Annotated in this window: 169 protein-coding genes, 4 tRNA genes and 3 pseudogenes; 44 read left to right on the top strand and 132 right to left on the bottom strand. The window is 70.6% G+C overall.

The genetic code is table 11. The annotated features are described in order from the left end of the window. Window positions 1–115 precede the first annotated feature (115 nt). The 5 genes from sucD to ACZ573_RS01450 form a co-directional block, all read right to left on the bottom strand. The gene (gene sucD / locus ACZ573_RS01470) at window positions 116–1,003 is read right to left on the bottom strand and encodes a succinate--CoA ligase subunit alpha (protein ID WP_189733229.1); all 888 of its coding nucleotides are present in this window, start codon (window positions 1,001–1,003) and stop codon (window positions 116–118) included. Between the two features lie 21 nt (window positions 1,004–1,024). Continuing rightward, the gene (gene sucC / locus ACZ573_RS01465) at window positions 1,025–2,203 is read right to left on the bottom strand and encodes an ADP-forming succinate--CoA ligase subunit beta (protein ID WP_030011549.1); all 1,179 of its coding nucleotides are present in this window, start codon (window positions 2,201–2,203) and stop codon (window positions 1,025–1,027) included. A 280-nt stretch (window positions 2,204–2,483) separates the two neighbouring features. Further along, entirely contained in the window at window positions 2,484–3,650 is a 1,167-nt protein-coding gene (locus tag ACZ573_RS01460; RefSeq protein WP_471297612.1) for a VWA domain-containing protein, read from the bottom strand. A gap of 101 nt (window positions 3,651–3,751) precedes the next feature. Continuing rightward, window positions 3,752–6,019 (bottom strand): DUF5682 family protein, encoded by a 2,268-nt coding sequence (locus tag ACZ573_RS01455; RefSeq protein ID WP_471297610.1) that lies wholly within the window; start codon window positions 6,017–6,019, stop codon window positions 3,752–3,754. Then, the gene (locus ACZ573_RS01450; protein ID WP_471297608.1) at window positions 6,016–7,122 is read right to left on the bottom strand and encodes an ATP-binding protein; all 1,107 of its coding nucleotides are present in this window, start codon (window positions 7,120–7,122) and stop codon (window positions 6,016–6,018) included. The genes ACZ573_RS01455 and ACZ573_RS01450 overlap by 4 nt, the downstream gene beginning before the upstream one ends. A gap of 134 nt (window positions 7,123–7,256) precedes the next feature. Between ACZ573_RS01450 and ACZ573_RS01445 the strand changes: the two genes are divergently transcribed. Together ACZ573_RS01445 and ACZ573_RS01440 are read left to right on the top strand one after the other, a co-directional pair. Next, window positions 7,257–8,600: an SWIM zinc finger family protein gene (locus tag ACZ573_RS01445; RefSeq protein ID WP_471297606.1), complete on the top strand. Its 1,344-nt coding sequence runs from the start codon at window positions 7,257–7,259 to the stop codon at window positions 8,598–8,600. A gap of 258 nt (window positions 8,601–8,858) precedes the next feature. After that, entirely contained in the window at window positions 8,859–10,442 is a 1,584-nt protein-coding gene (locus tag ACZ573_RS01440; RefSeq protein WP_471297604.1) for a DUF5691 domain-containing protein, read from the top strand. A 70-nt stretch (window positions 10,443–10,512) separates the two neighbouring features. Here ACZ573_RS01440 and ACZ573_RS01435 read toward each other — a convergent pair whose 3' ends face one another. Continuing rightward, window positions 10,513–10,914 (bottom strand): cobalamin B12-binding domain-containing protein, encoded by a 402-nt coding sequence (locus ACZ573_RS01435; protein WP_030012651.1) that lies wholly within the window; start codon window positions 10,912–10,914, stop codon window positions 10,513–10,515. A gap of 174 nt (window positions 10,915–11,088) precedes the next feature. Here ACZ573_RS01435 and ACZ573_RS01430 point away from each other — a divergent pair, with 174 nt between their 5' ends. Together ACZ573_RS01430 and ACZ573_RS01425 are read left to right on the top strand one after the other, a co-directional pair. Then, on the top strand, window positions 11,089–11,868 hold the full coding sequence (locus tag ACZ573_RS01430; protein ID WP_471297601.1) for an esterase/lipase family protein: 780 nt from the start codon (window positions 11,089–11,091) through the stop codon (window positions 11,866–11,868). 221 nt (window positions 11,869–12,089) lie between these two features. Further along, window positions 12,090–13,640 carry a M23 family metallopeptidase gene (locus tag ACZ573_RS01425; RefSeq protein WP_471297600.1) on the top strand — a complete coding sequence of 517 codons (1,551 nt, stop codon included), beginning with the start codon at window positions 12,090–12,092 and terminating at the stop codon, window positions 13,638–13,640. 90 nt (window positions 13,641–13,730) lie between these two features. On the opposite strand, the gene pcrA is transcribed toward ACZ573_RS01425, so the two are convergent. Beyond that, window positions 13,731–16,253 carry a DNA helicase PcrA gene (pcrA, locus tag ACZ573_RS01420; RefSeq protein WP_468117467.1) on the bottom strand — a complete coding sequence of 841 codons (2,523 nt, stop codon included), beginning with the start codon at window positions 16,251–16,253 and terminating at the stop codon, window positions 13,731–13,733. Beyond that, window positions 16,237–16,587, bottom strand: a complete 351-nt coding sequence (locus ACZ573_RS01415) for an ArsR/SmtB family transcription factor (RefSeq protein WP_471297597.1) — start codon at window positions 16,585–16,587, stop codon at window positions 16,237–16,239. The genes pcrA and ACZ573_RS01415 overlap by 17 nt, the downstream gene beginning before the upstream one ends. A gap of 119 nt (window positions 16,588–16,706) precedes the next feature. Between ACZ573_RS01415 and ACZ573_RS01410 the strand changes: the two genes are divergently transcribed. From ACZ573_RS01410 to ACZ573_RS01400, 3 genes are all read left to right on the top strand, one after another. Then, on the top strand, window positions 16,707–17,633 hold the full coding sequence (locus tag ACZ573_RS01410; protein ID WP_471297596.1) for an alpha/beta fold hydrolase: 927 nt from the start codon (window positions 16,707–16,709) through the stop codon (window positions 17,631–17,633). A gap of 26 nt (window positions 17,634–17,659) precedes the next feature. Then, a complete protein-coding gene (locus ACZ573_RS01405) occupies window positions 17,660–18,013 on the top strand; it encodes a hypothetical protein (RefSeq protein ID WP_471297594.1) in 354 nt (117 codons plus the stop codon). Window positions 18,014–18,156: 143 nt separating this feature from the next. After that, the gene (locus ACZ573_RS01400) at window positions 18,157–19,227 is read left to right on the top strand and encodes a C40 family peptidase (protein ID WP_471297592.1); all 1,071 of its coding nucleotides are present in this window, start codon (window positions 18,157–18,159) and stop codon (window positions 19,225–19,227) included. A gap of 34 nt (window positions 19,228–19,261) precedes the next feature. Here ACZ573_RS01400 and ACZ573_RS01395 read toward each other — a convergent pair whose 3' ends face one another. From ACZ573_RS01395 to ACZ573_RS01385, 3 genes are all read right to left on the bottom strand, one after another. Next, entirely contained in the window at window positions 19,262–20,365 is a 1,104-nt protein-coding gene (locus tag ACZ573_RS01395) for an alpha/beta hydrolase (protein WP_471297590.1), read from the bottom strand. A gap of 96 nt (window positions 20,366–20,461) precedes the next feature. Continuing rightward, window positions 20,462–21,160 (bottom strand): LuxR C-terminal-related transcriptional regulator, encoded by a 699-nt coding sequence (locus ACZ573_RS01390; protein ID WP_301367111.1) that lies wholly within the window; start codon window positions 21,158–21,160, stop codon window positions 20,462–20,464. Further along, window positions 21,157–22,452 (bottom strand): PspC domain-containing protein, encoded by a 1,296-nt coding sequence (locus ACZ573_RS01385; RefSeq protein ID WP_471297588.1) that lies wholly within the window; start codon window positions 22,450–22,452, stop codon window positions 21,157–21,159. The genes ACZ573_RS01390 and ACZ573_RS01385 overlap by 4 nt, the downstream gene beginning before the upstream one ends. 131 nt (window positions 22,453–22,583) lie before the next feature. Here ACZ573_RS01385 and ACZ573_RS01380 point away from each other — a divergent pair, with 131 nt between their 5' ends. Then, window positions 22,584–23,912: a PspC domain-containing protein gene (locus ACZ573_RS01380; protein ID WP_471297586.1), complete on the top strand. Its 1,329-nt coding sequence runs from the start codon at window positions 22,584–22,586 to the stop codon at window positions 23,910–23,912. Further along, window positions 23,899–24,123, top strand: coding sequence for a hypothetical protein (locus ACZ573_RS01375; RefSeq protein WP_471297584.1), 225 nt, complete (start codon window positions 23,899–23,901; stop codon window positions 24,121–24,123). Before ACZ573_RS01380 ends, ACZ573_RS01375 begins: the two co-directional genes overlap by 14 nt. Here the strand turns inward: ACZ573_RS01375 and ACZ573_RS01370 are convergent. The 5 genes and pseudogenes from ACZ573_RS01370 to ACZ573_RS01350 all read right to left on the bottom strand — a co-directional run. Continuing rightward, entirely contained in the window at window positions 24,069–24,584 is a 516-nt protein-coding gene (locus ACZ573_RS01370) for a TQO small subunit DoxD (RefSeq protein ID WP_471297582.1), read from the bottom strand. The genes ACZ573_RS01375 and ACZ573_RS01370 overlap by 55 nt on opposite strands. 18 nt (window positions 24,585–24,602) lie before the next feature. Then, entirely contained in the window at window positions 24,603–25,859 is a 1,257-nt protein-coding gene (locus ACZ573_RS01365) for a hypothetical protein (RefSeq protein WP_471297580.1), read from the bottom strand. Between the two features lie 101 nt (window positions 25,860–25,960). Continuing rightward, window positions 25,961–26,722, bottom strand: a complete 762-nt coding sequence (locus ACZ573_RS01360; RefSeq protein WP_471297578.1) for a class II aldolase/adducin family protein — start codon at window positions 26,720–26,722, stop codon at window positions 25,961–25,963. 142 nt (window positions 26,723–26,864) lie between these two features. Beyond that, a complete protein-coding gene (guaA, locus tag ACZ573_RS01355) occupies window positions 26,865–28,457 on the bottom strand; it encodes a glutamine-hydrolyzing GMP synthase (RefSeq protein WP_301367118.1) in 1,593 nt (530 codons plus the stop codon). Window positions 28,458–28,527: 70 nt separating this feature from the next. After that, a pseudogene (locus ACZ573_RS01350) lies at window positions 28,528–29,090 on the bottom strand (Scr1 family TA system antitoxin-like transcriptional regulator); the annotation flags it as partial. Here ACZ573_RS01350 and ACZ573_RS01345 point away from each other — a divergent pair. After that, a complete protein-coding gene (locus tag ACZ573_RS01345; RefSeq protein WP_471297576.1) occupies window positions 29,023–29,256 on the top strand; it encodes a DUF7848 domain-containing protein in 234 nt (77 codons plus the stop codon). The pseudogene ACZ573_RS01350 and the gene ACZ573_RS01345 overlap by 68 nt on opposite strands. A 110-nt stretch (window positions 29,257–29,366) precedes the next feature. Further along, a complete protein-coding gene (locus ACZ573_RS01340) occupies window positions 29,367–29,678 on the top strand; it encodes a chorismate mutase (protein WP_301367119.1) in 312 nt (103 codons plus the stop codon). A 273-nt stretch (window positions 29,679–29,951) separates the two neighbouring features. Here the strand turns inward: ACZ573_RS01340 and ACZ573_RS01335 are convergent, their stop codons facing one another. The 7 genes from ACZ573_RS01335 to ACZ573_RS01305 form a co-directional block, all read right to left on the bottom strand. Further along, a complete protein-coding gene (locus tag ACZ573_RS01335; RefSeq protein ID WP_471297573.1) occupies window positions 29,952–31,622 on the bottom strand; it encodes an LPXTG cell wall anchor domain-containing protein in 1,671 nt (556 codons plus the stop codon). 189 nt (window positions 31,623–31,811) lie between these two features. Beyond that, complete coding sequence (locus tag ACZ573_RS01330) at window positions 31,812–33,599, bottom strand: GMC oxidoreductase (RefSeq protein WP_471297571.1); 1,788 nt, start codon at window positions 33,597–33,599, stop codon at window positions 31,812–31,814. Between the two features lie 11 nt (window positions 33,600–33,610). After that, complete coding sequence (locus ACZ573_RS01325; RefSeq protein ID WP_471297570.1) at window positions 33,611–35,242, bottom strand: succinic semialdehyde dehydrogenase; 1,632 nt, start codon at window positions 35,240–35,242, stop codon at window positions 33,611–33,613. A 103-nt stretch (window positions 35,243–35,345) separates the two neighbouring features. Further along, entirely contained in the window at window positions 35,346–37,001 is a 1,656-nt protein-coding gene (locus ACZ573_RS01320; RefSeq protein ID WP_471297568.1) for a serine/threonine-protein kinase, read from the bottom strand. A gap of 125 nt (window positions 37,002–37,126) precedes the next feature. Continuing rightward, a complete protein-coding gene (locus tag ACZ573_RS01315) occupies window positions 37,127–39,622 on the bottom strand; it encodes a protein kinase (RefSeq protein WP_471297566.1) in 2,496 nt (831 codons plus the stop codon). Between the two features lie 78 nt (window positions 39,623–39,700). Then, complete coding sequence (locus ACZ573_RS01310) at window positions 39,701–42,049, bottom strand: serine/threonine-protein kinase (protein WP_471297564.1); 2,349 nt, start codon at window positions 42,047–42,049, stop codon at window positions 39,701–39,703. 392 nt (window positions 42,050–42,441) lie between these two features. Further along, window positions 42,442–44,148, bottom strand: a complete 1,707-nt coding sequence (locus ACZ573_RS01305) for a glycerol-3-phosphate dehydrogenase/oxidase (RefSeq protein ID WP_471297562.1) — start codon at window positions 44,146–44,148, stop codon at window positions 42,442–42,444. Between the two features lie 229 nt (window positions 44,149–44,377). Here ACZ573_RS01305 and ACZ573_RS01300 point away from each other — a divergent pair, with 229 nt between their 5' ends. Together ACZ573_RS01300 and ACZ573_RS01295 are read left to right on the top strand one after the other, a co-directional pair. Continuing rightward, window positions 44,378–45,607, top strand: coding sequence for a nucleotide sugar dehydrogenase (locus tag ACZ573_RS01300; protein WP_351159899.1), 1,230 nt, complete (start codon window positions 44,378–44,380; stop codon window positions 45,605–45,607). A 330-nt stretch (window positions 45,608–45,937) separates the two neighbouring features. Then, window positions 45,938–46,075 (top strand): annotated as a pseudogene (locus ACZ573_RS01295) (IS30 family transposase); the annotation flags it as partial. Window positions 46,076–46,152: 77 nt separating this feature from the next. Here the strand turns inward: ACZ573_RS01295 and ACZ573_RS01290 are convergent. The 4 genes from ACZ573_RS01290 to ACZ573_RS01275 all read right to left on the bottom strand — a co-directional run bounded on the left by ACZ573_RS01290 (window position 46,153) and on the right by ACZ573_RS01275 (window position 50,803). Beyond that, window positions 46,153–47,277, bottom strand: a complete 1,125-nt coding sequence (locus tag ACZ573_RS01290; RefSeq protein ID WP_189733282.1) for a GuaB3 family IMP dehydrogenase-related protein — start codon at window positions 47,275–47,277, stop codon at window positions 46,153–46,155. Between the two features lie 157 nt (window positions 47,278–47,434). Beyond that, window positions 47,435–48,934 carry an IMP dehydrogenase gene (gene guaB, locus ACZ573_RS01285; RefSeq protein WP_471297559.1) on the bottom strand — a complete coding sequence of 500 codons (1,500 nt, stop codon included), beginning with the start codon at window positions 48,932–48,934 and terminating at the stop codon, window positions 47,435–47,437. 267 nt (window positions 48,935–49,201) lie between these two features. Beyond that, window positions 49,202–49,831 (bottom strand): sigma-70 family RNA polymerase sigma factor, encoded by a 630-nt coding sequence (locus ACZ573_RS01280; protein WP_030389108.1) that lies wholly within the window; start codon window positions 49,829–49,831, stop codon window positions 49,202–49,204. 360 nt (window positions 49,832–50,191) lie between these two features. Further along, complete coding sequence (locus ACZ573_RS01275; protein WP_003948568.1) at window positions 50,192–50,803, bottom strand: response regulator transcription factor; 612 nt, start codon at window positions 50,801–50,803, stop codon at window positions 50,192–50,194. Window positions 50,804–51,183: 380 nt separating this feature from the next. On the opposite strand from ACZ573_RS01275, the gene ACZ573_RS01270 reads away from it, so the two are divergent. Next, window positions 51,184–51,519, top strand: a complete 336-nt coding sequence (locus tag ACZ573_RS01270) for a WhiB family transcriptional regulator (RefSeq protein WP_471297557.1) — start codon at window positions 51,184–51,186, stop codon at window positions 51,517–51,519. Between the two features lie 185 nt (window positions 51,520–51,704). On the opposite strand, the gene ACZ573_RS01265 is transcribed toward ACZ573_RS01270, so the two are convergent. Then, complete coding sequence (locus ACZ573_RS01265) at window positions 51,705–52,604, bottom strand: LysR family transcriptional regulator (RefSeq protein ID WP_471297555.1); 900 nt, start codon at window positions 52,602–52,604, stop codon at window positions 51,705–51,707. Between the two features lie 88 nt (window positions 52,605–52,692). Here ACZ573_RS01265 and ACZ573_RS01260 point away from each other — a divergent pair, with 88 nt between their 5' ends. The 3 genes from ACZ573_RS01260 to ACZ573_RS01250 all read left to right on the top strand — a co-directional run bounded on the left by ACZ573_RS01260 (window position 52,693) and on the right by ACZ573_RS01250 (window position 54,990). After that, window positions 52,693–53,379: an MOSC domain-containing protein gene (locus ACZ573_RS01260; RefSeq protein WP_471297553.1), complete on the top strand. Its 687-nt coding sequence runs from the start codon at window positions 52,693–52,695 to the stop codon at window positions 53,377–53,379. A gap of 31 nt (window positions 53,380–53,410) precedes the next feature. Further along, entirely contained in the window at window positions 53,411–54,184 is a 774-nt protein-coding gene (locus ACZ573_RS01255; protein WP_471297551.1) for an SDR family NAD(P)-dependent oxidoreductase, read from the top strand. 110 nt (window positions 54,185–54,294) lie between these two features. After that, window positions 54,295–54,990 carry an ester cyclase gene (locus tag ACZ573_RS01250; protein ID WP_471297549.1) on the top strand — a complete coding sequence of 232 codons (696 nt, stop codon included), beginning with the start codon at window positions 54,295–54,297 and terminating at the stop codon, window positions 54,988–54,990. 80 nt (window positions 54,991–55,070) lie between these two features. On the opposite strand, the gene groL is transcribed toward ACZ573_RS01250, so the two are convergent. Both groL and groES read right to left on the bottom strand, forming a co-directional pair. Continuing rightward, window positions 55,071–56,699, bottom strand: a complete 1,629-nt coding sequence (groL, locus tag ACZ573_RS01245; protein ID WP_030011063.1) for a chaperonin GroEL — start codon at window positions 56,697–56,699, stop codon at window positions 55,071–55,073. A gap of 112 nt (window positions 56,700–56,811) precedes the next feature. Next, complete coding sequence (gene groES / locus ACZ573_RS01240) at window positions 56,812–57,120, bottom strand: co-chaperone GroES (RefSeq protein ID WP_030011064.1); 309 nt, start codon at window positions 57,118–57,120, stop codon at window positions 56,812–56,814. Between the two features lie 454 nt (window positions 57,121–57,574). Between groES and ACZ573_RS01235 the strand changes: the two genes are divergently transcribed. From ACZ573_RS01235 to ACZ573_RS01220, 4 genes and pseudogenes are all read left to right on the top strand, one after another. Further along, window positions 57,575–58,078: a hypothetical protein gene (locus ACZ573_RS01235; RefSeq protein WP_471297548.1), complete on the top strand. Its 504-nt coding sequence runs from the start codon at window positions 57,575–57,577 to the stop codon at window positions 58,076–58,078. 891 nt (window positions 58,079–58,969) lie between these two features. Next, window positions 58,970–60,364, top strand: a complete 1,395-nt coding sequence (locus ACZ573_RS01230) for an FtsW/RodA/SpoVE family cell cycle protein (protein ID WP_471297546.1) — start codon at window positions 58,970–58,972, stop codon at window positions 60,362–60,364. Between the two features lie 450 nt (window positions 60,365–60,814). After that, window positions 60,815–61,429 (top strand): annotated as a pseudogene (locus ACZ573_RS01225) (GntR family transcriptional regulator); the annotation flags it as partial. 208 nt (window positions 61,430–61,637) lie between these two features. Beyond that, window positions 61,638–61,922, top strand: coding sequence for a hypothetical protein (locus ACZ573_RS01220; RefSeq protein WP_471297544.1), 285 nt, complete (start codon window positions 61,638–61,640; stop codon window positions 61,920–61,922). Window positions 61,923–62,308: 386 nt separating this feature from the next. Here ACZ573_RS01220 and ACZ573_RS01215 read toward each other — a convergent pair whose 3' ends face one another. Further along, window positions 62,309–63,184, bottom strand: a complete 876-nt coding sequence (locus tag ACZ573_RS01215) for a polysaccharide deacetylase family protein (RefSeq protein WP_471297542.1) — start codon at window positions 63,182–63,184, stop codon at window positions 62,309–62,311. Next, window positions 63,181–64,119: a polysaccharide deacetylase family protein gene (locus ACZ573_RS01210; RefSeq protein WP_471297540.1), complete on the bottom strand. Its 939-nt coding sequence runs from the start codon at window positions 64,117–64,119 to the stop codon at window positions 63,181–63,183. The genes ACZ573_RS01215 and ACZ573_RS01210 overlap by 4 nt, the downstream gene beginning before the upstream one ends. A 145-nt stretch (window positions 64,120–64,264) precedes the next feature. Between ACZ573_RS01210 and ACZ573_RS01205 the strand changes: the two genes are divergently transcribed. Continuing rightward, entirely contained in the window at window positions 64,265–65,467 is a 1,203-nt protein-coding gene (locus ACZ573_RS01205; RefSeq protein WP_471297538.1) for a class I SAM-dependent methyltransferase, read from the top strand. Between the two features lie 19 nt (window positions 65,468–65,486). Here the strand turns inward: ACZ573_RS01205 and ACZ573_RS01200 are convergent, their stop codons facing one another. The 4 genes from ACZ573_RS01200 to tsaB are packed head-to-tail and all read right to left on the bottom strand — an operon-like array spanning window position 65,487 to window position 68,077. After that, window positions 65,487–65,759: a hypothetical protein gene (locus ACZ573_RS01200; RefSeq protein WP_030725866.1), complete on the bottom strand. Its 273-nt coding sequence runs from the start codon at window positions 65,757–65,759 to the stop codon at window positions 65,487–65,489. Beyond that, window positions 65,756–66,907, bottom strand: coding sequence for a tRNA (adenosine(37)-N6)-threonylcarbamoyltransferase complex transferase subunit TsaD (gene tsaD, locus ACZ573_RS01195; RefSeq protein WP_471297536.1), 1,152 nt, complete (start codon window positions 66,905–66,907; stop codon window positions 65,756–65,758). The genes ACZ573_RS01200 and tsaD overlap by 4 nt, the downstream gene beginning before the upstream one ends. Further along, window positions 66,900–67,379, bottom strand: coding sequence for a ribosomal protein S18-alanine N-acetyltransferase (gene rimI / locus ACZ573_RS01190; RefSeq protein ID WP_030725871.1), 480 nt, complete (start codon window positions 67,377–67,379; stop codon window positions 66,900–66,902). The genes tsaD and rimI overlap by 8 nt, the downstream gene beginning before the upstream one ends. Window positions 67,380–67,399: 20 nt before the next feature. Next, a complete protein-coding gene (gene tsaB / locus ACZ573_RS01185; RefSeq protein WP_471297534.1) occupies window positions 67,400–68,077 on the bottom strand; it encodes a tRNA (adenosine(37)-N6)-threonylcarbamoyltransferase complex dimerization subunit type 1 TsaB in 678 nt (225 codons plus the stop codon). A gap of 118 nt (window positions 68,078–68,195) precedes the next feature. On the opposite strand from tsaB, the gene ACZ573_RS01180 reads away from it, so the two are divergent. Beyond that, on the top strand, window positions 68,196–68,750 hold the full coding sequence (locus ACZ573_RS01180; RefSeq protein ID WP_471297532.1) for a hypothetical protein: 555 nt from the start codon (window positions 68,196–68,198) through the stop codon (window positions 68,748–68,750). A gap of 45 nt (window positions 68,751–68,795) precedes the next feature. Here the strand turns inward: ACZ573_RS01180 and ACZ573_RS01175 are convergent, their stop codons facing one another. The 8 genes from ACZ573_RS01175 to ACZ573_RS01140 all read right to left on the bottom strand — a co-directional run bounded on the left by ACZ573_RS01175 (window position 68,796) and on the right by ACZ573_RS01140 (window position 76,732). Beyond that, window positions 68,796–68,981, bottom strand: coding sequence for a hypothetical protein (locus ACZ573_RS01175; protein ID WP_471297530.1), 186 nt, complete (start codon window positions 68,979–68,981; stop codon window positions 68,796–68,798). A 115-nt stretch (window positions 68,982–69,096) separates the two neighbouring features. Continuing rightward, on the bottom strand, window positions 69,097–69,663 hold the full coding sequence (gene tsaE / locus ACZ573_RS01170; protein ID WP_471297528.1) for a tRNA (adenosine(37)-N6)-threonylcarbamoyltransferase complex ATPase subunit type 1 TsaE: 567 nt from the start codon (window positions 69,661–69,663) through the stop codon (window positions 69,097–69,099). After that, on the bottom strand, window positions 69,614–70,873 hold the full coding sequence (locus ACZ573_RS01165; RefSeq protein WP_471297527.1) for an alpha/beta fold hydrolase: 1,260 nt from the start codon (window positions 70,871–70,873) through the stop codon (window positions 69,614–69,616). The genes tsaE and ACZ573_RS01165 overlap by 50 nt, the downstream gene beginning before the upstream one ends. Then, window positions 70,818–71,954 carry an alanine racemase gene (alr, locus tag ACZ573_RS01160; RefSeq protein WP_471297525.1) on the bottom strand — a complete coding sequence of 379 codons (1,137 nt, stop codon included), beginning with the start codon at window positions 71,952–71,954 and terminating at the stop codon, window positions 70,818–70,820. Before alr ends, ACZ573_RS01165 begins: the two co-directional genes overlap by 56 nt. A 247-nt stretch (window positions 71,955–72,201) precedes the next feature. Next, entirely contained in the window at window positions 72,202–73,602 is a 1,401-nt protein-coding gene (locus ACZ573_RS01155; RefSeq protein ID WP_471297524.1) for an NAD(P)H-hydrate dehydratase, read from the bottom strand. A gap of 10 nt (window positions 73,603–73,612) precedes the next feature. After that, on the bottom strand, window positions 73,613–73,981 hold the full coding sequence (locus ACZ573_RS01150) for a holo-ACP synthase (RefSeq protein WP_471297522.1): 369 nt from the start codon (window positions 73,979–73,981) through the stop codon (window positions 73,613–73,615). A gap of 29 nt (window positions 73,982–74,010) precedes the next feature. Then, window positions 74,011–75,858 (bottom strand): glutamine--fructose-6-phosphate transaminase (isomerizing), encoded by a 1,848-nt coding sequence (glmS, locus tag ACZ573_RS01145; protein ID WP_471297520.1) that lies wholly within the window; start codon window positions 75,856–75,858, stop codon window positions 74,011–74,013. A 106-nt stretch (window positions 75,859–75,964) separates the two neighbouring features. Next, window positions 75,965–76,732, bottom strand: a complete 768-nt coding sequence (locus tag ACZ573_RS01140; protein WP_471297518.1) for a hypothetical protein — start codon at window positions 76,730–76,732, stop codon at window positions 75,965–75,967. Window positions 76,733–77,029: 297 nt separating this feature from the next. Between ACZ573_RS01140 and coaA the strand changes: the two genes are divergently transcribed. After that, window positions 77,030–78,079, top strand: a complete 1,050-nt coding sequence (coaA, locus tag ACZ573_RS01135) for a type I pantothenate kinase (RefSeq protein ID WP_471297516.1) — start codon at window positions 77,030–77,032, stop codon at window positions 78,077–78,079. Window positions 78,080–78,095: 16 nt separating this feature from the next. Continuing rightward, window positions 78,096–79,076, top strand: coding sequence for a DUF389 domain-containing protein (locus ACZ573_RS01130; protein WP_471297514.1), 981 nt, complete (start codon window positions 78,096–78,098; stop codon window positions 79,074–79,076). Here ACZ573_RS01130 and glmM read toward each other — a convergent pair. From glmM to rfbB, 43 genes are all read right to left on the bottom strand, one after another. Further along, window positions 79,073–80,431: a phosphoglucosamine mutase gene (gene glmM, locus ACZ573_RS01125; RefSeq protein WP_471297512.1), complete on the bottom strand. Its 1,359-nt coding sequence runs from the start codon at window positions 80,429–80,431 to the stop codon at window positions 79,073–79,075. The genes ACZ573_RS01130 and glmM overlap by 4 nt on opposite strands. Before the next feature lie 135 nt (window positions 80,432–80,566). Then, window positions 80,567–81,088 carry a 30S ribosomal protein S9 gene (gene rpsI, locus ACZ573_RS01120; RefSeq protein ID WP_150258789.1) on the bottom strand — a complete coding sequence of 174 codons (522 nt, stop codon included), beginning with the start codon at window positions 81,086–81,088 and terminating at the stop codon, window positions 80,567–80,569. A 42-nt stretch (window positions 81,089–81,130) separates the two neighbouring features. Then, window positions 81,131–81,574 carry a 50S ribosomal protein L13 gene (rplM, locus tag ACZ573_RS01115; RefSeq protein ID WP_008739660.1) on the bottom strand — a complete coding sequence of 148 codons (444 nt, stop codon included), beginning with the start codon at window positions 81,572–81,574 and terminating at the stop codon, window positions 81,131–81,133. 231 nt (window positions 81,575–81,805) lie between these two features. Next, window positions 81,806–83,116: a glycosyltransferase family 87 protein gene (locus tag ACZ573_RS01110; RefSeq protein WP_471297510.1), complete on the bottom strand. Its 1,311-nt coding sequence runs from the start codon at window positions 83,114–83,116 to the stop codon at window positions 81,806–81,808. A 69-nt stretch (window positions 83,117–83,185) separates the two neighbouring features. After that, the gene (locus tag ACZ573_RS01105) at window positions 83,186–84,814 is read right to left on the bottom strand and encodes an ABC-F family ATP-binding cassette domain-containing protein (protein WP_471297508.1); all 1,629 of its coding nucleotides are present in this window, start codon (window positions 84,812–84,814) and stop codon (window positions 83,186–83,188) included. A gap of 57 nt (window positions 84,815–84,871) precedes the next feature. Beyond that, a complete protein-coding gene (gene truA, locus ACZ573_RS01100; RefSeq protein WP_471297506.1) occupies window positions 84,872–85,723 on the bottom strand; it encodes a tRNA pseudouridine(38-40) synthase TruA in 852 nt (283 codons plus the stop codon). 110 nt (window positions 85,724–85,833) lie between these two features. Further along, window positions 85,834–86,295, bottom strand: coding sequence for a 50S ribosomal protein L17 (gene rplQ, locus ACZ573_RS01095; protein WP_030008477.1), 462 nt, complete (start codon window positions 86,293–86,295; stop codon window positions 85,834–85,836). 141 nt (window positions 86,296–86,436) lie between these two features. Beyond that, a complete protein-coding gene (locus ACZ573_RS01090) occupies window positions 86,437–87,459 on the bottom strand; it encodes a DNA-directed RNA polymerase subunit alpha (protein ID WP_007265920.1) in 1,023 nt (340 codons plus the stop codon). 151 nt (window positions 87,460–87,610) lie between these two features. Further along, window positions 87,611–88,015 (bottom strand): 30S ribosomal protein S11, encoded by a 405-nt coding sequence (rpsK, locus tag ACZ573_RS01085; protein ID WP_003956432.1) that lies wholly within the window; start codon window positions 88,013–88,015, stop codon window positions 87,611–87,613. Between the two features lie 54 nt (window positions 88,016–88,069). After that, the gene (rpsM, locus tag ACZ573_RS01080) at window positions 88,070–88,450 is read right to left on the bottom strand and encodes a 30S ribosomal protein S13 (RefSeq protein ID WP_007265919.1); all 381 of its coding nucleotides are present in this window, start codon (window positions 88,448–88,450) and stop codon (window positions 88,070–88,072) included. A 201-nt stretch (window positions 88,451–88,651) separates the two neighbouring features. Next, window positions 88,652–88,765, bottom strand: coding sequence for a 50S ribosomal protein L36 (rpmJ, locus tag ACZ573_RS01075; RefSeq protein WP_003956441.1), 114 nt, complete (start codon window positions 88,763–88,765; stop codon window positions 88,652–88,654). A gap of 73 nt (window positions 88,766–88,838) precedes the next feature. Further along, a complete protein-coding gene (gene infA, locus ACZ573_RS01070; protein WP_003956442.1) occupies window positions 88,839–89,060 on the bottom strand; it encodes a translation initiation factor IF-1 in 222 nt (73 codons plus the stop codon). A gap of 138 nt (window positions 89,061–89,198) precedes the next feature. Further along, on the bottom strand, window positions 89,199–90,050 hold the full coding sequence (gene map / locus ACZ573_RS01065) for a type I methionyl aminopeptidase (protein WP_390799118.1): 852 nt from the start codon (window positions 90,048–90,050) through the stop codon (window positions 89,199–89,201). Between the two features lie 103 nt (window positions 90,051–90,153). Continuing rightward, window positions 90,154–90,801, bottom strand: coding sequence for an adenylate kinase (locus ACZ573_RS01060; protein WP_471297504.1), 648 nt, complete (start codon window positions 90,799–90,801; stop codon window positions 90,154–90,156). Next, the gene (secY, locus tag ACZ573_RS01055; RefSeq protein ID WP_030008474.1) at window positions 90,801–92,114 is read right to left on the bottom strand and encodes a preprotein translocase subunit SecY; all 1,314 of its coding nucleotides are present in this window, start codon (window positions 92,112–92,114) and stop codon (window positions 90,801–90,803) included. The genes ACZ573_RS01060 and secY overlap by 1 nt, the downstream gene beginning before the upstream one ends. Window positions 92,115–92,301: 187 nt before the next feature. Beyond that, on the bottom strand, window positions 92,302–92,757 hold the full coding sequence (rplO, locus tag ACZ573_RS01050) for a 50S ribosomal protein L15 (protein ID WP_030008473.1): 456 nt from the start codon (window positions 92,755–92,757) through the stop codon (window positions 92,302–92,304). 1 nt (window position 92,758) lies between these two features. After that, window positions 92,759–92,941 (bottom strand): 50S ribosomal protein L30, encoded by a 183-nt coding sequence (rpmD, locus tag ACZ573_RS01045; RefSeq protein ID WP_005313525.1) that lies wholly within the window; start codon window positions 92,939–92,941, stop codon window positions 92,759–92,761. Next, window positions 92,941–93,543 carry a 30S ribosomal protein S5 gene (rpsE, locus tag ACZ573_RS01040; RefSeq protein WP_030388857.1) on the bottom strand — a complete coding sequence of 201 codons (603 nt, stop codon included), beginning with the start codon at window positions 93,541–93,543 and terminating at the stop codon, window positions 92,941–92,943. Before rpsE ends, rpmD begins: the two co-directional genes overlap by 1 nt. Window positions 93,544–93,588: 45 nt before the next feature. Then, on the bottom strand, window positions 93,589–93,972 hold the full coding sequence (gene rplR / locus ACZ573_RS01035; RefSeq protein ID WP_030008471.1) for a 50S ribosomal protein L18: 384 nt from the start codon (window positions 93,970–93,972) through the stop codon (window positions 93,589–93,591). 2 nt (window positions 93,973–93,974) lie between these two features. Then, the gene (rplF, locus tag ACZ573_RS01030; protein ID WP_030008470.1) at window positions 93,975–94,514 is read right to left on the bottom strand and encodes a 50S ribosomal protein L6; all 540 of its coding nucleotides are present in this window, start codon (window positions 94,512–94,514) and stop codon (window positions 93,975–93,977) included. Between the two features lie 20 nt (window positions 94,515–94,534). Continuing rightward, a complete protein-coding gene (gene rpsH, locus ACZ573_RS01025) occupies window positions 94,535–94,933 on the bottom strand; it encodes a 30S ribosomal protein S8 (RefSeq protein WP_007265911.1) in 399 nt (132 codons plus the stop codon). A gap of 222 nt (window positions 94,934–95,155) precedes the next feature. Next, window positions 95,156–95,341 (bottom strand): type Z 30S ribosomal protein S14, encoded by a 186-nt coding sequence (locus ACZ573_RS01020; RefSeq protein ID WP_003956452.1) that lies wholly within the window; start codon window positions 95,339–95,341, stop codon window positions 95,156–95,158. Between the two features lie 5 nt (window positions 95,342–95,346). Then, a complete protein-coding gene (gene rplE, locus ACZ573_RS01015; RefSeq protein ID WP_301367833.1) occupies window positions 95,347–95,898 on the bottom strand; it encodes a 50S ribosomal protein L5 in 552 nt (183 codons plus the stop codon). Beyond that, on the bottom strand, window positions 95,898–96,209 hold the full coding sequence (rplX, locus tag ACZ573_RS01010) for a 50S ribosomal protein L24 (RefSeq protein ID WP_030008468.1): 312 nt from the start codon (window positions 96,207–96,209) through the stop codon (window positions 95,898–95,900). Before rplX ends, rplE begins: the two co-directional genes overlap by 1 nt. A 2-nt stretch (window positions 96,210–96,211) precedes the next feature. Then, window positions 96,212–96,580: a 50S ribosomal protein L14 gene (gene rplN / locus ACZ573_RS01005; protein ID WP_008739701.1), complete on the bottom strand. Its 369-nt coding sequence runs from the start codon at window positions 96,578–96,580 to the stop codon at window positions 96,212–96,214. A 137-nt stretch (window positions 96,581–96,717) separates the two neighbouring features. Next, complete coding sequence (gene rpsQ, locus ACZ573_RS01000) at window positions 96,718–96,999, bottom strand: 30S ribosomal protein S17 (RefSeq protein ID WP_030008467.1); 282 nt, start codon at window positions 96,997–96,999, stop codon at window positions 96,718–96,720. Then, on the bottom strand, window positions 96,999–97,223 hold the full coding sequence (rpmC, locus tag ACZ573_RS00995) for a 50S ribosomal protein L29 (RefSeq protein ID WP_008739703.1): 225 nt from the start codon (window positions 97,221–97,223) through the stop codon (window positions 96,999–97,001). The genes rpsQ and rpmC overlap by 1 nt, the downstream gene beginning before the upstream one ends. Further along, window positions 97,223–97,642, bottom strand: coding sequence for a 50S ribosomal protein L16 (rplP, locus tag ACZ573_RS00990; protein WP_008739704.1), 420 nt, complete (start codon window positions 97,640–97,642; stop codon window positions 97,223–97,225). Before rplP ends, rpmC begins: the two co-directional genes overlap by 1 nt. 5 nt (window positions 97,643–97,647) lie before the next feature. After that, window positions 97,648–98,490 (bottom strand): 30S ribosomal protein S3, encoded by an 843-nt coding sequence (rpsC, locus tag ACZ573_RS00985; protein ID WP_030230639.1) that lies wholly within the window; start codon window positions 98,488–98,490, stop codon window positions 97,648–97,650. After that, the gene (gene rplV, locus ACZ573_RS00980) at window positions 98,490–98,837 is read right to left on the bottom strand and encodes a 50S ribosomal protein L22 (RefSeq protein ID WP_007265904.1); all 348 of its coding nucleotides are present in this window, start codon (window positions 98,835–98,837) and stop codon (window positions 98,490–98,492) included. Before rplV ends, rpsC begins: the two co-directional genes overlap by 1 nt. A 43-nt stretch (window positions 98,838–98,880) precedes the next feature. Next, window positions 98,881–99,162, bottom strand: a complete 282-nt coding sequence (gene rpsS / locus ACZ573_RS00975) for a 30S ribosomal protein S19 (protein ID WP_008739713.1) — start codon at window positions 99,160–99,162, stop codon at window positions 98,881–98,883. Between the two features lie 12 nt (window positions 99,163–99,174). Next, complete coding sequence (gene rplB / locus ACZ573_RS00970) at window positions 99,175–100,011, bottom strand: 50S ribosomal protein L2 (protein WP_008739715.1); 837 nt, start codon at window positions 100,009–100,011, stop codon at window positions 99,175–99,177. A 39-nt stretch (window positions 100,012–100,050) separates the two neighbouring features. Next, window positions 100,051–100,374 (bottom strand): 50S ribosomal protein L23, encoded by a 324-nt coding sequence (gene rplW, locus ACZ573_RS00965; protein WP_007265901.1) that lies wholly within the window; start codon window positions 100,372–100,374, stop codon window positions 100,051–100,053. After that, window positions 100,374–101,024 (bottom strand): 50S ribosomal protein L4, encoded by a 651-nt coding sequence (rplD, locus tag ACZ573_RS00960; protein WP_030388861.1) that lies wholly within the window; start codon window positions 101,022–101,024, stop codon window positions 100,374–100,376. The genes rplW and rplD overlap by 1 nt, the downstream gene beginning before the upstream one ends. A gap of 4 nt (window positions 101,025–101,028) precedes the next feature. Then, window positions 101,029–101,673: a 50S ribosomal protein L3 gene (rplC, locus tag ACZ573_RS00955; protein WP_007265899.1), complete on the bottom strand. Its 645-nt coding sequence runs from the start codon at window positions 101,671–101,673 to the stop codon at window positions 101,029–101,031. 14 nt (window positions 101,674–101,687) lie between these two features. Continuing rightward, a complete protein-coding gene (gene rpsJ / locus ACZ573_RS00950; protein ID WP_003948644.1) occupies window positions 101,688–101,996 on the bottom strand; it encodes a 30S ribosomal protein S10 in 309 nt (102 codons plus the stop codon). Between the two features lie 470 nt (window positions 101,997–102,466). Then, on the bottom strand, window positions 102,467–103,582 hold the full coding sequence (locus ACZ573_RS00945) for a serine/threonine-protein kinase (protein WP_471297500.1): 1,116 nt from the start codon (window positions 103,580–103,582) through the stop codon (window positions 102,467–102,469). Between the two features lie 144 nt (window positions 103,583–103,726). Then, window positions 103,727–105,025, bottom strand: a complete 1,299-nt coding sequence (locus tag ACZ573_RS00940) for a lipopolysaccharide biosynthesis protein (RefSeq protein ID WP_471297498.1) — start codon at window positions 105,023–105,025, stop codon at window positions 103,727–103,729. A 25-nt stretch (window positions 105,026–105,050) separates the two neighbouring features. After that, on the bottom strand, window positions 105,051–105,935 hold the full coding sequence (locus tag ACZ573_RS00935) for a glycosyltransferase (RefSeq protein WP_471297496.1): 885 nt from the start codon (window positions 105,933–105,935) through the stop codon (window positions 105,051–105,053). Between the two features lie 9 nt (window positions 105,936–105,944). Next, entirely contained in the window at window positions 105,945–106,751 is an 807-nt protein-coding gene (locus ACZ573_RS00930; protein ID WP_471297494.1) for a glycosyltransferase family 2 protein, read from the bottom strand. Next, a complete protein-coding gene (locus tag ACZ573_RS00925) occupies window positions 106,748–107,149 on the bottom strand; it encodes a DUF2304 family protein (RefSeq protein ID WP_471297492.1) in 402 nt (133 codons plus the stop codon). The genes ACZ573_RS00930 and ACZ573_RS00925 overlap by 4 nt, the downstream gene beginning before the upstream one ends. A gap of 143 nt (window positions 107,150–107,292) precedes the next feature. Beyond that, on the bottom strand, window positions 107,293–108,204 hold the full coding sequence (gene rfbD, locus ACZ573_RS00920; RefSeq protein ID WP_471297490.1) for a dTDP-4-dehydrorhamnose reductase: 912 nt from the start codon (window positions 108,202–108,204) through the stop codon (window positions 107,293–107,295). Continuing rightward, entirely contained in the window at window positions 108,201–109,178 is a 978-nt protein-coding gene (gene rfbB / locus ACZ573_RS00915; RefSeq protein WP_471297488.1) for a dTDP-glucose 4,6-dehydratase, read from the bottom strand. Before rfbB ends, rfbD begins: the two co-directional genes overlap by 4 nt. Before the next feature lie 82 nt (window positions 109,179–109,260). Here rfbB and rfbA point away from each other — a divergent pair, with 82 nt between their 5' ends. Further along, window positions 109,261–110,136, top strand: coding sequence for a glucose-1-phosphate thymidylyltransferase RfbA (gene rfbA, locus ACZ573_RS00910; RefSeq protein WP_471297486.1), 876 nt, complete (start codon window positions 109,261–109,263; stop codon window positions 110,134–110,136). Further along, the gene (rfbC, locus tag ACZ573_RS00905; RefSeq protein WP_301367905.1) at window positions 110,133–110,732 is read left to right on the top strand and encodes a dTDP-4-dehydrorhamnose 3,5-epimerase; all 600 of its coding nucleotides are present in this window, start codon (window positions 110,133–110,135) and stop codon (window positions 110,730–110,732) included. The genes rfbA and rfbC overlap by 4 nt, the downstream gene beginning before the upstream one ends. A gap of 188 nt (window positions 110,733–110,920) precedes the next feature. Here rfbC and tuf read toward each other — a convergent pair whose 3' ends face one another. The 4 genes from tuf to rpsL form a co-directional block, all read right to left on the bottom strand. Next, the gene (tuf, locus tag ACZ573_RS00900) at window positions 110,921–112,114 is read right to left on the bottom strand and encodes an elongation factor Tu (RefSeq protein ID WP_030008455.1); all 1,194 of its coding nucleotides are present in this window, start codon (window positions 112,112–112,114) and stop codon (window positions 110,921–110,923) included. A 148-nt stretch (window positions 112,115–112,262) separates the two neighbouring features. Then, window positions 112,263–114,395, bottom strand: a complete 2,133-nt coding sequence (fusA, locus tag ACZ573_RS00895; protein ID WP_301367907.1) for an elongation factor G — start codon at window positions 114,393–114,395, stop codon at window positions 112,263–112,265. Window positions 114,396–114,434: 39 nt separating this feature from the next. Beyond that, window positions 114,435–114,905, bottom strand: a complete 471-nt coding sequence (gene rpsG / locus ACZ573_RS00890) for a 30S ribosomal protein S7 (RefSeq protein WP_007265894.1) — start codon at window positions 114,903–114,905, stop codon at window positions 114,435–114,437. Between the two features lie 2 nt (window positions 114,906–114,907). After that, entirely contained in the window at window positions 114,908–115,279 is a 372-nt protein-coding gene (rpsL, locus tag ACZ573_RS00885; protein WP_007265893.1) for a 30S ribosomal protein S12, read from the bottom strand. Window positions 115,280–115,646: 367 nt separating this feature from the next. On the opposite strand from rpsL, the gene ACZ573_RS00880 reads away from it, so the two are divergent. Further along, a complete protein-coding gene (locus tag ACZ573_RS00880; RefSeq protein WP_471297483.1) occupies window positions 115,647–118,124 on the top strand; it encodes a YfhO family protein in 2,478 nt (825 codons plus the stop codon). A 109-nt stretch (window positions 118,125–118,233) separates the two neighbouring features. Here the strand turns inward: ACZ573_RS00880 and ACZ573_RS00875 are convergent, their stop codons facing one another. The 10 genes from ACZ573_RS00875 to ACZ573_RS00830 form a co-directional block, all read right to left on the bottom strand. After that, complete coding sequence (locus ACZ573_RS00875; RefSeq protein ID WP_266381488.1) at window positions 118,234–122,133, bottom strand: DNA-directed RNA polymerase subunit beta'; 3,900 nt, start codon at window positions 122,131–122,133, stop codon at window positions 118,234–118,236. A gap of 97 nt (window positions 122,134–122,230) precedes the next feature. Beyond that, window positions 122,231–125,713: a DNA-directed RNA polymerase subunit beta gene (gene rpoB, locus ACZ573_RS00870; RefSeq protein WP_030008451.1), complete on the bottom strand. Its 3,483-nt coding sequence runs from the start codon at window positions 125,711–125,713 to the stop codon at window positions 122,231–122,233. A gap of 574 nt (window positions 125,714–126,287) precedes the next feature. Then, on the bottom strand, window positions 126,288–126,671 hold the full coding sequence (gene rplL / locus ACZ573_RS00865) for a 50S ribosomal protein L7/L12 (protein WP_033225047.1): 384 nt from the start codon (window positions 126,669–126,671) through the stop codon (window positions 126,288–126,290). Between the two features lie 110 nt (window positions 126,672–126,781). Beyond that, on the bottom strand, window positions 126,782–127,312 hold the full coding sequence (rplJ, locus tag ACZ573_RS00860; protein ID WP_030008449.1) for a 50S ribosomal protein L10: 531 nt from the start codon (window positions 127,310–127,312) through the stop codon (window positions 126,782–126,784). Window positions 127,313–127,586: 274 nt separating this feature from the next. Beyond that, window positions 127,587–128,531 carry an SCO4651 family lipoprotein gene (locus tag ACZ573_RS00855; protein WP_471297480.1) on the bottom strand — a complete coding sequence of 315 codons (945 nt, stop codon included), beginning with the start codon at window positions 128,529–128,531 and terminating at the stop codon, window positions 127,587–127,589. Window positions 128,532–128,706: 175 nt separating this feature from the next. Then, window positions 128,707–129,435 carry a 50S ribosomal protein L1 gene (gene rplA, locus ACZ573_RS00850; RefSeq protein WP_030388881.1) on the bottom strand — a complete coding sequence of 243 codons (729 nt, stop codon included), beginning with the start codon at window positions 129,433–129,435 and terminating at the stop codon, window positions 128,707–128,709. An 88-nt stretch (window positions 129,436–129,523) separates the two neighbouring features. After that, on the bottom strand, window positions 129,524–129,958 hold the full coding sequence (gene rplK, locus ACZ573_RS00845; RefSeq protein ID WP_030008445.1) for a 50S ribosomal protein L11: 435 nt from the start codon (window positions 129,956–129,958) through the stop codon (window positions 129,524–129,526). A 165-nt stretch (window positions 129,959–130,123) separates the two neighbouring features. After that, window positions 130,124–131,035 (bottom strand): transcription termination/antitermination protein NusG, encoded by a 912-nt coding sequence (gene nusG, locus ACZ573_RS00840; protein ID WP_373042814.1) that lies wholly within the window; start codon window positions 131,033–131,035, stop codon window positions 130,124–130,126. Window positions 131,036–131,118: 83 nt separating this feature from the next. Further along, entirely contained in the window at window positions 131,119–131,400 is a 282-nt protein-coding gene (secE, locus tag ACZ573_RS00835) for a preprotein translocase subunit SecE (protein WP_189733391.1), read from the bottom strand. Between the two features lie 104 nt (window positions 131,401–131,504). Beyond that, a tRNA-Trp gene (locus tag ACZ573_RS00830) sits at window positions 131,505–131,577 on the bottom strand. A 193-nt stretch (window positions 131,578–131,770) separates the two neighbouring features. Here ACZ573_RS00830 and ACZ573_RS00825 point away from each other — a divergent pair. Beyond that, window positions 131,771–132,997, top strand: coding sequence for a pyridoxal phosphate-dependent aminotransferase (locus tag ACZ573_RS00825; RefSeq protein ID WP_383514196.1), 1,227 nt, complete (start codon window positions 131,771–131,773; stop codon window positions 132,995–132,997). Window positions 132,998–133,259: 262 nt separating this feature from the next. Further along, entirely contained in the window at window positions 133,260–134,279 is a 1,020-nt protein-coding gene (locus ACZ573_RS00820) for an adenosine deaminase (RefSeq protein ID WP_471297477.1), read from the top strand. Here the strand turns inward: ACZ573_RS00820 and ACZ573_RS00815 are convergent. From ACZ573_RS00815 to ACZ573_RS00770, 10 genes are all read right to left on the bottom strand, one after another. Next, window positions 134,269–134,685 (bottom strand): hypothetical protein, encoded by a 417-nt coding sequence (locus tag ACZ573_RS00815; RefSeq protein WP_030011236.1) that lies wholly within the window; start codon window positions 134,683–134,685, stop codon window positions 134,269–134,271. The two genes, ACZ573_RS00820 and ACZ573_RS00815, sit on opposite strands and share 11 nt — an antisense overlap. A 16-nt stretch (window positions 134,686–134,701) precedes the next feature. Beyond that, on the bottom strand, window positions 134,702–135,841 hold the full coding sequence (locus tag ACZ573_RS00810) for a UDP-N-acetylmuramate dehydrogenase (protein WP_471298988.1): 1,140 nt from the start codon (window positions 135,839–135,841) through the stop codon (window positions 134,702–134,704). Next, complete coding sequence (locus tag ACZ573_RS00805) at window positions 135,838–136,236, bottom strand: DUF3291 domain-containing protein (protein ID WP_471297475.1); 399 nt, start codon at window positions 136,234–136,236, stop codon at window positions 135,838–135,840. Before ACZ573_RS00805 ends, ACZ573_RS00810 begins: the two co-directional genes overlap by 4 nt. Before the next feature lie 41 nt (window positions 136,237–136,277). Beyond that, window positions 136,278–137,720 (bottom strand): DHA2 family efflux MFS transporter permease subunit, encoded by a 1,443-nt coding sequence (locus tag ACZ573_RS00800; protein ID WP_471297473.1) that lies wholly within the window; start codon window positions 137,718–137,720, stop codon window positions 136,278–136,280. 81 nt (window positions 137,721–137,801) lie between these two features. After that, entirely contained in the window at window positions 137,802–138,371 is a 570-nt protein-coding gene (locus ACZ573_RS00795; protein WP_471297471.1) for a TetR/AcrR family transcriptional regulator, read from the bottom strand. Window positions 138,372–139,567: 1,196 nt separating this feature from the next. Next, the gene (locus ACZ573_RS00790; protein ID WP_351162437.1) at window positions 139,568–139,996 is read right to left on the bottom strand and encodes a MaoC family dehydratase; all 429 of its coding nucleotides are present in this window, start codon (window positions 139,994–139,996) and stop codon (window positions 139,568–139,570) included. A gap of 1 nt (window position 139,997) precedes the next feature. Further along, window positions 139,998–140,450: a MaoC family dehydratase N-terminal domain-containing protein gene (locus ACZ573_RS00785; RefSeq protein WP_189733406.1), complete on the bottom strand. Its 453-nt coding sequence runs from the start codon at window positions 140,448–140,450 to the stop codon at window positions 139,998–140,000. A gap of 137 nt (window positions 140,451–140,587) precedes the next feature. Further along, entirely contained in the window at window positions 140,588–140,752 is a 165-nt protein-coding gene (rpmG, locus tag ACZ573_RS00780; protein ID WP_003956487.1) for a 50S ribosomal protein L33, read from the bottom strand. Between the two features lie 88 nt (window positions 140,753–140,840). After that, window positions 140,841–140,913, bottom strand: a tRNA-Met gene (locus ACZ573_RS00775). Window positions 140,914–140,961: 48 nt separating this feature from the next. Then, window positions 140,962–141,034: transfer RNA gene (locus tag ACZ573_RS00770), tRNA-Thr, on the bottom strand. A gap of 340 nt (window positions 141,035–141,374) precedes the next feature. Here ACZ573_RS00770 and ACZ573_RS00765 point away from each other — a divergent pair. After that, window positions 141,375–142,643: an amidohydrolase family protein gene (locus ACZ573_RS00765; protein WP_471297468.1), complete on the top strand. Its 1,269-nt coding sequence runs from the start codon at window positions 141,375–141,377 to the stop codon at window positions 142,641–142,643. A 53-nt stretch (window positions 142,644–142,696) separates the two neighbouring features. Next, window positions 142,697–143,353 (top strand): SDR family oxidoreductase, encoded by a 657-nt coding sequence (locus ACZ573_RS00760; RefSeq protein WP_471297466.1) that lies wholly within the window; start codon window positions 142,697–142,699, stop codon window positions 143,351–143,353. A 68-nt stretch (window positions 143,354–143,421) separates the two neighbouring features. Here the strand turns inward: ACZ573_RS00760 and ACZ573_RS00755 are convergent, their stop codons facing one another. The 3 genes from ACZ573_RS00755 to ACZ573_RS00745 form a co-directional block, all read right to left on the bottom strand. Continuing rightward, window positions 143,422–143,862, bottom strand: coding sequence for a DUF3574 domain-containing protein (locus tag ACZ573_RS00755; RefSeq protein ID WP_471297464.1), 441 nt, complete (start codon window positions 143,860–143,862; stop codon window positions 143,422–143,424). A gap of 141 nt (window positions 143,863–144,003) precedes the next feature. Continuing rightward, a complete protein-coding gene (locus ACZ573_RS00750) occupies window positions 144,004–144,966 on the bottom strand; it encodes a hypothetical protein (RefSeq protein ID WP_471297463.1) in 963 nt (320 codons plus the stop codon). 273 nt (window positions 144,967–145,239) lie between these two features. Beyond that, window positions 145,240–145,321, bottom strand: a tRNA-Tyr gene (locus tag ACZ573_RS00745). 200 nt (window positions 145,322–145,521) lie between these two features. On the opposite strand from ACZ573_RS00745, the gene ACZ573_RS00740 reads away from it, so the two are divergent. From ACZ573_RS00740 to ACZ573_RS00730, 3 genes are all read left to right on the top strand, one after another. Next, window positions 145,522–146,010 (top strand): YajQ family cyclic di-GMP-binding protein, encoded by a 489-nt coding sequence (locus ACZ573_RS00740; RefSeq protein ID WP_030009008.1) that lies wholly within the window; start codon window positions 145,522–145,524, stop codon window positions 146,008–146,010. 194 nt (window positions 146,011–146,204) lie between these two features. Beyond that, on the top strand, window positions 146,205–147,632 hold the full coding sequence (locus ACZ573_RS00735) for a SulP family inorganic anion transporter (RefSeq protein WP_471297461.1): 1,428 nt from the start codon (window positions 146,205–146,207) through the stop codon (window positions 147,630–147,632). A gap of 18 nt (window positions 147,633–147,650) precedes the next feature. Then, entirely contained in the window at window positions 147,651–148,886 is a 1,236-nt protein-coding gene (locus tag ACZ573_RS00730) for an APC family permease (protein ID WP_471297459.1), read from the top strand. Here the strand turns inward: ACZ573_RS00730 and ACZ573_RS00725 are convergent. The 13 genes from ACZ573_RS00725 to ACZ573_RS00665 all read right to left on the bottom strand — a co-directional run bounded on the left by ACZ573_RS00725 (window position 148,870) and on the right by ACZ573_RS00665 (window position 160,912). Beyond that, on the bottom strand, window positions 148,870–149,403 hold the full coding sequence (locus ACZ573_RS00725; protein WP_471297457.1) for an SMI1/KNR4 family protein: 534 nt from the start codon (window positions 149,401–149,403) through the stop codon (window positions 148,870–148,872). The two genes, ACZ573_RS00730 and ACZ573_RS00725, sit on opposite strands and share 17 nt — an antisense overlap. A 120-nt stretch (window positions 149,404–149,523) precedes the next feature. Next, window positions 149,524–149,916, bottom strand: a complete 393-nt coding sequence (locus ACZ573_RS00720; RefSeq protein ID WP_189733420.1) for a YccF domain-containing protein — start codon at window positions 149,914–149,916, stop codon at window positions 149,524–149,526. Continuing rightward, window positions 149,913–150,776, bottom strand: coding sequence for a zinc metalloprotease HtpX (gene htpX / locus ACZ573_RS00715; protein ID WP_471298986.1), 864 nt, complete (start codon window positions 150,774–150,776; stop codon window positions 149,913–149,915). The genes ACZ573_RS00720 and htpX overlap by 4 nt, the downstream gene beginning before the upstream one ends. 200 nt (window positions 150,777–150,976) lie before the next feature. Further along, entirely contained in the window at window positions 150,977–152,509 is a 1,533-nt protein-coding gene (locus ACZ573_RS00710) for an NADH-quinone oxidoreductase subunit N (protein ID WP_471297454.1), read from the bottom strand. Continuing rightward, window positions 152,506–154,059 (bottom strand): complex I subunit 4 family protein, encoded by a 1,554-nt coding sequence (locus tag ACZ573_RS00705; RefSeq protein ID WP_471298983.1) that lies wholly within the window; start codon window positions 154,057–154,059, stop codon window positions 152,506–152,508. The genes ACZ573_RS00710 and ACZ573_RS00705 overlap by 4 nt, the downstream gene beginning before the upstream one ends. Window positions 154,060–154,097: 38 nt before the next feature. Continuing rightward, a complete protein-coding gene (locus tag ACZ573_RS00700) occupies window positions 154,098–156,152 on the bottom strand; it encodes an NADH-quinone oxidoreductase subunit 5 family protein (RefSeq protein ID WP_471297452.1) in 2,055 nt (684 codons plus the stop codon). Beyond that, window positions 156,149–156,496 (bottom strand): NADH-quinone oxidoreductase subunit NuoK, encoded by a 348-nt coding sequence (gene nuoK, locus ACZ573_RS00695; RefSeq protein WP_030726044.1) that lies wholly within the window; start codon window positions 156,494–156,496, stop codon window positions 156,149–156,151. Before nuoK ends, ACZ573_RS00700 begins: the two co-directional genes overlap by 4 nt. Beyond that, a complete protein-coding gene (locus ACZ573_RS00690) occupies window positions 156,496–157,113 on the bottom strand; it encodes an NADH-quinone oxidoreductase subunit J family protein (protein WP_390172339.1) in 618 nt (205 codons plus the stop codon). Before ACZ573_RS00690 ends, nuoK begins: the two co-directional genes overlap by 1 nt. After that, window positions 157,110–157,715, bottom strand: a complete 606-nt coding sequence (locus tag ACZ573_RS00685) for a NuoI/complex I 23 kDa subunit family protein (RefSeq protein ID WP_301367978.1) — start codon at window positions 157,713–157,715, stop codon at window positions 157,110–157,112. The genes ACZ573_RS00690 and ACZ573_RS00685 overlap by 4 nt, the downstream gene beginning before the upstream one ends. Continuing rightward, window positions 157,715–158,680, bottom strand: a complete 966-nt coding sequence (locus ACZ573_RS00680; RefSeq protein ID WP_471297449.1) for a complex I subunit 1/NuoH family protein — start codon at window positions 158,678–158,680, stop codon at window positions 157,715–157,717. The genes ACZ573_RS00685 and ACZ573_RS00680 overlap by 1 nt, the downstream gene beginning before the upstream one ends. After that, window positions 158,677–159,909 carry an NADH-quinone oxidoreductase subunit C gene (locus ACZ573_RS00675; RefSeq protein WP_471297447.1) on the bottom strand — a complete coding sequence of 411 codons (1,233 nt, stop codon included), beginning with the start codon at window positions 159,907–159,909 and terminating at the stop codon, window positions 158,677–158,679. Before ACZ573_RS00675 ends, ACZ573_RS00680 begins: the two co-directional genes overlap by 4 nt. Beyond that, on the bottom strand, window positions 159,906–160,514 hold the full coding sequence (locus ACZ573_RS00670) for an NADH-quinone oxidoreductase subunit B (protein ID WP_471297445.1): 609 nt from the start codon (window positions 160,512–160,514) through the stop codon (window positions 159,906–159,908). The genes ACZ573_RS00675 and ACZ573_RS00670 overlap by 4 nt, the downstream gene beginning before the upstream one ends. After that, complete coding sequence (locus ACZ573_RS00665; protein WP_030012240.1) at window positions 160,505–160,912, bottom strand: NADH-quinone oxidoreductase subunit A; 408 nt, start codon at window positions 160,910–160,912, stop codon at window positions 160,505–160,507. Before ACZ573_RS00665 ends, ACZ573_RS00670 begins: the two co-directional genes overlap by 10 nt. Window positions 160,913–161,059: 147 nt before the next feature. On the opposite strand from ACZ573_RS00665, the gene ACZ573_RS00660 reads away from it, so the two are divergent. From ACZ573_RS00660 to ACZ573_RS00630, 7 genes are all read left to right on the top strand, one after another. Beyond that, entirely contained in the window at window positions 161,060–162,250 is a 1,191-nt protein-coding gene (locus ACZ573_RS00660) for a sensor histidine kinase (protein ID WP_471297443.1), read from the top strand. 424 nt (window positions 162,251–162,674) lie between these two features. Further along, window positions 162,675–163,985: a sensor histidine kinase gene (locus ACZ573_RS00655; protein WP_471297440.1), complete on the top strand. Its 1,311-nt coding sequence runs from the start codon at window positions 162,675–162,677 to the stop codon at window positions 163,983–163,985. 323 nt (window positions 163,986–164,308) lie between these two features. Next, on the top strand, window positions 164,309–164,968 hold the full coding sequence (locus ACZ573_RS00650; protein ID WP_373042948.1) for a response regulator transcription factor: 660 nt from the start codon (window positions 164,309–164,311) through the stop codon (window positions 164,966–164,968). Between the two features lie 151 nt (window positions 164,969–165,119). Then, on the top strand, window positions 165,120–167,063 hold the full coding sequence (locus ACZ573_RS00645; protein ID WP_471297438.1) for a 2-oxoacid:acceptor oxidoreductase subunit alpha: 1,944 nt from the start codon (window positions 165,120–165,122) through the stop codon (window positions 167,061–167,063). Further along, entirely contained in the window at window positions 167,056–168,135 is a 1,080-nt protein-coding gene (locus tag ACZ573_RS00640; protein ID WP_471297436.1) for a 2-oxoacid:ferredoxin oxidoreductase subunit beta, read from the top strand. The genes ACZ573_RS00645 and ACZ573_RS00640 overlap by 8 nt, the downstream gene beginning before the upstream one ends. A 201-nt stretch (window positions 168,136–168,336) precedes the next feature. After that, window positions 168,337–169,284, top strand: coding sequence for an EamA family transporter RarD (rarD, locus tag ACZ573_RS00635; protein ID WP_471297434.1), 948 nt, complete (start codon window positions 168,337–168,339; stop codon window positions 169,282–169,284). 269 nt (window positions 169,285–169,553) lie between these two features. Beyond that, a complete protein-coding gene (locus tag ACZ573_RS00630) occupies window positions 169,554–170,870 on the top strand; it encodes a M28 family metallopeptidase (RefSeq protein ID WP_471297432.1) in 1,317 nt (438 codons plus the stop codon). A 32-nt stretch (window positions 170,871–170,902) separates the two neighbouring features. Here ACZ573_RS00630 and ACZ573_RS00625 read toward each other — a convergent pair whose 3' ends face one another. From ACZ573_RS00625 to ACZ573_RS00610, 4 genes are all read right to left on the bottom strand, one after another. Next, the gene (locus ACZ573_RS00625; RefSeq protein WP_351162477.1) at window positions 170,903–171,319 is read right to left on the bottom strand and encodes a hypothetical protein; all 417 of its coding nucleotides are present in this window, start codon (window positions 171,317–171,319) and stop codon (window positions 170,903–170,905) included. Continuing rightward, entirely contained in the window at window positions 171,316–171,519 is a 204-nt protein-coding gene (locus ACZ573_RS00620; RefSeq protein ID WP_223835884.1) for a ribbon-helix-helix domain-containing protein, read from the bottom strand. Before ACZ573_RS00620 ends, ACZ573_RS00625 begins: the two co-directional genes overlap by 4 nt. 106 nt (window positions 171,520–171,625) lie before the next feature. Next, a complete protein-coding gene (locus ACZ573_RS00615; protein WP_471297430.1) occupies window positions 171,626–172,846 on the bottom strand; it encodes a LolA family protein in 1,221 nt (406 codons plus the stop codon). Window positions 172,847–173,068: 222 nt separating this feature from the next. After that, window positions 173,069–174,079, bottom strand: coding sequence for a polyprenyl synthetase family protein (locus tag ACZ573_RS00610; RefSeq protein ID WP_471297428.1), 1,011 nt, complete (start codon window positions 174,077–174,079; stop codon window positions 173,069–173,071). 381 nt (window positions 174,080–174,460) lie between these two features. On the opposite strand from ACZ573_RS00610, the gene ACZ573_RS00605 reads away from it, so the two are divergent. Next, window positions 174,461–176,464 carry a CocE/NonD family hydrolase gene (locus ACZ573_RS00605; protein WP_471297426.1) on the top strand — a complete coding sequence of 668 codons (2,004 nt, stop codon included), beginning with the start codon at window positions 174,461–174,463 and terminating at the stop codon, window positions 176,462–176,464. Window positions 176,465–176,596: 132 nt separating this feature from the next. Here ACZ573_RS00605 and ACZ573_RS00600 read toward each other — a convergent pair whose 3' ends face one another. Beyond that, window positions 176,597–177,415, bottom strand: a complete 819-nt coding sequence (locus ACZ573_RS00600) for an HAD family hydrolase (RefSeq protein ID WP_471297424.1) — start codon at window positions 177,413–177,415, stop codon at window positions 176,597–176,599. 340 nt (window positions 177,416–177,755) lie between these two features. Between ACZ573_RS00600 and fahA the strand changes: the two genes are divergently transcribed. Continuing rightward, window positions 177,756–178,979 carry a fumarylacetoacetase gene (gene fahA, locus ACZ573_RS00595; protein WP_471297422.1) on the top strand — a complete coding sequence of 408 codons (1,224 nt, stop codon included), beginning with the start codon at window positions 177,756–177,758 and terminating at the stop codon, window positions 178,977–178,979. Window positions 178,980–179,138: the final 159 nt, after the last annotated feature.

Here is a 179,138-nt window from a genome sequence, read left to right as displayed (position 1 = left end):
ACCACCCGCCCCAACCCCAAACACCCAACCCAAACCCCCCCCCCCCCCCCCCCCCCCCCCCCCCCCCCCCCCCCCCCCCCCCCCCCCCCCCCCCCACGCCCGTGCGATGTCGCGCTTACTTGGCGGCGAGGATCTCGCGCGCCAGCTTCGCGGTCTCGGTCGGCGTCTTGCCGACCTTCACGCCGGCGGCCTCGAGGGCCTCCTTCTTGGCCTGCGCGGTGCCGGAGGAGCCGGAGACGATGGCGCCCGCGTGGCCCATGGTCTTGCCCTCGGGGGCGGTGAAGCCCGCGACGTAGCCGACGACCGGCTTGGTGACGTTCTTCGCGATGAAGTCCGCCGCACGCTCCTCGGCGTCGCCGCCGATCTCGCCGATCATGACGATCAGCTCGGTGTCCGGGTCGGCCTCGAAGGCCTCCAGGGCGTCGATGTGCGTGGTGCCGATGACCGGGTCGCCACCGATGCCGACGGCGGAGGTGAAGCCGATGTCACGGAGCTCGTACATCATCTGGTAGGTCAGCGTGCCCGACTTGGACACGAGACCGATCTTGCCGGGCTTGGTGATGTCGCCCGGGATGATGCCGGCGTTGGACTGGCCGGGGGTGATCAGACCCGGGCAGTTCGGGCCGATGATCCGGGTCTTGTTGCCCTTGGCGGTCGCGTACGCCCAGAAGGCGGCGGAGTCGTGCACCGCGATGCCCTCGGTGATGACGACGGCCAGCGGGATCTCGGCGTCGATCGCCTCGACCACGGCGGCCTTGGCGAAGGCCGGCGGGACGAAGAGGACGGAGACGTTGGCGCCCGTCTTCTCCATCGCCTCGGCGACGGAGCCGAAGACCGGGACCTCGGTGCCGTCGAAGTCGACGGTGGTGCCGGCCTTGCGCGGGTTCACGCCGCCGACGATGTTGGTGCCGTCAGCCAGCATCAGCTTGGTGTGCTTCATGCCCGTGGCACCGGTCATGCCCTGGACGATGACCTTGCTGTCCTTGTTGAGGAAGATAGCCATGTGAGTCTGTGACCTCTGCCCTTACTTCGCAGCCGCGAGCTCGGCGGCCTTGTCGGCCGCGCCGTCCATGGTGTCCACGCGCTGGACCAGCGGGTGGTTGGCGTCCGAGAGGATCTTGCGACCCAGCTCGGCGTTGTTGCCGTCGAGACGGACGACCAGCGGCTTGGTGACCGCCTCGCCCTTGTCCGCGAGCAGCTGCAGCGCCTGGACGATGCCGTTGGCGACCTCGTCACAGGCGGTGATGCCACCGAAGACGTTGACGAAGACGGACTTGACGTCCGGGTCGCCGAGGATGATCTCGAGACCGTTGGCCATGACGGCGGCGGAGGCGCCACCGCCGATGTCCAGGAAGTTGGCGGGCTTGACGCCACCGTGGTTCTCGCCGGCGTAGGCGACGACGTCGAGGGTGCTCATGACGAGACCCGCGCCGTTGCCGATGATGCCGACCTCACCGTCGAGCTTGACGTAGTTGAGGTTCTTCGCCTTGGCGGCGGCCTCGAGCGGGTTCGCGGCCGCGTGGTCCACGAACTCCTCGTGACCCGGCTGGCGGAACTCGGCGTTCTCGTCGAGCGAGACCTTGCCGTCGAGCGCGATGACGTCGCCGCTGGCGACCTTCGCGAGCGGGTTGACCTCGACGAGGAGCGCGTCCTCGGCGATGAAGGTCGCCCACAGGGTCACGAGGACCTCGGCGACCTTCTCGGCGACCTCGGCCGGGAACTGCGCCAGCGCGACGATCTCGCGGGCCTTCTCGATGGTCACGCCCTCGTTGGCGTTCACCGGGACCTTGGCGAGCTTCTCCGGGGTCTCCTCGGCGACCTGCTCGATGTCCATGCCGCCCGCGACGGACGCCATGGCGAGGAAGGTGCGGTTGGTCCGGTCGAGGAGGTACGAGACGTAGTACTCCTCCAGGATCTCCGGAGCCGTCTCGGCGATCATCACCTTGTGGACCGTGTGGCCCTTGATGTCCATGCCGAGGATGTCCGTCGCCCGGGCGACGGCCTCGTCCGGGGTGGCGGCCAGCTTCACGCCGCCGGCCTTGCCGCGGCCGCCGACCTTCACCTGCGCCTTGACGACCGACTTGCCGCCCAGCCGCTCGGTGGCCTCGCGAGCCGCCTCAGGCGTGTCGATGACTTCACCGGCCAGCACCGGTACACCGTGCTTGGCGAAGAGGTCCCTCGCCTGGTACTCGAACAGGTCCACGCGCGTCCGTCCCTTGTCTTTTTAAAGATTCGCAGTGATTCGCGGTTGTCTGCTATCTGCGTGGGCGTGCCGCGGAGGGCAACGTGACGGCGCTGTCACAAGGAAGGCGCACACGGTGACCGTGGACGCGGCATGTCCGTCCCGCAGGTTATCCCCGAGGGACCTGGGTCCCTAAATCACAGATCACACCTGAGCGGTGATACCTGTCACAGAACGCCTCACGGTTGAACTGGAAGTTCGTGTGATTCACCGATTCACAGCAAAGGCCGGGCCGTGGGCGTCAGGGGGTGGGCAGGGGGCGCTTCTCCAGCGCCGCGGCCATTACGTCCGGGAACAGGTCGGGCGTGCAGGCGAAGGCCGGAGCCCCCAGCGCCGCAAGGGCTGCGGCGTGCTCGCGGTCGTAGGCCGGGGCCCCCTCGTCGGACAGGGTCAGCAGGGTCACGAACTCGACGCCCGCCGCCTTCATCGCGGCGACCCGCTTCAGCATCTCGTTGCGGATACCGCCTTCGTAGAGATCGCTGATCAGGACGACGACGGTGTCGGCGGGCCGGGTGATCTTCGACTGGCAGTAGGCGAGAGCGCGGTTGATGTCGGTACCACCGCCCAATTGGGTGCCGAAAAGGACGTCGACCGGGTCGTCGAGCTGGTCGGTCAGGTCGACGACCGCGGTGTCGAAGACGACCAGACGGGTGGCGATCGAGCGCATCGAGGCGAGGACCGCGCCGAAGACGGAGGCGTAGACGACGGAGGCCGCCATCGAACCCGACTGGTCGATGCAGAGGATCACCTCCTTCTTCACCGATTGCGCCGCCCGGCCGTAGCCGATCAGCCGCTCGGGGACGACGGTGCGGTACTCGGGCAGGTAGTTCTTGAGATTGGCCCGGATCGTGCGGTCCCAGTCGATGTCGTGGTGGCGCGGACGGCTGATCCGCGCGGACCGGTCCAGGGCGCCGGTCAGCGTCGCCCGGGTCCGCGCCGCGAGCTTCTTCTCCAGCTGCTCGACGACCTTGCGGACCACGGCCCGCGCCGTCTCCTTCGTCGTCTCGGGCATCGCCTTGTTGAGGGAGAGAAGGGTGCCGACGAGGTGCACGTCCGGTTCGACGGCCTCCAGCATCTCCGGCTCCAGCAGCAGGGCGGCCAGGCCCAGCCGCTCGATGGCGTCGCGCTGCATGACCTGGACCACGGAGCTCGGGAAGTACGTACGGATGTCCCCGAGCCAGCGGGCCACGTTCGGAGCGGACCCACCGAGCCCGGCCGACCGCGCCCCCGGCGTCCTGCGGGACCCCGCCTCGCCGCCCCCGCCGTACAGCGCGCCGAGCGCGGCGTCCATCGCCGCGTCCCGCCCGGCCAGCGCGCACCCGGTGCCGTCGGCCTCGCCCCCGCCGAGCACCATCCGCCACCGCCGCAGCCGCTCGCCTCCGGCCGTGCCCATGTCCGTACCGCTCATCCGTCCGTCCCCCTCCACTCATCGTGTCCACCTGTTCCAGCCCCGCCGGCGTTTGAGGCGCGGGGGTCCGGGGGCGGCGCCCCCGGCAACGGCGCCGCACCTCACCCGGCGAGCAGCATCCGCACCAGCCCCACCACCGCGTCCGCCCGCTCCGGATCCAGCTCCGGGGCGAAACCCGCCGGAGCCGAGCCACCGGGCGCCGCGGCGGCAAAGCCGCCCGGCCCGCGCCGCACCAGCTCGCCCAAGGTCCGCTTCACGCCCGGCTCGTACGCCCCGAACGTCCGCCGCAGCAGCGGGAGTACGTCGGTGAACGCCCGCTCCGGCACCCCCACCAGCCAGGCGTCGATCAGGCCCAGCAGCCGGTCGTCGTGGACCAGCAGCGTGCCCCCGCCCGAACTCCCGCCCGCGAAGCCCTCGATCCAGCCCGCCGCGTCGGCCGGGGAGGACGCCGGGGACAGGGCCAGCCCCATCAGCCGGGCCGTCTCCTCGGCCGGCAGCCGCCCGTCGTCGAGGAGCAGCCGGGCCGCCCGGCCGCGGATCAGGCCGGGCACGGTGTCCCGGCCGGCCAGCGTGGCGAGCACCGCGGACCAGCGCTCCCGCAGCCCTTCGGCGGCGTCCGCCAGCAGGCCGATCGCCCCGTGCACCCCGTCCACGTGGGCGCGCATCTCCGCCGCCGCGTCGGTGTCCAGGCCGGCCGTACAGGCCGACGGCAGCGCCACGCATATCCGCTCGGCCAGCCCGGCCGCCACGGCGCCGAGCGCCGTCGCGTCGGTGCCCCGGACGTCCCCGTACCGCAGCGAACGGGCCAGGGCCGGCAGGGCCTTGGCGAGCCGCGCCACGTCGGTGTCCAGCGCGGCCCGGTCGGCGAGGGCCCGCAGTACGGCGGGCAGCGCTTGCGCGAGCCCGGCCAGCAGGCACTGCTCGGCCAGGGCCGTCACCTCGCCCAGCTCCTCGGCCGCGGCGGCGTCCGCCTCGGCCTTGGCGGTGGCCGCCCCGAGGACGGTGGTCCCCCATATGCCGGCCTCGGCGATCCGCACCGACAGCTCCGGCTCCCACCGCAGCCGCCAGGTCTCCCGGAAGGTTCCGGTGCCGGCCCGGGAGGCGGCAGGTGTGCCCCAGCCGACACCGAGCAGCCGCAGCCGGTGCAGCAGCAGGGACTTCGCCGCGTCGGTGTCCTTGCGCAGGTCCAGTTCCAGCTCGCGGTCCTGTGCCTCGGCCTTGAGCCGCAGCGTGCGCTGCTGCCGTGTCAGGTCGCGCTGGAGGGGGACGACGGGGGCTCCGTCCGGGACCTCACCGAGCACGTCGCCGACGACGAGCCGGTCCTCGATCAGTGCGAGCGGTATGTCGGAGCCGTCACACATCACCGCCCGGACCGCTTCCAGGGTCTCCGTCAGGCCCGGCAGCGGCCGGCCCCGCATCGCGGCGAGGGTCTCGGCCAGCCGGACCGCCTCGATGACGTGCGCCGAGGAGACCTGCCGGTCCTCCTCGCGCAGCAGGCCGGCGACCTTGGTCAGCCACCGCTCGACGGGCCGGTCCCGGGCGGAGAAGAGGTGGGCGTACCAGCCGGGCGAGGTGATCCCCGCGCCGTACCCGCCGGCCCGGGCGAGCCTGCGGTGGGTCCAGGGCACCCAGGTGGTCTCCACCTTGACCTTGGGCAGGGCGGTCAGCAGGGCCTTGTCGGCGGCCACGGTGGTCCTGGCCCGCAGCGCGGGGACGTGCCAGGCTCCACACACCACGGCGTAGGCGTCGCCGAACTCCCGGCGGGCGGCGCGCATCCGCTGGCGCATGTACGCCTCGCGGACCAGGTCGCGCCGGTGGCCCCCGTCGCCGTAGGCCTCGCGCAGGGCTCCCATGGCCTCCCCGAGCGCCTCGAAGGCGCCGAGCACGTCCTCCCGTACACCCCCGGCGCCGCGGTGCTCGACGACGTCCTCCCACCAGCGCTCGGGGTCGTCGTAGCCGGCGGTCTCGGCCAGCACGGCCAGGGGGTCCAGCCGGACGGCGTCCGGCTCGGTCCCTTCCGGCCCTTCCCCTCCGGCCGCGAGCGAGTGCGCCGCCGGGAGGTCGATGAACCGGACCGGGACGTCGTGCTCCTGGGCCCAGCGGATGGCCACCCATTCGGGTGAGAACCCGGCCAGCGGCCAGAACGCGGCCCGGCCCGGGTCGTCCGCCGCGTGCGCGAGGAGCGCGACGGGCGGCCGCATCCCCTCTTCGGCGGCGAGCGGCAGCAGCGCGTCCCCCTCGGGCGGGCCCTCGATGAGCACCGCCTCGGGCCGGGCCGCCTCCAGGGCCGCCCGGACGGCACGGGCCGAGCCGGGCCCGTGGTGCCGTACGCCCAGCAGCAGCGGGCCCTTCTCCGGGCTCGGGCTCATACGGTCACCTCCCGGCAGGCCCGGTAGAAGTCCTTCCAGCCGTCGCGCTCGCGGACCACGGCCTCCAGGTACTCCTGCCAGACCACCTTGTCGGCCGCCGGGTCGCGGACCACGGCGCCGAGGATCCCGGCGGCCACGTCGGAGGGGCGCAGCACGCCGTCCCCGAAGTGGGCGGCCAGGGCGAGGCCGCCGGTGACCACGGAGATGGCCTCGGCGGTGGACAGGGTGCCGCTGGGCGACTTCACCTTCGTCCGGCCGTCGTCGGTGACGCCGTCGCGCAGCTCGCGGAAGACGGTGACGACGCGGCGGATCTCCTCCAGGCCTTCGGGCGCGGCCGGCAGGTCGAGGGCGCGGCCCATCTGGTCGACGCGGCGGGCGACGATGTCGACCTCGGCGTCGGCGGTGGCGGGCAGGGGCAGCACCACGGTGTTGAAGCGGCGGCGCAGCGCGCTGGAGAGCTCGTTCACCCCGCGGTCACGGTCGTTGGCGGTGGCGATGAGGTTGAAGCCGCGCACGGCCTGCACCTCTTCGCCGAGCTCCGGTATCGGGAGGGTCTTCTCGGACAGGACGGTGATGAGGGTGTCCTGGACGTCGACGGGGATGCGGGTGAGCTCCTCGACGCGGGCGGTCATGCCGTCGGCCATGGCCCGCATGACGGGGCTGGGGACGAGCGCCTCGCGGCTGGGGCCGTGGGCGAGCAGCCGGGCGTAGTTCCAGCCGTACCGGATGGCTTCCTCGGGGGTGCCCGCGGTGCCCTGGACGAGGAGGGTGGAGTCTCCGCTGACGGCGGCCGCGAGGTGTTCGGACACCCAGGTCTTGGCGGTGCCGGGGACGCCCAGCAGGAGCAGGGCGCGGTCGGTGGCCAGGGTGGTGACGGCCACTTCGACGATGCGGCGCGGCCCCACGTACTTGGGTGTGATCACCGTGCCGTCGTCGAGCGTGCCGCCGAGCAGGTACGTGGCGACGGCCCACGGGGAGAGCTGCCAGCGGGTCGGGCGGGGCCGGTCGTCGGCGGCCGCCAGGGCTTTCAGTTCGTGTGCGAAGGCGTCTTCGGCGTGCGGTCGCAGAGCCTCTGCTCGCTGCTCGTTCCCGTGCATGGTCATGGTCCCCCTCCAAAGCTCGGCAGCCGCTCCCGACTGCTGACACCACGGTGCACCACGCCACTGACAACGGACCTTGCCGATAGCGTTGTTGCTGGTCAGAGCGATTGTCAGTGGCGGTCTCTACGGTGGTTCACATGACTGATCAGGGGGACCGCTGGACAGCGGAACAGGTGCTGGATCTGGCTCCTGACGATGCCTCACGCAAGGCGGGGGGCAGACTCGGCGGGGCGGGGCCGTGGTTGCAGATCGGAGGTTCCGCTTCCGGTTCTGTGTGGGGGTTGTGCAAGGGCAGCGGCAGCAAGCCGTACCGCACGGTCGTGGACCTGACGGGCCCCGCGTACAAGTGCTCCTGCCCGAGCCGGAAGTTCCCCTGCAAGCACGCGCTGGGACTGCTGCTGCTCTGGTCGGCGGAGGGGGCCGGCGAGCCGGGCGAGGCTCCGGAGTGGGCCGCGCAGTGGCTGGCGGACCGGGCGGCCAAGGCCGCCCGGCCGCCCGGCGGGAGGGCCGCGCCGGCCGACGAGGAGGGGGCCCGGAAGCGGGCCGAGCGGCGGGCGGCGCGCGTCGGCGCGGGCGTCACGGAGCTGGAGCAGCGGCTGGCCGATCTGCTGCGCGGCGGCCTCGCGGGCCAGGAGCAGGCGGGATACGCGGGATGGGAGGAGACGGCGGCCCGCATGGTCGACGCCCAGGCACCCGGACTGGCAGGGCGAGTAAGGGAGTTGGGGGCGATACCCAGTTGCGGCCCCGGCTGGCCCGCCCGGATGCTGGAGGAGGCGGCGCTGCTGCACCTGCTCGACCGGGCGTGGCTGGGGGTGGCCGGGCTGCCGGAAGAGCTGGCGGCGACGGTGCGCAGCCGCGTGGGACTGCCGGCCTCCGGGGAGGGGGAGGCCGTACGGGACCGGTGGCTGGTGCTCGCCCAGTACGACACGGTGTCACCGGACGGCCGGCTCACCACCCGCCGGATATGGCTGCGCGGGCTGGCGGGCGGGCGGCCCGCTCTGGTGCTGGACTTCGGACCGCCGGGACGGCCACCGGGGCTGGCCCTGCCGGTGGGGCTTGCGCTGGAGGCGGAGATGCGCTTCCGGCCCGGGTCGGCGGGGCTGCGGGCGGACCTCGGTGAGAGGTTCGCGGCAGCCGTGCCGTGCGCGGAGGTTCCGGCCGGGGTGAGCACGGGGGCGGCTCTGGAGGCGTACGGGGCGGCGCTGCGGCAGGACCCATGGCTGGAGTCCTGGCCGGTGGTGCTCGGTCCGGTGGTTCCGATACCGGGAGAGCTCGGCTGGCAGCTGGCGGACGCGGAGGGCACCTCCGCCCTGCCGGTGCCCCTCACCGGGGGCGGCGGCCGCTCCCGCGGGGGGCTGTGGCAGCTGGCGGCGTTGTCGGGCGGGGGCCCGGTGACGGTGTTCGGCGAGTGCGGTCACCGCGGCTTCACCCCTCTGACGGCCTGGCAGCCGGACTCGGCCGAGCCCGTCGCCCTGTCCTGATCAGAAGCGGAAACAAGCAGACACATCGCAGGGGGCCTGGGGGGTCCTGTGCCGTCGCACAGGCGGCGAGGAGACGTACGGCGCCGGGGGGCGCCGCACGACAAACGACGACGAGCCGGGGGGCTTGCATGAACGACAACCACGCCAGCTGAGCAGGCGGACGGGGACATCGACAGCTCCGGTCCCGCGGAGGGGGCGGGACCGGAGCCCATGACACGACCGACGACGACCGACGACGACCGACGAGGGAGGGGCCCTATGGACAAGGCTGACGAGGGGTACGGGGAGTGGGAGGAGCTGGTCGCCGCCGCGCTGCTGGGCACCGAGCGGCGCCGGGGCGAGGGCCCGGCGGGCTCACCGGAGGCGCTGCTGGACGCGGCGGCCGTCCACACCGTACGGCGCCGGGCCGGGCTGCGTCCGGCCGAGGCCGGGCCGCGCCCGGAGCCCGCGCCCCGGGACCCCCGGCCGGCGCCACCGGAGGCGGCCGGCCGCAGGCTCGCGCAGTTGCTGGCCGGCCGCAGCGGCCCGGTCAACGGCGGCGGGCGGCGCGGGACCGCCCCGGACCTCACGGAACTGCTGCCGCAGTGGCTGGCCGCCGCCGCGCGGCACGGCTACCGCTCTCCGGCCGCGCTCGTACCGGCGCTGCTGGACGCGGCCCGGGCCCGTACGGACCTGCGGCCGCAGGCCCTGGCCCTGGCCGGGACACGGGGGCTGTGGCTGGCGCGGATGAATCCGGACTGGCGCTTCGCCCTGCGCGGCGGTTCGGGCGGCGCCGGGGAACTGCCGGAGGTGACGGACCGGGCGGCGGTGGAACGGCTTTGGCAGGAGGGGCTGTTCGCGGAGCGGGTGGCCCTGCTCGGGGCCGTCCGGGCCCATGAGGCGGCGGCCGCGCCGCGGCTGCTGACGACGACCTGGGCCACCGAACGGGCCGAGGACCGGCTGATGTTCCTCGATTCGCTGAGGGTGGGGCTGTCGGCGGGGGACGAGCCCTTCCTGGAGGCGGCGCTGGGTGACCGCAGCCGCAATGTCCGTGCCACGGCCGCCGAACTGCTGTCGGCGCTGCCGACCTCGGCGCTGGCCGGGCGGATGGCCGAGCGCGCGCTGGCCTGCGTGGGCCCCGAGGGGGTGACTCCGCCGGCCGAGTGCGACGCGGGGATGCTCCGCGACGGGGTGGTCAAGCGGCCGCCCGCCGGGCGCGGGGAGCGGGCCTGGTGGCTCGGCCAGTTGGTGGAGGCGGCGCCGCTGTCGTGCTGGCGGGAGCGGTTCGGGGGGCTCGGACCGGCGGAGATAGTGGCGCTGCCGGTGGCCGCCGGCGACGGCTGGACGGAGGAGCTGCACGCGGCGTGGTGCCGGGCCGCCGTGCGCCAGCGCGACGCGCCGTGGTCGCGGGCGCTGCTCGGCCCGGCGTCCGCGCCGCCCGCGGCGGGTCCGGGCACGGCCTCGCTCGCGGAGCGGGCCAAGCTGCTGGAGACCCTTCCGCACGCGGAGCGGGCGGAGTGGGTCGCGGAGTTCATACGGGCCCACGGGCTGTCGGAGGCGTTCCAGCTGCTCGGGGTGTGCGTCGTGCCGTGGGCGGGAGCGCTGGGCCGGGCGGTCGTGGACGCGCTGGACACCGCCCGCGACGCGGGCAGCTACCCGTGGAGCTTCAGCGGAGTGATGGGCCTGGCGGAGCGCTGCCTCGATCCCGCGGAAGCGGGCCGGCTGGAGGCCCTGACCACGGCCGCGGAGGACCTCCCGGACGCGGCCCCTGGCGCAGCCGCGTACTGGGCCGAGGCCTTCCAGCGCCTCGTCTCGACCCTTCGCCTCCGCGCGGCGATGCTGTCCGAACTGGCCCCGGCCTAGCCGCTGCGAGGGGCTCGGCCGGGGTGATCCGAAGGCCGGGGCTCTCCGCCCCGAACCCGGTCGCCGGAGGCTACTGGCGGACGTGGGCGCGGACCCACTCCACGATGGCGGTCGTCGTCGCGCCCGGCGTGAAGATCTCGGCGACGCCCTTCTCCTTCAGAGGGGCGATGTCGTCCTCCGGGATGATGCCGCCGCCGAAGACCTTGATGTCCTCCGCGTCACGCTCCTTGAGGAGTTCCAGCACGCGCGCGAAGAGCGTGTTGTGGGCGCCGGAGAGGATCGAGAGGCCGATGGCGTCGGCGTCCTCCTGGATGGCGGTGTCCACGATCTGCTCGGGGGTCTGGTGGAGGCCGGTGTAGATGACCTCCATGCCCGCGTCCCGCAGCGCCCGCGCGATCACCTTGGCCCCGCGGTCGTGGCCGTCGAGACCCGGCTTGGCCACCACCACACGGATCGGACCGGTCACACCCATCGCACTGCCTCCCGAGTGAACGAACGTTAAGTACAGCATCGCGCACGCCACCGTTTCGCGGTCAACCACGAGGGGGAAATCACACGTGGGACGGCATTGCGCCACCGTGCCGACAGCCGCACGGCACGGTGGTGCGAGCGCCGCGGTCCCGCAGAGGCTCAGGGGAGGCCGTCGATGGGGCTGCTCATACCCATGTCCATGCCCTTGTCCGGCGCCGCGCTGCGGGCCGGCGCGCTCGAGATGGTGGTGTTCGGCGGACACCTCCTGCTGTATCCCACCGGAGTGTGCCAGGAGAAGGTCACCACCCGCGCTCCCGCGACACGCCCGCCGGTCCTCCTTCTCCACGGGTTCACCGACAACCGGTCCGTCTTCGTCCTGCTGCGCCGCGCCCTCGGGGCCGGAGGCCGGCACGTGGAGGCGTACAACTACTCGCCCTTCACCCTCGATCTGCGCGTCCCCGCCCGCCATCTCGCCCGGCGTGTCGAGGAGCTGTGCGAGCGCACCGGGCAGGAACGGGTGGATCTGGTCGGGCACAGCCTGGGCGGTCTGGTCGGCCGGTACTACGTGCAGCGGCTCGGCGGCGACACCCGGGTCCGGACCCTCGTCACCCTCGGCACCCCGCATTCCGGAACCCGGGTCGCCCCCTTCATGGACGCGCACCCGCTGATCCGGCAGATACGCCCGGACTCCGAGGTGCTGACCGAGCTCGCCGCGCCCGCGCCCGGCTGTGCCACCCGATGCGTGGCGTTCTGGAGCGAGTTCGACGCGATCATGACCCCGGTCGGGACCGCGCGGATCGAGCACCCGGATCTGTGTGTGGAAAATGTGCAGGTCACCGGCATCGGTCATCTCGCGCTGGCTGCCCATCCCGCCGTGATCGCGGCGGTCCGGCGCACGCTCGAAGGACCTGGTCTGGCAGCCGTCACAGCCTCAAACACCACCTCCGTCGCCTAGCCGACGAGCGTCCAGCAGTCGAACGAATTTCGAACTCAAGGCCAAGGGTCCGCATTTCGGCGACCGAAAGGCGGCCGAATGCCCGGTTCCGGAGATCTGGGGACCCGGCGAAGATTGTCGATGCGAGTAACCGCCGGGTACAGTCACGCCACTGCTCTCCTCCGGTGAACCTTGAGTTCCCGGCCACCCAGGCCCCCACTGCCGAGGCGAAAGAGAAGTTGGTGAACGACCGCCCCACGTCGGGCCAGTACCCGGATGCCGGGTACGACGGCCTCTCCACCACCGCTTTCGCTGGTGACTCGGCCTACGTTTCCTACGAAACGCAGGGCCAGGGGGTCAACTACGCCGCCTACGGCTCCTACGACACCGGCGCGTACGACTCCACCGCGTGGGCCTCGCAGGACAGTTACCTGTCCACGATCCCGACCCAGGCCGCCCCCGAGGAGACCACCGGGAGCTGGGACTCGAGCGCCTGGAACACGCCGAGCGCGGACCACTCCGGCTACGCGCAGTACCAGCAGCCCTCCTTCGGCTACGACACCTCCGGCGAGCAGACCGGGCACTGGGCGATGCCGGGCTACGGCACCACCGGCACCGAGACCGGCGCCTACGACGCCACCGCCTGGAACACCGTCGCCGAGACCCCGGCCCAGCCCGAGGCCGCCTACTCGTACGAGTACCAGCCCGAGCCCGAGCACGCGCCGCAGGAGTACACGTACCAGGCCACCTCCGTCGGCTACGCCTACGAGGCCACCCAGGCCGTCACCGTCGACGCCGGGCACCAGAGCGGATTCGAGACCGGGTTCGAGACCGGGACGGACACGTACACCGAGACCGCCGTCTTCGAGTCGCTCTCCGACGAAACGCCGCAGGTCCACGAGGCACCCGATCTTCCCCAGGTCCACGACCTCCCCACCCAGGCCATGCCCGTGACCTCGGCTCCGCGCTCCGCGCGCCGGGCCGCCGCCAAGGGCAACGGCAAGACCGGCACCGGTGCCAAGGCGACCGGGAGCACCGGCGCCGGCGGCAGCAGCCGTCGCCGCAACCCGGCGAAGCGTTCCGCCCTGCTGACCGTGGCCGTGCCCTCGGCCTGCGTGATGGGTGTCGCGGGCGTCGCGGCCGCCTCCGTCGGTGGCCTCACCGGCACGGACCGGCCCGCCGAGGAGCCCACCACGATGGCCGCGCCCGACCCGGCCTCGGTGAAACCGGTCGCGGCGAACACCAAGCTCGACACCCAACTGGTCGCGCTCAGCGCCGACGCGGGCGACTTCGCGGACCGCGCGAGCCGCACGCAGGAGCGCATCGACCTGCGCGAGCGCCAGGAAGAGGAAAAGAAGAAGAAGGCGGAGGAGGCCGCGGCCAAGGAGGCCGCCCGCCCCAAGTTCGCCATCCCCGTCGAGCAGCACGGCCTGAGCGCCAGCTTCGGCCAGGCCGGCGGCATGTGGATGTCGGTGCACACCGGCATCGACTTCCCGGTCTCCTACGGGACCCCGGTCATGTCGGCCACGGACGGCATCGTGCGCACGCAGTACAACAGCGCCTACGGGAACATGGCGATAGTGACCGCCCCCGACGGCACTGAGACCTGGTACTGCCACCTCAGCTCCACCAAGATCCGCGGTGGCAAGGTGAAGGCGGGCGACGTCATCGCCTACTCGGGCAACTCCGGCAACTCCACCGGCCCGCACCTCCACTTCGAGGTCCGGCCCGGCGGTGGATCCGCGATCGACCCCCTGCCCTGGCTCCGCAGCCACGGCCTGGACCCGACGTAACCGCCCGACGTAACCGTCCGACGTAACCGCCGGGAGCGTCCCCCGGCGTGACCGCCGCGCGGCCCGAAGGCCGCACGGCCGCCCGCCGTCCTACAGCTTCTGCACCGGCGCGTACCGCAGCAGCAGCCGCTTGGGCTTGTCGTCCCCGAAGTCGATGGTGGCCTGCGCGTCCGCGCCCGCTCCCTTGACCTCCATGACGGTGCCGAGCCCGAACTGGTCGTGCGTGACCCGGTCCCCGACCACCAGGGCGATGACCGGCTTGTCGGCGGCCCGCCGCGTCGCGAATCCGGACGGGCCCGACCTCGTGCGCGACGAGGACAGGAACGCCTCCGGCGAGGTCCCGAACGTCGCCTTGCCCGATCCGGACGACGACGACCCGTACCCCGAGCTCCGCATCGGACCGGCCGGCTTCTGCGTCGCGCCCGTCCGCTTCCACTGGAGGTACTCCGCCGGAATCTCCTCCAGGAACCGCGACGGCGGGTTGTACGAGGGAGTGCCCCACGCGCTGCGCATGCTGGAGCGGGTCAGGTACAGCCGCTCGCGCGCCCGCGTGATGCCGACGTACGCGAGGCGGCGCTCCTCCTCGAGCTCCTTGGTCTGGCCGAGCGCCCGCATGTGCGGGAAGACCCCGTCCTCCATGCCGGTCAGGAAGACCACCGGGAATTCGAGGCCCTTGGCGGTGTGCAGGGTCATCAGCGTGATGACGCCCGTGCCCTCGGTGTCCTCGTCCGGGATCTGGTCGGAGTCGGCGACGAGCGCGACCTGCTCCAGGAACTCGGCCAGGGTGCCGGACCCGGGAGCCGGGGCCCCGGTCTCCGCGGCCTCGGCCGCCGCCGCCTCCCGCGCCTGCTCGAACTCCAGCGCCACGGCCGCGAGCTCCTGCAGGTTCTCGATGCGCGTCTCGTCCTGCGGGTCGGTCGACGCCTGGAGTTCGGCGAGGTAGCCCGTCCGCTCCAGCACCGCTTCCAGCACCACCGCCGGGCCGGCGCCCGAGTCGACGATCGTGCGCAGTTCCTCCATCAGCACGTTGAACCGCTTCACCGCGTTGGTGGAACGCGCGGCCATGCCGAAGGCCTCGTCCACGCGGCGCAGCGCCTGCGGGAAGGTGATCTTCTCGCGCATCGCGAGGGCGTCGATCATCGCCTCGGCGCGTTCGCCGATGCCGCGCTTGGGCACGTTCAGGATGCGCCGCAGCGGGACGTTGTCCTCCGGGTTCGCCAGGACGCGCAGGTACGCGAGGACGTCGCGGACCTCCTTGCGCTCGTAGAAGCGGACGCCGCCGACGACCTTGTAGGGCAGTCCGACCCGGATGAAGATCTCCTCGAACACGCGGGACTGCGCGTTGGTCCGGTAGAAGATCGCGACGTCGCCCGCCTTGGCGTCGCCCGCGTCCGTCAGCCGGTCGATCTCGTCGGCGACGAACTGGGCCTCGTCGTGCTCGGTGTCCGCGACGTAGCCGGTGATGACGGCGCCGGTGCCGGCCTGGGTCCACAGGTTCTTGGCGCGGCGGTTCTCGTTGCGCTCGATGACCGCGTTGGCGGCGGAGAGGATCGTCTGCGTGGAGCGGTAGTTCTGCTCCAGCAGGATCGTCGTCGCGTCCTTGTAGTCCTCCTCGAACTGGAGGATGTTGCGGATGGTCGCGCCGCGGAAGGCGTAGATCGACTGGTCGGCGTCACCCACCACGCACAGCTCGGCCGGGGGCAGGTCCGGGTAGCCGGTGCCGACGAGCTCGCGCACCAGCGTGTACTGGGCGTGGTTGGTGTCCTGGTACTCGTCGACGAGGACGTGCCGGAAACGGCGCCGGTAGTGCTCGGCGACGTCCGGGAACGCCTGGAGCAGGTGGACCGTGGTCATGATGATGTCGTCGAAGTCGAGGGCGTTGGCCTCGCGCAGCCGCCCCTGGTACATCGCGTACGCCTGGGCCAGGGTCTTCTCGAAGCCGTCCACGGCCTGGTCGGCGAAGGCTTCCTCGTCGATCAGCTCGTTCTTCAGGTTCGAGATCTTGGCGTTGAAGGCCTTCGGCGGGAACTTCTTCGGGTCCAGGTCCAGGTCGCGGCAGACGAGTGCCATCAGGCGCTTCGAGTCGGCCGCGTCGTAGATCGAGAACGAGGAGGTGAAGCCGAGCCGCTTGGACTCGCGGCGCAGGATGCGCACGCACGCGCTGTGGAAGGTGGAGACCCACATGGCGTTCGCGCGCGGGCCGACCAGGCCCTCGACGCGCTCCTTCATCTCACCGGCGGCCTTGTTGGTGAAGGTGATCGCCAGGATCTGGCCGGGGTGGACGTTCCGCGCGGACAGCAGGTGTCCGATGCGGTGGGTCAGCACCCGGGTCTTGCCGGAGCCGGCCCCGGCCACGATGAGCAGCGGCGAGCCCGCGTGCACCACGGCCGCGCGCTGCTCCTCGTTGAGCCCGTCCAGGAGCGTCGCCGGGTCGATGACGGGCCTGGGGGCGCCGTCCCGGTAGTACGCGTCCCCGCTCATGGGTACGTCGAACCGCCCCCCGAAGAGATCGTCCGCGCCCGCTTCGGGGGCGGCGTGGTCCTCGGGCGGCGGCGGGACCTCGTCGGAGGGGGTGAGGTCCGCCAGGAAACTGTCGTCAAAGAGGCTGCTCATCGCATTCCGAGTCTAGGGGGCGGGACCGACAGGCCAGCACGAGTGCGAGGAGACCGGGGAACCGGAGCTCCAGGTCCTCGCGCCGCAGCGCGAGGAAGAGCTTGCGGCCCTCGGGGCGCTGGCAGATCACGCCGCTCTCGCGCAGCGTCTTGAGGTGGTGCGTGACGCTGGAGCGGGGCAGGTCGGGGACGACCTCGCCGCAGAACGCCTCCTCGCCGGAGGACAGCTTGCGGACGATCTCCAGCCGGACGGGGTGTCCGAGCGCCGCCAGGACCTCGACCAGCTCGATGCGGTCGGCGGCGGGGTGGGTCGGCTCGGCGGCGGCGGCAGGCATGACCCCACTGTACGCAGATCTCGTACGGACATTGCCAAACCGTTCGAAGATCTCGTACAGTCCAGGCATCCAACCGTACGAAATCTTCGAACGGTCAACGCCGCGAGGACGGACCCGCCATGCCCCAGCCCGCCACGGCCACGCTCGACACCGCCCCGCCCTCCGCCGCCCCGCTCGACGACGCCGCCCTGGCAGCCTCCCTCGACGGGGGCTTCACCAGCCACCACGCCGAGGTCAACGGCATCCGGCTGCACTACGTGGAGGGCGGCAGCGGCGAGCCGCTCGTCCTCCTCGGCGGCTGGCCGCAGACCTGGTGGCAGTGGCACAAGGTGCTGCCGGCCCTGGCCCGCCGGTACCGGGTGATCGCCGTCGACCTGCGCGGCATGGGCGGCTCCGCCAAGCCCGCCGACGGCTACGACAAGAAGACGATGGCCGCCGATGTCCACGCCCTCCTCGGGCACCTCTCGATCGGGTCGGCGCACTTCGCCGGGCACGACATCGGCGCGATGGTCGCCTACGCCCACGCCGCCAACCACCCGGAATCCACCCGCCGGCTCGCCCTCCTCGACGTCTCGCACCCCGAGGAGGCCTGGGCGCAGATGCCCCTGCTGCCCCGCTCAGGGCTCCGCCACCTGTGGTGGTTCGCCTTCAACCAGGTGCCGGGCCTGCCCGAGCAGCTCCTCGCCGGCCGCTACCGCGTGCTGCTGGACTGGCTGTTCGCGGCCATGACCGCCGACCCCGCCTCCATCGACGACCACTCCCGCGCGGTGTACGCCCGCGCGTACGACTCCCCGGACGCGATCCGGGCCGGCAACGCCTGGTACCAGGCCTTCCGCCAGGACATCGACGACCTCGCCGGCTACTCCCCCGTGACCACCCCGCTGCTCGCGCTCGGCGGCGAGCACAGCAACTACGAACGCCTGCTCGCCGCGGTCCCGGCGCTCGGCACCGACACCCGGGTCGTCCGCGTCGACGGCAGCGGCCACTACCTCCCGGAGGAGCGGCCGGAGGTCGTCACGGCCGAACTGACCCGCTTCTTCGGCTGACCGGGCCGCCTCGTACGCTCGTCGCCATGGACGTACTCATCGATGTCTTCGTCGGCCTGCACATCATCGGAATCGCCTCGCTCCTCGGCGGCTTCCTGACCCAGATGAAGGCGATGAGCGCGGGCACCGCCCGTTACACGCCCGCCATGCTGCACGGGGCGCTCACCATGCTCGTCACCGGCGTGCTCCTGGTCGGCTTCAACCAGATGGCCGGGGACCCCGTCAACAACGTCAAGGTCGGCGTGAAGCTCGCGATCCTCTTCGTGATCCTCTGCCTCGTCTACGTCAAGCGCGACGAGGAGCGCGTGGACAAGGGGCTGTTCGGCGCGGTCGGCGGGCTGACCGTGATCAACATCTTCATCGCCGTTCTCTGGCACTGACCCACATCGGAACGATCCGCTCCGGTCCTCGGCGGCCAGCTCCGGTCGTATCGGGCCACTTACGGTCATCTCGTCATCCGCCCGTTACCTCCGGGTCTAGCGTCCTCCTCCAAGCACCGACAGAGGAAGGACGTGAGGCCCTCGTGGCCAGTCATCGAAAGCCCAGGCAGCGCCCGCTCTCCGGCGGCCCGGTACGGACGACCGCCGCCACCCTCGCCCTCGCGGGCGCTGCCACCGCCACCGTCTTCGAAGGCACCTCCCAGGCCGACCCCCGGCCCACCCCCGCCCAGATCAAGTCGGAGGTGGACCGGCTCTACGAGGAGGCCGAGGCGGCGACCGAGCAGTACAACGGGGCGAAGGAAGAGGCGGACGCGGCCGAACGCGCGCTGAACGGACTGCGCGACGAGACGGCCCGCAAGACCGACCAGCTCAACACCGCCCGCAGCGCACTCGGAACGCTCGCCGCCTCCCAGTACCGCAGCGGGTCCCTGGGCACCGCCGTCCAGCTCGCGATGGCCTCCGACCCGCAGGAGTACCTCTCCCAGGCCGCCTTCATCGCCCGCGCCGGGGACCGCAACGCCGCCGGGGTCACCACCGTGCGCCGCCGGCTCGACGAGGTCGGCAAGCTCCGCGAGCAGGCCGCCGGGCGGCTCGCCGACCTGCGCTCCCGGCAGGACGAACTCGCCGGGCACAAGGCCGTGATCGAGGAGAAGCTCACCGCCGCCAAGAACCTGCTGGCCCGGCTCACCGCCGAGGAGCGGGCCGCCTACGAGGCCCAGTCGCCCGGCGGACCGGCCTCCGCACCCGCCGCGCCCGCCGGGACCACCGCGCCCAAGGGCAGCACGCCCCCGGCCCCGGCCGACGGTTCGCGCGCGGCCCGCGCCGTGGCCTTCGCGTACGGGGCGATCGGCAAGCCGTACGTCTGGGGCGCGACGGGGCCGGGGTCCTTCGACTGCTCCGGCCTGACCCAGGCGTCCTGGCGCTCGGCCGGGGTCTCCCTGCCCCGCACCACCTACACCCAGATCAACGCCGGGCGGCGCGTGTCCCGCGACCAGCTGGCCCCCGGCGACCTGGTGTTCTTCTACTCCGGGGTCACCCACGTCGGCCTCTACGTCGGCAACGGCCAGATGGTCCACGCCCCGCGCCCCGGGTCGACGGTCCGGCTGGCGCCGATCGACTCGATGCCCTGGGCCGGCGCCTCGCGCCCCGCGTAGTCCCCACAGCCCGGCGAGATCCGGAAGGGACGGCCTACGGGGCCTTGACCACGCCGCTCAGCCAGCCGAAGGTCTGCGGCAGCTGCTTGGACCACGATTCGAGGTTGTGCCCGCCGACGACCTTCTCCGCGTGCACCACGGTCGGGCTCTTGGCGATCGCCTTGAGGTCCGTGCCGGACAGGTAGCCGTCCTGCTCGGCCCCCGACATCCACAGCGACACCGCGGGCGGGGTGGGCGCGGCCTGGAGCCAGTTCTTCAGGTTGTGCGTCTTGCGCAGTTCGGGGTCCTTGGCGACCAGCGACGAGGGCTCCTGCCCCGGGTCGTTGTAGCCGGACAGGGAGACGGCCGCGCTGTAGCGGTCGGGATGGGCGATCGCGAGCTTGGCGGCGCAGTAGGCACCGGCCGAGTAGCCGGCCACACCCCAGGTGCGGGCCTCGTCCGAGGCCCGGAAGTTGTCGACGACCATCTTGCGGACGTCGACGCTGAACCAGCTGTCCGCGTTGACCTTGCCGGGGATGTTGGCGCAGCCGGTGTCGCCGTTGCCGAGGAGCATGGCGCGCGGCGAGACCAGGATGAACGGCTGCACCTTGCCGCTCTTCATCAGCGGCTCCAGCACCTCGTGCGCCTTGAGCCCCTGGAACCAGGACTTCCCCGTCCCCGGTATGCCCGGTATCAGCTCGACCACCGGGAACTTCTTGTCCTTGTAGGCCGGGTCGTCGTACTGCGGCGGCAGCCACACCATGACGTCGCCCTTGACTCCGGAGATCTTGCCGTCGAGCTCGGTCTTCCTGACCCGGCCGCCCAGCCCCTCCACCGGCTGGAACTCCTGCTTGACCTTCGGCGCCTCTTCGACCTTCTTGCCGCCGAGCCCGTCCGGGCCGAGGTCGGGGGCTGCCGTGACGTACTTGCCGGTGCCGAGCAGGTCGCTCCAGGAGGCATAGAAGTGCTCGGCCCGGTTGACCGCGACGAACACCACGGCGACGGCTGTGACCTGGGCGAACACCACCATCAGCGCGCGCAGGGCGGTGCGTACGGCGGCCGGGCCGCGCACTTTGCTCCACACGGCCAGCGGAAGGACGACGGCGATCACCGTCAGGGCGATCACCGCCGCGAAGAAAGGTGTACCGGTCAAGCTCATCACGTCAGCCTAGAGGGCGGCGTGCGCGCTCCCGGTTGCCAGGTCGGCCTGCGGTGTGGGTCACACCGCAGGCCGGACGCCTGCCCCGCCCCGGGCTCAGACCAGGCGGCGGGCCGTCGCCCAGCGGGTCAGTTCGTGCCGGTTGGAGAGCTGGAGCTTGCGCAGGACGGCCGAGACGTGCGACTCGACCGTCTTCACCGAGATGAAGAGCTGCTTGGCGATCTCCTTGTACGCGTACCCGCGCGCGATCAGCCGCAGCACCTCGCGCTCGCGCTGCGTGAGCCGGTCCAGGTCCTCGTCGACCGGCGGCGCGTCCGTCGAGGCGAACGCGTCGAGCACGAAGCCCGCCAGCCGCGGCGAGAACACCGCGTCCCCGTCCTGGACGCGGAAGACCGAGTCCACCAGGTCGGTGCCGGTGATGGTCTTGGTGACGTAGCCGCGCGCACCGCCCCGGATGACCCCGATGACGTCCTCGGCCGCGTCCGACACCGACAGCGCCAGGAACCGCACCGGGTTCTCGGCCGCCGCCATCAGCGGGGCGCAGCGCCGCAGCACCTCGACGCCGCCGCCGCCGGGCAGGTGCACGTCGAGCAGGACCACCTCGGGCCGGGTGGCGGTGATGACGGTGACGGCCTGGTCGACGTCGGCCGCCTCGCCGACGACCTCGACGCCCGTGCGTCCGGTCTCGCCGATCTCGGCCTGCACCCCCGTACGGAACATCCTGTGGTCGTCGACGAGCACCACCCGGACGCGCCTGGTCTCCCCCGCGCCTGCGTTCTCTCCGGCCTCGGTCATGCTGTGTTCGCCGCCCTCTCCATCTCCAGCTCGACTTCCGTGCCGCCGTCGGGCGCGGACCGCAGTCGTGCGGTCCCGCCGTTGCGCTGCATCCGGCCGATGATCGATTCTCGTACGCCCATGCGGTCGCCGGGTACCGCGTCGATGTCGAAGCCCGGCCCCCGGTCCCGTACGGACACGAATACCGTCTGCCCCTCCACCTCCGCGTACACCTGTACGGGCCCGCCGTCGCCACCGTACTTGGCGGCGTTGACCATCGCCTCGCGCGCGGCCTGGATCTGTGCCGCCAGCCGCTCGTCGAGCGGGCAGTCACCGACGACCACGACCTCGATCGGGACGCCGTGGTGGTCCTCCACCTCGGCGGCGGTCTTCTTCACGGCCTCCGCGAGGGTGGCCGGCTCCTCCGCCTCGTCCTTGCCGGTGCCCTCGGGCTTGTAGAGCCAGTTCCGCAGTTCGCGTTCCTGGGCCCGCGCGAGGCGGCGTACCTCGCCCTCGTCCTCCGCGTTGCGCTGGATCAGGGTGAGGGTGTGCAGCACCGAGTCGTGCACGTGTGCGGCGACCTCGGCGCGCTCCTGGGCGCGGATGCGCATCAGGCGTTCCTCGGACAGGTCCTGGGTCATCCGGATCAGCCAGGGTCCGGCGAGCAGGGCCACGCCGACGAGGACGGCGAGGGTGGCGGTGAGGACGTTGCCGAGCTGTGCGGCGGAGCCCCGTACGACGATGAAGACGGTCAGGCCCACCCCGACCAGGACGACGCCGGCGAGGGCCCGCGCGACCTGGAAGAGGCGTCCGTTCCGTTCGGCGGCCGTGGACCAGTGGGCGCGGCGGGCGTTGTCGGCCTGCCGCCAGACGAGCACGACCCCGGCCCCGACCAGCAGCGTCGGCCACACGTACCGGCCGGAGGCGCCGCCGAGCTGGACCTTGGAGATGAAGATGCCCGCGCCGATGAACAGGGCGATCAGCGCGGTGATCTGCCCCCGGTCGGGTTTGCGCAGCCGGCGGGTGCCGTCGGGGAGGGTCTCGAAGAAGGAGCGGTGTCCGGTCCGGCCGCCGACGCCGAGCGGTACGAAGACCCAGAACGCGGCGTACAGCAGCACGCCCAGCCCGTCGCCCCACATGAACAGCAGCAGGAAGGCGAGCCGGACCCAGCCCACGGGCAGCCCGAGGTGCCCGGCGAGACCGCGCGCGACACCGCCGAGCATCCGGCCGTCGGCGCTGCGGTAGAGCTTGCGCTGCGGGACCTCGTCGGCGTCTGGTGCGTGCGGGGTTCGGGGAGCGGCGGCTACGGGCATGTCACCAAGGGTCACACGCCCGGCGGGGGCCGGTCATCAGGGCATCCCCCCACATCTGCCCGGGGGATATCAGGGTTGCACCAGGGTAGGGCCGGATGCCACGCGCTCCGGCGGGCCGTCACCATGGACCCATGACCGAAGTACACGACGCCCCGCCGGCCGGGCCCGGGGCCCCGCGGGCCGCCGACGCCAGGCCGCCCCTGCGCCGCAGCAAGCGCGACAAGGTCCTCGCGGGCGTGTGCGGCGGCCTCGGCCGGTACTTCGACCTCGACCCGGTGGTCTTCCGCATCGTCCTCGGTGTCCTCGCGGTCACCGGCGGCGTCGGCCTGATCTTCTACGGCTTCGCGTGGCTGCTGCTCCCCCAGGAGGGCGAGGAGGACAGCGAGGCGAAGAAACTGCTGACCGGCCGGGTCGAGGGCGCCACCCTGGCGGCGGTGTTCGCCGCGCTGGTGGGCTGCGCGCTGTTCCTGTCGATGCTGGACAACGGCGGGCTGGCGGCCTTCTCGGTGCTGGTCGTCCTCGCGCTGGGCGGGGCCTCGTACTGGTCGCAGCGCAAGCGGCACACCTACCGGCCCGAGGCGCAGGCGGCGCCCGACCCGGCCGGCAGCGCCTCCCGCGCCGCGCACTCGCCGGCCCCGCCGGAGACGCAGGCGCCGCCCGCTCCCGGCGGCCCGTCCTGGTGGCGGGACCCGCTGGTCAAGGACGGTACGACCGGCCCGGTCGGCGGGACGGGATACCTGTGGGGGCCCGACGACTCGGCGGACCCGGTGGTGACCGGCCGCACCCCGGCGGCGGCCGCGAAGGCGCCCGCCGCCCCGGCCCGCCCGCGCGGCGGCATCGGCGGCCGGGTCTTCGTGCTGGCGCTGCTGGCCGGGATCGCGGGGACCGCCGCCACCTGGGAGGGCAACCCGCTCGGCGAGGCCCTGCAGACCGGGCTCGCCGCCGCTCTGGTCGTCTTCGGTCTGGGCCTCGCGGTCAGCTCCCTGCTGGGACGCACCGGCTTCGGCACGATCGTGCTGGCCGTGTTCACCGCGGGCCTGCTCGCGGGCGCGGCCGTACTGCCCCGGGAAATCGGCACGGACTGGCGGGAGGTCGAGTGGCGTCCGGCCGCAGTGGCCGACGTGAAGCCCGTGTACGAGGCGGGCACCGGGCTCGCCACGCTGGACCTGAGCCGCCTGGACGTGCCGAAGGGCACCACCGTGACCGTCGGGGCCTCCATCGACGCGGGCCGGCTCAAGGTGGTCCTGCCGCGGGAGGTCACCGCGCTGGCCGATGTCACCATCCGGCGGATGGGCGACGTACAGATGCCCGGGGACCGCGCGGACCGGATCGAGCGGGTCGGAGAGCAGAACCGTACGGAAACCCTCGCGCCGGCGGCCGGCACCGAGGCCGGCGGGACGATCGAACTGCACCTCGGTGCGGACTTCGGACAGGTGGAGGTGGCCCGTGCGGCGTCATGAGTTCCAGCCGGGACGGCTGATCGCGGGGCTGGCCCTGGTGGTGGCGGGCGTGCTCTACCTGCTCGAGACCACCGGCGAGGCGGACCTGCCCTGGTTCACGGTCATCCCGATCACCATGGGCGGCCTCACGCTCGCCGCGCTGGTCGGGCTGGTGACCTATGCCGTACGCCGGGACCGGCGCGACCGGATCACCGAGTCCAGCGACAGGTAGGGCGCCCCGGCGAGGATCAGCGGGGTCCACGCCATCAGGTAGATCAGGTCGTTGCCGTAGTAGTACGGGGTCACCGCCCACGACACCGTGAGCCAAAGGCTGAGCGCGATCAGCGCCCCGCCGATGGCCGCGATACGGGTCAGCAGGCCGGCCAGGGCCCCGAGGCCGACCAGGATCTCCCCGATGGCCAGGGCGACGGCGAAGCCGACGGGCGAGTTCAGCGACAGGTCCACGAGGGCGGGGATCGCGGAGGTGTCGCGCACCCCGCGCATCTGGTCGCCGATGGAGCCGTCGCCGGAGGCGGAGAGGAACGCCGGGTCGGTCAGTTTGTCGAGACCGGCGTACACGAAGGTCACGCCGAGGAAGAGCCGCAGGGGCAGCAGCGCGTGCCGGGAGGCCAGCTCGCGCAGGCCCACGACCTCGCGAGGGGCGTCGATTTCAAGAACATCGGTTCGGTTCACGGAACATGTGTACCCCCATCACTCGGCCACATCGATGGTGCAGCGGTTGGATTCCACCCCTGCGGCCGTGACCACCTGGATCTCGACGCGCCCGGGCTCCACCTCCGCCGGGACCGGCACGGTCAGCACGGCGTCGGAGGGGTTGGTGAATCCGCCCGCCACCGGGACCAGCGGCACGTGCACGTGCACCGCCCCGACGCGTACGACCAGACGGGCCAGCATCTCCGGCGTCTGCGCCCCCGGGGGTACGAAGCCCACGCCCCGGATCTCGATGTCGTCCCCGGGGCGGACGGCTGCGTCCAGATCCCCGGGCTCCCGTCTGCGCACCACCGACAGCACCAGCGGGCGGCTGCCCTCCGCGTACTTCGCCGCCAGGTACACCGCGGCCGACAGCGCCACCAGCAGGGCCAGCGCCCAGGGCAGCTGCGGCAGCCGGGCCGGGAAGCGCGCCAGGCAGGCCGCGGCGTAGCCGAGCACCACCGTCGAGACGAGCACGTACTGCGCGTCCGGGAAGCTCCCGCGGCCCGCGTCGTCCGTCAGCAGGTCCGCCCCGCGCGGCCGGTCGGCCGGCAGCTTCTGCAGCCGCTGGCCGGTGATCCGTACGGAGACCACCCGGCGCACGAGCACCGCCACGGCGGAGGTCAGCGAGACCACCGCCAGCAGCGGCAGCGCCCGGTCCAGCGCCAGGCCCGCGTACAGGGCCTGCCGCTCGGGTCCGGGCGCCGAGGCGGCCAGCCGCAGGGCGGGCAGCAGCGTGGCAAAGGCCGTCAGCACCACCCAGGCGCTGGGCACGGTCTTCGAGGTGGACAGCCGGTTGTCCTCGCCGACCAGCGGGGCCAGCAGCCCGCCGCGCACGGACTGGGCGCGGGCCGCGACCGTGAGCAGTCCGGCCAGCACCAGGGCCGCCAGCAGCCCGGCGGTGCGCGCCGTGGACCAGCCGGTGCCGAGCGCGGCCGCGACCTGCACCAGCAGCAGGACCCCGGCGGCGATCCAGACGGCGAGGACGGCCCGCCGTGAGAACACGTACAGCCAGGAGTTCCCGGCCTCCCGGCCCCGGTCGGCGACGGTACGGGCCGACAGGGTCAGCTCGTCGGAGACCCACTGGCGGGAGGCGCCGAGCGAGTGGGCCACGGCGGCCGGCACGCCCTGCCCGGAGGCGAACTCGTCGCGCTTCTCCAGGAACGCCGCGACCGCGCGCCGGTGGCCCTCGCGGGCGCACTCGTCGCAGGCGCAGGCGGTGGTATGGGTACCTCGGGACATCTCTTGGACAGCCACGACGTGCCGCCTCTCTGAACTACGGTGCAATGCCAGCGAATTGTGCACCACTGCGGCAGTGCTCCGGATTGCGCACGATGTCAGAGCAGGTGATTAACGGTTCATGATGTTGACGCCACCCGTTCCCTGAGCGGCTGGTAGCTCACCCAGGCGGCCAGATCGGACCCGAACCGCTGGCGCGTCAGGGCCGCGGTGCGGTGGTCGATGGGCACCGGCTTCCCGGCGGCCCGGGCGATCAGCTGCACCTGCGCGGCCCGTTCCGCCTCGATGAACCACCACACGGCGGCGTCCACCGAGTCCCCCACCGTCAGCAGTCCCCGGTTGCGCAGGATCAGCGCCTTGTACGGGCCGAGCGCGAGCGCGGTCCGCTCCGGTTCGCCGGCCCCGGAGTACTCGTCGAGGAGCGCGTGGTCCTCGAAGAAGGCACAAGCCTCCTCGGTGATCGGGGCCAGCAGCTCGCCCAGCGCCGCGAGGGCCCGGCCGTACGGGCCCTGCGCGCGGACGACGGAGACCACCTCGGGGCGCCGGCGGTGGACCGCCGCGTGCACGGCGAAGGCCAGCTGGTTGACCCGGCGCCCGCCCCGGACCACCCGTCCCTCCCCGTCGACCAGCAGCAGGTCGTCGGCGGTGAGCCCGGAGAAGGCCCGGCCGAACGGGTTCACCCAGTAGCAGTCCTCGAACTCCGGGTCCCGCGCGGTGATCTGCCCCGCCACCCCGTCCTCGTAGCCGAGGCGCCCCAGCAGCCGCAGCGCCTCGGCGAGCCGCTCCTTGCGGTGGGCGCGGGCCGCGTCGACGGTGTCGTGCACGGGCGGCATCTCGAAGCCGAGCCGCTCCACGGGCACGGGTACGGGCTGGTCCGGCATGGGCGCTCCTTCGAACGGCTCGGTTCGCCGCGCAAGGTACCCGGGGCCCTGCCAAGTGGCCAGAGAAACGGCGAAGCCGCCGCCCGCGGTGCGGGGCGGCGGCTTCACGGCGATCCGGGTGGGACCGGGTGGACCGGGGGGACTACTCCCACTCGATGGTGCCCGGGGGCTTGCTCGTGCAGTCGAGGACCACCCGGTTCACCTCCGGCACCTCGTTGGTGATGCGGGTCGAGATCCGGGCGAGCACTTCGTACGGCATGCGCGTCCAGTCCGCGGTCATCGCGTCCTCGGAGGAGACGGGGCGCAGCACGATCGGGTGGCCGTAGGTGCGGCCGTCGCCCTGGACGCCGACGCTGCGGACGTCCGCGAGCAGGACGACCGGGCACTGCCAGATCTCGCGGTCCAGGCCGGCCGCGGTCAGCTCGTGGCGGGCGATGGCGTCGGCCTCGCGGAGCAGGTCCAGGCGCTCCTTGGTGACCTCGCCGACGATGCGGATGCCGAGGCCGGGGCCCGGGAAGGGCTGGCGCTGGACGATCTCGTCGGGCAGGCCGAGTTCCTGGCCGACCATCCGGACCTCGTCCTTGAACAGCTGGCGCAGCGGCTCGACGAGCTCGAACTCGATGTCGTCGGGGAGCCCGCCCACGTTGTGGTGGGACTTGATGTTGGCGGTGCCGGTGCCGCCGCCGGACTCGACGACGTCCGGGTACAGGGTGCCCTGCACGAGGAAGGCGACCGCGGGGCCGTCCTCCTGGAGGATCTCCAGCTGGGCCTGCTCGAAGACGCGGATGAACTCGCGGCCGATGATCTTGCGCTTGGTCTCCGGGTCGGAGACGCCGGCCAGCGCGGTCAGGAAGCGCTCCTGCGCGTCGACGACCTTCAGCTGCACGCCGGTCGCGGCGACGAAGTCCTTCTCGACCTGCTCGGTCTCACCCTTGCGCATCAGGCCGTGGTCGACGTAGACGCAGGTCAGCTGCGAGCCGATGGCCTTCTGCACGAGGGCCGCGGCGACGGCGGAGTCGACGCCGCCGGAGAGGCCGCAGATGGCGCGCTTGTCGCCGACCTGCTCGCGGATCGCCGCGATCTGCTCCTCGACGATGTTGCCGGTGGTCCAGGTGGGGGCGAGGCCCGCGCCGCGGTAGAGGAAGTGCTCCAGGATCTGCTGGCCGTGCGTGGAGTGCATCACCTCGGGGTGGTACTGCACGCCGTACAGCTTCTTCTCGTCGTTCTCGAAGGCCGCGACCGGGACGACGTTCGTCGACGCGGTGACGGTGAAGCCCTCGGGGGCGGCGGAGCAGGCGTCGCCGTGGGACATCCACACCGACTGGTTCTCGGGGGTGCCCTCGAAGAGGGTGGAGCCGGCCTTGGAGACGGCCAGCGGGGTGCGGCCGTACTCGCGGGCGCCGGTGTTGTCGACCTGGCCACCGAGGGTGACCGCCATCAGCTGGAAGCCGTAGCACATGCCGAAGACGGGGACGCCGGCCTCGAAGAGGGCGCGGGCGTCGTCCAGGCGCGGGGCGCCCTCCTCGTACACGGACGACGGACCGCCGGAGAGGATGATCGCCTTGGGGTTCTTGGCCAGCATCTCGTCGACGGGCATCGAGCTCGGCACGATCTCGCTGTAGACCCGTGCTTCGCGGACGCGGCGGGCGATGAGCTGGGCGTACTGGGCGCCGAAGTCGACGACGAGAACCGTGTCCGGGGCGCTGTCGTGGGCGGCGGAGGGTGCTTCTGGCACGGGGCGGCCTTCCGGCGGAAGAGGTGGCTGTTTTGTCGATTCTAACGGGGGACGCAGCCCCCTCTTCGTCTCACCATCCGAATCCCGGCGCCTCCACTGCCCGGCGTGCCCGGCTGATCACCCGCTGTGCGTCCGCCCGGAAGGCGGCGGACGCACGAAGGGCCTGCCAGACCCGGAGGTGGGTGGCGACGCTGTCGGTGTCGTCCAGCCAGAGCTCCGCGTGCCAGGTCTCCACGACCACCTGCCGGTCGTCGTAGATCCAGAATCGGTGTCGAGGCCGATCACACCGTGCAGACGGTCGAGCTGGGCGCTGAGTACCGAGGGCGAACAGATCCGAGCATGGAGGACCGCTTCCCACAACAGGATTCGGTAGCGCTTTCCGGAGTCGTACAGCCCCTCCTGCCGCTTCATCCGGGAACGCACGGCTTCTTCGATGTCCCCGGGCGTCTGATGCAGCTCCGCGAAGCGGCTGAGGATCGCACGCGCGTAGTCAGGCCTCTGGAGCACTCCGACGACCCAGGACGATTCCCACGCGCGGAGCGCACGCGCGTCCGCCTGCGCCTGGTTGTGCACGTCCTGTACGGGCCGAAGTCCCCCGGCCAGCTGGCGGCGCCATGAGCGGACACGGGACTCCGGAGCAGCGCAGGACTGGGCACTGCGGCACACGGGGCGGACCGGCCATCACCTCTTCCGGCGCGTGTGTACGGACCACGCCCGCCTCCGAGCCGTCTCAGCATCCGAACGCGATTGGCCCAGAAGGGGACGGAAGGTAGTATCCGCGCCATGCGCAAGCAGCTGAGCTTCCTCTTTACCTATGGCACCGGTCGGTCCGGTCGCCATGGGTCCTCGTGATGCTCGCCTGAGCCACTGACTTCCCGCAAGCGCCCCGGTCCGACAGGACCGGGGCGCTTGCGCGTTTCCGCTCCTGTCGGCACCACACGATCCACAGGAGAGAACACCATGAGCGTCACCACCACCCCCGAGCAGCTGATCGCCGACTCGCGTACGCGCATCGACGCCCTCGACGACCGGATCATCGGTCTGATCCAGGAGCGGATGGCCGTCTCGACGGTCATCCAGGACGCCCGGATCGCGTCCGGCGGGCGCCGGGTGCACCTGTCGCGCGAGATGGAGGTGCTCTCCCACTGGAGCGATGCGCTCGGAAAGCCCGGCACCGCCCTCGCCATGACCCTGCTGGAGCTGTGCCGGGGGCGCGTGTGACGGCTGTTCGTCACCCGTCCGGACCGTGACCGGCCCCGGTGGCCTTCGTTGGTGAGGGTGTCCGCGTCAGCCAGCCGCGGAACCGCAACACCACGCGTGGATCCGCTGGAGCGATGAGACGCACGCCCCGTGGAGCGTGCATCGTGGGACCTCGCTCCTTCGCGTGACCGGACGGCAGGGGACAGCAGCCCGGTCATCCCGTAAAGGACGACCGGCCCAGGGGACGCCCAGGGCCGGTCGTTCTGCGTTGTCGCGCCTGCGTGGCGTACGCCGTTACGCGTGCCCGGCCGCCTTGCGGCGGAACGCCAGGAACAGCCCGGCGCCGACGGCCAGGAGCACCGCGCCACCGAGCGCGATCGCCTGGGCGGAGCTGCCGGTGGAGGCGAGGCCGCCGCCGTTGGTCGTGACACCCGTACCGGTGGCCGAGGTGCTCGGCGACGCGGTCGTGGTGGCCGTCGCGGAGCCGGTCGGGGCCGGCGAGGCCGTGGTGGTGCCGCTCGGGGTCGGGTTCGGGGTCGGTCCGGTGCCCTTCGCGTTGATCACGAGGGCCGCCGTGTCGTTGCTGTGGTTCGGGTCCCAGCGCTGGCCCGTGGTGCCCTGCGGCGTCTCCCGGCCGACCGTGACCGAGCCCTTGGCGTCCGCCACGACCGACTCGATCTTCAGCTGGAACGGGTAGGCGAACGTCTCCTTCTCTCCCACGACATGGCCGGTGGAGCAGAAGTAGCGCGGCGCGCCCAGGGTCTGGTCGCGGTGGGTGCCGTCGGCGTTGACGCCCGTGCAGCCGGCCGGGACCTTGGTGACCTTCGCGCCCGCCGGGATCACGATGTCGGTCCGGGCGATGTGGTCACCGTGGCGCAGGTCGGCGACCCACGCGGGGCCGTCGTTGCGGAAGCCGAAGTCGGCGGCGACCGTCTCGCCGGCCTTGCCCGTGAGGGACACGCCCGTGGCGACCAGGTCGGCGGTGTTCCTCGTCGCGAAGTCGAACTCCTGGATGTTGTTCCAGGGGTCGAGGTCCGCCGCCTGCTGGGCGGACCGGGCCGCGGCCTTGGGGGCCTGCTTCGCCGCGGCCAGCTTGTTGCGGGCGGCCGCGGGCGCGCGGTTCTTCGCCGCCTTCGGCTGGTCGCCGGCCGCGTACACCGCGTAGGTCAGGCCGTCGGTGAAGGCGTGCGGGGCGGCCTTGAGGGTGAGGGGGCCGTCGACGCCGTAGACCGCGCCCGGCTCGTACTCGCCTTCCAGCAGGCACTGCACCGTGGTCCAGCCCGTGTTCCACGGCTGGTTCGCGCTGGTGTCGTCGGAGTAGGAGCAGTTGTCGTACTGCTCGACCAGGTCGATGCCGTGCGTGGTGCGCATCTCGAGCACGACGCCGTTGACGGGGTCGGTGCCCTCGTTGGCGAAGATGATCGACAGGTTCTGCTTGTCGCCCGGCTTCTGCTCCGCCTTCAGGCGGGCCCGCTCCAGCACCAGGTCGGGGCCGCCGACGCGCACCTTGGTGGTGGCGGACTTGAAGGTGGCGCCTTCCGCCGCGCCGGTGAGCGTCAGGTCGGCGGTCGCGCCGACCTTGCTGTCCTTGGTCGCGCTGAGGTCCAGGTTCACGACGGTGGTTTCGCCCGTCCACAGCGCCCAGCGCTTGCAGGTCACGGCCGCGGCCGTGACCTTGCAGTCCGCGCCCCGGTCCTTGGCGAGCGTCACGTCGGCGATGCCCTTGAGGCCGCTCAGGTCGATCGTGAAGGTGCTCGGGCGGTCGAACGTCTTGGTGGAGTCGTTGACGATCCGGAACTCCACCGAGGTCTTCTGCGGCTCACCGCTCTGCCCGGGGTGCGGGCGCAGACCGATCCCGGCCGGTCCGGCCAGGGTGAAGACGGGGTCCGCGGCGTGTGCGGGAGTGGTGGCGAGCCCCAGGGCCACGAGGGCGCCGGCGGCCAGCAACGAGATGCGCTTTCTCATGCAGCCGTTGACCGTCGAACATCAGTCGCAGTTGCACACTTCACCGTGTGATCGACACCACAGCCCGGCACCGGAGATTCCGGTACAACCATCAAGGCTGAACATCTGTCACGTATGTACCGCGGTGGGTACCGCGCTCGGAGGGGGAGCGCGGTACCCACCGCTGTCACACGACAGGTTCCGGATAGCTCAGGAACGGCGCGGCGGAATCTCCGGGACCCCGAAGAACGGCAGCCGCAGCGCGCCGAAGGCCTCCTTGGGGACCGCCGGACGGACCGGCTCCACCGCGTCCAGGCGGACGTACGCGGCACCCTGCTCGGGCCGCGGGTCCCGCTCGCCCATGTTCGGCCAGTACGACATCGCCCGTTCCGCTTGCGCGGTGATCGTAAGCGACGGGTTCACCCCGAGGTTCGCGGAGACGGCCGAGCCGTCCACCACCGAGATGCCCGGGTGCCCGTAGAGCCGGTGGTAGGGGTCCACCACGCCCTCTTCCGGCGAGGCGCCGATCGGGCAGCCGCCCAGGAAGTGCGCGGTCAGCGGGGTCCCCATCAGCTCGCCGATGTTGCTGCCCGGGAAGCCGTTGATCTCCTCGGCCAGCAGGGTCGCGGCCTGCGTGGCCTCCGCGATCTGGACCGGGTTCGGGGCGCCGTGCCCCTGGCGGGCCGTGAGCAGGCCCTTGCCGATCCCGCCGGGCTTGCGGTACGTGGTCAGCGAGTTGTCCAGCGACTGCATGACCAGGCCGATGATGGTCCGCTCCGACCAGCGCCGGTTGGACAGCGAACGTGCCAGCTGCACCGGGTGCCGCACGGTCCTGCCGAGCCAGGCACGGACCCGGTGCTTGCTGTGGGGCACCTGGAGGACGGTCATGAACCCCATGGCGTTGGAGCCCCTGCCGTAGCGGACGGGCTCGATGTGGGTGTCGGCGTTGGGGTGCACGGAGGAGGTGATCGCCACGCCCCGGGTGAAGTCGGCCCGGCGGTCGCCTCCGTGCCGCTTGCGGTAGCGGCGATCGTCGGTCTGCGCGCCGACCAGGCCCTCGGAGTTGGTCCGGGTCAGCTCCCCGAGCCGGTGCGAGAGGCGCGGGAGCTCGCCGCGGTCCTTCATCGTGTGCAGCAGGGTCTGCGTGCCGTACGTGCCCGCCGCGACGACGACGTACCGGGCGCGCAGGACCTTCGCCCGGCCCCGCCGGCGGCCGTCGGTGGGGACCGTGCGGACGCGGTAGCCGCCCTCGGGGTGGTCGGAGAGCGCGGTGACGGTGGTCATCGGGTGGATGACGGCGCCGGCGCGCTCGGCGAGGTGCAGGTAGTTCTCGTTCAGCGTGTTCTTCGCGCCGTGCCGGCAGCCGGTCATGCACTCGCCGCATTCCGTGCACGCCTTGCGGGCGGGGCCGGCGCCGCCGAAGTACGGGTCGGGGACCTCGTCCCCGGGCCGGACCTTGGGCTGCGCCTCGCCGTCGGCGCCGTCGCCGAAGAAGACGCCGACCGGGGCCATGTGGAAGGAGTCCCCGACGCCCATCTTCTCGGCGGCCGCCTTGAGGTGGACGTCGGAGGGGGTCATGGTCGGGTTGAGGCGCACGCCGAGCATCCGCTTGGCCTGCTCGTAGTAGGGGGTGAGCTCGCCCCGCCAGTCGGTGATGGAGGCCCACTGCCGGTCCTCGAAGAAGGCGGCGGGCGGCACGTACAGCGTGTTCGCGTAGTTGAGCGAGCCGCCGCCCACGCCGGCGCCCGCGAGCACCATCACGTTGCCGAGCAGGTGGATCCGCTGGATCCCGTAGAGCCCGAGGGCCGGGGCCCACAGGTAGTTGCGCAGGTCCCAGCTGTTCTTCGGCAGGCTCTCGCGGGTGAAGCGGCGTCCCGCTTCCAGGACGCCGACCCGGTAGCCCTTCTCGGTCAGGCGCAGCGCCGAGACCGATCCGCCGAAGCCCGATCCGATGACGATGACGTCGTAGTCGTAGGAATCAGATGCAGACTCAGACACGGTGCTGCCCCTTAGCGGAGTCGGAGGGCCTTCATGACCTTGAGGCTGCGGGTCATGAACGCCGCGTACTTCTCGTCGTCCATGCCCAGCGAGGGCGCCATCGGGAGCAGCCGCTGGTGGGCGACGGTCTGGGCCTCGGTGTACTTGAGGATGCCCTCGGAGCCGTGGCGGCGGCCGAGGCCGGAGTCCTTCATGCCGCCCATGGGCGCCTGGGCACTGCCGTAGGCGGGGGCGTAGCCCTCGTTGATGTTGACGGTGCCGGTGCGCAGGCGGGCGGCGACGGCGTGGCCGCGGCGGGAGTCCTTGGTCCAGACACTGGAGTTCAGGCCGTACGCGGTGGCGTTGGCCTCGGCGATCGCCTGGTCCTCGTCGGTGAAGCGGTAGATCGAGACGACGGGGCCGAAGGTCTCCTCGCCGCAGACCGCCATGGGGGCCTCGACGCCGTCGAGGATGGTGGGCTCGTAGAAGAGCGGGCCGATGTCGGGGCGGGCGGTGCCGCCGGCGACGAGGGTGGCGCCTTTGGCCACGGCTTCGTCCACGTGCCGCTGTACGGTCTCCAGCTGGCGCTCGCCGACCAGGGAGCCCATGTCGGCGCCGTAGGCGAGGGAGGCGCCGAGCCGCATGGCCTTCGTACGGGCGGCGAACCGCTCGACGAAGGCGTCGGCGATCGAGGCGTGGACGTAGAGCCGCTCGATGGAGATGCAGAGCTGTCCGGCGGAGGAGAAACAGGCACGGACGGCGCCCGCGGCGGCCTTCTCGATGTCGGCGTCGTGCAGCACGAGCATGGCGTTCTTGCCGCCGAGTTCGAGGGAGACCCCGACGAGGCGGTCGGCGGCGCCCCGGGCGACCTCGCGGCCGGTACGGGTGGAGCCGGTGAAGGAGACGTAGTCCGCGTGCCGGACCACCTCGGGGCCGACGACGGGGCCCTCGCCGAGGACGATCTGGAAGACCTCGGCGGGCAGGCCGGCCTCGATCAGCAGGTCGCGGGCCCACAGGGCGGTCAGCGCGGTCTCGGTGTCGGGCTTCATGACGAGCGCGTTGCCGGAGACGAAGGCGGGCAGGGAGTCGCCGACCGACAGCTCGAGCGGGTAGTTCCAGGGGGCGATCTGGCCGACGACCCCGCGCGGCTGGCGCAGCTCGGTGACCTTGGTGAGGGTGGGCATGGCGCCGGTGTGGCCCTTGGGGCGCAGGTATCCGGGGGCCTTGCGTCCGTAGTGGCGGGCCGAGACGGCGACCGCCTGGACCTCCTCGTGCGCGTGCAGGCGGGCCTTGCCGGTCTCCAGCTGGATCAGGTCGAGGACCTCGGCCTGCCGGTCGAGGACCAGGTCGTGGAAGCGCAGCAGGACCGCCGCCCGCTTGGCGACGGGGACCGCCGCCCAGGCGGGCTGGGCGGCGCGGGCCCGGTCGAAGGCCTCGGCCACGTCCTCGGGGGTGGCCTCCGGCAGCTCCGCCAGCCGGTCCCCGGTGAAGGGGGTGTGGTTGGCGGTGCGGCCGGATCCGATCACTCCGCGGGTCAGCCGGGCGACCAGGTCGGGGGTCACCACGTCGGCGGCGGTGCGGGCACCGGCCGGGGCCGGGGCGACCGGGTTGGTGGGCTCCGGTGCGGTCCGGAGGGGGGCGGCGGGGGCCTGCGAGTCCGTCATGCCGGTGAGCGTATTGCGCCGGACAGCCTTTGGGTACCCGCCGGTAACCGGATTTTGCCATTTCCGCCAGCGATTGCTGGCAGGGTGCCGGAACCGCGGCGGATCAGGGCTTCCCGGCGGGCGGCTCCCAGCCGCTGAGCACGATGTCGAACTGCTGGCGGGTCTTGTCCCAGTCGGCGACCGGGCTCGACATGTAGATCGCGTACTCGGTCTCGTCCGGGGCGACGTACATCTGTTCCTTGGCCCTGCGCGGACCGGGGTGGTTCTGCTTCTCCGTCCAGCTGAAGTCCCAGAGCGCGGCCCGGGTGCTGCCCTGGAAGGTGTTCTGGTTCAGCTGATGCTTCTTGTAGTCCGTCCGCCCCGCCACCTGCCGCTCCAGGTCCAGCAGGTGCGCGTACGGGTCCTTGTAGTCCGGGCTGGGATCGGCGGCGATCCGGATGAAGTGCTTCCCGTCGTCCGGGGTGTAGTCGATCTGGTCGCCGTTCGCCTGGCGCTTCCAGCCCTCCGGGACGAACAGCGTGAAGCCCGCGATCGGGTCGGTGACCCTGGTCCAGCCGGCCGGTGGGGTCGCCGTCTGCGGCTTCCCGTCGTCGCCCGACTGTCCGCCGGTCGAGCTGGCGACCTTGTCAGGGTCACCCTCCTTGCCCTGGTCCCCGGTGTACCTGAGCACCCCGAACACCCCGCCCCCGCCGAGCAGCGCCGCCACCAGGGCCACGACCACGGCGCGCCCGCCCCAGCCCCGGGCCGGGTCGACGGAGGAAGCCGCCGTCGCCACCGTCGCCGTGGGCGGGCGGGTGGGGGGCTCCGGCAGCGCGGTCGTCTGCCCGACCTCGCCCTGCGGCGCGGGCGCCAGGGCCGGCTCCTGCGCCGGGGCGAGTTCCTCCGAGGTCACCGCGCGGGTGGGCACGTACGCCTGCGCGGCCTTCGGCTCGCGGCCCTCCATCGCCTCCAGCAGCATCCGCTCGGTCTCCTCGGCCGAGGGGCGCTCCGTCGGATCCTTGCGCAGCAGGGCCGTGATGACCGGCCCGAGCGCTCCGGCCTGGCGCAGCGCCGGCGGCTCGTCGTTGACCACGGCCTGCAGGCTGGAGATGGGCGACGTACGGCGGAACGGCGAACGGGCCTCCACCGCCGTGTAGAGGGTGGCACCCAGCGACCACAGGTCGGAGGACGGGTCGGGGATGCCGCCCGTGACCCGCTCGGGCGCCAGGTAGTCGATGGAGCCCACGATCTCGCCGGTGCGCGTGATCGACGAGTCGCCCTCGATCGCGGCGATCCCGAAGTCCGTGAGCAGCACCCGGCCGTCCTTGGCGAGCAGCACGTTGCCCGGCTTCACGTCACGGTGCAGTACGCCGACCGCGTGCGCGGCGCGCAGCGCGCCCAGCACGTGCAGGCCGATCCGGGCCGCCTCGCGGGGCTCGATCCGCCCGGCCGCCTTGGCCGCGTCCGCGAGGGAGGGCCCGTCGATGTACTCCATGACGATCCACGGCCGGTCGTCGTGCTCCAGGACGTCGTGGACGGTGACGACCGCCGGGTGCTGGATCCGGGCCGCGGCCCGGGCCTCCTTCTGCGTCCGGGCGTGCATGACGTCCCGGTCGGCCTGGGCGACGTACAGACCCGCCGTCAGTTCCTTGACGGCGACGGTCCTGTGGAGCAGCTCATCATGCGCACGCCACACCTTGCCCATGCCGCCCCGGCCGATCGGCTCGACGAGCCGGTACCGGCCCGCCAGCACGGCGCCCCCACCTGTCTGCTGTTCCACGAAATCCCGCCGCTCTCTGCACTTCAGGCCAGATTACGGAGCCCGGAGGGGCTGCCGGAACCGCCCGGGCGCCGAAAGACGGCACTGTGACGCAATCGCCGTACTGATCGGTCGTCAGTATCCGTTCAACCGCCCGCCTTGTAACTCGCCGTGGCCTTCTCGAAGACCTCGGTGACCTTGGACTGCTCGTCCTCCGGACCGGTGACCAGGACGACGTGGTAGCTGCCGCCCAGCGCCACGACGAAGTTGCGGGCGAAGACGTTGCGGCCGGTCCCGTCGATCCACGTGTACCGGCCCGTCGCCCGCAGTTGCTGGCCCACCTTGGTGGTCTTCACATCGCCGACGGTCGACCAGGTGGACGTCCGGTACGGGGTCAGCTCCGGCTCCTTGTCCTTCTGGTACGCCGCCGGATCCGGATTGCCCTGGACCTTGTCGCGGCCGGGGACGACGGTCAGCACGAACTGCCCGTCGGCGTACCGGACCTGACCGGACTCATTGATTCCGCGCCGCTCCCAGCCATCGGGCACCGCGATCTCGAAGTGCTCCGGGTCCTGTTGGGTGGTGTAACCGGCCGGGGCGGGGGCCGGGGCGGCCGGTGATCCGGCGGGCGCCGTCGTCTGCGGGGCCGGCTTGGACTCGGGCGTGCCCGAAGGGACTTGGGAGGGGCTCGGCTTCGCCGGCCCTTGCGAGCTGCCGCCCTGGGAAGCGCCCGCGGGCTCCTGGTCGGCGGCCCGGGGCAGGAACAGCATCGCGTACGCCACGCCGCCGGCGAGGAGGACCAGGATCCCGACGAGCAGGGTCCGCCCGAGGGCGCGCGGCTTACGGGGGCCCGCGGGGTTGCGGTGGCGCCCGTGGACCTCACCGCGGCGGCGTACGACGGGCAGCCGCGCCGGATCCGGTTCCGCCATCGCAAGCGCCCCGAAGCCGGCGTCCGGCTCGGGGGCGGACCGTACGAGCGACCGCAGCCAGCCGCGCAGCTCCTCGAAGTCGGGCCGCTCGGTGGGGTCCTGACGCAGCAGCGACTCCACGATCGGGCGCAGCGCGCCGCACTCCTCGGCGAAGGCGGGGGGCTCCGCGCAGACCATCTCGACCAGCTCGGCGGCGTTGTCCTCCGGGTACGGGGCATGCCCCTGCACCGCGCGGTAGAGCAGCGCGCCGAGCGCCCAGAGGTCGGTGGCGGGCCCGACGGGGGCCGCGAGCTGCCAGTGCCCGTGGACGGGGCCGGCCTGCTCGGGGGCCCACCGCTCGGTGACGGCTCCGACGACGGCCATCCGGGTCTGCCGCGCGCGCTCGGCGTCCAGGCCGGTCCGCGGCCCGGACCAGCCGTCGCCGGTGGGCTGTGGCCGGTCGGGGGCGGCCGGCGCCGGGGCGTCGGCCTGCCGGTAGCCCTGGGGCAGGGCGAGTTGGGCGGGCAGGGCGGGGCGCTCGGGCTGCGCCTGCGGTGCCTGCTCCGGCTCCGGCTCCGGCTCCGGCTCCGGCTGGGGTACGGGTACGGGCTCCGGGGTGGTCGCGGGTACGGGCGCGGGAAGCTCCGCCCGGCGGGGGGTCGCGCCGTGCCAGGGGGCGCCGGCACCGGCCTCCGGGCCGCCGTACGGGTACGAGTACCCCTGCGGGAGGGTCGACCCCTCGGGGCGGCGCTCCGGCGGCGCACCGGCCTCGATCTCGGCCGCCGCCCCGCCCCTACGCTCCTCGATCACCCGGGCGGCGGCGGCCCGCGCCCCGGCCCGGTAGGCGGCGACGACCCCGGCCCGCGCGGCGGCCTGGACGTCGGGGCGGTCCTGCGGACGGCCGGGGGTGATGTGATCGGTGTACCGCGGCCCGGTGTCGTATCCGGGGGCCACGAGCGGCGCGTACGCGACGTCCACCGGACCGGCGCCGGCCGGAGCCGGGACCGGATCAGCGACCGGATCCGGAGCTGGGACGGGCGGCGGAGCCGGGACGGGGGCGGCGACTTGGGCCGGAGCCAGGGCCGGAGCCGGAGCCGGAGTTGGAGCCGGGGCGGTGGCGGTACCCCATCCCGCTCCTCCTCCGCCGACGGTCTCCTCCGCGCTCGGGACGGGGTCGTACCCGCACAAGGCCTCCTCCGCCGCGCCAGCCGCGAGGCCCGTCAGCACGACGCGGCCGTCCTCGCACACCAGCACCGTCCGGACGGTGATGTTCCGGTGCGTCCAGCCGTGCGCGTGCAGCACCCGCAGCGCGGTCAGCACGTCCGACGCCACTTCGGCGGCCCGGTAGGGGCTCAGCGGTTCATCGGCTATCAGCGCGGCCAGCGGCCGGGCCGGGACCAGTTCGCTCACTATCCACAGCGACTCGCCTTCGGCGAACACGTCGAAGACCTGGTCCAGCCGCGGATGGTCCGGGATCGAAGCCGCGGCCTGCGCGGCCTCGATGGCGCGGCGCACGGCCGGCAGATCGGCGGGCGAGCGGCGCGCCGCCGGGACGGCCCGCGGCCCGTCCAGCAGCTCCGCGTCCACGACCTCCGGCAACGGCACCTGCCGTACCAGGACTTCCTGCCCGCTGCGCGTGTCGAAGGCGCGGGTCTCTATCAGTTCGTACTCATCGGACGGCGGCAGGGGCAGACGGTAGCGGCCGGCCAGGATCCGGCCCGCGTACTCCTCCACATCGCCTCCCCCGAGTGCGGCGGGCTCCCCATGGCCCCTCCGACACGATACGTCGCCAGGGCCGCCCGCGTCCCGAGGTCAGCCGAGCGGCTGGAAGGTCTCGAAGGCGACGTTGCGCATCTGGGTGCACTCGGGGCCGTCCCACTGGTCGGCGGCGCAGCTGATCATGATCGCGTAGCCGTGCGTCGCGTCCAGCTTGAACCCGCGGTTGAGCACGCGGACCTTGATGCCCTTCTGCTCCCGCTCGAACTCCCAGTCGGCGACCGTCGGATAACCCCGGTAGTCGACCACGTCGATGCGGATCTGGCGGTATCCCTTGCTGCCGCTCGCCACTCCGGGAACCGACTTGATCCAGGCCAGGCGCGCGTCGTCGCCAGGCTTGCCGGTGTAGTCGACCTGGATCCGCGGGAAGCCGCCGCTCTCGCGGGCGTATATACCGCCGGAGTTGTCGCCCGCTATGGCGATCTGCTTGAAGCCCTCGGGCATCGCCATCGAGAAGTGGAACCCGAACTCCTGAAGCAGGGCGTATCCCGCCGGAAGTGCGCCGCCGACCCCGCCGGACGTGACGCCCTGGCCTTGGCCCGCACCCTGGGACTGCTGGCCCTGGCCCTGCTGGCCACCGGGGGCGGTACCCGTACCGGCACTGCCGCCACCGGCCGCCTCGCCCGTGTTCCCCGAGGGCTTCGGGGAGGTCTCCCCGGTCCCGCCGCTGGCGCTGCCGCTGCCGCTGCCCGGGTCCTTCGGGGCCGAGGCCGCCGGAGTGGGCTTGCCGTCGCCCTTGCTCTCGTCCTTGGTGCTCTTGTCGTCATCACCGCTGAAGGCGTAGGCGATGAGCGAGCCGACGACCGCCAGCACCACGACCAGGGCCGTCGCGGCGAGCACGATGGTGCGGCGCTGCATGACGTCGGTGAGCGGAGCCTTGACGGGGGACGGCTTGGACTTCGGCGGCTCCGCGGCGGATACGGCCGTGGTGGCGGCCGCGGCCGTCGCCGCCTTGCGGGCGGCCTTCAGCGCGGCGCGGGCGCGGTCGCGCTGCTCGCGGTCGCGCCGCTCGCGTTCCTTCTTCGCCGCCCGCTCGGCCGCCTTCTCCGCCTTGTCCGCGGCGGCCTTCTCCACGGCCTGCTTGGCGTCGGCCAGCGATATCTGCCGGGTCTCCTCGGCCGCCGGAGCCGCTACGGGGGCGGGCGCGGGCTCGGGCGCCGCGAGGACGGCGCTCAGCATCGCCCGGGTGCGGGCTTCGTCGAGCCGGTGGGTCGGGTCCTTGGCGAGCAGGCCGTAGATGACCTCGGCCAGCGGACCGGCGTTCTTCGGCGGGTCCACCGGCTCGGTCATCACCGCCGTGAGGGTGGCGAGCGCGGATCCCTTGTCGTACGGGGGCACTCCCTCGACGGAGGCGTACAGCAGGCCGCCGAGCGACCACATGTCGGCGGGCGGGCCGGGCTTGTGGCCGCGGGCACGCTCGGGGGAGATGTAGGAGGGGGCGCCGACGAGCATGCCGGTGGAGGTGACGGAGGGGTCGCCCTCGACCTGCGCGATGCCGAAGTCGGTGAGGACGACACGGCCGTTGCCGGCGATGAGCACGTTCGACGGCTTCACGTCGCGGTGCAGGATGCCCTGGCCGTGGGCGGCGCGCAGCACGTCGAGCACCGCCAGGCCGACCTCGGCCGCGCGGTGCGGGGTGAGGGGGCCGTTCTCCCGTATGAACTCGGCGAGCGAGGGACCCTCGATGAGTTCCATGACGATCCACGGACGGGCGTCCTCGTCGACGACGTCGTAGACGGTGACGGCGCCGCCGCTGCGGATCCGGGCAATGGCCTTGGCCTCGCGGAGGGTACGGGTGATGAGGCGTCGCTTCTCGTCCTCGTCGACCCCGGTGCTGAAACGGAGCTCCTTGACGGCGACGGTCCGGCCCAGGGTCTCGTCCTGGGCCCGCCAGACGGTACCCATCCCGCCCTTGCCGAGCACAGCCCCCAGCCGGTACCGCCCGGCCAGCAGCCGTCCCTCGTCCTGCCCGCCCTCGGCGGCCCTGGCCGCGGCGGCCTTGACGGCGGCGGCCATGGCATCGGCCTTCTCGACGACGGGATTGACCACCTCTCCCCCCGCCTTGGGCGCGGGCACGTCCTTGCGCAGCCCCGGCTCGGCAGCCGCGGACTTCGGGTCCTCGGGCTCGGCCACCGGCTTCGCCTTGGGCGCGGGCACGTCCTTGCGCAGCCCCGGCTCGGCAGCCGCAGGCTTCGGGGTCTCGGGCTTCGCCACCGACGCGGCGTCGGCCGCAGGCTTCGCACCCTCAGGCTCCGCCGCAGGCGGCCCGGCAGGCGCAGCGTCAGCCGCCGGCTTAGCGGCCTCGGGCTTCGCCTTGGGCGCGGGCCCGTCCTTGCGCAGCCCCGGCTTGCCGGCCGCAGGCCTGGCGTCCTGGGTCTGTGCCACGGACGCAGCATCAGCCGCGGGCTTCCCACCCTCAGGCTCCGCCGCAGGCGACCCGGCAGGCGCCCCAACAGGTGCGTCCGAAGGCACGGCACCAGCCGCAGGCTTCCCACTGCCGGGCTTCGCCGCAGGCGACCCCACAGCCGAAGCCGCGGCGCCAGCCCCAGACTTCTCACTGCTGGGCTTCGCCGCAGGCGACCCGGCAGGCGACTCGGTGTGCTCCGGCTTCGACATGCGTCCCCTCTGCGATCGTGCCGCTGCTCCGCCTGCCCCAGCGGCTGAGCGACCCGGCGGCCGGGGCCCGTGGTAACCCGCCCCGGCAGAACCCTCATTCTTCCTCACTCCGCAACGGACGGGCGCCCCGGGTCCGCGGTTCCCCCCTCCACATCCCGGAGTTACAACGGAACGATGTCGGGCGCGCCCAGCCGCGCCGCGTCCGCCGTCTGGTCGTCCGGCTGGCGCTGCGATTCCCGCTCCGCCTGGACCCGCTTCTCGTAGTGCTCCACTTCCTTCTCGATCTGCTGCTTGTCCCACCCCAGAACCGGAGCCATCAACTCCGCGCATTCCCGCGCCGACCGCGTCCCCCGGTCGAAGGTCTCGATCGAGATCCGTGTCCGCCGCGTCAGTACGTCGTCCAGATGGCGGGCCCCCTCGTGCGAGGCCGCGTACACGATCTCCGCCCGCAGGTAGTCGTCCGCCCCGGACACCGGCTCACGCAGTCCCGGATCGGCGGCCATCAGGTCCAGCAGTTCCTCCGTCAGTGACCCGAAGCGGTTCAACAGGTGCTCCACCCGCACCACATGAAGCCCCGTCCGGGCCGCGATCCGCGCCCGCCCGTTCCACAGCGCCCGGTATCCCTCCGCCCCCACCAGCGGCACGTCCTCCGTCACGCATTCCGCCACCCGCTGGTCGAGGCCGTGCACGGCCTCGTCGACCGCGTCCTTCGCCATGACCCGGTACGTCGTGTACTTGCCCCCGGCGACCACCACCAGCCCCGGCACCGGGTGTGCGACCGTGTGCTCGCGCGACAGCTTGCTCGTCGCGTCCGACTCCCCGGCCAGCAACGGCCTCAGGCCCGCGTACACACCCTGGACGTCGTCGCGCGTGAGCGGCACGGCCAGCACCGAGTTCACGTGCTCCAGCAGGTAGTCGATGTCCGCGCTCGACGCCGCCGGGTGCGCCTTGTCCAGGTCCCAGTCGGTGTCCGTGGTCCCCACGATCCAGTGGCGGCCCCACGGGATGACGAACAGCACCGACTTCTCGGTCCGCAGGATCAGTCCGGTGCTCGAATGGATCCGGTCCTTCGGTACGACCAGATGAATGCCCTTCGAGGCCCGTACGTGGAACTGGCCGCGCTCCCCGATCAGCGCCTGGGTGTCGTCCGTCCACACCCCCGTCGCGTTCACGACCTGCTTCGCGCGGATCTCGTACTCGCCTCCGCCCTCGACGTCACGCACCCGCGCGCCGACCACCCGTTCGCCCTCGCGCAGGAAGCCGATGACCCTCGCCCGATTGGCGCAGTGCGCCCCGTACGCGGCGGCCGTCCGCACGAGCGTGGTGACGTAGCGTGCGTCGTCCATCTGGGCGTCGTAGTACTGCAGGGCCCCCACCAGCGCGTCCTTGCGGAGCGCCGGCGCCACCCGCAGCGCGCGCCCCCGCGACAGGTGCCGGTGCACGGGCAGGCCGCGCCCGTGGCCGCTGGACACGGACATCGCGTCGTACAGCGCGACGCCCGCCCCGGCGTAGAGCCGCTCCCAGCCCTTGTGCTGCAGCGGGTACAGGAAGGGCACCGGCTTCACCAGATGCGGGGCGAGGCGCTCCAGCAGCAGCCCGCGCTCCTTCAGCGCCTCGCGCACGAGGGCGAAGTCGAGCATCTCCAGGTACCGCAGACCGCCGTGGATCAGCTTGCTGGAGCGGCTGGAGGTGCCCGAGGCCCAGTCCCGCGCCTCCACCAGGGCGGTCGACAGGCCGCGCGTCACGGCGTCGAGCGCGGTGCCGGCGCCCACCACGCCCGCACCCACCACCAGCACGTCCAGTTCCCGCTCGACCATCCGGGTGAGGGCCTCGGCCCGCTGCACCGGCCCCAGTGTCGCTGTCCTCACGGCTGCCTCCCGTTGGTGCGGATGAGATCCCGCTCACATGCCCCGTTCCACGATTCTGACCGCCCGCACCCACATCAGCCACCGCCTGTGGACAACACAACGGTGATGTTCACTCCGGAATGCGACATATCTGTCATATATAAGCCTAGTCTGACATTGCGCCAGCTCCCCTGCCCCCCGGAGAACTTGCGCGGCAGCCCCCTCATGTCAGGGAAGGGACGGCACCCCCATGCCCGCAGATCTCGCCGTCATCGGACTCGGCCATCTCGGCCTCCCACTCGCCCAGGCGGCCGTCGCCGCCGGAATCGAGACGGTCGGCTACGACAGCGGTCCGGTCACGGACTCCACCCTCACCGCCGCCGAGATCCGCCGCATGTCGGCGGCCGGCTTCCGGGTCACCACCAACCCCGCCGAGCTCGGCCGGGTCCGCACGGCCGTCATCTGCGCCCCCACCCAGCTCGGCGCCGATCGCGCACTGGACCTCTCCGCCGTCGGCGAGGCCGGCCGCGCGCTCGCGGCCCGGCTGCGCCCCCACACCACCGTGATCCTCGAATCCGCCGCCCACCCGGGCGTCACCGAGGACTACCTCCGCCCGATCCTCGAAGCCGGCTCCGGGCTGCGGGCGGGCCGCGACTTCCACCTGGCCTACTCCCCCAGCCGCCTCGACCCGGGCAACCGCACCCACGGCATCTCCAACACCCCCAAGGTGATCGGCGGCCTCACCCCCGCCTGCACGGAGTCCGCGCACGCCTTCTACGCCCGCCTCACCGAGAAGGTCGTCCGCGCCCGCGGCCTGCGCGAGGCCGAGACCGTACAGCTCCTCGAAACGAACTACCGCCACGTCAACATCGCCCTCATGAACGAGATGGCGGTGCTCTGCCACGACCTCGGCGTCGACCTGTGGGACGTCATCCGCTGCGCCGAGACCAAGCCGTACGGATTCCAGGCCTTCCGCCCCGGCCCGGGAGTCGGCGGCCACGGCGTCCCCCTCGACCCGAACTACCTGCCCCACACCACGCGCACCCCCGGCCACCCCCTGCGCATGGTCGGACTGGCGCAGGAGATCAACGACCGGATGCCGCAGTACGTCATCCAGCGCTCGGCCACCCTGCTGAACGAGCACGGCAAATCCGCCCGCGGGGCCCGCGTCCTGCTCCTCGGCGTCACCTACAAGCCCGACCTGGCCGACCAGGAGGGCTCCCCGGCCCGCGAGATCGCCAGCCGCCTCCTCGACCTGGGCGCGCTGATCAGCTACCACGACCCGTACATCACGGGCTGGCGGGTCAGGGACCAGCCGGTCCCCCGCGCCGAGTCGCTCTACGAGGCCGCCGCGAACGCGGACCTGACCATCCTGCTCCAGCACCACCGCACCTACGACCTGCAGGGCCTCGCCGTGAAGGCCCAGCTGCTCCTGGACACCCGCGGCGCCAGCCCGGTGGGCGCCGCCCACCGCCTCTGAGCTCCGGAAATCCCCCTGGCACGTGCGCTCGGATCCCTGGGGGGATTTCCCATGAGCCAGAACTTCACGCCGCCTTCCGGACGGCCCGGAAGGCCGGCCACTGACGCACCGGCGGCCCACGGGGCGCTGAGCAGGCACGACGGGCCCGGAAACGGCCGCCGATCCAGGCCGACGGGATCCGCACCGGTCCATACGATCCGCGCGTGCCCGCTCACACCCCGACCGGTCGGCCAGTGTGCGAACCCGCCGACCGCATGCCCGCCCTCGCGGCCCTGAGGACGTCCGCGACTGGGCCCGAACGCGGTCCTGTGGATGACCAGCGACACCCTCCCAGAGGGCCTGGACCACCTCTCGGTCCACACCCGCGAACACCTCGACGCCGTCGCCGCCCAGCTCAACGGCCGCCCACGCAAAACGCTCGACTGGGAAACCCCAGCCGAGCGCCTGCATAAACTGCTCGCGGCCTGATCAAACCGACCACGTGTTGCCACGACCGCTAGAAACCGCCAACGGGGATCGGGCCCTTCGGCATGTGCGGCCGGGAGTCAGCGGCTGTGCTGCGAGTCCGCGATCGTGACCTCGACCCGCTGGAACTCCTTGAGCTCGCTGTAGCCGGTGGTGGCCATCGAGCGGCGCAGGGCGCCGAAGATGTTCATCGAGCCGTCCGGGGTGTGCGAGGGGCCGGTGAGGATCTCCTCGGTGGTGCCCACGGTGCCGAGGTCGACCTTCTTGCCGCGCGGCACGTCCTCGTGGACGGCCTCCATGCCCCAGTGGTTGCCCTTGCCGGGCGCGTCCGTGGCACGGGCCAGCGGGGAGCCCATCATCACGGCGTCCGCGCCACAGGCGACGGCCTTCGGGATGTCGCCGGACCAGCCCACGCCGCCGTCGGCGATGACGTGCACGTAGCGGCCGCCGGACTCGTCCATGTAGTCGCGGCGGGCCGCGGCCACGTCCGCGACGGCGGTCGCCATCGGGACCTGGATGCCGAGCACGTTGCGCGTGGTGTGCGCGGCGCCGCCGCCGAAGCCGACGAGGACACCGGCCGCGCCGGTGCGCATCAGGTGCAGGGCCGCCGTGTAGGTGGCGCAGCCGCCGACGATGACCGGGACGTCGAGCTCGTAGATGAACTGCTTGAGGTTCAGCGGCTCGGCGGCGCCCGACACGTGCTCCGCGGACACCGTGGTGCCGCGGATCACGAAGATGTCCACGCCCGCGTCGACGACGGCCTTGGAGAACTCGGCCGTGCGCTGCGGGGACAGCGCGGCGGCGGTGACGACACCGGAGTCGCGCACCTCCTTGATGCGCTGCCGGATCAGGTCCGCCTGGATCGGGGCGGAGTAGATCTCCTGGAGGCGGCGGGTGGCCGCGTCCTCGTCCAGCTCCGTGATCTCGTCGAGCAGCGGCTGCGGGTCCTCGTACCGGGTCCACAGGCCTTCGAGGTTCAGCACGCCGAGGCCGCCGAGCTCGCCGATGCGGATGGCGGTCTGCGGGGAGACGACCGAGTCCATGGGGGCGGCGAGGAACGGGAGCTCGAAGCGGTAGGCGTCGATCTGCCAGGCGATCGAGACCTCCTTCGGGTCCCGGGTACGCCGGCTCGGGACGATGGCGATGTCGTCGAACGCGTACGCCCTGCGGCCGCGCTTGCCGCGCCCGATCTCGATCTCAGTCACGTGTGGTGGCCTTTCCTCTGGGTCTGCCCGTCCAGTATCCCCGAATGCCGGGGGCCCGCGTTCCGGTGACCGCTGTACGGACGCCCGCGCGGGCACGGCGAAAGGGGGACGGCGAAGGGGGCGGGCCCGATGGACCCGCCCCCTCAGCTCATACCGTTCAGCCCTTGCGGGAGTAGTTCGGTGCTTCGACCGTCATCTGGATGTCGTGCGGGTGGCTCTCCTTGAGGCCCGCCGAGGTGATCCGGACGAACCGGCCGCGGTCCTGCAGCTCGGGGACCGTGCGGCCGCCGACGTAGAACATCGACTGGCGCAGGCCGCCGACGAGCTGGTGCACGACCGCGGAGAGCGGGCCGCGGTAGGGGACCTGGCCCTCGATGCCCTCGGGGATGAGCTTGTCGTCGCCGCCCACGCCCTCCTGGAAGTAGCGGTCCTTGGAGAAGGACTTCTGCTCACCACGGGACTGCATCGCGCCGAGCGAACCCATGCCGCGGTACGACTTGAACTGCTTGCCGTTGATGAAGAGCAGCTCGCCCGGGGACTCCTCGCAGCCCGCGAGCAGCGAGCCGAGCATCACCGTGTCGGCGCCCGCGACCAGGGCCTTGGCGATGTCGCCGGAGTACTGGAGGCCGCCGTCGCCGATGACCGGGACACCGGCCGCCTTGGCGGCGAGCGAGGCTTCGTAGATCGCGGTGACCTGCGGGACACCGATGCCGGCGACGACGCGGGTGGTGCAGATGGAGCCGGGGCCGACGCCGACCTTGATGCCGTCGCAGCCGGCGTCGATCAGCGCCTGGGCGCCGTCACGCGTGGCGACGTTGCCGCCGATGACGTCGACGGTGGAGTTCGACTTGATCTTGGCGACCATGTCGCCGACCAGGCGGGAGTGGCCGTGGGCGGTGTCGACGACGATGAAGTCGGCGCCCGCCTCGATCAGGGCCTGGGCGCGCTCGTACGCGTCGCCGGCGACGCCGACGGCCGCGCCGACGAGGAGCCGGCCGTCCTTGTCCTTGGCGGCGTTCGGGTACTTCTCGGCCTTGACGAAGTCCTTGACCGTGATGAGGCCCTTGAGGATGCCCGCCTCGTCGACCAGCGGAAGCTTCTCGATCTTGTGGCGGCGCAGCAGCTCCATGGCGTCCACGCCCGAGATGCCGACCTTGCCCGTGACCAGCGGCATCGGGGTCATGACCTCGCGCACCTGGCGGGTGCGGTCCGACTCGAAGGCCATGTCGCGGTTGGTGACGATGCCGAGGAGCTTGCCGGCGGGGTCGGTGACCGGGACGCCGGAGATGCGGAACTTCGCGCAGAGCTGGTCGGCCTCGCGCAGCGTCGCGTCCGGGTGCACCGTGATCGGGTCGGTGACCATGCCGGACTCGGAGCGCTTGACCAGGTCGACCTGGTTGGCCTGGTCGGCGATGGAGAGGTTGCGATGCAGCACGCCGACGCCGCCCTGACGGGCCATGGCGATGGCCATGCGGGCCTCGGTGACCTTGTCCATGGCGGCGGACAGCAGGGGAACGTTCACGCGCACGTTGCGCGAGATGAGGGAAGAGGTGTCGATCGCGTCAGGCGACATGTCCGACGCGCCCGGCAGCAGCAGCACGTCGTCGTAGGTCAGTCCGAGCGTGGCGAATTTGTCGGGCACTCCGTCGGCGGTCATGACACCTTCCCAAATGGTCTTGCTCAGCGCGGATGTCCATGCTAACGGGATCCCGACGCGTCTCATTCCACGACCAAGGTCAAGCAGAAGTTTCGTCGTTTCCTACGACTGCGGACCGCGACCGGCGCCCACGCCGAGCTACCGGCGTGGATCTACGCGGGCCCGCCTGGACCGGGTCGGACCTGCCGTCCCCGCAACACGGACCGCGACGGGACCGCACGGACCGACGGACCGCGAGGACCCGCCGGGCCAGCTGCCGCGGCCGCTCTACTGCTCGGCGAGTGCCCGCAGCCGGCTGAGCGCGCGGTGCTGGGCCACGCGCACGGCCCCGGGGGACATGCCGAGCATCTGCCCGGTCTCCTCCGCGGTCAGCCCGACGGCCACCCGCAGCACGAGGAGCTCGCGCTGGTTCTCCGGAAGGTTCGCCAGCAGCTTCTTGGCCCAGGCGGCGTCGCTGCTGAGCAGCGCGCGCTCCTCCGGGCCCAGCGAGTCGTCGGGCCGCTCCGGCATCTCGTCGGAGGGCACGGCCGTGCTGCCGGGGTGCCGCATGGCGGCCCGCTGCAGGTCGGCGACCTTGTGTGCGGCGATCGCGAAGACGAATGCCTCGAAGGGGCGCCCGGTGTCCCGGTAGCGCGGCAGCGCCATCAGGACGGCGACGCAGACCTCCTGCGCCAGGTCTTCCACGAAGTGACGAGCGTCACCCGGCAATCGCGAGAGCCGGGTGCGGCAGTAGCGGATCGCGAGGGGGTGCACGAAGGCGAGCAGGTCGTGCGTGGCCTGCTCGTCGCCCTCCACCGCCCTGCGTACGAGCGCGCTGACGCCCCCGGCACTGCCGCCTTTGGCGGCGCCGGTCGGGCCTGTGGCCGCGGGTGACCCCAGGGCCTCGTCGTCGCGCATCAATCCATGGTGCCTTGGCGCCGGAGCATCCGCGCCGCCATGGCCCTTGTTGTGCATCGAAGCGTTATGAGCAGGTGCGCCGGAACTCATCATCTGCGCCCTCCCCTCCCGCTCGGCCGAATAGTCCCCGAGAGACTCCACACCCTCAAGGATGCGGCATCGCGCACGAAGCGAGACGTCCCCCGGATTGTGCCCCGCCAATCCCCGGGTGCGCACCGGGTAAGGCGGGGGCAGGGATGCCCTCGACAACAAGAGCCGTCGAGGGCGGCGCGCCGCCCCGTCCGCGGGTGGCGGACGGGACCGCTCTCGACGATCCACGGCCTGCGGCGGACCGGGCCGGGCCCGGCCACGACCGGGAGGTCAGCGGACCAGACCCCAGCGGAAGCCGAGTGCCACGGCGTGTGCCCGGTCCGAGGCGCCGAGCTTCTTGAACAGCCGGCGGGCGTGCGTCTTGACCGTGTCCTCGGAGAGGAAGAGCTCGCGCCCGATCTCCGCGTTGGACCGGCCGTGGCTCATGCCCTCCAGCACCTGGATCTCGCGCGCGGTGAGCGTGGGCGCGGCGCCCATCTCGGCCGAGCGGAGCCGGCGCGGGGCCAGTCGCCAGGTCGGGTCGGCGAGGGCCTGGGTGACCGTGGCCCGCAGTTCGGCGCGCGAGGCGTCCTTGTGCAGGTATCCACGGGCGCCGGCGGCGACCGCGAGGGCCACGCCGTCCAGGTCCTCGGCGACCGTCAGCATGATGATGCGGGCGCCGGGGTCGGCCGAGAGCAGCCGGCGGACCGTCTCCACACCGCCCAGCCCGGGCATCCGTACATCCATCAGAATCAGGTCGGAGCGGTCGGCGCCCCAGCGGCGGAGGACTTCCTCGCCGTTGGCAGCCGTCGTCACACGCTCGACGCCGGGCACGGTGGCAACCGCGCGACGGAGCGCCTCTCGGGCAAGCGGGGAGTCGTCGCAGACGAGGACGGATGTCATGACCGCCCTCCGCAGCTGCTGATGCGCGTCACCTTGAGCCTCCAGGCTGGTACGTATCGTCACCTGTGCGGTCGATGCCCCCGGACACCTGTCCGAGAACTTATTGGTTCAACCGCCTTCGCACTCTCAACGATGGTCACTCGAAAGAGTTACGGGTCGGACGGACACCTTCAGCACTCTACGTGAGGAAGCGATCACGGCGCAGGAGCCACGAGCCGCTTGTCCTCCATCTGGAGCTATGCCCTATTTGGCGGCTTTCCTTCCGTTTGGCACGTGTCTGAGGCTAGATTCCCAATGAGTCATATTTACATCTACTCCGACAGTAGGTGTGGAGACATGGACCGTATCCGCCTCAGTACCGGCACCAAGAGGGACTACCAATGGCAGATTTCTCCCGCCTCCCCGGACCGAACGCCGACCTCTGGGACTGGCAGCTGCTAGCCGCCTGCCGCGGGGTCGACAGCTCCCTCTTCTTCCACCCGGAAGGCGAGCGGGGCGCGGCCAGGAGCGCGCGCGAGGCCTCGGCTAAAGAGGTCTGCATGAGATGCCCGGTGCGTTCGGAATGCGCCGCGCACGCACTCGCCGTCCGAGAGCCCTACGGGGTGTGGGGCGGCCTCACCGAGGACGAGCGCGAGGAACTGATGGGCCGCGCCCGGCACCGCCTGATCCCCGCATCGAGTGCGATCGGACCGATCGGACCGATCGCGCCGCACTGAGAGCCGACGAAACGTCCGAAGGAACGTTTCTTCGAATCACCAGCACGCCCGGGCGTGTCGCCGCCCGGCCCGCGTTTCACCCGTTCGGCCGTATCCGGCCCCGCGAGGTGCGCCCCCCGGCCGCCGCCGGGGGCGGACGCGGGCCCGGCCGCGCGGCCGCGGGTCGGCGCGCGCTCGGCTGCGGGTCAGCGCGCGGCCGCCCGTTCCAGCTCGGCCAGGGTCGCGGCCACCGCCGGCACCCGGGCCAGGTCGGGCAGGGTCAGCGCCACGACCTCCCGCTCGACGGCCGGTTCCACCGCCACCGTGCTCACGCCCTTGGCCCGTACGGACTCCACCGCGAGCTCCGGCAGCACCGCCACGCCCAGCCCGGCGCCGACCAGACCGACCACCGCCGGGTAGTCGTCGGTGGCGAAGTCGATGCGCGGGGTGAAGCCCACGCCCTCGCACACGTCCACCAGATGGCGGCGGCAGCGCGGACAGCCCGCGATCCAGGGTTCGTCCGCCAGCTCCGCCATGCCCACGCGCTCCGCCCCGGCCAGCCGGTGCCCCTCCGGGACCAGACCGACGAGCCGGTCGGTCAGCAGCGGCCGCACCACGAGGTCGTCCCACTCCGCGGCGGAATGGGACGCCCCGCCGTAGCGGAAGGCCAGCGCCAGGTCGCAGTCGCCCTCGCGCAGCATCTCCACCGAACGCGGCGGCTCCGCCTCGACCAGCGAGATACGGGTCCCCGGGTGCTCGGCGCGCATCGCCGCGAGCGCCGTCGGCACCAGAGTGGAGCTGCCGCTGGGGAAGGACACGAGCCGGACCCGGCCCGCGCGCAGCCCCGCGATGGCCGCGACCTCCTCCTCGGCGGCGGTCAGCCCGGCCAGGATCCCCGCGGCATGGCGGACCAGGGCCTCGCCCGCCTGGGTCAGCCGCATCTCGCGGCCGGTGCGGATGAGCAGCGGGGTGCCGGCGGACTGCTCCAGCGCCTTCATCTGCTGGGAGACGGCGGGCTGGGTGCAGCCGAGCTCGCGGGCGGCGGCGGAGAAGGACCCGGTCCCGGCGACGGCGCGCAGAACCCGGAGATGGCGTGCTTCGATCACCCTTCGAGCATAAGCCCTACTTTGATTCTTGCACCAATACCCCGGTCTCGCTTTGAGATGGCTCGGTCGGCGTGGTCCCATGGGCTCCATGCACTTGATCTCTGTGAACCTCGGCCGCGCCACGGCCGTCGACTACACGGACGCGGAGGGCGGGGTGACGGGCATCGGCAAGCGCCCCGTCCCCGGACCGGTCCACGTCGCCGCCCCGGGCCCCAGGTCCACCGGCCTCGGCAGCGGCCTGGAAGGTGACACCGTCTGCGACCGGCGCTACCACGGCGGCGACCACCAGGCCGTCTACGCGTACGCCCGCGAGGACCTGGACCTGTGGGAGCGCGAGCTGGGCCGCGAACTGCCCGGCGGCCTCTTCGGCGAGAACCTCACCACCTCCGGCATCGACCTGAACACCGCGCGGATCGGCGACCGCTGGCAGGTCGGCGCCGACGTCGTCCTCGAAGTGGCCTCGGCCCGCATCCCGTGCCGGACCTTCCAGGGGGCCATGGGCCAGGCCGGCTGGGTCAAGCGGTTCACCCAGGAGGCCCGGCCGGGTGCGTATCTACGGGTGATCGAGGAGGGTTCGGTCTCCCCCGGCGACCCGATCCGGATCATCCACCGGCCGGACCACGACGTGACGGTGCAGTTGTGGTTCCGCGCCTTCACCACCGAACGGACCCTGCTGCCGCTCACCCTGGCCGCGGGCGAGGCGATGGCACCGGAGGCCCACGAGCGGGTCCGCCTGTACGTGGAGAAGTACGGGGCGGGGGCCGGGGCGAGGTAACGCGGTCCCCCCGGGAAGCTAGGTTGCGCCTATGACGACTGCTTTGATTACGGGATCCACGGCGGGCATCGGCGCCGCCTTCGCCCGGCGGCTGGCCGCCCAGGGACACAATCTGGTGCTGGTGGCACGGGACACGAAGCGGCTCGGCGAGCAGGCCACCGAGCTGCACGACCGGCACGGCATCGAGGCCGAGGTGCTGGCCGCCGACCTCTCCACGGAGCAGGGCATCGCGGCGGTCGAGCAGCGCCTCGGCGACCGCACCCACCCGGTGGACCTGCTGGTGAACAACGCGGGCTTCGGCAACAAGGGCCGCTACCTCGAAGTCTCCATGGCCGACGAGCTGACCATGCTGAAGGTGCACATCGAGGCGGTCCTGCGGCTGACCTCGGCGGCCACGGAGTCGATGCGCTCGCGCGGCCGCGGCGGCGTGATCAACGTGGCCTCGGTGGCCGCCTTCGTACCGCGCGGCACGTACGGGGCGAGCAAGGCCTGGGTCGTGCAGTTCACCCAGGGGGCTGCGCGGGACCTGGGCGGGTCGGGGGTGCGGCTGATGGCACTGTGCCCCGGCTTCGTCCGGACGGAGTTCCACCAGCGGGCCGGCATGGGCACGGACAACATCCCCGGCTGGATGTGGCTGGACGCCGACAAGCTGGTGGCCGCGGCCCTGGCCGACCTGGCCCGCGGGAAGACGGTGTCGATCCCGGACCCGCGGTACAAGGCGCTGATGGGCGTGGTGAAGCTGACGCCGCGCGGACTGCTGGGCGGGGTGTCGTCGCGTACGGGCCGCAAGTACGGCCCCCAGTAGCCCTGGAGGGTGCCCCGAGGGGTCCACCACAAGCGGCCAACCGGGTGAAATCTCCCTAAACTGGACCTGTCCCATCCAGCGCGGGAGGCGACGCGATGACATTCGTACAAGTGATCGATTACGAAACCAGGCGGTTCGACGAGATGAACGCGCTCATCGACCGCTGGGCGGAGCAGAGCAGCGGCAGGCGCACCGCCACGCACACGATGATCGGCCAGGACCGCGAGGCCCGGAACCACTACGTGGACATGGTGGAGTTCGCCTCGTACGAAGAGGCCATGAAGAACTCCCATCTCCCCGAGACGGACCGGATGTTCCAGGAGATGGTGGCTCTCTGCGAAGGCATGCCGAAGTTCATGAACCTGGACGTGGTCCGCGACGAGCACCTCAACAAGCAGCTCGCCAACCGGGTGTTCGAGGAAGCGGCCATGACCGGGAACATGAGCGTCCTCGACGAGTGCTTCGCGACGAACTACATCGACCACGACGCCAGCAAGGCGGAGTCCACCGTCGTCGGACGCGACTCCATGCGGTCGGACATGGAGACGTGGCGCGCGGCCTTCGACATGACCTTCGAGACGACGGCCCAGCTGGCCGAGGGCGACCTGGTCACGACGGTGTGGAACTGGACCGGCATCCACAAGGGCCCGTTCATGGGGGTCGCACCGACCGGGAAGACGTACTACATGTCCGGGAGCACCACGTTCCGGTGCGTGGAGGGAGAGATCATCGAGGGTTGGTGGCACTACAACCCCGGAGCCCTGCAGCAGCAGATGGGCGGAACGGGTTCCCCGTACGGAACCTGAGCCCCCGACACGGGGATGAGCAACGGGAAGGCCCCGTGCCGCAGCTGCGGAACGGGGCCTTCCAGGCGTGGTGCGTGCGATCAGTGGCTGTGGCCGTGACCGTGGCCGTGACCGGCGTCGCCCTCGTCCTCCGCCGGCTTCTCGACGACCAGGGTCTCGGTCGTGAGCAGCAGGGAGGCGATGGAGGCGGCGTTCTCCAGCGCGGAACGGGTGACCTTCACCGGGTCGATGACGCCGGCCTTGACCAGGTCGCCGTACTCGCCGGTGGCGGCGTTGAAGCCCTGGCCCTTGTCGAGCTCGGCGACCTTCGAGGTGATGACGTAACCCTCGAGACCGGCGTTCTCGGCGATCCAGCGCAGCGGCTCGACGGCGGCGCGGCGCACGACCGCGACACCGGTGGCCTCGTCGCCCGACAGGCCGAGGTTGCCCTCGAGGACCTTCACGGCGTGGACGAGCGCGGAGCCACCGCCGGAGACGATGCCCTCCTCGACCGCGGCGCGGGTCGCCGAGATGGCGTCCTCGAGACGGTGCTTCTTCTCCTTGAGCTCCACCTCGGTGGCGGCGCCGACCTTGATGACGCAGACGCCGCCGGCGAGCTTCGCCAGGCGCTCCTGCAGCTTCTCGCGGTCCCAGTCCGAGTCCGTGGACTCGATCTCGGCCTTGATCTGGTTGACGCGGCCGAGGACCTCGTCGTGGCTGCCGCCACCGTCGACGATGGTGGTGTCGTCCTTGGAGATGGTCACGCGGCGGGCGGAGCCCAGTACGTCCAGACCGGCCTGGTCGAGCTTGAGGCCGACCTCCTCGGCGATGACGGTGGCACCGGTGAGGGTGGCCATGTCCTGGAGCATCGCCTTGCGACGGTCACCGAAGCCGGGGGCCTTGACGGCGACCGCGTTGAAGGTGCCGCGGATCTTGTTGACGACGAGGGTGGAGAGCGCCTCGCCCTCGACGTCCTCGGCGATGATCAGCAGCGGCTTGGAGGCGCCGGCCTGGATGACCTTCTCCAGCAGCGGCAGCAGGTCCTGGATCGAGGAGATCTTGCCCTGGTTGATCAGGATGTACGGGTCGTCGAGGACGGCCTCCATACGCTCCTGGTCGGAGACCATGTACGGCGAGAGGTAGCCCTTGTCGAAGGCCATGCCCTCGGTGAACTCCAGCTCCAGGCCGAAGGTGTTGGACTCCTCGACGGTGATGACACCGTCCTTGCCGACCTTGTCCATCGCCTCGGCGATGAGCTCGCCGACCTGCTGGTCCTGCGCGGAGAGCGCGGCCACGGCGGCGATGTCGGACTTGTCCTCGATCGGGCGGGCGGTCGCGAGGAGCTCCTCGGACACGGCCTTGACCGCGGCGTCGATGCCCTTCTTCAGGGCGGCCGGGGACGCACCCGCGGCGACGTTGCGCAGACCCTCGCGGACCAGCGCCTGGGCCAGCACGGTGGCGGTGGTGGTGCCGTCACCCGCGATGTCGTTGGTCTTGGTCGCCACCTCCTTCACGAGCTGCGCGCCCAGGTTCTCGTACGGGTCGTCCAGCTCGACCTCGCGAGCGATGGTGACACCGTCGTTGGTGATGGTGGGGGCGCCGAACTTCTTGTCGATGACGACGTTGCGGCCCTTGGGGCCGATCGTCACCTTGACCGTGTCGGCAAGCTTGTTGACGCCGCGCTCGAGGGCGCGACGGGCGTCCTCGTCGAACTTCAGGATCTTCGCCATGGGAGCGGTTCAGCCCTCTCGAAAACTCGGGTTTAACGAGCTGCGCCCCTCGCCGCCCGGCAATCAGCGGGGTGACCAGGGGCGCAGCTCAAAGCAGTACTGATGAAGAGAATTACTTCTCGACGATCGCGAGCACGTCGCGAGCCGAGAGGACGAGGTACTCCTCGCCGCTGTACTTCACTTCGGTGCCGCCGTACTTGCTGTAGAGCACGATGTCGCCGACGGTGACGTCCAGCGGGAGACGCTGGCCGTCCTCGAAGCGACCCGGGCCCACCGCGAGGACGACGCCCTCCTGGGGCTTCTCCTTCGCGGTGTCCGGGATGACCAGGCCGGAGGCCGTGGTCTGCTCGGCGTCGAGCGGCTGGACCACAATGCGGTCCTCAAGCGGCTTGATGGCAACCTTGGAGCTGGCGGTCGTCACGATCCGACCTCCCCCTTCGGAGATCCGGGGTTAACTGTCTGAGGTGGCGACCAGGTCGATCCGTCGTCGCGGGTGCCGGATCTGCCTGTCGCTGTGTTGGCACTCACCGGGGGTGAGTGCCAGGTGCGAGACTATTCCGGTGATTAGCACTCGGTCAAGCGGAGTGCCAATTCCCGACCGTCGGGCGTTGCGCGAAGGAGAACCGGAACGTCGGCCACCGGGGCGCACGGACAGGGGGGATCGCCCCCCTCAGCGCCCTGACCAGGCGAAACGCAGAGCCGCGCCGACGCGACACCGCCGCGAACGCGGCGGGCCTGACGATCAGGATCTCCGCGTTCCGGTCGGCCGGAAGGCGACGTCCGCGCGGGGCGGTGGGAGTGGCGTCGGTGGCGATACCGATCACAGGGCCGGAAAATCGCACGCACGTCCGTGCGACCTCACTACTGTCCCCGGTATGACCAGGACGAACTCCGGCGTGCGATGGATCCATGCCTTCCCGATCTCGATCGGCATCGCCGCCGGGATCTTCATGTACTCCGCGGCCGTACCCCGGCTGATCACCCAACTGACGGGGGTGGAAGGCACGTTCAGCGCGGACATCTGCACGTGGGGCGACTTCGACTCCGAAGGGGACCGGAGCATGTCGTGCGCGGGGGACTTCACCGCCTCCGACGGATCGTTCACCCTCTCGGGGATCGAGATCGACGGCGTGTTCGACGACCGGCCGAAGGCGCCGGTGGCCGCCCTCGTCAGCGGGCCGGCGGCCGACCATGCCGTACAGACGGACCTCGGCACCTCGCTCGCGCCGATGGGCGTGGGGCTGATCGCCTTCGCGTTCCCGGCCTGGGCGCTGACCGCGGCCACCCGGGACGCCGTCGACCGCCGCAGACGTCGCCGGAACCGCCCGCCGGAGCCGGCCGCCGACCCCAACTCGTGGGGGCCCCTGCCGTCTGCGTGACCCGTGCGGGGTGCTCGGTGGTGTGGCTTCCCTGCCGTGGTGGGTCGCCTCAATCGCCGGCCGGTCCCCTGCGGGGTGCCCTGCGGTCGGCTCGGCGGCACGGATCCCTCCTGCCGTGGTGGGTCGCCTCAATCGCCGGCCGGTCCCCTGCGGGGTGCCCTGCGGTCGGCTCGGCGGCACGGATCCCTCCTGCCGAGGTGGGTCGCCTCAATCGCCGGCGGGGCTGGGTGGTGTGGGGCGGTGCCCCGCACGAGGGTCTCCTCGGCTCGGCGCGTGCGGGCTCGTCACGGCCAGACGGCCGTGGTCGCGCCTCGTCCTGCGGGGACCCTCCTGCGTGTCCCCGCCCCACGGCAGGGCTTCGACAGCGCGGCTCCCATCCCTCTGTGGGCTTCGACGGCCTGAGGGGTGGGGGGACGGGGCGGGGTGTCCCCGCAGGACGAGCGCGCGACCACCGGGTACGGCCGAGACACGCCCGCACGCGCCGAGCCGAGGAGACACCCCGCCCCGGCACCCCACCCCGCCCCCTGCCGACAAACCCGCCACCCCCAGCCCCGCCGGCGATTGAGGCGCGGGACCGGGCAGCGCCCGGCCTGGATCCGCCCGCCCCGCACACCGCCGAGCCACCCGCAGGGCAACCGCGGGTCCGGGCAGCGCCCGGCAGACAGCCCGCGCCCGGCACACGGCCCGCGCCCGGCAGACGGCCCAAAGGAACCACGGGGAGGGCTTCAACGTCGTAGATGATATGAAGATAAAGCGCCTCATTGCCGAGCAGATCGGACCCAAAGCTTCCGCTGACCCCGGCGCACCGGGCGCCACGTCCTCACCCGAGGCGGCACCCCCGCCGCCCCCGCCGCCCTTCCCGTCCGCCCCCAAGGACGCCGGCGGCATCCCGTGCGTGGGCTGAAACCCCTGACGTCGGCGGTCGCCCGCCGCCGCACCGAGGCGCTGCTCCTGGTCTTCGTCATCGCCATCGCCGTCTTCGGCCACGCCGCCGCAGGCCTCGCCATGAACGGCGAGCTGCCGCCCAAATTCGTCGACTTCACCATCAGCATGACCCTGCTGTCCCTGGTGGGACATCTGGGCATACGCCGTTTCGCGGCCTACGCCGACCCACTGATCTTCCCGCTCGCCATGCTGCTGACCGGCCTCGGACTGGTGCTGCTGCACCGCCTCGACCAGGGCTACATCGAGCGCTACAACTCGGACGCGAACGCCCCCGGCCAGCTGATGTGGACGGTCGTCGGGGTCGCCGCCTGCCTGCTGGTGCTGGCGCTGCTGCGCGACCACCGGCTGCTGCAGCGGTTCATCTACATCAACATGGCCGTCGCGCTGGTGCTGCTGATCGCGCCGGCCTTCTTCGGCGCGGACACCTACGGTGCGAAGCGCTGGATCAAACTCTTCGGCTTCTCGCTGCAGCCCGGCGAGTTCGTGAAGATCATGATCGCGATCTTCTTCGCCGGCTACCTGGTCATCCACCGGGACTCGCTGGCTCTGACGGGCCGCAGGTTCCTGGGCATGCGGCTGCCCCCGATGCGCCAGCTCGGCCCGATCGTCACGGTGTGGATCATCTCGATGCTGGTCCTGGTCTTCGAACGCGACCTCGGCACCTCGCTGATCTTCTTCGGGGTGTTCGTGGTGATGCTGTACGTCGCCACCGAGCGCACCAGCTGGATCGTCTGCGGCCTGCTCATGGCCTCGGCGGGCGCCTTCGTGGTCGGTTCGACGGAGCCGCACGTCAAGGCACGCGTGGCCGCGTGGCTCAACCCGCTGTCGTACTACTGGGAGAACCGGCCGCCCGGAGTCACCTCGGACCAGTCGGCGCAGGCCCTGTTCAGCTTCGGCACCGGCGGCGTCTCCGGCACGGGCCTCGGCATGGGGCACCCCGAGCTGATCGCGTTCGCCGGGCGCAGCGACTTCATCCTGACCACGGTGGGCGAGGAGCTGGGCCTGGCCGGGGTCATGGCCGTACTGATCCTCTACGCGCTCCTCGTGCAGCGGGGGCTACGGATGGCACTCGGCGCGCGCGACCCCTTCGGCAAGTTGCTCGCGGTGGGCCTGGCCGCGGCGCTGGCCCTGCAGGTCTTCGTGGTCGCGGGCGGCGTGACGGGCCTGATCCCCCTGACGGGCAAGGCTCTGCCGTTCCTGGCCAAGGGCGGCTCATCCCTCCTGGCCAACTGGATCATGATCGCGCTGCTCCTCCGCATCAGCGACAGCGCGGAACGCCAACGCGAGGCGGACACCCACGGCCCGGTGGAAACGACGATCACGCCGACAGTGCGGGTGTAGGGGGCGGGAGCTGCTCGGTCGGCATCAGGGATGCGTATGGGGGTTTCCCGTCAGTCTCATCGTCTCTCCGGTTCGGGCCGGTCCCTCAAGGGCGCTCGTTCCTCGCGTCGCTTCGCGATGGCCTTCGGCCACCCTTGACCGACCGTCCCGCCCCGGACACACGAAGACCGCCGGGAAACCCCCGAAGGAACGGGCCGGGCGGCCAGAGATGCCCAAGCAGATCCCGCTGGGCACGGTCCCGAGACGGGCCCGTCCGGACCAGGCCCGGGTCGGGGGAAGCACGCCCGATCGCTACGCGCTCCTCGATCACAGCGACTGCGACCCGTCTGGGGTTGCCGGAGGCAGTTCTCGTCCACCAGCCCAGACCGGACTACACATCGCTTTGGCCGCACCTGCCGCCACCCTCACGGAGGAGACGCCTTTCATCTCGCTGATGGACACCTGCCTGCGGCCCTAGGGTGTTGGAACGCAGAAGGGGTGATCGGTTTCATGACCAGCCAGGACAGCGGGAGTGCCGGTAACTTCGTCCGGGCGTTCAAGCCTCTGCGGCGGCGCGGTATCCAGCGGCTGGCGCAGGAGCAGTGGGGCTCGGGGCGGTCCGTCTGGTCCACCGATTCCGAGGATCGGGAGCTGGTCGTCGACCAGATCGACGTACGAGCGGAAGAGGCGGACGACCGCGTCTGCGACGCGCTGGGCGTTCCGGCGGGGGCTCAGGTGTGGGTCCGCAGCCGCCGCTTCGTGCTTGACGGCAAGCCCGTGCTGTTCGCGGTGTCGTACCTGCCGGCGGACATCGTCGGGGACTCTGCCATCACACAGGCCGACACCGGTCCGGGCGGGACGTACGCGCGGCTGGCCGAGCTGGGGCATGCGCCCGTTCATTTCCGGGAGGAGATCCGCTCCCGGATGCCTTCGGCCGGTGAGGCCGAGCGGCTGTCGCTCTCCATGGGCACGCCTGTCATCCAGATCGTGCGCACCGCGTTCGCCGAAGGCGGGCGAGCCGTTGAGATCAACGAGATGACGCTGGACTCCGCTTCCTACGTGCTGGAGTACGACTTCGACGCCTGAGAGGGTCTGCCCGCGCACCGCGTCGGCGGGGCGAGGATCCGGTCGGCCGCACCCTGGCGGGCGCTCGTCCGACCCCGGGGTGCCGCCCGTTCGCGCGGCCGACGAGGTCTCTTCCGGTGATTGGCGGGGGCCGCGCGGGCCGAGTGGGGACGGTCCGGGTACGTCCTCTTCGCAACGACGACGCCGAGCACCGTTGAGGGGATCAACCATGTACGCAGCAGTCCGGCGGTATGAAGGCGTGACCGACCCGGCCGAGGCCGGACGCATCGTCGACGAGGGGTTCGTGCCGATCATGCGCCAGGTTTCCGGTTTCGTGGCGTACTTCTGGGTCGACGCCGGGGGCGGGGTGATGGTGTCCACGAGCGTCTTCCGGGACCGTGCGGGCGCCGACGAGTCGGTCGAGAGGGCTGCGCAGTTCGTCCGCGAGAACCTGGCTCAGTTCCTGCCCAACCCTCCGCAGGTGACGGCCGGCAAGGTCGTCGCCTCCGGCTAGGTTCTGCCGGTGGTCCAGGACGGGCCGGAGACGCTGAGACGTGAGGAGCGCGTAGCGATCGGACGCGCTCCCCCGCCCCGGACCCTGGTCCGTGATGGGCCCCGTCTCTGGACCGTGCTCACCGGGATCTGCCTGGGCATCTCTGGCCGCCCCGTCCCTGGAAAGGACGCCCGGCCCGTTCCTTTGGGGGTTTCCCGGCAGTTTTCGTATGTCCGGGGCGGGGCGGTCGGTCAAGGGTGGAGCGCAGCGACATCGCGAAGCGACGCGACGTAGGAGCGCCCTTGAGGGACCGGCCCGAACCGGAGAGACGATGAGACTGACGGGAAACCCCCATACACACCCCCGACGCCGCCCGAGTGGCTCCCGCCCCGGGCCCCGTCCCCGCCCTACAGGTAGTCCTCCAGGAGGCCTATGCGGTAGCCCTGTTCCTGGATGCGCTGGAGCATGCGCGTCGTCATCTGGGTTTCCGTCGCGCCCTTGAGCTCACCCGGGCCGCGGAAGTGGGCGAGGATGATGTCGCCCGGCTTGAGGGCGGAGCCCTCGGCGTACTGGAAGTTGTTGATCTGCATCGAGACCCGCCACAGCACCAGGGACGAGACTCCGCACTCCGAGGCGGCCCGGAGGGTGTCGTCGTTGTAGTTGCCGAAGGGCGGGCGGAAAAGCGGCGGGCGCTTGCCGAAGCGCTTCTCCAGGCGTTCCTGCTGGCCGCATATCTCCTTCTTCTGCGCCTCGAAGGAGAGGGTCCGCAGATTCGGGTGCGTCAGCGTGTGGTTGTTTATCGTGCTCGCCGAGCCGTTGTCGCGGATCTTCTCGAAGTGCCCGTAGTCCGACGAAGCCACGTTGTCCGTGAGGAACATGCTGATCGGCAGCTTGAGGTCGGCCGCCATCTTCAGGAACTCGGGGTCCTTCTCCGCGCCGTCGTCGAAGGTCAGGAAGACGACCTTGTCGTCCGCCGGGACGGGTATTCGGTTTATCACCGGGACCTTGCCCGCGCCCGGCTTGGGGATCTGCGGCTTCTGGGCCGGCTTGGGCGCGTACTGGAGGGGGGCCGTCAGGCCCCACTTCTTGTACGCCTCGTCGGAGGCGCCCCCCGGTGCCGGCGAAGCCGTCGACGGCGCGGCGCTGCCGGCCTCCGGTGTCGGCTGCGCCGTCTTGGCGGCCAGTCGTTCGGTGGGTGCCGCGCTGTCCCCGCACCCCGTCAGGGACAGCGCGAGCGCGCCGGCCGCCAGCGTTCCGGCTACCAACCGGCGCGCGTGCTTCACAGATAGTCCTCCAGGCGAGCCACGGCGTATCCCTTGTCCGTGACGGTCTTCATGACATGACGGATCATGTCAGGCATCGTGCCCTTCCAGTCGTCCTTGCCCCGGAAGTGAGTGAGGATGATGTCACCGGGGTGCAGATCGCGGTCCCATTCCCGGTAGTCCATCCGGTTGGTGAACGCCTCCGCGTTCCACAGCGGGACCGCCTTGATGCCGCAGGACTTCGCCGCGCGCAGCGTGTCCTGGTTGTAGTTGCCGTACGGCGGGCGGAAGAGGGTCGGCCGCTTGCCGAACTGCTTCTGGATCGTGTCCTGCTGGCCGCAGATCTCCTCGCGCTGCTGCTCGTACGACAGGCCGGGCATGTAGCGGTGGTTGAGCGTGTGGTTGTTCAGGGTGACGCCCGCGGCCTGCATCTGCTTGAAGTACGGATAGTTGTCCCGTACAACGTAGTCGCTGAGGAAGGCCGTGTACGGGATCTTGAGCTCCTGCATCATCTTCAGGAACTCGGGGTCCTTCTCCGAGCCGTCGTCGATCGTCAGGAAGACGACCTTGTCCTCGGTGGGGACCGTGGTGAAGACGTTCGGGTACTCCTCCTGGTCCTCCACCTCGAAGCCTTCGCGCGTGGTGATCTCGGGCTTCACCTTCGGCGCCGGCGGGGCGGCGAGCGGGGTCTTGCGCAGGCCCCACTTCTTCGCCGCGACGACGCGCGCCTGCTGGGCCTCCTTGGCCTTCTCGGCGGCGCTGAGCGCGCCCGCCGCGCCCGCCTCCGCGGCCTTCGCCTTCGCGGCCTTGTCCGGCCCGGAGTCCCCGGAGCCGCACGCCGTCCCGACGGCGGCGACGAGCAGGGCCGCGACGGCCACCCCGAACCGGCCGCGCGGACCTGCCGCGTACCGGTGACCTTGTTGCGACTTATTTCCTTTTTGTCGTACTAGCTGCATAGCAGCGCATCCTGGCATCCGACACACGGGCTCCCCGGAAGACACCGCGAACGCGGTCCCACCTTCCTTCGACTGGCCCACACCGTCCGGTCCGGGGCGCCCGCCCGCGCCGCCCCCGGGCCGGCCCGTCGCCGACAATGGACCCGTGACCCCCGAAGACTTCGCCGCCCTCCTCACCCCCGAGGGCCGCGCCCTCCTGGACTCGCTCCGCGACTACGACCCCTCCCAGGAGCTGGCCGTCGCCACGCGGCTGCGCCGCGAGCACCCCGCCGCCCTGGTCTCCGCCGCGCTCGGGCAGGCCCGGCTGCGGCAGCGCGCGGTGGCGAAGTTCGGCGCCGAGGACGCCTTCCGGATGTACTTCACGCCCGGCGGCGGCGAGATGGCCACCCGCGCGTCCGTGGCCTCGTACCGGGCCGAGCGGCTCGCCGCCCTCGGCGTACGCAGCCTCGCGGACCTGTGCTGCGGCATCGGCGGCGACGCCCTGGCCCTGGCCCGGCTCGGCATCCGGGTGCTCGCGGTGGACCACGACCCGCTCACGGTCGCCGTCGCGCGGGCCAACGCCGAGGCGCTGGGGCTGGCGGACCTGATCGAGGTCCGGGAGGCGGATGTGACGGAGGTGGACACCGCCGGATACGACGCCGTCTTCATCGACCCGGCCCGGCGCGGGGGGCGCGGCCGGATCTTCGACCCGGAGTCGTACTCGCCGCCGCTGTCGTGGGCGGTGGAGACGGCCCGTGCGGCGAAGTACGCCGCCATCAAGATCGCCCCCGGGATCCCGCACGAGGCCGTGCCCGCGGAGGCCGAGGCCGAGTGGATCTCCGACCAGGGGGACGTCAAGGAGGCCGTGCTCTGGTTCGGGACCGCGCCGGGGACCGTACGCGCCACCCTGCTCCCCGGACCGCGCGGGCTGCACACGGCCGATCCGCTGCCCGATCCGGCGGCCGGGCCGGTCGGCCGCTGGCTCTACGAGCCGGACGGGGCCGTCATCCGCGCCCATCTGGTCGCCGAGGTCGCCGCGCAGCTGGACGGCCGGCTGATCGACCCGACCATCGCCTACATCACCGCCGACGAGCTGCGCGCGACGCCGTACGCGACGGCGTACGAGATCACCGACGTGCTGCCCTTCGGCCTGAAGAAGCTCAAGGCGCTGCTGCGCGAGCGCGGGGTCGGGATCCTGACCGTGAAGAAGCGCGGCTCGGCGATCGAGCCCGAGGAGCTGCGCAGGAAGGTGAAACCGCAGGGGCCGAACTCCGCGACCGTCTTCCTGACCCGGGTGGCGGGAGCTCCCTCGATGCTCATCGGCGCCCCTGTGCCGGCCCCCGCCGACACCCCCTGGCCTCTGGCCTGACCCCTGGCCCCCGCCCCGGTCAGCCTCCGTCGACCTCCACCGACTCGAACCGCCAGCGGTGCACCGCCCGCGTGATCAGGTCGGCCGCCGGTTCGGGCAGCTCGGGGAGGTCGGCCGCGACGCCTTCGGCGGCCTCCCACCAGGTGATCACGAGGACCCGGTCCTGCGGGGCGCGGAACACCTCGCGGCGCACCGGCTCCCGGGCGAGGACCTGGGCGCGGGCCCACTCCAGCAGCTCGTTGCCCCGGCCGTCCGCGGCCCGGGCCTCCCACATCAGCGCGACGGTGCTCACGAGTACAGGTTGTCCTTGCTCAGTTCGTGCACGTGGTCGTGATCGTGCGTGTGGCCGTGACCGTGGCCGTGGCCGTGGCCGTGGCCGTGATCGTGCGTGTGCGCGGTACCCGGCACGTGCGGGTCCGTCACCGGCAGCGAGGAGTCCGCCGACAGGTCCCAGTCCGATGCGGGCCGGTTCCGCTTGACCATCTCCGCGCCCAGCGCCGCAACCATCGCGCCGTTGTCCGTGCACAGCTTCGGCCGCGGTACGCGCAGCACGATCCCCGCGGCGTCGCACCGCTCCTGCGCCAGCGAGCGCAGCCGGGAATTGGCCGCGACGCCGCCGCCGATCATCAGGTGGTCGACGCCCTCGTCCTTGCACGCCCGGATCGCCTTGCGCGTCAGCACGTCCACCACGGCCTCCTGGAAGGACGCCGCCACATCGCGCACCGGTACGTCCTCGCCCGCGTTGCGCTTCGCCTCGATCCAGCGGGCGACGGCCGTCTTGAGCCCGGAGAAGGAGAAGTCGTACGCGGCGTCGCGCGGCCCCGTCAGCCCGCGCGGGAAGTTGATCGCCTTCGGGTCGCCCTCGCGTGCGAGCCGGTCGATGACCGGACCGCCCGGGAAGCCCAGCTGGAGCACGCGCGCGATCTTGTCGAAGGCCTCGCCCGCCGCGTCGTCGATGGTCGCGCCGAGCGGCCGTACGTCGGAGGTGATGTCCGGGGCCAGCAGCAGCGAGGAGTGCCCGCCGGACACCAGCAGCGCCATGGTCGGCTCCGGCAGCGGCCCGTGCTCCAGCTGGTCCACGCAGATGTGGGAGGCCAGGTGGTTCACCCCGTACAGCGGCTTGCCCAGCGCGTACGCGTAGGCCTTGGCCGCCGAGACGCCCACGAGCAGCGCACCGGCGAGGCCGGGTCCCGCGGTGACGGCGATGCCGTCGAGGTCGCGGGCGCTGACCCCGGCCTCCTTCAGGGCGCGGTCGATGGTGGGGACCATCGCCTCCAGGTGGGCCCGCGAGGCCACCTCCGGCACGACGCCGCCGAAGCGGGCGTGCTCGTCGACGCTCGACGCGATCGCGTCCGCGAGCAGGGTGGTGCCGCGGACGACGCCGACGCCGGTCTCGTCGCAGGAGGTCTCGATGCCGAGGACGAGCGGTTCGTCAGCCATTGCTCTCACTGCTCTCAGTTCGTGCTTGTGCGGGGTCGGTCAGTCGCATGACGAGCGCGTCGACGTTGCCGGGCTGGTAGTAGCCGCGGCGGAAGCCGATGGGCTCGAAGCCGAAGCGCTCGTAGAGCTTCTGGGCGCGGGTGTTGTCCACCCGTACCTCCAGCAGCACCTCGGCGCACTCGAACGCGGTGGCGGCGCGCAGCAGGTCGGTCAGGAGCCGGGCGCCGAGCCCGGTCCCCCACTGGTCGCGCGCGGCCGCGATGGTCTGTACGTCGGCCAGGTCGCCGGCGGCGGCCAGTCCGGCGTAGCCGACCAGCCGGCCCGCCGCGTCCTCGGCGACGATGTAGCGGCGCGTGGCCTGCGGGCCGCGTGCGTGGGCGAGTTCGGACCAGAACATCCCGGCGGACCAGGCGTCCTCGGGGAACAGCTCGTGCTCCAGTTCCAGCACGGGCCCGATGTCCCACCAGCGCATCTCGCGCAGCGTGTGGGGGGTCACTGCGGCGTGACCACCTTGTAGTTCTTGGGCACCTGGGCGTCGGGCCGGCGCAGGTAGAGCGGGGTCGGAGGCAGGCCCCCACTATTTTCGAACGCCAGGCCCGCGGCCAGTCGTTCCGCGGCCAGCGAGGCCAGCGCGGCGGCCGACTGGTGCTCGGGGCCCCGGGCGTCCTGGAACACCTCGGGGTACAGGAGTGCGCCCTGGCCGACCGCGGGCAGGCCGGCGACCTGTTCGGCGATGTCGGCCGGGCGGTCCACGGCGGGCTCGCCGACGCGCGTGCGCGGGTCCTCGTACCGGGCCCAGTAGACCTCCTTGCGCCGCGCGTCGGTGGCGACGATGAAGGGGCCCTCGATGCCGGCGGTCCCGGCGGCGTACGCGAGGCCGTCGAGCGTGCACAGGCCGTGCACGGGCACGCCCAGCACGGCGGCGAAGGTGGATGCGGTGACGAGGCCGACGCGCAGCCCGGTGTAGGGGCCGGGTCCGACGCCGACGACGATGTCTGTGACGGCGTCGAGCGTGACCCCGGCCTCGGCGAGGACCTTGTCCACGGAGGGCAGCAGGAGCTCCCCGTGGCGGCGGGCGTCGACCTGGTTCGACTCGGCGACGACGGACTCACCGTCGTGCAGGGCGACGGTGACGGCGGGCGTGGCGGTATCTACGGCGAGCAAGAGCACGCGAACAGCCTACGACTCCGGCGGCCGCACCCCTTGCGGCCGGTCCCGGAGCAGGGCGGCTGCTACCTTTCGACGGGGTACCTGACGTGGTATCGGTCGCGCGGAGAGGTGGAGCAAGGTGGCACGCAGCAGCTCGGGAATCGTGGCCGGGCTCACCGCCGCGGCGGTGGCCGTCGTCGGTTTCCTCGGCTACCAGGCCTCCGCCACGGCGCCCGCGCGTCCCGCGAAGGCCGCCGCCCAGGAACCGGCCCCCGCCCCGAGCCCGGCCGCCAAGCAGGACCCGGCGAAGCCGGTGGCCGTGCCCGAGGGTTCCGGCACCGGGGTGCGCGTCGTGTATTCGGTGGGCCAGAAGCGGGTGTGGCTGGTCGGCGACCCCGCGCAGCCGCCGAAGTCGTTCACGGTGATGCCGAGCACGGTGCACCCGAAGCCGGGCACGTACACGGTGGGGTCGCGCTCTGGTTCGGTCACCGGCTCGGACGGCGTGCCGATCGAGCACGTCGTGCGGTTCGCCAGCACGGAGGGTGTGGCGGTCGGTTTCAGCGCCCGTTCGGACGGCGCGCTGCCGGAGCCCGACCCGAACAAGAAGACCGGCGGCATCCGCATGACCCGTGCCGACGGCGACGCGATGTGGGCCTTCGCGACGATCGCTTCGAAGGTCGTCGTCGTTCCCTGACGGATCGCCCTCGCTTTCACCCGACCGGGTGACGGCGCGCCACGCCTAGGCCGCTTCGGATTCCGGAGCGGCCTCTTCGTGTGCGGTGTCGGCCGGCCCGCCCGGGGTGGTGGCGTACTCGCGCGCGGGCGGCGTCGAGACGGCGGTGGCGGCCATGCCGGCGGCGAGGAGCGTCCACATGGAGACGGTGGACGGGCGGGGTTCGCGATGTGCTCCTGCTGGTGCCGACATGGCTGCCTCCTGGACCCGGGACACCGTACTTAGGCATACCTAAGAAACTCTCGGTACCATGTCACCACGAGGGCCGCCGACAGCGCAATATCTTGCCGACGAGTTGTCGGTACGTTTACTCCGAGAGGGCGCCCGCCAGGGCGTCCAGCCCGGCCCCGGCACTCCAGCGCGCCCCGACCCCGCGCACGAGGACCTCCCGTACGTCGTCCAGGACCTCCTCGTGGCCGACCGCCCGCGCGATCACCACGTGCAGCCGGTCGTCGGAGAGCTCCTCCACCTTGCCGTCGCCCCACTCCACGACGACCACGGACTCGGGCAGCGAGACGTCGAGGTCCAGGTCCTCCATCTCGTCCAGCCCGCCGCCCAGGCGGTACGCGTCCACGTGCACCAGCGCCGGTCCGCCGGTCAGCGAGGGGTGCACCCGGGCGATCACGAAGGTCGGCGAGGTCACGGCCCCGCGCACGCCCAGGCCCTCGCCGAGGCCGCGGGTGAGCGTGGTCTTGCCCGCGCCCAGCTCGCCGGTCAGCAGGACGAGGTCGCCCGGGCGCAGCAGGCCGGCGATCCTGCGGCCCAGTTCCTGCATCGCGTCCGGGGAGTCGATGGTGATCCGGGTCTCCGCGCCGGCCCCGGCCTCAGGTGCCGGCGCCTGGCTGCGCTGTGCTTCCAGCGGTACTTCTTCCATGCCCGCCAACGTTAGTCGCTGCGGGGACGGCCGCCGCCCCGGTGCGCGCCAGCAGCTCGGTGAGCAGCCGCGTCACGGTCTCCGGGCGTTCCAGCATCATGAGGTGCCCGGTGGACTCCAGGACCACGAGGTCGGCGCCGGGGAGCGCCTCCTTGATGGCGACGCTGTGCGCGGACGGGGTGATCATGTCCTTGTCCCCGGCTATGACCGTCACCGGCAGGTCCGCGAACAGCTGGAGCGCGGAGGTCTTGTCGTGGGTCTGGAAGGCCGGGTAGAACTCGGCGACCACGTCGATGGGCGTGGCCTCGATCAGCCGCTCCGCGAACCGCGCGACGCCCGGATCCACGTCCCGGGAGCCGAACGAGTACATCTTGATCATTCCGGCGAAGAGGTCCGCGGTGGCCCGGCGGCCCTTCTCCACCAGCTCCACCTGCGAGCCGAGCGCCTTGAGCACGCCCGGCAGGAGCCTGCGCACGGCTCCCATGCCGACGGCCGGAAGCCCGTACGTCACCTCGTCGAGGCGGCCGCTGGAGGTGCCGACGAGGGCCACGCCGACGACGCGGTCGCGGACGATCTCGGGGTACTGCTCGGCGAATCCCATGATGGTCATTCCGCCCATCGAGTGACCCACCAGGATCAGCGGCCCCTCGGGGGCGGTCGCGTCGATGACGGCCTTCAGGTCCCGGCCGAGCTGGTCGATGCTCACCGGCTCGCCGTCCGCCTGGGCGAGGCCGCGCGCGCTGCGGCCGTGGCTGCGCTGGTCCCAGTAGACCGCGCGGACCACACCGCGCAGGGCGGCGCGCTGGAAGTGCCAGGAGTCCTGGCCGAGGCAGTAGCCGTGGCAGAAGACCACGGTGGCCTGGGGCTCGGCCTTGCGCCGCAGCCGTCGCCGCTTGCCGTCGTCGGGGAGCTCGTCGACCTCGTAGTAGAGCTCGGTGGCGTCCTCGGCCCGGCAGATTCCCTCGGTGCCGCGCAGGGACCCGTAGTCCCCGGCCGCGTCGAGTGCCAGGCGTGCTTTCATCCGCATGCCGCGCCCGACGGTGATCCGTTCGACCGCGACACCGGCCGCCGCGCCCGCGGCTATCACGCCGATGGCGGCGCCGGCCCAGCCGGCCTTGCGCCAGTTCTCGCTCACGCCGCCGCCCTCACTCCGCTCAGCCGCCGAGGTACACCCGGGGCACACGTGCACCGATACGGGTGACGATCTCATACGCGATCGTGTGCGCCGCTCGTGCCCAGTCCTCGGCGGTGGGTTCACCGCGCTCCGCGTCCCCGAAGATGACGGCCTCGTCACCCGCGCGGGCGTGGTCTCCCTCCAAGTCGACCACGAACTGGTCCATCGCGACGCGCCCGGCGACCTGGCGGACCTTGCCGGCGACGAGCACCGGGCCGAGGCCCGAGGCCTGCCGGGGGATGCCGTCGGCGTATCCGGCCGGGACCAGCGCGAGGGTCGTCTCGGCATCGGTGACGTAGTGGTGGCCGTAGCTCACCCCGTGCCCGGCGGGGACCGTCTTGACCAGCGCGAGGGAGGCCTTGAGGGTCATCGCGGGCCGCAGGCCCAGCTGGGCCGGGGTGCCGAGCTCGGGGGCGGGCGAGACCCCGTAGACGGCCAGCCCGCAGCGCACCAGGTCGAAGTGGGACTCGGGCAGGGTCAGGGTGGCCGGCGAATTGGCGATGTGCCGGACCTCGGGCTCCACGCCCTCCTTCTCGGCGTACGCGAGCATGTCGCGGAAGGCGGCCAGCTGGAGCTGGATCGAGGGGTGACCGGGCTCGTCGGCGCAGGCGAAGTGCGACCAGACGCCGGTGACCTGGACGGTCCCCTCGGCCTGGGCGGCGACGGCCGCTGCGACCAAGGCCTCCCAGTCGGCGGGCTGGCAGCCGTTGCGGCCGAGGCCGGTGTCGGCCTTGAGCTGGATGCGGGCGGTGCGGCCCGCCGCGCGGGCGGCCTCGCGGACCTCGTCGAGGGCCCACATGCCGCTGACGGAGACGTCGATATCGGCCTCGACGGCCTCCCGCCAGGGCCCGCCCGGCGTCCAGAGCCAGCACATGAGGCGCCCCTGGATCCCGGCGGCGCGGAGCGCGAGGGCCTCGTCGGGCGTGGCGGTCCCGAGCCAGGTGGCACCGGCTTCCTGGGCGGCCCTGGCGCACTCCAGGGCGCCGTGCCCGTAGGCATTCGCCTTGACCACGGCCATCAACTCGGCCCTGGGCGCCCGCTCGCGCAGTGCGCGCACGTTCTCCCGTACGGCGTCAAGATCGATCTCGGCGTACACGCGCGTCGCTGTCTCGTTCATTGCCCCCAGTCTCTCAGAATCCCCGCCGGGCCCTGCGGGGGCTGGGCCTTTCGGCCCCGCCGCGCCCATGCAGGTCCGCCGCGCCACTCCAGCCCCGCCGGCGTTTGAGGCGCGGGGGTCCGGGGGCTGGCCCCGGCCACGGCGCCGCTGCGCGGAGCGTCCTCCCCGCCCTGCCCTTCCACCGTTCCCCGGGCTCTGCCCGGACCCGGTCCTCAAACCCCGGGCGGGCTGAAAGATCCAGGCGGGGTCACGGGTGGGCGGCGTTGCGCCACGCGGTGGGGAGGGCCTCGGCCACTTGGTGAGCCAGCAGCGGGCCGCCGGTGAGTCTGGCGGCCAGGCCGTGGAGGTACGCCGCCACCGCACCCGCGTCCGCCCCCGACAGGCCCGCCGCCAGCAACGACCCCGCCAACCCCGACAGCACGTCCCCGCTGCCGGCGGTGGCCAGCCAGGGGGTGCCCGTCGGATTCACCCGAACGGCTCCGCCGCCCGAGGCGACCAGCGTCGTCGAGCCCTTCAGCAGCACCGCCGCCCCGTACCGCTGCGCCAGCATCCGTACGGCGTCCAGCCGGCCCGCCTCCACCGACTCCCGCGACACGCCGAGCAGCGCCGCCGCCTCCCCCGCGTGCGGGGTCAGCAGGGTGGGGGCGCTGCGGGCCCGCAGCGCCGCCGCGTCCAGCCCGCGCAGCCCGTCCGCGTCGACCAGCACCGCTGTGTCCCCCGCCAGGAGTTCCGCGACCTCCCCGGCGCGCCCCTCCCCCAGCCCCGGGCCGACCACCCACGCCTGCACCCGGCCGGGCCCGATCAGCGTCTCGGGGTAGCGGGCGAGCACCGCCTCCGCCGCCGGACCCACGTACCGCACCGCGCCCGCGCCGCCCCGCAGCGCCCCCGCCACGGCCAGCACCGCCGCGCCCGGGTACTGCGCGGACCCGGCGACGATCCCGACCACGCCCCGCCGGTACTTGTCGCTCGTCGCCGTCGGCTCCGGCAGCAGCCCCGCCACATCCGCGTGCTGCAGGGCCTCCACCTCCGGCGACGGCAGTTCCAGCCCGATGCCGACGAGGTGCACCGCACCCGCCCGCGAGGCCCCGGGGTCGATCAGCAGGCCGGGCTTGTACGCCCCGAAGGTCACCGTCACATCGGCCGTCACGGCCGGACCCGCCACCTCCCCGGTGTCCGCGTCCACCCCGCTCGGCAGGTCCACGGCGACCACGGGGACCCCCGGCGGGATCCGCTCCACCAGGGCCGCGGCCGCCGGGCGCAGCCCGCCGCGCCCGCCGATCCCGAGCAGCCCGTCCAGGACGAGGTCCGCCCGCTGCGGGACCGACCGCGAAAGGTGTCCCCCGGCGGCCCGCAGCGCGGCCAGCCCGCCCGGGTGCATCCGCTCGGGGTCCATCGGCACGGCCGTCACCCCGGCCCCGCGGCGGGCCAGCCGGGCGCCCGCGTAGAGCGCGTCGCCGCCGTTGTCCCCGGGGCCGACGAGCAGGACGACCCGGGCGCCGTACACCCCGCCGCGGGCCCGCCGCAGCAGCCCGGCGCACGCGGCGGCCAGGCCGGCCGCCGCCCGCTGCATCAGGGCGCCCTCCGGGAGCCGGGCCATCAGCTCCCGCTCGGCGGCCCGTACGGTCTCCACGCTGTAAGCAGTGCGCACGGACTGCCCCCTACCCTTCTGCGATCACCACGGCGGAGGCGATACCGGCGTCGTGGCTGAGCGAGATGTGCCAGGACTTCACGCCGAGCGCCAGCGCCCGCGCCTCGACCGTCCCGGACACGCGCAGCCGGGGCTGCCCGCTGTCCTCGACGTACACCTCGGCGTCGGTCCACAGCAGCCCGGCGGGCGCGCCGAGGGCCTTGGCGAGGGCTTCCTTGGCCGCGAACCGGGCGGCGAGCGAGGCGATCCCGCGCCGCTCGCCGCTCGGCAGCGTCAACTCGGCGTCGACGAACAGCCGTCCGGCCAGGTTCGGGGTGCGCTCCAGCGCCGCTCCGAACCGCTCGATCTCCGCTACGTCGATCCCGACGCCGATAATCACAACGACAACTCCACTGGCCTGGGCGACCACTACTCCACGGTCACCGACTTGGCGAGGTTACGCGGCTGGTCCACCTCGTTGCCGCGCGCCGTCGCCAGCTCGCACGCGAACACCTGCAGCGGGACCGTCGCCACCAGCGGCTGGAGCAGCGTCGGCGTCGCGGGGATCCGGATCAGGTGGTCGGCGTACGGGACGACCGCCTCGTCGCCCTCCTCCGCGATCACGATGGTCCGCGCCCCGCGCGCCCGGATCTCCTGGATGTTCGACACGATCTTGTCGTGGAGCACCGACCGGCCGCGCGGCGACGGGACGACGACCACCACCGGCAGGTCCTTCTCGATCAGCGCGATCGGCCCGTGCTTGAGCTCGCCCGCCGCGAAGCCCTCGGCGTGCATGTACGCCAGCTCCTTGAGCTTGAGCGCGCCCTCCAGCGCCACCGGGTAGCCGACGTGCCGTCCCAGGAACAGCACGGTGTCCTTGTCGGCGAGCGAGCGCGCGAGCTCCCGTACCGGCTCCATGGTCTCCAGGACGGTGTCCACCGCCGCGGCGATGTCCGACAGCTCCCGGATCACGGCCTCGATCTCGTCGCCCCACTTCGTGCCCCGGACCTGTCCGAGGTAGAGCGCGACCAGGTAGCAGGCCACCAGCTGCGTCAGGAAGGCCTTGGTCGAGGCGACGGCCACCTCGGGACCGGCGTGCGTGTAGAGGACCGCATCCGATTCGCGCGGGATCGTCGACCCGTTCGTGTTGCAGATGGCCAGCACCCTGGCCCCCTGCTCGCGCGCGTGCCGCAGCGCCATCAGGGTGTCCATGGTCTCGCCGGACTGCGAGATCGCGACCACCAGCGTCCGCTGGTCGAGGATCGGGTCGCGGTAGCGGAACTCGCTCGCCAGCTCCGTCTCGCACGGGATGCGGGTCCAGTGCTCGATGGCCAGCTTCGCGATCATGCCCGCGTGGTACGCCGTACCGCACGCCACGATCACGACCTTGTCGACCTCCCTGAGCACCGAGACGGGGATGCGCACCTCGTCCAGGGTCAGCGAGCCGCTCGCGTCGATCCGGCCCAGGAGGGTGTCGGCGACGGCCTTCGGCTGCTCGGCGATCTCCTTGAGCATGAAGTAGTCGTAGCCCCCCTTCTCGGCCGCCGAGGCGTCCCAGTCGACGTGGTACGCCCGTACGGTCGCGGCCGAACCGTCGAAGTTGGTCACCGTGACGCCCTCGCGGCGGAGCTCGACGACCTGGTCCTGCCCCAGCTCGATCGCGGACCGCGTGTGGGCGATGAACGCGGCCACGTCCGAGGCGAGGAAGTTCTCCCCCTCTCCGACACCCACCACCAGGGGCGAGTTGCGGCGCGCGCCGACCACCACGTCCGGCTCGTCGGCGTGCACGGCGACCAGGGTGAAGGCGCCTTCCAGGCGCCGGCACACCTGCCGCATGGCTTCCGCGAGATCGCCGGTGGCCGAGAACTGCTCCGCCAGCAGGTGCGCCACGACCTCGGTGTCCGTCTCGGACTCCAGCCGGTGTCCGCGCTCGGCCAGCTCGGCCCGGAGCGCGGCGAAGTTCTCGATGATGCCGTTGTGCACGACGGCCACGCGCCCCGAGTTGTCGAGGTGCGGGTGGGCGTTGGCGTCGGTGGGCCCGCCGTGGGTCGCCCACCGGGTGTGCCCGAGCCCCGTGGAACCGGTCGGCAGCGGGTGCCCGACCAGCTCCTTCTCCAGATTGACGAGCTTGCCAGCCTTCTTGACGGCCGCCAGGCTGCCGTCCGCGAGCACGGCGACCCCGGCCGAGTCGTAGCCGCGGTACTCCAGCCGCTTGAGTCCGGCGATGACCACATCGAGCGCCGACTGCGCTCCCACGTAACCCACAATTCCGCACATAGGCCGCAGCGTACGCCGTAGTTGGCCGTCCGCCCCGTAGCCGAACAAGACGAAAACCCCGCCCCGGCGCGTGCGCCGGAGCGGGTTGACGTGTCGTCAGCAGGCGTCAGCCGAGCTTCTTCACCTGGGCGTCGACGACGGCCTTCGGCTGCTCGGCGGCGCCGGCCAGGCTCACGGCCGAGAAGGTCGCCAGGGTGCTGCCCTTGCGGACGACCACGAGCTCCATGCTCATCGCCTCGCCGTCCGCGTCACCCGTCACGGTGTACGCGAGGGCCTCGTCGCCCGCGGTGACGGCGGCACCCGGGGCCACCTTCGTGATCTTCAGCGAGTCGCCGCCCTGGCCGCCCGTGTAACCGCCGGCGCAGGTCGTGCCCGCCTTCTTGATGGTGGCGAAGGCCTCGGCGGCGCCCTTGCCCTCGTACGAGTGGAGGGAGACCGAGGTGGCGGTGGCGCCCAGGGCGTCCAGACCGGCCTTGAGCTTGTCCTCGGGGCTGGCGTCGGCGGCCGGCTCCTTGCCCTTGGCGACGGCCTTCGTCCCGGCCGTGCCCGCGGCGGTGCCGATCGGGGCCATCGACTGCGCGGAGACCAGCGGCTGGCACTCCGGCTTGTCGCTCTTGGTGGCGGACGCGGCGGCGAGCTCGGCCGGGGTGGCCGCCTTGACCACGTGGTTGGGCAGGTCGGCCTGGACCACGAGCAGGCCCGCCAGCTCGGCGGTGGTCTTCGCCTTGGCGGCCGGGGCGGCCGACGTCGCCGCCTCGGACGGCTTGGCGTCGGCCTTGGTGTCGGCCTTCTGGCCGCCGCAGGCGGTGACGAGCAGGGTCAGGGACACCGCGGACGCGGCCAGGACGGTACGGCGGACAAGAGCGTTGCGCACGAGAAAACTCCCCCATGAATGCGGCTGAGACAGGGCAGCCCGAACCGCGCCCCGGAAACGGGACGTGGAGATGACTGCGGTGATCAACAATGTACGGGGCCGGGGATCGGACCGTTGCCGCAGGCCGGGATCAAGGCCAATCGTGACCCCAGCGAGACCCCAGGCATTTCCAATCGAAACCACCCGGCGTACAACCGGGGCCGCACCGGCCAGGCCCTGTCCGGTACCGGCCCCTCCCGTTGCACACGTGACCGACCACACCACCCACAACCGCCCCGGAGCCCCGACAATGGCGGTGTGATCACTTCGCCGCCACGAAGCAACACGCCGGACAACGCAACGGAGCGCACCGGCCGGGACGGGCACCCCACCCGCCCCGCACACCGCCGGGGCCCCGATGTCTCGCCCTACGTCGACCTCACCCGCGCCGAGTGGAGCGCCCTGCGGGAGCGGACCCCGCTGCCGCTGACCGCCGACGAGGTGGAGCGGCTGCGCGGCCTCGGTGACGTCATCGACCTCGACGAGGTCCGTGACGTCTACCTGCCGCTGTCCCGGCTCCTCAACCTCTACGTCGGCGCCACCAGCAACCTGCGGGGCACCCTCAACACCTTCCTCGGCGACGCGGGCAACGGGCACGGCGCCCAGCAGGGCACCCCGTTCGTCATAGGTGTCGCCGGTTCGGTCGCCGTCGGCAAGTCCACCGTGGCGCGCCTGCTGCAGGCGCTGCTGGCCCGCTGGCCCGAGCACCCGCGCGTGGAGCTGGTCACCACCGACGGCTTCCTGTACCCGATGAAGGAGCTCCAGCGGCGTGGGCTGACCTCCCGCAAGGGATTCCCGGAGTCCTACGACCGCCGCGCGCTCACCCGCTTCGTCGCCGACATCAAGGCCGGCAAGGACGAGGTGCGGGCCCCGGTCTACTCGCACCTGATCTACGACATCGTCCCCGGCGAGGAACTCGTCGTCCGCCGCCCGGACATCCTGATCGTCGAGGGCCTCAACGTGCTCCAGCCGGCCCTCCCCGGCACGGACGGCCGTACCCGCGTCGCCCTCGCCGACTACTTCGACTTCAGCGTGTACGTGGACGCGCGGCCCGAGGACATCGAGCGCTGGTACCTGAACCGCTTCCGGAAGCTGCGCGCGACCGCGTTCCAGAATCCCTTCTCCTACTTCCGCAAGTACACCCAGGTCTCCGAGGAGGAGGCCATGGAGTACGCGCAGACGATGTGGCGGACGATCAACCGGCCCAACCTGCTGGAGAACGTGGCGCCCACCCGAGGCCGGGCCACCCTCGTCGTCCGCAAGGGACCCGACCACAAGGTGCAGAAGCTGAGCCTCCGCAAGCTCTAGTCGCTAGGGTGCGGAAATGCTGCATTTGCGGATGATCACCCCGCATCACCTCACCGAACGGGTGGTGGCGCTGATCGACCGGACGGTCGGGACCACCCATCTGGTCGTGCTGACCGGCGCCGCCCGCGACCCCGAGGGCGATCTCGTCCTGTGCGACGTCGCCCGCGAGTCGGCCGACGAACTGCTGCAGGAGATGCGCTCGCTCGGCATCGGCGATAGCGGTTCGATCGCCGTCGAGCACATCGACCTGTCGATCTCCAGACGCGCCGACGAGGCCGAGGAGGAGGCGCCGGGCGAGGCGGCCGACGCGGTGATCTGGGAGCAGCTCGCCGGGTCGACGCACGAGGAGTCCACCCTCACCATCACCTACTGCGCCTTCATGATCGTGGCGACGATGATCGCGGCCTGCGGTGTGGTCCTGGACAACGCGATCCTGATCGTGGGCGCCATGGCGGTCGGCCCGGAGTTCGGCCCGCTCGCCGGGATCTGCACGGGCCTGGTCCGGCGCGAGCGCCGGCTCGCCGGGCGCTCGCTCCTCGCGCTGTTCGTCGGCTTCACGGCGGCGATCGTGGCGACGACGGTCTTCAGTCTGGGGATGACCGCGCTCGGCCTGTTCCAGGAGAGCATGCTGGAGAACCCCCGGCCGAACACCAGCTTCATCTGGCAGCCCGACCCGTTCTCCTTCGTCGTGGCGCTGCTCGCCGGTGTGGCCGGCATGCTGTCGCTGACCTCGGCGAAGGCCGGTGCGCTGGTGGGCGTGGCGATCTCCGTCACCACCGTCCCGGCCGGAGCGAACGCGGCGGTGGCCCTCAGCTACGGCGACTTCTCCCAGATGTGGGGCTCGGCCGCGCAGCTGGCGGTGAACCTGGGCGGCATCATCCTCGCCGGAACGGTCACCCTCATCTGCTGGAAACTGCTGTGGCGCACCCAGCAGGGCCGGATGGTCCGGAAGCCGGGTGCGCCACGCGGGCCGGGCGGAGCCCGTCCGGATCTCTAGCCCAGCGCGGACTTCACGACGTCCGCGAGGCGGCCGGCGACCGAGCGGGCCTGCTCGATGTCGGCGGCCTCGACCATCACCCGTACGAGCGGCTCCGTACCGGAGGGACGCAGCAGCACCCGCCCGGTGGTGCCCAGCTCGCGCTCGGCGTCGGTGACCGCGGCGGCCAGCTCGGCGGAGGTGGTGACGCGGGACTTGTCCACGTCGGGAACGTTGACGAGCACCTGCGGCAGCCGCTGCATGACGCCCGCCAGCTCGGCGAGGGACTTGCCGGTGGCCGCGACGCGCGCCGCCAGCAGCAGGCCGGTCAGCGTGCCGTCGCCGGTCGTCGCGTGGTCGAGGATGATCACGTGGCCGGACTGCTCGCCGCCGAGCGCGTAGCCGTGCTCTTTCATCGACTCCAGCACGTAGCGGTCGCCGACGCCGGTCTGCACGACCTGGATGCCCTCGGCCTCCATGGCCAGCTTGAAGCCCAGGTTGGACATCACGGTGCCGACCACGGTGTTCTCGCGGAGCTGGCCGGCCTCGCGCATGGCCAGGGCCAGCACGGCGAGGATCTGGTCGCCGTCGATCTCCTCGCCGGAGCCGTCCACGGCCAGGCAGCGGTCGGCGTCACCGTCGTGCGCGATGCCGAAGTCGGCTCCGTGCTCGACCACAGCCGCCTTGAGCAGGCCGAGGTGGGTGGAGCCGCAGCCGTCGTTGATGTTGAGGCCGTTGGGCTCGGCGCCGATCGTGACGATCTCCGCGCCGGCCCGGGTGAACGCCTCGGGCGAGACGTACGCGGCCGCGCCGTGGGCCTCGTCGAGGACGACCTTCAGGCCGTCGAGGCGGTTGGGGAGGACCCCGATGAGGTGGGCGACGTACCGGTCGAAGCCCTCGGTGTAGTCGGAGACGCGGCCGACGCCGGAGCCGGTGGGCCGGTCCCAGGGAGCGCCGGTGCGGTGCTGCTCGTAGGTCGACTCGATGCGGCCCTCCAGCTCGTCGGCGAGCTTGTGGCCGCCGCGCGCGAAGAACTTGATGCCGTTGTCGGGCATGGCGTTGTGGCTGGCGGAGAGCATCACGCCGAGGTCGGCGCCCAGCGCACCGGTGAGATACGCCACCGCCGGGGTGGGCAGCACACCGACGCGCAGGACGTCCACGCCCGCGCTCGCGAGGCCGGCTACGACCGCGGCCTCCAGGAATTCGCCCGAGGCGCGGGGGTCACGGCCGACCACGGCGGTCGCCCGGTGGCCCTCGAAGGTGCCCGCCTCGGCCAGTACGTGGGCAGCCGCCACGGAGAGGCCGAGCGCGAGCTCCGCCGTCAGATCCGCGTTGGCAACGCCGCGTACACCGTCCGTCCCGAAGAGTCGTCCCACTGTTGTCCTCCCGAGTTTCCGCTTCGCGTATGACCGCTTGTGACAGGTATTTGCCGCTTGTGGCGGTAAACGAACCGCCCCGGCAGCACAGAGAGTGCTGCCGGGGCGGTTTCGTTGCAGAACAGCAGGCGCAGATTAACGCTTGCTGTACTGCGGAGCCTTACGGGCCTTCTTGAGACCAGCCTTCTTGCGCTCGACCGCACGGTCGTCGCGGGAAAGGAAGCCGGCCTTCTTCAGCGCCGGGCGGTTGTTGTCCACGTCCGCCTCGTTCAGCGCGCGGGCCACACCGAGGCGCAGGGCGCCGGCCTGGCCGGAGACGCCGCCACCCGAGATGCGGGCGATGACGTCGTAGCGGCCGTCAAGCTCGAGGAGCTTGAAGGGCTCGTTGACTTCCTGCTGGTGCACCTTGTTGGGGAAGTAGTCCTCAAGGGTGCGACCGTTGATCTTCCACTTGCCGGTGCCCGGAACGATCCGGACGCGGGCGATGGCGTTCTTGCGACGGCCCAGGCCGGCGGCCGGCTGGGGGTCGCCGAAGCGACCGGCAAGGGACTCGGAGGTGTAGTCGCCCTCGACGACGACCTCAGACTCGCTGGTGTACTCCTCGACGTTGCCCTCGAACTCGTCGACGGGGGTCGTCTCGGCGGTGGTCTCGGCCACGATGCTCCTCAGAATTTTCTACGTCTTAGGGGGTGGCCGGAACTACTGCGCGACCTGGGTGATCTCGAACGGCACCGGCTGCTGGGCAGCGTGGGGGTGCTGGTCGCCCGAGTAGACCTTCAGCTTCGAGAGCATCTGACGGCCCAGGGTGTTCTTGGGGAGCATGCCCTTGATGGCCTTCTCGACGGCCTTCTCCGGGTTGTTCGCCAGGAGGTCGTCGTAGCGCACCGAGCGGAGACCACCCGGGTAGCCGGAGTGGCGGTAAGCCATCTTCTGCGACGCCTTGTTGCCGGACAGGTGAACCTTGTCGGCGTTGACGATGATGACGAAGTCGCCCATGTCCATGTGGGGGGCGTAGGTCGGCTTGTGCTTACCCCGCAGGAGGGCAGCGGCCTGGGTCGCCAGACGGCCGAGGACAACGTCCTGGGCGTCGATGACGAGCCACTGGCGCGAGATGTCGCCGGGCTTGGGGCTGAACGTACGCACGCGTATGCCTTCGCTTCTTCAGTGGTGGTATCCCAAGGGCGCAAGCCCCACGGGAAGGTCCTGACAGGGTCACCACGGACGATCACGACAGCCCTCGTTCACAACGGGGACGCAACCCGCGTGAACTGCTGGTCATCGGTCCGGTGGACCGGCGCAAGGCCCTTTCACGTGAGAATGAGAAAGCCAATACGCATAACAAACCAGCAGGATACCCAAGCAGACCCTTACGGGTCAAAACGCGGTCCGCGATGCCGATTCTGCTGACGTCGCGGCGCACTCCGGTTCGGTCCTGGGTGGGGACCCCGCAGTTGTTACGGGCTCCAGAGTAACCCGCCCGGAGCGCAGTGCACGACGCGCCAGCACGATCGCGACTCCGCACAGGGTGGCGCAGTCCTTGAAGGCCCGCCGTTTGGCCTCCAGCTCGGACGGCCACGGAATGCCCGCCACCTGGGGCCCCAGTGCCGCCCAGAACCAGGGCGAACGCGCCGCCGCGTCCGTCCGCACCACCGACGCCATCAGCAGCGGCAGGACCACCAGCAGGTAGTGGTCGAAGGACGGCCGCGACACCAGAAATGCGGCGAGCATCACCATGCAGGCCGTCTCCACCAGGCGCAGCTCGCCCCCGTCGGTGTCCTCCCGCCGCCACCGCGCCCAGGCCGCCCACAGGCCCGCACCGGCCCCCGCGAAGGCCACCAGCACCGCCAGCGGCACCGGCACCCCCAGCCGCGGCAGCACGGCGATCGGCGAGGCGTCCCACGGCAGCGCGTACGAGTCCTGTCCCTGGAGCAGGAAGGGCAGGGTCTTGGTGAAGAACAGCGACGGGCTCGGCATCATCAGCGCACCGGCCAGCGAGAACCCCAGCGGCACCAGCACGGCCGCGGCCAGCCCCCGCCACCGCCGGGCGACCAGGAAGAGCAGCCCGAGGGGCACGAGCATCGGCTTGCACGCGATCGCCAGCCCCACCACCAGCCCGGCCGACCCCCACGAGCGCCGCTGCGCGAGCAGCAGCGCCACCGGCAGGGCGGCCGCCGAGATGGCGGTCCAGTTACCGATCAGCACGAGGTTGATGTACGGCTTGTAGACGAGGGCGAACACCGCGAAGCCGCCGACCGCGAAGCGCGAGCGCAGTGGCACCGCGAATATCCGCAGCGCGGCCAGCCAGCCGGCGCCCAGCAGCCCCGACATCCCGACCGGCAGCAGCCACCGCAGCACCTCACGCGGCAGCAGCGCCTCGGGAACCGCCATGATCACGGCACTGGGCAGGTAGAGGAAGCGCTTGTCCTCGTACGGGGAGCCGCCCGCCAGAAGCGTCTGAGCGGCCTTGACCACGAACGCGTTGTCGGAGCCCCAGTTCGCCCGCAGGCTCGTGGAGACGGCGATCCCGAGGAGCACCGCGAGGGAGACCAGCTGCCAGGACCGGGCGGCCGGCTGCAGCAGCCAGTCGATCAGCCTGTTGCCGGTTCCCCCGCCCGCCGCTTCCCCGTCCCCCGCGCCCCCGTCCCCGGCACCCCGGGTCCTGACGCCCTGGTTCTCCCACTTCATCAGCCAGATGCTAGGCCGCAGCCCCACGACGCCTGCCCCTCACTCGACCGAGGGGGCCACGGGCTCCCCCTAGCGCTTGCGTTCGACTCTACGTTCGTCCCAGACGGGTTCCTGAGTCTCCCGCACAACACCGTCCGAACCGAAGACCAGGTAACGGTCAAATGTGCGCGCGAACCACCGGTCGTGCGTGACGCACAGCACAGTGCCGTCATACGCCTCCAGTCCGTCCTGCAGGGCCTCCGCCGACTCCAGGTCCAGGTTGTCCGTCGGCTCGTCCAGCAGCAGCGCCGTGGTGCCCGCCAGCTCCAGCAGCAGGATCTGGAAGCGCGCCTGCTGCCCGCCCGAGAGCTTCTCGAACGGCTGGTCGCCCTGGCGCTCCAGCTCGTACCGGCGCAGGGCGCCCATCGCCTGTCCCAGGGGCTTCGCCGCCTCCGTCCACAGGATGTCGACGAGGGTCCGCCCGAAGAGCTCCGGGTGGGCGTGGGTCTGTGCGAAGTGGCCGGGAACCACCCGCGCGCCCAGCTTCCACGTGCCCGTGTGCTTGACGTCCTCGCCCGCCAGCAGGCGCAGGAAGTGCGACTTGCCCGAGCCGTTCGAGCCGAGGACCGCGACCCGCTCCCCGTAGAAGACCTCCAGGGAGAAGGGCTTCATCAGGCCGGTCAGCTCCAGGTCCTCCACGGTCAGGGCGCGCACGCCCGTACGCCCGCCCTTGAGCCGCATCCGGATGTCCTGCTCCCGCGGCGGCTCCGGCGGCGGACCGGCCTCCTCGAACTTCTGGAAGCGGGTCTGCATCGCCCGGTACCGCGAGGCCATGTCGGGGCTGCTCGCGGCCTGGTTGCGCAGCCGCAGCACCAGCGCCTTCAGCCGCGCGTGCTCCTCGTCCCAGCGCCGCTTGAGCTCCTCGAAGCGCGCGAAGCGCTCCTTGCGGGCGTCGTGGTACGTGGCGAAGCCGGCGCCGTGCACCCAGACGTCGGAGCCCGTCGGGCTCGCCTCCAGGCTGATGATCTTCTCGGCGGCCTGGGTCAGCAGCTCCCGGTCGTGGGAGACGAAGAGCACCGTCTTGCGGGTGGCCTTCAGCTGCTCCTCCAGCCAGCGCTTGCCGGGGACGTCCAGATAGTTGTCCGGCTCGTCGAGGAGCAGCACCTCGTCGGGCCCGCGCAGCAGCGCCTCCAGCACGAGGCGCTTCTGCTCACCGCCCGAGAGCGTGCGCACCTCGCGGAACTGCGCGCTGTCGTACGGAATCGCCAGCGCGGCCATGGTGCAGACGTCCCACAGCGTCTCCGCCTCGTACCCCTGGACGTCCGCCCAGTCGCTCAGCGCCTGCGCGTAGGCCATCTGGGCGGCCTCGTCGTCCACCGTCAGGATCAGCTGCTCGGCGCGGTCCACCGCCTTGGCGGCCTCCCGGATGCGCGGCTGGGCCACCGAGACCAGCAGGTCCCGTACGGTCGTCTCGTCCCGCACCGAGCCCACGAACTGCGACATCACGCCGAGGCCGCCGGAGACGGTGATCCCGCCGCCGTGCGGCTGGAGCTCACCCGAGATCATCTTCAGCAGGGTGGTCTTGCCGGCCCCGTTCGCCCCGACGAGCGCGGCGACCGACCCCTCCCCCACGCGGAAGGAGACGTCAGGGAGCAGTACCCGCCCGTCGGGAAGGTAGTACTCCAGGTGGCTGGCTTCGAGATGTCCCATGCCGGGCATTGTCCCGGTCCGGCGCCGATCCGCCCAAACGGATTAGCCGCACACCTGCGGGGGCTTTCAGCAGCAGCCGGCGCCCGGCAGGGTCCGCATGTTGCGCGCTTCCTTGCTGCGCGCGGCCAGCAGCTCGTCCGCCGGGTAACCGACCTCCTCCAGGGTCAGGCCGTGCGGCTTGACCACGTGCACCGAGGAGTCCCGTACGGCGGCCGCCAGCACCTTGCCGGGCCAGTCGGTGGGCCGGTGCCCGTCGCCGACGTGCAGGAGGGCTCCCACCAGCGAGCGGACCATGTTGTGGCAGAAGGCGTCGGCGCGGACGGTCGCGGTGACGATCCCGTCCTCGGCGCGCTCCCAGCTGAGCTGCTGGAGGGTACGGATGGTCGTGGCACCCTCGCGCTTCTTGCAGTACGCGGCGAAGTCGTGCTCGCCGAGCAACGGGGCGGCGGCCTCGTTCATGGCGTCCACGTCGAGCGGCCACTGGTGCCAGAGCACGTGCCCGCGGCGCAGCGGGTCGACGCCGCCCTGGTGGTCGCCGACGCGGTAGGCGTAGCGGCGCCAGATGGCCGAGAAACGCGCGTTGAAGCCCTCGGGGGCCTCGGCCACCTTCCACACCCGTACGTCGTGCGGCAGCCGGCCCGCGAGGCGGCGCAGCAGCTTGTCGTGGTGCTCGGCCCACACCTCCTCGGCGAGGTCGAACTGGGCGACCTGCCCGCGGGCGTGCACGCCCGCGTCGGTCCGCCCGGCCACGGTCAGCTCGACCGGGCCCGGCAGCCGCATCACGGTCTGCAGGGCCGACTCCAGCTCGCCCTGGACGGTCCGCAGCACGCGCTGCTTCGCCCAGCCGGAGAAGTCCTTGCCGTCGTAGCTCAGGTCCAGCCGCACCCGGACGTGCCCGGGCTCCACCTCGTCACTCACGTGACCGATCCTCTCAGAAAGCCGATACCGCCAGGCAAAAGCAGAACGGGCCCGCCCCGGAAGGGGGCGGGCCCGTTCAGAGCCGTTCAAGCAAGCGTGATCCCGGGGGATCAGGCCTCCTTGGTCTCCTCGGCGGGGGTCTCGACAGCCTCCGCCTCCTTGACCGCGCGCTTGGTGGCGGCCTCGGCCTCACCGGTGGCCTGCTGGGCGACCGTGAGGGCCTCGACCAGCTCGATCACGGCCATCGGGGCGTTGTCGCCACGACGGTTGCCGATCTTGGTGATGCGCGTGTAACCACCGGGGCGGTTCTCGTAGCGCGGGGCGATCTCGGTGAACAGCGTGTGCACGATGCTCTTGTCCGTGATCGTCTGCAGCACCAGGCGACGGTTGTGGATGTCGCCCTTCTTGGCCTTGGTGACCAGACGCTCGGCGTAGGGACGCAGGCGGCGGGCCTTGGCCTCGGTGGTGGTGATGCGGCCGTGCTCGAAGAGCGACTTCGCGAGGTTCGCGAGGAGGTGCTTCTCGTGCGCGGCGGAACCGCCCAGACGGGCACCCTTTGCGGGACGCGGCATGGTGTAACTCCTTCATATCTGCACCGGCCGTGTCAGGTACCGGTGTCAGTTCCCCCGAGGCGGATGCCGCGGGAAAGTTTTCGGTTCAAACCCGGCCGGCGACCCAGGCCAAAGGCCTCAGCCGCCGGCGGCGGGGGTGAATCAGTACTGCTCGGTCTCGACGAAACCGGCGTCCGCGTCGTCGTCGGCGCCGAAGGCGTCGGCGGCGGCGGTCGGGTCGAATCCGGGCGGGCTGTCCTTGAGGGCCAGGCCCATGCCGGCCAGCTTCGCCTTGACCTCGTCGATCGACTTCGCACCGAAGTTGCGGATGTCGAGCAGGTCGGCCTCGGAGCGGGCGACGAGCTCACCCACGGAGTGGATGCCCTCGCGCTTGAGGCAGTTGTACGAGCGGACCGTGAGCTCGAGCTCCTCGATCGGCAGCGCCAGGTCGGCGGCCAGGGCCGCGTCCGTCGGCGAGGGGCCCATGTCGATGCCCTCGGCGTCGATGTTGAGCTCACGCGCCAGACCGAACAGCTCGACCAGGGTCTTACCGGCGGACGCCATGGCGTCACGCGGGCGCATGGCCTGCTTGGTCTCGACGTCGACGATCAGCTTGTCGAAGTCGGTGCGCTGCTCGACTCGGGTCGCCTCGACCTTGTAGGTGACCTTGAGGACCGGGCTGTAGATGGAGTCGACCGGGATACGGCCGATCTCCTGGCCCAGCTGCTTGTTCTGGACGGCGGAGACGTAGCCGCGACCGCGCTCGACGGTCAGCTCCATCTCCAGCTTGCCCTTGCCGTTGAGCGTGGCGAGGACCAGGTCCGGGTTGTGCACCTCGACACCGGCCGGGGGCGCGATGTCAGCAGCGGTGACCAGGCCGGGACCCTGCTTGCGCAGGTACATCACGACCGGCTCGTCGTGCTCCGAGGAGACGACCAGCTGCTTGATGTTGAGGATGATGTCGGTGACGTCTTCCTTGACGCCCGGCACGGTGGTGAACTCGTGCAGGACGCCGTCCACGCGGATGCTGGTGACAGCGGCACCCGGGATGGAGGACAGGAGGGTACGGCGCAGGGAGTTGCCGAGGGTGTAGCCGAAGCCCGGCTCCAGCGGCTCGATCACGAACCGCGAGCGGTACTCGTCGACGACCTCTTCGGTCAGCGAAGGACGCTGAGCGATAAGCATGTCTGTGTTCCTTCATTCGTGGACGCCCACTATTTGACGCCCGACGGGATGCCGTACCGGAAGTACGGCTACTGCAAGGGTACGGGCGGTACGTCCCCCGAAGGGGTCGTACCGCCCGGACACTCAAGAACGCACAGGTGCGTCCGCTGCGTCAGACGCGGCGGCGCTTCGGCGGGCGGCAGCCGTTGTGCGGGGTGGGGGTGACGTCCTGGATCGAGCCGACCTCGAGGCCGGTGGCCTGGAGGGAGCGGATCGCGGTCTCGCGGCCGGAGCCCGGACCCTTGACGAAGACGTCAACCTTGCGCATGCCGTGCTCCTGCGCGCGGCGGGCGGCCGACTCGGCGGCCATCTGCGCGGCGAAGGGGGTGGACTTGCGCGAGCCCTTGAAGCCGACGTGGCCGGCGGAGGCCCAGGAGATCACGTTGCCCGAGGGGTCGGTGATCGAAACGATGGTGTTGTTGAACGTGCTCTTGATGTGGGCGTGCCCGTGAGCGACGTTCTTCTTTTCCTTGCGGCGCACCTTCTTGGCAGCGCCCTGACGACCCTTGGGGGGCATCTAAATCTCCTACGGGAGGTGGTCGGTCCTACAGCGCAAGACCGCTGAACAGGACTACTTCTTGCCCGGCTTCTTCTTACCGGCGATCGCGCGACGCGGGCCCTTGCGGGTACGCGCGTTGGTGCTGGTGCGCTGACCGTGCACCGGGAGGCCGCGACGGTGGCGGATACCCTGGTAGCACTGGATCTCGATCTTGCGGCGGATGTCGCCCTGGATCTCGCGGCGGAGGTCACCCTCGGTACGGAGGTTGGCGTCCACGTACTCGCGGATCTTGACGAGGTCCTCTTCGGCCAGGTCACGAACGCGGGTGTTCGGGTTCACGCCGGTGGAGGCGAGGATCTCCTTGGACCGGGTGCGCCCGATACCGAAGACGTAGGTGAGTGCGATCTCCACGCGCTTTTCGCGCGGGATGTCAACACCGGAAACGCGTGCCATTCAATGGCTCCTGTGTGTTCGGGGGTCTTCAGCAGAACCGACCCCGACCGCCGACCACCCCGAAGTGGGGTGATGGTACGCCCGGGTCCCCGGCCCCCGCCGGAGGTACCGCCGGCCCCGTACAGGGCTGGGCGGGTTCTGCGTATGTACGTTTTCTTACGTCGCGCGAAGAACTGCGGAAGGCAGGTCGGTCGGCGTGCGTCAGCCCTGGCGCTGCTTGTGGCGCAGGTTGTCGCAGATGACCATGACCCGGCCGTGACGGCGGATCACCTTGCACTTGTCGCAGATCTTCTTGACGCTCGGCTTGACCTTCATGTTGGTGAGGTTCTCCGGGTCAGTGCCACCACCCGCACCGGGACGGATGCCCAGGCAGGAGTGAGAGCAAGATCTACTTGTATCGGTAGACGATCCGGCCACGCGTCAGGTCGTACGGAGACAGCTCCACAACGACCCGGTCATCGGGGAGGATGCGGATGTAGTGCATGCGCATCTTGCCGCTGATGTGCGCGAGGACCTTGTGACCGTTCTGGAGTTCCACCTTGAACATCGCGTTCGGGAGGGACTCGATCACGGTGCCCTCGATTTCGATGGCACCTTGCTTCTTGGCCACGCTTCGCCTTTCGAATCGGCTACCTTGATCAGCTCCGTGCGCCATGCAGGCATGGAAGTGCACGAGAGCCGACGAGTCAGTCTACGTCAGGGCACCCAGAAAGACGAATCCGGAAAGTTTGCCCCAGAGTCTAGATCATTAACCGAGGGGGTCCGGAGCCGTGGTGACTCCGTACTCCGCCAGCTTCGCCTTTCCACAGTCCGGGCTGGTCAGGACGATGGGCCCGGCCTCCGTCAGCGCGATGGAGTGCTCCCAGTGCGAGGACCAGGTGCCGTCCGTCGTGATGACCGTCCAGTCGTCCGAAAGGACCTCCGTCTGGGCGGTGCCCAGGGAGACCATGGGCTCGATCGCCAGGCAGAGGCCCGGAACCAGCTTGATCCCCTTGCCCCGCTTGCGCGAGACGTAGTTCAGCAGGTGGGGGTCCATGTGCATCTCGGACCCGATGCCGTGGCCGCCGTAGTCCTCGATGATCCCGAACTTGCCGAGGCTGTGCTCACCGGTGGAGGGGCGGGGCTGGCGCTTGATGTACGTCTCGATCGCCTTGGAGATGTCGACGAGGCGGTTGCCGAGCTTCATGGCGGCGATGCCGGCCCACATGGACTCCTCGGTCACCCGGGACAGCTCCACGAGCTCAGGAGCGTGCCCGGTGCCCACGAAGGCGGTGTACGCGGCGTCGCCGTGCCAGCCGTCCACGATCGCACCCGCGTCGATGGAGATGATGTCCCCGTCCTTGAGGACGGTCTTGTCGTCTGGGATGCCGTGGACGACGACCTCGTTCACCGAGGTGCAGATGGTCGCGGGGAAGCCGCCGTAGCCGAGGAAGTTCGACTTGGCCCCGGCGTCCTCGATGACCTTGCGGGCCACCATGTCCAGATCCCGCGTCGTGGCGCCGGGTACGGCCGCCTCACGGGTCGCAGCGTGGATCGCCGCGACGACCAGCCCTGCCTCGCGCATCTTCGCGATCTGCTCGGGGGTCTTGATCTGGACCATGGGAAATGCCTTCCACCTTCGGATCTGCGTTGTTCAGGTCTTCTCAACAGTACGGCCGCGATGTCCTGGGGACACCGCGGCCGTACCTGCGCACAAAGGGTTACTACTTCTTGAGGGCGTCCATCGCGCGCTTCGTGACGTCCGCGACCTCACCGAGGGCCGGGATGGTCACCAGCAGGCCCTGGGCCTTGTAGTAGTCGATGATCGGCTCGGTCTGCGTGTGGTAGACCTCCAGCCGGTTACGGACCGTGGCCTCGGAGTCGTCGCCTCGCTGGTACAGCTCGCCGCCGCAGGTGTCACAGACACCCTCGACCTTCGGCGGGGCGTACGTCACGTGGAAGACGTGCGAGGAGTCGTTGCGGCAGATCCGCCGGCCGGCGATCCGCTTGACGACCTCGTCCTCCTCGACCTCCAGGTCGAGGACGGCGTCGAGCTTCATGCCCTCGGCCTGGAGCATCGCGTCGAGCGCCTCGGCCTGCGAGACGTTGCGCGGGAATCCGTCGAGCAGGAAGCCGTTCACGGCGTCCGGCTGCTCCATACGGTCCTTCGCCATGCCGATGGTCACCTCGTCGGGCACCAGGTCGCCGGCGTCCATGTACGCCTTGGCCTGCTTGCCGAGTTCGGTGCCCTGGCTGATGTTGGCCCGGAACAGGTCGCCCGTGGAGATGTGCGGAATCGACAGGTTCTTGGCAAGGAACGCGGCCTGCGTTCCCTTGCCCGCACCGGGCGGTCCAACGAGGACGATTCGCATCAGCGGAGGAACCCTTCGTAATTACGCTGCTGGAGCTGGCTCTCGATCTGCTTCACGGTTTCCAGACCCACACCCACGATGATCAGGATGCTCGTCCCGCCGAACGGGAAGTTCTGGTTCGCTCCGAAGCCGGCCAACGCCATCGTCGGCACAAGAGCGATGAGACCCAGGTACAGCGACCCCGGCCAGGTGATCCGGTTGAGTACGTAGCTGAGGTACTCGGCGGTGGGCCGACCGGCGCGGATGCCCGGGATGAACCCACCATACTTCTTCATGTTGTCTGCAACTTCCTCGGGGTTGAACGAGATCGCCACGTAGAAGAACGCGAAGAAAACGATCAGGAGGAAGTAGGCCGCGATGTAGTACGGGTGGTCGCCCTTGACGAAGTGCTTCTGGATCCAGGTGGCCCAGCCCGCCTGGGACCCGCTGAACTGCACGACAAGCGCCGGGATGTAGAGCAGCGACGAGGCGAAGATGACGGGGATGATGCCCGCCTGGTTCACCTTGAGCGGGATATAGGTCGAGGTACCGCCGTACGCGCGGCGGCCGATCATGCGCTTCGCGTACTGGACCGGGATCCGGCGCTGCGCCTGCTCGACGAAGACCACGAGGCACACCATCGCGAGGCCGACCAGGATGACCACGCCGAACTCGACCCAGCCGTCCGCGATCTTGCCCTGGAGCTTGATCTGCCAGAGGGCGCCGATGAAGCCGGCGGCGATCGAGATGAACATGAGGATCGACATACCGTTGCCGATACCGCGGTCGGTGATGAGCTCACCGAGCCACATGACGACGCAGGTACCGGCGGTCATGGTGACGACCATGACGACCGTGGTGAAGATCGAGCGGTCGGGAACGATCTCGCTGGCGGCCTGGCAGCCCTGGAACAGGGCACCGGTGCGGGCCGTGGCGACGAGGCCCGTGCCCTGCAGGATCGCGAGCGCGACCGTCAGATAGCGCGTGTACTGAGTGATCTTCGCCGTGCCGGACTGTCCCTCTTTTTTGAGGGTCTCCAGCTTCGGGATGACCACGGTCAGCAGCTGCAGAATGATGCTCGCCGTGATGTAGGGCATGATGCCGAGCGCGAAGATCGTGATCTGCAGCAGCGCACCGCCGCTGAACATGTTGACCAGGCCGAACAGCCCATTGCTGCTGCCTGCCTGCTCCACACAGATCTGAACGTTCTTGTAGCTCACGCCGGGTACCGGGACGTGGGACCCGAGCCGGAACAGCACGATGATGCCGAGCGTGAAGAGCAGCTTCTTGCGCAGGTCGGGCGTCTTGAACGCCCGGGCGAACGCGGTGAGCACGGTGCCTCCTGCGACCCCCGCGCTACTGCGTCAGAGGTGACGGTCTGAGGGATCGACGAATACGACAAAGCAAAGGTGCACGCCACCTTACCGGCGAGTGTGCCTTCCGTGGAACGACCGACCGGGGATGCCCCATATGTGAGGCATCCCCGGTCGGGTTTCGAGCTATTCAGCCACTGAAATCGTCTTAGACGAGCTCGGTGACGGTGCCGCCGGCAGCGGCAATCTTCTCCTTGGCGGAGGCGGAGACGGCGTCAACCGAAACCTGCAGCGCCACGGAGATCTCGCCCTGGCCCAGGACCTTGACGAGGCTGTTCTTGCGAACCGCGCCCTTGGCGACCAGGTCGGCCACCGTGACTTCTCCACCCTCGGGGTAGAGAGCGCCGAGCTTGTCCAGGTTGACGACCTGGAACTCGGTGCGGAACGGGTTCTTGAAGCCCTTGAGCTTCGGCAGGCGCATGTGGAGGGGCATCTGCCCACCCTCGAAGCGCTGCGGGATCTGGTAGCGGGCCTTCTGGCCCTTCGTACCACGACCGGCCGTCTTACCCTTCGACGCCTCACCACGACCGACACGGGTCTTCGCGGTCTTGGCGCCGGGGGCGGGACGGAGGTTGTGGGCCTTCAGCGGGCTGTTCTCAGCCATGTTAGTCAACCTCCTCAACCGTCACGAGGTGGCGGACGGTGTGCACCATTCCGCGGAACTCGGGGCGGTCCTCCTTGACGACCACGTCGTTCAGGCGCTTGAGCCCGAGCGAACGCAGAGTGTCGCGGTGGTTCTGCTTGCTGCCGATGTACGACTTCGTCTGCGTGATCTTGAGGCGAGCCATTACGCACCCGCCCCAGCACGTGCACGAAGCAGAGCCGCGGGGGCGACGTCCTCGAGGGGCAGACCACGGCGAGCCGCGATCTCCTCGGGACGCTGCAGGCCCTGGAGGGCCGCCACGGTCGCGTGCACGATGTTGATCGCGTTGTCGGAGCCCAGGGACTTCGACAGGATGTCGTGAACGCCGGCGCACTCCAGAACGGCGCGCACCGGGCCACCGGCGATAACACCGGTACCGGGGGAAGCAGGCTTCAGCAGGACGACGCCCGCAGCCTTCTCGCCCTGGATCGGGTGAGGGATGGTGCCCTGGATGCGCGGAACCTTGAAGAAGTTCTTCTTGGCTTCCTCGACACCCTTGGCGATGGCCGCGGGAACTTCCTTGGCCTTGCCGTAACCGACACCTACAGTGCCGTCACCGTCGCCCACCACGACCAGCGCGGTGAAGCTGAAGCGGCGACCACCCTTGACAACCTTGGCGACGCGGTTGATCGCGACAACGCGCTCAACGTAAGCGGTCTTCTCGGCGGCAGGGCCACCGTCGCGACCCTTCCGGTCCCGCCGCTCGCCGCCACCGGCACCGCTTCCGCGGCGCTGGGGTCCAGCCATTGGATTACCTCTCTCTGTTACGTCCGTGAGTCCCGGAACCGGGGCTTAGAACTTCAGCCCGGCTTCGCGGGCGGCGTCAGCCAGAGCGGCAATGCGCCCGGCGTATCGGTTGCCACCGCGGTCGAACACGACGGTCTCGACACCCGCAGCCTTGGCACGCTCGGCGACGAGCGCGCCGACAGCCTGGGCCTGCGAGCTCTTGTCGCCTTCGCCACCACGGATCGAAGCGTCCAGGGTCGACGCCGACGCCAGGGTGTGACCCTGGAGGTCGTCGATGACCTGAGCAACGATGTTGCGGTTCGAACGCGTCACGACGAGGCGCGGACGCTCCGCCGTACCCGAGACGTTCTTGCGGATGCGGATGTGGCGGCGAGCCTTGGCAGCGCGCTTGTACGCGTCGCCCTTGGCGATCTTCACACCGTATGCCATGGCTACTTACCAGCCTTTCCGACCTTGCGGCGGATGACTTCGCCGGCGTACTTGACACCCTTGGCCTTGTACGGGTCGGGCTTCCGCAGCTTGCGGATGTTGGCGGCGACCTCGCCGACCTTCTGCTTGTCGATGCCCTCGACCGTGAACTTGGTCGGCGACTCGACCTTGAAGGAGATGCCCTCGGGCGCCTCCACCAGGATCGGGTGGCTGTAACCCAGCTGGAACTCCAGGTTGGAGCCCTTCGCCAGGACACGGTAACCGACACCGCTGATCTCGAGAGCCTTGACGTATCCCGTGGTCACACCGGTGATCATGTTCGCCACCAGCGTGCGGGACAGGCCGTGCAGGGCCTTGTTCTGACGCTCGTCGTTCGGACGGGTGACGTTCAGAACGCCGTCCTCGCCCTTCACGACGGCGATGGGAGCCTTAACGGTGTGGGAGAGGGAACCCTTGGGGCCCTTCACCGCGACCGTGCTGCCATCGATGGTGACGTCCACACCGGCGGGAACCTGGATGGGGAGCTTGCCGATTCGCGACATTGCTTTTCCTCCGTTCCCGACTACCAGACGTAGGCGAGGACTTCCCCACCTACGCCCTTCTTGCCTGCCTGCTGGCCGGTGAGCAGACCGTGCGACGTGGAGATGATCGCCACGCCCAGGCCGCCGAGCACCTTCGGCAGGTTGGTGGACTTCGCGTACACGCGCAGACCGGGCTTCGAGATCCGCTTGATGCCCGCGATGGAGCGCTCACGGTTCGGCCCGAACTTCAGCTCGAGGACGAGGTTCTTGCCGACCTCGGCGTCCTCGACCTTCCAGCCGGTGATGAAACCCTCCTGCTTGAGGATCTCTGCGATGTGCGACTTGATCTTGCTGTGCGGCATCACGACGGTGTCGTGGTACGCCGAGTTAGCGTTACGCAGACGGGTCAGCATGTCTGCGATCGGGTCAGTCATGGTCATGAAGTGGCCTTCGGCCTCTCTCGCCGGGGTTTCCTGTATGCGCCATCCCTCTCCCCACTCAGTGGCGGGACGGGTGCGGTGCGGGGACCTACGGCGTAGTAAGTCGATAGGGCGGCGGACGCCCAACCCCACAAGCCTACGGCATGCGGAGCTGGGCACCCACCGACCAGATGCTTACCGAGAGTCTCTGGTACTTCCCAAGTCCTTACGGACGGAAGGGAATTACCAGGAGCTCTTGGTCACGCCCGGCAGCTCGCCACGGTGAGCCATCTCACGAAGGCACACGCGGCACAGGCCGAACTTGCGGTACACGGAGTGGGGGCGACCGCAGCGCTGGCAGCGGGTGTACGCACGCACACCGAACTTGGGCTTACGGGCAGCCTTCGCGATGAGAGCCTTCTTCGCCATCTCGCTTACGCCTCCTTGAAGGGGAAGCCGAGGTGACGAAGGAGGGCACGGCCCTCGTCGTCGTTGGTCGCCGTGGTGACCACGGTGATGTCCATACCCCGGGTACGGTCGATCTTGTCCTGGTCGATCTCGTGGAACATGACCTGCTCCGTGAGACCGAAGGTGTAGTTACCACGGCCGTCGAACTGCTTCGGCGACAGACCACGGAAGTCACGGATACGCGGCAGCGCGAGCGACAGCGTACGGTCCAGGAACTCCCACATGCGGTCACCACGGAGGGTGACGTGGCAGCCGATCGGCTGACCCTCGCGCAGCTTGAACTGCGCGATGGACTTGCGGGCCTTGGTGACGGCCGGCTTCTGACCGGTGATCGTCGTCAGGTCCTTGATGGCGCCGTCGATCAGCTTGGAGTCGCGGGCGGCGTCGCCCACACCCATGTTGACCACGATCTTCACGAGGCCGGGGATCTGCATGACGTTCTCGTAGGAGAACTCCTCACGCAGCTTGCCGGTGATGTCCTCGCGGTACTTCGTCTTGAGACGCGGAGTGGTAGCCATCAGATGTCCTCACCCGTCCGCTTGGCAACGCGGATCTTGTTGCCCTCGTCGTCGAAGCGGTAGCCGACGCGGGTGACGACCTTCTTGCCGTCCTTCTCCACAACCAGCTGAACGTTGCTGACGTGGACCGGGGCCTCGGTGATCACAATGCCACCGGCCTGGTTCTGCGCAGCCTTGGTGTGCTTCTTGACCCGGTTGACACCCTCGACGAGGACGCGGTTGTCGGCGGGGAAGGCGACGATGACCTTGCCCTGCTTGCCCTTGTCCTTACCGGTGATGACCTGAACCAGGTCGCCCTTCTTGATCTTCATGCTTACAGCACCTCCGGCGCGAGCGAGATGATCTTCATGAACTTCTTCTCGCGCAGCTCACGGCCCACGGGGCCGAAGATACGGGTGCCGCGAGGGTCGCCGTCGTTCTTCAGAATGACGGCGGCGTTCTCGTCGAAGCGGATGTACGAGCCGTCCTGGCGGCGACGCTCCTTGACGGTGCGAACGATGACCGCCTTGACGACGTCACCCTTCTTCACGTTGCCACCGGGGATCGCGTCCTTGACGGTGGCGACGATGACGTCACCGATGCCCGCGTAGCGGCGACCGGAACCACCGAGAACACGGATGCAAAGGATTTCCTTTGCACCAGTGTTGTCGGCGATACGCAGTCGCGACTCCTGCTGGATCACGTGTATCTCCTGTTTGTCTGCCGGTTCCCGGCGGGGGCTTCACTCCGGAGAGCGTCGCCCCCACCGAGCCTGGCGGAACGAATCTGAGGGAAACCCCTCAGACTGTGTCTGTTTGGAATTCGCTTGCGCGAATTGCCTTACTTGGCCTTCTCGAGGATCTCGACGATGCGCCAGCGCTTGCTCGCCGACAGCGGACGCGTCTCCATGATGAGGACGCGGTCGCCGACGCCGGCAGCGTTCTGCTCGTCGTGCGCCTTGAGCTTGTTCGTACGGCGGATGACCTTGCCGTACAGGGCGTGCTTGACGCGGTCCTCGACGGCGACGACGACGGTCTTGTCCATCTTGTCGCTGACGACCAGACCCTCACGGGTCTTGCGGAAGCCGCGCTCGGTCTTCTCAGTCACGTTGTTCTCGCTCATCAGGCGCTCTCCACCGTCTCGATACCGAGCTCACGCTCGTGCATCAGGGTGTAGATGCGAGCGATGTCCTTACGGACGGACTTGAGCCGGCCGTTGTTCTCCAGCTGACCCGTGGCCGCCTGGAAGCGGAGCTTGAACAGCTCCTCCTTGGCCTCGCGCAGCTTGCCAACGAGCTCCTCGTTGCCGAGCTCACGCAGCTCGGACGCCTTGGTTCCCGTCGCCATCACGACTCACCTGCCTCGCGCCGAACAATCCGGCACTTCATCGGAAGCTTGTGAGCAGCGCGGGTGAGCGCCTCACGAGCAATCTTCTCGTTCGGGTAGGACAGCTCGAACATGACCCGACCCGGGTGCACGTTGGCGATCCACCACTCGGGAGAACCCTTACCGGAACCCATGCGGGTTTCGGCCGGCTTCTTCGTCAGCGGGCGGTCCGGGTAGATGTTGATCCAGACCTTGCCGCCACGCTTGATGTGGCGGGTCATCGCAATACGAGCCGCCTCGATCTGGCGGTTCGTCACGTAAGCCGGGGTCAGCGCCTGGATGCCGTACTCGCCGAACGTGACCTCAGTACCGCCCTTGGCCATACCGCTGCGCTTCGGGTGGTGCTGCTTGCGGTGCTTGACCCTACGAGGGATCAGCATGTCGGTCAGGCCTCCGTTCCGGTGCTCTCGGCCGGAGCGGCGGCGGGAGCGTCGGCCTTGGGGGCCTCGACACCAGCAGCCTGCTGCGGCTTGCGGCCACCACGGCCGCCGCGCTCGCCACCACGGCCACCACGGCCGGCGGGACGGTCGCCAGCGCCCTGCGCGCCACGGGCCGGGCGGTTACCCGCACGGGCCGCAGCGTTCTCGGCGCGAACCTCGGCGATGTTCTTGACGTCGCCCTTGTAGATCCAGACCTTCACACCGATACGGCCGAAGGTGGTCTTGGCCTCGAAGAAGCCGTAGTCCACGTTCGCGCGGAGGGTGTGCAGCGGCACACGGCCTTCGCGGTAGAACTCGGAGCGGGACATCTCGGCGCCGCCGAGACGACCGCCACACTGGATCTTGATGCCCTTGGCGCCGGCCTTCATCGTGCCCTGCATGCTCTTACGCATGGCGCGACGGAAGGAGACGCGGGAGGAGAGCTGCTCGGCAACGGCCTGGGCAACCAGCTGAGCGTCGAGCTCGGGGTTCTTGACCTCGAGGATGTTCAGCTGGACCTGCTTGCCCGTGAGCTTCTCGAGGTCACCGCGGATGCGGTCGGCCTCGGCGCCACGGCGGCCGATGACGATGCCCGGACGAGCGGTGTGGATGTCCACACGCACGCGGTCACGGGTGCGCTCGATCTCAACCTTCGAGATGCCGGCGCGCTCCATGCCGGACGTCATCATCCGACGGATGGCGACGTCTTCCTTGACGTAGTCCTTGTACAGCTTGTCGGCGTACCAACGCGACTTGAAGTCGGTGGTGATGCCGAGCCGGAACCCGTGCGGGTTTACCTTCTGGCCCATTACCGGGAACCTTCCTTGCTGCTGACGACCACGGTGATGTGGCTGGTCCGCTTGCGGATCCGGTAGGCACGGCCCTGCGCACGCGGACGGAACCGCTTCAGGGTCGGGCCCTCGTCCACGTACGCCTCGCTGATGACCAGCGTGGAGGCGTCCGGGTGGTTGTAGTTGTGTGCGGCGTTGGCGATGGCGCTGTCAAGCACCTTGCCAACCGGCACGCTCGCGGCCTGCGGGGCGAAACGCAGGACCGCCTGAGCCTCCGTGGCATCCATGCCACGGATAAGGTCCACCACTCGGCGGGCCTTCATGGGCGTGACGCGGATGTACCGCGCCTGGGCCCTGGCTTCCATGGTTGTCCCTTCGGTGTAAGTCATAGTCATAACCACCCCGCCTTTAGCGGCGCTTCGACTTCCGGTCGTCCTTGACGTGGCCGCGGAAGGTGCGAGTCGGCGAGAACTCGCCGAGCTTGTGGCCGACCATCGACTCGGTGACGAACACCGGGACGTGGGTCTTGCCGTTGTGCACCGCGATGGTGTGACCCAGCATGCTGGGGATGATCATCGAGCGACGGGACCAGGTCTTGATGACGTTCTTGGTGCCGGCTTCGTTCTGGACGTCCACCTTCTTTACGAGGTGGTCGTCGACGAAGGGCCCCTTCTTGAGACTGCGCGGCATCTAAACCCGCTCCTAGCGCTTCTTGTTCGTCTTGCGGCGGCGGACGATGTACTTGCTCGAAGCCTTCTTCGGCGAGCGAGTACGACCCTCCTTCTGACCCCACGGGGAGACCGGGTGGCGACCACCACTGGTCTTGCCCTCACCACCACCGTGCGGGTGGTCAACCGGGTTCATCGCGACACCGCGGACGGACGGGCGAACGCCCTTCCAGCGCATGCGGCCGGCCTTGCCCCAGTTGATGTTCGACTGCTCGGCGTTGCCGACCTCGCCGACCGTGGCGCGGCAGCGCGCGTCGACGAGACGGATCTCACCGGACGGCATACGAAGGTGGGCCATGGTGCCCTCCTTCGCCAGCAGCTGCACGGAGGCACCAGCGGAGCGCGCGAACTTGGCGCCGCCACCGGGACGGAGCTCGATCGCGTGGATCGTGGTACCGACCGGGATGTTGCGGAGGGCCAGGTTGTTACCGGGCTTGATGTCGGCCGTGGGGCCGTTCTCAATCCGGTCGCCCTGCTTCAGAGCCTTCGGCGCGATGATGTAGCGCTTCTCGCCGTCCGCGTAGTGCAGGAGCGCGATGCGCGCGGTGCGGTTGGGGTCGTACTCGATGTGCGCGACCTTGGCCGGCACGCCGTCCTTGTCGTGACGACGGAAGTCGATCACGCGGTAGGCGCGCTTGTGTCCACCACCCTGGTGGCGAACGGTGATCCGACCGGTGTTGTTACGGCCGCCCTTGCTGTGCAGGGGGCGAACCAGCGACTTCTCCGGCGTGGACCGCGTGATCTCGACAAAGTCGGCGACGCTGGAGCCACGACGGCCCGGGGTCGTCGGCTTGTACTTGCGGATACCCATTTCTCAGTCCTCGTCCGATTCCGGACGACTAGACCTCCGTTAGGAGGCCTGGCCGCCGAAGATGTCGATACGGTTGCCCTCGGCAAGGGTCACGATGGCGCGCTTGGTGTTCGCACGCTTGCCGAAACCGGTCTTGGTGCGCTTGCGCTTACCCTGACGGTTGATCGTGTTGACCCCGGTGACCTTGACCGAGAAGACCGCTTCCACGGCCTGCTTGATCTGGGTCTTGTTGGCGCCGGGCGCGACGATGAACGTGTACTTGTTCTCGTCCAGCAGCGCGTAGCTCTTCTCCGAGACAACCGGCTTGATCAGCAGGTCGCGCGGGTCAGTGAAGGTCTTGCTGGTAACGGTCGCCTCAGACATCAGGCGTCGCTCCCTTCGGTCTCATCGGCCTTGGGGCCAGACACGAAGGACTCGAAAGCGGCCTGAGTGAAGACCACGTCGTCAGAGACGATCACGTCGTACGTGTTCAGCTGGCCCGGCTCCAGGATGTGAACCTGGGGCAGGTTGCGGGCGGACAGCCACGCGGCCTCTTCGGCGCGGTCGACGACCAGGAGCAGGTTCTTGCGCTCCGAGATCTTGCCGAACAGCGTCTTGGCGGCCTTCGTGGAGGCGGCACCCTCGACCACGCCGGTGACGACGTGGATGCGGGAGTGACGCGCACGGTCCGAGAGGGCACCGCGGAGGGCGGCGGCCTTCATCTTCTTCGGGGTCCGCTGCGAGTAGTCACGCGGCTGCGGGCCGTGGACAACGCCACCGCCGACGAACTGCGGAGCGCGGGTGGAACCCTGGCGAGCGCGGCCGGTGCCCTTCTGGCGGTACGGCTTGCGGCCACCACCACGGACTTCGCCACGACGCTTGGTCTTGTGCGTGCCCTGACGGGCAGCAGCCAGCTGAGCGACAACGACCTGGTGGATCAGCGGAACGCTGGTCTTCGCGTCGAAGATCTCCGCGGGGAGCTCGACGGTACCGGCCTTGTCGCCTGCCGGCGAAAGGATGTCAATGGTGCTCATTACCTCAAGCCCCCTTGGCCGCGGTACGGACCAGGACGAGGCCGCCGTTCGGACCGGGGACCGCGCCCTTGATGAGCAGCAGACCCTTCTCCGCGTCAACCGCGTGGATGGTCAGGTTCTGGGTGGTGACGCGCTCGTTACCCATACGACCGGCCATGCGCATGCCCTTAAAGACACGCCCAGGGGTGGCGCAGCCACCGATCGAACCGGGGGAGCGGTGCTTGCGCTGCACACCGTGACCGGCGCCGAGGCCCCGGAAGTTGTGCCGCTTCATGACACCGGCGAAGCCCTTGCCCTTGCTGTTGCCCGTGACGTCAACCTTGACGCCGGACTCGAACACCTCAGCAGTGATCTCCTGGCCGAGCGTGTACTCGCTGGCGTCGGAGGTGCGGAGCTCCACCAGGTGGCGGCGGGGGGTCACGTCGGCCTTGGCGAAGTGGCCCTTGAGGGGCTTGTTCACCTTGCGCGGGTCGATCTCGCCGAAGGCGATCTGGACCGACTCGTAGCCGTCGATGTCGTTCGTACGGACCTGGGTAACGACGCAGGGTCCGGCCTTGACCACGGTCACCGGGACGACACGGTTGTTCTCGTCCCAGACCTGGGTCATGCCGAGCTTCTCGCCCAGGACGCCCTTGATCTGCTTTGCCATCTTCTCGACGCCTCTCAGAGCTTGATCTCGATGTCAACGCCGGCCGGAAGGTCCAGGCGCATCAGCGAGTCAACGGTCTTGGGGGTCGGGTCGAGGATGTCGATCAGGCGCTTGTGCGTGCGCATCTCGAAGTGCTCGCGCGAGTCCTTGTACTTGTGCGGCGACTTGATGACGCAGTACACGTTCTTCTCAGTGGGCAGCGGCACCGGGCCCGCGACCGACGCACCAGTGCGCGTCACCGTCTCGACGATCTTCTTCGCCGAGGAATCGATGACCTCGTGGTCGTAGGCCTTGAGCCGGATGCGGATCTTCTGTCCCGCCATGGCTACTCCGTAGTCCTGTCTCTATGTGGAAACGCTCTGGCTCCCGGTCGGCTGCGGGACGGATCCCGCGGCCTCTCCTCCGACCCACGCGGTCGGGCGTGTCGCACTCCCTCTACAGAAAATTCCCATACGGAAATTCCCTCGTCCAAGGGGGTACGGTCCCGATGACCGCGATTCGGGGGAGAAACACCCACCGAGTGCCTGGTGGGCACCGTGCTGACACTTCCCAGAAGATTCCCGTACGTCCGCCCCCATTGCTGCCCCGAAAGGCAGATTAAGGACGACGAGTACTGTGGGACTCGCTTCCGGTCCTCCCGGCGGGAGGCGCGCAGCATCGGCACTCAGCCGAGCAACTTGAGTAGTCTGCCATACGAGGCACGTACCTGGCCAATCGGGCCGAAGAGAATACCCCGCCACGCTGAGTGGTCAAACCGCACCACGCGCATCGCCCGGCGGGGCTCCTCCCCCGGTCAGGAGCGCGTGACCGTCCCGCACCCTTCGCCCTCGATGTCCCTGCTGCGGTCGTACGGATCCACGGCGGGACCGGTGGGCGCCGGCCCGGCCGGAGCGTCCTGCGGGAAGTCCGGGTGCAGGAAGCCGTCGGCCGTCTCGCAGGCGACGTTCGACCACTCCGAGACGTACTTGCGCAGCTGGAGCCGGCCCCGGGTGGTCTCCCAGCGCGCCGGGTCGAGCAGGCTCAGGGTGACCTGGCGGCGCACGATGGTGCGCTGCACGCTCGTGCCGCCGTTCGTCATGGGGTGGACGAAGGTGTAGTCCGTCACCACGAGCAGTTCCCCGGGCTCCCCCGCCTCCGCCCGCATGCTGCCGCGCACCTTGACCACGTCGCCGACCGGCTTGACCTTTGTAGGGTCGAAGCGGGTGAAGAGCATCACCGGGGTGTTCTCCGCGGTGGGCTTGGTCAGGGACTGCTCCAGCCGCTGCGGGACCTCCGGCTGCTTGGGGTCCAGGACCGCCAGGGCGGCGGCCGGCCGCTCGCCGCGCAGGGTGGCCGGGTCGAGATTGGCCGCGATCAGGAACTGCCTGGCCTCCTCCAGCGCGTCCGCGACCTGCTGCTGGGACATCCCGCCGACGGCCGCGGCCGCGGGGACCTCGATGCCGGCGGCGCCGTCGGCCCACTGGAGGGCCGGGGAGCCACGGAAAGGTTCCTGCGGGGTCGGCCGGTCGGGCGCCGTCGACGGCGGTGGGGCGGTCGGACGTCCGGACTCCCCGGGCAGCGGAGCGGCGTTCCGGGCCTCCTGGCGGGCCTCGGTCTTGCCCGTGATCCGGTCGATCAGCAGCTCGGGCCGTAGCGCGACCAGCGCGAGCCCGGCGATGAAGACGACGGCCAGGGTGGCCTTGATCCGCCGCCCGGCCCGGCCCCGCCCGCCCCGTATCCCCGGCGAGGCCGGGCCGGTGCGCCAGCCCGGCGGATCCTGCTGGTCGCGCAGCCGCTCGGTCACCATCCGGGCCCGCGCCGAGGGCTCCCGCGGTGCCTCCCCGGGGCCCGAGGAGGCCTGTTCCAGGAACGCCGCCAGCTCCTCGTCGGATATGCCCCCGCTGCGCGCGTCCCCGTCGTTCCTGCCCATGCCCCACCCCGTGTGCATCCGTATGTGTCCGCCACGGCCGAGAGGCCCCGCACCGTGCGGGGCCTCTCGGCCGCCGATCGGGCGACTGGTCACGCCGCCGGATCATGAAATCGTACTGAGGGAGGTGCCGGTCGCCGGCGGGCCTCAGACCTCGGCGAGCTGCCCGCCGGGGACGGCCGCGGCGCTACGGCGCGGCACGGCGCCGCGCAGGGTCAGCAGCATCGCGGCGGCGGTGGCGAGCGAGCCGACCGCGTAGGCGAGGCCCACGCGCAGCGCGATGTCACCGGGGAGCAGGGTGATCCCGAGCAGGACCGCGGTGCCGAACACCCAGCAGACCAGCTGGGCGCGGTGCTTGTGCAGCACCATCTGCGCCTGGCCGAGCACCATCGCCAGCATGTAGCAGGTCGTCCCGACGGCGAACCAGAGGAAGTCGAGGTGGCCGAGCTGGCCCGGCTGGGCGCGGAACAGGACCTCGATCAGCCAGGGTCCGAGCAGCACGGCGGGCACGCCGCCGATCGCGCCGAGGCCGAGCACCACCAGGCAGGCCTTGCGGAGCATCCGGGCGAAGCCCTGGTGGTCGCCGGCGGCCACCACGGTGGACAGGCCGGAGAGCAGCGAGGCCTGCAGCGAGCCGAAGACGAACAGCGGCACCCGGGCCAGCACCAGGGCGCTGAGCAGGGCCGAGATCAGGGCGATGCGGGTCGGCTCCAGCAGCTGGGTGCTCATCACCGCCGCGTTGACCACCACCTGCGCCAGCAGGGTGGAGGCGGTCAGCGGCCCGAGGCCGCGGACCAGCTCCCGGGTGGGGAACGCGCCGCCGGGCCGCGCCGCGCGCAGCGTCGGGGCCAGCGTGACCAGCAGGGCGACGAACGGCGCCACGACGAGGATCAGGCTGAAGGCGAGCGCCGAGTGCAGCCCGGCGGCGGCGCAGGCGAAGGCCAGCACGATCCGCAGGCCGCCGTCGACCGCGAGCTGGGAGCCGTACGCGGTGAACCGGCCGGTGCCTGCGAGGACGCCCCGCGTGAGGTAGCACAGGGCCATCCCGGCGAAGGCACCCCCGAGCACGGCGACCATCTGGAGGTCGCCGTGGAACAGCCGGTCGGCGATCGGCCGGGCGAAGACGGCGAGCGCGCCGAGGACCGCGCCGAGGACGCCCCCGGTCAGCAGTCCCGCCTTCCGGAGCACCGGCGCGGCGCCCTCACCGCGCACCACGCGGGCGGCGACGATCCGGGTGAGCTCCTGCTCGATCGGGAAGAACAGGCCGATCCCGACGGACATCACGAGGGTCCACAGCACCGAGACGCCGGCCTTCTCGGCCTCGGAGAGGCTGTGCCCGGCCACCGCGAGGTGGATGTAGGAGGCGGCGCCGAGTACGGCGGTGCCCCCCGCGACCATGGCGGTCCCGGGGGGCAGGGCTTTGAGCAGTTTCGCGATCGGGTTCATCCCGTAGCTTTCATCGGCCGCACGCTCAGCGCGTGGCGTGGCGGAGCATGGCGCTGACACCGGGCCGGCCGGCGTGCTTCACAGCGCCGGGCAGCAGGGTGATCGCGTGCAGCCGGGAGGAGAGGTGCAGGCGGGAGACCTTGGCGGCGCGCGGCCAGCCGTGCCGGTCCAGGCGGTCGGCGGTCTCCACGAAGAAGCGCTTGGCCTCCTCGAAGCGGTGGCCGGTGTAGGCCTTGGCGGAGGACTCGCTCCCGGCGTGCCGGCGGTAGCTGAAGCAGACCTGCGGCGTGGTGGCCAGGGTCTCCCCCGCCACCAGCAGGTCGACGACCAGGGCGAGGTCCTGGATCACGCCCAGGTCGGTGCGGAAGCCGAAGCGCTTGACCGCCTCCGTGCGCCAGCAGATCGACGGGAAGTACAGCCAGTTACCGCGCAGCAGGCTGATGGCCAGCTCCTCGCCGCCGAGCAGGGCCTGGCCCGGGCCCTTCGGGGAGTACAGCTTGCGCTTGGTCCGGTCGACCAGGGTGTCGTACTCCCGGCCGTCGGTGCCGATCACGAGGACGCCCGGCTGGATCATCGCGGCGGCCGGCTCTCGGTCGGCCGCGGCCCGCACCACCTGCAGGTAGTTCGGGTGCATGAGGTCGTCGCAGCCCATGAGCACCAGGTACTCGTACTCGGCGAGCTCGACGCAGCGGTTGAAGTTGCCGGTCACCCCGAGGTTGCGCTCGTTGCGGAAGTAGCGGACGCGGGGGTCCGACAGCCCCTCGAACCACTCGGGGACGCCCGGCTCGCGCCCGTCGTCGACGACGGTGAGGCGCCAGTCGTCGCCGTCCTGGGCCAGGACGCTGCGGACGGCATCCTGCATCAGCGCGACGTCGCCGTAGTACGGCAGAAGGATTTCGAAACGCGACATGTTCTCCGCCTAGGCCTTGGTCAGCTCGCGGGCGACCAGCTCGGCGGTGCGCTGCTGGAAGGCGGTGTACGCCGGGGTGCCGGGCGTGAACGCCTTGAGCTCGCCGGGCATCCGGCGGATCATCGCGAGCAGCAGCACGAGGCCGGCGCGGGTGAGGTAGACCATCGCCCGGAACGGCGAGGCGCTCGGCCGGCCGGTGGTCCGTTCGCGCATCGCCACGGGGATCTGGCGCACGGTGAAGCCGGAGCGGGCCGCGCCCACCATGGACTCGATGGTGTCCCCGAGGTACTCCACGGGGTACCAGCGGGCGAAGAACTCTATGAGCGGCCGGTTGCAGGCGCGGAAGCCCGAGGTGGTGTCGGTGAGCTTGGTCCGGGTGATGCGCGACAGCACCACGGACAGCAGCGACATCGCCCACTTGCGCGGGCCGCGCACCGTGTAGTCGCCGTCGCCGGCGAACCGGGCGCCTATGACCAGGTCGGCGTCGCCGACGGCGAGGCGCTCCAGCAGCGCCGGCACGTACGCCGGGTCGTGCTGGCCGTCGGCGTCCACCTGGATCGCCACGTCGTAGTCGTGCTGCTGCGCGTAGCGGTAGCCGAGCCGCATCGCGCCGCCGACACCGAGGTTGAAGGGCAGCTGGGCGACGGCCGAGCCGGCCGCCCGGGCCACCTCGGCGGTGTTGTCCGCCGAACCGTCGTCGACCACGAGGGTGTCCACGTAGGGCAGTTGCTGCTGGATCTCGCGCAGGACGGAGGGCAGACCGTCCTGCTCGTTCCAGGCGGGAAGAATGATCAGGACGCGACGACCGTCGTTCACGACTTCACCTGTGCCTCGATGGCGCCGGAATCCTCCGCGCGCGGCGACGTGCTGGGGTAACCGCCCTGCTGGACGAGGTGCGCGCGGATCAGCGCGACGTCCTCCGCCAGGGTGCGGGTCTCCGCCTCCAGCCGACTGGTCTCCCAGCTGAGGTGCAGGCTCACCAGCAGGACCAGGACGAACCCGATGAAGAACACCAGACTCACGCCGGATGCCACGCCGAGGCTCCTGGCCACCGGGTCCAGCAGGTCGGGGACGAACCCGAGCGGGGCGGCCAGCAATCCGATGGCGAGCCATATCGCCGCGTACTTCTCCCGCAGTTGCTGGCGGCGCAGCAGCTCGAGGATGTACCCCAGCACCAGAAGACCGGTGATGGAGGTCAGAACGGAGAGTCGCACAGCGGGCGGCGCCTTTCGCGCGAAGGGGCCAACGTCTTTATAGGAGAAGCATATGGCACGGCATATGACGCGAACGGGGCCCGGGAGGTTGCACCCCGGGGCCCGTGGACGACGCGCGTATGGAGGGGATCAGCCTCTCCGGATCACTTCGCGGAGGGCGGTTTCAGCAGATCGGCGAAGGCCGGGCGGGTGATCGCCTCGGCGAGCTGCGCCTGCCAGTCGGGCAGCGGTTCCAGCCCGGCGGCCGACCAGCCGTCGTGAGCAAGGACACTGAAGGCCGGGCGCACGGCGGGGCGTACGAACGCCTCGGAGGTCGTCGGCCGGATCCGCTCGGGGTCGAGCCCGCTCAGCCGGTACGCCTCGCGCGCCAGCCCCATCCAGGTCGTACGGCCGCTCGCGGTGCCGTGGTAGACCCCGCCCGGGGCCTTGCCCGCCAGCGCGGCAAGGCCGAGGTCGGCCAGGCGGCGGGCCAGCGCGTAGGACCAAGTGGGCTGGCCGTGCTGGTCGTCGACCACGTCGAGGGTGTCCCGCTGGGCGGCCAGCTTCAGCATGGTGGCGACGAAGTTCGCCCCGTGCTCGCCGTACAGCCACGCGGTCCGCACGATGTAGCCGTCCTGCGGGAGCAGCTCGGCGACGGCCTGTTCGCCGACCAGCTTGGAGCGCCCGTAGGCGTTGACCGGACCGGTCTCGGCGTCCTCGCGGTACGGCTGCGTGGCGTTGCCGGGCAGTACGTAGTCGGTGGAGACGTGCAGCAGGCGCGCACCGGCGCCGGCGCAGGCCGCCGCGAGGACGCGTACGCCGGTGCCGTTGACGGCGGTGGCGGCTTCCTCGGCGGTCTCGGCGCCGTCCACGTCGGTCCAGGCCGCGCAGTTGACGACGACCGCGGCACCCTCGACGGCGGCCCGCACGGCTGCCGGGTCGGTGATGTCGAGGTCGGCACGGCCCGCGCCCACGGCTTCGATGCCGGCGTCCTTCAGGACGGCGAGGACGTCCTGGCCGAGCATTCCGGCGGCGCCGGTGACGAGCCAGCGGCCGGCTCCCGGGGTCGCGGTCACTTCTGCAGCGCCGCCTTCGCCTTCAGCGGCTCCCACCAGGCACGGTTCTCCCGGTACCACTCGATGGTGGCCTTGATGCCGTCCTCGAAGGTGACCTGCGGGGCGTAGCCCAGCTCGGCGCCGATCTTGCTGATGTCGATGGAGTAGCGCAGGTCGTGGCCCTTGCGGTCCTCGACGTGCTCGACCATGTCCCAGCCGAGGCCGGCGGCCTCCAGCAGGACGCCGGTGAGCTCCTTGTTGGTGAGCTCGGTGCCGCCGCCGATGTTGTAGACCTCGCCGGCCCGCCCCTTGCGCATGGCCAGGTCGATGCCGCGGCAGTGGTCGGAGACGTGCAGCCAGTCGCGGACGTTGCCGCCGTTGCCGTACAGCGGGACCCTCTTGCCGTCCATCAGGTTCGAGACGAACAGCGGGATGACCTTCTCCGGGAACTGGTAGTGCCCGTAGTTGTTGGAGCAGCGCGTGACGACGACGTCCATGCCGTGCGTGCGGGCGTAGGCCAGCGCGAGCAGGTCGGAGGAGGCCTTCGAGGCGGAGTACGGGGAGTTGGGCACGAGCGGCCACTCCTCCGTCCAGGAGCCTTCGGTGATCGAGCCGTAGACCTCGTCGGTGGAGATGTGGACGAAGCGGCCGACGCCGTGCTTGCGCGCGGAGTCGAGCAGCACCTGGGTGCCGACGACGTTGGTCATCACGAACGGGCCCGCGCCGGCGATCGAGCGGTCCACGTGGGACTCGGCCGCGAAGTGCACGACGACATCGTGGCCGGGCATGACCTGGTCGACGGCGTCCGCGTCGCAGATGTCGCCCTTGACGAAGGCGTATCCGGGGTGGCCGGCGACCGGGGCGAGGTTGGCCTCGACGCCCGAGTACGTCAGCTTGTCGAAGACAGTGATCTGCGCCGTGGCATCTGCAGCGAGCTGCTGACGGACGAATTCTGAACCGATGAAGCCGGCGCCGCCGGTCACGAGGATGCGCATAATACGAAGAGTCTAGCGGTCCGCCCAACGTCACATCTGCGGAACTCTGCTCCCCCAGGCCCTCTCGCATAGGGTTCTTCCCATGCGTGGAATCCTCTTGGCCGGTGGCACCGGATCGCGACTCTGGCCGCTGACCCGGGCAGTCTCGAAGCAGCTGCTGCCCGTCTTCGACAAGCCGATGATCTACTACCCCCTCTCCACCCTCGTGATGGCGGGCATCAGCGAGATCCTGATCATCACCACCCCGGACGACCGCGAACAGTTCGAGCGACTGCTCGGCGACGGTTCGCAGTTCGGCCTGCGGCTGGAGTACGCCGTCCAGGAGCGCCCGGAGGGCATCGCCCAGGCGTTCGTCCTCGGCGCCGACTTCATCGGTGACGAGTCCGTCGCCCTGATCCTCGGCGACAACATCTTCCACGGCAGCGGCCTGGGCACCCGTCTCGCCCAGCACACGGACGCCAAGGGCGGCCGCGTGTTCGCGTACCCGGTCGCGGACCCCACCGCCTACGGCGTGGTCGAGTTCGACGAGAACGGCCAGGCCATCTCCATCGAGGAGAAGCCGGAGAAGCCGAAGTCCCGCTACGCGGTGCCGGGTCTGTACTTCTACGACAACCAGGTCGTCGGGATAGCCCGCGGCCTGAAGCCCAGCGCCCGCGGCGAGCTGGAGATCACCGCCGTCAACGACGCGTACCTCCAGGCCGGCGAGCTCAACGTCACCATCCTCGACCGCGGTACGGCGTGGCTGGACACCGGCACCTTCGTCTCGATGGTGCAGGCCTCCGAGTTCGTCCGCGTCATAGAGGAGCGCCAGGGCTTCAAGATCGGCTGCATCGAGGAGGCGGCCTGGCGGGCCGGCCTGATCGACTCCGCGCAGCTGCGCGCGCTCGCCGAGCCGCTGACCAAGAGCGGCTACGGCGACTACCTGCTGATGCTGCTCGCCGAGGAGGACGCCCGATGAAGTTCCGCGAACTCTCCATATCGGGCGCCTTCGAGGTCACCCCGCAGCTGCACGGCGACCCGCGCGGCCTGTTCACCGAGTGGTACCGCTTCGACCGGCTGGCCGAGGTCGTCGGGCACCCGCTGAACCTGGCGCAGGCGAACCTCTCGGTCTCCTCCGCGGGTGTGGTCCGCGGCATCCACTTCGCCGACGTACCGCGCGGCCAGGCCAAGTACGTGACCTGCGTACGCGGCGCCGTGCTCGACGTCATCGTCGACCTGCGGGTCGGCTCCCCCACCTTCGGCCGGTGGGAGGGTGTCCGCCTCGACGACGTGGACCGCCGCGCGGTCTACATCCCCGAGGGCCTCGGACACGGCTTCTGCGCGCTGAGTGACGACGCGACGCTGTCGTACCTCTGCTCGGAGACGTACAACCCGACCGGCGAGCACTCGGTGCACCCGCTCGACCCCGACCTGGGCATCGAGTGGCCGGCCGACGTCCCGCTGCTGTCCGCCCGCGACGAGGCCGCCCCCTCGCTGGCCGACGCGCTCGCGACCGGTCTGCTGCCCGACCACGCCGCCTGCGTCGAGTTCACCGAGTCCCTGCGCGTGAACTGACCCACCGCCGTACGCGGCCGAGGGCCGTACCCCGTCCGGGGTGCGGCCCTCACGCATATCCGCCGCCCTGCCCACGCGGGGCGGACCGGACATGCCGAAGGGCCCCGGCCCACCGCCGAGGCGATGGGCCGGGGCCCTTCAGTGCAACTTGGTGCCCGATGGACGGGCTACCAGGTCAGAGCACGAAATTACTTCGTGATCTTGGTGACCTGGCCGGCGCCCACGGTACGACCACCCTCACGGATGGCGAACTTCAGGCCCTCCTCCATGGCGACCGGCTGGATCAGCGCGACCGTCATCTCGGTGTTGTCGCCCGGCATGACCATCTCCGTGCCGGCCGGCAGGGTGACGACACCCGTGACGTCCGTGGTACGGAAGTAGAACTGCGGACGGTAGTTGTTGAAGAACGGGGTGTGACGGCCACCCTCGTCCTTCGACAGGATGTAGGCCTGGGCCTCGAACTCGGTGTGCGGGGTGACCGAACCGGGCTTGATGATGACCTGGCCGCGCTCGACGTCCTCGCGCTTGATGCCACGGAGGAGCAGACCGACGTTCTCACCGGCCTGGCCCTCGTCGAGGAGCTTGCGGAACATCTCGATACCGGTGACCGTGGTGGTGGTCTTGGTCTCCTTGATACCGATGATGTCGACGGTCTCGTTGACCTTCAGGACACCACGCTCGATACGGCCGGTGACGACGGTACCGCGACCGGTGATCGTGAAGACGTCCTCGACGGGCATGAGGAACGGCTTCTCGGTGTCACGCGGCGGGGTCGGGATGGCCTCGTCGACGGCGGACATGAGGCCGAGGAGCTTCTCGCCCCACTCCTTGTCGCCCTCGAGCGCCTTCAGCGCGGAGACGCGGACGACCGGCAGGTCGTCGCCCGGGAACTCGTACTCGGAGAGGAGCTCACGGACCTCGAGCTCGACGAGCTCCAGGATCTCCTCGTCGTCCACCATGTCGGCCTTGTTCAGGGCGACGACGATGTAGGGGACGCCGACCTGGCGGGCCAGGAGCACGTGCTCCTTGGTCTGCGGCATCGGGCCGTCGGTGGCGGCGACCACGAGGATCGCGCCGTCCATCTGCGCGGCACCGGTGATCATGTTCTTGATGTAGTCGGCGTGACCCGGGCAGTCGACGTGGGCGTAGTGACGCGCCTCGGTCTGGTACTCGACGTGCGCGATCGAGATGGTGATACCGCGCTGGCGCTCCTCAGGAGCCTTGTCGATCTGGTCGAAGGCCGAGGCCTCGTTCAGGTCCGGGTACGCGTCGTGCAGCACCTTGGTAATGGCGGCCGTGAGGGTCGTCTTACCGTGGTCAATGTGACCGATGGTGCCGATGTTGACGTGCGGCTTAGTCCGCTCGAACTTCGCCTTCGCCACGGGGTCCTCCTGGAGAGTGGTTCTGTACGCCTTACTCATCGGCGCCAGGTGATCTTTGCTGGAAAGCCGGTCCCCCCGGGGCAAGGGAGGGTTGCTCCTGTTGCCCCAGAGGCTCCGGTGACAAGCCTAAAGCGTGTACTCGGAAGAGTTACTCGCCCTTGGCCTTCGCGATGATCTCCTCAGCGACGTTCCGGGGAACCTCGGCGTAGGAGTCGAACTGCATCGAGTAGCTGGCGCGACCCGAGGTCTTGCTGCGGAGGTCTCCGACGTAGCCGAACATCTCCGAAAGGGGCACGAGGCCCTTCACGACGCGAGCACCGTGACGCTCCTCCATGGCCTGGATCTGGCCACGGCGGGAGTTGATGTCACCGATGACGTCACCCATGTAGTCCTCAGGCGTGGTGACCTCTACGGCCATCATCGGCTCGAGGAGCACGGGAGAAGCCTTGCGCGCGGCCTCCTTGAAGGCCTGCGAACCGGCGATCTTGAAGGCGAGCTCCGAGGAGTCGACCTCGTGGTAGCCACCGTCGAGAAGCGTGACGCGAACGCCAGTCATCTCGTAGCCGGCCAGGATGCCGAACTGCATGGCCTCCTGCGCACCGGCGTCGACCGAAGGGATGTACTCCTTCGGGACGCGTCCACCGGTGACCTTGTTCACGAACTCGTACGCCGGACCGTCGGTCTCGGTGATGGGCTCGATCGCGATCTGCACCTTGGCGAACTGACCGGTACCACCGGTCTGCTTCTTGTGCGTGTAGTCGTGACGCTCGACGGCCTTGCGGATCGTCTCGCGGTACGCGACCTGCGGCTTGCCGACGTTGGCCTCGACCTTGAACTCGCGCTTCATACGGTCGACCAGCACCTCGAGGTGCAGCTCGCCCATACCGCCGAGGATGGTCTGGCCCGTCTCCTCGTCCGAGTGAACGTGGAAGGAGGGGTCCTCCTCCGCGAGACGCTGGATGGCGACACCCAGCTTCTCCTGGTCACCCTTGGACTTGGGCTCGATGGCGACCTGGATGACCGGCGCCGGGAAGTCCATGGACTCCAGGATCACCGGGCTCTTGTCGTCACACAGCGTCTCACCGGTGGTGGTCTGCTTCAGGCCCATGACGGCGACGATGTCGCCGGCGCCCACCGCATCGATCTCTTCACGCTTGTTGGCGTGCATGCGGTAGATCTTGCCGATGCGCTCCTTCTTGCCCTTGACGGAGTTCAGCACCGCAGTGCCGGCCTCCAGGCGGCCCGAGTAAACCCGGACGAAGGTGAGCTTACCGAGGTGCGGGTCGCTCATGATCTTGAACGCGAGCGCGGCGAGGGGCTCCTCGTCGGACGGCTTGCGCTTCACGACGACCTCGGCGTCGCGGACGTCGTGGCCCTCGATGGCCTCGATGTCCAGCGGCGACGGCAGGTAGCGGACGACGGCGTCGAGCAGGGGCTGAACGCCCTTGTTCTTGAACGCCGTGCCACAGAACACCGCGGTGATCGTGGGCTCGCCCTTGCCCTTGCCGGAGTTCAGGATGATCCGGCGGACGGCGGCGTGCAGCTGCTCGACGGTGGGCTCGTTGCCCTCCAGGAACAGCTCCATGATCTCGTCGTCGTTCTCGGCGACGGTCTCGACCAGCTTGCCGCGCCACTCTTCAGCAGCCTCGGTGTGCGTGGCCGGGATGTCGACGATGTCGTACATCTCGCCCTTGGTCGCCTCGGCGGACCAGACGAACGCCTTCATCGTGACGAGGTCGACGACGCCCTGGAAGTCGGCTTCGGCACCGATGGGGAGCTGCATGACGATCGGAACCGCACCGAGGCGGTCCTTGATCATGTCGACGCAGCGGTGGAACTCGGCGCCGGTGCGGTCGAGCTTGTTGACGAAGCAGATACGCGGCACGCCGTAGCGGTCCGCCTGACGCCAAACGGTCTCGGACTGCGGCTCGACGCCGGCCACACCGTCGAAGACGGTGACGGCGCCGTCGAGGACGCGGAGCGAACGCTCCACCTCGACGGTGAAGTCGACGTGACCCGGGGTGTCGATGATGTTGATCGTGTGGTCAACGTCTTCGAGGGGCCAGTGGCAGGTCGTCGCGGCAGACGTGATGGTGATACCACGCTCCTGCTCCTGCTCCATCCAGTCCATCGTGGCGGCGCCGTCGTGGACCTCACCGATCTTGTACGACACACCGGTGTAGAACAGGATGCGCTCGGTGGTGGTCGTCTTGCCCGCGTCGATGTGGGCCATGATCCCGATGTTGCGGACCTTGGCCAGGTCAAGCGAAGTGGTAGCCATAAGGCTTCGGTCTTCTCTCGGTCTCGATGTGGGGTGGGACTACCAGCGGTAGTGCGCGAAGGCCTTGTTGGACTCGGCCATCTTGTGCGTGTCCTCGCGCTTCTTGACGGCAGCGCCAAGACCGTTGGAGGCGTCGAGCAGCTCGTTCATGAGGCGCTCGGTCATGGTCTTCTCACGACGGGCGCGGGAGTAACCCACGAGCCAGCGGAGGGCCAGGGTCGACTGGCGACCCGGCTTGACCTCGACGGGGACCTGGTAGGTCGCGCCACCGACACGGCGGGACTTGACCTCGAGGGACGGCTTGACGTTCTCCAGCGCGCGCTTCAGCGTGATGACCGGGTCGTTGCCGGTCTTCTCGCGGAGGCCTTCCATGGCGCCGTAAACGATGCGCTCGGCGGTGGAGCGCTTGCCGTTCAGGAGGATCTTGTTGATGAGCGACGTCACCAGAGGAGATGCGTAGACCGGGTCGATGATGACCGGGCGCTTCGGGGCGGGGCCCTTACGAGGCATTCTTACTTCTCCTTCTTGGCGCCGTAGCGGCTGCGGGCCTGCTTGCGGTTCTTGACAGCCTGGGTGTCAAGCGCACCGCGGATGATCTTGTAACGAACACCCGGCAGGTCCTTCACACGGCCACCACGCACGAGCACGATCGAGTGCTCCTGCAGGTTGTGTCCCTCACCCGGAATGTAAGCGGTGACCTCGATGCCGGAGGTCAGACGCACACGCGCGACCTTACGGAGCGCCGAGTTCGGCTTCTTCGGGGTGGTCGTGAACACACGCGTGCAGACGCCGCGACGCTGGGGCGAAGCCTCAAGCGCGGGGGTCTTTGTCTTCTCGACCTTGTCCTGCCGGCCCTTACGGACCAGCTGCTGGATCGTAGGCACTACTTCTCCGGTTTCTGTGTGCCGTGTAGTGAAACTAACCTGGAACTTCCCCGACCCACGCGGTCGGGTGTGTCGAACACTGCACGCTTTCACCGAAGTGAGTCGGGCGCAGATTGCGGTGTGTTCTTCTCGGCTCTCCGCGGGGTCTTACGCACACGCGGGGGCCAGGGCACACCCCAGGCACAAGGTCAGAGCGTACCTACCTCACAGAGGTAGGTCAAAACAAATGCCCAGCACGAAAACCCGCCGCGCGCAAGCGGGGAGCGGCCCGATCGGCCGTCGGCCCGCCCCCGCGCCCTAAACTGTCCGCTTGACCGGGCGCGGAACGCCGGCGAGTCGATCAGCAGGGAGCAGGACATTGGGGACCGTGGCACCCGAGCCGACCACAGTCGACGCCCGTCCCACAACCCCCCGCAGACCCGCCACGCGCAGACCGGCCGTCCGCCGGATCACCCGTCTCCGCAGCCCCCTGCTGGCCTTCCTGATCACCTCGGGCGCCTTCTGCGCCGCTTGGGTCGCGCGCGGCACCTACCCCTTCGGGAACACCGGCCGGGCCCTGAACGACCAGGCCAACCAGTACGTGCCCTTCCACCGGGCGCTGTGGGACCTGGTCCACGGGCAGGCCGCCGGCGACTTCCTCTTCACCTGGCGCGGCGGCTTCGGACAGCAGTTCCTCGCCGACTACCACACCTACCTCGGCAACCCCTTCTCCTGGCTGGCCGTCCTCGTCCCCCGCGCCCACGTCGACCTCGCCGTCTTCGCGGTCACCCCGATCACGATGGGCACCGCCGCCGCCGTGATGACGGTGTACCTCGGCAAGCTGCACCCCGGCCCGTGGTGGCAGCGGGGCGTGCTCGGAGCGGTGTACGGCCTGTGCGGCTGGGCGCTGAGCGACGCCTCGTACATCCCCATGTGGCTCTGGGGCCTGGTCGCGCTGCCGATGCTCGGCATCGCCGTCGAGTGGTGCCTGGAGGAGCGCCGCTGGCCGGGCGTGGCCCTGCTGGTCGCGCTCGCCTGGTTCGGGAACTTCTACACCGCGATGATGGCCACGATGGCCGCCTGCGTCCTGCTGGCCATCCGCATGATCACCCGCGACATGACGGGCCGGCAGCGGCTGCGCGCGCTGTGGCGGGCCGCGACGGCCACCGGGACCGGCATCCTGCTGACCCTGCCGCTGCTCCTGCCGTCGTTCCTGTCCAGCGGGGCCGCGCAGCCCACCGGGGCGGCCGCCTTCTCCCCCGTCCGGATCGAGCTCTTCCTCTCGGGCATGCTCCCGGCCACGCACCTGTGGGGCGGCCGCCCACGGCTCTACGTCGCCTCGCTCGGGCTGATCCTCGCCGGCGCCTTCGTCCTCAACCGCGCCGTCGCCCGGCGGACCCGCCTGGTGTGGGCGGCGGCGACCCTGCTCGTGGTCGCCTCCTTCCAGTTCCCGCCCACGCAGTACCTGTGGCACGGGCTCGCCGTGCCGAACGGCAACCCGTACCGCGAGGCCTTCGTCTTCAGCGGGATGGTCGTGGTCGTGGCCTGGCTGGCGCTGGCCAACCGGCCGCGCCCGCTGCACCTGGCCCTGGTGGCGGCCCTCCTGGTGGCGGCCACCTACGTACTGCGGCGCACCGACGACTTCGGCGGCTGGACCTGGCCGGCCGTGCTGGGCGGCGGTGCGGTCTCCCTGCTGGCCCTGGTCCTGCTGCGGCTCGGCGAGAAGCGCCGGTTCCTGATCCCGGTGGCCGCCGCCCTGATGATCGGCGTCGTGTTCGCCGAGTCCACGGTGGCCGCGGCCAATGCGGACGCCCGCCGGGCCCGCGAGCGCTGGGCCAAGCCGGTCGTCACCTCGAACCGGTCGATCGGCAACCACTTCGAAGCCGTCCGCGGTGCGGCGGGCTGGCCCGCCTACCGGACCGACTCGGGCGCGCCCCAGAGCGCGTACAACGACGCCCTGGCGCTGCGGGCGGAGGGTCCGCAGTACTACAGCAGCTACCTCCCCGAGGCCACCTACAAGGCCCTGGAGCCCCTGGGCTACGGCTTCAAGAACGACGGCCGGACCTTCTTCGGCGCCGACAACCCGGTCCTCGACGCGATCTTCTCGATCGGCGCGCGGGTCCGCCCGGGAACCGCCCCCGACAGCTGGACGGCCTCGAAGTTCCCCGCACCCCCGCTGGTCACCCTCCGCACGGTGCCGTACACCTCCCCCAACCCGGCGGACAGCGTCTACGCCCGCCAGGAGAACGTCCTGGGCGCCACTGTCTACCAGGTCCCGCCGGTCACCCGCGGCGGGAACGCCACCGAGCAGACGTACACCGCCCGGTGCACCCCCGGCTCCGAGGCCTACTGGTACTCCCCCGCCCCCTACGGCACGGTCCGCGCCGGCGGCGGCCCCCAGCGGCTCCTGGAGGACCGGATGACGGGCGTGACCCCGCTGGGCACCGTGCCCGCCTCGGGCCAGGTCGACGTCATCCTGCAGACCCGTACGCAGGACGCGGACGCGGGCGCGTACCCGCTCGGCTGCCTGGACCGCGCGGCGCTCGACGCGGCCGTCCGGCACCTCACCGCCACCGGCGCCACCACGGTCCGCCCGGGCGGCCACACCATCGGGGCCACCCTCCCCGCGCCCGCAGCCGCCGGCGGCACGGCCGTCATCGCCACGACGGCCGTCCCGGGCTGGCAGTGCTCGGCCCCCCTGAAGCCCTTCCACGGCCTGCTGGCCGTGGACCTCCCGCCGGGCACGACCGACGTCTCCTGCACCTTCACCCCGAAGGGCCTCGCCCCGGGCCTCGCGGGCGCCGCCCTGGCCCTGCTGGCCCTCACGGCGGTCCAGGTCACCACCCTGCGCCGCCGGCGCCGCTGACCGCCCCGACACCGGGGGCGGCCGGCGGTGTCCCCGCGGCCCCCACGGGCAACGAAGAAGCCCCCCGCCGCTCCTCTCGGAGCAGCGGGGGGCTTCTTCTTACGAGCTCTTAGCCGTTGTACGGGCCGTAGTCGTAGTCCTCCAGCGGGACAGCCTGGCCGGAGCCGGAGCCGAAGGGCGAGTAGTCGATGTCGTCGTAACCGACGGCCGAGTACATCGCGGCCTTGGCCTCTTCGGTGGGCTCCACCCGGATGTTGCGGTAGCGGGCGAGGCCCGTACCGGCCGGGATGAGCTTACCGATGATGACGTTCTCCTTGAGGCCGATGAGGCTGTCGGACTTGGCGTTGATCGCCGCATCCGTCAGGACTCGGGTCGTCTCCTGGAAGGAGGCGGCCGACAGCCAGGATTCCGTCGCCAGCGAGGCCTTGGTGATACCCATCAGCTGCGGACGGCCGGAGGCGGGGTGACCGCCCTCGGTGACCACACGACGGTTCTCGGTCTCGAACTTCGACCGCTCGACCAGCTCGCCCGGCAGGAGCTCCGCGTCGCCGGACTCGATGATCGTCACGCGGCGCAGCATCTGCCGGATGATGATCTCGATGTGCTTGTCGTGGATCGACACGCCCTGCGAGTTGTAGACCTTCTGGACTTCGCCGACCAGGTGGACCTGGACGGCACGCTGACCGAGGATGCGCAGCACGTCGTGCGGGTTGGTGGCACCCATGGTGAGCTTCTGGCCCACCTCGACGTGGTCGCCCTCGTGCACGATGACCTTGGCGCGCTTCGAGATCGGGAACGCCGTCTCGTCGCTGCCGTCGTCGGGCGTGATGACGATCTTCTTCGTCTTCTCGGTCTCCTCGATCCGCACGCGGCCGGCGGCCTCGGAGATCGGGGCGACACCCTTCGGGGTACGGGCCTCGAAGAGCTCGACGACACGCGGCAGACCCTGCGTGATGTCGTCACCGGCCACACCACCGGTGTGGAAGGTACGCATCGTCAGCTGGGTACCGGGCTCACCGATGGACTGGGCGGCGATGATGCCGACCGCCTCACCGATGTCGACCAGCTTGCCGGTGGCGAGCGAGCGTCCGTAGCAGAAGGCACAGGTGCCGACCGCGGACTCACAGGTCAGGACCGAGCGGGTCTTGACCTCCTCGACGCCGTTGGCGACCAGGGCGTCGATGAGCACGTCACCGAGGTCGACGTTGGCCGGCGCGATGACCTTGCCGTCGATGACGACGTCCTCGGCCAGCATGCGGGCGTAGATCGAGGTCTCGACGTCGTCGGCCTTGCGCAGCACGCCGTCCTCGCCGCGAACGGCGATCTTCAGCTTCAGACCGCGCTCGGTGCCACAGTCCTCCTCGCGGATGATCACGTCCTGCGAGACGTCCACCAGACGACGGGTCAGGTAACCCGAGTCGGCGGTACGCAGGGCGGTGTCCGCCAGACCCTTACGGGCACCGTGCGTGGAGATGAAGTACTCCAGAACGGTGAGGCCCTCACGGAAGGACGCCTTGATCGGACGCGGGATGGTCTCGTTCTTCGCGTTCGACACCAGACCACGCATACCGGCGATCTGTCGCATCTGCATCATGTTTCCTCGGGCACCCGAGTCAACCATCATGAAGATGGGGTTCGTCTTGGGGAAGTTCGCGTTCATCGCCTCGGCAACCTCGTTGGTCGCCTTGGTCCAGATCGCGATGAGCTCCTGCGTGCGCTCGTCCTTGGTGATCAGACCGCGCTCGTACTGCTTCTGGACCTTCTCGTCCATCGCCTCGTAGCCCGCGACGATGGCCTTCTTGGCCTCGGGCACGACGACGTCGGAGATGGCCACGGTGACGCCCGAACGGGTCGCCCAGTGGAAGCCGGCCGCCTTCAGGTTGTCGAGCGTCGCCGCCACGATGACCTTGGGGTAGCGCTCCGCCAGGTCGTTGACGATCTCGGAGAGCTGCTTCTTGCCCACCGAGTAGTCGACGAACGGGTAGTCCTCGGGCAGCAGCTCGTTGAAGAGCGCGCGGCCCAGGGTGGTGCGCAGACGGAAGCTGTCGCCCGGCTGGAACTCCTGCTCGCCCTCTTCGGCGACCGGCGGCACCCAGCCACGCGGCGGGATGGTGCCCACCGGGAAGCGGATGTCGACGGACGACTGCAGCGCGAGCTCGCCGTTGTCGAACGCCATGGTCGCCTCGGCCGTGGAGCCGAACGCGCGGCCCTCGCCCTTGGTGTCACGGAGCTCACCGTCGGTGGTCAGGAAGAACAGACCGAGGACCATGTCCTGGGTCGGCATCGTGACCGGACGGCCGTCGGCCGGCTTGAGGATGTTGTTCGAGGACAGCATCAGGATGCGGGCCTCGGCCTGCGCCTCCGCGGAGAGCGGCAGGTGCACGGCCATCTGGTCACCGTCGAAGTCCGCGTTGAACGCGGTGCAGACGAGCGGGTGGATCTGGATGGCCTTGCCTTCGACCAGCTGGGGCTCGAAGGCCTGGATGCCGAGGCGGTGCAGCGTGGGCGCACGGTTCAGCAGGACCGGGTGCTCGGCGATGACCTCTTCGAGGACGTCGTAGACGACCGTGCGGCCGCGCTCGACCATCCGCTTGGCGCTCTTGATGTTCTGCGCGTGGTTCAGGTCGACCAGGCGCTTCATCACGAACGGCTTGAAGAGCTCCAGCGCCATGGCCTTGGGCAGACCGCACTGGTGCAGCTTCAGCTGCGGACCGACGACGATCACGGAACGCGCGGAGTAGTCCACACGCTTACCGAGAAGGTTCTGACGGAATCGACCCTGCTTGCCCTTCAGCATGTCGCTGAGGGACTTCAGGGGACGGTTACCGGGACCGGTCACCGGACGACCACGACGACCGTTGTCGAAGAGGGCGTCCACGGCCTCCTGAAGCATGCGCTTCTCGTTGTTCACGATGATCTCGGGGGCACCGAGGTCGAGGAGACGCTTCAGACGGTTGTTGCGGTTGATCACGCGGCGGTACAGGTCGTTCAGGTCGGAGGTCGCGAAGCGGCCACCGTCCAGCTGCACCATCGGACGCAGGTCCGGCGGGATCACCGGCACGCAGTCCAGAACCATGCCCTTGGGCTTGTTGCTGGTCTGCAGGAACGCGGAGACGACCTTGAGGCGCTTGAGCGCACGGGTCTTCTTCTGGCCCTTGCCGGTACGGATGATCTCGCGGAGGCGCTCGGCCTCCTCCTCGAGGTCGAAGGACTCCAGGCGCTTCTGCAGCGCGGCGGCGCCCATGCAGCCGTCGAAGTACGTGCCGAAGCGGTCACGCAGCTCGCGGTACAGGAGCTCGTCGCCCTCCAGGTCCTGGACCTTGAGGTTCTTGAAGCGGGCCCACACCTCGTCGAGGCGGTCGATCTCGCGCTGGGCGCGGTCACGGAGCTGCTTCATCTCGCGCTCGGCACCTTCGCGCACCTTGCGGCGTACGTCGGCCTTCGCGCCCTCGGCCTCGAGCTCGCCGAGGTCGGTCTCGAGCTTCTTGGCCCGGCCTTCGAGGTCCGCGTCACGGCGGTTCTCGATCTGCTGGCGCTCGACGGAGACGTGCGCCTCCAGCGACGGGAGGTCGCGGGTGCGACGCTCGTCGTCGACGAACGTGATCATGTACGCGGCGAAGTAGATGACCTTCTCGAGGTCCTTCGGCGCGAGGTCCAGCAGGTATCCGAGGCGCGACGGGACGCCCTTGAAGTACCAGATGTGGGTGACGGGAGCGGCAAGCTCGATGTGGCCCATCCGCTCACGGCGCACCTTGGCGCGCGTGACCTCGACGCCACAACGCTCACAGATGATGCCCTTGAAGCGGACACGCTTGTACTTGCCGCAGTAGCACTCCCAGTCCCGGGTAGGACCGAAGATCTTCTCGCAGAAGAGTCCGTCCTTCTCGGGCTTGAGGGTGCGGTAGTTGATGGTCTCCGGCTTCTTGACCTCGCCGTGCGACCAGGTTCGGATGTCGTCCGCGGTGGCAAGGCCGATCCGCAGCTCGTCGAAGAAGTTGACGTCGAGCACTGTGCGTCAATCCCTCTTTCGGGGTCGAGTCTCAATCATGGTCTGAACGGTCCCGGGGATGACGGGGGGCTCTTGAGCGAGCCCCCCGTCAGGCCCGTCAGACCTCTTCGACGCTGCTCGGCTCGCGCCGGGACAGGTCGATACCGAGCTCCTCCGCCGCGCGGAAGACGTCCTCGTCGGTGTCGCGCATCTCGATGGACATGCCGTCCGAGGACAGCACCTCCACGTTGAGGCAGAGCGACTGCATTTCCTTGATGAGCACCTTGAAGGACTCGGGAATGCCCGGCTCGGGGATGTTCTCGCCCTTGACGATGGCCTCGTAGACCTTCACGCGGCCGGTGACGTCGTCGGACTTGATGGTCAGCAGCTCCTGGAGGGCGTAAGCGGCGCCATAAGCCTCGAGCGCCCACACCTCCATCTCACCGAAGCGCTGGCCACCGAACTGCGCCTTACCACCCAGCGGCTGCTGCGTGATCATCGAGTACGGACCGGTCGACCGAGCGTGGAGCTTGTCGTCGACCAGGTGGTGGAGCTTGAGGATGTACATGTACCCGATCGAGATCGGGTCCGGGAACGGCTCGCCGGAGCGGCCGTCGAACAGGCGCGCCTTACCGGACGGGAGGACCAGGCGGTCACCGTCGCGGTTCGGGATGGTGTGCTCGAAGAGGCCGGCGAGCTCATCCTCGCGGGCACCGTCGAACACGGGGGTGGCGACGTTGGTACCGGGCTCGACACGGTCGGCCCCGATGACCTTCAGACGCTCGGCCCACTCCTCGCCGAGCCCGGAGACGTCCCAGCCGCGGCTGGCGAGCCAGCCGAGGTGGATCTCCAGGACCTGTCCCGGGTTCATTCGGGACGGGACACCCAGCGGGTTCAGGATGATGTCGACCGGCGTGCCGTCCTCAAGGAAGGGCATGTCCTCGATCGGAAGGATCTTGGAGATGACACCCTTGTTGCCGTGGCGGCCGGCGAGCTTGTCACCGTCGGTGATCTTGCGCTTCTGGGCGACGTAGACGCGGACCAGCTGGTTCACGCCCGGAGGAAGCTCGTCGCCCTCCTCGCGGTCGAAGACGCGGACACCGATGACCTTGCCGATCTCACCGTGAGGGACCTTGAGCGAGGTGTCACGCACCTCGCGGGCCTTCTCACCGAAGATCGCGCGGAGCAGGCGCTCCTCCGGGGTCAGCTCGGTCTCACCCTTGGGCGTGACCTTGCCGACCAGGATGTCGCCGGCGACGACGTCCGCACCGATGCGGATGATGCCGCGCTCGTCGAGGTCGGCGAGGACCTCCTCGGAGACGTTCGGGATGTCCCGGGTGATCTCCTCGGGGCCCAGCTTGGTGTCACGGGCGTCGACCTCGTGCTCCTCGATGTGGATCGAGGAGAGGACGTCGTCCTGCACGAGGCGCTGCGACAGGATGATCGCGTCCTCGTAGTTGTGACCTTCCCAGGGCATGAACGCGACGAGCAGGTTCTTGCCGAGGGCCATTTCGCCCTCTTCGGTCGCGGGACCGTCGGCGAGGACCTGGGACTCGATGATCCGGTCGCCCTCGTTGACGATGACCTTCTGGTTGACCGAGGTGCCCTGGTTCGAGCGGGAGAACTTGGCGACGCGGTACGTGGTGTACGTGCCGTCGTCGTTGGCGACGGTGATGTAGTCGGCCGAGACCTCCTGGACGACACCGTCCTTCTCCGCGCGGATCGAGTCACCGGCGTCGACCGCACAGCGGTACTCCATGCCGGTGCCCACCAGCGGGGCCTCCGCCTTGATGAGCGGAACGGCCTGGCGCATCATGTTCGCGCCCATGAGGGCACGGTTGGCGTCGTCGTGCTCCAGGAAGGGGATCATCGCGGTCGCGACGGACACCATCTGGCGCGGGGAGACGTCCATGTAGTCGACGTCGTCGCCGGCGATGTAGTCGATCTCGCCGCCACGACGGCGCACCAGCACGCGGTTCTCGGTGAAGCGCATGTCCTCGGACAGGCCGGCGTTGGCCTGGGCGATGACGAAGCGGTCTTCCTCGTCGGCCGTCAGGTAGTCGACCTCGTCGGTGACGACACCGTCGATGACCTTGCGGTACGGGGTCTCGACGAAACCGAACGCGTTGACGCGACCGTAGGACGCGAGCGAGCCGATCAGACCGATGTTCGGGCCTTCAGGGGTCTCGATCGGGCACATGCGGCCGTAGTGCGACGGGTGGACGTCACGGACCTCGAAGCCGGCCCGCTCACGGGACAGACCGCCGGGGCCCAGCGCCGACAGGCGGCGCTTGTGGGTCAGGCCCGAGAGCGGGTTGTTCTGGTCCATGAACTGCGACAGCTGGCTGGTGCCGAAGAACTCCTTGATGGAGGCGACGACCGGCCGGATGTTGATCAGGGTCTGCGGCGTGATGGCCTCGACGTCCTGCGTGGTCATGCGCTCGCGGACGACGCGCTCCATACGAGCCAGACCCGTGCGGACCTGGTTCTGGATGAGCTCGCCGACGTTGCGCAGACGACGGTTGCCGAAGTGGTCGATGTCATCGGTCTCGACCACGATCGAACGGCCGGACTCGCCGGTCGTCTCGGTCTCGCCGGCGTGCAGCTTGACCAGGTACTTGATCGTCGCGATGACGTCGTCGGTGGTGAGCACACCGGCGTCGAGCGGCTCGTCGGCGCCGAGCTTCTTGTTCACCTTGTAGCGGCCGACCTTGGCGAGGTCGTAGCGCTTCGGGTTGAAGTAGAGGTTCTCGAGCAGCGTCTGAGCGGCCTCACGGGTCGGCGGTTCGCCCGGACGCAGCTTGCGGTAGATGTCGAGCAGCGCGTCGTCCTGACCCTGGGTGTGGTCCTTCTCCAGGGTGGCGCGCATGGACTCGTACTCGCCGAACTCCTCGAGGATCTGCTCGGTGGTCCAGCCGAGAGCCTTCAGGAGAACGGTGACGGACTGCTTGCGCTTGCGGTCGATGCGGACACCGACCATGTCGCGCTTGTCGATCTCCATCTCCAGCCAGGCACCCCGGGACGGGATGATCTTGGCGGAGAAGATGTCCTTGTCGGACGTCTTGTCGATGGAGGAGTCGAAGTAGACACCAGGGGAGCGGACAAGCTGCGACACGACGACACGCTCGGTGCCGTTGATGACGAAGGTGCCCTTGTTGGTCATGAGCGGGAAATCGCCCATGAAGACCGTCTGAGACTTGATCTCTCCGGTCTCGTTGTTCGTGAACTCGGCAGTGACGAACAGCGGAGCCGCGTACGTGAAGTCGCGCTCCTTGCACTCGTCGACAGAGTTCTTCGCCGGCTCGAAACGGTGGTCGCGGAAGGTCAGCGACATCGACCCGGAGAAGTCCTCGATCGGCGAGATCTCCTCGAAGATCTCTTCCAGACCGGACTTTGTGGGGACGTCCTGTCCACTCTCAAGCGCCGACTCGACGCGAGACTTCCAGGCGGCATTGCCGAGAAGCCAGTCAAAGCTCTCGGTCTGCAGCGCCAGGAGGTTCGGAACCTCGAGGGGCTCCTTGATCTTTGCAAAGGAGATGCGCAGCGGGGCGGTGCTGGCACCGTTGTTCGTATTGGTCGAGGCGTTGCGCGAGGCGGCCAAGAGGGGGTCCTTCCGAGGGCTCGGACTCACTACGCGCGTACCGGTCCCAGCAGACACAGAAGACAAGCCCCCCGAATCCAACCGAAAGGCCAGGTCAGGGTGATCAATCAAGTGTGCTCAAGCGTGGGCATGTCCCTGGCGACGGGCAGGGGACAGCTAACAGGCAGCGCAAAGGGTCAGTGTAGCCACTCGGCTCACTGATGTCCAGACCAGGTTTCCGGAAACCGGCAACAGGCCTTCCCCATGTCGTTCAACCAACACTGTGTCCAACGCTGCGGCGCCCGTACTCGTGCACAGAGCGCGTATCAGTACTGCCCTCTTCGTAGTCGATCCATGCCTCGGATCTCGGATCCAGGTGGTCGACCTCTCGACGGGACTGAGAATTGCGCGCCGCGTCCCGTTCGTCAAGGCCCCCTGCTCCGAGCGGATCATCTTCGGACCCTGCGTCGGAGCAACGATGATCACCCTACTCCCCAACGAGACCAGGGCAAGTCAGGCACCGCGGGTACGCCAAAGGGCGACCACCCTTACGGGTGATCGCCCTTGGTTGGGGCCTCAGAGGGCCCCAGAGGTGTTACTTGACCTCGACAGCCGCGCCGGCAGCCTTGAGGGACTCGGCGGCCTTGTCAGCGGCCTCCTTGGCGACCTTCTCGAGGACCGGCTTCGGAGCGCCGTCCACGAGGTCCTTGGCCTCCTTCAGACCCAGGGAGGTCAGCTCACGCACGACCTTGATGACCTGGATCTTCTTGTCGCCGGCACCGGTGAGGATGACGTCGAACTCGTCCTGCTCCTCAGCGGCCTCGGGGGCGGCACCGACACCGGCGGGGCCGGCAACGGCGACGGCCGCGGCGGCGGTGACGTCGAACTTCTCCTCGAAGGCCTTAACGAACTCGGAGAGCTCGATGAGGGTCATCTCCTCGAACTGGGCGAGGAGGTCGTCCTGAGAGAGCTTCGCCATGATGGGCGATCCTTCCACTAAATCGGCAGGTGCCGGATGTATATAGAGGCGGGCGTAACGGCCCGCTACGACCCACGCACTAGGCGGCGTGGATCAGTGCGCGAGCCGAATTACTCGGCACCGCCCTGCTCGGCGAGCTTGACGCGAAGCGCTTCCGCGGTGCGGACGAACTTCGACGGCAGCGCCTGGAAGAGCGAGGCAGCCTGAGACTGCTTGCCCTTGAACGCGCCGGCCAGCTTGCTGAGCAGAACCTCGCGGGACTCGAGGTCCGCAAGCTTCTTGATCTCATCGGCGGTGAGCGCCTTACCATCAAGGACACCCGCCTTGATGATGAGGTTCGGGTTGTCCTTGGCGAAGTCACGCAGGCTCTTCGCCGACTCCACCGGGTCACCGGTGATGAAGGCGACCGCGGTCGGACCAGCGAAGTGCTCGTCCAGCGCGGTGATCCCGGCCTGGTTGGCCGCAATCTTGGTCAGCGTGTTCTTCACCACGGCGTACTGGGCGTTCTCACCGAGGGAGCGACGCAGCGTCTTGAGCTGCGCGACGGTGAGACCCCGGTACTCGGTCAGCACGGCGGCGTTCGAGCTCTGGAACGCGTCCTTGAGCTCGGCTACCGATGCAGCCTTGTTGGGCGTCGGCATGGTGCGTTCGCCTCCTTCCGGGTGATGAGGACCGCTCAGAAGGGGCTGAAATAAGAAACGCCCCGGCGCAGGCGCCAGGGCGTGGCTCGACCGGAACGAATTCCGGGAACCTTCCACAGTCACCTACGCGGGTCGTCCGTATTCAACGGATCCTTCGGCCACCGAACCCTTGCGGGCACGGCAACGACCAGCGGTCTTTGGCTTCTGGGGAAGACTACGTGAAGGGGTGCAGCCGAGGCAAATCGCCTCAGGAGCCGAGGTCCGGGCCGTCCGGTCAGGCACCCGCGCCGCGCTCGCCCAGTTCCTTGAGCATCGCGAAGAGGTCGAAGGTCTCGTTCTCCGGCGGCGTCGTGACCGTGGCGGCGGAGCCGTAGTCCGAGTAGGAGGCGTCCATGTTCATGGTCCCCTGCGGCGTCCCGATGCCGACCTTCATGTGGACCGGGTAGCCGTCCTTGTTCAGCCAGACGTCCGTGTCGTAGCCCTTGATGCCGGCCTTCTTCGTGGCCTCGATCAGCTGGGTGCGCTCGGTGTCGGAGAGCGCCTTGGCGGACTCGTCGGCCGCCAGCATCTCCTCGAAGGTCAGGGTGCCCTTGTAGTGCTCGGTGTCCGCGCCCTCGACCTTCTCGGCCCCGAGATGCTTCACGTTCGGCGAGCTGAGCAGGAGGGCGAGCTGCTTGGCCGGATCCTGGTTCTGGTCCATGCCGTTCATGCCGCTGAGCTTCTTGAGCGCCTCGGCGTCGGCGGCCTGCGCCGCGGCATTGAGGTCCAGCTTCATCCAGCGCTTGCCCTCCATGCTCCCGGTCATCGGGGAGCCCTTCGGCACCTCCATGAACATGACGTTGTTCGACATGACCATGCGCATGGACTCGGTGCCCGATCCCGGGGCGGGCGCGCCCTTCATGGTGACGTCCATGACCTGCGGGTCCCAGCCCTGGACACCGGTCATCTCCACGGTGCCGCCCGCGCCCAGCGACGCGGGCATGGACATGGTCATGCGGAACTTGGCCGACTTGGCCGCGGAGGTCTTCTTGTACGCCGCCGTGAGCGCCTCGGTGGCGGCACCGCCCACCACGGGCCGGTCCGGCGCCGCGGAGCCCCCGACGGCAGCCTTGCCGGCGTCGTCCTTCTTGCCGCTCTCGCAGGCCGTGGCACCGCCGACGAGCAGTACGGCGGCCAGCGCTGCGCCGATGGTCTTCTTCCGGTACGCGGACACGCGCATCCCCACCCCTGTGAGCAATCGCTTGTTCGATCCGACCCTACGTTTACGTGGTGCCGGATCGCGCCCCCATTAACCCCCGGTCAAGGGATATGTGGCCCTGAACACGGAAGCGGGCCCCCCACCACCCTGTGAAGGGGGCGAGGGGCCCGCTGAGCCACTCGGTGAGCCGTCAGGCTCAGACAGCAGCCGGGTCTTCCTCGACGAGGAGGTTCCGGGTGCGGTTCGGGTCCAGCTGGATGCCGGGGCCCATGGTGGTGCTGAGGGCGGCCTTCTTGATGTAGCGGCCCTTCGCGGCGGACGGCTTCAGACGAAGGATCTCGTCCAGGGCCGCGCCGTAGTTCTCGACCAGCTTGTCATCGGAGAAGGAGACCTTGCCGATGATGAAGTGCAGGTTCGAGTGCTTGTCGACGCGGAACTCGATCTTGCCACCCTTGATCTCGGTGACAGCCTTCGCGACGTCCATCGTGACGGTGCCGGTCTTCGGGTTCGGCATCAGGCCACGGGGACCGAGCACGCGGCCGAGGCGGCCGACCTTGCCCATGAGGTCCGGGGTGGCCACAACGGCGTCGAACTCGTTCAGGCGGTTGCCCTTGGCGATCTCGTTGATCAGCTCGTCGTCGCCGACAATGTCGGCGCCGGCGGCTTCCGCGGCCGCAGCACGGTCACCGGTCGCGAAGACCAGGACCCGGGCGGTCTTGCCGGTGCCGTGCGGGAGGTTCACGGTGCCGCGGACCATCTGGTCGGCCTTGCGCGGGTCGACACCCAGGCGGAAGGCGACCTCGACGGTGCCGTCGAACTTGGTCGTGGAGGTCTCCTTGGCGAGACGGACGGCCTCGAGCGGGGCGTACAGCTTCTCCCGGTCGACCTTGGCGTCCGCAGCGCGGAGAGTCTTGCTGCGCTTCACTTCTGCTCCTGTGTTTTGGCTTCAGGCATGGAGTCGTGGTGCGGACCAGCGCTTGGTCCTACCACTGATGGTGCTGGGGGTGGCTGGATCAGCCTTCGACGGTGACGCCCATCGAACGCGCGGTGCCGGCAATGATCTTGACGGCGGCGTCGATGTCGTTGGCGTTCAGGTCGGGCATCTTCAGCTCGGCGATCTCCTTGACCTGGGCAGCCGTGAGCTTGGCGACCTTGGTCTTGTGGGGCTCGCCGGAGCCCTTCTCGATGCCCGCGTGCTTCAGGATGAGGCGCGCGGCCGGCGGAGTCTTGGTGATGAAGGTGAAGGAGCGGTCGTCGTAGACCGTGATCTCCACCGGCACGACCATGCCACGCTGCGACTCGGTCGCGGCGTTGTAGGCCTTGCAGAACTCCATGATGTTGACGCCGTGCTGACCGAGCGCGGGGCCGACCGGCGGAGCCGGGTTGGCCGCACCGGCCTTGATCTGGAGCTTGATAAGCCCCGTGACCTTCTTCTTCTTGGGAGGCATTGCTCTCTCCGGGTCCTAGTGAGAGTTTTCAGCCGCCCATCCGGTCATCCGGATGGAGGCATACCGCACCACGATAACGGGTATCGGTGCGGGGCTAAAAACCGAGCAGGTCAGACCGCCCTTCACGGGGCGATCTGACCTGTCCGGAAGCTGTCGCTCAGAAGATCAGTTCTTCTGGATCTGGTCGAAGCTGAGCTCGACCGGGGTCTCGCGGCCGAAGATCTCGACGAGGCCCTTGACCTTCTTCGAGTCGGGGTTGATCTCGTTGATGGTCGCCTGCAGCGTCGCGAACGGGCCGTCGGTGACGGTGACCGAGTCGCCGACCTCGAAGTCCAGGACCTCGATGGTGCGCTTGACGGCGGGCGCGGGCAGACCGGCCTCTTCCGCGGCGGCCTTGGCGGCCTTCTCCTGCGCCTCCGGGGCGAGCATCTTGACGATCTCGTCCAGGGTCAGCGGGTACGGGTCGTACGCGTTGCCGACGAAGCCGGTGACGCCAGGCGTGTTGCGGACGACACCCCAGGACTCGTTCGTCAGATCCATACGGACGAGAACGTAACCGGGCAGCTTGTTCTGCCGGACGTTCTTGCGCTCGCCGTTCTTGATCTGGACGATCTCTTCCTCGGGCACCTCGGCCTGGTAGATGAACTCCTCGACGTTCAGCGAGACGGCGCGCTGCTCCAGGTTGGCCTTCACGCGCTTCTCGTAGCCGGCGTAGGTGTGGATCACGTACCACTCGCCGGGGAGCAGGCGCAGCTCCTCGCGCAGGGCCTGGATGGGGTCGACGGGCTCGGCGGGCTCGACCGGCGCGGCCTCTTCGGCCTCTTCCTCGTCGGCCTCGGCGTCGTCAGCAGCCTCTTCGACCTCGGCGTCGACCTCGACCTCGGCGTCAACCTCGGCGTCGTCCTCGTCCTCGTCGGACTCGACGTGCATCGCGGCCTCTTCGGCGGCGACACCCGCCTCGACGTCGGCGAGCTCGGCCTCGTCGGGCTCCACAGCGTCCGCCGCCTCGACGATGTCGAGCTCGTCCTCGACGGACTCGACGGAGTCGTGGCTCGCGTTCAGGTTCGGGTCAGACACGGTGGCTGCTTCTTCCTGGATACAAAAGGTGGTGGAACATGCGAAAACGGGCGACACCATCAAGGCGCCGCCCTCCGCGGGGATCAGCCGAAGACGAACTTGATGGCTTTTTCAAACCCAAAGTCAATCACGGTTACCAGACCGATCATGATGATCACGAAGACAATCACCACGGTGGTGTACGTCGTGAGCTGGTTGCGAGTCGGCCAAACAACCTTGCGGAGTTCCGCGACAATCTGGCGGTAGAAAAGCGCGAGCCGGCCCAGGGGGCCCTTCTTGCCACGCTTGCCGCCCTTGCGGGCCTTCTTCTCGCGCGTCTCGTCCTCGGCGTCAGGCATGTCGATGGAGCCCAGGGCGTCCGTCACGTCTCTCACCTGAATCCGGGTCGTGGCCGTACCGCGCCCGGTTGCGCCGCACGGCGTTGCATAAGTACGTACCTGCGCACACACGTCCGAGATGGAGTGTGGAGCAGGGCCGGAGGGACTCGAACCCCCAACCGCTGGTTTTGGAGACCAGTGCTCTACCAATTGAGCTACGACCCTTTGCGTCCCCCAACCTACCGCATCCGAGCGAGTGCACGGAGTGCTCACGCTTTGCAGCGGCTGGCGAGGTCCAACGACAGGTGAGTGTACGTGAACCGGGCCGTGACGTCGAACAGCACCTGAGCTGACATGCGCCGGTCCGTTGACTGAAACGGTGTGCGGCGGTTCTTTGCCGTCTGGGACGATTGCCCACATGACCTCTGCAACGCCTTCCTCCGAGCGCCGGGTGTCCGCCCGTATCGGCGCCATTTCCGAGTCCGCCACCCTCGCCGTGGACGCCAAGGCCAAGGCCCTCAAGGCCGCCGGGCGCCCGGTGATCGGCTTCGGTGCCGGCGAGCCCGACTTCCCGACCCCGGACTACATCGTCGAGGCGGCGGTCGAGGCCTGCCGCAACCCCAAGTACCACCGCTACACGCCTGCCGGCGGTCTGCCCGAGCTGAAGGCCGCGATCGCCGCCAAGACGCTGCGCGACTCCGGCTACGAGGTGGACGCCTCGCAGGTCCTGGTGACCAACGGCGGCAAGCAGGCGATCTACGAGGCCTTCGCGGCCATCCTGGACCCGGGTGACGAGGTCATCGTCCCGGCTCCGTACTGGACCACCTACCCGGAGTCCATCCGTCTCGCCGGCGGTGTCCCGGTCGAGGTCGTCGCCGACGAGACCACCGGCTACCGCGTCTCCGTCGAGCAGCTGGAGGCCGCGCGCACCGAGCGCACCAAGGTCGTCCTGTTCGTCTCCCCGTCCAACCCGACCGGCTCGGTCTACAGCGAGGCCGACGCCCGCGCGATCGGCGAGTGGGCCGCCGAGCACGGCCTGTGGGTGCTGACGGACGAGATCTACGAGCACCTCGTCTACGGCGAGGCGAAGTTCACCTCGCTGCCGGTGCTGGTCCCCGCCCTGCGCGACAAGTGCATCATCGTCAACGGCGTCGCCAAGACGTACGCGATGACCGGCTGGCGCGTGGGCTGGGTCATCGCCCCGCAGGACGTCATCAAGGCGGCGACCAACCTGCAGTCGCACGCCACCTCCAACGTCTCCAACGTGGCCCAGGTCGCCGCGCTGGCCGCCGTCTCGGGCAACCTCGACGCGGTCGCGGAGATGCGCAAGGCCTTCGACCGCCGCCGCCAGACGATGGTGAAGATGCTGAACGAGATCGACGGCGTCTTCTGCCCGACCCCCGAGGGCGCGTTCTACGCGTACCCGTCGGTCAAGGAGCTCATCGGCAAGGAGATCCGCGGCAAGCGCCCGCAGAGCTCCGTCGAGCTCGCCGCCCTGATCCTGGACGAGGTCGAGGTCGCGGTCGTCCCGGGCGAGGCCTTCGGCACCCCCGGCTACCTGCGCCTGTCCTACGCCCTGGGCGACGAGGACCTGGTGGAGGGCGTGTCCCGCATCCAGAAGCTCCTGGCGGAGGCCAAGGCCTAGGGCTCGCGCGGCCCGCAGCACGAACCGGGCGGCGGCACCCCTGGGGGTGCCGCCGCCCAGGCGTTTCCCGCCCCGCCGGACCACATCCAGCCCCGTCGGCGTTTGAGGCGCTCTTTCAGCCCCGCCGGCGTTTGAGGCGCGGGTCCGGGCAGTGCCCGGAGGATCCCGCGCAGCGGCCCCGGCCCCCGCTCACGCGTTCGCGCAAGCCCCCGATCGGTAAAACCCCCTCCCGCTGAGCGCAGCGGTACGGCAGGATCACCAGATGGAGCACGCACGCGATCTCACGCTTCTGCCCAAGGCCCACCTCCACCTGCACTTCACCGGGTCGATGCGGCCATCGACCCTGCTGGAGCTCGCCGACAAGTACGGCGTGCGCCTCCCCGACGCCCTCACGGCCGGGGAGCCGCCCAAGCTCCGCGCCACCGACGAGCGCGGCTGGTTCCGCTTCCAGCGCCTCTACGACGCCGCGCGCTCCTGCCTGCGCGAGCCCGACGACATCCGGCGCCTGGTCCGCGAGGCCGCGGAGGAGGACGTACGGGACGGCAGCGGCTGGCTGGAGATCCAGGTGGATCCCACCTCCTACGCCCCCCTGCTCGGCGGGATGATCCCGGCCGTCGAGATCATCCTCGACGCCGTCGACGCGGCCTCCCGCGAGACCGGCCTCGGCATGCGGGTCCTCATCGCCGCCAACCGCATGAAGCACCCCCTCGACGCCCGCACCCTCGCCCGCCTCGCCGTCCGCTACGCCGACCGCGGCATCGTCGGCTTCGGTCTCTCCAACGACGAGCGCCGCGGCATGGCCCGCGACTTCGACCGGGCCTTCGCCATCGCCCGCGAGGGCGGCCTCCTCGCCGCACCGCACGGCGGTGAGCTCACCGGCCCGTCCTCCGTCCGCGACTGCCTCGACGATCTGCGCGCCTCCCGGATCGGGCACGGCGTGCGGGCCGCCGAGGATCCCCGGCTGCTCAAGCGGCTCGCCGACCGGCAGATCACCTGCGAGGTCTGCCCGGCGTCCAACGTCGCCCTCGGGGTCTACGAGCGGCCCGAGGACGTCCCGCTGCGCACCCTCTTCGAGGCCGGGGTCCCCATGGCCCTGGGCGCCGACGACCCGCTGCTCTTCGGGTCCCGGCTCGCGGCCCAGTACGAGATCGCCCGCCGCCACCACGCCTTCACGGACGCGGAGCTGGCCGAGCTGGCCCGCCAGTCGGTGCGCGGCAGCGCGGCTCCCGAAGAGGTGCAGGCCAAGCTGCTGGCGGGGATCGACCACTGGCTCACCGGGTGAGCCGCAGGTCCCCCTCGTAGCAGTCGGCGCGTACCCGCCCGCCGTCCAGGAAGCCGATCTCCAGGTGGGTGCGGCCCTGCTCGGGCAGGGCGAACTCGGCGACCGAGGCGACGGTCTCGCCGAGGTGCCGCAGGAAGGGGTGGTCGCCGAGGTCCTCGCCGACCTCGATGCGGCCCCACTCCCCCATGTCGTACGCCGCGTGCGGGGTGGCGGACTCGACGATGAGGCACTGGTCGGACCCGGTGGTGATCCGGATGGTGTCGCCGATGCTGTCGATCAGCCAGACGTCGAGGGGCGCCTCGGAACGTTCGCCGTCGCTGATGTGCCAGGACGCGACGACTCGGCTGAGCGTGCGCCCCACGAGACGGGTGGGGTCCGTACCGGCCCCGTGCAGGGGACAGAGCATGGGCGGCCGGGGCTCCTCAGATGCTGACGCCGACCGTCACCGGTTCGTTGACCAGGGTGACGCCGAAGGCCGCGTGAACGCCCGCGACGACCTCGCGGGCCAGGGTGAGGAGGTCCTCGGTGGTGGCCTCGCCGCGGTTGGTGAGGGCGAGGGTGTGTTTGGTGGAGATGCGCGCCGGGCCGGTGCCGTAGCCCTTGGTGAAACCGGCCTTGTCGATCAGCCAGGCCGCGCTGGTCTTCGTACGGCCGTCGCCGGCGGGGTACGCGGGCGGGGCGGTGTCGGGGCCGAGGCGGTCCTGGGCGCGGGCGAGGAAGTCGGCGTAGGCCTCGTCGGTCAGGATCGGGTTGTGGAAGAAGGAGCCGGCCGACCAGGTGTCGTGGTCGGCGGGGTCGAGGACCATGCCCTTGCCGGCGCGCAGCCGCAGCACCGTCTCGCGGGCGGTGGCGGCGGGGACCCGGTCGCCGGCCTCGACGCCGAGGGCGCGGGCGGTCTCGGGGTACTTGATCGGCGCGGACAGGCCGCCGGCGTCCTCCAGGGCGAAGCGCACGCGCAGGACGACGTAGCGGTCGGGCTGGTCCTTGAAGGTGCTGTTGCGGTACCGGAAGGCGCACTCGGCGGCGCTCAGGGTGACCGTTTCCCCGCTGGTGCGGTCGTAGGCGACGACCTCGGTGATGGTGTCGCAGACCTCCTGGCCGTACGCACCGACGTTCTGGATCGGGGTGGCGCCGGCCGAGCCGGGGATGCCCGCGAGGCACTCGATGCCGGCGAGGCCGGCCTCGACGGTGCGGGCGACGGCGTCGCTCCAGTTCTCGCCCGCGGCGAGCTCCAGCCGCGTCCCGTCCAGGTCGAATCCGGTGGTCGCGATGCGCAGGGCGGTGCCGTCGAAGCCCCGGTCGCCGATGACCAGGTTGCTGCCGCCGCCGATGATCAGGAGCGGGGTGCCGCTCTCGTCCGCGGCGCGCACGGTGGCGACCACCTCGGCGTCGGTGGTCGCGGTGACCAGGCGGGCGGCGGGACCACCGAGACGGAAGGTGGTCAGCGGGGCGAGGGGGGCATCGTGGAGTTCCTGCACGTGGACAAGAGTACGGTCCGTGCCCCTCGCATCCCTGCGGGGCCACGGACCGTACTCACTCGTCCCCCCTGCCGGCCGGGTCAGTGGCCCGTCTTCTGCTCGGCGAGGCGGCGTTCGGCCTCGGCCCAGGTGAGGGGGAGCTCACCGGCCCGCACGGTCCAGTAGGTGAAGGCCGATTCCTTCATGTACGCGCTGGCTGCGCGGGAGCTGGTGCGGTGGGGCTCGCTGCGGGCGAAGCGGTGGAGCGCGTCCCGGTCCTCCCAGGCGGAGAGGGTGAGGAAGGTACGGCTGAGGACGCGGGCGCGCAGGGCGACGCCGTGGGCACCGGGGGCCTTGCGGATCTGGAGGATGATGCCGGGCGCCTTGAGGAAGAACTTGACGGCGCCGGCGAGCGTGGCGGTCTCGAAGCGGGAGGCCATGACGTAGACCTCGGCGTCGGGGGCGGCCTGGGCGGGCGTGGACCAGGGGATGTCGGGCATCGCGGGCGCTCCTTGGCGGTCTCGGTCGGGTGTGGGCGGGGTCAGCCGGCGGCGGGGACCTTGTCCGGGACGGCGGTGGGCCGGCCGGCGGGCACCGGGGCGGCCTTGGCCTTACGGGGCACCAGCAGGGCCAGGGCGGCGGCGAGGGCGACCGCGCCGGCGCCGATCCACAGGGCGGGGATGGTGCCGTCGGTGAAGGCCTGCGGGGATTCGTAGCCGCCCTGGGAGGAGAAGACGGAGGCCAGGACCGCGACGCCGAGGGCTCCGCCGACCTCGCGCAGCGCGTTGTTGGTGCCGGAGGCCTTGCCCTGGTCGGCCGGGGCGACGGTGGACATCAGGACGTTGGCCGCGGGGGCGAAGTAGAGGGCCATACCGATGCCGCTGAGGATCAGCGGCGGGAGCTGGGCCGCGTACGACACGTCCGCGCTCAGGATCGCCGCGAACCAGCCGAGACCGAGGGCCTGGAACGCGAGCCCGGCGGCGACGACGGGACGGCCGCCGATGCGGTCGGAGAGGATCCCGGCCAGCGGGGCGACGATCATCGGCATTCCGGTCCAGGGGAGCATGCGCAGACCGGCCTCGGTGGGCGAGTAGCCGGCGACGCCCTGGAGGAACTGGCTGAGCAGGAAGATCGAGCCGAACATGCCGAGGAACATGAGCAGGCTGGCCAGGTTGATCCCGAGGAAGCCGCGGTCACGGAAGAGCCGCATGGGCAGCATGGGGTTGGCGTTGTTGAAGCCGTGGTGGATGAAGCCGCCGACGAGCGCACTGCCGACGATCAGGCCGGTCAGGACGGGGGCGCTGGTCCAGCCCTCGGAGTTGGCGTTGACCAGGGCGTAGACGATGCCGAAGAGGCCGCCGCTGATGAGCAGGGTGCCCGGGAGGTCGAGGCGCGCACCGGGGGCGGTGGACTCGGCGAGGCGCAGGCGGGCGAGCGGGATCAGGGCGAGGCCTATCGGCACGTTGAGCCAGAAGATCCACTGCCAGGAGATGTGCTCGGTGAGGCTGCCGCCGATGAGGGGGCCGCTGGCGACGGCGAGGCCGGTGACGGCTCCGTAGATCCCGAGGGCCATGCCGCGGCGGGCGGCCGGAACGGCGGCGGTGAGGAGGGTGAGCGTGAGCGGCATCATGATCGCCGCGCCGACGCCCTGCACGGCGCGGGCGGCGATGAGCGCGTCGATGCCGGGCGAGAGAGCGGCCGCGGCGGAGGCGCCGGTGAAGACCGCGAGACCCACGACGAACAGCCGGCGGCGGCCGAAGCGGTCCCCGAGGGCGGCACCGAACATGAGGAGGACGGCGAAGGTGAGCGTGTACGCGTTCACCGTCCACTCCAGGTCCTCCAGCTTGCCGCCGAGGTCCGCGCGGATGGCGGGGAGGGCGGTGGTGACGACCAGGTTGTCGAGTGCGGCCATGAAGCTGGCCACGCCGGTGAGGACGAGGGCCCAGACGGCGGGCCCCCGGAGCTTGGTGTCTTGCGTCTGCACGGTTTCCCCCTGCGAGTTGTTAGTTATTGCTGACTAACTTTCGTGATCGTGAAAATGCGCGCGACCGGATCGCGCGCGCCCTCACTTCTCCAGACGACGCTTGGCACGCGCCGTCGGATAGAGCCCTTCCCAGACCCGGTGCTCCGGCGGAAATCCCATGGCGGCGAGGGTGTTGATCAGCATTCCGTAGGCCATGAAGGTCGTGGTCTCGCCGATGTCCCCGCCGAAGGGCACGTGGACCGTGTCCCAGAGCTCCATCCAGCCCTTGCGCACGAGCTCGCCGAGCTCGTGGTCCCCGGCAGCCTCGGCGGCGGCGACGGTGACGTACATCTGGAGCTGCATCTGCAGCTTGTCGGGATCTTCGGCGATCAGCCGGGTGTAGGCGTTCGCCATCGCCTGCGTGGCTTCTTCCCCCTGCAGCCCTTCGGCGGCGGCGGCGAAGAGGTCGCGCGTCTCCCTCAGGCAGCGCTCGGCGGCGGCCAGGAAGATGGCCTGCTTACTGGGGAAGAGCCGGAAGAGGTACGGCTGCGAGACACCCACCCGCTTGGCGATCGCCTCGGTGGAGGTCCCGTAGTAACCCCCACGCGCGAACTCGTGCACCGCCGCGCGAATGACGCTCTCACGCCGCTCGTCTGCGCTCATCCTGACCATGAGACAAAGTTATTGGCCAATCACTAACTATGTCAAGGAGTGAAGGCGGGGCGGGGAGGCGGGGCGGGGCGGGGAGGCGGAGAGCGGGAGCCACTCGATCGGAATCAGGGATGCGTATGGGGGTTTCCCGTCAGTCTCATCGTCTCTCCGTGTCGGGCCGGTCCCTCAAGGGCGCTCCTCCGTCGCGTCGCTTCGCGATGTCGCTGCGCTCCACCCTTGACCGACCGTCCCGCCCCGGACATACGAAGACTGCCGGGAAACCCCCAAAGGAACGGGCCGGTCGATACTTCCAGGGACGGGCACATCAGAGACCTTCGGGCGGGTCGGGCGTCAGGGACGAGCAGGAGGCGGGGCCCACAGGAGAGGCCTGCCGGGGCGGGGGAAGCGCGTCCAATCGCTACGCGCTCCTCATCTCTCAGCGACCACAGGCCATCCTGGGCTGGACATAGGCCGCCCACGAGCCTTGGGCGCTGCTCATGGGAGGCGTCTGCCGGCTGTCCGTGGCGGAGAAGCGCGAAACTGCGGCTATTTCGTCGTGGATGCGGGTCAGCGCACGTGGGTGGGCAGAAAAGTCGAGCGTTTGCCCCAATTATCCCTGTTTGGGCATGGACTTGTGGGGCGATGCTCGCGTTGACCCGGCTCCACGACGGAATAGCGAGCATTCAGCCCCTGACGGCCGTCGGTCGCGGTCAGGGAGAAGCGCGTAGCGATCTGAGGCGGCCTCTGCCCAGCCCAGGACGGTCTGCGGACGCTGGGAGATGGGGAGCGCGTAGCGATCGGACGCGCTTCCCCCGACATTGGCAGCCGGCTGCCATGGGCCCCGTCTGTCGGTCGTGCCGGCCGGGATCTCCTCGCGCGTGTCTGACCGCCCCGTCCTGATCCTTGAGTGCCCGGCCCGTTCCTTTGGGGGTTTCCCGGCAGTCTTCGTATGTCCGGGGCGGGACGGTCGGTCAAGGGTGGCCGAAGGCCATCGCGAAGCGACGCGACGACGAAGGAGGAGCGCCCTTGAGGGACCGGCCCGACACGGAGAGACGATGGGACTGACGGGAAACCCCATACGCATCCCTGATTCCGCCCGAGCAGCTCCCGCCCCCCGAAGCCCCCGCCCGACCGACCCACCCCCACCCCGCCCAGCAAAAAGGGCGGGAGCACCACCCAGGTACCCCCGCCCGCCCCGCCTGCTTCGCCTTGTCGGCTCAGGCCAGTTCGACCACCGCGCGGGACATGCCCAGGACCTTCTGGCCCGCGCTCATGGCCGTCAGGTCGACCCGCACGCGGTTGTCGTCCAGCTTCGCGGCGACCTTCGCGGTGACCTCGATCAGCCCGCCCTGGTCATCGTTGGGGACCACGACCGGCCTGGTGAAGCGCACGCCGTACTCGACGACCGCGCCCGGGTCTCCGGTCCAGTCGGTGACCACGCGGATCGCCTCCGCCATGGTGAACATGCCGTGCGCGATCACGTCCGGCAGTCCGACCTCCTTGGCGAACTTCTCGTTCCAGTGGATCGGGTTGAAGTCGCCCGAGGCACCCGCGTACTGGACGAGCGTGGCGCGCGTCACGGGGAAGGACGCCGCCGGCAGCTCGGTGCCGACCTCGACGTCGGAGTACTGGATCTGCGCTGCCATGTCAGGCCTCCTCGGGGGCGCGGGAGACGAGCTTCGTCCACGCCGTCACCACGTGCTCGCCGGTCTCGTCGTGGACCTCGCCGCGGATGTCGATGACGTCATTGCCCGCGAGCGACTTCACGGACTCGATGGTGGAGACCACCGACAGCCGGTCACCGGCACGCACCGGGCGGGAGTACGCGAACTTCTGGTCACCGTGCACGACGCGGCTGTAGTCCAGCCCCAGCTGCGGGTCTTCGACGACCTGGCCGGCGGCCTTAAAAGTGATCGCAAACACAAAAGTCGGCGGAGCGATCACATCGGGGTAGCCGTACGACTTCGCGGCTTCGGGATCGCTGTAGACGGGATTGGTGTCACCCACCGCAGCCGCGAATTCGCGGATCTTCTCCCGGCCGACCTCGTACGGATCGGTGGGCGGGTAGCTCCGCCCCACGAAGGACTGGTCGAGAGCCATGACTCACTACCTCCTGTTGAAGGGACACGAATGACGGAAGAACAAAGACAGGAACGGGCACGGAAACGACACAAGGCCGCCCCCCGATGAAGGGGACGACCTCATGACGGTGCCTGTTGTTCGAGACTTCGCTAGGGTCAGCGGGTCTCGCGGTGCGCGGTGTGCGAGTTGCAGCGCGGGCAGTGCTTCTTCATCTCAAGACGGTCCGGGTTGTTACGCCGGTTCTTCTTGGTGATGTAGTTCCGCTCCTTGCACTCCACGCAGGCCAGCGTGATCTTCGGGCGGACGTCGGTGGCAGCCACGTGAGTGCTCCTTGACGGAAATTGGGACGGATGAACGCATACAAGAGTAGCCGACCGGGAGACCGACCCCGCAATCGGCTACTGTGTGTAGCGGCGACCGGACTTGAACCGGTGACACAGCGATTATGAGCCGCTTGCTCTACCGACTGAGCTACGCCGCTTTGATGTGATCAGCTCCCCACCCGAGGGTGGGGAACCTCTCTCACCAGAGCCCCAATGCGGAATCGAACCGCAGACCTTCTCCTTACCATGGAGACGCTCTACCGACTGAGCTATTGGGGCGAGCGATGAAGACATTACACGGTTGCCTGCCGATCGCCCAAATCCTTTGCGGGGACAGGGCTCCGAGGGGGTTTGCGCGCCACTCTCGATCAACCCACCGATCACTTCCGCCCCACTTCTCGGGCGGATTGTGGGCGGGCTCACAGTCCGGCGCCCGCCGATGGGAGCCGTGGAGCCCGTAGCGCACGCGCGTGCGCTCCGGCGCGTGGCACCACACCGGTACGACTATTGCGCTCTTCCGCGAAGCAGGGTGCGCCGCGCCCTAGGCTCGGAGCACGCTGCGTGATCTTGGGCCGCGGGCCACGGCTCCAGGAACCGCCCGAGCCACCGCAGGAGCGCGATGTCCGACAGCCAGCCGCAGCAGCCGTTCCCAGCGCCCTTCGGCGGAAATCGCAGCGCGGCCGCAGCCGAGGCCACCACCCTGCTGCTCGCCGGGGCGCGCCTCACCGACGGCCGTACGGTCGACGTCCGCCTCGGCGGCGGCCGGATCCAGGCCGTCGGGACCGCGGGCAGCCTCCCCTCCCCCGCGCCGGCCCGGGTGGACCTGACCGGCTACCTGCTGCTCCCCGCCCCCGCCGAGCCGCACGCCCACGGGGACACCGCGCTGACCGCCGACGCCGAGGGGCCCGTCTCCTACGCCCCCGACGAGGTCCAGCGCCGGGCCACCGAGGCCGCCCTGCTCCAGCTCGGCCACGGCGCCACCGCGGTCCGCTCCCACGTCCGCATCGGCGACGTGCACGGCCTCGGCCCCATGGAAGCCGTGCTCCAGGCCCGCCGCTCCCTGCGCGGGCTCGCCGACCTGACCGCCGTGGCCGTACCCCGCCTGCTGACCGGGGTGGCCGGCGCGGACGGGCTGGCCATGCTGCGGGACGCGGTCAAGATGGGCGCCTCCGTGATCGGCGGCTGCCCGGACCTGGACCCGGACCCGACGGGCTTCCTCGAGGCCGTCCTGGAACTCGCCGCAGAGCACGGCTGCCCCGTGGATCTGCACACGGACGGTGACGACCCGGGCCGCCTCGCCCGGCTCGCGGCGATGGCCGGCGGGCTGCGCCCCGGAGTGACCGTCGGACCCTGCGGCGGCCTGTCCCGGCTCCCGATGGACGCGGCCGCCCGCGCCGCCGACCAGCTGGCCGCGGCCGGCGTACGGGTCACCTGTCTGCCCCAGGGCGACTGCGCGGCCCTGGAACGCCGCGGCCTGCGAACCGCCCCCGTCCGGCTGCTGCGGGCCGCCGGTGTGCGCGTCGCGGCCGGCAGCGGGGCGCTGCGGGACGCGGGGAACCCCGTCGGCCGCGGGGATCCGCTGGAGGCCGCGTACCTGCTGGCCTCCCAGGGAGGGCTCCGGGCGGCCGAGGCGTACGAGTCCGTCAGCGGCTGCGCCCGCGAGGCCATGGGCCTGCCGGAGGTCCGGGTGGAGGCCGGTTTCCCGGCGGAGCTGCTCGCCGTACGCGGGGACCGGATCGCGGGCGTGCTGTCCCTCGCCTACAGCCGCATCGTGATCCATCGCGGGCGCGTGGTAGCCCGTACGAGTGCCGTACGGGAATACTGCGACTCGGCCGTCGCGGTGGCTCTGGACCTGCCCCGGCAGGGCCGTACGGAGGCGGGGCCCTGAAGTCGGGCGTCCCCTCGCGGGCGTCGGGGCCCGGCTCGTCGTACGGTCGGGTCATGCGCATCGTCATCGCGGGTGGACACGGTCAGATCGCGCTGCGGCTGGAGCGCCTGCTCGCCGCGCGCGGGTACGAGGTCGCGGGCATCATCCGCGACCCGGCACAGGGCGACGACCTCAGGGAGGCGGGCGCCGAGCCGGTGCTCTGCGACCTGGAGTCGGCCACGGTGGAGCACGTGGCGGGGATCCTGCAGGGCGCGGACGTGGCGGTGTTCGCGGCCGGCGCGGGGCCCGGCAGCGGCATCAGGCGCAAGGACACCGTGGACCGGGGCGCGGCGGTGCTGTTCTCCGATGCGGCCGAACGGGCCCGTGTGCGCCGGTTCCTGATGGTGTCGTCGATGGGCGCGGACGCGCACCACGAGGGTGACGAGGTCTTCGACGTGTATCTGCGGGCCAAGGGCGAGGCCGACGACCACCTACGGACCCGGCTGGGCCTGGAGTGGACGATCCTGCGCCCCGGCACGCTGATCAACGACGCCGGGACGGGCCTGGTCCGTCTGGAGGCGCGGACGGGCCGCGGGTCCGTCCCGCGCGACGACGTGGCGGCGGTGCTGGCCGAGCTGATCGAGACACCGGCGACGGCGGGCCTGACCCTGGAGCTGGTCTCCGGTTCGACGCCGGTACAGGTGGCCGTGAAGGACGTGGCGGGCAACTGAGGCCGACGCCACGGCAGTCCGGCGTCACGACGGCCCGGCGGCCCCCCGCAGCCCTGCGGCCCGGCCGTTCAGAACCCGGCGCTGACCTTGTCGTCGGACCGGCCGACGGAGTCCTGCTGGTACCGGTCCTCGTACGCCTGCCGGATCCGCTCGATGCGCGTGCTGCGCTCGTCGGCCTCCTTCTCCGGGTAGAGCAGGACCACCTCGTACGAGGTCTCGCGGACGATCTTGCCGTCCTGGCCGCGCCACTGGCCGTACCCGTCGTGGAGGGTCAGCCCCTCGGGGAAGGCGGGGGTGATCTCCAGGTCCAGGAACCGCATGAACTCGCGTTCCTCGACCGGGTCGCGGCCGTCGGGCCGCTGGGTGCCGAAGTACAGCCGGGTCTCCTGGTAGGGCTCCCCCACGTCCGTGTGGAGGGCCGCTCCCACCAGAGCCGGGATCCCTGCGCCGAGCAGGGCCATGAGCACCCCGCCGCCGACCTTCCCGCGCGTGTCAGATGTCCATTTCACCCCTGGTGAACGAACACGAGCCGCCGACGTTGCGGCCGTGGGCGGTGCGCCGTCGGGCGACGGTGGGAAGCCCGCCCGTCCGTGGTGGCGGGCGGGACGGGCTTCCGGTCGGTGCTGTGGCGCGCCTGTACGGAGGTGCGGCTACCAGTAGATGACTACGTAGCCGTCGCCGCCGTCCTTGCCGCGGGAGCCGGAGTTGCCGATGGCCCGGTTGGTGCCGCCGCCGCGGCCGCCGTCGCCGCCCACGGCCGTGCCGTCCGGGAGCTGGACGATGCCGTCCGCGGTGCCGCCGCCGGTGCCGTCGGGGTTGCCCGGGTCACCGTTGCGGTTGACGCCGCCCGAGGAGCACGTTCCGCTGCCGCCCACGCCGGGCGCGCCGGGCTCGCCGGGACCGCGGTCCGCCGCGCCGCCGCCACCGCCGCCGGTGCCACCGGTGGCGGTGAGGAGCACGGTGTTGCTCGACGCCACGGTCAGCGACGTGGTGGTGCCCGCGGTGCCTGCGGTGCCGTTGGCACCCGGTGCGCCGCCGAGGCCGTTGGCGCCGCCGGTGCCGACGTCCACTCCGTAGTCGGCCAGGGGGGTGACCGGGATGACGCACCAGGTGAAGCCGCCGCCACCGCCGCCACCGCCGTGACCACCGGTGTTGTTGCGCGCGGCGGCGGCATCCGCGTCGGCGGTGCCATCGGCCCCGTTGTTCGGGTTGTTCGGGTTATTCGGGTTGTTCGGGTTGCCACCGCCGCCACCGTTGTTGCGCGCGGAGCCGCCGCCACCGCCGCCGCCACCGCCGGCGCCCCATGCCTGGACGAAGACCGACGTGACGCCCGGCGGCGGGGTGAAGGTGTTGTCCGAGGTGAACTGGCGCAGGCCGTGGATGACCAGGGGGGCGTGCTTCTTGTGCTTGTCGTGCTCGGACAGCGCGTGCTTCTTGCCTTCGACGGGCTTCATGTTCTGGTGGCCCGGCGGCTTGGGCCCGTCCGCGGACGCGGCCGGAGCCAACGCGATCAACTGGCCGGTGAGGGCCGCGGCAGCGGCGATGGAGGCGAGCAGAACCCGGGAACGCCCCCGGGGCCGTTGAATCGTCGCCGACTGATGGTTCAGGTTCATGGCTTCCTTACCCGCCGGCGCCGAGGGCTGCCGCGGGATGCGATGGGAGGGGTGCGTGCGTCACGCGCCGCCCATCCGACCTGGCCACGGCGTCGCCGTGGCGCTGGCAGGGCCGGGGCTGTGGCCCAGTCAGGTGAGTAGTTCATCTGACCGGAGCAATTTCGAGGAGCGGTCCCGTCTTGTGTCCGGGCCACGGTCGCAGGCGTGGTCGCCAGGCAACGAAAGAACCCCCGCTCACTGTGATTCCACAGATGAACGGGGGTTCCACTCGCGTGGCGGCGCCAGGGTTCGAACCTGGGTAGGCTGAGCCGGCAGATTTACAGTCTGCTCCCTTTGGCCACTCGGGCACACCGCCAAGAGTTGCTGCCATTTTTTCCGCCTTGCGGCGGCGCTCCCTGGCAACGACGTAAACGATACCTGATGACCGGGGGTGCTTCACCACCGGATTGATCAGCGCTGGGGGTGGGCGCGGTGGCTAGGCTTTGCCGAGCGGGCCGGGCATGTCCGGCCGCGCCCTCCGGGGTGATCACAACCGACTTCAAGGAGCCACAGCACATGGCCGACTCCAGTTTCGACATCGTCTCGAAGGTCGAGCGGCAGGAGGTCGACAACGCCCTCAACCAGGCCGCCAAGGAGCTCTCGCAGCGCTACGACTTCAAGGGCACCGGCGCCACCATCGCCTGGTCCGGCGAGAAGATCCTGATGGAGGCGAACTCCGAGGAGCGCGTGAAGGCCGTCCTCGACGTCTTCGAGACCAAGCTGGTCAAGCGCGGGATCTCGCTGAAGGCGCTGGACGCCGGGGAGCCGCAGCTGTCCGGCAAGGAGTACAAGATCTTCGCCACGATCGAGGAGGGCATCTCCCAGGAGAACGCCAAGAAGGTCGCGAAGATCATCCGGGACGAGGGTCCCAAGGGCGTCAAGGCCCAGGTCCAGGGCGAGGAGCTGCGCGTCAGCTCCAAGAGCCGTGACGACCTCCAGGAGGTCCAGGCGCTGCTCAAGGGCAAGGACCTGGACTTCGCGATCCAGTTCGTGAACTACCGCTGACCCTGCTCCGCGACCTGCCCCACGCCGGCCCGGCGGTCTTCACCGACCGCCGGGCCGCGGCCGTCGCGAAGGAGGTGTGTGCGGGGCGTGTGCGGCGCACGCGCCACCGCGGACTCCTGTGGGCACTTGGGGCGTGATGATTGCGCCCACCACGCTGGATGTCATCACATCACCGCGTGGCAGGGGGATCTCGCATGCCTGGGGCAGGCACGTTTCGTGATGACTTCGGGGCGTCCCTGGTCGTCGCGCTGGTCGCTCTACCCCTGTGCGTCGGGGTGGCGGTCGCCTCCGGAGTGCCGGCCGAGCTCGGGATCGTCACCGGGGTGGTCGGCGGGCTGGTCACCGGGTGGTTCCGCGGGAGCTCCCTCCAGGTGAGCGGGCCTGCGGCCGGTCTCACCGTGCTCGTCTACGAGGCGGTGCAGGCCTACGGTCTGCCCGCGCTCGGGGTGCTGGTGCTGGCCGCCGGTGTGGTGCAGCTGGGCATGGGGATGCTGCGGCTCGGGCGGTGGTTCCGGGCGATCTCCGTCGCCGTCGTGCACGGGATGCTGGCCGGGATCGGGCTGGTGCTGATCTCCGGGCAGCTGTACGCACTGAGTGGCGTGGAGGCTCCGGGGCAGACCCTGGCGAAGCTGCGCGGGGTGCACGAGCTCGGGGCGCAGGCGGACTTGGCCGCCGTGCTGCTCGGGGTCGGGACGATCGCCGCCATGGTTGCCTGGCGCCGGGTCCCCGCGCGGCTGCGGATCGTACCCGGGGCGCTCGTCGGGGTGGCCGCCGCCACCGCCGTGGCCGTCCTGCTGCGGCTGCCCGTCGAGAAGGTGCGGGTGACGGGCGTGCTGGAAGCCGTGTCTCCGCCCGGCTGGGGCGGCTTCGGGGTCCTGGCCTCGGTCGGCGCGGCCGGGACCGTGGTCGCGCTGGCGCTGATCGCCTCCGCCGAGACGCTGTTCAGCGCTGCGGCCGTGGACCGCATGCACGACGGGCCGAGGACGGAGTACGACAAGGAACTCATCGCCCAGGGCGTGGGCAACAGCGTGTGCGGGCTGCTCGGCGCGCTGCCGATGACCGCGGTCATCGTGCGCAGCGCCGCCAATGTGGAGGCCGGGGCGCGGACCCGCGCGGCCAGGGTGCTGCACGGTGGCTGGCTGCTGCTCTTCGCCGTGGCGTTTCCCCGGCTTCTGGAGAGTGTGCCGCTGGCCGCGCTGGCCGGGGTGCTGCTGCACGCGGGCTGGAGGCTGCTGCCGGCCAGGGCGGTGGCCGCGTTGTGGCGGACGCACCGGGGCGAGGTGGTGGTGCTGGTGGTCACGGCCTTGGCGATCGTGGTCACCAATCTCTTCGAGGGGGTGCTGATCGGGCTGGGGCTCGCCGTCGCCAAGGCGGCCTGGGAGACCTCCCACGTGCACATCGAGGAGGTGTGGGAGGACGAGGAGCTGTGCGTGCAGGTCCTGGGGAACGCCAGTTTCCTGCGGCTGCCCAAGCTGCTCGACGCCCTGGACGCGCTGCCGCACGGGCAGCCGGTGCGGCTGGATCTGAGCGGGCTGCGCCACCTGGACCACGCCTGTCTGACCGCTCTGGAGGGCTGGGAGCGCACGCGGACGCCACTGCCCGGCCGGGAGGGCGTCATCTAGCGGGGATACCCTCCGCCCGTGGAAGACCAGTTGAAGCGCACCCTGGGAGTGTCCGACGCCGTCGTCGTCGGACTCGGCGCGATGGTGGGCGCCGGTATCTTCGCCGCCCTGGCCCCCGCGGCGCAGGCGGCGGGCGGCGCCCTGCTCGCCGCTCTGGGCGTGGCGGGTCTCGTGGCCTACTGCAACGCGCACTCCTCGGCGCGGCTGGCCGCCCGCTATCCGGCCTCCGGCGGCACGTACGTCTACGGGCGCGAGCGGCTCGGGCCCTTCTGGGGATATCTGGCCGGCTGGGGATTCGTGATCGGCAAGACCGCGTCCTGCGCGGCCATGGCCCTCACGGTGGGGGCGTACCTGTGGCCGGGGCGGCAGCATGCCGTGGCCGTCGCGGCGGTGGTGGCGCTGACCGCCGCGAGCTACGGCGGTGTGCAGAAGTCGGCCCGCATCGCGCGGCTGATCGTGGCCGCGGTGCTGGCGGTGCTGGCCGGGGTGGTCGTGGTGTGCCTGTCCTCCGGGGCGGCCGACCCGGGGCGGCTGGGCGGATCCGGCAGGGGTGTCTTCGGGCTGCTGCAGGGTGCGGGTCTGCTGTTCTTCGCCTTCGCGGGCTACGCCCGGATCACCACCCTGGGTGAGGAGGTGCGCGACCCGCAGCGGACGATCCCGCGGGCGGTGCCGATCGCGCTGGGGATCGCGCTGCTGGTGTACGCCGCGGTGGCGGTGGCGGCGCTGTCGGTGCTCGGCGCGGAAGGGCTGGCGCAGTCGCCGGCCCCGCTGGCCGACGCGGTGCGGGCGGCCGGGCGGCCCGGACTGGCCCCGGTGGTCCGGGTGGGCGCCGCCCTGGCCGCGCTGGGCTCGTTGCTGGCGCTCGTGCTCGGGGTTTCGCGGACCGTCCTGGCGATGGCCCGGGACGGCCATCTGCCGCGCGCGCTGGCGGCCGTACATCCCCGGCATCAGGTGCCGCACCATGCGGAGCTGGCAGTGGGTGCGGTCGTGGCGGTGCTGGCGGCCACCGCCGATCTGCGGGGCGCGATCGGTTTCTCCTCTTTCGGAGTGCTCGCCTACTACGCGATCGCGAACGCCTCCGCGTGGACTCTCGATTCAGCTGTCAAGGATCGGGCCGTGGCAGTGGCCGGGCTGTCCGGCTGTGTGGTGCTGGCGTGTGCGCTGCCCCTGGCTTCGGTGGCCTGGGGGGCGGCGGTGCTGGCGGTGGGCGTACTGGTCTACGGGGTGCGGGGGCGGCTCAGATCCGGGATCTGAATCCGTCCCAGGGTGTCGGCTCCAGGTCGTACTCCTCCCCCGCCGGCGACTCGTCGCAGTACCAGGCGGTGCCGTCGAGCCAGCCGCTCAGCCAGCCGGCCAGGCTCGGGGCGTCGAGGTACCAGGCGAGCTCGGGCTCCCCCGGATTCGGGTCGAACAGCAGGACCTGGGCGGTGTCGGACCGGCAGTCCACGCAGGCGTCCATTGCGCACCCGAAGTCGGCCACGGGCAGTACGCCTTCGGGCCAGCGCCACCCGGAGGACCGCCGTTCCCCGTACGCGAGCACTGCCTGACGCAGCGGCAGCAGCCCCTGACCGGGGCCGAATCCGCCGTCGCCTACGTGTGTGTAGAGCGAGGCGAGCAGGGGCGGCAGGGTGAAGCCGAGTATGGCTTCGGCGCGGGCGATCTCCCTGGTGTCCAGCGGCCTCGGCGGGGTCCTTCGGTGCCGCTCGTGCCTGCGTGCGGAGTTGCGCACGCGGTCCGTGACTTGCTCCAGCAACTGCTCGGTCTCGTTCATGCCTTCATGGTGACGCACCCCACCGACAGCCGCCCGGGCCTGTGGACAACTCCGCCCGCAGGCCGATCGGTCGGCTTGCGGGCGGGGTGTGTGCCGGCGTCCACGGCGACGGCGGCCGTGTCAGCGCGAGGCGAACGGCGCGTCCGTCGGGACGATCTCGCGGCCGAGCGGGAGCAGGGAGAGCGGGACCATCTTGAAGTTGGCGATGCCGAACGGGATACCGATGATCGTGACGCAGAGGGCGATGCCCGTGACGATGTGGCCCAGGGCCAGCCACCAGCCCGCCAGGACCAGCCACAGGACGTTGCCGATGCAGGACGGTGCGCCCGCGTCGTGGCGCTCGACCGTGGTGTAGCCGAAGGGCCAGAGGGCGTAGACGGCGATGCGGAAGGCGGCGATGCCGAACGGGATACCGATGATGGTGATGCAGAGCAGCACACCCGCGAGGAGGTAGCCCAGGAACAGCCAGATGCCGCTGAGGATGAGCCAAATGATGTTGAGGATTGTCTTCATTGGCGGCGGCCTGCCATCTGTTCGAGCCGGGCGATGCGCTCGGCCATCGGAGGGTGTGTGGAGAACATCTTAGAAAGGCCCGCACCCGGACGGAACGGGTTGGCGATCATCATGTGGCTCGCCGCCTCCAGCCGGGGCTCCGGGGGCAGCGGGAGCTGTTTGGTGCCCGCGTCGAGCTTGCGCAGGGCGCTGGCCAGGGCGAGCGGGTCCCCGGTGAGCTGGGCGCCCGAGGCGTCGGCCTCGTACTCGCGCGAGCGGCTGATGGCCAGCTGGATCACGGAGGCGGCCAGGGGGCCCAGGATCATGATCAGCAGCATGCCGAGGAGGCCGGGGCCCTCGTCGTCGTTCGACCGGCCGACCGGGATCAGCCAGGCGAAGTTGACCAGGAACATGATCACCGAGGCGAGGGCGCCGGCCACCGAGGAGATCAGGATGTCGCGGTTGTAGACGTGGCTGAGCTCGTGGCCGATGACCCCGCGCAACTCGCGCTCGTCGAGGATGCGCAGGATGCCCTCGGTGCAGCAGACCGCGGCGTTGCGCGGGTTGCGGCCGGTGGCGAAGGCGTTGGGGGCCTCGGTGGGTGAGATGTACAGGCGTGGCATCGGCTGGCGCGCGGACGTGGAGAGCTCGCGCACCATGCGGTAGAGCTGTGGAGCCTCGAACTCGCTCACGGGGCGGGCGCGCATCGCGCGTAGAGCCAGCTTGTCGCTGTTCCAGTACGCGTAGGCGTTCGTCCCGAGGGCGACGAGGACGGCGATGATGAGGCCGCCCCGTCCGAAGAAGCTTCCGATGAGGATGATGAGTGCGGACAGCCCGCCGAGGAGTACGGCGGTCTTCAGCCCGTTGTGCCGGCGGTGCACGGTACGCCCTCCAAGTGGTGCGGCAGGGGAGCCCGTCATGGATTTGAGGGTCTACGGTCCAGTGGACCCTCCCTTCCTGGTCAACGCGAGGTGAGGGCGTCAGGTTCCCAGGGCGTGGCGTGGCGGCCGCCCGCCGCCGCCCCTTGCCGGGGGCGGCTCGGCCACGGCGGGCGTTACTCCGTACGGGCTACACGGGCGGGCTACTGCGCGAAGAGGCTGCCCGAGGTGACGCGCAGGACGAGTTCCGGGGCGGCCGAGACGACGACCGCCGTGATCGCGGTGACGACGATGGCCGCCGCCACCGGCCAGGGGGCGCGCGTACGGGTGTGCGCGCCCTCGGGGGTGCGGAAGAGCAGGGCCGTCCAGCGCAGGTAGTAGTACAGGGCGATGACGACGTTGATCGCCATGACCACGGCCAGCCAGCCCAGGCCCGCGTCGACCGCGGACCGGAAGACGGTGACCTTGGCGAAGAGCCCGATGATGCCCGGGGGCAGGCCCGCCAGGCAGAGCAGGAAGAAGCCCAGGGAGAGGGCGGCCAGCGGGCGCTCGGCGTAGAGCCCGCGGTAGTCGCTGATCCGGTGGAGCGGCTTGCTCCGGGCGACCAGGGCGGCCACGGCGAAGGCGCCGAGGTTCACGGCGGCGTACATGAGGGCGTAGGCGACGGTGGAGCCGATCTGGTCGCGCCCGGAGTAGGCGGCCGCGGCGATCGGGACCAACAGGTAGCCGGCCTGGCCGACCGAGGACCAGGCGAGCAGCCGGACGGCACTGTTCGGGCGGTCCGGGGACTGCCGCAGGGCGGCGGCGTTGCCCACGGTCATGGTGAGTGCGGCGAGGACGGCCAGGGCCGGGCCCCAGATGTCGGAGTACGCCGGGAAGGCGATCACCGTGACGAGGATGAGGCCGGTGAAGCCGACGGCCTTGCCGATCACCGAGAGGTAGCCGGCGATGGGCAGGGGGGCGCCGACGTAGGTGTCGGGGACCCAGAAGTGGAAGGGGACGGCCGCGGTCTTGAAGGCGAAGCCGACGAGGGTGAGGGTGACACCGGCCACGGCGAGCGTGTCGAGCTGCCCGGGGACGTCTTCGAGGCGGCCGGCGACCTGGGTGAGGTGCAGGGAGCCGGTGGCGGCGTAGACGAAGCTGACGCCCATCAGCGACACGGCGGTGGCGGTGACGGAGGACAGGAAGAACTTCAGGGCGGCCTCGGAGGAGAGCCGGTCGCCGCGGCGCATGCCGACGAGGGCGAAGGCGGGCAGCGAGGCGACTTCGAGCGCGACGATCAGGGTGGCGAGGTCGCGGGAGGCGGGCAGCAGGGCCGCGCCGGCGGCGGAGGAGAGCAGCAGGAACCAGTACTCACCGGCCGGCATCCGGGCGTCGCGGACGGCGGTGACCGACACCAGGGCGGTGACCAGGGCTCCGGCCAGCACCAGGAACTGGATGACGAGGGTGAAGTGGTCGGCGACGTAGCTGCAGGCGGCCGGGTCGCCCGTGAGGCAGAAGGTGGCGCGGTCACCGGCGCGCAGGGGCAGCAGGGTGGCGGTCGCGGCGGCGAGGCCGGCGACCGAGATCCAGCCGAGGACCGGCTTGCGGCGCTCGGCGAGGAACAGGTCGGCGACGAGGACGACCAGGCCGACGGCGGCGGTGATCACCACGGGTGCGATGGCGAGCCAGTCGACGGACTGGACCAGGCTCGGGGCCTCGGCGGAGAGGACCGTCAGGGCCGTCATGGCCGTCATGAATTGCCTCCTGCGAGGAGCTTCTGGACGGCCGGGTCGGTGAGGCCGAGGAGGACAGCGGGCCACAGGCCGGCGAGGACGGTGAGGGCGACGAGCGGGGTCCAGGCGGCGAACTCGTAGCGCTGGACGTCCGCGACGGCGAGCTCGGGACCGGCTTTCGGGTCTCCCATGCAGACGCGCCGTACGACGATCAGCAGGTAGGCGGCGGTGAGCAGGGTGCCGAACGCGCCGACGGCCACGTAGGTGAGGAACGCGGGGCGGGAGAGGCCCTGGGCGGGGTCGAAGGCGCCGAAGAGGGCCAGCATCTCCCCCCAGAAGCCGGCCAGGCCCGGCAGGCCGAGGGAAGCGACGGCGGCGAAGGCGAGGAGCGCGCCGAAGCGGGGGGCGCGGCCGTAGAGGGCGGCGCCGGTGGCTCCGGCGAGGGTGTCGAGGTCGGCGGTGCCGTAGCGGTCCTTGAGGGCGCCGACCAGGAAGAAGAGGAGGCCGGTGATCAGGCCGTGGGCGATGTTGGCGAAGAGCGCGCCGTTGACGCCGGTGGGGGTCATGCTCGCGATGCCGAGGAGGACGAAGCCCATGTGGCCGACGGAGGAGTAGGCGATGAGGCGCTTGAGGTCGCCCTTGTTCCCCTTGCGGGCCAGCGCGAGGCAGGCGAGCGATCCGTAGACGATGCCGACGGCGGCAAAGGCGCCCAGGTAGGGGGCGAAGGTGGCCATGCCGTCGGGGGTGATGGGCAGCAGGATGCGGACGAAGCCGTACGTGCCCATCTTGAGCAGGACGCCGGCCAGCAGGACGGATCCGACGGTGGGCGCGGCGGTGTGGGCGTCCGGCAGCCAGCTGTGCAGGGGCCACATCGGGGTCTTCACGGCGAGGCCGATGCCGATGGCGAGAACGGCCAGGAGCTGGGTGGTGTGGGACAGTTCGCGGCCGTTGTCAGAGGCCAGTGTCACCATGTCGAAAGTGCCGCTGCTCAGTCCGATCAGGAGCAGACCGAGCAGCATGACGACGGAGCCGAGGAGCGTGTAGAGGATGAACTTCCAGGCGGCGGCCTGCCGCTGAGCGCCGCCCCAGCGGGCGATGAGGAAGTACATCGGGATGAGGACCATCTCGAAGGCGAGGAAGAAGAGCAGCAGGTCGAGGACGGCGAAGGTCGCGAGGGTGCCGGACTCCAGGACGAGGAGCAGCGCGACGAAGGCCTTCGGGGAGGGGCCGGCGGGGAGCTTGAAGTAGCTGTAGAGCGCGCAGAGGAAGAACAGCAGCGCGGTCATCAGGAGGAGGGGGAGCGAGATGCCGTCGACGCCGAGGTGGATCCGGACGTTCAGCGCCTGGATCCAGCTGATGTCCGTCGTCGCCTGGATGCGGGACGGGGCGTCGTGGTCGAAGCCCAGGGTGAGGGCGACGGCCGCGGCGAGGATCACGCCGGTCACGGTCACGCCGTGGCGGAGCACGGCCTGTTCGGGGCTCTTGCCCTTGAGGCCGGGCGGGGCCGGCAGGAGCGCCGCGGCGGAGCCGAGGAGCGGTGCGGCCACGATGAACGCCAGAAGGAACTGCATCACGGACGGGCTGATATCAATCACGGCTGACTCACGGCTCACGATCCGGCGTTGACGTTGGCGAGGACGGCGGTGGCGATCGCCAGGACCACGGCGCCGGCGAGCAGGGCGCTCAGGTAGCTCTGCACGTTGCCGGTCTGGGCACGGCGCACGAGGCTGCCGAACAGCTGGGTGCCGGTGCCCGCGCCGCGGACGTACGTGTCCACGACCTCGCGGTCGAGGAAGCGGACGAGGCTCGCGGCGGCCTGGACGGGCCGGACGAACAGCCGGTCGTAGACGGCGTCCAGGTGGAATCCGACGGCCGCGTGGCGGTGCAGCGGTCCGAGGAACGCCTTGCCGGGGTCGGCGGCCGGGCCGGCCGGGACGGCGGGGTGATCGTGGGTCACCTCGGCCACCTCGGGGGCTTCCGCGGCGGATTCGGCGGCGGCGACGGAGGCGGCGGACTCGGCGGCGGCGGTGGGCGCTCCGGCCGCGGCACGCTCTCCGGTGCCGGTGCCGGTGCCGGCGGCGGTCGCGAGGACGGCCTTCGCCGAGGCGCGCTGCCAGAGGGCGTAGGTGAGCATCGCGCCGATGGCCGCGGCACCCGTGCCGAGGACCGAGGTCACCAGGGTCGGGCTGAGTTCTCCGCCGTCGAACCAGTCGGAGATGGGGCCGGCCGCGAGGCCGAAGCCGATCGACGGGATCGCCAGCAGCCACAGCACGCCGGTCATGGCGAGGGGCTCCTTGCCGTGGTCGGGGGCGGCAGCGCCCCGGCCGCGGAAGGCCATCAGCCACAGCCGGGTGGCGTAGGCGGCGGTGAGCAGGGCGGTCAGCAGACCGGCGATGAGCACCAGCCAGCCGGCGGCGCTGGGCGCGAACTCCGAGTGCCCGGTCGCGGTGTGCTCGGCGGCGACGAGGACGGCTTCCTTGGAGAAGAAGCCGGCGAAGGGCGGGACCGCGGCGAGCGCGAGCAGTGCGATCGTCATCGTCCAGAAGGCGTCGGGGATGCGCCTGGCCAGGCCGTCCATCCGGGACATGACGCCCAGGGAGTTCGTACCGGCGGCGTGGATGATCACGCCGGCGCCGAGGAACAGGAGCGCCTTGAAGGCGCCGTGGGACAGGAGGTGGAACACGGCGGCGCCACGGTCGCCGACGGCCAGGGCGCCGACCATGTAGCCGAGCTGACCGATCGTGGAGTAGGCGAGCACCCGCTTGATGTCGTCCTGGGCGATGGCGGCCAGGCCGGAGCCGACCATCGTGACGGCCGCCATCACGGCCATGACCACCAGCGCGGCCTGGGAGGCCGCGAAGACGGGCAGGAGGCGGGCGATGAAGTAGACACCGGCGGCGACCATCGTCGCGGCGTGGATCAGCGCCGAGACCGGGGTGGGGCCCGCCATGGCGTCGGGGAGCCAGGTGTGCAGGGGGAACTGCGCGGACTTGCCCGCGACGCCGGCGAGCAGGAGCAGCGCGATCAGTGTCGGGTGATCGAGTCCGCCCGCGGCGACGGTGCCCAGGATCTTCGGGATCTCGAACGAACCGGCGTCGGCGGCGAGCGCGAACAGGCCGATCAGGAAGGGGACGTCGCCGAGCTTGGTGACGAGGAAGGCCTTCAGGGAGGCGGAGCGGGTCGCTTCGGTCTCCCAGTAGTGGCCGACCAGGAAGTACGAGCAGATGCCCATGATCTCCCAGCCGACCAGCAGCACCATCAGGTCGCCGGAGTAGACGACGAGCAGCATGGCGGAGGTGAACAGTGAGACGAGAGCGGCATACGACGGGTAGCGCGGATCCTCACGGAGGTACGCCGTCGAGTAGACCTGTACGCAGGTGGCGACCACCCCGACCAGGACGGCGACCAGGGCGGCGAAGCCGTCGATGTAGAGCGAGAGGTCGATCGGCACCGAGCCGGTCGGGGTCAGCTCGGTCGCGGCGCTGATCGTCTCGCCGCCGCCCTGGCGGACGGCGACGAGCACGGCCAGTACGGCGGCGCCGAGCGTCGGCAGGATCGCGAGCGGCCGGACGAACCCGGGTGCGGTGCGGCCGAGGAGCAGTCCCGCCACCGCGCCCAGGAAGGGGAGCAGCGGGACGAGGACGGCGAGGGTCGTGGTGCTCACGCGGTGACCTCGCTCTGGTTGTTCGCGGCGGGCTCGTGGCCCTCGGCGGTGTCGCGCAGCCGGTCGACGTCGGAGGTGCCCCGGTTGCGGTACACCATCAGCACGATCGCGAGGCCGATGCCGATCTCGGCGGCGGCGATCGCGATGGTGAAGAGGGTGAGGGCCTGGCCGGCGTGCAGGGCGTCGCGCAGCCAGACGTCGAAGGCCACCAGGTTGAGGTTGACGGCGTTGAGCATCAGCTCGACGGACATCAGGACCAGGATGGCGTTGCGGCGGGCGAGTACGCCGTACAGGCCCGTGCAGAAGAGGAGCGCCGCGAGTACGGCGGGGTAGGCGAGGTGCATCAGCGCCGGCCCTTCTTCTCGCCGGGGCCGGCCGGGGTGGCGGCGTCGGCGGGGTCGGCGGGGTCGTTCCTGCGGGACAGCACGATGGCCCCGATCAGGGCTGCGAGGAGGAGTACGGAGAGCGCCTCGAACGGCAGCACCCAGTGCTGGAAGAGGATCTCGCCGGAGACCTTGGTGGAGCCCTGGACCGGTCCGTCGAGGTCGATCCAGGTGGTGCGGAAGGCGTCGACGACCACCCAGACCAGTGACACGGCCGCGACGACGGCGACGCCGAGTGCGATCCAGCGGTTGCCGGAGTCCGCGTCCGGGGAGCGGCCGATGGGGGCCTTGGTGAGCATCAGTCCGAAGAGGAGGAGGACGACCACGGAACCGAGGTAGATGAGTACCTGGACCCACGCGATGAACTCGGCGGTCAGCAGCAGGTACTCGACGGCGATGCCGCCGAGCGCGACGACCAGCCACAGGGCGGCGTGCACCAGCTGCTTGGTGGTGACCGTGACGAGGGCCGCGCCGAGGGTGGCGAGTCCGACGAGGACGAAGGCGATCTCGACGCCGGTCGGGGAGAGGAAGCCGGGCCCGGTGGTGGCGGCTGCGGCCAGGGTGGCGGCGGGGCTCACGCGTCTCCCTCCGGGGTCGGGTCGGTCGGCGGTTCGGTCTCGGCCGCCTGGGCGGCTGCTTCGGCGGCGGCTGCCGCCGCGGCGGCTGCTTCGGCCTTCTCCACCGCCTTGCGTGCAGCGGCGATCTCCTTGGGCTCCTCGGCTGCCGGGTCCAGCGCGGGCGGTGCCGGGACGGTCCACATCCACTCGCGGAGCTTGTCGCGCTCGTGGGTCAGCTCGTGGATGTCGGTCTCCGCGTACTCGAACTCCGGCGACCAGAAGAGGGCGTCGAAGGGGCACACCTCGATGCAGATCCCGCAGTACATGCAGAGGGAGAAGTCGATGGCGAAGCGGTCGAGGACGTTGCGGCTGCGCTCGCGGCCACCGGGCGTGGACGCCGGGACCGTCTCCTTGTGGGAGTCGATGTAGATGCACCAGTCGGGGCACTCACGGGCGCAGAGCATGCAGACGGTGCAGTTCTCCTCGAACAGACCGATGACCCCGCGGGAGCGGGGCGGCAGTTCGGGCTGGACCTCGGGGTACTGGGCCGTGTGCGAGCGCTTCGTCATCGTGCGCAGCGTGACGGCCAGGCCCTTGGCCAGGCCGGATCCGGGGATGGGCATTACTGGATCGCCACCTTCACGATGCCGGTGAGCGCGATCTGGGCGAGCGCGAGCGGGATGAGTGTGGTCCACGCGAGCTTCTGGAGCTGGTCCTCGCGCAGGCGCGGGTAGCTCACGCGGAGCCAGATCACGACGAAGGCGAGGATCGCGATCTTGAGCAGGGTCCAGACCCAGCCGAGGTCGTCGCCGAAGGGACCGTGCCAGCCGCCGAGGAAGAGGACGGTGGTCAGGGCGCAGAGGACGACGATGCCGGCGTACTCGGCAAGGAGGAACAGGGCGAAGCGCAGGCCGGTGTACTCGGTGTACGCGCCGAAGATGATCTCGGAGTCGGCGACGGGCATGTCGAAGGGGGGCCGCTGCAGTTCGGCGAGGCCGGCGACGAAGAAGACGAGTGCGCCGACGATCTGCCAGGGCAGCCACCACCACTCGAAGGCCTCGACGATCCCGGGGAGGGAGACCGTACCGGCCGCCATGGCGACGGAGGCGGCGGCGAGCAGCATCGGGAGCTCGTAGGCGAGCAGCTGGGCGGCGGTGCGCAGGCCGCCGAGCAGGGAGAACTTGTTCGCGGAGGCCCAGCCGGCCATCAGGGAGCCGAGGACTCCGACACCCATGACGGCGAGCGCGAAGAACAGGCCCGCGTCGATGACCTGGCCGACGGCGCCCTCGCCGGGCCCGATGGGGATGGCCAGGAGGACGAGGAGGTACGGCAGCAGCGCGACGGCGGGGGCGAGCTGGAAGATCCGGCGGTCGGCGCCCGCCGGGACGATGTCTTCCTTCTGCGCGAACTTCACGCCGTCGGCGACGAGCTGGGCCCAGCCGTGGAAGCCGCCGGCGTACATGGGACCGAGGCGGCCCTGCATGTGGGCCATCACCTTGTGCTCGGTCTGCCCGACGACGAGCGGGAGCACGAGGAAGACGGCGAAGACGACGATCAGCCGCAGGGCGACGCCGAGGACGTCGTTCACGCGTCGCCTCCGTTGTCGGGGTCGGTGGTGGGGTCGGTGGTGGGGCGGGTTCCGTCGCCCACGGCGGGCCCGGTTTCCGGGTCGGCCTTGGGATCGGCCTTCGGGTCGGCCTTCGGGTCGGCCTTGCGCTCCGGCTCGGATCCGGTCCCCTGCTCCGCCTTCGGCGCCAGCTCGGGAGCCGGTTCTTCGAAGGCGGGCTTGGGGTCGTGCCAGGGGGCGTCCGAGCTGCGCGGCGCCGGACGGCGGGGCGCGGCCGCAGCCTCCCCCGCCTCCGGGGCGGCGCCCGCGGCGGCTTCGTCCGGGGCCGGAGCCGGAGCGGGCGTCTGGCTCACGGAGCCGTCGGCGACCGAGCGGGTGCGGCGGGGCGGGCGGGGGGTGGTCTCCCCGGTCTCCCCGGTCGCCTCGGTGGCCGCTTCGGCCGGGGCCGCCTGGCTCGCCGAGCCTTCCGATACCGAACGGGTGCGGCGCGGCGGACGGGGGGTGGCTTCCGCGGACGCCGCGGTGGCCGCGTCCGCGGGGGGCTGGGTGGCCGAGCCCTCGGTGACCGAGCGGGTGCGGCGCACCGGGGCGCCCTCGCGCGGGGTGCGCGCGGCGGCGCCCGCCGCGCCGGCCGCACGCGGGGTGCGGGCCGGACGGGACGGGGCCGGCGGGAGCTGGCCCTTCATCGGGCCCCAGTCGTTGGGGTCCGGTACGCCCGGCGGAAGCATCTGGCGGCGCTTGGGCGCGTCCGGGTCGTGCGCCTCGCCGGGCTCCTTGGCGCCGGGCCAGGCCTTGGCGACGCGCGCGGCCAGGACGAAGTCCTTGCGCAGCGGATGGCCCTCGAAGTTCTCCGGCAGGAGCAGGGGGACGAGGTGCGGGTGGTCGGTGAAGGTGACCCCGAACATCTCGAACGTCTCGCGCTCGTGCCATTCCGCCCCCGCGTAGACGGCGACCGCGGACGGAAGGGAGGCGGCGCTGTGCGGGACGGTCGTGCGCAGCAGCAGCCGGCGCACCCGGTGGTTCTCCAGCGACGCGACGTGCGCGCAGATCCGGAAGCCGGTGCCGGGCTCGTCCACCGCGCTCAGCCAGTCGAAGTACGTGCAGCCCAGCTTGTCCCGGGCGATTTCGAGGGCGGAGATCCAGCTGCCGACGGGCACGTCCACCGTGAGGACGTCGTACGAGAACTCGGCGACGGCCTCGGCCCCGAAGACCGTCGGCGCCGCGTCGGGAAGGGAGTCGTAGAGGTTCACGAGCCGGCCTCCTGCGCGGGTGCCGGCGGGGGCGTGACCAGGCCGCTCGTCAGCTGGGACACGGACGGCCCGGCCCCGTAGCGCTCGGCCAGCGACTCGCGGGCGATCTTCTCCTGGAGCTTGAGGATGCCCTGGAGGAGGGCTTCGGGGCGCGGCGGGCAGCCCGGCACGTAGACGTCGACCGGGATGATCTGGTCGACGCCCTTCGTCACCGAGTACGAGTCCCAGTAGGGGCCGCCGCAGTTGGAGCAGGCGCCGAAGGAGATGACGTACTTCGGCTCCGGCATCTGCTCGTAGAGCCGCTTCACCGCGGGGGCCATCTTGTCCGTGACGGTGCCCGAGACGATCATCAGGTCGGCCTGGCGCGGACCCGGCGCGAAGGGGATCACGCCGAGCCGGATGAAGTCGTGCCGGGCCATGGACGCGGCGATGAACTCGATCGCGCAGCAGGCCAGGCCGAAGTTGAAGACCCACAGGCTGTACCGGCGGCCCCAGTTCAGGACCACCTTCATCGGTTCCGGGGCCAGGCGGGAGAGGACTCCGAGGCGCTTGGGCTCCGGGAGCAGCACGCCCTCGGTCGGCGTCACAGCCGGTGTCACGTCCATTCGAGGACGCCCTTCTTGTACGCATAGAGCAGGCCGACGGCGAGGAAGCCCAGGAAGATGAACATCTCGACCAGGGTCGTGGCGCCGTAACCGGCGGCGGCGAACACCGTCGCCCACGGGAACAGGAAGATCGAGTCGACGGCGAAGATGACGTAGAGGAACGCGTAGACGTAGTAGCGGACCTGGGTGTGCGCCCAGCCCTCGCCGACCGGGTCCACACCGCATTCGTAGGTCAGCAGCTTCTCGGGGGTCGGAACGACGGGCCGCAGCAGGCGGCCCGCGCCGAAGGCGACGGCCACGAAAAGCACACCCAGGGCGGCCAGGAGACCGACGACCGAATAACTCCGGAAGTAGTCCGCCGCGAGCACGGTTACGGTCGATACCGTTGGTTCAGGCACGTCCGTTCCTCGCTCCTCGGTCACTGTCGACGATCTGGTACGGACGGGAGTCTAGGGCCTGCCTCACACGGGGTGGGGTTATCCCCCGTTCACAGCACCCCGGCCACCCCATGGCATCAGCGGGTCGTACTTGACAGGGTGTGGCGCATGACCCTGAGCCATGCCGTACCCGACAACGATCGACCTCCCCCCGTACGCGCCGTCTTCAGCGCCGTGACGTGGAAGGAGATCGCCTATCTGGTGAGCAACCTGCCGTTGGCGATCGTCGGTTTCGTTTACGCGGTTGTCATGGTTTGCACGGCCGGCGGTCTTTCCGTGACCGCGGTCGGAATTCCCCTGCTCGCGTGCGGTCTGTATCTGTCTCGGCAATTGGGACGGCTGGACCGGGCACGCGCCCGCGGGCTGCTGGGCGTGCGGGTGGACGAGCCGACCCCGATCCCCGGTCCGAAGCGGTCCGGCGGATTCTTCCCCTGGCTGTGGACGAGCATCAAGGACCCGGTCGGCTGGCGGACGGTGCTGTACCAGCTGATCCGGTTGCCGTGGGGAGTACTCACCTTCACGGTAGCGCTGACCGGCCTGTTCGTGCTGTGGCCGGTGCTGCCGTACCTGGTGCGGCTGATGGCGAACGTGGACCGGGCGATGGTACGGGGGCTGCTGTCGCCCTCCGACGACCTGGAGCGGCGGATCGCGGAGCTGGAATCCGACCGGGGGGTCGTGGTCGACACGGCGGCGGCCGACCTGCGGCGCATCGAACGGGACCTGCACGACGGGGCGCAGGCCCGGCTGGTGGCGCTGGCGATGGGGCTGGGCCTGGCGAAGGAGAAGCTGCTGGAGGATCCGGAGGGCGCGGCGGCGATGGTCGACGAGGCGCACGGGGAGGTGAAGCTGGCCCTCCAGGAGCTGCGGGACCTCGCCCGGGGGATCCACCCGGCGGTGCTGACGGACCGGGGGCTGGACGCGGCGCTGTCGTCGGTGGCGGCGCGGTGCGTGGTGCCGGTGAAGGTGGCGGTGGATCTGCCGGCGGATCCGCCGGGGGCGCGGCCGGCGGAGGCGATCGAGGGGATCGCGTACTTCGTGGTGTCCGAGCTGCTGCAGAACGTGAGCAAGCACGCGGGGCCGGGGGCGCGGGGCGCGACGGTGGAGGTGTGGCGGGCGGGCCCGAGGCTGATGATCCGCGTGTCGGACGACGGGCGGGGCGGGGCGAGTCCCTCCGGGGGGAGTGGGCTGGCGGGGCTCGCGGAGCGGTTGGGCGCGGTGGACGGGGTGCTGGGGGTGGACTCGCCCGTGGGGGCGGGGACCGTGGTCACGGCCGAGCTGCCGTGGCGGGACCGGGGGTAGGGCCCCGGGCCCCTGTTGTTGCTGGTGAGCGGGACTCCCGTCCGGGGTGGGCGGGGGTCCCGTTCGTTCGTCCGGCTCGCCGCCGTTTCCCAGGGCTCCGCCGTGCGCCTCGCCGGCGGGGCTGCGGGGATGGGCCGGGTCCCGTACGGATTCCGCTGCGCCGCCGTTTCCCAGGGCTCCGCCCCGGACCCCGCGCCTCAAACGCCGGCGGGGCTGGATGTGGCGGCGGCCGTCTCGCAGACACCTGCCGGGTGGGTGGGTCGCCGCAAACGCCGGCGGGGCTGGATGTAGCGGCGGCCGTCTCGCAGACACCTGGGGGTGGGGTTAACCCCCCGGTGGAGATGCCGACCCGCCGCATGGTTCGGGGGGTCGGGGGGCGGCAGGGTGGGGGTGTAGCGGAGGACCGGAAGGGTGGGTCGGGATCATGGGCAACGGCAGAGGCACGGGCGGCGGGATCGGCGCGGTGTTGCGGGCTCCGGTCGAGGGGCGGACCTGGCGGGAGTTCGGGTACCTGCTGATCGGGCTGCCGCTGAGCACGCTGTACTTCTCGCTCGCCATCACCGGTGTGAGCCTCGGCGCCGGACTGCTCGTCACCTTCCTCGGCGTTCCGGTCCTCGCCGGCGTGCTCGCCCTGTGCCGCGGCTTCGGGCACGTGGAGCGGGCCCGGGTGCGCGCGCTGCTCGGGACGGAGATCGCCGCTCCCGCGCCGATCCGGGCGAAGAAGGCCGGTCCGCTCGCCGCCATGGGCGCCCTGCTCAAGAGCGGGAGCGCCTGGCGCCACGCGCTGTACTCGGTCGTCCACTTCCCGTGGGCGGTGTTCTCCTTCTGCCTGTCCCTGGTGCTCTGGGCGTGTGGGTGGGCGTACCTGCTGTACCCGCTCTGGTTCTGGGTCTTCCCGGCCTACACCGACCAGCCCGGGTTGCAGCTCTTCCAGAACGACGGCTACACCTTCTACCTCGACTCACCGGTCATGATCGTCCTCACCAGCCTCATCGGGCTGGTGATCACCCTCGCCACTCCGTGGGTGATCCGCGCCCTGACCACCGTCGACCGGGTCATGGTCGGCGGGCTGCTCGGCGCGTCCAGCCTGGCCACCCGTGTCAGCGAGCTGGAGTCCGACCGCGGGGTGGTCGTGGACACCGCCGCCGCCGACCTGCGGCGCATCGAGCGGGACCTGCACGACGGGGCGCAGGCCCGGCTGGTGGCGCTGGCGATGGACCTGGGACTGGCGAAGGAGAAGCTGACCGAGGATCCGCAGGCCGCGGCCCGGATGGTGGACGAGGCGCACGGTGAGGTGAAGATCGCCCTCCAGGAGCTGCGTGACCTGGCCCGCGGGATCCATCCGGCCGTGCTCACCGACCGGGGGCTGGACGCGGCGCTGTCCTCGGTGGCCTCGCGGTGCGCGGTGCCGGTACGGGTGGCCGTGGATCTGCCGGCCCGGCCCGCGGCGGCGATCGAGGGGATCGCGTACTTCACGGTCTCGGAGCTGCTGCAGAACGTCAGCAAGCACGCGGTGGCCCGGTCGGCCTCGGTGGACGTGTGGAAGTCCGGGGAGCGGCTGCTGATCCAGGTCGCGGATGACGGGCGGGGCGGAGCGGGTGCCTCCGGCGGGGGGAGCGGGTTGGCGGGGTTGACGGGGCGGCTGGATGCGGTGGATGGGGTGCTGGTGGTGGACTCCCCCGACGGTGTCGGGACCACGGTCACGGCGGAGCTGCCGTGGCGTGAGCGGGGGTAGCCCCCGGGCCCCTTCTGTTGCTGGTGAGCGGGACTCCCGTCCGGGGTGGGCGGGGGTCCCTTGTGCGTCGGGTGCGGCGGCATGTCCTGGGGCGCCGCCGCAGACCCCGCGCCTCAAACGCCGGCGGGCTGGATTTGGCGAGGCCGGCGCTTCGAACGCCGGCCGGGGGCGGGATGTGACCTTCCGGTTCGGGAAAACTGCCGCCGGACGCCCACGTGTTGTTCCGGCTCTGCCTTCACCGGGACCCAAGGCTGGGATGCTTGGCTGAGTCAGGTAGTGCGTGAACGAGTGGACGCGGGAGCTGCTGAGTCGTGGAAAACAGGGTGCGGGTGGTCATCGCCGAGGATTCAGTGCTGCTGCGTGAGGGCCTGACCCGGTTGCTGACCGACCGGGGGCATGACGTCGTGGCGGGCGTCGGGGACGCAGAGGCCCTGATCAAGACGGTGGCGGACCTGGCGGCCGAGGGGGCGCTGCCGGATGTGGTGGTGGCGGACGTACGGATGCCGCCGACCCACACGGACGAGGGTGTGCGGGCGGCCGTGCGGCTGCGCCGCGACTACCCGGGGATAGGCGTGCTCGTGCTGTCCCAGTACGTGGAGGAGCAGTACGCCACCGAACTGCTGGCCGGTTCCAGCACCGGGGTGGGGTATCTGCTCAAGGACCGGGTGGCCGAGGTCCGGGAGTTCCTGGACGCGGTGGTGCGGGTGGCCCGGGGCGGTACGGCCCTGGACCCCGAGGTCGTCGCCCAGCTGCTCGGTCGCAGCCGGAAGCAGGACGTACTGGCGGGCCTGACCCCGCGCGAGCGCGAGGTGCTCGGGCTGATGGCTGAAGGCCGGACGAATTCCGCCGTGGCGAAGCAGCTGGTCGTGAGCGACGGAGCGGTGGAAAAGCACGTCAGCAACATCTTCATGAAGCTGGGCCTTTCGCCGAGTGACGGGGATCACCGGCGAGTACTGGCCGTTCTCACCTACCTGAAATCTTGATCGACTGACACTCTGTCAGATACGGCATACCGGCAGGGCCGTCTCAAGGGGCGGTCCTACGGTCCAGAATGTGGTCGCCCCTGGGGACCTGATCCCTACCGACGTAGGGTTGGTTCCGGGGGTGCTCACGCCTCGAAGGAGGTCCAGTTCAGTGACCAGCCAGGTCAGCAGCCCAGCCGAGCAGGCCGACGGGGCCGGGGGTGCGGTTGTCGGTGGACAGCGCGCCCCGGAGAGTCCGGGCGGCAAAGAAGTGCGCCGACTCGATCGTGTGATCATCCGATTCGCGGGTGACTCCGGTGACGGTATGCAGCTCACCGGTGACCGCTTCACCTCGGAAACGGCGTCCTTCGGGAACGACCTGTCGACGCTGCCGAACTTCCCCGCCGAGATCCGCGCCCCTGCCGGAACCCTCCCGGGCGTCTCCTCCTTCCAGCTCCACTTCGCCGACCACGACATCCTCACGCCGGGCGACGCACCGAACGTGCTGGTGGCGATGAACCCGGCGGCCCTGAAGGCGAACATCGCGGACCTGCCGCGCGGCGCCGAGATCATCATCAACACGGATGAGTTCACCAAGCGCCCCATGGCCAAGGTCGGCTACGCCACCTCGCCGCTGGAGGACGGCTCCCTCGACGCCTACAGCCTGCACCCGGTGCCGCTGACCACCCTGACGGTGGAGGCGCTGAAGGACTTCGGCCTCTCCCGCAAGGAGGCCGAGCGCAGCAAGAACATGTTCGCGCTGGGCCTGCTGTCGTGGATGTACCACCGGCCCACCGAGGGCACCGAGAACTTCCTGCGGCAGAAGTTCGCGAAGAAGCCCGAGATCGCCGAGGCGAACGTCGTTGCCTTCCGGGCCGGCTGGAACTTCGGGGAGACGACCGAGGACTTCGCGGTCTCCTACGAGGTCGCCCCGGCCACCCGCGCCTTCCCCACCGGCACCTACCGCAACATCTCCGGGAACCTGGCGCTCTCCTACGGCCTCGTCGCGGCGAGCCAGCAGGCCGATCTGCCCCTCTACCTGGGCTCCTACCCGATCACCCCGGCCTCGGACATCCTGCACGAGCTCTCGAAGCACAAGAACTTCGGCGTGCGGACCTTCCAGGCCGAGGACGAGATCGCCGGCATCGGCGCGGCGCTCGGCGCGGCCTTCGGGGGCGCGCTCGGGGTGACCACCACCTCCGGGCCCGGTGTGGCGCTCAAGTCGGAGGCGATCGGCCTCGCGGTGTCGCTGGAGCTTCCACTGCTGATCGTGGACATCCAGCGCGGCGGCCCTTCCACCGGACTGCCGACCAAGACGGAGCAGGCGGACCTCCTCCAGGCCATGTTCGGCCGCAACGGCGAGGCCCCCGTGCCGATCGTCGCACCGCGGACCCCCGCGGACTGCTTCGACGCCGCACTCGAGGCGGCCCGGATCGCGCTCACCTACCGGACCCCGGTCTTCCTGCTCTCCGACGGATACCTCGCCAACGGATCCGAGCCCTGGCGGATCCCGGAAGTCGCCGACCTGCCCGACCTGAAGGTCAAGTTCGCCACCGGTGCGAACCACACCCTGTCCGACGGCACCGAGGTGTTCTGGCCGTACAAACGGGACCCGGAGACCCTCGCCCGGCCCTGGGCCATCCCCGGCACCCCCGGCCTCGAACACCGCATCGGCGGTATCGAGAAGCAGGACGGCACCGGCAACATCTCCTACGACCCGGCCAACCACGACCTCATGGTCCGCACCCGCCAGGCCAAGGTCGACGGCATCCAGGTGCCCGACCTCGACGTGGACGACCCGGACGGCGCCACCACCCTGGTCCTGGGCTGGGGTTCCACCTACGGCCCCGTCACGGCGGCCGTCCGCCGGCTGCGCGGCGCCGGACTCCCCATCGCCCAGGCCCACCTGCGCCACCTCAACCCCTTCCCCAGGAATCTCGGCGAGGTCCTGGAGCGTTACGAGAAGGTAGTGGTGCCGGAGATGAACCTCGGGCAGCTCGCCACCCTGATCCGGGCGAAATACCTGGTCGACGCCCAGTCGTACAACCAGGTCAACGGAATGCCGTTCAAGGCGGAGCAGCTCGCCACGGTTCTCAAGGAGGCCATCGATGACTGAGGTGACGGAGGCGACCGACGGGGCCCGGACCCTGCTCTCGCTGGTACCGAAGGCCGAGAGCAAGCAGTCGATGAAGGACTTCAAGTCGGACCAGGAGGTCCGCTGGTGCCCCGGTTGCGGTGACTACGCCGTACTGGCCGCCGTTCAGGGCTTCATGCCCGAACTGGGCCTCGCGAAGGAGAACATCGTCTTCGTCTCGGGCATCGGCTGCTCCTCCCGCTTCCCGTACTACATGAACACGTACGGGATGCACTCGATCCACGGCCGCGCCCCGGCCATCGCCACCGGCCTCGCCACCTCCCGCCGCGACCTGTCCGTGTGGGTGGTCACGGGGGACGGCGACGCGCTGTCCATCGGCGGCAACCACCTCATCCACGCGCTGCGCCGCAACGTCAACCTGAAGATCCTGCTCTTCAACAACCGGATCTACGGGCTGACCAAGGGCCAGTACTCCCCCACCTCCGAGGTCGGCAAGATCACCAAGTCGACGCCGATGGGCTCGCTGGACGCGCCCTTCAACCCGGTGTCGCTGGCGATCGGAGCCGAGGCCTCCTTCGTCGCCCGGACCGTCGACTCCGACCGCAAGCACCTCACCGAGGTACTGCGCCAGGCGGCCGACCACCAGGGCACGGCGCTCGTGGAGATCTACCAGAACTGCAACATCTTCAACGACGGCGCCTTCGAGGTCCTCAAGGACAAGGACCAGGCCCTGGAAGCCGTGATCCGGCTGGAGGACGGGCAGCCGATCCGCTTCGGCGCGGACGGCTCGAAGGGTGTCGTACGCAACCCGGCCACCGGGGACCTGGAGGTCGTCGAGGTCACCGCGGCCAACGAGGCGCGGATCCTGGTGCACGACGCGGAGAACGCCAGCGCCACGACCGCGTTCGCGCTGTCCCGCCTGGCCGACCCCGACACGCTGCACCACACCCCGATCGGGGTGTTCCGCAGCGTGGAGCGGCCCGTCTACGACACCCTCATGGCCGACCAGCTGGACGCGGCCGTCGACCGCAGCGGCAAGGGCGACCTCGGGGCCCTGCTGACCGGCCACGACACCTGGACCGTCGTCGGTTAGCGCGCACCGCCCGCACGCGAACGGAGCCCGGATCCTGCGCCAGGATCCGGGCTCCGTCGCGTCCGGCGCGGCCCAGGGTCTCGCGCGCCTGGCCTCCCGGACCCCGAAAGATGTCATGAGTATCTCCCGATTACGGGCATGACATCTGAGCCGTACGGCGATACCGTCGTGAAGTTGGCTGGAAGTCGTACAGGAGGCCCCGTGAAGGCAGAGAACGAGCAGCGCACGGGTTTGCTCTACGGATTCGGCGCATACGGGATGTGGGGGCTGGTCCCCCTCTTCTGGCCGCTCCTCAAGCCCTCCGGGGCGATCGAGATCCTCGCCCACCGCATGGTGTGGTCCCTGGCCGTGGTCGGTCTGGCGCTGCTCGCCCTGCGCCGCTGGGGCTGGATACGGGAGCTGCTCCACCAGCCCCGCAAGCTCGGCCTGACCGCGCTGGCCGCCACGGTGATCAGCGTGAACTGGGGCCTGTACATCTGGGCGGTCAACAACGAGCACGTCGTCGAGGCGAGCCTCGGCTACTTCATCAATCCCCTGGTCAGCATCGCCATCGGCGTGCTGATGCTCGGTGAGCGGCTGCGCCGGGCGCAGTGGGTGGCGGTCGGCCTCAGCTTCGTCGCCGTGCTGGTGCTCGCCATCGGCTACGGGCGGCCGCCGTGGATCTCGCTGATCCTCGCCTTCTCCTTCGCCACGTACGGGCTGATCAAGAAGAAGCTCAACATGGGCGGCCTGGAGTCGCTGGCCGCCGAGACGGCCGTGCTGTTCCTGCCCGCCCTGGGATACGTCCTGTGGCTCGGCGCGCAGGGCCGGTCCACCTTCGCCTCGCACGGTGTCACCCACTCGCTCCTGCTGGCCGCGACCGGGCTGGTCACAGCCATCCCGCTGGTGTTCTTCGGGATGGCCGCGATCCGGGTCCCGCTGTCCACCCTCGGGCTGCTCCAGTACATGGCCCCGGTCTTCCAGTTCGGGCTCGGCGTCCTGTACTTCCACGAGGCCATGCCGCCCGAGCGCTGGGCGGGCTTCTCCCTGGTGTGGGCCGCGCTCGTGATCCTCACCTGGGACGCCCTGCGTACGGCGCGGCGGTCCCGGGTCAGGCTGGAGGCGGCGGCGCCGGCCGTCCTGGCGACACCGGCGCGCGAGCCCGCGTAACGCCGCCGCGAGCCCGTGTAGTGCCGCCCGAGCGGCACGCGGCACGGCGCCCTGCGGGGCTCGCTGCGGCAAACACTTCACACCCACGATCCCCGGTACGGGCCACCCGTACCGGGGATCGTCCGTTTTCCGAACTCCCCTGACCGAATTGTGGTCTTGACGGACAGTCATACTCTCGCTGAACATCAGGCTCGCACTGACGCACTAACGCTCACCTGCTCTATCGCCACTCGTTCCGTCATATCCCCGCGGAATCCCGGAGCCCCCACATGAGCCTGTCCGTCTCCCGGCGCCTTGCTGCCGTGACCGCGTTCGCGGTCGCCGGCCTGTTCGCCTCCGCCGCCCCCGCCGCACTCGCCGCCCCCACGGCGGTCGCCGCGGCGCCGACACCGCCCGACATACCGCTGGCCAACGTCAAGGCCCACCTGTCGCAGCTCTCGACCATCGCCGCCAACAACGGCGGCAACCGCGCCCACGGCAGGGCCGGCTACAAGGCCTCGATCGACTACGTGAAGGGCAAGCTCGACGCGGCCGGCTTCACGACCACCCTGCAGACCTTCACCTCCAGCGGCGCCACCGGCTACAACCTGATCGCCGACTGGCCGGGCGGCGACCCGAACTCGGTCCTGATGGCCGGCTCTCACCTGGACTCGGTGACCGCGGGCGCGGGCATCAACGACAACGGCTCCGGCAGCGCGGCCGTCCTGGAAACGGCCCTCGCCGTCTCCCGGGCCGGTCTGCAGCCCACCAAGCACCTGCGCTTCGGCTGGTGGGGCGCGGAGGAGCTGGGCCTGATCGGCTCGAAGTACTACGTCAACAACCTGCCGGCGGCCGAGAAGGCGAAGATCTCCGGCTACCTGAACTTCGACATGATCGGCTCGCCGAACCCGGGCTACTTCGTCTACGACGACGACCCGACGATCGAGCAGACCTTCAAGAACTACTACGCCGGCCTCGGTATCCCGACCGAGATCGAGACCGAGGGCGACGGACGCTCCGACCACGCCCCCTTCAAGAGCGCGGGCATCCCCGTCGGCGGCCTGTTCTCCGGCGCCGACTACACCAAGACGGCGGCGCAGGCACAGAAGTGGGGCGGCACCTCCGGTCAGGCCTTCGACCGCTGCTACCACTCCTCCTGCGACAGCCTGACGAACATCAACGACACCGCCCTGGACCGCAACTCCGACGCCGTCGCCTACGCGATCTGGACGCTCGGGGCGGCCACCCCGGTCCCGCCGGGCCCGTCCTTCGAGAACACGGCGGACGTGAACATCCCGGACTCCCCCGCCGCGGCGGTGTCCTCGCCGATCACGGTCTCCGGTGTGACGGGCAACGCGCCCGCGACCACCAAGGTCGACGTGAACATCGTCCACACCTACCGCGGTGACCTGGTGGTCGACCTGGTCGCCCCGGACGGCACCGTCTACAACCTGCACAACCGCAGTGGCGGCAGCGCCGACAACCTCGTCCAGACGTACACCGTCAACGCCTCCAGCGAGGTGGCCAACGGTGTCTGGAACCTCCGGGTCAAGGACTCGGCCGCGCAGGACGTCGGCTACATCAACAGCTGGAAGATCACCTTCTAGGCCGTGTCCGCAAACTAGCGCCGGTACCCGGTTCAGGCGTCCTCGGCACGACCCTGCGAGGACGCCTGGAGCGGGCCCTGGATGCGGGCGCGCAGCTCCTCGGCCACGGCCGCGATGTCCGCGCGGCCCAGCTTGGCCGCCTCCACCAGGTCGCCGAGCTCCTCGGGCGAGGGCAGCTGCTTCGCCCCGGCCACCCGCAGGTACGAGCGGGTCGCGGCGGCCGCGTAGAACTCGTTCATCGGGGATTCCAGCGCGGGGCACACCGCGAGGGTGTGCAAAAACGCGGCGGCCCGCCACGCGGTGTCCGGGGCGGGCTGTTCGGGCACGAGGACGAGGTCGTTCTGGTGCCGGGCGACCGCGGCGGCCACCCCGGAGGGATCCCACACGGCGGGATCGGACGGGAGATGGTGGGCCAGAGCCGTCCAGGCCCACTCCATGGTGATCTTCAATTGCCGAACCGCTGCTGGAAGTAGCCCCAGTGGTCGGCGAACTCCTCTATGCCGGAGAGGAAGTTCTTCCGGTCCTCGTCGAGTTCGCGCTCCGTGACCTCGGTGATCAGCGCGGTGACCGTCGTCCCCAGTGCCGCCGCACGTGCCTTCAGGCGTTCGTGGAACTCTTCGTCCAGGCGGATGGTGACGTGTCTCGACATGTCCAACACCGTACAGCGGGTGTGCTGTACGCGGAGCGGAATCGGCGCGAGGGTGGGCAGGGACACAGTCCCGGCCCACCCTCGCGGCGGTCCGTCCGGCTGCCGGCTACTTGTTGGCGTCGGCCGCCTTGACCAGCGCGTCCTTGGTTACCGCGCCGACGTAGACCTTGCCGTCGTCCGTGATCAGGGCGTTGACCAGGCGGGTCGACAGGACCCGGCCCTCACCGAACTTCCCGGTGACCTTGTCCCCGAGGGAGTCGAGGAACTGCTTGGCCTCCTTCGGGGTGTTCTTGTCGTTCTCCAGGTCCTTCAGGTTCCGGTTCATGCCCGAGTCGATCCGGGCGATGGTCGACCAGCCCTCGCCGAGCACCTTCGCGTCGCCCTCGCCGCCCGGGCCGCCGGTCAGACCGCCGAGGCCCGGGATGGACTCCAACGCCTTCCAGTGGTCGTCCGCGCCGCCCTTGCCCTTGCCCGCCTCGTCCACGCCCTCGGTCACCTTGGCGCCGTTGGGCGCGGTGAAGGAGAAGGTGTCGGCGGCCGGCTTGGCGAAGTCGACCTTGGTGAAGCCCGCGTCCACGATCGGCTTGCCGCCCTGGGCGGACAGCAGCTGCACGCGCAGCGGCACGCCGTTCTTGGCGTCCACCGCGATCTGGACCGAGCCGACCGTGGAGCCGGTCTGCTTGGGCTTCAGCACCAGCTGGTAGGCGTCCCGCCCGGCCACCTGCGCGGTGTCGCCCACACTGACGTCCGTGGTGGGGCCGGCGGCCTTCAGGATCTCCTCGGCCAGCTTCTGCGGGGAGGCGGCCAGGCGGTCGCCGGTCTTGTGCTCCTTGCCGCCGTCCTTGCCCTTGCTCTGGCCGGCCTCGGCGTTCTTCTCGTGGAAGACCTCGTTCGACTTGGAGTCGTAGCCCCACACGTCGTCGCCGTTGTGGATGAGGCTGTACTCGTCCTTGTCGTCGAGGAAGGTCAGCCGCTGGCGGTCCGGGCCGTCGGCCGCGACGCGCAGGGTGTGGCTGCCGTTAGCCAGCTGGGCGACCTTGTCCTCCGGGTTGGCGGAGCCGCCCGCGACGCCGCCGCCGCCGAGCAGCCCGCTCGCGATCTTCGGCAGCCCCAGGTCGGTGGTGATCCGGGCGGTGCCGGACAGCTGCTGCACGTCCGAGGCCGCTACCTTCTCGATGAGCTGCTGCGCCGTCACCTTCGGCAGGTCGGGCCCGCCGGCGTTGGCGAAGGCCGGGACCATCGCAACGGTCGCCGCGGCCACGCCCGCCACCGCTACCGGTACGGCGTACCGGGCGGCCTTGCGGGAAGTCTTGGTGTTCGGTGCCATGTCAGTGCCCTGCCCTCTGTGTCGACTGCGGCGACCACCGTGTCGCCGCGCTCACCCGATCTGGTGGGGTTTGATGACTCCATCTGACCAAATCGGCGGCCGCGGGGCGTCAGTCCCGGGACGCAACTCGGCGTACGCCCGTGGGATGACATGGAAAGGGCCCTCCTCCCCCGACCCGTAGGGGTCGCCGGGGCGGAAGGGCCCGTTCCGTACGCGTGGCCGTCAGCCGGCGCGGTGCACGACCGCGTCGCAGAGCTCTTCGAGCGCCGACTTGGCGAAGCACTCCGGCAGCGGGGCCAGCATGGCCCGCGCGTCCTCGGCGTACCGGATGGTGTCGCGGCGGGCCCGCTCCAGGGCGGGGTGCGCCCGCAGCCGGGTGAGCACCTCGGCGTGGCGGGCGTCGTCCGTCAGGTCGCCGTCCAGGAGCTCGACGAGCTCCAGGTCCGCCGGGTCGCCGCCCTGGGCGGCCATCTCGCGCAGCCGCAGCACGGGCAGCGTCGGGATGCCCTCGCGCAGGTCGGTGCCCGGGGTCTTGCCGGACTCGTGCGCGTCGGAGGCGATGTCGAGGACGTCGTCGGCGAGCTGGAAGGCGGTGCCGAGCCGCTCGCCGTACTGGGTCAGGATGTCGACGACCGACTCGTCGGCGCCGGACATGAGCGCGCCGAAGCGGCCGGAGACCGCGATCAGCGAGCCGGTCTTGCCGGCGATGACGTCGAGGTAGTGGGCGACGGGGTCGCGGCCGTCGCGCGGGCCGGCCGTCTCCAGGATCTGGCCCGTCACCAGCCGTTCGAAGGCCTCGGCCTGGATGCGTACGGCCTCCGGCCCGAGGTCGGCCAGGATGTGCGAGGCGCGGGCGAACAGGAAGTCACCCGTCAGGACCGCCACCGAGTTGCCCCAGCGGGCGTTGGCGCTCTCGACCCCGCGGCGGACGTCCGCCTCGTCCATGACGTCGTCGTGGTAGAGCGTCGCGAGGTGCGTGAGCTCGACCACGACGGCGGACGGCACGATGCCGGGCGCGTAGGGATCACCGAAACGGGAGGCGAGCATCACCAGCAGCGGCCGGAACCGCTTGCCTCCGGCCCGGACCAGGTGCTGTGCGGCCTCGGTGATGAAGGGGACTTCGCTCTTGGTGGCTTCCAGCAGACCCGCCTCGACGGCGGCCAGTCCGGCCTGGACATCGGTCTCAAGAGCCTGGTCCCGCACGCTCAGTCCGAACGGCCCGACGACGGTCACGAGGGGTACTCCTGTCTGCTGACGATCACGCTGACGATCACATGGATTGTCGATGTGTCGCTGCCATCACTCAAGCCAGCGTATCGGGTCTGTTTTCGATCACCGAGAGCGCCTTCCCGGCCACCACCCGCGCACTGCCCGATGAGCACCGGTATGTTCTGGATAAGCCGGATCAACCGGAGAATGCGTTTTGCCCAGAACAGTGACCGATATGGACGAGCCCGCGGATCCGGACGCCGACCGGCCGCCGCGTCCGTCCCGGCGGCCCACGGGACCATGGTCCACCTCGTCCCCGCCGCCGGCGGATGGCTCGTCGGACGGACGACGACCGGCAAGACACCCCCCAGGGACACGTCCGAGGCGATTGGCGGCCGAGACCAGATGATCATCCGTACCGACTTCCCGTACGGCACCACCCACGAGGATGTCCGGATCCCGCTTCCCGACGGTGTCGAGCTGTACGCCCGGATCTGGCGCCCGGTCACGGACGAGCCGGTGCCGGCCCTGCTGGAGTACCTCCCGTACCGGCTCACCGACTGGACCGCGCCGCGCGACCAGCAGCGCCACCCCTGGTACGCGGGGCACGGCTACGCCTCCGTACGGGTGGACGTGCGCGGGCACGGCTGCAGCGGGGGCCGGCCGGGCGACGAGTACGACGCCCGCGAGCTGGCCGACGGGGTCGCGGTGGTGGAGTGGCTGGCGGCGCAGCCGTGGTGCACGGGGTCGGTGGGGATGTTCGGGATCTCCTGGGGCGGCTTCAACTCCCTCCAGATCGCCGCGCTGGCCCCGGAGCCGCTGAAGGCGGTCGTGACCGTCTGCTCGACGGACGACCGGTACGACAACGACGTGCACTACATGGGCGGCTCGGTGCTCGCCGTGGACATGCACGCGTGGGCGGCGACCCTGCTGGCCTTCACCTCCCGCCCGCCGGACCCGCAGTTCGTCGGCGACGACTGGCGCCGGATGTGGCTGGACCGGCTGGAGGCGGTGGAACCGCTCGTCCACACCTGGCTCTCCCACCAGACGCGCGACGCCTACTGGCGCCACGGCAGCGTCTGCGAGGACTACCCGGCCGTCCGCGCGGCCGTGCTCGCGGTCGGCGGCTGGCACGACCCGTACCGGGACACCGTGCTGCGGCTGGTCGAACACCTGCCGCCCGCCCGCGTACGGGGCCTGATCGGGCCCTGGTCGCACCAGTACCCGGACCGCGGCCTGCCGCCGGGACCGGCCATCGGCTTCCTGCAGGAGACCCTGCGCTGGTGGGACCACTGGCTGAAGGGCGCGGACAACGGCGTCATGGAGGAACCGCTGCTGCGCACCTGGATCAGCGAATCGCACCCGCCCGCGACGGTGTACGAGGAGCTCCCGGGACGCTGGGTCGGCGAGAAGTCCTGGCCGTCGGCTTCCGTCATCCCCGTGCCGTACGTGTTCCAGGGAGCGCCGGTGGCGGTGGCCTCCCCGCAGCACACCGGGCTGGACGCGGGCCGCTTCTTCCCCTTCGGCAACGACGCCGACCTGCCGCCGGACCAGCGCGAGGAGGACGCGAAGTCGGCCTGCTTCGAGTTCCCGGTGGGGCGCGAGGAGCCGGTGGAGATCCTGGGGCGGCCGTCGGTCACCCTGCGGCTGCGGCTCGACGTGCCGTACGGGCAGGTGGTCGCCCGGCTGTGCGACGTGGCCCCGGACGGCTCCTCGACGCTGGTCACGCGGGGCGGGCTGAACCTCTCGGCGCGCCGGGGCCGCGACCGGGCGCTGCCCTGGCCGGTGGGCGCGTACGAGGACGTCACCTTCGAGCTGAACGGCATCGGGCACGCCTTCGCGCCGGGGCACCGGATCCGGCTCGCCGTGTCCTCCGCGTACTGGCCGTGGATCTGGCCGCGGGCCGGGTCGGAGGCCGGCTGGACCCTGGACCCGGCGGGCAGCGCGCTGACCCTGCCGGTGCGGGCGGGCTCCGCGGCGGACGGCGGGATCGTCTTCGAGGCCCCGGAGCAGGCGGAGCCGCTGGGCGTGGTCGTCCCGGCGACGCTGGACGAGCCGCGTCCGGAACGGCTGGTCGTACGGGACGTCGCGCGCGGGACGTGGCGGCTGGAGGTGGACCCGCGGTACGGGGGCACCCGGGTGTACCCGGACGGCCTGGAGTACGAGGAGGACGCGGAGGAGGTGTACGAGATCCAGGACGCGGACGCGCTGTCGGCGCGCACGTTCTCGCGGTGGCGGATCCGGCTCCACCGGCCGGAGCTGGCCTGGGACACGCGGGTGGAGACCCGCTCGGAGATCCGTTGCGACGAGGGCGGCTTCCTGACGTCGAACGAGGTGGTGTGCCGGGAGGGGGAGGAGGTGGTCTTCCACCGGACGTGGGAACGCCGGCTGCCGCGCGCGGCGGGCTGAGCGGGCCGACCCGCCCTGGCGGGCGGCCCCGGGCTCCGCCCCGGACCCCGCGCCTCGAACGCCGGCGAGGCTGGGATTGCCTGCGGGGCTTGAGGCGCGGGCGTGCGGGGGCGGAGCCCCCGGGACCGGCGGTCAGCCGAACAGCCGCTCCAGGACCACCGCGATGCCGTCCGCCTCGTTCGACAGGGTGATCTCGTCGGCGACCGCCACCAGCTCGTGGTGGGAGTTGGCCATCGCCACCCCGTGGGCCGCCCACGCGAACATCGGGATGTCGTTCGGCATGTCCCCGAAGGCGATCGTCCCGGACGGGGAGACGGCGAGGACTTCCGCCGCCCGCGCGAGCCCGCTGGCCTTGTCGATGCCCGGCGGCTGGAGTTCCACCGTGTGCTCGCCCGCCATCGTGACGTTCACCAGGTGGCCCACGACCGAACGCGCCACCCGGGTCAGCTCGTCGTCGTCCAGCTCCGGGTGCTGGAGCAGCACCTTGTTGATCGGCGCCGACCACAGGTCGCAGCGCCGCGGGACGCGGACCGTCGGCAGGTGGGGGTGCCACATCCGGTAGCCCGGCCCTATCAGCATCTCCGCGTCCAGGCCCTCCTGGTTGACCGCCGCGTAGACCTCGCCGATCTCCGCCTCGATCTTGCCGAGGGCCACGTCGGCCAGCTCCCGGTCCATGGACACGGAGTGCAGCAGGCGCCCGCGCGCCGCGTCGTACACCTGCGCGCCCTGCCCGCACACCGCGAGCCCCGTGTGGCCGAGCCGGTCCAGGACGTGTCGGACCTGGGGAACGGGGCGTCCGGTGACGATGATGTGCTGGGCGCCGGCCGCGCGCGCCGTCGCGAGCGCCTCGTACGAGCGGGTGGAGACGGTGTCCCCGGCTTGCAGCAGAGTCCCGTCCAGGTCTGTGGCGATCAAGGCATAGGGAAGGGCGGGAGGCGGGGCGGAAGTCACGGCGCCTAGGATACGGACCCCTTTGGACAAGTCCTACAAATAGAGCCCGAATCCGGCCTCCCCCACGTCGCATCCGTCACTTTGAGGCGCTCCAGCGTCGAGCGGGACAGGGGCGGGGCAGGGAAGTGCACAACCCCGACCGTAGGGCCCTCGATCGACAGCACGCACCAAAAGATCAGATTTGACCGGAACTGTGGATACCTGACCACAGCCGTCGTCCCGGGGTGTGTTTCATCTCCGACCGCGTACCCGCGCGTTCCCGCGGGATCCTGAGTAGCGTGTCCCGCACCGGTGTCTACCGGGACACCCCCGGACCGCGTCGAAAGCGAGGCAGTACCCCATGCCCCAGCAGAGCCCCCTCGATGTCCCCGAGGGCGACCCGTTCGGGCCGCACAACCTCCCCTACGGCGTCTTCTCGACCGCCGCGGACGACCGGCGGCGGGTCGGTGTGCGCATCGGCGGATTCGTCCTGGACGCGGGGGCGGCCGCGGCCGCGCTGGGCTCCCCGTTCGCGGACCTGCTCGGACGGACCTCGCTCAACCCGCTGCTGGGGGCCGGCCACACCGCCTGGCGCGACGTGCGCCGCGCGCTGACCGCCTGGGTGACCGACCCCGGCCACCGCCCCACCGTCGAGCCGCACCTGGTGCCGCTCGACGAGGTCACCCTGCACCTGCCGTACGAGGTCGCCGACTACGTCGACTTCTACGCGAGCGAGCACCACGCCACCAACGTCGGCAAGATGTTCCGCCCGGACGGCGACGCGCTGACGCCCAACTGGAAGCACCTGCCCATCGGTTACCACGGCCGCTCCGGCACCATCGTGGTCTCCGGCACCGATGTCGTACGCCCCTCCGGCCAGCGCAAGGCGCCCACCGACCCGGCGCCCGTCTTCGGCCCCTCCGTCAAGCTCGACATCGAGGCCGAGGTCGGCTTCGTCGTCGGCACCCCCTCCGAGCTGGGCCGCCCGGTGGCGCTGGGCGACTTCGAGGAGCACGTCTTCGGGCTGTTCCTGCTCAACGACTGGTCGGCGCGCGACATCCAGGCATGGGAGTACGTGCCGCTCGGCCCGTTCCTCGGCAAGTCCTTCGCCACCTCGGTCTCCGCCTGGGTCACCCCGCTGGAGGCCCTCGACGCGGCCCGCGTCGCCCCGCCCGCCCGGGACTTCCCGCTCCAGCCCTACCTGGACGACGCCGGCCTCGACCGCCCCGGCGGCTTCGACCTGCGCATCACCGTCTCCATCAACGGGCAGGAGGTGGCGCAGCCGCCCTTCGCCACCATGTACTGGACGGCCGCCCAGCAGCTCGCCCACATGACCGTCAACGGCGCCTCCCTGCGCACCGGCGACGTCTTCGGCTCCGGCACCGTCAGCGGTCCCGAGGTCGGCCAGCGCGGCTCGCTGCTGGAGCTCACCTGGAACGGCCGCGACGCCATCGAGCTCACCGACGGCAAGCGCACCTTCCTGGAGGACGGGGACACCGTCACCCTCACCGCATGGGCCCCCGGCCCGGACGGCACGCGCGTCGGCCTCGGCGAGGTCACCGGCCGCATCGTGGGCTCGCGCTAGTCCGACGCCGGCGGCAACCACGGTCGGGGGGGGGGGGGGGGTTTTCCCCCCCCCCCCCCCCCCGGGCCCGGCCAGAAAACCGAAGTTGCACACCTCGGGGAAAAGACCCGGTGGACAAGGAGATCCCTCCTCCGCGGAGGGGTGAGAAAGCGGGGGGGA

Source organism: Streptomyces sp. NPDC040545 (genome assembly GCF_055595065.1).
This window is presented reverse-complemented; position numbering and strand designations above follow the sequence as displayed.

Coding starts and splice junctions, on each gene's coding strand:
- ACZ573_RS00815 (WP_030011236.1), bottom strand. CDS start 134,685: ATGCTCTGTCCCCTGCACGGGGCCGGTACGGACCCCACCCGTCTCGTG.
- rfbB (WP_471297488.1), bottom strand. CDS start 109,178: ATGCGCATCCTCGTGACCGGCGGCGCCGGCTTCATCGGTTCAGAATTC.
- ACZ573_RS00750 (WP_471297463.1), bottom strand. CDS start 144,966: ATGAACCTGAACCATCAGTCGGCGACGATTCAACGGCCCCGGGGGCGT.
- rplP (WP_008739704.1), bottom strand. CDS start 97,642: ATGCTGATCCCTCGTAGGGTCAAGCACCGCAAGCAGCACCACCCGAAG.
- glmS (WP_471297520.1), bottom strand. CDS start 75,858: ATGTGCGGAATTGTGGGTTACGTGGGAGCGCAGTCGGCGCTCGATGTG.
- rpsJ (WP_003948644.1), bottom strand. CDS start 101,996: ATGGCGGGACAGAAGATCCGCATCCGGCTCAAGGCCTACGACCACGAG.
- rplW (WP_007265901.1), bottom strand. CDS start 100,374: ATGTCTGAGGCGACCGTTACCAGCAAGACCTTCACTGACCCGCGCGAC.
- ACZ573_RS00825 (WP_383514196.1), top strand. CDS start 131,771: ATGACCTCTGCAACGCCTTCCTCCGAGCGCCGGGTGTCCGCCCGTATC.
- ACZ573_RS00940 (WP_471297498.1), bottom strand. CDS start 105,025: ATGAACCCGATCGCGAAACTGCTCAAAGCCCTGCCCCCCGGGACCGCC.
- ACZ573_RS00630 (WP_471297432.1), top strand. CDS start 169,554: ATGAGCCTGTCCGTCTCCCGGCGCCTTGCTGCCGTGACCGCGTTCGCG.
- ACZ573_RS01255 (WP_471297551.1), top strand. CDS start 53,411: ATGACGACTGCTTTGATTACGGGATCCACGGCGGGCATCGGCGCCGCC.
- ACZ573_RS00605 (WP_471297426.1), top strand. CDS start 174,461: ATGATCATCCGTACCGACTTCCCGTACGGCACCACCCACGAGGATGTC.
- ACZ573_RS01210 (WP_471297540.1), bottom strand. CDS start 64,119: ATGCAGCTAGTACGACAAAAAGGAAATAAGTCGCAACAAGGTCACCGG.
- ACZ573_RS00725 (WP_471297457.1), bottom strand. CDS start 149,403: ATGAACGAGACCGAGCAGTTGCTGGAGCAAGTCACGGACCGCGTGCGC.
- fusA (WP_301367907.1), bottom strand. CDS start 114,395: ATGGCTACCACTTCGCTTGACCTGGCCAAGGTCCGCAACATCGGGATC.
- rpsG (WP_007265894.1), bottom strand. CDS start 114,905: ATGCCTCGTAAGGGCCCCGCCCCGAAGCGCCCGGTCATCATCGACCCG.
- ACZ573_RS01405 (WP_471297594.1), top strand. CDS start 17,660: ATGGACGTACTCATCGATGTCTTCGTCGGCCTGCACATCATCGGAATC.
- ACZ573_RS00615 (WP_471297430.1), bottom strand. CDS start 172,846: ATGGCACCGAACACCAAGACTTCCCGCAAGGCCGCCCGGTACGCCGTA.
- ACZ573_RS01325 (WP_471297570.1), bottom strand. CDS start 35,242: ATGACGGACTCGCAGGCCCCCGCCGCCCCCCTCCGGACCGCACCGGAG.
- rimI (WP_030725871.1), bottom strand. CDS start 67,379: ATGCGCTGGTGGGACATCGGGCCCGTGCTGGAACTGGAGCACGAGCTG.
- ACZ573_RS00765 (WP_471297468.1), top strand. CDS start 141,375: ATGTCCGACAGCCAGCCGCAGCAGCCGTTCCCAGCGCCCTTCGGCGGA.
- ACZ573_RS01435 (WP_030012651.1), bottom strand. CDS start 10,914: ATGGGTGTGACCGGTCCGATCCGTGTGGTGGTGGCCAAGCCGGGTCTC.
- rplQ (WP_030008477.1), bottom strand. CDS start 86,295: ATGCCGCGTCCCGCAAAGGGTGCCCGTCTGGGCGGTTCCGCCGCGCAC.
- ACZ573_RS01270 (WP_471297557.1), top strand. CDS start 51,184: ATGGCAGATTTCTCCCGCCTCCCCGGACCGAACGCCGACCTCTGGGAC.
- ACZ573_RS01105 (WP_471297508.1), bottom strand. CDS start 84,814: ATGCCCGGCATGGGACATCTCGAAGCCAGCCACCTGGAGTACTACCTT.
- ACZ573_RS01220 (WP_471297544.1), top strand. CDS start 61,638: ATGTACGCAGCAGTCCGGCGGTATGAAGGCGTGACCGACCCGGCCGAG.
- ACZ573_RS01260 (WP_471297553.1), top strand. CDS start 52,693: ATGCACTTGATCTCTGTGAACCTCGGCCGCGCCACGGCCGTCGACTAC.
- ACZ573_RS01450 (WP_471297608.1), bottom strand. CDS start 7,122: ATGACCATGCACGGGAACGAGCAGCGAGCAGAGGCTCTGCGACCGCAC.
- alr (WP_471297525.1), bottom strand. CDS start 71,954: ATGAACGAGACAGCGACGCGCGTGTACGCCGAGATCGATCTTGACGCC.
- ACZ573_RS00790 (WP_351162437.1), bottom strand. CDS start 139,996: ATGGCAGCGCAGATCCAGTACTCCGACGTCGAGGTCGGCACCGAGCTG.
- ACZ573_RS00805 (WP_471297475.1), bottom strand. CDS start 136,236: ATGCCCGACATCCCCTGGTCCACGCCCGCCCAGGCCGCCCCCGACGCC.
- rplX (WP_030008468.1), bottom strand. CDS start 96,209: ATGAAGATCAAGAAGGGCGACCTGGTTCAGGTCATCACCGGTAAGGAC.
- rpmJ (WP_003956441.1), bottom strand. CDS start 88,765: ATGAAGGTCAAGCCGAGCGTCAAGAAGATCTGCGACAAGTGCAAGGTG.
- ACZ573_RS01410 (WP_471297596.1), top strand. CDS start 16,707: ATGCCCCAGCCCGCCACGGCCACGCTCGACACCGCCCCGCCCTCCGCC.
- ACZ573_RS01390 (WP_301367111.1), bottom strand. CDS start 21,160: ATGACCGAGGCCGGAGAGAACGCAGGCGCGGGGGAGACCAGGCGCGTC.
- groL (WP_030011063.1), bottom strand. CDS start 56,699: ATGGCGAAGATCCTGAAGTTCGACGAGGACGCCCGTCGCGCCCTCGAG.
- ACZ573_RS01440 (WP_471297604.1), top strand. CDS start 8,859: ATGGACAAGGCTGACGAGGGGTACGGGGAGTGGGAGGAGCTGGTCGCC.
- rfbC (WP_301367905.1), top strand. CDS start 110,133: ATGAAGTTCCGCGAACTCTCCATATCGGGCGCCTTCGAGGTCACCCCG.
- ACZ573_RS01335 (WP_471297573.1), bottom strand. CDS start 31,622: ATGAGAAAGCGCATCTCGTTGCTGGCCGCCGGCGCCCTCGTGGCCCTG.
- ACZ573_RS00735 (WP_471297461.1), top strand. CDS start 146,205: ATGCCTGGGGCAGGCACGTTTCGTGATGACTTCGGGGCGTCCCTGGTC.
- rplF (WP_030008470.1), bottom strand. CDS start 94,514: ATGTCGCGAATCGGCAAGCTCCCCATCCAGGTTCCCGCCGGTGTGGAC.
- ACZ573_RS00820 (WP_471297477.1), top strand. CDS start 133,260: ATGGAGCACGCACGCGATCTCACGCTTCTGCCCAAGGCCCACCTCCAC.
- ACZ573_RS00640 (WP_471297436.1), top strand. CDS start 167,056: ATGACTGAGGTGACGGAGGCGACCGACGGGGCCCGGACCCTGCTCTCG.
- ACZ573_RS01175 (WP_471297530.1), bottom strand. CDS start 68,981: ATGTCGGCACCAGCAGGAGCACATCGCGAACCCCGCCCGTCCACCGTC.
- ACZ573_RS01020 (WP_003956452.1), bottom strand. CDS start 95,341: ATGGCGAAGAAGGCTCTCATCGCGAAGGCTGCCCGTAAGCCCAAGTTC.
- rpsM (WP_007265919.1), bottom strand. CDS start 88,450: ATGGCACGCGTTTCCGGTGTTGACATCCCGCGCGAAAAGCGCGTGGAG.
- ACZ573_RS00740 (WP_030009008.1), top strand. CDS start 145,522: ATGGCCGACTCCAGTTTCGACATCGTCTCGAAGGTCGAGCGGCAGGAG.
- rplC (WP_007265899.1), bottom strand. CDS start 101,673: ATGGCAAAGCAGATCAAGGGCGTCCTGGGCGAGAAGCTCGGCATGACC.
- ACZ573_RS00795 (WP_471297471.1), bottom strand. CDS start 138,371: ATGGTCAGGATGAGCGCAGACGAGCGGCGTGAGAGCGTCATTCGCGCG.
- rplV (WP_007265904.1), bottom strand. CDS start 98,837: ATGGAAGCCAGGGCCCAGGCGCGGTACATCCGCGTCACGCCCATGAAG.
- rpsQ (WP_030008467.1), bottom strand. CDS start 96,999: ATGAGCGAGAACAACGTGACTGAGAAGACCGAGCGCGGCTTCCGCAAG.
- ACZ573_RS00935 (WP_471297496.1), bottom strand. CDS start 105,935: ATGTCGCGTTTCGAAATCCTTCTGCCGTACTACGGCGACGTCGCGCTG.
- ACZ573_RS01455 (WP_471297610.1), bottom strand. CDS start 6,019: ATGAGCCCGAGCCCGGAGAAGGGCCCGCTGCTGCTGGGCGTACGGCAC.
- rplJ (WP_030008449.1), bottom strand. CDS start 127,312: ATGCCGACGCCCAACAAGGCTGCATCGGTAGCCGAGCTCAAGGACGCG.
- ACZ573_RS01110 (WP_471297510.1), bottom strand. CDS start 83,116: ATGAAGTGGGAGAACCAGGGCGTCAGGACCCGGGGTGCCGGGGACGGG.
- tsaE (WP_471297528.1), bottom strand. CDS start 69,663: ATGGAAGAAGTACCGCTGGAAGCACAGCGCAGCCAGGCGCCGGCACCT.
- rpsE (WP_030388857.1), bottom strand. CDS start 93,543: ATGGCTGGACCCCAGCGCCGCGGAAGCGGTGCCGGTGGCGGCGAGCGG.
- ACZ573_RS01415 (WP_471297597.1), bottom strand. CDS start 16,587: ATGCCTGCCGCCGCCGCCGAGCCGACCCACCCCGCCGCCGACCGCATC.
- pcrA (WP_468117467.1), bottom strand. CDS start 16,253: ATGAGCAGCCTCTTTGACGACAGTTTCCTGGCGGACCTCACCCCCTCC.
- ACZ573_RS00720 (WP_189733420.1), bottom strand. CDS start 149,916: ATGAAGACAATCCTCAACATCATTTGGCTCATCCTCAGCGGCATCTGG.
- rpmC (WP_008739703.1), bottom strand. CDS start 97,223: ATGGCGACGGGAACCAAGGCGTCCGAGCTGCGTGAGCTCGGCAACGAG.
- rfbA (WP_471297486.1), top strand. CDS start 109,261: ATGCGTGGAATCCTCTTGGCCGGTGGCACCGGATCGCGACTCTGGCCG.
- ACZ573_RS00785 (WP_189733406.1), bottom strand. CDS start 140,450: ATGGCTCTCGACCAGTCCTTCGTGGGGCGGAGCTACCCGCCCACCGAT.
- ACZ573_RS01300 (WP_351159899.1), top strand. CDS start 44,378: ATGCCCGCAGATCTCGCCGTCATCGGACTCGGCCATCTCGGCCTCCCA.
- ACZ573_RS00710 (WP_471297454.1), bottom strand. CDS start 152,509: ATGACGGCCATGACGGCCCTGACGGTCCTCTCCGCCGAGGCCCCGAGC.
- ACZ573_RS01445 (WP_471297606.1), top strand. CDS start 7,257: ATGACTGATCAGGGGGACCGCTGGACAGCGGAACAGGTGCTGGATCTG.
- ACZ573_RS01430 (WP_471297601.1), top strand. CDS start 11,089: ATGGGGCTGCTCATACCCATGTCCATGCCCTTGTCCGGCGCCGCGCTG.
- ACZ573_RS01460 (WP_471297612.1), bottom strand. CDS start 3,650: ATGAGCGGTACGGACATGGGCACGGCCGGAGGCGAGCGGCTGCGGCGG.
- ACZ573_RS00685 (WP_301367978.1), bottom strand. CDS start 157,715: ATGCCCATCCCCGGATCCGGCCTGGCCAAGGGCCTGGCCGTCACGCTG.
- ACZ573_RS00655 (WP_471297440.1), top strand. CDS start 162,675: ATGGGCAACGGCAGAGGCACGGGCGGCGGGATCGGCGCGGTGTTGCGG.
- map (WP_390799118.1), bottom strand. CDS start 90,050: ATGGTCCAGATCAAGACCCCCGAGCAGATCGCGAAGATGCGCGAGGCA.
- rplO (WP_030008473.1), bottom strand. CDS start 92,757: ATGGCTGAGAACAGCCCGCTGAAGGCCCACAACCTCCGTCCCGCCCCC.
- ACZ573_RS01275 (WP_003948568.1), bottom strand. CDS start 50,803: ATGACATCCGTCCTCGTCTGCGACGACTCCCCGCTTGCCCGAGAGGCG.
- rplB (WP_008739715.1), bottom strand. CDS start 100,011: ATGGGTATCCGCAAGTACAAGCCGACGACCCCGGGCCGTCGTGGCTCC.
- ACZ573_RS01165 (WP_471297527.1), bottom strand. CDS start 70,873: ATGAGATCGTCACCCGTATCGGTGCACGTGTGCCCCGGGTGTACCTCG.
- ACZ573_RS01090 (WP_007265920.1), bottom strand. CDS start 87,459: ATGCTTATCGCTCAGCGTCCTTCGCTGACCGAAGAGGTCGTCGACGAG.
- tsaD (WP_471297536.1), bottom strand. CDS start 66,907: ATGGCTGACGAACCGCTCGTCCTCGGCATCGAGACCTCCTGCGACGAG.
- rplR (WP_030008471.1), bottom strand. CDS start 93,972: ATGGCATACGGTGTGAAGATCGCCAAGGGCGACGCGTACAAGCGCGCT.
- rpsH (WP_007265911.1), bottom strand. CDS start 94,933: ATGACCATGACTGACCCGATCGCAGACATGCTGACCCGTCTGCGTAAC.
- ACZ573_RS01385 (WP_471297588.1), bottom strand. CDS start 22,452: ATGCCCGTAGCCGCCGCTCCCCGAACCCCGCACGCACCAGACGCCGAC.
- sucD (WP_189733229.1), bottom strand. CDS start 1,003: ATGGCTATCTTCCTCAACAAGGACAGCAAGGTCATCGTCCAGGGCATG.
- ACZ573_RS01060 (WP_471297504.1), bottom strand. CDS start 90,801: ATGCGAATCGTCCTCGTTGGACCGCCCGGTGCGGGCAAGGGAACGCAG.
- ACZ573_RS00760 (WP_471297466.1), top strand. CDS start 142,697: ATGCGCATCGTCATCGCGGGTGGACACGGTCAGATCGCGCTGCGGCTG.
- ACZ573_RS01360 (WP_471297578.1), bottom strand. CDS start 26,722: ATGCCGGACCAGCCCGTACCCGTGCCCGTGGAGCGGCTCGGCTTCGAG.
- ACZ573_RS00945 (WP_471297500.1), bottom strand. CDS start 103,582: ATGGGCAGGAACGACGGGGACGCGCGCAGCGGGGGCATATCCGACGAG.
- ACZ573_RS01235 (WP_471297548.1), top strand. CDS start 57,575: ATGACCAGGACGAACTCCGGCGTGCGATGGATCCATGCCTTCCCGATC.
- ACZ573_RS01280 (WP_030389108.1), bottom strand. CDS start 49,831: ATGCGCGACGACGAGGCCCTGGGGTCACCCGCGGCCACAGGCCCGACC.
- fahA (WP_471297422.1), top strand. CDS start 177,756: ATGCCCCAGCAGAGCCCCCTCGATGTCCCCGAGGGCGACCCGTTCGGG.
- ACZ573_RS00660 (WP_471297443.1), top strand. CDS start 161,060: ATGACCCTGAGCCATGCCGTACCCGACAACGATCGACCTCCCCCCGTA.
- rpsC (WP_030230639.1), bottom strand. CDS start 98,490: ATGGGCCAGAAGGTAAACCCGCACGGGTTCCGGCTCGGCATCACCACC.
- nuoK (WP_030726044.1), bottom strand. CDS start 156,496: ATGCACCTCGCCTACCCCGCCGTACTCGCGGCGCTCCTCTTCTGCACG.
- guaB (WP_471297559.1), bottom strand. CDS start 48,934: ATGACCGCCGACGGAGTGCCCGACAAATTCGCCACGCTCGGACTGACC.
- ACZ573_RS00855 (WP_471297480.1), bottom strand. CDS start 128,531: ATGCGCGTGTCCGCGTACCGGAAGAAGACCATCGGCGCAGCGCTGGCC.
- rplK (WP_030008445.1), bottom strand. CDS start 129,958: ATGCCTCCCAAGAAGAAGAAGGTCACGGGGCTTATCAAGCTCCAGATC.
- rplD (WP_030388861.1), bottom strand. CDS start 101,024: ATGAGCACCATTGACATCCTTTCGCCGGCAGGCGACAAGGCCGGTACC.
- rpsK (WP_003956432.1), bottom strand. CDS start 88,015: ATGCCCCCCAAGGGTCGTCAGGGCGCTGCCAAGAAGGTGCGCCGCAAG.
- rpmD (WP_005313525.1), bottom strand. CDS start 92,941: ATGGCTCGCCTCAAGATCACGCAGACGAAGTCGTACATCGGCAGCAAG.
- ACZ573_RS00620 (WP_223835884.1), bottom strand. CDS start 171,519: ATGTCGAGACACGTCACCATCCGCCTGGACGAAGAGTTCCACGAACGC.
- rplE (WP_301367833.1), bottom strand. CDS start 95,898: ATGGCTACCACTCCGCGTCTCAAGACGAAGTACCGCGAGGACATCACC.
- ACZ573_RS01130 (WP_471297514.1), top strand. CDS start 78,096: ATGCTGCATTTGCGGATGATCACCCCGCATCACCTCACCGAACGGGTG.
- rplL (WP_033225047.1), bottom strand. CDS start 126,671: ATGGCGAAGCTCTCTCAGGACGACCTCCTCGCCCAGTTCGAGGAGATG.
- rpsS (WP_008739713.1), bottom strand. CDS start 99,162: ATGCCGCGCAGTCTCAAGAAGGGGCCCTTCGTCGACGACCACCTCGTA.
- ACZ573_RS00670 (WP_471297445.1), bottom strand. CDS start 160,514: ATGGACGTGACACCGGCTGTGACGCCGACCGAGGGCGTGCTGCTCCCG.
- ACZ573_RS01380 (WP_471297586.1), top strand. CDS start 22,584: ATGACCGAAGTACACGACGCCCCGCCGGCCGGGCCCGGGGCCCCGCGG.
- ACZ573_RS00705 (WP_471298983.1), bottom strand. CDS start 154,059: ATGCAGTTCCTTCTGGCGTTCATCGTGGCCGCACCGCTCCTCGGCTCC.
- ACZ573_RS01395 (WP_471297590.1), bottom strand. CDS start 20,365: ATGAGCTTGACCGGTACACCTTTCTTCGCGGCGGTGATCGCCCTGACG.